The 222,815-nt window shown below is 73.6% G+C and carries 210 protein-coding genes, 2 tRNA genes, 1 pseudogene and 2 riboswitches (2 of these 215 running past the window's edge); of the genes and pseudogenes, 83 read left to right on the forward strand and 130 right to left on the reverse strand.

The window, feature by feature from the left end; genetic code table 11:
- Positions 1-617, forward strand: partial view of a 4-aminobutyrate--2-oxoglutarate transaminase gene (gene gabT, locus ACMT9T_RS13775; RefSeq protein WP_414746082.1) — the end only. The gene continues 799 nt to the left of window position 1, outside the view; 617 of the gene's 1,416 nt are visible here — the last part of the coding sequence; the start codon falls outside the window, past its left edge; it ends in the stop codon at positions 615-617.
- Positions 617-1,624: an asparaginase gene (locus ACMT9T_RS13780; RefSeq protein WP_414746083.1), complete on the forward strand. Its 1,008-nt coding sequence runs from the start codon at positions 617-619 to the stop codon at positions 1,622-1,624. The genes gabT and ACMT9T_RS13780 overlap by 1 nt, the downstream gene beginning before the upstream one ends.
- On the opposite strand, the gene ACMT9T_RS13785 is transcribed toward ACMT9T_RS13780, so the two are convergent.
- The 10 genes from ACMT9T_RS13785 to ACMT9T_RS13830 form a co-directional block, all read right to left on the reverse strand.
- Entirely contained in the window at positions 1,614-4,772 is a 3,159-nt protein-coding gene (locus ACMT9T_RS13785; protein WP_414746084.1) for an FtsK/SpoIIIE domain-containing protein, read from the reverse strand. The genes ACMT9T_RS13780 and ACMT9T_RS13785 overlap by 11 nt on opposite strands.
- Before the next feature lie 89 nt (positions 4,773-4,861).
- A complete protein-coding gene (locus ACMT9T_RS13790) occupies positions 4,862-7,288 on the reverse strand; it encodes a transglutaminaseTgpA domain-containing protein (RefSeq protein ID WP_414746085.1) in 2,427 nt (808 codons plus the stop codon).
- 104 nt (positions 7,289-7,392) lie between these two features.
- A complete protein-coding gene (locus tag ACMT9T_RS13795) occupies positions 7,393-8,919 on the reverse strand; it encodes a DUF58 domain-containing protein (RefSeq protein WP_414746086.1) in 1,527 nt (508 codons plus the stop codon).
- Positions 8,916-9,917 (reverse strand): AAA family ATPase, encoded by a 1,002-nt coding sequence (locus ACMT9T_RS13800; RefSeq protein WP_414746087.1) that lies wholly within the window; start codon positions 9,915-9,917, stop codon positions 8,916-8,918. The genes ACMT9T_RS13795 and ACMT9T_RS13800 overlap by 4 nt, the downstream gene beginning before the upstream one ends.
- 59 nt (positions 9,918-9,976) lie before the next feature.
- Complete coding sequence (locus ACMT9T_RS13805) at positions 9,977-15,955, reverse strand: Ig-like domain-containing protein (protein ID WP_414746088.1); 5,979 nt, start codon at positions 15,953-15,955, stop codon at positions 9,977-9,979.
- Positions 15,952-17,541, reverse strand: coding sequence for a serine/threonine-protein kinase (locus ACMT9T_RS13810; protein WP_414746089.1), 1,590 nt, complete (start codon positions 17,539-17,541; stop codon positions 15,952-15,954). Before ACMT9T_RS13810 ends, ACMT9T_RS13805 begins: the two co-directional genes overlap by 4 nt.
- A gap of 154 nt (positions 17,542-17,695) precedes the next feature.
- Positions 17,696-19,021: a citrate synthase gene (locus tag ACMT9T_RS13815; RefSeq protein ID WP_414746090.1), complete on the reverse strand. Its 1,326-nt coding sequence runs from the start codon at positions 19,019-19,021 to the stop codon at positions 17,696-17,698.
- 163 nt (positions 19,022-19,184) lie between these two features.
- Positions 19,185-20,297, reverse strand: a complete 1,113-nt coding sequence (gene dapC, locus ACMT9T_RS13820; protein WP_414746091.1) for a succinyldiaminopimelate transaminase — start codon at positions 20,295-20,297, stop codon at positions 19,185-19,187.
- A gap of 5 nt (positions 20,298-20,302) precedes the next feature.
- Positions 20,303-20,623, reverse strand: coding sequence for a ferredoxin (fdxA, locus tag ACMT9T_RS13825; RefSeq protein WP_414746092.1), 321 nt, complete (start codon positions 20,621-20,623; stop codon positions 20,303-20,305).
- 40 nt (positions 20,624-20,663) lie between these two features.
- Entirely contained in the window at positions 20,664-22,022 is a 1,359-nt protein-coding gene (locus ACMT9T_RS13830) for a PIG-L family deacetylase (protein WP_414746093.1), read from the reverse strand.
- Between the two features lie 178 nt (positions 22,023-22,200).
- Between ACMT9T_RS13830 and efeU the strand changes: the two genes are divergently transcribed.
- The 3 genes from efeU (at position 22,201) to efeB (ending at position 25,738) form a co-directional block, all read left to right on the forward strand.
- Positions 22,201-23,103: an iron uptake transporter permease EfeU gene (gene efeU / locus ACMT9T_RS13835; RefSeq protein ID WP_414746094.1), complete on the forward strand. Its 903-nt coding sequence runs from the start codon at positions 22,201-22,203 to the stop codon at positions 23,101-23,103.
- A 95-nt stretch (positions 23,104-23,198) separates the two neighbouring features.
- The gene (gene efeO / locus ACMT9T_RS13840; protein ID WP_414746095.1) at positions 23,199-24,407 is read left to right on the forward strand and encodes an iron uptake system protein EfeO; all 1,209 of its coding nucleotides are present in this window, start codon (positions 23,199-23,201) and stop codon (positions 24,405-24,407) included.
- On the forward strand, positions 24,407-25,738 hold the full coding sequence (gene efeB, locus ACMT9T_RS13845; RefSeq protein ID WP_414746096.1) for an iron uptake transporter deferrochelatase/peroxidase subunit: 1,332 nt from the start codon (positions 24,407-24,409) through the stop codon (positions 25,736-25,738). The genes efeO and efeB overlap by 1 nt, the downstream gene beginning before the upstream one ends.
- A gap of 15 nt (positions 25,739-25,753) precedes the next feature.
- On the opposite strand, the gene ACMT9T_RS13850 is transcribed toward efeB, so the two are convergent.
- The 4 genes from ACMT9T_RS13850 to ACMT9T_RS13865 all read right to left on the reverse strand — a co-directional run bounded on the left by ACMT9T_RS13850 (position 25,754) and on the right by ACMT9T_RS13865 (position 31,937).
- The gene (locus ACMT9T_RS13850; protein WP_414746097.1) at positions 25,754-26,266 is read right to left on the reverse strand and encodes a hypothetical protein; all 513 of its coding nucleotides are present in this window, start codon (positions 26,264-26,266) and stop codon (positions 25,754-25,756) included.
- 6 nt (positions 26,267-26,272) lie between these two features.
- Positions 26,273-28,180, reverse strand: coding sequence for a translational GTPase TypA (gene typA / locus ACMT9T_RS13855; protein ID WP_414746098.1), 1,908 nt, complete (start codon positions 28,178-28,180; stop codon positions 26,273-26,275).
- A gap of 114 nt (positions 28,181-28,294) precedes the next feature.
- The gene (locus ACMT9T_RS13860; RefSeq protein WP_414746099.1) at positions 28,295-30,148 is read right to left on the reverse strand and encodes an ABC transporter family substrate-binding protein; all 1,854 of its coding nucleotides are present in this window, start codon (positions 30,146-30,148) and stop codon (positions 28,295-28,297) included.
- 97 nt (positions 30,149-30,245) lie between these two features.
- Complete coding sequence (locus ACMT9T_RS13865) at positions 30,246-31,937, reverse strand: ABC transporter ATP-binding protein (RefSeq protein WP_414746100.1); 1,692 nt, start codon at positions 31,935-31,937, stop codon at positions 30,246-30,248.
- Positions 31,938-32,008: 71 nt separating this feature from the next.
- Here ACMT9T_RS13865 and ACMT9T_RS13870 point away from each other — a divergent pair, with 71 nt between their 5' ends.
- Positions 32,009-32,614: a PH domain-containing protein gene (locus ACMT9T_RS13870; RefSeq protein WP_414746101.1), complete on the forward strand. Its 606-nt coding sequence runs from the start codon at positions 32,009-32,011 to the stop codon at positions 32,612-32,614.
- Between the two features lie 53 nt (positions 32,615-32,667).
- Here ACMT9T_RS13870 and ACMT9T_RS13875 read toward each other — a convergent pair whose 3' ends face one another.
- From ACMT9T_RS13875 to ACMT9T_RS13885, 3 genes are all read right to left on the reverse strand, one after another.
- A complete protein-coding gene (locus ACMT9T_RS13875; RefSeq protein ID WP_414746102.1) occupies positions 32,668-33,846 on the reverse strand; it encodes an ABC transporter permease in 1,179 nt (392 codons plus the stop codon).
- Between the two features lie 18 nt (positions 33,847-33,864).
- On the reverse strand, positions 33,865-35,391 hold the full coding sequence (locus tag ACMT9T_RS13880) for an ABC transporter permease (RefSeq protein ID WP_414746103.1): 1,527 nt from the start codon (positions 35,389-35,391) through the stop codon (positions 33,865-33,867).
- A gap of 178 nt (positions 35,392-35,569) precedes the next feature.
- The gene (locus ACMT9T_RS13885) at positions 35,570-37,405 is read right to left on the reverse strand and encodes an ABC transporter family substrate-binding protein (protein ID WP_414746104.1); all 1,836 of its coding nucleotides are present in this window, start codon (positions 37,403-37,405) and stop codon (positions 35,570-35,572) included.
- 289 nt (positions 37,406-37,694) lie between these two features.
- Here ACMT9T_RS13885 and ACMT9T_RS13890 point away from each other — a divergent pair, with 289 nt between their 5' ends.
- The 3 genes from ACMT9T_RS13890 (at position 37,695) to ACMT9T_RS13900 (ending at position 40,645) form a co-directional block, all read left to right on the forward strand.
- Positions 37,695-38,510, forward strand: a complete 816-nt coding sequence (locus ACMT9T_RS13890; RefSeq protein WP_414746105.1) for a CPBP family intramembrane glutamic endopeptidase — start codon at positions 37,695-37,697, stop codon at positions 38,508-38,510.
- Between the two features lie 108 nt (positions 38,511-38,618).
- Positions 38,619-39,026 (forward strand): DUF485 domain-containing protein, encoded by a 408-nt coding sequence (locus ACMT9T_RS13895; protein ID WP_116056023.1) that lies wholly within the window; start codon positions 38,619-38,621, stop codon positions 39,024-39,026.
- A gap of 5 nt (positions 39,027-39,031) precedes the next feature.
- Entirely contained in the window at positions 39,032-40,645 is a 1,614-nt protein-coding gene (locus ACMT9T_RS13900; RefSeq protein WP_414746401.1) for a solute symporter family protein, read from the forward strand.
- 45 nt (positions 40,646-40,690) lie between these two features.
- Here the strand turns inward: ACMT9T_RS13900 and ACMT9T_RS13905 are convergent, their stop codons facing one another.
- From ACMT9T_RS13905 to ACMT9T_RS13950, 10 genes are all read right to left on the reverse strand, one after another.
- Positions 40,691-41,563 carry a MurR/RpiR family transcriptional regulator gene (locus ACMT9T_RS13905; protein ID WP_414746106.1) on the reverse strand — a complete coding sequence of 291 codons (873 nt, stop codon included), beginning with the start codon at positions 41,561-41,563 and terminating at the stop codon, positions 40,691-40,693.
- The gene (gene phnE / locus ACMT9T_RS13910; RefSeq protein WP_414746107.1) at positions 41,550-42,356 is read right to left on the reverse strand and encodes a phosphonate ABC transporter, permease protein PhnE; all 807 of its coding nucleotides are present in this window, start codon (positions 42,354-42,356) and stop codon (positions 41,550-41,552) included. The genes ACMT9T_RS13905 and phnE (ACMT9T_RS13910) overlap by 14 nt, the downstream gene beginning before the upstream one ends.
- Positions 42,353-43,147: a phosphonate ABC transporter, permease protein PhnE gene (phnE, locus tag ACMT9T_RS13915; RefSeq protein WP_414746108.1), complete on the reverse strand. Its 795-nt coding sequence runs from the start codon at positions 43,145-43,147 to the stop codon at positions 42,353-42,355. The genes phnE (ACMT9T_RS13910) and phnE (ACMT9T_RS13915) overlap by 4 nt, the downstream gene beginning before the upstream one ends.
- The gene (gene phnC, locus ACMT9T_RS13920) at positions 43,144-43,965 is read right to left on the reverse strand and encodes a phosphonate ABC transporter ATP-binding protein (RefSeq protein ID WP_414746109.1); all 822 of its coding nucleotides are present in this window, start codon (positions 43,963-43,965) and stop codon (positions 43,144-43,146) included. Before phnC ends, phnE (ACMT9T_RS13915) begins: the two co-directional genes overlap by 4 nt.
- A 3-nt stretch (positions 43,966-43,968) precedes the next feature.
- A complete protein-coding gene (phnD, locus tag ACMT9T_RS13925; RefSeq protein ID WP_414746110.1) occupies positions 43,969-44,946 on the reverse strand; it encodes a phosphate/phosphite/phosphonate ABC transporter substrate-binding protein in 978 nt (325 codons plus the stop codon).
- Positions 44,943-45,704 (reverse strand): HAD family hydrolase, encoded by a 762-nt coding sequence (locus ACMT9T_RS13930; protein WP_414746111.1) that lies wholly within the window; start codon positions 45,702-45,704, stop codon positions 44,943-44,945. The genes phnD and ACMT9T_RS13930 overlap by 4 nt, the downstream gene beginning before the upstream one ends.
- A gap of 230 nt (positions 45,705-45,934) precedes the next feature.
- Complete coding sequence (gene gcvP, locus ACMT9T_RS13935; protein ID WP_414746112.1) at positions 45,935-48,910, reverse strand: aminomethyl-transferring glycine dehydrogenase; 2,976 nt, start codon at positions 48,908-48,910, stop codon at positions 45,935-45,937.
- Entirely contained in the window at positions 48,907-49,278 is a 372-nt protein-coding gene (gcvH, locus tag ACMT9T_RS13940; protein ID WP_063072618.1) for a glycine cleavage system protein GcvH, read from the reverse strand. Before gcvH ends, gcvP begins: the two co-directional genes overlap by 4 nt.
- Positions 49,275-50,480, reverse strand: coding sequence for a glycine cleavage system aminomethyltransferase GcvT (gcvT, locus tag ACMT9T_RS13945; protein WP_414746113.1), 1,206 nt, complete (start codon positions 50,478-50,480; stop codon positions 49,275-49,277). The genes gcvH and gcvT overlap by 4 nt, the downstream gene beginning before the upstream one ends.
- Positions 50,481-50,523: 43 nt before the next feature.
- A riboswitch (glycine riboswitch) is annotated at positions 50,524-50,617 on the reverse strand.
- 1 nt (position 50,618) lies between these two features.
- Positions 50,619-50,705, reverse strand: a riboswitch (glycine riboswitch).
- 149 nt (positions 50,706-50,854) lie between these two features.
- Positions 50,855-51,310: an SseB family protein gene (locus ACMT9T_RS13950; RefSeq protein ID WP_414746114.1), complete on the reverse strand. Its 456-nt coding sequence runs from the start codon at positions 51,308-51,310 to the stop codon at positions 50,855-50,857.
- 115 nt (positions 51,311-51,425) lie between these two features.
- Here ACMT9T_RS13950 and ACMT9T_RS13955 point away from each other — a divergent pair, with 115 nt between their 5' ends.
- Positions 51,426-51,797, forward strand: coding sequence for a BlaI/MecI/CopY family transcriptional regulator (locus ACMT9T_RS13955; protein WP_414746115.1), 372 nt, complete (start codon positions 51,426-51,428; stop codon positions 51,795-51,797).
- Positions 51,798-51,827: 30 nt separating this feature from the next.
- Here ACMT9T_RS13955 and ACMT9T_RS13960 read toward each other — a convergent pair whose 3' ends face one another.
- Complete coding sequence (locus ACMT9T_RS13960; protein WP_414746116.1) at positions 51,828-52,598, reverse strand: copper resistance CopC family protein; 771 nt, start codon at positions 52,596-52,598, stop codon at positions 51,828-51,830.
- Between the two features lie 82 nt (positions 52,599-52,680).
- On the opposite strand from ACMT9T_RS13960, the gene ACMT9T_RS13965 reads away from it, so the two are divergent.
- Positions 52,681-53,076: a hypothetical protein gene (locus ACMT9T_RS13965; RefSeq protein ID WP_414746117.1), complete on the forward strand. Its 396-nt coding sequence runs from the start codon at positions 52,681-52,683 to the stop codon at positions 53,074-53,076.
- A gap of 94 nt (positions 53,077-53,170) precedes the next feature.
- On the forward strand, positions 53,171-53,566 hold the full coding sequence (locus ACMT9T_RS13970) for a ChaB family protein (protein ID WP_414746118.1): 396 nt from the start codon (positions 53,171-53,173) through the stop codon (positions 53,564-53,566).
- 19 nt (positions 53,567-53,585) lie between these two features.
- On the opposite strand, the gene ACMT9T_RS13975 is transcribed toward ACMT9T_RS13970, so the two are convergent.
- Genes ACMT9T_RS13975 through ACMT9T_RS13985 form a run of 3 tightly spaced genes read right to left on the reverse strand, consistent with a single transcriptional unit; the run spans position 53,586 to position 56,414 of the window.
- Positions 53,586-54,719 (reverse strand): acetyl-CoA C-acyltransferase, encoded by a 1,134-nt coding sequence (locus ACMT9T_RS13975; RefSeq protein ID WP_414746119.1) that lies wholly within the window; start codon positions 54,717-54,719, stop codon positions 53,586-53,588.
- On the reverse strand, positions 54,709-55,758 hold the full coding sequence (locus ACMT9T_RS13980; protein ID WP_414746120.1) for an AMP-binding protein: 1,050 nt from the start codon (positions 55,756-55,758) through the stop codon (positions 54,709-54,711). Before ACMT9T_RS13980 ends, ACMT9T_RS13975 begins: the two co-directional genes overlap by 11 nt.
- Positions 55,759-55,817: 59 nt before the next feature.
- Entirely contained in the window at positions 55,818-56,414 is a 597-nt protein-coding gene (locus ACMT9T_RS13985) for a GNAT family N-acetyltransferase (protein ID WP_414746121.1), read from the reverse strand.
- A 48-nt stretch (positions 56,415-56,462) separates the two neighbouring features.
- Here ACMT9T_RS13985 and ACMT9T_RS13990 point away from each other — a divergent pair, with 48 nt between their 5' ends.
- On the forward strand, positions 56,463-57,458 hold the full coding sequence (locus tag ACMT9T_RS13990) for a zinc-ribbon domain-containing protein (protein ID WP_414746122.1): 996 nt from the start codon (positions 56,463-56,465) through the stop codon (positions 57,456-57,458).
- Here ACMT9T_RS13990 and ACMT9T_RS13995 read toward each other — a convergent pair.
- Entirely contained in the window at positions 57,451-58,014 is a 564-nt protein-coding gene (locus tag ACMT9T_RS13995) for a GIY-YIG nuclease family protein (RefSeq protein ID WP_414746123.1), read from the reverse strand. The two genes, ACMT9T_RS13990 and ACMT9T_RS13995, sit on opposite strands and share 8 nt — an antisense overlap.
- 154 nt (positions 58,015-58,168) lie before the next feature.
- Between ACMT9T_RS13995 and ACMT9T_RS14000 the strand changes: the two genes are divergently transcribed.
- Entirely contained in the window at positions 58,169-58,675 is a 507-nt protein-coding gene (locus ACMT9T_RS14000) for a hypothetical protein (RefSeq protein WP_414746124.1), read from the forward strand.
- 22 nt (positions 58,676-58,697) lie between these two features.
- Here ACMT9T_RS14000 and ACMT9T_RS14005 read toward each other — a convergent pair whose 3' ends face one another.
- Entirely contained in the window at positions 58,698-59,102 is a 405-nt protein-coding gene (locus ACMT9T_RS14005) for a hypothetical protein (protein ID WP_414746125.1), read from the reverse strand.
- A 226-nt stretch (positions 59,103-59,328) separates the two neighbouring features.
- On the opposite strand from ACMT9T_RS14005, the gene ACMT9T_RS14010 reads away from it, so the two are divergent.
- The 9 genes and pseudogenes from ACMT9T_RS14010 to ACMT9T_RS14050 form a co-directional block, all read left to right on the forward strand.
- On the forward strand, positions 59,329-59,751 hold the full coding sequence (locus tag ACMT9T_RS14010) for a MarR family transcriptional regulator (RefSeq protein WP_414746126.1): 423 nt from the start codon (positions 59,329-59,331) through the stop codon (positions 59,749-59,751).
- Between the two features lie 85 nt (positions 59,752-59,836).
- Positions 59,837-61,303: an APC family permease gene (locus ACMT9T_RS14015; RefSeq protein WP_414746127.1), complete on the forward strand. Its 1,467-nt coding sequence runs from the start codon at positions 59,837-59,839 to the stop codon at positions 61,301-61,303.
- A gap of 2 nt (positions 61,304-61,305) precedes the next feature.
- Positions 61,306-61,758, forward strand: a complete 453-nt coding sequence (locus tag ACMT9T_RS14020) for a universal stress protein (protein WP_414746128.1) — start codon at positions 61,306-61,308, stop codon at positions 61,756-61,758.
- A 212-nt stretch (positions 61,759-61,970) separates the two neighbouring features.
- Entirely contained in the window at positions 61,971-63,383 is a 1,413-nt protein-coding gene (locus ACMT9T_RS14025) for an amino acid permease (protein ID WP_414746129.1), read from the forward strand.
- Positions 63,384-63,413: 30 nt separating this feature from the next.
- Positions 63,414-64,106, forward strand: coding sequence for a histidine phosphatase family protein (locus ACMT9T_RS14030; protein WP_414746130.1), 693 nt, complete (start codon positions 63,414-63,416; stop codon positions 64,104-64,106).
- Between the two features lie 23 nt (positions 64,107-64,129).
- On the forward strand, positions 64,130-64,687 hold the full coding sequence (locus ACMT9T_RS14035) for a DUF3090 domain-containing protein (protein ID WP_414746131.1): 558 nt from the start codon (positions 64,130-64,132) through the stop codon (positions 64,685-64,687).
- Positions 64,687-65,454 (forward strand): SCO1664 family protein, encoded by a 768-nt coding sequence (locus ACMT9T_RS14040; RefSeq protein WP_414746132.1) that lies wholly within the window; start codon positions 64,687-64,689, stop codon positions 65,452-65,454. Before ACMT9T_RS14035 ends, ACMT9T_RS14040 begins: the two co-directional genes overlap by 1 nt.
- Positions 65,455-65,750: 296 nt before the next feature.
- Positions 65,751-66,650 (forward strand): LEM-3-like GIY-YIG domain-containing protein, encoded by a 900-nt coding sequence (locus ACMT9T_RS14045; RefSeq protein ID WP_414746133.1) that lies wholly within the window; start codon positions 65,751-65,753, stop codon positions 66,648-66,650.
- Positions 66,651-66,791: 141 nt separating this feature from the next.
- Positions 66,792-67,394 (forward strand): annotated as a pseudogene (locus ACMT9T_RS14050) (SCO1664 family protein); the annotation flags it as partial.
- 472 nt (positions 67,395-67,866) lie between these two features.
- On the opposite strand, the gene ACMT9T_RS14055 reads toward ACMT9T_RS14050, so the two are convergent.
- From ACMT9T_RS14055 to ychF, 3 genes are all read right to left on the reverse strand, one after another.
- Positions 67,867-68,520, reverse strand: coding sequence for a DNA N-6-adenine-methyltransferase (locus ACMT9T_RS14055; RefSeq protein ID WP_414746134.1), 654 nt, complete (start codon positions 68,518-68,520; stop codon positions 67,867-67,869).
- Positions 68,517-69,716: a hypothetical protein gene (locus tag ACMT9T_RS14060; RefSeq protein ID WP_414746135.1), complete on the reverse strand. Its 1,200-nt coding sequence runs from the start codon at positions 69,714-69,716 to the stop codon at positions 68,517-68,519. Before ACMT9T_RS14060 ends, ACMT9T_RS14055 begins: the two co-directional genes overlap by 4 nt.
- Before the next feature lie 645 nt (positions 69,717-70,361).
- Positions 70,362-71,435 (reverse strand): redox-regulated ATPase YchF, encoded by a 1,074-nt coding sequence (ychF, locus tag ACMT9T_RS14065; protein WP_414746136.1) that lies wholly within the window; start codon positions 71,433-71,435, stop codon positions 70,362-70,364.
- Between the two features lie 99 nt (positions 71,436-71,534).
- Here ychF and ACMT9T_RS14070 point away from each other — a divergent pair, with 99 nt between their 5' ends.
- From ACMT9T_RS14070 to fbaA, 3 genes are all read left to right on the forward strand, one after another.
- Positions 71,535-72,164, forward strand: coding sequence for a 3'-5' exonuclease (locus tag ACMT9T_RS14070; protein ID WP_414746137.1), 630 nt, complete (start codon positions 71,535-71,537; stop codon positions 72,162-72,164).
- Between the two features lie 88 nt (positions 72,165-72,252).
- Positions 72,253-73,632, forward strand: coding sequence for a DNA recombination protein RmuC (locus ACMT9T_RS14075; RefSeq protein ID WP_414746138.1), 1,380 nt, complete (start codon positions 72,253-72,255; stop codon positions 73,630-73,632).
- Positions 73,633-73,738: 106 nt separating this feature from the next.
- Positions 73,739-74,764: a class II fructose-bisphosphate aldolase gene (gene fbaA, locus ACMT9T_RS14080; protein WP_414746139.1), complete on the forward strand. Its 1,026-nt coding sequence runs from the start codon at positions 73,739-73,741 to the stop codon at positions 74,762-74,764.
- Positions 74,765-74,854: 90 nt separating this feature from the next.
- Here fbaA and ACMT9T_RS14085 read toward each other — a convergent pair whose 3' ends face one another.
- Positions 74,855-75,673, reverse strand: a complete 819-nt coding sequence (locus ACMT9T_RS14085) for a DUF6264 family protein (RefSeq protein WP_414746140.1) — start codon at positions 75,671-75,673, stop codon at positions 74,855-74,857.
- Positions 75,670-76,704: a 4-hydroxy-3-methylbut-2-enyl diphosphate reductase gene (locus ACMT9T_RS14090; RefSeq protein WP_414746402.1), complete on the reverse strand. Its 1,035-nt coding sequence runs from the start codon at positions 76,702-76,704 to the stop codon at positions 75,670-75,672. Before ACMT9T_RS14090 ends, ACMT9T_RS14085 begins: the two co-directional genes overlap by 4 nt.
- A gap of 103 nt (positions 76,705-76,807) precedes the next feature.
- Here ACMT9T_RS14090 and xseA point away from each other — a divergent pair, with 103 nt between their 5' ends.
- The 5 genes from xseA (at position 76,808) to ACMT9T_RS14115 (ending at position 81,272) form a co-directional block, all read left to right on the forward strand.
- Complete coding sequence (xseA, locus tag ACMT9T_RS14095; RefSeq protein ID WP_414746141.1) at positions 76,808-78,124, forward strand: exodeoxyribonuclease VII large subunit; 1,317 nt, start codon at positions 76,808-76,810, stop codon at positions 78,122-78,124.
- Positions 78,125-78,134: 10 nt separating this feature from the next.
- The gene (locus ACMT9T_RS14100; RefSeq protein ID WP_414746142.1) at positions 78,135-78,392 is read left to right on the forward strand and encodes an exodeoxyribonuclease VII small subunit; all 258 of its coding nucleotides are present in this window, start codon (positions 78,135-78,137) and stop codon (positions 78,390-78,392) included.
- 2 nt (positions 78,393-78,394) lie between these two features.
- Complete coding sequence (locus tag ACMT9T_RS14105; RefSeq protein WP_414746143.1) at positions 78,395-79,105, forward strand: DUF4245 domain-containing protein; 711 nt, start codon at positions 78,395-78,397, stop codon at positions 79,103-79,105.
- Positions 79,102-79,764, forward strand: a complete 663-nt coding sequence (locus ACMT9T_RS14110; protein ID WP_414746144.1) for a carbonic anhydrase — start codon at positions 79,102-79,104, stop codon at positions 79,762-79,764. Before ACMT9T_RS14105 ends, ACMT9T_RS14110 begins: the two co-directional genes overlap by 4 nt.
- 80 nt (positions 79,765-79,844) lie before the next feature.
- Positions 79,845-81,272 carry a class II fumarate hydratase gene (locus tag ACMT9T_RS14115; protein WP_414746145.1) on the forward strand — a complete coding sequence of 476 codons (1,428 nt, stop codon included), beginning with the start codon at positions 79,845-79,847 and terminating at the stop codon, positions 81,270-81,272.
- Positions 81,273-81,349: 77 nt separating this feature from the next.
- Here ACMT9T_RS14115 and phoH2 read toward each other — a convergent pair whose 3' ends face one another.
- Positions 81,350-82,696: an RNA 5'-3' helicase PhoH2 gene (phoH2, locus tag ACMT9T_RS14120; protein WP_414746403.1), complete on the reverse strand. Its 1,347-nt coding sequence runs from the start codon at positions 82,694-82,696 to the stop codon at positions 81,350-81,352.
- Between the two features lie 221 nt (positions 82,697-82,917).
- Positions 82,918-83,703: an isoprenyl transferase gene (locus ACMT9T_RS14125; protein ID WP_043674588.1), complete on the reverse strand. Its 786-nt coding sequence runs from the start codon at positions 83,701-83,703 to the stop codon at positions 82,918-82,920.
- A gap of 80 nt (positions 83,704-83,783) precedes the next feature.
- On the opposite strand from ACMT9T_RS14125, the gene trhA reads away from it, so the two are divergent.
- Positions 83,784-84,527, forward strand: a complete 744-nt coding sequence (gene trhA, locus ACMT9T_RS14130; protein WP_414746146.1) for a PAQR family membrane homeostasis protein TrhA — start codon at positions 83,784-83,786, stop codon at positions 84,525-84,527.
- A gap of 24 nt (positions 84,528-84,551) precedes the next feature.
- On the opposite strand, the gene ACMT9T_RS14135 is transcribed toward trhA, so the two are convergent.
- From ACMT9T_RS14135 to mca, 5 genes are all read right to left on the reverse strand, one after another.
- On the reverse strand, positions 84,552-85,928 hold the full coding sequence (locus ACMT9T_RS14135) for an extracellular solute-binding protein (RefSeq protein WP_414746147.1): 1,377 nt from the start codon (positions 85,926-85,928) through the stop codon (positions 84,552-84,554).
- Positions 85,929-85,977: 49 nt separating this feature from the next.
- Positions 85,978-86,892, reverse strand: coding sequence for a carbohydrate ABC transporter permease (locus ACMT9T_RS14140; protein ID WP_414746148.1), 915 nt, complete (start codon positions 86,890-86,892; stop codon positions 85,978-85,980).
- On the reverse strand, positions 86,889-87,872 hold the full coding sequence (locus ACMT9T_RS14145) for a carbohydrate ABC transporter permease (RefSeq protein ID WP_414746149.1): 984 nt from the start codon (positions 87,870-87,872) through the stop codon (positions 86,889-86,891). Before ACMT9T_RS14145 ends, ACMT9T_RS14140 begins: the two co-directional genes overlap by 4 nt.
- A 539-nt stretch (positions 87,873-88,411) precedes the next feature.
- The gene (locus tag ACMT9T_RS14150) at positions 88,412-88,753 is read right to left on the reverse strand and encodes a hypothetical protein (protein ID WP_414746150.1); all 342 of its coding nucleotides are present in this window, start codon (positions 88,751-88,753) and stop codon (positions 88,412-88,414) included.
- Positions 88,750-89,634, reverse strand: a complete 885-nt coding sequence (gene mca / locus ACMT9T_RS14155) for a mycothiol conjugate amidase Mca (RefSeq protein WP_414746151.1) — start codon at positions 89,632-89,634, stop codon at positions 88,750-88,752. Before mca ends, ACMT9T_RS14150 begins: the two co-directional genes overlap by 4 nt.
- A 66-nt stretch (positions 89,635-89,700) precedes the next feature.
- Here mca and ACMT9T_RS14160 point away from each other — a divergent pair, with 66 nt between their 5' ends.
- Together ACMT9T_RS14160 and greA are read left to right on the forward strand one after the other, a co-directional pair.
- Positions 89,701-90,183 (forward strand): DUF4307 domain-containing protein, encoded by a 483-nt coding sequence (locus tag ACMT9T_RS14160; RefSeq protein WP_414746152.1) that lies wholly within the window; start codon positions 89,701-89,703, stop codon positions 90,181-90,183.
- Between the two features lie 60 nt (positions 90,184-90,243).
- Positions 90,244-90,732, forward strand: coding sequence for a transcription elongation factor GreA (gene greA / locus ACMT9T_RS14165; RefSeq protein ID WP_116055982.1), 489 nt, complete (start codon positions 90,244-90,246; stop codon positions 90,730-90,732).
- Between the two features lie 80 nt (positions 90,733-90,812).
- Here the strand turns inward: greA and ilvA are convergent, their stop codons facing one another.
- Both ilvA and ACMT9T_RS14175 read right to left on the reverse strand, forming a co-directional pair.
- Entirely contained in the window at positions 90,813-92,189 is a 1,377-nt protein-coding gene (gene ilvA / locus ACMT9T_RS14170; protein WP_414746153.1) for a threonine ammonia-lyase, read from the reverse strand.
- The gene (locus ACMT9T_RS14175) at positions 92,186-93,421 is read right to left on the reverse strand and encodes an AI-2E family transporter (protein WP_414746154.1); all 1,236 of its coding nucleotides are present in this window, start codon (positions 93,419-93,421) and stop codon (positions 92,186-92,188) included. The genes ilvA and ACMT9T_RS14175 overlap by 4 nt, the downstream gene beginning before the upstream one ends.
- A gap of 98 nt (positions 93,422-93,519) precedes the next feature.
- Between ACMT9T_RS14175 and ACMT9T_RS14180 the strand changes: the two genes are divergently transcribed.
- Positions 93,520-94,749 carry a winged helix-turn-helix domain-containing protein gene (locus ACMT9T_RS14180; protein WP_414746155.1) on the forward strand — a complete coding sequence of 410 codons (1,230 nt, stop codon included), beginning with the start codon at positions 93,520-93,522 and terminating at the stop codon, positions 94,747-94,749.
- A gap of 36 nt (positions 94,750-94,785) precedes the next feature.
- Here the strand turns inward: ACMT9T_RS14180 and ACMT9T_RS14185 are convergent, their stop codons facing one another.
- Together ACMT9T_RS14185 and ACMT9T_RS14190 are read right to left on the reverse strand one after the other, a co-directional pair.
- Positions 94,786-95,352 carry a LemA family protein gene (locus tag ACMT9T_RS14185; protein WP_116055978.1) on the reverse strand — a complete coding sequence of 189 codons (567 nt, stop codon included), beginning with the start codon at positions 95,350-95,352 and terminating at the stop codon, positions 94,786-94,788.
- Positions 95,353-95,445: 93 nt separating this feature from the next.
- Positions 95,446-96,864 (reverse strand): glycoside hydrolase family 1 protein, encoded by a 1,419-nt coding sequence (locus tag ACMT9T_RS14190; RefSeq protein WP_414746156.1) that lies wholly within the window; start codon positions 96,862-96,864, stop codon positions 95,446-95,448.
- A 148-nt stretch (positions 96,865-97,012) separates the two neighbouring features.
- Between ACMT9T_RS14190 and ACMT9T_RS14195 the strand changes: the two genes are divergently transcribed.
- Both ACMT9T_RS14195 and ACMT9T_RS14200 read left to right on the forward strand, forming a co-directional pair.
- Positions 97,013-99,322 carry a hypothetical protein gene (locus ACMT9T_RS14195; protein WP_414746157.1) on the forward strand — a complete coding sequence of 770 codons (2,310 nt, stop codon included), beginning with the start codon at positions 97,013-97,015 and terminating at the stop codon, positions 99,320-99,322.
- A gap of 132 nt (positions 99,323-99,454) precedes the next feature.
- A complete protein-coding gene (locus ACMT9T_RS14200) occupies positions 99,455-100,897 on the forward strand; it encodes an amino acid permease (RefSeq protein ID WP_414746158.1) in 1,443 nt (480 codons plus the stop codon).
- A gap of 84 nt (positions 100,898-100,981) precedes the next feature.
- Here the strand turns inward: ACMT9T_RS14200 and ACMT9T_RS14205 are convergent, their stop codons facing one another.
- The 15 genes from ACMT9T_RS14205 to ACMT9T_RS14275 all read right to left on the reverse strand — a co-directional run bounded on the left by ACMT9T_RS14205 (position 100,982) and on the right by ACMT9T_RS14275 (position 117,461).
- Complete coding sequence (locus ACMT9T_RS14205) at positions 100,982-101,923, reverse strand: ferritin-like domain-containing protein (RefSeq protein WP_414746159.1); 942 nt, start codon at positions 101,921-101,923, stop codon at positions 100,982-100,984.
- A gap of 176 nt (positions 101,924-102,099) precedes the next feature.
- Positions 102,100-104,709 carry an OpgC domain-containing protein gene (gene opgC / locus ACMT9T_RS14210; protein ID WP_414746160.1) on the reverse strand — a complete coding sequence of 870 codons (2,610 nt, stop codon included), beginning with the start codon at positions 104,707-104,709 and terminating at the stop codon, positions 102,100-102,102.
- 14 nt (positions 104,710-104,723) lie between these two features.
- Positions 104,724-105,173, reverse strand: a complete 450-nt coding sequence (locus tag ACMT9T_RS14215) for an ATP-binding protein (RefSeq protein WP_414746161.1) — start codon at positions 105,171-105,173, stop codon at positions 104,724-104,726.
- Complete coding sequence (locus ACMT9T_RS14220; protein WP_414746162.1) at positions 105,163-105,501, reverse strand: STAS domain-containing protein; 339 nt, start codon at positions 105,499-105,501, stop codon at positions 105,163-105,165. The genes ACMT9T_RS14215 and ACMT9T_RS14220 overlap by 11 nt, the downstream gene beginning before the upstream one ends.
- Positions 105,498-107,450 carry a glycosyltransferase family 2 protein gene (locus ACMT9T_RS14225; RefSeq protein WP_414746404.1) on the reverse strand — a complete coding sequence of 651 codons (1,953 nt, stop codon included), beginning with the start codon at positions 107,448-107,450 and terminating at the stop codon, positions 105,498-105,500. The genes ACMT9T_RS14220 and ACMT9T_RS14225 overlap by 4 nt, the downstream gene beginning before the upstream one ends.
- 53 nt (positions 107,451-107,503) lie before the next feature.
- The gene (locus ACMT9T_RS14230) at positions 107,504-108,700 is read right to left on the reverse strand and encodes a PP2C family protein-serine/threonine phosphatase (RefSeq protein ID WP_414746163.1); all 1,197 of its coding nucleotides are present in this window, start codon (positions 108,698-108,700) and stop codon (positions 107,504-107,506) included.
- A gap of 323 nt (positions 108,701-109,023) precedes the next feature.
- Positions 109,024-109,098 (reverse strand) — tRNA-Leu (locus ACMT9T_RS14235).
- A 125-nt stretch (positions 109,099-109,223) separates the two neighbouring features.
- Positions 109,224-110,714, reverse strand: coding sequence for an NAD(P)/FAD-dependent oxidoreductase (locus tag ACMT9T_RS14240; protein ID WP_414746164.1), 1,491 nt, complete (start codon positions 110,712-110,714; stop codon positions 109,224-109,226).
- 37 nt (positions 110,715-110,751) lie between these two features.
- Positions 110,752-112,035, reverse strand: coding sequence for a S8 family peptidase (locus ACMT9T_RS14245; protein WP_414746165.1), 1,284 nt, complete (start codon positions 112,033-112,035; stop codon positions 110,752-110,754).
- Positions 112,032-112,547, reverse strand: coding sequence for a DUF501 domain-containing protein (locus tag ACMT9T_RS14250; RefSeq protein ID WP_116055967.1), 516 nt, complete (start codon positions 112,545-112,547; stop codon positions 112,032-112,034). Before ACMT9T_RS14250 ends, ACMT9T_RS14245 begins: the two co-directional genes overlap by 4 nt.
- Positions 112,544-113,098 (reverse strand): FtsB family cell division protein, encoded by a 555-nt coding sequence (locus tag ACMT9T_RS14255; RefSeq protein WP_116055966.1) that lies wholly within the window; start codon positions 113,096-113,098, stop codon positions 112,544-112,546. Before ACMT9T_RS14255 ends, ACMT9T_RS14250 begins: the two co-directional genes overlap by 4 nt.
- Before the next feature lie 143 nt (positions 113,099-113,241).
- Positions 113,242-114,522 carry a phosphopyruvate hydratase gene (eno, locus tag ACMT9T_RS14260; RefSeq protein WP_116055965.1) on the reverse strand — a complete coding sequence of 427 codons (1,281 nt, stop codon included), beginning with the start codon at positions 114,520-114,522 and terminating at the stop codon, positions 113,242-113,244.
- Positions 114,523-114,639: 117 nt separating this feature from the next.
- A complete protein-coding gene (gene hisS, locus ACMT9T_RS14265) occupies positions 114,640-115,947 on the reverse strand; it encodes a histidine--tRNA ligase (protein WP_414746166.1) in 1,308 nt (435 codons plus the stop codon).
- A 12-nt stretch (positions 115,948-115,959) separates the two neighbouring features.
- A complete protein-coding gene (locus ACMT9T_RS14270) occupies positions 115,960-116,595 on the reverse strand; it encodes a TetR/AcrR family transcriptional regulator (protein ID WP_414746167.1) in 636 nt (211 codons plus the stop codon).
- Positions 116,596-116,747: 152 nt separating this feature from the next.
- On the reverse strand, positions 116,748-117,461 hold the full coding sequence (locus tag ACMT9T_RS14275) for a nucleoside triphosphate pyrophosphohydrolase (RefSeq protein WP_414746168.1): 714 nt from the start codon (positions 117,459-117,461) through the stop codon (positions 116,748-116,750).
- A 155-nt stretch (positions 117,462-117,616) separates the two neighbouring features.
- On the opposite strand from ACMT9T_RS14275, the gene ACMT9T_RS14280 reads away from it, so the two are divergent.
- The gene (locus tag ACMT9T_RS14280) at positions 117,617-118,846 is read left to right on the forward strand and encodes a Na+/H+ antiporter NhaA (RefSeq protein ID WP_414746169.1); all 1,230 of its coding nucleotides are present in this window, start codon (positions 117,617-117,619) and stop codon (positions 118,844-118,846) included.
- A gap of 22 nt (positions 118,847-118,868) precedes the next feature.
- On the opposite strand, the gene mfd is transcribed toward ACMT9T_RS14280, so the two are convergent.
- The 4 genes from mfd to ACMT9T_RS14300 all read right to left on the reverse strand — a co-directional run bounded on the left by mfd (position 118,869) and on the right by ACMT9T_RS14300 (position 126,259).
- On the reverse strand, positions 118,869-122,501 hold the full coding sequence (mfd, locus tag ACMT9T_RS14285) for a transcription-repair coupling factor (RefSeq protein WP_414746170.1): 3,633 nt from the start codon (positions 122,499-122,501) through the stop codon (positions 118,869-118,871).
- 87 nt (positions 122,502-122,588) lie between these two features.
- Positions 122,589-123,176, reverse strand: coding sequence for an aminoacyl-tRNA hydrolase (gene pth / locus ACMT9T_RS14290; protein WP_116055959.1), 588 nt, complete (start codon positions 123,174-123,176; stop codon positions 122,589-122,591).
- Positions 123,177-123,362: 186 nt separating this feature from the next.
- Positions 123,363-124,004, reverse strand: a complete 642-nt coding sequence (locus ACMT9T_RS14295) for a 50S ribosomal protein L25/general stress protein Ctc (protein ID WP_414746171.1) — start codon at positions 124,002-124,004, stop codon at positions 123,363-123,365.
- A 170-nt stretch (positions 124,005-124,174) separates the two neighbouring features.
- Positions 124,175-126,259 carry a gluconokinase, GntK/IdnK-type gene (locus tag ACMT9T_RS14300; protein ID WP_414746172.1) on the reverse strand — a complete coding sequence of 695 codons (2,085 nt, stop codon included), beginning with the start codon at positions 126,257-126,259 and terminating at the stop codon, positions 124,175-124,177.
- A gap of 83 nt (positions 126,260-126,342) precedes the next feature.
- On the opposite strand from ACMT9T_RS14300, the gene gndA reads away from it, so the two are divergent.
- Positions 126,343-127,797 carry an NADP-dependent phosphogluconate dehydrogenase gene (gene gndA / locus ACMT9T_RS14305; protein WP_414746173.1) on the forward strand — a complete coding sequence of 485 codons (1,455 nt, stop codon included), beginning with the start codon at positions 126,343-126,345 and terminating at the stop codon, positions 127,795-127,797.
- Positions 127,798-127,869: 72 nt separating this feature from the next.
- Here gndA and ACMT9T_RS14310 read toward each other — a convergent pair whose 3' ends face one another.
- A complete protein-coding gene (locus tag ACMT9T_RS14310) occupies positions 127,870-128,313 on the reverse strand; it encodes a hypothetical protein (RefSeq protein ID WP_414746174.1) in 444 nt (147 codons plus the stop codon).
- A gap of 156 nt (positions 128,314-128,469) precedes the next feature.
- Between ACMT9T_RS14310 and ACMT9T_RS14315 the strand changes: the two genes are divergently transcribed.
- Entirely contained in the window at positions 128,470-128,844 is a 375-nt protein-coding gene (locus tag ACMT9T_RS14315) for a hypothetical protein (protein WP_414746175.1), read from the forward strand.
- Positions 128,845-128,878: 34 nt separating this feature from the next.
- On the opposite strand, the gene ACMT9T_RS14320 is transcribed toward ACMT9T_RS14315, so the two are convergent.
- The 4 genes from ACMT9T_RS14320 to ACMT9T_RS14335 all read right to left on the reverse strand — a co-directional run bounded on the left by ACMT9T_RS14320 (position 128,879) and on the right by ACMT9T_RS14335 (position 132,006).
- Positions 128,879-129,856 carry a ribose-phosphate diphosphokinase gene (locus tag ACMT9T_RS14320; protein ID WP_414746176.1) on the reverse strand — a complete coding sequence of 326 codons (978 nt, stop codon included), beginning with the start codon at positions 129,854-129,856 and terminating at the stop codon, positions 128,879-128,881.
- Positions 129,857-129,870: 14 nt separating this feature from the next.
- Positions 129,871-131,415 (reverse strand): bifunctional UDP-N-acetylglucosamine diphosphorylase/glucosamine-1-phosphate N-acetyltransferase GlmU, encoded by a 1,545-nt coding sequence (glmU, locus tag ACMT9T_RS14325; RefSeq protein ID WP_414746177.1) that lies wholly within the window; start codon positions 131,413-131,415, stop codon positions 129,871-129,873.
- A 51-nt stretch (positions 131,416-131,466) separates the two neighbouring features.
- A tRNA-Gln gene (locus ACMT9T_RS14330) sits at positions 131,467-131,538 on the reverse strand.
- A gap of 75 nt (positions 131,539-131,613) precedes the next feature.
- Entirely contained in the window at positions 131,614-132,006 is a 393-nt protein-coding gene (locus ACMT9T_RS14335) for a hypothetical protein (protein ID WP_414746178.1), read from the reverse strand.
- Between the two features lie 52 nt (positions 132,007-132,058).
- Between ACMT9T_RS14335 and ACMT9T_RS14340 the strand changes: the two genes are divergently transcribed.
- Positions 132,059-132,562 carry a MarR family winged helix-turn-helix transcriptional regulator gene (locus ACMT9T_RS14340; protein ID WP_414746179.1) on the forward strand — a complete coding sequence of 168 codons (504 nt, stop codon included), beginning with the start codon at positions 132,059-132,061 and terminating at the stop codon, positions 132,560-132,562.
- Positions 132,563-132,578: 16 nt separating this feature from the next.
- On the opposite strand, the gene ACMT9T_RS14345 is transcribed toward ACMT9T_RS14340, so the two are convergent.
- Genes ACMT9T_RS14345 through ACMT9T_RS14355 form a run of 3 tightly spaced genes read right to left on the reverse strand, consistent with a single transcriptional unit; the run spans position 132,579 to position 134,777 of the window.
- Positions 132,579-132,929, reverse strand: coding sequence for a TraR/DksA family transcriptional regulator (locus ACMT9T_RS14345; RefSeq protein WP_414746180.1), 351 nt, complete (start codon positions 132,927-132,929; stop codon positions 132,579-132,581).
- A gap of 10 nt (positions 132,930-132,939) precedes the next feature.
- Complete coding sequence (locus ACMT9T_RS14350; RefSeq protein ID WP_414746181.1) at positions 132,940-133,947, reverse strand: LLM class flavin-dependent oxidoreductase; 1,008 nt, start codon at positions 133,945-133,947, stop codon at positions 132,940-132,942.
- A gap of 2 nt (positions 133,948-133,949) precedes the next feature.
- Positions 133,950-134,777, reverse strand: coding sequence for a LysE/ArgO family amino acid transporter (locus tag ACMT9T_RS14355; RefSeq protein WP_414746182.1), 828 nt, complete (start codon positions 134,775-134,777; stop codon positions 133,950-133,952).
- Between the two features lie 51 nt (positions 134,778-134,828).
- Between ACMT9T_RS14355 and ACMT9T_RS14360 the strand changes: the two genes are divergently transcribed.
- Positions 134,829-135,725, forward strand: a complete 897-nt coding sequence (locus ACMT9T_RS14360; protein WP_414746183.1) for a LysR family transcriptional regulator ArgP — start codon at positions 134,829-134,831, stop codon at positions 135,723-135,725.
- Positions 135,726-135,758: 33 nt separating this feature from the next.
- Here ACMT9T_RS14360 and ACMT9T_RS14365 read toward each other — a convergent pair whose 3' ends face one another.
- From ACMT9T_RS14365 to ACMT9T_RS14375, 3 genes are read right to left on the reverse strand one after another with little or no spacing between them, the layout of a single operon-like run.
- Entirely contained in the window at positions 135,759-136,418 is a 660-nt protein-coding gene (locus ACMT9T_RS14365; RefSeq protein WP_414746184.1) for a methionine ABC transporter permease, read from the reverse strand.
- Position 136,419: 1 nt separating this feature from the next.
- A complete protein-coding gene (locus tag ACMT9T_RS14370) occupies positions 136,420-137,457 on the reverse strand; it encodes a methionine ABC transporter ATP-binding protein (protein ID WP_414746185.1) in 1,038 nt (345 codons plus the stop codon).
- Positions 137,454-138,386 carry a MetQ/NlpA family ABC transporter substrate-binding protein gene (locus ACMT9T_RS14375; RefSeq protein ID WP_414746186.1) on the reverse strand — a complete coding sequence of 311 codons (933 nt, stop codon included), beginning with the start codon at positions 138,384-138,386 and terminating at the stop codon, positions 137,454-137,456. Before ACMT9T_RS14375 ends, ACMT9T_RS14370 begins: the two co-directional genes overlap by 4 nt.
- Before the next feature lie 323 nt (positions 138,387-138,709).
- On the opposite strand from ACMT9T_RS14375, the gene ACMT9T_RS14380 reads away from it, so the two are divergent.
- Positions 138,710-139,573, forward strand: coding sequence for a hypothetical protein (locus tag ACMT9T_RS14380; RefSeq protein ID WP_414746187.1), 864 nt, complete (start codon positions 138,710-138,712; stop codon positions 139,571-139,573).
- Between the two features lie 59 nt (positions 139,574-139,632).
- Complete coding sequence (locus ACMT9T_RS14385; protein WP_414746188.1) at positions 139,633-140,472, forward strand: hypothetical protein; 840 nt, start codon at positions 139,633-139,635, stop codon at positions 140,470-140,472.
- 12 nt (positions 140,473-140,484) lie between these two features.
- On the opposite strand, the gene ACMT9T_RS14390 is transcribed toward ACMT9T_RS14385, so the two are convergent.
- Positions 140,485-142,302 carry an ABC-F family ATP-binding cassette domain-containing protein gene (locus tag ACMT9T_RS14390; RefSeq protein WP_414746189.1) on the reverse strand — a complete coding sequence of 606 codons (1,818 nt, stop codon included), beginning with the start codon at positions 142,300-142,302 and terminating at the stop codon, positions 140,485-140,487.
- Between the two features lie 149 nt (positions 142,303-142,451).
- On the opposite strand from ACMT9T_RS14390, the gene ACMT9T_RS14395 reads away from it, so the two are divergent.
- Both ACMT9T_RS14395 and ACMT9T_RS14400 read left to right on the forward strand, forming a co-directional pair.
- Positions 142,452-143,726 carry an MFS transporter gene (locus ACMT9T_RS14395; protein WP_414746190.1) on the forward strand — a complete coding sequence of 425 codons (1,275 nt, stop codon included), beginning with the start codon at positions 142,452-142,454 and terminating at the stop codon, positions 143,724-143,726.
- A 137-nt stretch (positions 143,727-143,863) separates the two neighbouring features.
- Positions 143,864-144,046, forward strand: a complete 183-nt coding sequence (locus ACMT9T_RS14400; RefSeq protein WP_414746413.1) for a hypothetical protein — start codon at positions 143,864-143,866, stop codon at positions 144,044-144,046.
- A gap of 47 nt (positions 144,047-144,093) precedes the next feature.
- Here the strand turns inward: ACMT9T_RS14400 and ACMT9T_RS14405 are convergent, their stop codons facing one another.
- From ACMT9T_RS14405 to ACMT9T_RS14430, 6 genes are all read right to left on the reverse strand, one after another.
- Positions 144,094-144,261: a molybdenum cofactor biosynthesis protein MoaE gene (locus tag ACMT9T_RS14405; RefSeq protein ID WP_414746405.1), complete on the reverse strand. Its 168-nt coding sequence runs from the start codon at positions 144,259-144,261 to the stop codon at positions 144,094-144,096.
- Positions 144,262-144,648: 387 nt separating this feature from the next.
- A complete protein-coding gene (locus ACMT9T_RS14410; protein WP_414746191.1) occupies positions 144,649-144,984 on the reverse strand; it encodes a hypothetical protein in 336 nt (111 codons plus the stop codon).
- 481 nt (positions 144,985-145,465) lie between these two features.
- Positions 145,466-145,897 (reverse strand): molybdenum cofactor biosynthesis protein MoaE, encoded by a 432-nt coding sequence (locus tag ACMT9T_RS14415; RefSeq protein WP_053775041.1) that lies wholly within the window; start codon positions 145,895-145,897, stop codon positions 145,466-145,468.
- A complete protein-coding gene (locus tag ACMT9T_RS14420; protein ID WP_414746192.1) occupies positions 145,894-146,433 on the reverse strand; it encodes a MogA/MoaB family molybdenum cofactor biosynthesis protein in 540 nt (179 codons plus the stop codon). Before ACMT9T_RS14420 ends, ACMT9T_RS14415 begins: the two co-directional genes overlap by 4 nt.
- Positions 146,430-146,927 carry a cyclic pyranopterin monophosphate synthase MoaC gene (moaC, locus tag ACMT9T_RS14425; protein ID WP_414746193.1) on the reverse strand — a complete coding sequence of 166 codons (498 nt, stop codon included), beginning with the start codon at positions 146,925-146,927 and terminating at the stop codon, positions 146,430-146,432. Before moaC ends, ACMT9T_RS14420 begins: the two co-directional genes overlap by 4 nt.
- Entirely contained in the window at positions 146,920-148,212 is a 1,293-nt protein-coding gene (locus ACMT9T_RS14430) for a molybdopterin molybdotransferase MoeA (protein ID WP_414746194.1), read from the reverse strand. The genes moaC and ACMT9T_RS14430 overlap by 8 nt, the downstream gene beginning before the upstream one ends.
- Before the next feature lie 168 nt (positions 148,213-148,380).
- On the opposite strand from ACMT9T_RS14430, the gene ACMT9T_RS14435 reads away from it, so the two are divergent.
- The gene (locus tag ACMT9T_RS14435) at positions 148,381-148,605 is read left to right on the forward strand and encodes a hypothetical protein (RefSeq protein ID WP_414746195.1); all 225 of its coding nucleotides are present in this window, start codon (positions 148,381-148,383) and stop codon (positions 148,603-148,605) included.
- A 96-nt stretch (positions 148,606-148,701) separates the two neighbouring features.
- Positions 148,702-149,475, forward strand: coding sequence for an isocitrate lyase/PEP mutase family protein (locus ACMT9T_RS14440; protein ID WP_414746196.1), 774 nt, complete (start codon positions 148,702-148,704; stop codon positions 149,473-149,475).
- 18 nt (positions 149,476-149,493) lie between these two features.
- Here ACMT9T_RS14440 and ACMT9T_RS14445 read toward each other — a convergent pair whose 3' ends face one another.
- The 3 genes from ACMT9T_RS14445 to ACMT9T_RS14455 form a co-directional block, all read right to left on the reverse strand.
- The gene (locus tag ACMT9T_RS14445) at positions 149,494-150,603 is read right to left on the reverse strand and encodes an arsenic resistance protein (protein ID WP_414746197.1); all 1,110 of its coding nucleotides are present in this window, start codon (positions 150,601-150,603) and stop codon (positions 149,494-149,496) included.
- Positions 150,597-151,721, reverse strand: coding sequence for an NAD(P)/FAD-dependent oxidoreductase (locus ACMT9T_RS14450; protein WP_414746198.1), 1,125 nt, complete (start codon positions 151,719-151,721; stop codon positions 150,597-150,599). Before ACMT9T_RS14450 ends, ACMT9T_RS14445 begins: the two co-directional genes overlap by 7 nt.
- 96 nt (positions 151,722-151,817) lie before the next feature.
- Positions 151,818-152,444, reverse strand: coding sequence for a hypothetical protein (locus ACMT9T_RS14455; RefSeq protein ID WP_414746199.1), 627 nt, complete (start codon positions 152,442-152,444; stop codon positions 151,818-151,820).
- A gap of 107 nt (positions 152,445-152,551) precedes the next feature.
- On the opposite strand from ACMT9T_RS14455, the gene ACMT9T_RS14460 reads away from it, so the two are divergent.
- The 3 genes from ACMT9T_RS14460 (at position 152,552) to ACMT9T_RS14470 (ending at position 155,054) form a co-directional block, all read left to right on the forward strand.
- Complete coding sequence (locus ACMT9T_RS14460; RefSeq protein ID WP_414746200.1) at positions 152,552-153,445, forward strand: MTAP family purine nucleoside phosphorylase; 894 nt, start codon at positions 152,552-152,554, stop codon at positions 153,443-153,445.
- Entirely contained in the window at positions 153,442-154,506 is a 1,065-nt protein-coding gene (locus tag ACMT9T_RS14465) for an NAD-dependent epimerase/dehydratase family protein (RefSeq protein WP_414746201.1), read from the forward strand. The genes ACMT9T_RS14460 and ACMT9T_RS14465 overlap by 4 nt, the downstream gene beginning before the upstream one ends.
- A 98-nt stretch (positions 154,507-154,604) precedes the next feature.
- Complete coding sequence (locus ACMT9T_RS14470) at positions 154,605-155,054, forward strand: hypothetical protein (RefSeq protein WP_414746202.1); 450 nt, start codon at positions 154,605-154,607, stop codon at positions 155,052-155,054.
- A gap of 60 nt (positions 155,055-155,114) precedes the next feature.
- On the opposite strand, the gene ACMT9T_RS14475 is transcribed toward ACMT9T_RS14470, so the two are convergent.
- The 3 genes from ACMT9T_RS14475 to ACMT9T_RS14485 all read right to left on the reverse strand — a co-directional run bounded on the left by ACMT9T_RS14475 (position 155,115) and on the right by ACMT9T_RS14485 (position 157,568).
- The gene (locus ACMT9T_RS14475) at positions 155,115-155,903 is read right to left on the reverse strand and encodes an SDR family oxidoreductase (RefSeq protein WP_414746203.1); all 789 of its coding nucleotides are present in this window, start codon (positions 155,901-155,903) and stop codon (positions 155,115-155,117) included.
- Between the two features lie 77 nt (positions 155,904-155,980).
- Positions 155,981-156,997 carry a CPBP family glutamic-type intramembrane protease gene (locus ACMT9T_RS14480; protein WP_414746204.1) on the reverse strand — a complete coding sequence of 339 codons (1,017 nt, stop codon included), beginning with the start codon at positions 156,995-156,997 and terminating at the stop codon, positions 155,981-155,983.
- A gap of 100 nt (positions 156,998-157,097) precedes the next feature.
- Positions 157,098-157,568, reverse strand: coding sequence for a Dabb family protein (locus ACMT9T_RS14485; RefSeq protein WP_414746205.1), 471 nt, complete (start codon positions 157,566-157,568; stop codon positions 157,098-157,100).
- A 181-nt stretch (positions 157,569-157,749) separates the two neighbouring features.
- Between ACMT9T_RS14485 and ACMT9T_RS14490 the strand changes: the two genes are divergently transcribed.
- The 5 genes from ACMT9T_RS14490 to ACMT9T_RS14510 all read left to right on the forward strand — a co-directional run bounded on the left by ACMT9T_RS14490 (position 157,750) and on the right by ACMT9T_RS14510 (position 163,458).
- Positions 157,750-158,784 carry a hypothetical protein gene (locus tag ACMT9T_RS14490; protein WP_414746206.1) on the forward strand — a complete coding sequence of 345 codons (1,035 nt, stop codon included), beginning with the start codon at positions 157,750-157,752 and terminating at the stop codon, positions 158,782-158,784.
- A complete protein-coding gene (locus ACMT9T_RS14495; RefSeq protein WP_414746207.1) occupies positions 158,781-159,863 on the forward strand; it encodes a hypothetical protein in 1,083 nt (360 codons plus the stop codon). Before ACMT9T_RS14490 ends, ACMT9T_RS14495 begins: the two co-directional genes overlap by 4 nt.
- Positions 159,864-160,291: 428 nt before the next feature.
- On the forward strand, positions 160,292-161,185 hold the full coding sequence (locus tag ACMT9T_RS14500; protein ID WP_414746406.1) for a permease: 894 nt from the start codon (positions 160,292-160,294) through the stop codon (positions 161,183-161,185).
- The gene (locus ACMT9T_RS14505) at positions 161,172-162,059 is read left to right on the forward strand and encodes a TIGR03943 family putative permease subunit (RefSeq protein ID WP_414746208.1); all 888 of its coding nucleotides are present in this window, start codon (positions 161,172-161,174) and stop codon (positions 162,057-162,059) included. The genes ACMT9T_RS14500 and ACMT9T_RS14505 overlap by 14 nt, the downstream gene beginning before the upstream one ends.
- Before the next feature lie 7 nt (positions 162,060-162,066).
- Positions 162,067-163,458, forward strand: coding sequence for a hypothetical protein (locus ACMT9T_RS14510; protein WP_414746209.1), 1,392 nt, complete (start codon positions 162,067-162,069; stop codon positions 163,456-163,458).
- A gap of 94 nt (positions 163,459-163,552) precedes the next feature.
- Here ACMT9T_RS14510 and ACMT9T_RS14515 read toward each other — a convergent pair whose 3' ends face one another.
- Together ACMT9T_RS14515 and ACMT9T_RS14520 are read right to left on the reverse strand one after the other, a co-directional pair.
- Positions 163,553-164,770: an Rv1352/Rv1906c domain-containing protein gene (locus ACMT9T_RS14515; RefSeq protein WP_414746210.1), complete on the reverse strand. Its 1,218-nt coding sequence runs from the start codon at positions 164,768-164,770 to the stop codon at positions 163,553-163,555.
- A 220-nt stretch (positions 164,771-164,990) separates the two neighbouring features.
- Complete coding sequence (locus ACMT9T_RS14520) at positions 164,991-165,680, reverse strand: hypothetical protein (RefSeq protein ID WP_414746211.1); 690 nt, start codon at positions 165,678-165,680, stop codon at positions 164,991-164,993.
- A gap of 267 nt (positions 165,681-165,947) precedes the next feature.
- Here ACMT9T_RS14520 and ACMT9T_RS14525 point away from each other — a divergent pair, with 267 nt between their 5' ends.
- On the forward strand, positions 165,948-166,631 hold the full coding sequence (locus ACMT9T_RS14525) for a PadR family transcriptional regulator (RefSeq protein WP_414746212.1): 684 nt from the start codon (positions 165,948-165,950) through the stop codon (positions 166,629-166,631).
- A 77-nt stretch (positions 166,632-166,708) separates the two neighbouring features.
- Here the strand turns inward: ACMT9T_RS14525 and ACMT9T_RS14530 are convergent, their stop codons facing one another.
- From ACMT9T_RS14530 to ACMT9T_RS14545, 4 genes are all read right to left on the reverse strand, one after another.
- Positions 166,709-166,969 carry a hypothetical protein gene (locus tag ACMT9T_RS14530; protein WP_414746213.1) on the reverse strand — a complete coding sequence of 87 codons (261 nt, stop codon included), beginning with the start codon at positions 166,967-166,969 and terminating at the stop codon, positions 166,709-166,711.
- A 124-nt stretch (positions 166,970-167,093) separates the two neighbouring features.
- Positions 167,094-168,713: a molybdopterin-dependent oxidoreductase gene (locus ACMT9T_RS14535; protein WP_414746214.1), complete on the reverse strand. Its 1,620-nt coding sequence runs from the start codon at positions 168,711-168,713 to the stop codon at positions 167,094-167,096.
- Entirely contained in the window at positions 168,710-169,972 is a 1,263-nt protein-coding gene (locus ACMT9T_RS14540) for a sensor histidine kinase (RefSeq protein ID WP_414746215.1), read from the reverse strand. Before ACMT9T_RS14540 ends, ACMT9T_RS14535 begins: the two co-directional genes overlap by 4 nt.
- Positions 169,969-170,832 (reverse strand): response regulator transcription factor, encoded by an 864-nt coding sequence (locus ACMT9T_RS14545; RefSeq protein WP_414746216.1) that lies wholly within the window; start codon positions 170,830-170,832, stop codon positions 169,969-169,971. The genes ACMT9T_RS14540 and ACMT9T_RS14545 overlap by 4 nt, the downstream gene beginning before the upstream one ends.
- A gap of 118 nt (positions 170,833-170,950) precedes the next feature.
- Between ACMT9T_RS14545 and ACMT9T_RS14550 the strand changes: the two genes are divergently transcribed.
- From ACMT9T_RS14550 to ACMT9T_RS14560, 3 genes are read left to right on the forward strand one after another with little or no spacing between them, the layout of a single operon-like run.
- Positions 170,951-171,658, forward strand: coding sequence for a glycosyltransferase family 2 protein (locus ACMT9T_RS14550; protein ID WP_414746217.1), 708 nt, complete (start codon positions 170,951-170,953; stop codon positions 171,656-171,658).
- Positions 171,655-172,338: a TIGR04282 family arsenosugar biosynthesis glycosyltransferase gene (locus ACMT9T_RS14555; protein ID WP_414746218.1), complete on the forward strand. Its 684-nt coding sequence runs from the start codon at positions 171,655-171,657 to the stop codon at positions 172,336-172,338. The genes ACMT9T_RS14550 and ACMT9T_RS14555 overlap by 4 nt, the downstream gene beginning before the upstream one ends.
- Positions 172,335-173,030 (forward strand): class I SAM-dependent methyltransferase, encoded by a 696-nt coding sequence (locus tag ACMT9T_RS14560; RefSeq protein WP_414746219.1) that lies wholly within the window; start codon positions 172,335-172,337, stop codon positions 173,028-173,030. The genes ACMT9T_RS14555 and ACMT9T_RS14560 overlap by 4 nt, the downstream gene beginning before the upstream one ends.
- Here ACMT9T_RS14560 and ACMT9T_RS14565 read toward each other — a convergent pair.
- The gene (locus tag ACMT9T_RS14565; protein ID WP_414746220.1) at positions 172,979-173,479 is read right to left on the reverse strand and encodes a hypothetical protein; all 501 of its coding nucleotides are present in this window, start codon (positions 173,477-173,479) and stop codon (positions 172,979-172,981) included. The two genes, ACMT9T_RS14560 and ACMT9T_RS14565, sit on opposite strands and share 52 nt — an antisense overlap.
- Complete coding sequence (locus ACMT9T_RS14570; protein ID WP_414746221.1) at positions 173,479-174,711, reverse strand: molybdopterin-dependent oxidoreductase; 1,233 nt, start codon at positions 174,709-174,711, stop codon at positions 173,479-173,481. The genes ACMT9T_RS14565 and ACMT9T_RS14570 overlap by 1 nt, the downstream gene beginning before the upstream one ends.
- Positions 174,712-174,789: 78 nt before the next feature.
- Between ACMT9T_RS14570 and ACMT9T_RS14575 the strand changes: the two genes are divergently transcribed.
- The gene (locus tag ACMT9T_RS14575) at positions 174,790-176,238 is read left to right on the forward strand and encodes a glycosyltransferase 87 family protein (RefSeq protein ID WP_414746222.1); all 1,449 of its coding nucleotides are present in this window, start codon (positions 174,790-174,792) and stop codon (positions 176,236-176,238) included.
- On the opposite strand, the gene ACMT9T_RS14580 is transcribed toward ACMT9T_RS14575, so the two are convergent.
- Genes ACMT9T_RS14580 through ACMT9T_RS14595 form a run of 4 tightly spaced genes read right to left on the reverse strand, consistent with a single transcriptional unit; the run spans position 176,239 to position 179,426 of the window.
- Complete coding sequence (locus ACMT9T_RS14580; RefSeq protein WP_414746223.1) at positions 176,239-177,330, reverse strand: ABC transporter ATP-binding protein; 1,092 nt, start codon at positions 177,328-177,330, stop codon at positions 176,239-176,241.
- Positions 177,327-178,139, reverse strand: a complete 813-nt coding sequence (locus tag ACMT9T_RS14585) for an ABC transporter permease (RefSeq protein WP_414746224.1) — start codon at positions 178,137-178,139, stop codon at positions 177,327-177,329. The genes ACMT9T_RS14580 and ACMT9T_RS14585 overlap by 4 nt, the downstream gene beginning before the upstream one ends.
- Positions 178,129-178,917 carry a molybdate ABC transporter substrate-binding protein gene (modA, locus tag ACMT9T_RS14590; RefSeq protein WP_414746407.1) on the reverse strand — a complete coding sequence of 263 codons (789 nt, stop codon included), beginning with the start codon at positions 178,915-178,917 and terminating at the stop codon, positions 178,129-178,131. The genes ACMT9T_RS14585 and modA overlap by 11 nt, the downstream gene beginning before the upstream one ends.
- Complete coding sequence (locus ACMT9T_RS14595; protein WP_414746225.1) at positions 178,917-179,426, reverse strand: TOBE domain-containing protein; 510 nt, start codon at positions 179,424-179,426, stop codon at positions 178,917-178,919. The genes modA and ACMT9T_RS14595 overlap by 1 nt, the downstream gene beginning before the upstream one ends.
- Before the next feature lie 93 nt (positions 179,427-179,519).
- Here ACMT9T_RS14595 and moaA point away from each other — a divergent pair, with 93 nt between their 5' ends.
- The 4 genes from moaA to ACMT9T_RS14615 all read left to right on the forward strand — a co-directional run bounded on the left by moaA (position 179,520) and on the right by ACMT9T_RS14615 (position 183,691).
- The gene (gene moaA / locus ACMT9T_RS14600) at positions 179,520-180,605 is read left to right on the forward strand and encodes a GTP 3',8-cyclase MoaA (protein ID WP_414746226.1); all 1,086 of its coding nucleotides are present in this window, start codon (positions 179,520-179,522) and stop codon (positions 180,603-180,605) included.
- 1 nt (position 180,606) lies between these two features.
- Entirely contained in the window at positions 180,607-180,873 is a 267-nt protein-coding gene (locus ACMT9T_RS14605; protein WP_414746227.1) for a MoaD/ThiS family protein, read from the forward strand.
- Between the two features lie 37 nt (positions 180,874-180,910).
- On the forward strand, positions 180,911-181,234 hold the full coding sequence (locus ACMT9T_RS14610) for a hypothetical protein (protein WP_414746228.1): 324 nt from the start codon (positions 180,911-180,913) through the stop codon (positions 181,232-181,234).
- 246 nt (positions 181,235-181,480) lie between these two features.
- Positions 181,481-183,691 carry an ATP-binding protein gene (locus ACMT9T_RS14615; RefSeq protein WP_414746229.1) on the forward strand — a complete coding sequence of 737 codons (2,211 nt, stop codon included), beginning with the start codon at positions 181,481-181,483 and terminating at the stop codon, positions 183,689-183,691.
- A gap of 32 nt (positions 183,692-183,723) precedes the next feature.
- Here ACMT9T_RS14615 and ACMT9T_RS14620 read toward each other — a convergent pair whose 3' ends face one another.
- Genes ACMT9T_RS14620 through ACMT9T_RS14635 form a run of 4 tightly spaced genes read right to left on the reverse strand, consistent with a single transcriptional unit; the run spans position 183,724 to position 188,135 of the window.
- Positions 183,724-184,683: a DUF1648 domain-containing protein gene (locus ACMT9T_RS14620; RefSeq protein ID WP_414746230.1), complete on the reverse strand. Its 960-nt coding sequence runs from the start codon at positions 184,681-184,683 to the stop codon at positions 183,724-183,726.
- The gene (locus tag ACMT9T_RS14625; RefSeq protein ID WP_414746231.1) at positions 184,680-185,030 is read right to left on the reverse strand and encodes a GntR family transcriptional regulator; all 351 of its coding nucleotides are present in this window, start codon (positions 185,028-185,030) and stop codon (positions 184,680-184,682) included. The genes ACMT9T_RS14620 and ACMT9T_RS14625 overlap by 4 nt, the downstream gene beginning before the upstream one ends.
- A gap of 46 nt (positions 185,031-185,076) precedes the next feature.
- Positions 185,077-186,123, reverse strand: a complete 1,047-nt coding sequence (locus ACMT9T_RS14630; RefSeq protein WP_414746232.1) for a LacI family DNA-binding transcriptional regulator — start codon at positions 186,121-186,123, stop codon at positions 185,077-185,079.
- Positions 186,102-188,135 carry an aldo/keto reductase gene (locus ACMT9T_RS14635; RefSeq protein ID WP_414746233.1) on the reverse strand — a complete coding sequence of 678 codons (2,034 nt, stop codon included), beginning with the start codon at positions 188,133-188,135 and terminating at the stop codon, positions 186,102-186,104. The genes ACMT9T_RS14630 and ACMT9T_RS14635 overlap by 22 nt, the downstream gene beginning before the upstream one ends.
- A gap of 313 nt (positions 188,136-188,448) precedes the next feature.
- Between ACMT9T_RS14635 and ACMT9T_RS14640 the strand changes: the two genes are divergently transcribed.
- The 3 genes from ACMT9T_RS14640 (at position 188,449) to ACMT9T_RS14650 (ending at position 190,176) form a co-directional block, all read left to right on the forward strand.
- Positions 188,449-189,294 carry a chymotrypsin family serine protease gene (locus ACMT9T_RS14640; protein WP_414746234.1) on the forward strand — a complete coding sequence of 282 codons (846 nt, stop codon included), beginning with the start codon at positions 188,449-188,451 and terminating at the stop codon, positions 189,292-189,294.
- Between the two features lie 132 nt (positions 189,295-189,426).
- Entirely contained in the window at positions 189,427-189,618 is a 192-nt protein-coding gene (locus ACMT9T_RS14645) for a hypothetical protein (RefSeq protein WP_414746235.1), read from the forward strand.
- 105 nt (positions 189,619-189,723) lie between these two features.
- Positions 189,724-190,176, forward strand: a complete 453-nt coding sequence (locus ACMT9T_RS14650; protein WP_414746236.1) for a phosphotransferase — start codon at positions 189,724-189,726, stop codon at positions 190,174-190,176.
- A 6-nt stretch (positions 190,177-190,182) separates the two neighbouring features.
- Here ACMT9T_RS14650 and ACMT9T_RS14655 read toward each other — a convergent pair whose 3' ends face one another.
- Positions 190,183-191,121, reverse strand: a complete 939-nt coding sequence (locus ACMT9T_RS14655) for an SDR family oxidoreductase (RefSeq protein ID WP_414746237.1) — start codon at positions 191,119-191,121, stop codon at positions 190,183-190,185.
- A 161-nt stretch (positions 191,122-191,282) separates the two neighbouring features.
- Between ACMT9T_RS14655 and ACMT9T_RS14660 the strand changes: the two genes are divergently transcribed.
- Both ACMT9T_RS14660 and ACMT9T_RS14665 read left to right on the forward strand, forming a co-directional pair.
- Positions 191,283-192,128, forward strand: coding sequence for a helix-turn-helix transcriptional regulator (locus ACMT9T_RS14660; protein WP_414746238.1), 846 nt, complete (start codon positions 191,283-191,285; stop codon positions 192,126-192,128).
- A 92-nt stretch (positions 192,129-192,220) separates the two neighbouring features.
- Entirely contained in the window at positions 192,221-193,504 is a 1,284-nt protein-coding gene (locus tag ACMT9T_RS14665; RefSeq protein ID WP_414746239.1) for a hypothetical protein, read from the forward strand.
- An 8-nt stretch (positions 193,505-193,512) separates the two neighbouring features.
- On the opposite strand, the gene ACMT9T_RS14670 is transcribed toward ACMT9T_RS14665, so the two are convergent.
- Positions 193,513-194,328 (reverse strand): nucleotidyltransferase family protein, encoded by an 816-nt coding sequence (locus tag ACMT9T_RS14670; RefSeq protein ID WP_414746240.1) that lies wholly within the window; start codon positions 194,326-194,328, stop codon positions 193,513-193,515.
- Positions 194,325-195,455: a ThiF family adenylyltransferase gene (locus ACMT9T_RS14675; RefSeq protein WP_414746408.1), complete on the reverse strand. Its 1,131-nt coding sequence runs from the start codon at positions 195,453-195,455 to the stop codon at positions 194,325-194,327. The genes ACMT9T_RS14670 and ACMT9T_RS14675 overlap by 4 nt, the downstream gene beginning before the upstream one ends.
- Before the next feature lie 55 nt (positions 195,456-195,510).
- Here ACMT9T_RS14675 and ACMT9T_RS14680 point away from each other — a divergent pair, with 55 nt between their 5' ends.
- Positions 195,511-197,217, forward strand: coding sequence for a glycosyltransferase family 39 protein (locus ACMT9T_RS14680; protein WP_414746241.1), 1,707 nt, complete (start codon positions 195,511-195,513; stop codon positions 197,215-197,217).
- Between the two features lie 97 nt (positions 197,218-197,314).
- Here ACMT9T_RS14680 and ACMT9T_RS14685 read toward each other — a convergent pair whose 3' ends face one another.
- The gene (locus tag ACMT9T_RS14685) at positions 197,315-197,833 is read right to left on the reverse strand and encodes a hypothetical protein (RefSeq protein ID WP_414746242.1); all 519 of its coding nucleotides are present in this window, start codon (positions 197,831-197,833) and stop codon (positions 197,315-197,317) included.
- Positions 197,834-198,006: 173 nt separating this feature from the next.
- On the opposite strand from ACMT9T_RS14685, the gene ACMT9T_RS14690 reads away from it, so the two are divergent.
- On the forward strand, positions 198,007-198,426 hold the full coding sequence (locus ACMT9T_RS14690) for a hypothetical protein (protein WP_414746243.1): 420 nt from the start codon (positions 198,007-198,009) through the stop codon (positions 198,424-198,426).
- 55 nt (positions 198,427-198,481) lie between these two features.
- Here the strand turns inward: ACMT9T_RS14690 and ACMT9T_RS14695 are convergent, their stop codons facing one another.
- The 5 genes from ACMT9T_RS14695 to ACMT9T_RS14715 form a co-directional block, all read right to left on the reverse strand.
- The gene (locus tag ACMT9T_RS14695) at positions 198,482-199,420 is read right to left on the reverse strand and encodes a 4-(cytidine 5'-diphospho)-2-C-methyl-D-erythritol kinase (RefSeq protein WP_414746244.1); all 939 of its coding nucleotides are present in this window, start codon (positions 199,418-199,420) and stop codon (positions 198,482-198,484) included.
- A gap of 10 nt (positions 199,421-199,430) precedes the next feature.
- Entirely contained in the window at positions 199,431-200,342 is a 912-nt protein-coding gene (rsmA, locus tag ACMT9T_RS14700) for a 16S rRNA (adenine(1518)-N(6)/adenine(1519)-N(6))-dimethyltransferase RsmA (protein ID WP_414746245.1), read from the reverse strand.
- A complete protein-coding gene (locus tag ACMT9T_RS14705; RefSeq protein WP_414746246.1) occupies positions 200,339-201,289 on the reverse strand; it encodes a TatD family hydrolase in 951 nt (316 codons plus the stop codon). Before ACMT9T_RS14705 ends, rsmA begins: the two co-directional genes overlap by 4 nt.
- Before the next feature lie 69 nt (positions 201,290-201,358).
- Positions 201,359-202,936, reverse strand: coding sequence for a methionine--tRNA ligase (gene metG, locus ACMT9T_RS14710; protein ID WP_414746247.1), 1,578 nt, complete (start codon positions 202,934-202,936; stop codon positions 201,359-201,361).
- Between the two features lie 74 nt (positions 202,937-203,010).
- Positions 203,011-204,144 carry a bifunctional 2-methylcitrate synthase/citrate synthase gene (locus tag ACMT9T_RS14715; protein WP_414746248.1) on the reverse strand — a complete coding sequence of 378 codons (1,134 nt, stop codon included), beginning with the start codon at positions 204,142-204,144 and terminating at the stop codon, positions 203,011-203,013.
- A gap of 261 nt (positions 204,145-204,405) precedes the next feature.
- Between ACMT9T_RS14715 and ACMT9T_RS14720 the strand changes: the two genes are divergently transcribed.
- The 3 genes from ACMT9T_RS14720 to ACMT9T_RS14730 all read left to right on the forward strand — a co-directional run bounded on the left by ACMT9T_RS14720 (position 204,406) and on the right by ACMT9T_RS14730 (position 207,091).
- Complete coding sequence (locus ACMT9T_RS14720) at positions 204,406-205,869, forward strand: dihydrolipoyl dehydrogenase family protein (RefSeq protein WP_414746249.1); 1,464 nt, start codon at positions 204,406-204,408, stop codon at positions 205,867-205,869.
- A gap of 34 nt (positions 205,870-205,903) precedes the next feature.
- Positions 205,904-206,503 carry an NAD(P)H-dependent oxidoreductase gene (locus ACMT9T_RS14725; protein WP_414746250.1) on the forward strand — a complete coding sequence of 200 codons (600 nt, stop codon included), beginning with the start codon at positions 205,904-205,906 and terminating at the stop codon, positions 206,501-206,503.
- 63 nt (positions 206,504-206,566) lie between these two features.
- Positions 206,567-207,091 (forward strand): GNAT family N-acetyltransferase, encoded by a 525-nt coding sequence (locus ACMT9T_RS14730; RefSeq protein ID WP_414746251.1) that lies wholly within the window; start codon positions 206,567-206,569, stop codon positions 207,089-207,091.
- Between the two features lie 16 nt (positions 207,092-207,107).
- Here the strand turns inward: ACMT9T_RS14730 and ACMT9T_RS14735 are convergent, their stop codons facing one another.
- Positions 207,108-207,536 (reverse strand): DUF3021 domain-containing protein, encoded by a 429-nt coding sequence (locus ACMT9T_RS14735; protein WP_414746252.1) that lies wholly within the window; start codon positions 207,534-207,536, stop codon positions 207,108-207,110.
- Positions 207,533-208,042 carry a hypothetical protein gene (locus tag ACMT9T_RS14740; RefSeq protein WP_414746253.1) on the reverse strand — a complete coding sequence of 170 codons (510 nt, stop codon included), beginning with the start codon at positions 208,040-208,042 and terminating at the stop codon, positions 207,533-207,535. Before ACMT9T_RS14740 ends, ACMT9T_RS14735 begins: the two co-directional genes overlap by 4 nt.
- A 154-nt stretch (positions 208,043-208,196) precedes the next feature.
- On the opposite strand from ACMT9T_RS14740, the gene ACMT9T_RS14745 reads away from it, so the two are divergent.
- The 3 genes from ACMT9T_RS14745 to ACMT9T_RS14755 are packed head-to-tail and all read left to right on the forward strand — an operon-like array spanning position 208,197 to position 212,430.
- The gene (locus tag ACMT9T_RS14745) at positions 208,197-209,612 is read left to right on the forward strand and encodes a 3' terminal RNA ribose 2'-O-methyltransferase Hen1 (RefSeq protein ID WP_414746254.1); all 1,416 of its coding nucleotides are present in this window, start codon (positions 208,197-208,199) and stop codon (positions 209,610-209,612) included.
- Positions 209,609-212,212 (forward strand): polynucleotide kinase-phosphatase, encoded by a 2,604-nt coding sequence (locus tag ACMT9T_RS14750; RefSeq protein WP_414746255.1) that lies wholly within the window; start codon positions 209,609-209,611, stop codon positions 212,210-212,212. The genes ACMT9T_RS14745 and ACMT9T_RS14750 overlap by 4 nt, the downstream gene beginning before the upstream one ends.
- A 59-nt stretch (positions 212,213-212,271) precedes the next feature.
- Complete coding sequence (locus ACMT9T_RS14755) at positions 212,272-212,430, forward strand: hypothetical protein (protein WP_414746256.1); 159 nt, start codon at positions 212,272-212,274, stop codon at positions 212,428-212,430.
- Here ACMT9T_RS14755 and prpB read toward each other — a convergent pair whose 3' ends face one another.
- Together prpB and ACMT9T_RS14765 are read right to left on the reverse strand one after the other, a co-directional pair.
- Positions 212,431-213,345, reverse strand: coding sequence for a methylisocitrate lyase (gene prpB / locus ACMT9T_RS14760; protein ID WP_204585734.1), 915 nt, complete (start codon positions 213,343-213,345; stop codon positions 212,431-212,433).
- The gene (locus tag ACMT9T_RS14765) at positions 213,345-214,895 is read right to left on the reverse strand and encodes an MmgE/PrpD family protein (RefSeq protein WP_414746257.1); all 1,551 of its coding nucleotides are present in this window, start codon (positions 214,893-214,895) and stop codon (positions 213,345-213,347) included. Before ACMT9T_RS14765 ends, prpB begins: the two co-directional genes overlap by 1 nt.
- 101 nt (positions 214,896-214,996) lie before the next feature.
- On the opposite strand from ACMT9T_RS14765, the gene ACMT9T_RS14770 reads away from it, so the two are divergent.
- The gene (locus tag ACMT9T_RS14770) at positions 214,997-215,902 is read left to right on the forward strand and encodes a GNAT family N-acetyltransferase (RefSeq protein WP_414746258.1); all 906 of its coding nucleotides are present in this window, start codon (positions 214,997-214,999) and stop codon (positions 215,900-215,902) included.
- A 19-nt stretch (positions 215,903-215,921) separates the two neighbouring features.
- Here the strand turns inward: ACMT9T_RS14770 and ACMT9T_RS14775 are convergent, their stop codons facing one another.
- From ACMT9T_RS14775 to ACMT9T_RS14790, 4 genes are all read right to left on the reverse strand, one after another.
- Complete coding sequence (locus tag ACMT9T_RS14775) at positions 215,922-216,146, reverse strand: hypothetical protein (RefSeq protein WP_414746259.1); 225 nt, start codon at positions 216,144-216,146, stop codon at positions 215,922-215,924.
- Positions 216,147-216,245: 99 nt separating this feature from the next.
- A complete protein-coding gene (locus ACMT9T_RS14780; protein ID WP_414746260.1) occupies positions 216,246-216,635 on the reverse strand; it encodes a tautomerase family protein in 390 nt (129 codons plus the stop codon).
- Between the two features lie 99 nt (positions 216,636-216,734).
- Positions 216,735-216,962, reverse strand: coding sequence for a hypothetical protein (locus tag ACMT9T_RS14785; RefSeq protein ID WP_414746261.1), 228 nt, complete (start codon positions 216,960-216,962; stop codon positions 216,735-216,737).
- A 140-nt stretch (positions 216,963-217,102) separates the two neighbouring features.
- Positions 217,103-217,474, reverse strand: a complete 372-nt coding sequence (locus ACMT9T_RS14790; RefSeq protein ID WP_414746262.1) for a hypothetical protein — start codon at positions 217,472-217,474, stop codon at positions 217,103-217,105.
- A 285-nt stretch (positions 217,475-217,759) separates the two neighbouring features.
- Here ACMT9T_RS14790 and ACMT9T_RS14795 point away from each other — a divergent pair, with 285 nt between their 5' ends.
- Entirely contained in the window at positions 217,760-218,386 is a 627-nt protein-coding gene (locus tag ACMT9T_RS14795; RefSeq protein WP_414746263.1) for a hypothetical protein, read from the forward strand.
- Positions 218,383-218,898, forward strand: a complete 516-nt coding sequence (locus ACMT9T_RS14800; protein WP_414746264.1) for an RNA polymerase sigma factor — start codon at positions 218,383-218,385, stop codon at positions 218,896-218,898. Before ACMT9T_RS14795 ends, ACMT9T_RS14800 begins: the two co-directional genes overlap by 4 nt.
- A gap of 86 nt (positions 218,899-218,984) precedes the next feature.
- Here ACMT9T_RS14800 and ACMT9T_RS14805 read toward each other — a convergent pair whose 3' ends face one another.
- Entirely contained in the window at positions 218,985-219,488 is a 504-nt protein-coding gene (locus tag ACMT9T_RS14805; RefSeq protein ID WP_414746265.1) for a helix-turn-helix domain-containing protein, read from the reverse strand.
- Positions 219,489-219,635: 147 nt separating this feature from the next.
- Between ACMT9T_RS14805 and ACMT9T_RS14810 the strand changes: the two genes are divergently transcribed.
- Positions 219,636-220,133, forward strand: coding sequence for a hypothetical protein (locus ACMT9T_RS14810; RefSeq protein WP_414746266.1), 498 nt, complete (start codon positions 219,636-219,638; stop codon positions 220,131-220,133).
- 72 nt (positions 220,134-220,205) lie between these two features.
- Here the strand turns inward: ACMT9T_RS14810 and ACMT9T_RS14815 are convergent, their stop codons facing one another.
- From ACMT9T_RS14815 to ACMT9T_RS14830, 4 genes are all read right to left on the reverse strand, one after another.
- Positions 220,206-220,730: a hypothetical protein gene (locus ACMT9T_RS14815; RefSeq protein WP_414746267.1), complete on the reverse strand. Its 525-nt coding sequence runs from the start codon at positions 220,728-220,730 to the stop codon at positions 220,206-220,208.
- A gap of 227 nt (positions 220,731-220,957) precedes the next feature.
- On the reverse strand, positions 220,958-221,173 hold the full coding sequence (locus ACMT9T_RS14820; protein ID WP_414746268.1) for a hypothetical protein: 216 nt from the start codon (positions 221,171-221,173) through the stop codon (positions 220,958-220,960).
- Between the two features lie 111 nt (positions 221,174-221,284).
- Positions 221,285-221,482, reverse strand: a complete 198-nt coding sequence (locus tag ACMT9T_RS14825; protein WP_414746269.1) for a hypothetical protein — start codon at positions 221,480-221,482, stop codon at positions 221,285-221,287.
- 154 nt (positions 221,483-221,636) lie between these two features.
- On the reverse strand, positions 221,637-222,224 hold the full coding sequence (locus ACMT9T_RS14830; RefSeq protein ID WP_414746270.1) for a DUF1349 domain-containing protein: 588 nt from the start codon (positions 222,222-222,224) through the stop codon (positions 221,637-221,639).
- 226 nt (positions 222,225-222,450) lie between these two features.
- Between ACMT9T_RS14830 and ACMT9T_RS14835 the strand changes: the two genes are divergently transcribed.
- Positions 222,451-222,815: the 5' end (the start) of a tyrosine-protein phosphatase gene (locus ACMT9T_RS14835; RefSeq protein WP_414746271.1), read on the forward strand. 1,162 nt of this gene lie beyond the right edge of the window; the window shows 365 of its 1,527 coding nt (coding positions 1-365); it begins with the start codon at positions 222,451-222,453; its stop codon lies beyond the right edge, outside the window.

Here is a 222,815-nt window from a genome sequence, read left to right on the forward strand (position 1 = left end):
CCGCGCTCCAGGAGTGGTGCACGGCGAACGGCGTGGTCTTCATCGCCGACGAGATCCAGTCGGGCATCGCGCGCACGGGACGCTTCTTCGCGAGCGAGCACCTCGGGCTCGTGCCCGACCTCGTGCTCACGGCCAAGGGCATCGCGGGCGGCCTGCCGCTCGCGGGCGTGACCGGCCGCGCGGAGATCATGGACTCGGCGCTCCCCGGCGGGCTCGGCGGCACGTTCGGCGGCAACCCCGTCGCCGCCGCGGCGGCCGTCGCCGTGTTCGAGGCGATCGAGGCGCACGACCTGCTCGCCGAGGCCACCCGCATCGGCGACCACCTGCACCGCGCGCTCACCGCGCTCCAGGAGGAGCACGACATCATCGGCGACGTGCGCGGCATCGGCGCCATGACGGCGATCGAGCTCGTGCAGCCGGGGACCGGATCCACCACGAAGGAGCCGAACGCCGACGCGGTCGCGGCCATCGCGGCGTACTGCCACGCGCACGGCGTGATCATCCTCACGGCCGGCACGTACGGCAACGTGCTCCGCTTCCTCCCGAGCCTCGCGATCTCCGAGGAGCTGCTCGACGACGCCCTCGGCGTGATCGCCGACGCGCTCCGGGCTCTCTGATGGCGGCCGTCGAGACGATCCCCGTCCAGGGCGCCGTGGAGCTCGCGGTGCTCGACCGCAGCGGCTTCGTGGAGTCGCGCCACGTCGGCGCCGCCGTGGTGCTCTCGGGCGCGGGCGAGGTGGTGCGCGAGGTCGGCGACGTCGCCAGCCCCGTGTTCCCGCGCTCGAGCATGAAGCCGTTCCAGGCGCTCGCGGTGCTCGCGAGCGGCGCCGAGCTCACCGAGGAGGAGCACGTGCTCGCCACGGCGAGCCACGCGGCGACCCCGCGGCACGTGGAGGTGGTGCGCGGGATCCTCGCGAAGGCCGGGCTCGACGAGTCCGCCCTGCGCTGCCCCGCCGACTGGCCGCTCGACCGGGCCGCGCGCGACGAGCTCGTGCGCGCCGGGATCCCCGCCTCCCCCGTCTACATGAACTGCTCGGGCAAGCACGCGGCGATGCTCCTCGCCTGCACCACCAACGGGTGGTCGACCGACGACTACCTGCACCCGGACCACCCCCTGCAGGTGCGGATCCGCGACGTGGTCGAGCGCTTCACGGGCGAGCGCATCGCGACGACCGGCATCGACGGCTGCGGCGCCCCCGTGCACGCGATGTCGCTCACGGCGCTCGCGCGCGGGATCCACCGCATCGCGACCTCCGCGCCCGGCTCGCCGTTCGCGCTGTACCGCCACGCGGCCGCGCTGACGGCGGCCGTGCGTGCGCACGGCTGGGCCATCGACGGGCCGGGCCGCGCGAACACCGTGGTGATCGAGCAGCTCGGGCTCTTCGCCAAGGGCGGGGCCGAGGGGATCATGATCATGACCGCTCCCGACGGCACCACCGTGGCCTCGAAGACGCTCGACGGCAGCCTGCGTGCGTCCACCATCGTGGCGCTCGAGCTGCTCGCCGAGGCGGGCGCGATCACGCGGGACGACGTGGAGCGCGTGCGCCCCGACCTCGACCTCGTGGTGCTCGGCGGCGGCGTGCCCGTCGGCGAGATCCGGGTGTCGCCGACGCTCATCGGCTGACCCCGGCGCGCGGTGCCGTCGCGGGAGCCGGCGTCGCGTCCGGCTGCTGCTGCGACTGCGGCGCGGCTGCCGCCCGCGGCGGCCACGAGGCACGGCGCACGTCGCCGGCCGGGGTGACGAGCCACGCGCGTCCGGGGACGGGCGCGAGGGGCGGCGGCACCGCGCGGACGCGCAGCAGCGTGCGCACGTCGCGCGGCGCGCAGCCCTCGAGCACGACGCTGCCCTCGCGGCGGACCGCTGCCAGGAGCGGGCCGCGCGCCAGCCAGCCGTCGGGATCCGCGACCACGACCGTCAAGCCCCGCGCGGGGACCGGCTGCCAGCCCGGCGGCAGGTCCGCGGCCTCGACGGCGTCGACGCCGAGCCCGCGGAGGCGCGCGACCGCCGCGACGGGCGACGGCGTGACGAGGGCGTGGACGACCCCTGCCTCCAGGACGGCGCGCGGCGCGGGATCGGGTGCGCGGACGCGTGCCCCGTCCGGTGCGGGCGCGTCCGCGGGCGGCTGCGCCACCTGGATCCGCTCGCCGCGCCACTCCCCCGCGCCGGGGGTCGCGCGGCCGTCGAAGAGGCGCGCGTCGCCGCCCGCGAGCACGTGCTCCTGCCGGGTGGGCAGCGGGAGGATCACGGGCGGGCCGGCCGCGGCGCCCACGGCCTGCAGCGGCCCGCCCGCACGGCGCCCCGCGACCGCGAGGGCCACCCCGGCGAGCGGGCCCTCGCGGCCGACGACGGCGACGAGCTCGAGGAGGGCCGCCTGGTGCTCCGGCTCCAGGCGCGAGACGGCGACGTCGAGGTCGTCGACCAGGACGAGGAGCGGATCGCGCGGGCCGCCGGGCTCCCGGATGCGGGCGACGACGGCGCCCAACCCGTCCCAGCAGGCCTCCGCGTCCGCCGGGATCGTCCGCGCCTCGACGCCGACGGCGGCCGCGGACGCCGCGAGGGTGCGCAGGCACGTGCTCCGGCCGGATCCCGATCCGCCGACGACGACCAGGTGCCCGTCCGCCGCGGGTCGCCAGACGGCCGTCGTGCGCCGCTGCTCCGCGGGCAGGTCGACGAGGGCGAAGGGGACGGCGGGCGGGGCGCCCGGGGACGCGACGGGCGCGGATCCCGCGAGCTCGGCCAGCGGGACGGTCGCGGGGAGCGGATCCAGCCACGGGCGCCGGACGGGGACCGCCGTGGGCCGGGCGGCGGCGATGCGCGCGAGGTCGTCCGGGGTCGTGACCGCGACCTGGAACGGCCGGGCCGGAGCGCCGTGCGAGCCGACGAGGCAGCGGCCGACGGGCGCGTCCGCGAGGCGCGCGGCCTCGACGGTGCCGAGGAGCGCCCGGCTGTCGGCCTCGTTGTTGACGCGCAACGAGAGGCGCAGGTCGCAGTTGGCGAGCACGGCGTCGCGCACGACGCCCGCGGGCCGCTGCGTGCAGAGGACCAGGTGCATGCCCAGCGAGCGCCCGCGCGCCGCGATGTCGGCGACGACCTCGTGCAGGCCGTCCTGGTCGGCGAGGAGGGCGGCGAGCTCGTCGACGACGATGACGAGGCGCGGCAGGATCCCCGCGGCGGCCGGGTCGTCGACGTCGCGGGCACCGGCCGCGCGGAGGGTCCGCTCGCGGTGGCGGATCTCGGCGCGCAGGCTCTCGAGGGCGCGGCGCGCGCCCTGGCCGTCGAGGTCGGTGACCAGGCCGACCGCGTGCGGCAGGACGAGCAGCGGATCGAATGCCGCGCCGCCCTTGAAGTCGACGAGGAGCACGGTGACGTCCTCGGGCGGGTGGGCCGCGGCGAGGGCCGCCATCCACGTGACCAGCAGCTCGCTCTTGCCGCTGCCCGTCGTGCCGGCGACGACCGCGTGCGGGCCGTCCGCGACGAGGTCCACCGTGGCGGGACCGGCGTGCCCGACGCCCACGACGGCCGCCAGGGTGCGCGGGCGCTCGGACCGGCCGGCGGCGACGGGGAGGTCGGCGAACGGCACGCGCGCCGGGAGGGGCGCGCGCGCCGCCGCGAGCCCGCGGTGCCGCGCGAGGGCGGCCAGCTCGTCGGCGAGGCGCTCCGCCTCCGTGAGGGACACCAGCTCCGGACGCAGCAGGCCGGTGCGGGTGAGCCGCGGGGACGGGACGCCGTCGCGGACGGACGGGCCGGGCGGATCGTCCCCGGCGGCATCGGGCGGGAGCAGGGCGTCGGGGCCCGCCGGCGCGGACGGCGCGTGCGGCGCGGGGTCGGCTGCGAGGATCCGCGCGGTGCCCGGGCCGCGGACGTCGAGCACCGTGCGGCACGCGGCCGGGAGCGACTCGACCCGAGGCGCCGCGGCGAGCACCACCTCGCGCGCGCCGAGGCGCAGGCGGACGGCGGACGCGCCCGGCTCCCCCGGCGTGCCGGCGTCCGTGCGGATGCCCTCGGCGGCGTGCGGCAGGCGCTCCAGCCAGTCCCACTCGGGGCCGGCCGGGCGGGACACGATGCGGAGGTCGTCCGGCGGGAGGGCGTGGACGAGCTGGACCAGGGCGGCCCGGAGCACGGGCGCGACCAGGGCGGCCCCGCCGCGGAGCCCGAGGCCGCCGGTGGAGGCGACGAGCACGGGCGCGTCGGGGACCCAGCGGACGAGATCCGCCCAGCGCGCGGGCTCGCCCGGCGTCGACGCGGCGCTGGGGGTCGGGCGCCGGGCACGGGAGGCGCGCGCGAGGGCGCGGCGGCGGGAGGGCGGGCCCGCGTCGGCCACTCGCGCCCGCGGATCCCCCCGCCAGACCAGACCGCTGGGCACCTCGCCCGTGCCGAGCGCGAGCACGGGCGCCGCCTCGCCGCCGCCGGGATCCGCCCGCCAGAGCAGCGCCGGGTTGGCGCGCCCGTCGAGGATCTCGCGGGCCGACGGCGCGCGGGACCGGAGCGCCGCGCCCGCGGCGGCGATGCGCGCCCGCACCTCGTCGTGCAGGCGCGCGGTCGCCTCCCGCGCCTCCCGCGCGGCGCGGCGGGCCGACCGGCGGCCGGAGATGCGCTGGTCGGCGACGCCCGCGACGGCGACCACGGGGCCGAGGGCCGCGAACAGCAGCGCGTACGGCGAGCGCGTGACGGCCCAGACGGCGACGCTCACCACGAGCGGCGCCGCGACGCCGAGCACGGGGAACGGCGGCGGCGGGGTGGGCGGGGGCGACGGGGGCGGGGCGATGTCCACGGGGCGACGACACCACGCCGCGAGCACCGGACGGCCGACGCGGACCGGATCCGGGGACGGAGCGCGGGCGCGCGCCCTGGGGAGGGGCGTCAGCGGCGCGGTCGGCGCCGAGCGGCGCGCGCGCCCGGGATGCCGCGCGACCCTCGCAGCGACGCGAGCGACACGAGCGCGCGCAGCCGCTGCCGCCGGGTCCGCCCGGCGTCCATGCGCGCGGCCAGCTCGTCGACGCGGCGCCAGGCGGCGTCGGCGAGCGGATCGGGGACCTCGCCCGGCGCGAACGCCGACTCGTCGGCCACATCCGCGAGCCCGCGCGCGCCGCCGACCCCGGCGAGCCGCGCGACCTCGCGGCGGGTGGCGGCGACGGGCCGCACGAGGCCGCGGTCCATCGCGCCGTCGCGGAACTCGTCCCACGCCCCGCCGACCCGGGCCCGCGCGTCCGGGGCCCCGCGTCGACGGCGGCGCCGGCGGACCTTCGCGCCCACCACCGCGAGGAAGGGCGAGGCCGCGAGCCCCAGCGCGAGCAGCGACCAGCCCGCCACGCGCACGGCGGCGAGCACGGCCTGGAGCGCGGGATCCACCTCGGGCCGGTCGTCGCGGCTCGCGTCGGGCGGCGTGCGGTCCTCCGGCTCGGCCTGCTCCTCGACGGGCGGCGGCAGCACGGTCTGCGGGCGGGCGACCTCGGTGGGCTCGTCGGGCAGGGCGTCGGGGACGTCGCGGACGGGCGGGTTCGGATCCACCGCGACCCAGCCGGAGGACGCCGTGTCGACCTCGATCCAGGCGGTGACGTCGGATCCGCGGACCGCGACCGGTGCGCCGCCGGCCTCGCGCACGGCCGCCTCGCCGGGCGCGAAGCCCATGACGACGCGCACCGGGAAGCCGAGGTCGTCGGCGAGGAGGGCGGCCGCGACGGCGTACTGCTCGGCGTCGCCCAGCATGGGCCGGGTCGTGAGGAGGTCGGCGATGCGCTCGGCCGAGTGGCCGGAGCGGCTGAAGGGCGCGTCGCCCACTCCGTGGCTCACGTAGCCGTCGGCGCGGAGGGCGGAGATCGCGGCGACGAGCCGGGCGCCGGGCGCGGCGGACGTTCCGACGCCGGCGTCCGTGCCGCCCGCGGTCGCGCCGTCGGGCGCCGCCGTGGACGCCTGCACGCGGGCCGCCACCTCGTCGGGCACGCCCGTGGGCCGCGGCGCCACGGCGTCGCCCGGGCGCTCGTCGGCGAGGGACTCCAGCGGCGGCGTCGAGGCGACGACGGCCTCGAGCTCGTAGGCGTCGCCGGCGGCCAGCCCGCCGATCACGGCGCCGGTGGCCGTGGCGTCGTCGTAGTAGAAGGAGTCGGCGAGGCGCCCGTCGTCGCCCGCGAAGCCGATGCGCTCGAGGCGGCCCGCGCCCGGCAACCAGACGCCGCGGTACGCGTCGATGACGACGTCGAGGGTGACGTGGTCGCCCGGGACGCCCGTCTGGTCGAGCCGATACGGCACGCGCGCGAACGTCCCCGATGCCTGGCCCGTGCGTGACGCGTCGACGCTGCCGCGCGCGCCGCCCGTGCCGTAGACGACGCCGTCGTAGGTGTCGAGCGCGGCGAGCCGCACGCGGCCGCCCGCGGGCAGGCCGGCGACGGTGAGCAGCGTCGCGTCCGCCGTCGGCGCCTTCCAGTAGGTGCGGAAGGACGAGAGCGGGCTGACCTGGTCGCGCGGATCGAACGGCTGCTCCACCGCCGAGCGGAGGCCCGCGCGCGACGCCTCGGGCGGGGCGGCGCTCGTGGCGGCGACGCCCGCGACGAGCGCGACGGCGAGGACGACGGCCGCGGAGATCCCCGCGCGGGTGCCCGAGCGGCGCCGGTCGGCGGCGGACTCCACGGGGATCCCCGCCTGGCGGCCGAGGCGGCGGACGGCGCGGTGCCGACGGCGCCAGCGGCAGCGGGCGATCCAGAGGAGGGCCGTCGCGAGCCACGCGAGCGCGAGCGGCACCAGGAGTCCCGAGGCGTCCGCGGAGTCGGGGCCCTGGCTGCGGTCGGGGCCGAGGGCGGCCGCGACGACGAGGATCACGAGGGACGGGAGCACCGCGAGCTCGGGCCGCCTGCTGCGGAGCGCCGCCGTGACGCCGATCGTGGATCCGAGCAGCACGAGCGCGAACGCCGGGACGAGGAGCGCCTGGTAGTCGCCCACCGGCAGCGCGATGGTCAGCAGCCGCACGATGCCGAGCGACGCGCCCTCGACGAGCTCGCCCAGGCCGTCGAGCGTGGGCCGCCAGCCGTCGACCGCCCGCGACGGCACCGCGAGCGGCACGCCGAGCGCGAGGAACGCGACGACCACGGCGCCCGCGACGACCGCGCTGCCCCAGCGCAGGCGCGCGCCCGCGACGGCGACGAGCGCGCCGACGACGAGCGTGGTCCCCGCCATCCGGAGGAAGGACGCGTCGCGGTGCACGGGCCAGAACGCGGCCGCGGCGATCGCCGTGAGGAGCGCGATCGCGAGGACGGGGACGAGGGTGCGGCCGGGGTCGCGGGATCCGCGGGGCACGACGGAGCGACCGCCGGCGCGCGCGCCCGACGACGCGCGGCGACGACCTCCGGATCCGACGCCCGCGTCCGACCCGCGATCCGCGCGCCGACCGCCCGCCCCGCTCACGACGCGCCCCGCCGCAGCGCCTGGCGCAGGTCGTCGAGGTAGCCGATCGTGAGGACGCTGAGGTCGCCGAGGCGGCGGAGGCCGGGCTCGGCCTCGGGGTCGCACACGACCGCGACCACCTGCACGCCGGGCGGGAAGCCGACCGCGGCCGAGCGGATCGCGGCGGGCGCGGCGCCCGTGCCGCAGACGAGGAAGACGACGGAGACGCCCGCGACCTCGGCGGCCGCGGCGCGCGCGAGCTCCCCGAGGGGCGCGGCGCGGTCGTCCGCGCCGATCTCCGCGAGGTCGTCGAGGAGGCGGTCCGGCGTGACGGTCGCGAGGCGGCGCAGGCGCGCGGAGCGGGAGGCGGCGGGGCCGGGTCGGCGGACGGTGCGCGCGAGGCCGGGCAGCGTCGGGACGGTCGGCAGGCGGCGGGCGCGCGGCCGGCCCGCGCGGCCGGCGCTGGCGACGACCGACACGGTGCGCGCGTCGACGATGGCGCGCGCCCCCAGGGATCCGACGACGCTCACGGCCAGCTCGAACTCGGCGTCGGCGGTGGATCCGGGGAGCGCGCCCGCCGCGCGCCCGGCCGCGACCGTGGTGCCGCCCGCGGGGATCCCCGGCTCGCCGCCCGAGGCCGGCCCGGAGCCGTCGCCCGCGTCGCCCGCGCCCGCCGCCCCGTAGTCCCCCGCGTGCAGCGACAGCGCGACCATGATGTGGCTCCGCCGGGTCTCCTCGAAACGCCGCACCATGGGCACGCCGGTCTTCGCCGTGGAGCGCCAGTGGATGTGCCGCACGGCGTCGCCCGGCACGTACTCGCGGAGCGACTGGAACGACACGTCGCTGTCGGCGAGGTCGCGCGTGGCGCGGCCCTCGAGGTCGCGGACGAAGCCCGTGCTCGTGCTGGGCATCGCGAGCGTGCGCGGGTGCACGAGCAGCCGGGTCGCGGCGGCCTCGGCGGACTCGCGGCGCACCAGGCCGATCGGGTCGCCGCGCACGATGCGGGCAGGGCCCAGCGCGATCACGCCGCGGCGCGAGGTAGGCACGACGAACACGTCCTCGTGCGCGTGGCCGTGCGCGAGGGAGGGCACGTGGATCTCGGCCAGCCCGGATCCCACGGGCACCTCGACCGTGAGGCCCACGGCCCGGCGCCGCAGCGGGTTCCGCACGGCGACGGTCGCGGGCGCGCGCTCCCCCGCCACGACGCGGTCGCGCGGCAGGCGCAGCGACACCTCGACGCCCGAGGAGCCGACGAGGTGCAGCAGCGCGACGACCCAGAGGGCTGCCGAGGTCCAGGCGACCGCGACGAGCTCGCGCCAGCCGAGCGCGTAGCCGGCCGCGCCCGCGACGACCGCCGCGATCGCGACGACCCTGCCGAGCGGCGTGACGACCCCGAGGAGGCGGACGAGCGCGTTCCGCGGCGGGGCGGGCGCGAGCGGGGCGCCCGCGGCCCCGGGCGCCGCGGCGGCGGGGACGACGGCGGGTGCTGCGGCGACGGGACCCGCGACGGGACCGGGCGCGCCGCCCGTCCCGACCGCGCTCATCCGGCCGCGCCGTGGCCCGGGGACGGCGCCCCGGCGTGCCGGTCGCGCGGCGGCGCGGTCTCGATGAGGATCTGCGACAGCACGCTCGTGGGCGTCACGCCGTCGAACTCGGCCTCGGGATCCAGCAGCAGGCGGTGCGCGAGCACGGGCTCGGCGAGCGCCTTGACGTCGTCGGGCACCACGTAGTGCCGGCCGTCGGCGGCGGCCCAGGTGCGGGCGGCGCGCACGAGCGCGAGGGCGCCGCGCACGCTCGCGCCCAGGCGCACCTCGGGCGCGACGCGCGTCGCGTCGACGAGGCGCACCACGTAGTCGGCGATCGACGGGTCCACGTGCACGGTGCCCGCGCGCTCCTGCAGCGCCCGCACGGACGCGGCCGACGCGACGGGCGCGAGCGTCACGTCGTGGGCGCTCACGGACGCGCCCTGCAGGATCCGCAGCATCGACTCGTGGTCGGGGTACCCGATGGAGGTGCGCAGCAGGAACCGGTCGAGCTGCGCCTCGGGCAGCGCGTAGGTGCCGGCCTGCTCGACGGGGTTCTGCGTCGCGATGACCATGAACGGGTCGCCCACGTCGTGGGGCACGCCGTCGACCGTGACGCGGCCCTCCTCCATCACCTCGAGGAGCGCGGACTGCGTCTTCGGGCTCGCGCGGTTGATCTCGTCGGCCAGCACGATGCTCGCGAACACGGGCCCGCGGTGGAACTCGAACTCGCCCGTGCGCTGGTCGTAGACGCTGACGCCCGTGATGTCGCCGGGCAGCACGTCGGGCGTGAACTGGACGCGGCTGTGCGAGCCGTCGACGGTCTGCGCCATGGCGCGCGCGAGCGAGGTCTTGCCGGTGCCGGGCACGTCCTCGAGCAGCAGGTGCCCGCCCGTGACCATGGCCGTGAACGCGAGGCGCACCACGTGCGACTTGCCGAGGAGCACCTGCTCCACGTTGCGCACGAGCGCGGCGAACTCGTCCTGGAAGGCGCGGGCCTCGTCGGCGGTCATCGTCATGGGGGCGTGCCTCTCGGGTGCGGCCGTGGTCGCCGGCGGGAGGGCCGCGGGGTCGGCCGTCATCCGCGGTGGGCGTACGTGTACAGGTTGCCCGAGTTCGCGGTGACGCGCACCTCGAGGATCCGCTCGCCGCCCGCGGGGATCGCGCAGGATCCGGCCGCCCCCGAGGACGCGTCGGTCCACGCGCCCTGGCCGCCGCAGCGCCACTCGCTCCGCGCGTAGCCGCCGCCCGACGGTAGGGAGGTCCAGGAGGCGCTCGTCGCGCCGGACCCGTCGGTCGCGAACCGCACGTCGCCCGCGCGCGCGTCGACGGCGGTACCGGCGGAGACGGGATCCGACCAGCCGCTCGAGCGCTGGCGCCCGTCGCCCGAGTCCTCGAGGACGCGCACCTGGATCGTCGCGCCGACGCCCGTGCGCGGCAGCGTGAGCGCCTGGCCGACGCCGATCGGGACGCCGTCGCCCTGCCCGTCGACGCGGTACAGCAGCAGCGCGGACGCGGACGGGTCGCCCGGCCGGTAGCGGGCGTCGGCGAGGACCGCGCGGAAGACGCCGTCGGCCGAGCGGTCGGGGCTCGGCAGGTCGACGCGGACGACGGGCGTGGACGGCGCCGTGCGCGGCGTGAGCTGGCCGGCCTCGACGACCGTGCAGCCCTGGCTGTTGGCGGCGAGCACCGCGAAGGCGACGGGCTCGTCGATGGCGAGTCCCGTGAAGACGTGGCTGGTGGCCCCGCCCACGTCGACCGCGGCGCCGTGCTCGGCCGACCACGGCGACACGCCCTCGGTGGCGACGGAGCAGCCGGGCGCGGATCCGGGCGCGTACGCGGAGACGAGGTAGCGGATCCCGTCGACGCCCTGGCCCTGGAACGCCGGCCACGACACGGTGACGCTCGTCTCGTCGACCCCGTACGCGGTCGCGGTCGGCGCGCCGGTCGCGGTCGGGGCGCCGCGCGGCGTGCCGACGACGGACGCGGCGAGCCACGCGGCCGCGTCCTGCACCTGGGCGCTGTTGCGCGCGGCCACGCTCACGGCGACGGGCACCTCGGCGACGAGCGACGGATCCCGCACCTCGACGCCCGTGGCGTCCGCGGCGACCTGCCGGGTCACGCCGCCGACCGTCACGACGTACTGCGTCACAGGGCTCGACGACGACGGCACGGCGGACGGCTGCCACGACACGCGCAGGCCGTCCGTCAGCGGCTGGGTGGCGAGGCCCGCGGGCGCCGCGGGGAGCACGTCCGACCAGAGGCCGGAGATCGCGACCGGATCCGACTCGCCCACGCCGTTGACGGCCCGCACCTCCACCTGCACCGCGTCCGCGGGGCCGTTGCCGGGCGTCGGAACGGTGCACGTGGTGGACGGGCAGGTGACGGTCGCGGTGGCCGTGCCGCCGCGGAGCACGCGCACCTGGTAGCCCGTGATCGCGGATCCGTTGGCGACGCCCGGCTCGAACGCGACCGTGAGCGAGCGGTCGGCGAAGCCCGTGGAGCGCAGGGCCGTGACCGGGCCCGGGCGGTCCTGCACGTGGATCACGACGGTGCCGAACGCCGCCCGGCCCGCGTCGCCCGTGGCGTCACGCACCTCGTACTGCACGCGCACGTCGCCGGGCTCGGCGTCGGCGGACGCGCTCACGGCGAGCGTCGCGCGGTCGGCCGACGGCGTCACGGTCACGCCCGCGGGGAGGCTCGCGCCGTCCGCGCCGCGGATGGACGCGACCGTGAGCGGCGTGCCGGGGAACGGGTTGCCGGCCTGGTCGTTGGCGAGCACGTCGACGGTGGTCGAGGATCCGCGGGTCACCTCGCCCTCGTCGGTCGCGGGCTGCGCGAGCGGCCGGGTCGAGGGCACGACGCGCAGGTCGACGCGGCCCGCGCGCCCGGTCTGCGTCGCGTCGCGCACGCTCACGGGGAAGGACGCGGCCTGGCCCGCGGGCACGCCCTCGTCCGCGGAGATCCGCAGCGTGCCGCCGTCGACCGACGCGCGGAACCCGGCCGCCACCGCCCCCTCCACCGCGAACGCGAGCTGCCCGCGGTCGTCGGCGTAGGGGTACGTGGTGAGGCGGCCGAGGTCGATGTCCTTGGACTGCCCGGGCTCCAGGTCGATGACCGCGCCCGTGAAGACGGGCGGCTGGTTCTCGGTGGGCGTGACGGTGACGGGCAGCACGAGCGCGGCCGTGCGCCCGCCGTCGCCGGCCGCGTCGGTCACCGTGAACGAGACGGCCGCGGGCCCGAAGTAGCCCGGCTCGCTGCGGTACGCGATCGTGTCCTCCTCCACGAGCTCGACCGGCCCGTCGGCGTGCGTCGCGGAGAGCGCGTTGGGGTCGGCGATCCGCACGGCGCGCCCGCCGGCCGCGACCACGTGGTCCTCGAGGTCGAGCACGAGCCGCTCGCCGCTCGCGACGGTCGGCCGCGGCTGGCCGACGCGCAGCTGCGGGAGCGTGTCCTCGAAGCCGGGCACCCAGATGAACGCCGTCGCGGAGACGCCCGCGTCGTCGGGCTGCGCGACGGTGAACGGGACGATGCGGCGCTCGTCGCCGACCTCCACGCGGATCCGGCCGTCGGGGGTCACGCGCGCCACGTCCTCGTAGCCCGCGCCCACGCTCATCACGAGCGCCGACACGTCGCCCTCGGCGGAGAAGACGTTGCGCATGACGTCGACGTCGACGCTCGACCGGTCGAGCACGTCGGAGAGCTGGAGCACGGTGTCGCGCGCGACGGGCCGCGTGGGCGGCGCGGCCGGATCCACGATGACCGTGAGGAACGCCTCGTCGCTGCCGCCGCGCGCGTTCCGCACGCCGTAGACGAAGCCGTAGCGACCCGCCTGCTCGGGCGCCACGACGCGCACGGTGTCGCCGTCGAGCCCGGCGACGAGGCCCGCGGCCTGCGGCTGCACGGAGACGAGCGACAGCGCGCCGCCGTCCGGATCCGTGTCGTTGGCGAGCACCTGCACGCGCAGCACCCGGCCGGGCCGCACGGTGACGGTGTCGGCGGTCGCGACGGGGTTCCGGGCGCCGTCGACGCGCGGGCTGATCCCCACGCGCACGGTGCCGGTCGCGCGCGCGCCGAGCCCGTCGACCACGGCGTACGCGAACGCGTCCGTGCCGGTGGAGTAGTCGCCCGCCTGGTAGTCGATCCAGCCCGGCCCGACCTCGGTGACCTGGCCCTTCTCGGGCCCGGTGTCCTGCCCGAGGAGGCGCACGGAGTCGCCGTCGGGGTCGATGCCCGTGAGCGGCACGGGGATCCGCACGGTCTCCCCCGCGAGCACGCGCGCGGTGAGCGGGCGCGGCACGGGCGCGGCGTTCGTCGCGACGTCGGGCTCGCGCACGGAGATGGTGAGGGTGGCGGTCGCCCACTGCCCGTCGGGCGCGACCGCCCGGTAGACGGCCGTGTAGTCGCCCGTGCGGTCGGGCGCGAGGTAGCGGAGGCGGTCGTCGCTCGCGAAGAGGAGGCCGGCGCCCTCGGGCAGCGGATCCACCAGCACGGGGTCGAGGCGCAGCGCGTCGCCGTCGGGCTGCTCGTCGTTGGCGAGCACGGGCACGTCGACCGCGTCGCCCACGCGCACGGCCACGCGGTCGTCGGTCGCGACGGGCGGCTGGCGCACGGCGGGCTCGGGCACCTCGATCACGGTGATGACGCCCTCGGCCGAGGCGACGCCGTTGCTCACGCGGTACCCCACGTCCACGGGCCCGGCGAGCGGCCGGGTCAGGCTGATCCGCACGAGCCGCTGCTGCACGACCTCCGCGCGCACGCCCGCGGCGTCGCCCGGGGAGGCCGCGTCGGTGATCACGAGCACGCCGCCCGCGGGGTCGAAGTCGGTCGCGAGCACGTCCACGTCGGTGGCCTGGAGCGCCCGCACGAACACCGTGTGCGGGACGGTCACCGGCCGGCCGTCGGACTCGGGGGCGCCGCGCACCTCGACCCGCACGACGCCCGTCGCGGTCGCGCGCCCGTCGGTCACCGTGTACTCGAGCAGGTGCGTGCCCGCCTGGCCGCCCTGGAGGCGGAAGGTGCCGGCCTCGAGGTCGGGCGTGATCTGCACGCCGGCCCGCGCGGGCACGGCCGCCAGCCGGATCGCCCCGCTCCCGCCGCGCGCGTGCGTCAGCGGCTCCACCGTGACCTCGCGCCCGATGGCCGCCTGGACGACGAAGCCCTCGGCGACGAGCGGCACGTCGCCGGCCCGGCGCACGGTGACGACGAGCTCGCCGGATCCCTCCTCGCGCCCGTCGGACACCTGGAGCGCGACCGTGCGCGTGTCGCCGCCGGCGCCCGCGTCCGTGTAGACGACGCGGCCCTCGGGCTTCCAGCTGACGGCGTCGGGCGCGGGGACGCTCGCGCGCGTGAGGTACATCGGATCCCCGTCGGGGTCGTACCAGCCGCCCAGCACGTCGGTCTGCAGCCGGTCGCCCTCGGCCACGGTGCCCGTCGCGGGCCGGGACTGCACGGGCGCGCCGTTCTCGCCCGCGGTGCGCACGGCGACGCGGACGTCGGCGGTCGCGGTGCCGCCGCGGCCGTCGCTCACGACGTAGGAGAGGCGCACGGTCCCGGACGCGGAGGGCCGGAGCGCGAGCTGGAGGCCCTGGCCCTCGTCGACGACGTCGACCGCGCCCACCTCCGCGTCCACGGGCGTGACGGAGTCGATCACGAGCACGTCGCCGTTCGGGTCGTGGTCGTTGAGGAGCACGGGCAGCGCGGTGGTGCGGCCGGGGCGGGCGCCGAGGTCGTCGTCGACCGCGACGGGCGGCTGCTGCACGCGGTCGGTCTCGGGCGGGGTGTCGGCCGTGTTCTGCTCCACGACGGTGTCGGAGCGGTCGCGGTCGATGAGGTCCGACCAGTTGTCGATGCGGCCGTCGCCGCGCTGCACGGCCCACGCCGCGCCGCCGCGCACGTCGTTGAGCACCACGCGCGCGCCGTCGACCAGGAAGCGGAGGGCCGCCTGGGCGGGCATCGCGCCGAGGCCGCTCGCGGCCCCCGCTGCGGTGCGCCGCGCGTCCCCCGCGACCTCGTCGGCGAGCGTCGCGGGCGCGAGGCAGCGCTGCCACCCGGATCCGTCGGTCCAGCCGGCGTGCTCGCAGCCGGCGACGCGCACCGGGCGCGCGGGGTCGCCGCGGACGTCCGCGGTCACGACCACCGGGCCGCCGCCCGCGACGGGCACCTCGAGGAGCCCGCCCGAGTGGGCGACGAGCACGCTGCCGCCGTCGGACGACGCGCGCTGCAGGGCGACGCGCGCGTCCGCGGCCACGGATCCGGCCAGGTCGACCGCGCGGCCGTCCACGAGGAGGGCGCGCGCGTCGGCGTCGTAGAGGGCCCAGTGCCCGTCGACCCCGGTGAGCGCGAGGCGCTGCCCGGCCGGCCGGCCCGGATCCCCCGCCTGGACGGTCTCGCCGCCGACGGCCGCCGCGGGATCGGCCGCGGCGTCCGCCTGCTCCTCCACGGGCGCGCCCACGGGCCCCACGTCCACGGTCTCCTCGACCGTGTCGTCGGTGGCCGCCCGGATGCGCGAGAGCGTGCCCGCGTCGGCCGAGTAGACGAGGAGCGTGCCGTCGTCGTCCATCGACGCGACCGCGTCCGCGCCGAGCGCGAGGGTCGGCGGGCTCGCGGCGTCGAACGCGGCGAGGCCGGCCACCGGCACGAGCCAGAGCTGGCCGGTGGCGGGCACGAGGATCGCGGCGCGCGACCCCGCGAGCATGACCTCGGCGCCCGCCGGCAGCGGGGCCGTGTCGACCACCTCGCTCGTGGCGTCGTCCACCACGTCGAGGCGGGAGGCGCCGCGGTCGGCGAGCAGCACGGTGGATCCGGCCTGCAGCACGTCGATGTCCTCGCTGCGGGAGTCGACGACGCTGTCGAGCTCGAGCACGGACGTGTTGGCGCGGCCGATGGCCTGCTGCGCGGAGTTGACGACCCACACCGACCCGTCGTCGAGGTCGACGCGCTGCGCGTCGTAGCCGTCGGAGACGAGGGCGAAGCCCGTGAGGAGGGCGAGCACGACGGCGCCGCCCGTGACGGTGGTCGCGGCCTGGCGGTGCCGCCGGATCCACTCGCGGATCATCGCGGCAGCTCCGCGCACTTCTCGGTGGACGCCGCCCCGGCGATGCCGTCGCGCGTGACGGTGACGCGGATGCAGGCGCGGTCGCCCGTGCCCGCCGCGCTCGCCGCGGCGGTCGGGCCCGTCGTCACGCGGAAGGACGTGTCGCGCTGCGTGCTCGGCAGGCCGCCGTCGCGCACCACCTGGTACGCGTCGTCGGCGTCGAGGCCCGGGTCGCTCCAGGAGAACAGCACGCCGTCGGCGGCGGTCGACGCGCGGATCTCGCCGACCACGGGGATGTCGCGCGGGTCGGTGCCGCCGCGGGACCCGCCGAGCAGCACGCCCACGAGCACGCTCGCGACCACCGCGCCGGCCGCCGCCGCCGCGACCGCGACGCGGTGCCGGGCGAGGAAGGACCGCGGGGCGGCCGCGGGTCCCCGGCCGGGCGTCGAGGCGCCGACGGGCCCGGATCCGGACCGGCCGAGCGACGTGGACGCGGATCCCGCGCGCACGGGATCGGACGCGGTCGCCGCGGCTCCCGCTGCCGGAACCCGGCTGCCGCGCGCCGCCCGCTGACCCGGATCCGCGGCGCGCGCATGCGTCGCCGTCGCCGTCGCCTTCCGCCGCACCCGCCGGGGCCTGCGCGGCCCGGTCGTCCCGGGATCCACCTGCACGATGCCGCGCACGCGCGTCGGGTCGTCGTCCTCGCCGGCGCCCCCCGCGACCGCGGACGCCCACTCCTCGCTCGCGACCTCGAGCGGCGTCTGCGCCAGCCGCAGCTCCGCCTCCACCGCCTGCAGCTCGCGCACGAACGCCAGCGCGGACTCCGGCCGCGCCGACGGCTCCCGCGACATCGCGCGGCGCAGAACCAGCTCCAGCCGCTCGGGCACGTCGGCGCGCCCGGTCGGCAGCGGCCTCGCCCGCTGGATCCGCGCGACCAGGTCCGCGGGCGCGTTCTGCCCGCCCGGCACCTCGAACGGGCTGCGCCCCGCGAGCAGCGAGTACACGGTCGCCGCGAGCGACCACACCTCGCTCCGCACGGTGCCCGGGTTCTCCTCGGCGAGCACCTCGGGCGCCGACCACGGGATCGACAGGCCCACCGCGTCGGTCGCCGCGGCGTCCTCGAGCGTGGACGCGATGCCGAAGTCGCTGAGCACGGGGTGCCCGAACGCGGTCGTGAGGATGTTCGCGGGCTTGATGTCGCGGTGCAGCACGCCCGCGCGGTGGGCGGTCTCCACGGCGCTCGCGATGCGGATCCCCACGCGCAGCGCCTCGGCGACGCCCAGCGGCTCGCGGCGGTAGCGGTCGCTGAGGCTCGACGAGCACAGCTCCATCACGAGGTACGGCCGGCCGTCGGCGGCGACAGACGCCTGGTGCACGGTGAGCACGGACGGGTGCGCGCTCAGTTGCGCCATGAGGTCGGCCTCGGCGCGGAACATGGCGCGCAGGCGCTCCGTCACGATCTCCGCGAGCATGACCTTCACGGCGACCTGGCGGCGCGGCATGTCCTGCTCGTAGAGGAACACGTCGGCGAAGCCGCCGGATCCGAGCACCGTCACGTACGTGAACCCCGGCAGCACCGGCGGGGTCGACGGCAGGCGTCTGGCCATGGCCCCCTCTTCGGGTTCGGACCGACGCAGGGGCTGGTGCGGGCGGCGGGCGGGTTGTCGATCCAGTCGAGTCTAGGCTCCGGATCCGCGCGGGTACACGGATCCGGGGCCTCCGGACGCCCCCTCTTCGGGAGCCTCCGTCGTGCGGGCGGGGCTAACCGCGAGGCGGCAGGTCGCGCGCGCCCTGGCCGATGTAGAGCTGCTGCGGACGGCCGATCTTGGTGGCCTGGTCCTCGTTCATCTCGCGCCAGTGCGCGATCCACCCGGGCAGGCGCCCGATGGTGAACAGCGCCGTGAACATGCGCGTGGGGAAGCCCATGGCCTTGTAGATGACGCCCGTGTAGAAGTCCACGTTCGGGTAGAGCTTCCGCTCGATGAAGTAGTCGTCCGCGAGCGCGACGGCCTCGAGCTCCTTGGCGATGTCGAGCAGCGGGTCCTGGATCCCGAGGGCCTCCAGCACCTCGTCGGCGCTCTCCTTGACGAGGCGGGCGCGCGGGTCGAAGTTCTTGTAGACGCGGTGCCCGAAGCCCATGAGGCGGACGCCGTCCTCCTTGTTCTTCACGCGCTCCACGTAGCGGTCGACGCCCTCGCCGGAGTCGCGGATGCGGCCGAGCATGGAGAGCACGGCCTCGTTCGCGCCGCCGTGCAGCGGGCCGAAGAGCGCGCCGATGCCCGCGGAGACGGAGGAGAACATGTTCGCCTCGGTGGATCCGACGAGACGCACGGTCGACGTCGACGCGTTCTGCTCGTGGTCCTCGTGCAGGATCAGCAGGCGCTCGAGCGCGCGGCTGACCACCGGGTCGACCTCGTAGGGCTCGGCGTTGTTGCCGAAGTTGAGGCGCAGGAAGTTGTCGACGAAGCCGAGCGAGTTGTCCGGGTAGAGGAACGCCTGGCCGAGGCTCTTCTTGTGCGCGTACGCCGCGATGACCGGCAGCTTCGCCAGCAGGCGCAGCGTCGAGATCTCGACCTGCTCGGGGTCGTGGACGCTCAGCGAGTCCTCGTAGTACGTGGACAGCGCGGAGACGGCGCTCGAGAGCACCGACATGGGGTGCGCGTTGGTCGGCAGCGCGCGGAACAGGCCCTTGAAGTCCTCGTGCAGGAGCGTGTGGCGGCGGATGTCCTCCTCGAACCCGCCCAGCTCGTCCGCCGTCGGCAGCTCGCCGTGGATGAGGAGCCACGCCACCTCGAGGTAGCTGGAGTTCCGCGCGAGCTGCTCGATCGGGTAGCCGCGGTAGCGGAGGATGCCCTGCTCGCCGTCGATGTACGTGATCGCCGAGCGGGTCGACGCGGTGTTGACGAAGCCGTTGTCGAGCGTCGTGAGGCCCGTCTTCTTGGTGAGCGTCGAGATGTCGATGCTGGACGCGCCGTCGACCGCGGGGAGGATGGGGAACTCCACCCGGCCGCCGGGGTACGTCAGCGTGGCCGTGGGCCGCTCCTCCGCCTTGGGCTGGTCGTCCGCCTGCTGCCCGCCATCGGTCACGGCGCCTCCTCGAGTCTGGTGGTGGATGGCCCGGAGGGGATGCGCGCCGAGCGGCGCTCGTGGCGCCGTCGCGGCGTCGGGATCCGAGCCGACTACAGCCTAAAGGGCCGACCGGGACACTGTCGCCTCCGCCAGCATCGGGCGCGATCCGTTGGAGGTCGTGCTACGCGGTCGCGGCCTGGCGCAGCCGGGCGGCCGCCGCGCCGACGCGCTCGTCCGTCGCCGTGAGCGACAGGCGCACGTGCTCGGGCGACGCGTCGCCGTAGAACGATCCGGGGCCCGCGAGGATCCCGAGGTCGGCGAGCTCGGCGATGCCCTCCCAGGCGTCGCGCCCCCGCGTGGCCCAGAGGTAGAGGCCGGCCTCGCTGCGGTCGATGCGCCAGCCGGCGTCCTCGAGGGCGGGGCGGAGCACGTCGCGGCGGGCGCGGTACAGCTCGCGCTGGGCGCCCACGTGGGCGTCGTCGCCGAGCGCCACGGTCATGGCGTGCTGGAGCGGCGCGGGCGGCAGGAGCCCCGCGTGCTTGCGGACGCGGATCAGCCGGGCGATGAGCTCGCGGTCGCCCGCGACGAGCGCGGCGCGGTACCCGGCGAGGTTCGACTGCTTGCTCAGCGAGTAGAGCGCGAGGACGCCGGCGTGGTCGTCGCCCACGACGCGCGCGTCGAGGATCGAGGGCGTCGGGCCGTCGGCCCACTCCCCCTCCCAGCCGAGCTCGGCGTAGCACTCGTCGCTCGCGATGACGGCGCCGAGCTCGCGCGCGCGGGCGACCGCGGCGCGCAGCTCGTCGACGCCGAGCACGCGGCCGTCGGGGTTGCCCGGCGAGTTCAGCCACACGAGGCGCGTGTGCGCGGGCCACTCCGCCGGATCGTCGGCGGGCACGCTCTCGGCGCCCGCGAGCGCCGCGCCGATGGCGTAGGTGGGGTACGAGACGGTCGGATGCACGACCGCGTCGCCCTCGCCGAGGCCGAGCATGAACGGCAGCCAGGCCACCATCTCCTTCGACCCGATGGTCGGCAGCACCTGGTCGGCGCCGAGCGTCGCGTTGCGGCGACGCGCGTGCCAGTCGACCATCGCCTGCCGGAGCTCCGGGGTGCCGACCGTGGTCGGGTACGCGTGCGCGTCGGTCGCCCAGGCGAGCGCGTCGCGGATGAGCGTCGGCGTCGGATCCACGGGCGAGCCGATGCTGAGGTCGACGATGCCGTCCGGGTGGCGCGCGGCCCGCTCGGCGTACGGGGCCATGAGGTCCCAGGGGTAGTCGGGGAGCTCGCCGAGGGCCACGCGCGTCAGCCGTTCTGGGGCGGGAGCGCGGCGATGACGGGGTGGTCGGAATGCGTGACGCCGACCTTGGTGGCGCCGCCGGGCGAGCCCATCTCCGCGAAGAACTCGACGTTCGCCGTGTAGTAGTCGCTCCAGCGGTCGGGCAGGTCGTCCTCGTAGTAGATCGCCTCGACGGGGCACACCGGCTCGCAGGCGCCGCAGTCGACGCACTCGTCCGGGTGGATGTAGAGCGACCGCTCGCCCTCGTAGATGCAGTCCACCGGGCACTCGTCGATGCAGGCGCGGTCCTTCACGTCGACACAGGGCAGGGCGATGACGTAGGTCACTTCGGGCGGGTCCTTCCGGGAGCGGTGCGGCCCATCGAGTCTACGCGGCGCGCGAGGGCGTCCCGGCCGTCGCCCGGTCGCCGGATCCCGCGGCGGGCGCGGCATCCGGGCCCGCTCCGACGCCGGGGGCGCGCCGTGCGAACCGGGGCCAGACGACGACCGCCGCCACGAGGATCGCGGGCGCGACCGCCCACACCTGGCTGATCCCGTCGTCCGGGAAGAGCACGGATCCGCTCGGGCCGCGCGTGCCGAGCACCGCGACCGCGGCGACCACGCCCAGCCCGAGGCACAGCGCGTGGAGCCGGTCGACGAGCAGCAGGCGGAATGCGACCAGGAGGCAGGCGAGCGTCACGAGGGCGAGCACGAGCCCGACCGGCAGCGCGATCCCGCCGACGGGCACCGTCGCGCGGTGGGCGGCCGTGCCCACCGTGCCGACCAGGACCCCGAGGACGACGGAGGCGAGCGCGGTGCCGATGCGCTGGGCGCCGCGCGGGGGCCGCGGGACGCCGTCGTCGGGCGCGGTGCCGACGGGCCGGTGCAGCCGGAACATCTCGACGGGCGCGATGGGCGCGCCGATGCCGTGCGAGAGCGCGAACTGGTCGCCGTCGACCACGGTCTGCGTGCGGTGCGCGGCGATCGCGCGGATCTTCTGGTCGAGCACCTCGGACGCGTCCACGGCGAGGTCGACCTCGTCGTCCGCGAGCACGAGGGTGCCGGCCGGATCCGCGTCGGGCGCGGGGAACCGGCCGCGCGCCGCGACGAGCTCGTGCGCCTCGCGGGCCGACGACGCGGTCGTGGTGATGAGGTACGCGGGCACCCCGGCCTCCTCGGCCGCCCAGGTCGCGATGACGTGCGTGCGCACGTGGTCGGGGTGGCCGTAGCCGCCGTGGTCGTCGTAGGTGATGACGCTCGTGGCGTCGACGTCCGCGATGACGGCGAGCACGTCGCGCGCCTCGTCGGCCTCGTCGCCCGCGCACAGCGAGTCGGGATCCAGCGGGCGGAGGGCCACGGGCACGCCGTCCTCGCCCCACTCCATGCCGGAGTCGACGTAGCGGCGGGGCTCGAGGCCGCGCCAGCGCGCGTCCGCGTCGCCGAGGAAGCGGTGGTCGGTGACGCCGAGGGCCGCCATGGCGTCGGCCAGCTCGGTCTCGCGGTGGTCGGCGAGCGCGCGCAGGTCGCCCTCGAGGTGGCGCAGGTCCTCGGGGATGACGTCGCCGCGCTCCCCGCGCGTGCAGGTGAGGACCGTGACCGGCACGCCGTCGCGCACGAGGCGGGCGATGGTGCCGCCCGTGACGATGCTCTCGTCGTCGGGGTGCGCGTGCACGAAGAGCACGTGCTCGCGCTCGGGAGGGCGGGTGCGGGCGGCCCGATCGGGGCGTCGGGACGTGCCGGGGATCATCCGGCGATCCTAGCCGCGGCCCGCGCGGGCGATGCTGGGCGCCCGGGCCGGGGAGCGCGACTGGACGCGCATCCGCCCCCGCGCTACTGTGCACGAGGTAAGGCAAGCCTCACCTACATTTCCCCACACCAGCAATAGGACGCGCCCCGTCGCGTCCGCCGCCCGGAGAGGCGCACGCGTGTTCGCGAACTACCTGATCGGCCTGCGCGAGGGCCTCGAGGCCGCGCTGGTCGTCACGATCCTCATCGCCTACGTCGTGCGGATCGGCCGCCGCGACGTGCTCGGCCGACTCTGGCTCGGCGTCGGGCTCGCGGTCCTCCTCGCGCTGTCGGTCGGCGCGATCCTCACCTACGGCGCCTACGGCCTCACGTTCGAGGCGCAGGAGGCCATCGGCGGGTCCCTCTCGATCGTCGCGACGGGCCTCGTCACGTGGATGGTGTTCTGGATGCTGCGCACCGCCAAGGACATGCGCTCGGAGCTGCAGGGCGCCGTCGACCGGGCGATCCAGGGCGCCGCGTGGGGGCTCGTGGCGGTCGCCTTCCTCGCCGTCGGGCGCGAGGGGATCGAGACGGCGCTGTTCCTCTGGTCGGCCGTGCAGGCCACGGGCGCCACCACGATGCCGCTCGTCGGCGCGACCCTCGGCCTCGTCACGGCGGTCGCGCTCGGCTGGCTCGTCTACCGGGGCGTGCTCCGCATCGACCTGGCCCGCTTCTTCACCTGGACCGGCGCGCTGCTCATCGTCGTGGCCGGCGGCGTGCTCGCGTACGGCGTGCACGACCTGCAGGAGGCGGGCATCCTGCCGGGGCTCGACGCGCTCGCGTTCGACGTCTCGGGCGCCGTGCCCCCCGGATCCTGGTACGGCACCCTGCTCAAGGGCACCGTGAACTTCTCCCCCGCCACCACCTGGCTCGAGGCGATCACGTGGGTGCTGTACGTCGTACCGACGCTCGCGACCTACCTCGCGCTCGCGCGGCGCGGCCGACGCGCGCGGCCGGCCCCGGCGGCCGCTCCCGCTCCCGCGGGCGCCGCGGCCCGCCTCGCCGACGCCGACCTCGACGCCGACGCGCCCGCCGCCTGCTGACCGCCCGCCCTCCGCTCCCCGCTCCCCGCTCCCCCTCTCAGCTCCCCGCTCGATCCACCGCCCGGCACCGCCGGCCCGCTCCCCCACGAGGACCCATGAAGCGCTCCACCCTCCCCGCCGCCGCCCTGCTCGCCGGCGCCGCCCTCGCCCTCAGCGGCTGCGTCGCGAACGCGCCCGCGGGATCCACCGGCGACGGCGCCGCCGCGGCGTCCGGCGTCACGAAGCTCACGGTCGACAGCTCCGCCGACGCGTGCACCGTCTCGGCCGCGACGGCGCCGAGCGGCACGGTCTCGTTCCACGTGACGAACTCCACCGACCAGGTGACCGAGTTCTACCTGCTCGCGGACGACGGCCTCCGCATCGTCGGCGAGGTCGAGAACGTGAGCCCCGGCATCGAGCGCGACCTCGTGCTCACCGCCCAGCCCGGCAGCTACTACACCGTCTGCAAGCCGGGCATGGTGGGCGACGGCGTGGGCCGCGCGCCCTTCACCGTCACGGGCGACCAGGTCGCGCTCGCGGGCGACGCGGAGCAGCAGGGCAAGGACGCCGCCGCCGCGTACCTCGCCTACGTCAAGGACCAGATCGGGCGCCTCCTCCCCGCCACGCAGGAGTTCGCCGACGCCTACCTCGCGGGCGACGATGACCGGGCGCGCGCCCTCTACCCCACGGCCCGCGCCTACTACGAGCGCGTGGAGCCGGTCGCGGAGTCGTTCGGCGACCTCGACCCGGAGATCGACTTCCGCGAGGCCGACGTCGTACCGGGCACCGAGTGGACCGGCTGGCACCGCATCGAGAAGGACCTCTGGCAGCCGGCGCCCGCCGCGAACGGCGGGGACGTCTACGCGCCGCTCGGCGCCGCGGACCGCGCGCACTTCGCCCAGGAGCTCACCGCCGACACGCAGAAGCTCTACGACGCCGTGCACGCGGACGGCTTCTCCGTCGACATCTCCACGGTCTCCAACGGCGCCGTGGGCCTGATGGACGAGGTCGCGTCCGGCAAGATCACGGGCGAGGAGGAGATCTGGTCGCACACCGACCTCTGGGACTTCCAGGCGAACCTCGAGGGCGCGCGCGTCGCGTACGAGGGCGTCCGCGACATCGTCGCCCCGAAGGACGCGCAGCTCGTCGCCACGCTCGACGCGCGGTTCGCGTCCCTGGAGCAGGACCTCGCGGCGTACGGATCCCTGGAGAAGGGCTTCACGCGCTACGACCAGCTCACGACCGACCAGGTCAAGGGCCTCGCGGACGGGGTGAACGCGCTGGCCGAGCCGCTGTCGAAGCTCACCGGCACGCTCGTCGGCTGATGACGGACCACGACGACGGCGCGCGCGCCGAGGACGCGGAAGCCTCCGGGACCCCGGCGCCCGCCGGCATCTCCCGCCGCGGGATCCTCGGCCTCCTCGGCGCGGGCGCGCTCGGCGGCGGGCTCGTGGGATCCGCCGGCGGCGTGATGGCCGACCGCGCCTTCGCCGGTGCGCGCCAGGCGGCGGGCGGATCCACGTACGCCTTCCACGGGGCGCACCAGGCCGGGATCACGACGCCCGCCCAGGACCGCCTGCACTTCGCCGCCTTCGACGTCGCGGACATCGACCGCGCGGGCCTCGTCTCGCTCCTCCAGGACTGGAGCGCGGCGGCCGCGCGCATGACGGCGGGCGGATCCGCGGGCGCGCTCGGCGCCGTCGACGGCCCCTACGACTCCCCGCCGGACGACACGGGCGAGGCGCTCGACCTGCCGCCCGCGGGCCTCACCATCACGTTCGGCCTCGGCCCGTCGCTGTTCACGACGGCCGCGGGCGTCGACCGCTTCGGCATCGCCGACCGCCGGCCCGCCGCGCTCGTCGACCTGCCGCGCTTCCCGGGCGAGGCGCTCGTGCCGCAGGCCACGGGCGGCGACCTCTGCATCCAGGCGTGCAGCGACGACCCGCAGGTGGCCGTGCACGCCATCCGCAACCTGTCGCGCATCGCGTTCGGCCGCGCGTCCATCCGCTGGTCGCAGCTCGGCTTCGGCCGTACGTCGTCCACGAGCCGCGCGCAGGTCACGCCGCGGAACCTGTTCGGCTTCAAGGACGGCACCGCGAACGTCAAGTCCGAGGACACGCGCCAGGTCGACGACCACGTCTGGGCCGACGCCGGATCCTCACCCGCCGAGGCGTGGATGCGGGGCGGCTCCTACCTCGTCGCCCGCCGGATCCGCATGACCATCGAGACCTGGGACCGCTCGTCGCTCCGCGAGCAGGAGCGCGTGGTCGGCCGCACGAAGGGATCCGGCGCGCCCCTCAGCGGCGGCGAGGAGCACACGGCTCCCGACTTCGCCGCCACCGGCCGCGGCGGCGCCCCGCTCATCGACCAGGCGTCGCACGTGCGGCTCGCGCACCCGGACGCGAACGACGGCGCGGTGCTCCTCCGGCGCGGCTACAACTTCGTCGACGGCAACGACGACCTGGGGCGGCTGAACGCGGGCCTGTTCTTCCTCGCGTTCCAGCGGGATCCGCGCACGCAGTTCATCCCCATCCAGCGGAGCCTCGCGCACGACGCGATGAACGAGTACCTGCGCCACGTGGGCAGCGGGATCTGGGCGGTGCCGCCGGGCGCGAGCCGCGACGGCTACGTCGGCGAGACGCTCTTCGCGTCCTGACCGGCCGTCGGCGGATCAGGCGGCGGGCAGCACCACGTAGGTCGCGACCGGCGAGCCGAGGTCGGCGGAGACCGTGACGATGACCGTGCACGCGTCCGCGGTGAAGCGCCCGTACCCGCTCGTCGCGTCGCCCGCGACGTCGGAGTCGGCCGCGTACCCGGCCGCCTCGAGCCGCGCCCGCGCGTCGGCGAACCCGCCCGCGACGTCCGGCACCGCCACCTGCACGACCCAGCCGGCGCCCTCGGGCGCCGCTCCGCCGCCGAGCAGCTTCCCCTCGGCCAGCGGAACGGCGTCGGCCGGGAACGACTCGGGCAGGCGCCCGTCCGTGGACACCTGCACCTTGCCGAGCGTGTCGCCGACCACGTCCTCGACGCTGTGCCGCACCTGCTCCGCGCCCTCGTGGGCGGCGTCGCGCACGGCGTCGCCGACCGCGCTGCACCCCGTGAGGACGAGCCCCGGGACGAGGACGAGCCCGGCCGCCAGCCCCCTCCTGCGGAGGGACCTGACGGACGGGCTCGTCGTGGTCATGACGACCTAGGCGTTCTGCTTCTTCAGTCGCGACGTCTTGCGCTGTCGGGCGTTGGCGTCGAGCTCGACCTTGCGGATCCGCACGAACTCCGGCGTGACCTCCACGCACTCGTCCTCGCGGGCGAACTCGAGGCACTCCTCGAGCGTCAGGTTCCGCGACGGCGTCATGCGCTCGAAGGAGTCGGAGGTGGACTGACGCATGTTGGTCAGCTGCTTCTCCTTGGTGATGTTGACGTCCATGTCGTCCGCGCGCGAGTTCTCGCCGACGACCATGCCCTCGTAGACCTCCTGGGTCGGCTCCACGAAGAACGACATGCGCTCCTGCAGGGCCACCATGGCGAACGGCGTGGCGACGCCCGCGCGGTCGGCGACGATCGAGCCGTTGACGCGGGTGGTGATCTCGCCCGCCCACTGCTCGTAGCCGTGCGACACGGCGTTGGCGATGCCGGCGCCGCGCGTGATCGTGAGGAACTCGGTGCGGAAGCCGATGAGGCCGCGCGACGGGACGACGAACTCCATGCGGACCCAGCCGGTGCCGTGGTTGCTCATGCCCTCCATGCGGCCCTTGCGAGCGGCGAGGAGCTGCGTGATCGCGCCGAGGTACTCCTCGGGCGAGTCGATCGTGAGGTGCTCGTAGGGCTCGTGCACCTTGCCGTCGACCTGCTTGACGACCACCTGCGGCTTGCCGACGGTGAGCTCGAAGCCCTCGCGGCGCATCTGCTCGACGAGGATCGCCAGCGCGAGCTCGCCGCGGCCCTGGATCTCCCACGCGTCCGGGCGGCCGATGTCGACCAGCTTGATGGACACGTTTCCGATGAGCTCGCGGTCGAGGCGGTCCTTGACCATGCGCGCGGTGAGCTTGTGGCCCTTGACCTTGCCGATGAGCGGGCTGGTGTTGGTGCCGATCGTCATCGAGATGGCCGGGTCGTCCACCGTGATGGTGGGCAGCGGGCGGACGTCCTCGGGGTCGGCGAGCGTCTCGCCGATGGTGATGTCCTCGATGCCGGCGACGGCGACGATGTCGCCGGGGCCCGCGGACTCGGTCGGGAAGCGGTCGAGCGCCTTCGTGATGAGGAGCTCGGTGATCTTCACGTTCTTGACGGTGCCGTCGTGCTTGACCCAGGCGACCTGCTGGCCCTTCTTGATCGTGCCGTTGAAGACGCGGAGGAGGGCGAGGCGGCCGAGGAACGGCGACGCGTCGAGGTTGGTGACGTGGGCCTGGAGCGGGTGCTCGTCGTCGTAGGTCGGCGCGGGGACGTGGTCGAGGATCGCCTTGAACAGGGGCTCGAGGTCCTCGTTGTCGGGCAGCTCGCCGTTCTCCGGCTTGTTGTCGCTCGCGGCGCCGTTGCGGCCGGACGCGTAGACGACGGGCACGTCGAGGATCGCGTCGAGGTCGAGGTCCGGGTGCTCGTCCGACATGTCGGACGCGAGGCCGAGGAGCAGGTCCTGGCTCTCGGCCACGACCTCGTCGATGCGCGCGTCGGGGCGGTCGGTCTTGTTGACCAGGAGGATCACGGGGAGCTTCGCCTCGAGCGCCTTGCGGAGCACGAAGCGCGTCTGGGGCAGCGGGCCCTCGGACGCGTCGACGAGGAGCACGACGCCGTCGACCATCGAGAGGCCGCGCTCGACCTCGCCGCCGAAGTCCGCGTGGCCCGGGGTGTCGATCACGTTGATGACGATGGGCGAACCGTCCGCGTGCTTCCCGTTGTAGAGCACCGCGGTGTTCTTCGCGAGGATCGTGATGCCCTTCTCGCGCTCGAGGTCGTTCGAGTCCATCATCCGGTCCTCGCCCTCGAAGTGGGCGTCGAACGAGTTCGTCTGCTTGAGCATGGCGTCGACGAGGGTGGTCTTGCCGTGGTCCACGTGGGCCACGATGGCCACATTGCGGAGGTCGTTGCGCGCGACTAGCGCCATAGTGCTGTCCTTCAGTGGAGAGGGTGCCGGCCTTGTCATCAAGGGAGGAGGGCGAAGAGCCGCCGTCTGCTATTCCCAGCGACCCATAGCCTACCGTGCCGACGCAACCCGGTCTCAGGGAGCGGCGGGAGAGAGGGTCCAGCGCCAGGCGTCGTCGAGGATCCCGGCCTGGTGCGGCGACACCTGGACGCCGCCGACCCGGCCCTGCATGGCCGCGACCGCGGGCCGCTGGTAGAGCGGGAGGCCGGTCCGATCGCCGTACATGCGGCGGTCGAGGCGCAGCAGCAGCTCGCCGCGCGCGTCGTCGTCCTCGGTGCGGCCGAGGGACGCGAACAGCGACGCGACGTCGGGGTCGGCCGTGGCGAGCCCGTCGCGCGCGTCGGCGCGGTCCTCGTGCGCCTGGCGGATGGCGGCGACGGACGGGTAGGCGTCCGCGGAGCCGACGAGCGCGACGTCGTACGCGCCCGGCTGGTCGAGGACGCTCTCCCACTGCGGGGTGGAGCAGTCGGTCACGACGAAGCCGGCCTTCTGCGCGGAGTCCCGGATGGCCTCGAACGCGGCGACGCGTCGGGGGTCGGCGGGGTCGTAGAGCACGCACACCTCGGGCGCCGCCTGGCCGACGGACGCGAGGAGCTGGCGGGCCTCGTCGACGTCGACCTCGTCGAAGCGGCTGGACCCGTTGGCGCGCACCTGGTCGTCGTAGCCGTCGGCGCCCGGCGCGAGCACGAAGGAGTCGCGGGTGGTGGCGTCGGGATCCACGGGCGCGACGACCGCGCGGACGATCGCCTCCCGCGGGACGGTGGAGAGGAAGGCGGTGCGCACGGCGACGTCCGACATGGCGGGATCCCGCGCGCCGAGCGTCTGCAGGTCGAGCCGCTCCCACGTCGCGGAGGAGCCCGTGACGACCTTCGCGCCGTCGACGTCGGCCAGGGCGTCCACCACGTCCGCGTCGGCCTCGGGCGCGATCACGTCGACGTCGCCCGCCCGGAGCGCGGCGACCGCGGCGTCGGGATCCTCGATGGTGGACACGACGATGCGCTCGACCGAGGCCCGGTGCAGCCCGGTGTAGTACCGGTTCGCGCGCAGGGTGACGGAGGCGCCCGGGTCGATCGACTCGACCGCGTAGGGCCCCGAGCCGACCGCGCGGTCCGGGTGCGCGGCGATCTCCGCCACGCCGAAGCCGCGGTTCCACGCGTCGGAGATGGGCGAGAGCAGCTCGGGCTCGCGGTCCTGCACGGCGTCCACGAGCGTCTGCTTCGCGCGACCCGGGCTCGACATGTCGAGCCCGAGCTGCACCACGCTGTGCGCGGGGAGCCCCACCTCGAAGGCGAGCCGCCAGTCGGGCGTGTACTCGTCGAAGACCATGGTGATGGAGCGGCCGCCGTCGCCGATCTCGGGCGTGCGGGTCACGTGCGCGAGCGCCTCGTCCTTCGCGGCGTCGAAGAAGACGGTCTCCGCGGGGAGCGCGCCCGTGTAGCCGCCCGTCGCCTCGTCCACGTAGCCGGACGCGTCGAAGCCCGGGGTGTCGAGCGCGCCGGATCCGGCGGCCCACGCGAGCAGGAGGTCCGCGGCGTCGACGGGCTCGCCGTCGGACCAGCGCACGCCCTCCGCGACGGTGTACTGCACGGTGAAGGGGTCGCGCGAGACGACCTCCGCGGATCCGTACCCCGGGTCGGTCGCGACGGTCCCGTCGGCGGAGACCTCCGAGAAGCGCGAGTTCGTGGCGTGCACGATCTCGCGGTTGCCGTCGGTCGCGCCCGTGCGGGAGGCCGCGTTGTAGGAGGTGAACGAGGTGGGCAGCGCGGCCCGGATCTCCGAGTCGGCGACGATGCCGGTGGTCGGCGAGCAGGCGGCGAGGCCCGCGACGAGGGCCAGCGCGACGGCGGCGGATGCGCCGCGGACGGCCCGGCGGATCCCTCGCGGGCGCCGGGTTCGAGCGGCCTCGGGGCCTCGCGTGTCGCTGTCCATCGCCGTCGATCCTACGCGAGGGGCACGACGAGGCCCGCCGCCCGCGCGCCCCCGCGAGGGGGTGCGACGGACGGCGGGCCGGGTCGTGCGGTGCGGATCAGGCCGCGGGCGGCTGCTGGTCCCGCAGCGCCTCGCGGAGCTGGCGGCGCTCCTTCTGCTGGTCGGGATCCGGCAGCGGCACCGCGGCGATGAGCTTCTGCGTGTACGGGTGCTGCGGGTTGCGGAGGATCGACTCGGTCGGCCCCTGCTCCACGATCTTGCCGTGGTTCATCACGACGATGCGGTCGGCGAGGAGGTCGACCACCGCGAGGTCGTGGCTCACGAACAGGCACGCGAACTGGAGCTCCTTCTGGATCTCCTGCAGCAGCGCCAGCACGCGGGCCTGCACCGACACGTCGAGCGCCGAGGTGGGCTCGTCGGCGACGAGCACCTTGGGCCGCAGCGCGAGCGCCCGGGCGATGCCGACGCGCTGGCGCTGGCCGCCCGAGAGCTCGTTCGGGTAGCGGTTGCGGAAGCTGCGCGGCAGCTCCACCTGCTCGAGCAGCTCCTCGACGCGGTCGCTCTGCTGCTTCTTCGAGAACTGGCCCGAGAGCTCGAGCGGCTCGCCGATGCTCTGGCCGATGGGCCAGCGCGGGTTGAGCGAGGAGCCCGGGTCCTGGAAGACGATGCCGATCTCGCGGCGGACGGCTCGGAGGTCCTTCGCCGAGATGCCGGTCATGCGGCGTCCGGCGACCGTGAGCTCGCCGCCCGCGACGGGCAGCAGGCCCACCGCGGCGCGCGCGATGGTGGTCTTGCCGGATCCCGACTCGCCCACGACGCCCACGACCTCGCCGGGGTGGATGTCGAAGGACGCGCCCGTGACCGCCCGGAACGCCGGCACGCGGCCGAGCTTCGGGTAGTCGATGTCCACCTCCTTGAGCGAGATGGCCGGCTCCGTCGTGCGCGCGGCGACCTCGATCTGCGAGGCCTCCCCCGTGCCGAGGTGCGGCACCGACGCGAGCAGCTGCTTCGTGTACGGGTCCTTCGGCGACTGGAAGATCTCGCGCACCGAGCCGCGCTCGACGATGCGGCCGCTCTTCATCACGATGACGTTGGTCGCGAGGTCGGCGACCACGCCCATGTCGTGCGTGATGATGACGATCGCGCTGTTGAGGCGCTGGTGGAGCTTGCGCAGCAGGTCGAGGATCTCGGCCTGGATCGTCACGTCGAGCGCCGTCGTGGGCTCGTCGGCGATCAGCATGTCGGGGTCGCACGACAGCGACTGGGCGATCATGGCGCGCTGGCGCTGGCCGCCGGAGAGCTGGTGCGGGTAGGAGTCGAACGCCTTCTCGGGGTCGGGCATCTCGACGAGCTTGAGCAGCTCGAGCGCGCGCACCTTGGCGACCGACGGGATGATCGACTGGTGGACCCGCAGGGCCTCCACGATCTGGAAGCCCACCGTGTAGACCGGGTTGAGCGCGGTCATCGGCTCCTGGAAGATCACGGCGATGTCGTTGCCGCGCGCCTTCCGCAGCGTCGCCTGGTCGGCCCCGACCATCTCGACGCCCTTGAGCTTCGCGCTCCCCCGGACCCGGCCGTTCTTCGGCAGGAGGCCGAGGAGCGACATGGAGCTGACGGACTTGCCCGAGCCGGACTCGCCGACGATCGCCAGCACCTCGCCCGGGTTGACCTTGTAGTCGATGTCGATGGCAGCCGGCATCCACTCGTCGCCGACCCAGAAGTCGACGCCGAGGCCGGAGACCTCGAGGATGGGGACGATCGGGTCCGCCCCGTTCGCGTGAGCGCTCATGCTGCGGCCTCCTGGCTGCTGGGAGTGTGGGTGTCGAGGGGGGTGCGGGCGGGCCATGGGACGATGAGGCCATGGATCAGCCCGTCGTCATCCGCCCGTCGTTCGGACGCCTGCTGACCGTGATCGTCTCGGCGATCGCGGTCCTGGTGCTCGTGAGCACCGTGGTCGGAGGTCGGGCCGACCTCCTGCCGACGGCGGTGTGGGCCCCGGTGATGCTGGCCTACGCGTCGTGGCTCGTCTTCTGGCACCCGCGGGTGCGCATCGCGACCGAGGGCGTCGAGATCCGCAACGTCCTCCGCACGCACGAGATCTCGTGGCCCGCGATCCGCGAGGTCGACACCAAGTGGGCCCTGAACATCACGACCGCGCACGAGCGCGTCACGGCGTGGGCCGCTCCGGCGCCCGGCCGGCACTCGAACGCCTACATCACGACGAAGGAGGAGAAGATCCAGCCGTACCTCAGCGCCATGATGCAGGACGCGCGCCGTGGCGACCTGCCGCGCACCGACTCCGGCGACGCGGCCACGGTGATCCGCCTGCGCCTCGCCGACCTCCGCGAGGCGGGCCACCTGGGCGGCCCGGTCGAGGAGGAGGCCCGGCGCGTGCGCACGCACTGGGCCGAGATCGCCGTGCTCGCGGTGCTCGTCGTCGCTACGGTGCTGACCGGCCTCGTCTGAGACCGGGCCGGCGGCCCGACCGCGGGTGCGCGGACGGGCCGTCACGGCGACCGTCACCGGCCGTCCGCGCCGTCGGGCGCCTGGCCGTCGGCGGGGCCGTCGGCTTGGGCGTCCGGTCGCGCGGATCCGACGGGCGGCGGGACGCGCACGCCCTCGGCGCCGGAGCCGACCTTCGGGCCCTGCTCGCGGCGGTTCCGCCCGGTGAGCATGGCGAACATCTGCTTGTAGGGGCCCTGTCCGCCCGGCATGCGCCGCTGGCGCGGGTCGAACGCGTCGCGCAGGCCGTCGCCGATGAAGTTGATCGACAGCGCGATGATGATGATGAAGAGGCCCGGGAACCAGAACAGCCACGGCCGGGTGGCGAAGGCGCCCTGGTACTCGTTGATGATCTGGCCCAGCGAGACGTCGGGCTTCACGATGCCGAAGCCGAGGAACGACAGCGCGGCCTCGAGCAGGATCGCCGCGCTCATGAGCAGCGTCGTCGACACGATGACGACGCCGATGGCGTTCGGCAGGATGTGCCGGAACACGATGCGGCTGTTGGAGGCGCCGGCGACGCGGGCGGCGTCGACGAACTCCCGCTCGCGCAGGCTGAGGAACTCGCCGCGCACCAGGCGGGCGAGCGACGGCCAGCCGATGAGGCCGAGGACGATGCCGAGCACCACCGCGCCGAGGCCGCCGAAGGTGCGGCCGAGGACGGCCGCGATGACGATCACGGGGATCACGATGATCAGGTCGGTGAAGCGCATGAGCAGGGAGTCGATGCGGCCGCGGAAGAAGCCCGAGACGGCGCCGACGACGATGCCGATGAACGCCGCGATGATCCCGTAGAGCACCATCACGACGATCGACTGCTGCGTGCCGCGCATGACGCGGGCGAAGATGTCGCGTCCGATCTCGTCCTGGCCGAACGGGTGCGCGCCGAACTGGAAGGGCAGGTCCCACGTGGGGTTGCCGCCGTTGACGATGGGCGACGCGTCCTCGTAGCCCCACATCCACCAGCCGGGGATGCGGACGCCGAGGAACTGGATGCCGACCGACGAGTACACGAGGATCGCCATCAGCAGCAGCACCACGAGCGCGGTCATCGCGCCCTTGTGGCGGAGGAACCGGCGGCGGACGACGGTGCCCTGGCTGAGGCCCTCGACCTCGCGCTGCTCGATGGTCAGCTCGGAGTTCGCGCCGCCCTCGGGGAGGCTCGGGTCGTTGTGGGGGTCGTTGGGGTTACCCATCAGTGCGTTGGACATGTGTCAGCTCACCCGGATTCGAGGATCGAGGACCGAGTAGAGGATGTCGGCCAGCATGTTGAAGATGACGGTCAGGATGCTGGTGATCAGGATGAATCCCATCAGCGGGTTGAGGTCCGTCTTGGTCAGGGCGTCCTGGAACACGGAGCCCATGCCCTTCCAGGCGAAGATCGTCTCCGTGATCACGGCACCGCCGATGAGGCCGCCGACGTCGAAGGCGATGACGGTGGCAACGGGGATCATCGCGTTGCGGAACGCGTGGCGCATGATCACGGTGCGCTCGGTCAGGCCCTTGGCCCGCGCGGTGCGCACGTAGTCCTGGTTCATCACCTCGAGGAGGCTCGCCCGCGAGTAGCGCGAGTAGCTCGCGACGGAGATGAGGAGGATCGCGATCGTGGGGAGGAGGAGGTGCGTGTAGCTGTCGAGCATGCCCTGCCAGATGGAGCCCTGGAGACCCGGGGTGACGGCGCCGACGGTGGCGATGGGGCGACCGCGCGTGTTGGTCACGTAGTCGGGCCACACCTGCATGACGCGGTCGACGATGATCAGCAGCGCGACGAGCCCGCCGGTGATGCCGGCGCCGCGGGCGACGATCGGCTTGTCGTTCTGCCCGACGACGTACCCGAGGACGACCCCGACGACGACGAACGCGACGATGAGCACGATCGTGATCCACCACGGGGCGGAGACGGTCAGCACGTACTGCAGCGGGTACCAGAGCGCGGCGCCGAGGACGGCCATGCCGAGCGCCGAGTAGAACGCGCGGCGGTTGCGCAGCCCCGTAGACAGCGACGTGATGAGCACGGCGATCAGGGCCCCGAGGGCGCCGATGAGGACGATGCCGAGACCGGGGCGCGCGAACCAGTCCGTGACGAGCAGGTACACGAGCACGACCGCGGTGATGACCGTAGCGGAGCCGAACACGATGAGGCGCGGCTTCGGGTCGCCGCCGATGATGCTCATCCACACGAAGCCCGAGACGAGCGACAGGACGACGATCAGGACCGGCGGGATCGACGGGTTCACGAGGAAGTCGTTGAAGCCGATGGCGACGTACTGCTTGAGCAGCACGGCGACGAAGAAGATCGGCAGGGAGAAGAAGAGGAACGACGCGAAGGTGACCGTGTAGTCGTAGCCGCTGTACTGGCGGAGCGCGGTCGTCATGCCGATGGAGACGCCGATGAGCACGGCGATGATCGTCGCGATCGTCACGAGCTGGATGGTCTGGCCGGCGGCGTTGGCGATGAGGTCGTTGACCTCGCGTCCGTCGATGGCCTTGCCGAGGTCGATCTGGCCGATGAAGACCTTGAAAACGCCGCCGAGCCACAGGAAGTAGCGCAGCGGCGACGGGACGTCGAGGTCGAGGAGGTCGGTCCGGGCGGCGATGAGCGCGTCGCGGTTGGGCGACGGGCTCTCGCGCAGGTCCCCGAGGGGATCACCCGAGTTGGCCGCCAGGTTGTAGATGATGAAGCTGGCGCCCAGGAGGACGAAGAACGACGCGACGAGGCGTCTCAAGACGAAGGTAAGCACAGGGCGACGACGTCCCTTTCTGTGTTCGGCCAGGGCTCGTGACCCGACCCGACGAGAGCATACGCGGCCGGATCCGTGGATCACGAATCGGCAACGGACATGGAGAGGGTGCCGAGGCCAGGAGGCCTCGGCACCCTCGCACCCTCCCGTTCAGGGGACGGCGCTCACTGCTTCCGTGCTACTTGGCTGCGGCCTGCGCCGGGGCCCACTCCCAGTAGTTCCAGAAGTAGGTCGGCGACAGGAACGCCGGCTTGACGCCCGTCACGGTGTCGCTCCAGGCCGTGAGGCCCGGGAACTGGAAGATCGGGGTCGTCCAGCCCTGCTGCTGGATGAGGGTCTCGGCCTGGATGAGCAGATCGCGCTGCTTGTCCGTGTCGGTCTCCGTGTCCAGCTGCTTGAACAGCGAGTCGACCTCGGGGTTCGACCAGCCGTAGTAGTTGTTGATGCCGCCGGTCTGGTAGTTCGGGCCGGACTCGCCGACCGCGAGGCTCGTGGACTGCCATCCGAAGAGGGCGATGTCGTACGAGTCGGTCTTGCTGGAGAGGTCGGCGCCCCACGTCGCGCTGTTCACGTCGATGAGGTTGATCCCGACCTGGGCGGCCGACTGGCGCATGAGCTCGAACTCCTGCTGGCGGCGCGTGTTGCCCTGGCCGTAGATGACGCGGGCGTCGATCGTGCCCGTGACCCCGGCCTTGGCGAGGTCCGCCTTGGCGCCCTCGATGTCGACCTTCTGGTCGGCGTAGCCGTTCTCCTTGACCGAGGCCTCGTAGTTCGGCGTGCCGGGCACGAAGACGTTCGAGTTGCGGAGCTCGGCGTCGGTCTGCAGGGGCTTGATCAGCTTGTCGAGGATCTCCTCGCGCGGCAGCGTCTTGAAGAACGCCTGGCGGACGAGCTTCGCCTTCTCGGCGTCGCCGCCGTACTTCGCGGGGTCGAACGGGCCGCCGTTGGTGACCTGGAGGTCGACGTGCTCGTACGTACCCTCGGCCTGGCCCTTGTACTCGATGCCGCTGAGTCCCTGGACCTGCTGGAGGAGGTCGGCCGTGGGCTGGCCGGACGCGATCTGGACCTCGCCGTTGGAGAGGGCCTGGATCTGCGCCTGCGGGTCCGAGATGAAGCGGACCGTGATCTTCTCGTACTTCGGCTTCTTGTCGCCGGTGTACTCCTTGTTGGCCGTCAGGGTGATGTACTGGTCGGCCTTGAGGTCGGTGATCGTGTACGCGCCGTCGCTCAGGGTCTTCTGCGGCTCCGTCGGCATGTCCGAGTAGCGGTAGCCGTCGTTCCAGACCTTGGAGACCGGGGCGAGGACCTTGGCGTCCTTGTCCTGGATCGCCGTGATGAGCTTCTTCTTGGCGTCCTCGGGCGAGAGGTTCTCGTCGGGGAACGCGAGCTGCGTGGTGCCGTGGGCGGAGACGCCGACGCCGTTGCCGGTCGCGACCTCCCAGTCGACGTAGGGCTGGTCGTACGTGTAGGTGAGGCTGCGGCCGTCGTCGCCGATCTCGGGGGTCTTGGTGACCAGGCCGAGGCGGGTGTCCTTGACGGCGCCCGAGTTGAAGAAGACCTGGTCGTCCCCGGTGGAGACCGTGCCGTCCTCGTTCGTCGTGACGTCCTCGGTCGTGTTCACGTTCGTCGTGTTCGCGGCCCAGTTGAGGAGCATGTCCGCGGCGTCGACGGGGGTGCCGTCGCTCCACTTCACGCCCTCGTTGATCGTGAACTTCACCACGAGCGGGTCGTCGGAGACCTTCTCGTACGTGCCGAAGTCGGTGTCCTTCACGAGCGACGGGCCGTCGTCGTAGTAGTTGAACGCACGGTTCGTCAGGTACACGATGTTCGTGTTGGCGGTGGCGTTGCCGGTCGCCGACAGGTTGTTGTACTCGAGGAACGGGTCGTTCCAGGCCACGGTGATCTCAGTGCCGGCGATGACCTCGGACTCCTGGGCGGGCGCAGAGCAGCCGCTGAGGACGAGGGCACCGGAGACGATGACGGCACCAGCCGCTGCAAGGCGTCTGATTTTCAAGGTTCCTCCTGTGCATGGGAATGGCGCGGACCCACCGTGCGTGCGGTCGACCGCGCAGATATGAATGACCCTAGGTACGGCTGGGAGTCTTTGCAAAAACTGGGCACAAACGTTACATACCGGTAACGCGGACGCGCGGATCCGCGCGTGGGGGTCGGGATCCGTGCGCCCGGACGGGCGGGATCGCGCGTTCCCGCCGTCCTCCGCGACGGATCGCGTCGTCAGGAGCCGCACCGGCCACGTCCGGCCGCCGGGCGGCCCGGCAGGACCGCGCGCCTAGGATCGGCCCGTGCCCGACGCTCCCACCCTCCCCCGCGCTCCCCGACCGCCGCTCCGGCGAGCCGTCCGGACGCGGCTGCGGATCGAGATCGCGATCGTGCTCGGGCTCTCGCTGGGCGCGAGCGCCGTGTACTCGGTGCTGCGGATCGTCGACCTGTCGACGCGGCCGGAGGCGCTCGGGTCGCAGAGCGCGACCATCAACCGGAGCCTGAACGAGCGGCAGGTGTTCGACCTGCTCTACCAGCTCCTCGACGTCGCGACCGCGCTCGTGCCCGTGGCCCTCGTGCTCTTCCTGCTGTGGCAGCCGGGGCGGAGCGCCTTCCGGCGGATCGGGCTCGACCTGTCGCGACCGGGGCGCGACGTCGCCGCGGGCCTCGGGCTCGCGGCGCTGATCGGGGTGCCGGGCCTCGGCCTGTACCTCGCCGGCCGCGCCCTCGGGATCACGGTGGACGTGGTGCCCACGGCCCTCGACTCCTACTGGTGGACCGTCCCCGTGCTCGTGCTCGTCGCCCTCCGCGCCGCGCTGCAGGAGGAGGTCATCGTGGTCGGGTACCTCTTCACCCGGTTGCGCGAGCTCGGCTGGGGTCGTGGGCGGCTCGGCATGTGGAGCGTCGTCCTGGCGGCGGCCGTGCTGCGCGGGAGCTACCACCTCTACCAGGGCTACGGGCCCTTCCTCGGCAACGTCGCCATGGGGGTCGTGTTCGGCTGGTGCTACGTGCGCTTCGGCCGGACGGCGCCGCTCGTGGTGGCGCACCTGATCCTCGACGTCGTGAGCTTCGTGGGATACCCGGTCGCGCTCGCGCTGATGCCGGGGCTCTTCGGCTGACAGGTGTTCGCGCGCGGAGCGGGGGCGGGACCCTGGCGCATCCGGCCCGCCTGTGCCTAACCTGGGAACGCCGCACGACGAGGTGCGGCCGCATCCCGAGGAGATCACATGGGCGACGCCGCTCATCCGACCGGGGACCCCCGGCCGGCCGTCGACTACCTGGAGGTCGAGGACTCCGCCCGGTTCCGGGAGCTGAAGCGCGCGCACCGCGGCTTCGTCTTCCCGCTGGCCGTCGCGTTCCTCGTCTGGTACTTCGCGTTCGTGCTGCTGTCGGACTACGCGCACGAGTTCATGTCCACGCCCGTCATCGGGAACGTCAACCTCGGGATCCTGCTGGGGCTCGGGCAGTTCGTGACGACGTTCGCCATCACGACCTGGTACGTGAGCCGGGCGAACTCGCGCTTCGACCCGGTCGCCGCGGAGATCCGCGCCGACCTGGAGGAGCGGGAGCGGGTCGCGCTCGAGGGACCGGGTCGATCCACGCCGCCGACCCGCCGGAAGGGCGGACGACGGTGAGCGCCCTGCCCCCCGCCGTGACGGCGGCGACGCCCACCACCGACACGGGCGACCCCGTCCTCAACATCTCGATCTTCGGGGCGTTCGTGGTCATCACGCTCGTGATCGTGTTCCGCGCGAGCCGCAACAACTCGACGGCGGCCGACTACTACGCGGCCGGCCGCTCGTTCACCGGACCGCAGAACGGCACCGCCATCGCGGGCGACTACCTCTCGGCGGCGTCGTTCCTCGGGATCGTGGGTGCCATCGCGATCAACGGCTACGACGGCTTCCTCTACTCGATCGGGTTCCTGGTCGCGTGGCTCGTGGCGCTGCTGCTGGTGGCCGAGCTCATGCGCAACACGGGCAAGTTCACGATGGCCGACGTGCTGAGCTTCCGACTCAAGCAGCGGCCCGTGCGGCTCGCGGCGGCGACCACGACGCTCGCGGTCTGCTTCTTCTACCTGCTCGCGCAGATGGCGGGCGCGGGCGGGCTCGTCTCGCTGCTGCTCGGGATCGACGACCGGCTCGGGCAGTCGCTCGTGATCGCGGTCGTCGGCGCGCTCATGATCGTCTACGTGCTCGTCGGCGGGATGAAGGGCACGACCTGGGTGCAGATCATCAAGGCGTGCCTGCTCATCGCGGGCGCCGCCGTGATGACCGTGTGGGTGCTCGCGATCCACGGGTTCAACGTGTCGGAGCTGCTGGGCGCCGCGGCCGCCGCGACCGACAAGCCCGTGCTCGAGCCGGGCAACCAGTACGGCCTCACCGGGATCACGAAGCTCGACTTCCTGTCTCTCGCGCTCGCGCTGGTGCTCGGCACGGCGGGCCTCCCCCACGTGCTCATGCGCTTCTACACGGTGCCGACGGCGAAGGAGGCGCGGCGCAGCGTCGTCTGGGCGATCTGGCTCATCGGGATCTTCTACCTCTTCACGCTGGTGCTCGGGTACGGGGCGGGCGCGCTGCTCGGGAGCGAGCGGATCCTCGCGGCGCCTGGCGGCGTGAACTCCGCCGCTCCCCTGCTGGCGCTGGAGCTCGGCGGGCCGATCCTGCTCGGGATCATCGCGGCGGTCGCGTTCGCCACGATCCTGGCGGTGGTCGCCGGGCTCACCATCACGGCGGCGGCGTCCTTCGCGCACGACGTGTACGCGAGCGTCATCAAGAAGGGGAAGGTGTCGCCGAACGGCGAGGTGCGGGTCGCGCGGATCACGGTGGTCGTGATCGGCATCGTCTCGATCGTCGCGGGCATCGGCGCGAACGGGCAGAACGTGGCGTTCCTCGTGGCGCTCGCGTTCGCGGTGGCGGCGAGCGCGAACCTGCCGACGATCCTGTACTCCCTCTACTGGCGGCGGTTCTCCACGCGGGGCGCCGTGCTCAGCATGTACGGCGGGCTGGGGACGGCGCTCGTGCTGATCGCGTTCTCGCCCGTCGTCTCGGGAGCCGAGACGTCGATGATCCCGGGGGCCGACTTCTCGTGGTTCCCGCTGAGCAACCCCGGCATCGTGTCGATCCCCGTCGGGTTCCTGCTCGGCTGGATCGGGACGGTGACCTCCACGCGCAAGGAGGACCCGCTCGTCGCGGCCGAGATGGACGTCCGGTCGCTCACCGGGCACGGCGCGGAGAAGGCGACCGAGCACTAGGGGCCGGCCGCCCGGGCGCCGCCGACGCGGCGACCCGGGCGGCGGTCAGTCGCTGAGGGCGTCGCTGAGGATGGCGAGCACGCCCGCGCGGGTGTCGACGGCGGTGGACCCGAGGCGGTCGGCGACGATCTCGACGAGCGACTCCAGCACGATCACATGCGGGATCCGCGAGGTGTGCTCCACCTCGTGCCGGAACCCGGCCTTCGCGGGCGCCACGACGAGGGCGACGTCGGCGAGGGCGCCGATGGGCGAGGTCGCGAACGAGGTGACCACGACGATCCCCGCGCCCGACGCCCGGGCGGATCGCGCGGCCCGGAGGCTCAGCTCGTTGGCGCCGCTGCCGCTGATGACGAGCACGAGGTCGTCCGCGCCCAGGCGGCTGACGGCGATCTGCTGGCCGATGGGGTCGGCGACGTGCTCCGCCGGGCGGCCGACGGCCGTGAGGCGCAGGGAGAGGTCGAGGGCGAGCGGCGACGACAGGCCGCTCGCGACGATCACGAGCCGGCGGGCGCCGACGACGCGCGCCACGGCGGCCTCCACCTCCTCCTCCGAGAGCACGCTCGCGATGCGCGGGAGGGCGGCGGCGAGCGCGTCGAGGTCGGAGCGGATCCGGCCGAGGGCGCTGGTGCCGTGGGCGTCGTCCCCCGCGGCGGTCGACGCGCGGGCCGAGCTCCGGGCGAGCTCGCGGGTGAGGGCGACGCGCAGCTGCGGGTACCCGCGGTAGCCGAGGCTCTGGCAGGAGCGCACCACGGTGGACCGGGCGACGCCGGCCCGGTCGGCGAGCTCCTGGGCGGTGATCTCCACCACGCCCTCGGTGTCGTCGAGGATCAGCTGCACGACGCGGCGCTCGCTCGGCTGCAGGGCGTTGACCACGGTGGCGATGCGCGTGGTGGGCCCGACGTCGTCACTCCACTGCACGGACCCTCGCCCCCTCGGTGATCCGGCGGCGGATGGCTCCCGAGATCGCGTCGATCGACATGGTGACGGCGACCACCACGATGAGGAGGACGCCGACGGTCGGCCACTCCCGGTACTGAGTGTAGGAGGTGAGCATGTCGCCGATCCCGCCGACGCCGATGAGGCCGAGGACCGCCGACGCGCGCACGTTGATCTCGAACCGGTACAGCCAGAAGGAGAGGAACTCGCCGCTCGCCTGCGGCCACACGCCCCAGCGGATGACCGACCAGGCGCCGCCGCCGGCCGCGCGCACCGCCTCGAGCGGGCCGCGGTCCACGCCCTCCACGGACTCGTAGCCCCACTTGCCGAGCGTCCCGATGCTCGAGACGGCGAGCGCGAGCGCGCCGGTGAGCGGGGTGAGCCCGGTGACGGACAGGATGATGATCGCGGTGATGATCTCGGGGACCGCGCGGATGGCGGAGAACAGGATCCTGAGCGGCCAGCGCACCGCCGCCGGCGCGAAGCCGCGGGCCGCGACGAACGCCAGCGGGACCGAGACGATGACGCCGAGGACGGTGCCGACCCAGGCCATGAGCACGGAGATCCACGTCTGCGCCAGGGCCTCGGGCAGCTTCGCCCAGTCGGGACTCGCGAACATGAGCCACAGGTAGCGGACGACCTCCGCGGGGAGGTCGCCGAGGCGGTCCCAGGCGACGTCGGCCGACCAGCAGGCGACGACCACGACGGCGGTGACGCCCGCGACGGCGATCGCGCGCCCCGGGCGGCGGGGACGGACGGGCACGGCGAGGCTCATGCGATCCTCTTCCTGATCTCGTTCGAGACGAGGTCGATGGCGACGACGATCACGAGGATCTCGAGCACGATCAGCGCGAGCTGGTCGTAGCGGTAGAAGGTGCGCACGGCGTCGATGAGGAGGCCGATGCCGCCCGCGCCGACCAGGCCGAGCACGGTGGAGGCGCGGACGTTGAGCTCGAGCACGTAGAGCGCCTGGCCGACGAAGCCGGGGAGCACGTCCGGGAGGGCCACGGCGCGGTCGACCTGCATGCGTGTGCCGCCGGCAGCGCGACCGGCCTCGAGGGGCCCGGCGTCGTTGGACTCGATGGCCTCCGAGACGAGCTTCACGATGATGCCGACGTTGAAGAGGACGAGCGCGATGATGCCCGGCAGCGCGCCGACGCCCACCATGGCGACGAGCAGCGTGGCGTAGAGGAGCTCGGGCACGGCGCGCACCACGTTGAGCACGGCGCGGAGGACGCCCCGGCTCACGGGGTGCGGGTTCGTCAGTCGCGCGGCCCAGAGGCTCAGCGGCAACGCGACCGCCGAGCCCGCCACCGTGGCGATGACGGCCATGGCGAGGGTCTCGACCATCGGCGCGACCGTGCGGGGGAAGAACGCCCAGTCGGGCTGGAACAGCCGCACCAGCTTGTCGGCGCCGTTGCGCCAGTTGCGGGCGACGGCGTCGAACCCGAACGCGACGCCGAGCTGCGGGCTCATCGCGACGGCGGTGATCCCGAGCACCACGACGAGCGCGACCCACGGCCGCCAGCGTCCGGCCGGCCGCGGCGGGAGCTCGCGGACGCTCATCCGAGGGTGTCCTCCGGCCGGATCGACCGGCCGTAGATCGCCTCGAACACGTCGTCGCCCGCGGTCGCGGCGGGGCCGTCGTAGACGACCTCGCCCGCCCGGAGGCCGATCATCCGGTCGCCGTAGCCGCGCGCGAGGTCGAGCAGGTGCAGGTTCGTGAGCACGGTGATCCCGAGCTCGCGGTTGATGCGGCGGAGGTCGCCCATGACCCCGTGCGCGGTCGGCGGGTCGAGGCTCGCGACGGGCTCGTCGGCGAGGACGAGGCGGGGCCGCTGCGCCAGCGCCCGCGCGATGGCGACGCGCTGCTGCTGGCCGCCCGAGAGGGTGGACGCGCGGTCCCAGACCTTCGCGAGGATCCCGACGCTCTCGAGCGCCTGGAACGCGATCTCCCGGTCCGCCGCCGTGGGGAGCCCGAGGAAGGTGCGCCATCCGGGCGTGTGCGCGAGCCGTCCGACGAGGACGTTGTTCAGCACGCTCGTGCGCTTGGCCAGGTTGAAGCCCTGGAAGATCATGCCGATGTCGCCGCGGAGGGCCCGCAGGCGCCGGCCCGCGAGGCCGTCGACGCGCGTGCCGCCGACCTCGACCTCGCCCGAGGAGACGGGGACGAGGCCGTTGATGGTGCGGATGAGGCTCGACTTGCCGGATCCGGACAGCCCGACGATCGAGACCATCTCGCCGCCGGCGATGTCGAGCGAGACGTCCTTGAGGGCGACGACCCCGTTGGGGTAGCGGACGGTGACGCCGCGGAGGCGCACCGCCCACGGCGCGGAGGCCGGAGCGAGCGCGTCGGCCTCCGCGAGGGAGCGGGTGGCGGGCATCGGCTACCGCAGACCGAGCGACTGGGCGGCGCGGGCGACGACGTCGAGCGAGGACGGGTCGGCGGGCGCGAGCTTCGTGATCGAGTAGACGGCGGTGAGGGCCGCGGATCCTTCCGGCGTGGCCGAGTAGTCGGCGAGGGCCGTCGTGATCTTGTCCTGCAGCTCCGGCGAGAGCGAGCCGGAGACCGCGACGCCGTCGTTGGGGATCTCGTCCGTCATGGCGAAGACGACGACCTTCTGCCCCACGTCGGGCTTGTCCTTCTTCACGATGGTGCGGGCGTCCCAGAAGCTGAAGCCGACCTCGGCGTCGCCGTTGTAGACCGCGAGCACGGAGGCGTCGTTGGCCGTGACGGGGATCCGCTGGATGTCGGAGTCGATGTCGAGCCCGGCGTCCTTGAGCGCGAGCATCGGGTAGATGTAGCCGGCGGGCGAGCCCGGGCCGAGGACGGCGACCTTCGCGTCCTTCACCTTCGTGATGGAGTCGAGGCCCTGGGGACCCGACATCGCGTCGGCGCCGTTGCAGAAGAGCATGCCGTCGCGCTCGACGGGCGCGTCGTCGCAGTACTTGTCGGGGTCGTTCGTCATGAACTGGGCGGGGTAGGTGATGTTCCCGTTGCGCTCGGTCTGCAGGACGACCTTGGCCTTGTACATGTCGCTCGCCTGCCAGAGCTGGAGCGAGGGCAGGAAGCCGATCTGCGCCTGGTCGGCGCCCATCGCCTCGACCGCGGCCTGGTAGTCCTTCGCCACCACGCCGGTGACGGGGATCCCGAGCGCCTTCGTGAGCATGTCGGTGAGCGGGGCGGCGGTCTCGACGAGGCCGTCCTGGTCCTGCGACGGGACGAGCGCGAGCGTGAGGGAGGTGGGATCGGCGGCGGCGGCGGGCGTGCCGGACGCGTCGGACCCGGATCCGGCGGAGCAGCCGGTGAGCGCGAGGGCGGCCACGGCCCCGAGGGCCAGGACCTGGATGGCGGTCTTCTTCATGGGTGCATCTGCTTTCCGTGGGGAGCGGCGGGGAGGGAGGAGGGAGAGGAGGGATCCGCGTCGAGCCAGGCGTCGATGTCGGCGTAGAGGTCCGCCACGGTGGCGGCGCGGAAGGTGGGCCGGGCGTCGCCGGTGCCGCCGGGGCCAGCGGCGGCGCCGGCGCCGACGAGCGCGGTGCTGAAGCCGCGGGCGTGCGCCGGCTCGAGGTCGTTGACCCAGAGGTCGCCGACGCTGAGGAGGCGGGCGGCGGCGGGACCGGCGGCGGGACCCGGGTCGACGCGGTCGAGGACCGCGGGCATCCCGGCGGGCTTGCCCGCGCCCGTGATGACCTCGTCGAAGGCGCCGTCGAGGCCGAGCGCGGCGAGCGCCTCCGGGATCCGGACGTCGGGCGAGTTCGTGACCAGGACCCGGCGGACCCGTCCGGCGAGGCCCCGGAGGAAGGCGGCGAGGCCGTCGGGCGCGAGCACCGGCGCGTGCGGGCCGCCGAGCTCGGCGCGGCTGGCGAGGAAGGCCGCGGACAGGAGCCGCGCGGGCACGTCGTGGTCGGCGGCGAGGCCCTGCACGAGGGCGTAGCCGTCGACCGCCCCGGAGGCGCGACCCACGTGCGGCAGGCCCGCGGCGAGGGCGGCGGCGAACCGGGCGCGTGCGCCGCCGGCCAGGGTCTCGGAGACGTGATGGGCGTAGCGGAGCACCGGGCCGTCGCCGAGGGAGACGGTGCCGTCGAAGTCGAACACGATGGTCCGGCCGGGTGTGCTCACGGGGGAAGCTCGTCTCCGCGCCCGGTTCGGGGGATCCGCGCCGGGACCCTGTGGACGCAGCGTCCACGATATGCAGTGCGTATCGACGCGATGACCTTCCGCGGGTGAACGTCGCGTGAACGCGACCGGGCGCGGGGTCGTGCGCGGGGTCGGGAGGGCGAGACGCGCCGAGGGCGGCGGGACCGGTGGGTCCCGCCGCCCTCGGCGGTGCGTGCGTCAGCTGCGTCGGATCAGGCGAACGCCTCCGGCGGCGGGCAGGCGCAGAACAGGTTGCGGTCGCCGTACGCCTGGTCGATGCGGCGCACCGGCGGCCAGTACTTGTCGCGCACGAGGGTCGACACCGGGTAGACGGCGCGCTCGCGCGTGTAGGCGTGCGTCCACTCCCCCGCGATGACCGACTCCGCGGTGTGCGGCGCGTTCCGGAGCGGGTTGTCGTCGGCCGGCCACTCGCCCGCGGCGACCGAGTCGGCCTCCTGCTTGATGCCGATCATCGCGGCGATGAAGCGCTCGACCTCGGCGAGGTCCTCGCTCTCCGTCGGCTCGACCATGAGCGTGCCCGGGACCGGGAAGCTCATGGTGGGCGCGTGGAAGCCGTAGTCGACGAGGCGCTTGGCCACGTCGTCCACCGTCACGCCGGTCGCGGCCGTGAGCGGGCGCAGGTCGAGGATGCACTCGTGCGCGACGAGGCCGTCCTCCCCCGCGTAGAGCACGGGGTAGTGGTCGCGGAGGCGCGCGGCGATGTAGTTCGCCGAGAGGACCGCCGCACCGGTGGCCTGCTTCAGGCCCTCGGCGCCCATCATGCGGACGTAGGCCCAGCTGATCGGGAGGATGCTCGGGGATCCGTACGGCGCGGCCGACACCGGGGCGCCGCCGTGCTCGATCGTGGAGACGACGCCATCCTGCACGAGCGCGTGCACGTTGCGCTGCGCCTGCGGGTGGCCGGGCAGGAAGGGCGCGAGGTGCGCCTTCGCCGCGACCGGGCCGACGCCGGGTCCGCCGCCGCCGTGCGGGATGCAGAACGTCTTGTGCAGGTTGAGGTGCGAGACGTCGCCGCCGAAGTCGCCGAACCGGGCGAAGCCGAGCAGCGCGTTGAGGTTCGCGCCGTCGACGTAGACCTGACCGCCGGCCTCGTGCACGGCCTCGCAGATCGCGCCGACCTCGTGCTCGTAGACGCCGTGGGTGGAGGGGTACGTGATCATGAGGCCCGCGAGCTCGTCGCGGTGGGCGGCGATCTTGGCGCGGAGGTCGTCCACGTCGACGTTGCCGAGCTCGTCGCACGCGACGACCACGACGCGCATCCCGGCGAGCACGGCGCTGGCCGCGTTCGTGCCGTGCGCGCTCTGCGGGATGAGGCAGACGGTGCGCTGGGTGTCGCCGTTCGCGAGGTGGTAGCCGCGGATCGCGAGGAGGCCCGCGAGCTCGCCCTGGCTGCCCGCGTTCGGCTGGAGGCTCACGGTGTCGTAGCCCGTGACGTCGGCGAGCCAGGTCTCCAGCTGGAGGACCAGCTCGAGGTAGCCCTCGACGTCGTCGGCCGGCGCGTAGGGGTGGATGGCCTGGAACTCGGGCCAGGTCACCGCCTCCATCTCGGTGGCCGCGTTGAGCTTCATGGTGCAGGAGCCGAGCGGGATCATGCCGCGGTCGAGCGCGTAGTCCTTGTCGGAGAGGCGCTTGAGGTAGCGCATCATGCCGGTCTCGGAGCGGTGCGTGGAGAAGACGGCGTGCGTGAGGTACTCGCTCGTGCGGATCGACGCCTCGGGGATCGACGACAGGTCGCCGGTCGCGCCCTCGTCCTCCGCGAGCTCGGCGCCGAACGCGCGCGCGACGACGGCGAGATCCTCGGGGCGCGTGGCCTCGTCGACGCTGAAGCCGAGCGTGTCGGCGTCCACGCGGAGCAGGTTGACCCCGCCTCGGGCGGCGGCCGCGAGGATCTCGTCGGCGCGGCCGGGCACGGAGACGCGCACGGTGTCGAAGTAGGCGGCGTGGATCGGCTCGATGCCGACCGTCGCGAGCGAGCGGACCAGGCGGCGGGCGCCCCGGTTCGCCTGGCGCGCGATCACGCGGAGGCCCTTCGGCCCGTGGTAGACGGCGTACATCGAGGCCATGACGGCGAGGAGCACCTGCGCCGTGCAGATGTTGCTGGTGGCCTTCTCGCGGCGGATGTGCTGCTCGCGCGTCTGCAGCGAGAGCCGGTACGCGGGGTGGCCGGCCGCGTCCTGGCTGACGCCCACGAGGCGGCCGGGCATCTGGCGCTCGAGGCCGGCGCGCACCGCGAGGTAGCCCGCGTGCGGACCGCCGAAGCCCATGGGCACGCCGAAGCGCTGCGAGGTGCCGACCGCGATGTCCGCGCCGAGCTCGCCGGGCGACGTGATGACCGTGAGGGCGAGCAGGTCGGCCGCGACGACCGCGAGGCCGCCCGCCTCGTGCACGCGCGCGATGACGGCGCTGGGGTCGAAGATCCGGCCGGAGGCGCCGGGGTACTGGATGAAGGCGCCGAACGCGTCGGGCAGCTCGGCGGGATCCACCGTGGCGAGGTCGTGCGCGACCAGCTCGATGCCGAGCGCGGCGGCGCGGCTGTCCAGGAGCGCGCGCGTCTGCGGCAGGGCGTCGGCGTCGATGAGGAAGACGGGCGTCTTCGCCTTGGAGGCGCGGCGCGCGAGCAGCATGCCCTCGACGACGGCGGTCGCCTCGTCGAGCATGGACGCGTTGGCAGTCGCGAGGCCGGACAGCTCGGCGACCATCGTCTGGAAGTTGATGAGCGCCTCGAGGCGGCCCTGCGAGATCTCCGGCTGGTACGGCGTGTAGGCCGTGTACCAGCTCGGGTTCTCGAGCACGTTGCGGGTGATCACGGCGGGCGTGATCGTGTCGTGGTAGCCGAGGCCGATCATCGACGTGCGCACGCGGTTGCGGCTGGCGATGCGGCGGAGCTCGGCGAGGGCGTCGCGCTCGGTGGCCGCCTCGGGCAGCACGGAGTCGCCCTCGGTGCGGAAGCGGTCGACCTGGATCGACTCGGGCACGGCCTTCGCGAGGAGGGACGGGATGGAGTCGTGGCCGAGGACGCCGAGCATGGTGGCGCGCGCCTCGGAGTCGATGCCGATGTGGCGGGCGCCGAACGCGCCGGGCGCGAAGGTCGACGACTCCTCCGCGATGTCGGGCGCGGCGGCGGGAGCGGGAGCGGCCGGGCGCGTGCCGGCGTCGGCGGCGGTCACTCGCCCACCAGCGCGACGTACTCGTCGTGGCTGAGGAGCGTCGGGAGCGCCTCGAAGCGCACCTTGACGAGCCAGCCGGATCCGAACGGGTCGCTGTTCACGAGGTCGGGCGAGGCGACGACCTCCTCGTTGACCTCGGTGACCGTGCCGTCGATGGGCGCGAAGAGCTCGCCGACCGACTTGGTCGACTCGATCTCGCCGACGACCTCGCCACCGGCGAGCTCGTCGCCCACGGCGGGCAGCTCGACGAAGACGACGTCGCCGAGCTTGTCGGCGGCGTAGGCCGTGATGCCGACGGTCGCGACGTCGCCGTCGACCTGCACCCACTCGTGCTCGGCGGTGTACTGGAGGCTGGTCTGGTCGGTCATGCGAGGGCCTTTCGCGAGTAGAAGGGGAGGGTCACGACGGTGGCGGGCACGCGCGTGCCGCGGACGTCGACGGTGAGGCGCGTGCCGGGGGCGGCGAGCGCGGGATCCACGTACGCCATGGCGACGGGGTGGCCGAGCGTGGGCGACAGGGCGCCGCTCGTGACGATGCCGACGGGCGCGACGGCGCCCTCGGTCGCGTCCATGACGGCCTCGAGGGCGGCGGCGTCGGATCCCGCGGCCTCCTCCTCGTAGACGGGGTAGTCGGCGCGGGGCGCGCGACGGCCCTCGGTGACGAGGCCGACGAGCACGCGGGCGACGGGATCCGGGCCCTTCTCGACGGCGGCGCGGCCGCGGAAGTCGCCCTCCTTGGCGAGCGCGACGACGCGGCCGAGGCCGGCCTGCACGGGCAGCGTGCGGAGGCCGAGCTCGTGGCCGTAGAGCGGCATGCCCGCCTCGAGGCGGAGCGTGTCGCGGCTCGCGAGGCCCGCGGGCACGAGGCCGAGCGGGGATCCGGCCGTCACGAGCGCCTCCCACAGCGCGACGGCGCGGTCGGCGGCGATGTAGAGCTCGTAGCCGTCCTCGCCCGTGTAGCCGGTGCGGGCGATCAGCAGCTCGGCGCCGTCGAAGGTCGCCGGGGTGGCGCGATAGTAGCGGAGGTCGGCGAGGGGCGCGGCGGGCTCGAGGCCGGCGGTGGCCTCGAGGATCGCGCGCGACACCGGGCCCTGCACGGCGATGAGGGAGACCTCGTCGCTCGCGTCGCGCACGATGAGGCCGTCGACGCCCGCGGCCTCGGCCGTGAGGACCTCGACGACGGGGTGGCGGTTGCCCGCGTTCGCGACCACGAGGAAGGCCTCGGGGCCCGTGCGGTAGACGATGAGGTCGTCGACGATGCCGCCCGAGGGATCCAGCAGGAGCGTGTACTTCGCCTGGCCCTCGACGAGCGCGGAGAGGCGACCGGCGAGCGTGGCGTCGAGGAACGCGGCGGCGCCGGATCCGGTGACCTCGATCTCGGCCATGTGCGAGATGTCGAAGATCCCGGCCGCCTCGCGCACGGCGCGGTGCTCGGCGAGGTCGCTCGTGTAGCGGACGGGCATGAGCCAGCCGGCGAAGTCGGTGAAGGAGGCACCGGCGGCCTCGTGCACGGCGTGCAGCGGAGAGCGGCGGGGCGGCGCCTGGGCGGCGTCGGCGGGTGCGTCGGGCATGGAGTCCTCCGGTCGTGACCGGCGCGGACGCCGGATGCGGGACTCCCCCTCTGTCATGTGCCTGAGAGCTTCGCGCCGTCCGAGGACGGTGCTTTCACCGTGGGCGAGCCGCGCGGGGCGGCTGCTTTTCAGAGTGGCCAGTGCATCGCGGTACGTGGACCTGAGAGATTGGCGGGGAGGCTTGCTCCTTCGGTGCTCCCGGAGGAGCTCTCCCGCGATGCGTGCGCGGCCGTGTTACGGGGATCAGCATATCGAGCGAGACGTTTCCGGCGTGTGACGATCCGGCCGCCGACGCGGCCGACGCGGCGGCCGGACGCGACGACGCCGCCGCATCCGTGGATGCGGCGGCGTCGGGGCGGGCGGGCCCGCGGGGATCAGATCGCGTCGGGCGAGGGCGCGGCGGGCGCCTGCGGGGCGCCGTCCTCGTCCTGGTCGATGACGCGGCGCACGTCGTCGGCGAGCTGCGCGACGCCCTCGGGCATCATCTCGAAGCCGTCCGTGGTGCCGACGTTGATGACGAGGCCGGTGCCCGCGGGGATGGCCTGCACGAGCTCGGCGGCGGGGATCGTGGCGACGTGGTCGGCGACGCTCGTCACCTTCTCGTCGATGCGGTCCTCGTGCGTGAACGCGGCGAGCATGGGCACGCCCTCGCGGTCGAAGAGGACCGGCTGGAGCTGGTCGGTCTCGGGGGTCAGGGGCGTGGCGGTCGGGACGACGACCACGGTGTTGATGAACTCGGTGAGGACGGCGGTCATGTCGGACTCGCCGGCCTGGCCGCGCGCGATGGCCTGCTCGAGGGGGGTGGGCTCTCGGTCCTGTGAATCGGTCATGCACCCCATCGTGCCCGATCCGGCGGGACGGTGCCTGACCGCGGCGGCCGGTGCGGGCCTCGGCGGAGTTAGGATCGTCCTTTCATTCCCGCCGCCCGACCCGAGGGGAGCCGCCGTGCCGATCGGACGCCAGCGACCCCGCGGTGAGCTCGAGGCCGCCATCATGGACGTCCTCTGGGACGCCGACGAGCCCGTCACGGCCAAGGACGTCGTCGCCCGCATCCCGGATCCGCGACCCGCGCTCACGACCGTCCTCACGGTGCTCGACCGCCTCGGCCAGAAGGGCCTCGTGGTGCGCTCCGACGAGGCGCGCGCGCTCACGTTCGCGCCCGCGCGCACCCGCACCGACCACGCGGCGTCGCTCATGTCGGGCGCGCTCGCGGCCACGAAGGACCGCGAGGCCGCGCTGCTGCGCTTCGCCGGCACGCTCGACGGGGACGACCTCACGGCCCTCCGCCGCGCGCTCGGCGCCGACGACCCGGCCTAGGTCCCGCGCCGGGGCCCGGTCCGGCGGCGGCTAGCGCGGGTCGTCCGCGCCGTCCGTCGGCCCGCCGACGCTGCGGCCGTCCTCGCCCGGGAAGCGGCGCGACGAGCGGCGCACGACGCCGAGGACCACGAGCACGGCGGCCGCGAGGATCGCGAAGCCGATGAGCACGAAGACCCACACCGGGGTGGTCTCGGCGGCGTCGGCCAGCGGCACGGACTCGCCGGACTGCGCGTCCGCGGTGGGCGCCGGTGCGACGGACTCGGCGCCCTGCGTCGTCATGGTGCCCTCGGGCTCGGGCGTCGCGGTGGCCGCGCTGCCCGCCCACGCGTCGCCGCAGGCGGGGGCCGCGGCGATGGAGGGGGTGCCGGTCGTGTCGCCCGTCGGCGCGTAGGTGAAGGAGTAGGTGCCGTCGATGGGGTGGCTGTCGCTCGAGACCGCGCGCCACGTGACCTGGTACGTGCCCGCCGTGCCGAGCGCGATGCGGCTCGTGGCGGTGGATCCGTCGACCGTGACGCAGCCGTCCTGGTGGAAGGAGCCGTCCGAGGCGTTGACCACCTGGATGGCGAAGCCCGAGGCCTGCGCGTCGAGCGCGAGGAGGTCCTCGCTGAAGTCGAGCGCGACGGTGCCGGGCTCGGCCGTGACGGTCGCGTCGGCCGCGGGGGTGGATCCCACGAGCCGGTCGTGCGCGGAGGCGCCGCTCGCCGGGATCAGCGCACCGCCCAGCACGAGCGCGGCCGCCCCCGCGGCGAGCGCGGCGCGACGGAGGGCGGACGGGGTGCGGGGGTGGAGCGGAGACGCCATGGGTCCATCATCCCCCGCGCGGGCGGGCGCGGCGATGGCCGCCCGGCCTGCGTCGTGACCGCGCTCGCTAGGGTGACCAGCGATGGACGACACCCGCTCCCGCCGACGGCGGATCCTGATCGCGCTCGCGATCGTCGTCCCCGTGCTCGTGCTCGGGGCGCTCGGGCGGTACGCGATGCTGGCCGTGTTCGCCACGGAGGGCGACGTGCCGGCGGCCTCGTCGATCGCCCTCCCCGAGGGCAGCGAGGTGCTCGACGAGAGCACCGAGTGCGCCTCCGGGGGATGCTGGCTGCTCCTCACCGTGCGCCCGCCCGCGGAGATGACGCCGGACGACCTCGCGTCCGCGCTGGGGACCACCCCGCAGGCGCGCGTCCCCGGGACCCTCTGGGATCCGCGCACCGTCTCGCTGCGGGCGGAGGTGCACGGGTCGGACCTCGTCGTGCAGGCCGACTACTGGTCGCAGGAGTACGTGCCCTGACCGACGCGCCCGGCCCTCGCGGCGACGACGGCTGACGGGGCAGGGTGGAGGGACGGCGGGCGGAGCACGCCCGCCCCGAGCACGAGGAGGATCCATGGCCCCCGACGACGACATGCCGAGCACCATCCGCCGCTCCCCCGAGCGCGCGCAGGCCACCTGGTCGGCGGCGCACGCGGCGGCCGAGGAGCAGTACGGATCCGGCGAGCGCGCCGAGCGCACCGCCTACGCCGCGCTCAAGCACGGCTTCGAGAAGGTCGGCGACCGCTGGGAGCCCAAGGACGAGGCGGGGCCGTCCGACGACGGCGCCGAGCGTCGCGGCGCGGGCACGGCCGGCGGAGTGGACGCCAACGCCTCGAAGGCGCACCTGATGGAGGTGGCCCGCCGTCTCGACGTCAGCGGCCGCAGCCGCATGACGAAGGACGAGCTGGTGGAGGGGATCCGGAAGGCGAACGACCGGGAGACGCGGAAGGCGCGCGAGCGGGAGGGCTGAGGCGCGGAGCGGACTCCGCTCAGCGCACGACCTCGACCACGGCGGCGATCCCCATGCCGCCCCCGACGGACGCCGCCGCGACGCCGACCGCCCCGGCCGGCGCGCCGCCGCGCACAAGCCGGCTGAACAACCGCACCATGCTCACCGCCCCGCTCGCGCCCCACGGGTGACCGAGCGCGAGCGCGCCGCCGTCGGCGCAGACCCGCGGGTCGTCGTCGGCGATCCCGAGGCGGTCGAGGACCGCGAGCGACTGCGCGGCGAAGGCCTCCACGATCTCGAACGCGGCGACGTCGCCGATCCCGACGCCCGCGTCGGCGAGGGCGGCGAGCACGGCGGGAGCCGCACCGATGCCGGGCAGGGCGGGTTCGCATCCGACGACCGCGTGGCCGCGGACGACGAGGCCCGCGACCCCCGGCGCCCGGTCCCGCTGGACGAGGGCGACGGCCGCCGCACCGTCGCTCACCCGCGTCGCCGTCCCGGCGGTGACCGTGCCGCCGGGCAGGAGCGGCGGGAGGCGCGGGAGGAGGGCGAGGGCGGCGCCGATCGCGTCGTCGGCGGCGATGCCCGTGGAGCCGACCGGGACGAGCTCCGCCACCAGGCGCCCCGCCTCCCGGGCGGCGACGGCACGTCGGTGGCTGCGCCGCGCGTGCTCCTCCTGGCGGGTGCGGGATATCCCATCGCGGCGGGCCAGGTCGTCGGCCGCGGGCAGCATGTCAGGATCCGGCCAGCCGGCGGGCGCGAACGGCGCCCGCGCGTAGGGGACGCCGCCGAGGGTGCGAACGGGGGCCGTGGACGCGCTCTCGGCGCCCCCGGCGATCCGCGCTCCGGCGGCACCGGACCGGATCGCCGTGGCCGCGTCGATCACGGCGGCGAGACCGCTGCCGCACTGGCGGTCGACGGTCCCGCCCGGCACGGCGACGCCGAGGCCCGCGGCGAGCGCCGCGATCCGCGCCGGGTTGCCGCCGGGACCCATGCAGTTGCCGAGGAGCACGTCGGCGATCGGCGGGGCGGATCCGAGGGCTGCCGCCGCGTCGGCGACGACGGCGCGGATCACGACGGCGGCGAGGCCGTCCACGGGGACGCCGGCCAGCGCCCGGCCGCGGGTGGCGATCGGGGTGCGGCGTGCGGCGACGACGAGCGGCTCAGCCGACAAGTCGCGTCGCCTCCCCCGCCGTGGCGCGACGGATCACCTCATCGCGTGCCGCCTTGCCGGCCAGCGTGCGCGGCACGCGCCCGTGGAACCAGACGCGCGGCCGGCTCGCGGGCGCGAGCGCGGCGGCGGCGCCCGCCCGCAGCGCCTGGGCGTCGAGCCCGGCGCCGCGCGGCTCGACGTACGCGGCCACCAGCGCACCGACCCCGGGGGCAGGCAGGCCGAAGACGACCGCGTCCGCCACGCCGGGGAGCGTCCGCAGCGCCGCCTCGACCTCCTCCGGGACCACGGTCGCCGACGCGGTGAGGATCGCCCCGTCCGCGCGGCCGCGGAGCAGGAGCCGGCCGTCGACGATCTCGGCCAGGTCGCCGACCGTCGCCCAGTCCCCGTCGCGGCGGAGGGCGCCCCGCCGGCCCACGTAGCCGATCGCCACGGTGGCGGAGCGGACCCACAGCCGCCCGTCCCGCACGTCGAGGTCCACCCCCGGGAAGGGGCGCAGCCCGTCCCCCGCGTCGACGGCGACGAACGAGAGCTCCGCGGCGCCGTAGTAGGCGACCACGCGGATCTTCCGTGCCTCGGCCTCCGCCCGGAGCGCGGGATCGAGGGCCGAGCCGCCGACGAGGGCCGTGCGCACGGTCGTCGCCCCGCCCGCGGCGAGGAGCGCGGCGAGCCCCTGCGGGGTGCCGTGGAAGCACACCGCGCCGCGCGCGTCGCCGTCGCGCCCCAGGAGGACGGGCCGCGGACCGCCGTCCTCCGCGTGCGCGAGGGAGAACAGGGTGAGGGACGACGCGGGCGGTGCGGAGAGCGCGACGCCGTCCGTCGGCCCCGCGTCCAGCAGCTCCGCCACCGCGGCGGAGGACGATCGCCACGACGCCTCGGTGCGCACGACGATACGCGGGACCCCGGTGCTGCCCGACGTCAGCGTCGCCCAGGCCGCACCAGGCGGCGGCGTCGCCCCGTCGACGAGAGCGCGGACGGCGGACAGGTGCGCGGTCGGCATGCGGTCGTCGAGGACGAGGGGCACGTCGCCGGCGGCCCTCACGCATCGGATGCCCGCGACCACGCCGCCGTCGGGGCCACACAGGGGGACGATGCGCGGCATCAGGCCGTCTGCCGGATCCGGTCCCCGAGGGCGCCGCGCGGGGCGTCGAGGTCGACGCGGAAGAGGGCGCACTCCTTGTCGTAGTAGCCGCGCGTGCGGCCGAGGGGGCGCATCCCGATGCGGCGGCACACGGCCTGCGACGGCGCGTTCGCCGGGTTCGTCACCGCGAGCACCCGGGTCAGCCCGCCCTCCTCCGCGTGCGCGAGCACCCGCCGGGCCGCCTCCGTCGCGACGCCGCGACCCCACGCATCCGGGTGCAGGTGCCAGCCGATCTCCGTCTCGCCCTCCTCCCGTGCGTCGCGCGGGGCCGGGTCGTCGCTGGCGAGCGGCGCGGTCGACGCGGGCAGGTCCTTGAGCAGGAGCGTGCCGAGGAGAGCGCCGCCGTCGCGGTCCTCGATCGCCCAGATGCCGCGCACGGGGTGGTCGAGCGCGGCGTAGCGGGCGGCGCGCGCGGCGGCCTGGGCGGGATCCGTCTGCACCGCACCCGTGCCGATCCACCGCATCACCTCGGGCCGCGCGTGCAGGTCGAGGAGGAAGGGCGCGTCGGCGTCCGTGAAGCGGCGGAGGAGCAGGCGGTCGGTCGCGAGGTCGGGCATCGCCCCAGGCTAGTCAGCGACGTCGGTGGCTCCCCCTAGCGTGACGGCATGCCCGAGCCGGTGGATGCGTGGTGGGCGCGACGCCGCTGGTCGCGCGGCCTCGACGTGCCCTACCCGGTGGGCACCTACCGGGAGGCGTGGGCGTCGTTCCCCGTGCTCATCCGGCAGTACCACCCGGAGTTCAACCGCGGGATCACGCTCACGCAGGTGCCGCCCGCGGCCGACGTCCTCCTCACCTGGCAGTGCGACGCCGGGCACGTCTTCGTGGCGACGCCCGAGGAGCAGCGCAGGCGCCCGGGCCGCGAGCGCCGCCGGTCGTCGTGGTGCCCGGACTGCGCGGAGGCCGCGGCGCCGCGCATGCCGGTGCTGCCGATGGCCGAGCAGGTGCGCTGGCCGGGGGCGTCGCCGCTCGTGGCGGGGCCGGTGGCGGGGGCCGGGGCCCGGTCGTCCGCCGGATCCGCGTCGGCGCCGTCCGCCTCCCCGCGTCCGCGGCGGGGCGCGCGCGACGGCATGCCGACCATCCGCGGCACGGGAGGCGACCGCCGCTCCCCCGCCGTCTGCACGAAGACACCCGACCTGCCCGTCGGCGAGCCGTTCGCGAGCGCGTGCGCGCCGCCGCCCGCGTCCGCCGTCGAGGAGCGCCTGCGGCAGGACCTCGCCGCGCGCCTGGATCACACGCCCGGCCTCACCGCGGTCCGCCTCGCCCGCCCGTTCTTCGAGCACCTGGAGGCGTGGCCGGACATCGTGCTCCCGGAGCTGCGCGTCGCCATCGAGTACGACTCCACCGGCCGCCACGGCCTGGAGCACGTGGGCCGCCGCGAGGAGGCCGACCGCCGCAAGGACCGCGCGCTGCGGGCCGCCGGGTGGGAGGTGATCCGCATCCGCACGGGCAGGCTGCCGGCGCTCGGCCCCTACGACCTGTGCGTGTCCGGCCTCACGCGCGGCACCGTGGATGCGCTCCTCGACCGGCTCCGCGAGATCCGCGGCCCGTTCCTCGTGGACGCCTACCTGCGCGAGGCGCCGCCGGCCGAGGCCGTCAGCTGACCCGGAGCGCCAGCGCCTCGCTGCGCCAGCGCGCGAGCAGCTCCCACGGATCCGGCTGCCCCGCCGCGAGCGCGGCCACGTGCGCGCGCAGCTCGGCGTCGAGCGCGAACCACTCGGTGCGGTCGAAGCGCTGCCGCGCGAAGAGCGCGTGCCGTGCCCGCTCCACCGCCCGGCCGCCGCGCTCGAACGCGAGCAGCTCGTCGTGCCGGAGCGTGCCGAGGCGCTGCCGCGGGTTCGCGCTCGTGCCGATCTTCATCCGGTCGCCGAAGCGGATGTAGTAGACGACGTCGACCCGCGGCGGCGCGAGCTCCCCGTCCGGGTGATCCCCGTGCCGCCACTCGCACGCCGCGCACAGCCAGCCGGACGGGTACCGCACGCCCAGGCGCGATCCGCAGGCTGGGCACGGCGACGGCAGCACGTCCTCGACGCCGTGCTCCCGCTCCGCCCACGCGGCCGCGGCCACGAGGTGCGCCGCGCACAGCGGCACGGGGGCCCCGCGCTCGGCCGGCGCCGCGCAGCCCTCGGCACGGCAGGAGGCGGATCCGCTCGACGTCATGCTCCGACGCTAGGCGCGGGGGCCGACACCGGTGATGCATCGGCCACCGCAGCCCGAACTGGGGAGCGCCCGTCGCGCGCTCGGTCCCTACGCTCGACGAGACCCAGGAGGACCCTTGCCCCGATCCGCATCCGCGCTGCCCGTCTTCGCGCTCATGCTCACCCTGTCCCTCACCGGCTGCTCTTCCACGCCTGCTGAGCCGGACATCACGATGACCCCGACCACCACCTCGCCGTCCCCCACTCCCTCTCCGACCCCCGAGCCCGTCGACACATCAGCGGCCGCGATAGCCGCCGCGATCAAGGCGTCGATCACGTCCAGCGGTGACATCGTGCAGATCACCGAGGAAAACGACCCGAACAACGTGATCGGACGTCCCACCGGGTACGTCGACGCCGCCACCCTCTACGACTCTCGTGTCAGCTGCGACGAGCTCGGCGCCGAGTGCGGGGCCTCGATAGAGATCTGGGGCGACCAAGCCGCAGCGCAGGCGCGGATGGACTACATCCAGGGCATCCTCTCGTCCACCACCGTGCTGGGCACGGAGTACGACTACGTGAGAGGCAACGCGATCATCCGTGTCACCGGCGAGTTGAAGCCGTCGGAGGCATCGGAGTACGAAGCCGCCATCGACGGGTACCTCGGCGCCCCCGCCGGATGATGCTCTGCGCCGGAATCGGTGGTCAGCGCCCCGCCCGCACCACCACGGGCGCCTGGTCCTCGAGCCCGCGGCGGAGCTCGACCGACGTCCACGGCACGGGCGCGTCGGCGAAGATCGGCTCGAGGATCTCCCACATGATCCGGCGGTCCGGCCCCACGAAGTACACGTCGTAGGAGTCCTCGCCGAACTCGTTGCCGTCGATCCAGCCGGCCTCGAGCAGCTGCAGGGCGTCGTCGCCGGCCATCTCGGTCGCGGCGAGCGACCCGAACGCCTCGTACGCCGACGCGGACTCCCCCGCCTCGAAGCGCAGCACGACCCAGTCGTCGGGTTCCGCCTCGCGCGTCCACGGCTGGGCGACGGCGACGATGGCGAGCGTCAGCCCGGTGATGATCCCGCTGAGGAGGAGCGCCTTGACGCGCGGCCTCATGCCCGCGTCCGTCCGGCGTCGACTGCTGCTGCTGCGCTCATGCGATGTCCCCGTCCCGGCGTCCGCCGCGGGCGATCGCGACATCACGTCGAGTATGGCCGGATGCCCGCCGAGATGACGATCGCCTGACCCCCGTGGACCGGGAACGATCCTGCTGGGTAGCGTCCCCACCACGAAGCAGGCGGCCCGGCCGGGCCTCTCCCGACCGCTCCGTCGGAGGGGCACCATGGACGATCGCAGCACGCACGAGCACCTGATCAGCGCGATGGCGACGGTGTTCGACCGCATGGACGCCGCCACCGTGGACGCGTGGGGCGACCTGACCGGGTTGCAGATCCAGCTGCTGCGCGTCGTCGCGACCGACATGCGCGTCGACCGCCAGTCGCTCTCCACGTGGACCCGCACCTCACGGGCCGCCCTCGTGCCGAGCCTCGGCGGCCTGCTGCAGCGCGGGATCCTCGCGGAGGAGGCCGACCACGAGGGCCCCTGCCTCGTCGTCGCGCCCGCGGGCAGGCAGCTGCTCAGGGCGGTGCTCCGAGCACGCACCGAGTGGATGCGCCGAGCCGGCGCGAGCGCGGAGCCCCCGGTGGACGAGGCCGAGCTACGGGGCGCGATCGGCGTGCTGCGGCGCGTCGCCGACGGCGGCTGAGCCGCGGATCCACCGCCCGCCCGCCCGTCGGCCCGCACGCCGCCACCCCTTCCACCCCTCCGCGCGACGCCCCTAGTGTGGGGAAATGGCGAATCCCATCCAGGCCGATGCCCCTCCGCGCAGCGAGCTCAAGCGCTCGATCACGGTCAAGCAGCTGTACTTCTACGTGGTCGGCGACGTCCTCGGGTCCGGCATCTACGTGCTCGTGGGCCTCGTGGCCGCGGCGGTGGGCGGCGCGTTCTGGATGGCATTCCTCGTGGGCGTCTCCATCGCGACCATCACGGGCCTCGCCTACGCGGAGCTCGTGACGAAGTACCCGCAGGCCGCCGGCGCCTCGCTGTACATCAACAAGGCGTTCCGGAGCCCCGTGCTCACGTTCTTCATCACCATCTGCATGCTCAGCGCCAACATGGCCGCGGTCGGATCCCTCGCCGCCGGCTTCGTCCGCTACCTCAGCGACCTGATCGGCCTGCCCGAGTCGGCGATCTGGGCGACCACGGGCATCGCCGTCGCGTTCGTCGCCGTCATCACGCTCATCAACCTCATCGGCATCAGCGAGTCCGTCGTCGCGAACGTGGTCATGACGTTCGTCGAGATCAGCGGCTTGATCATCGTCGTCGCCATCGGCGTGATCGCGCTGGTCGAGGGCGTCGGCGACCCGTCCGTGCTGCTCCAGTTCCAGGTCGAGGGCGGCCCCGGATCCGCGGTGCTGGCCGTGCTCGCCGGCGTCTCGCTCGCGTTCTTCGCCATGACCGGGTTCGAGAACGCGGCCAACGTGGCCGAGGAGACCATCGACCCGTCGCGCGCGTTCCCCCGCGCGCTCATCGGCGGCATGATGACCGCCGGCGTCGTCTACGTGCTCGTCTCCATGGCCGCGGCCCTCGCGGTGCCGATCGGCGACCTCGCCGGCAACACGCTCCTCGAGGTCGTGCGCGCCGACCTCTTCTTCATCCCGGCCGCGATCATGCTCGTGGTCTTCGCCGTGATCGCGATGGTCGCCATCAGCAACACGGCGCTCGTGACCGTGGTGGCCCAGTCGCGGATCCTGTTCGGCATGGCCCGCGAGAACGTCGTCCCGGCGATCTTCGCCAAGGTGCACCCGGCCCGCCGCAGCCCCTACGTGGCGCTGATCTTCGGCGGTGCCGTGGTGTCCGCGCTGCTCATCATCGGCGCGGCGATCCGCTCCAGCCAGGCGGGGATCCCGGAGGCCGACCGGCTCGACATCGTCGACCGCCTCGCCACCATCACGGTGGTGTTCCTCCTCTTCATCTACGCGCTCGTGATCGTCGCCTGCCTGAAGCTCCGCGGCCACGACGAGACGGCGGACACCTACCGCGCGAACACGCCGCTGCTGATCGTCGGGATCATCGGCAACGTCGCCGTGCTGATCTACACGCTCGTCGACGACCCGGACGCCCTGTGGTGGGTCGGGGGGCTGCTCGCGCTGGGGCTCGTGCTGTACCTCGCGCAGCGGACGTTCGGGAAGAAGAAGCCGGATCTCGCGGACGCGGCCGGCGTCGCCGCGGCAGGTCCCACGGACAGGGAGGTCTGACCATGCACGTGATCGTCACCACGGACGGATCCCAGGCGTCGCTCGAGGGCGCCCGCCAGTTCAAGCTCATCGCGGACAGCCGCGAGATCCGCGACGTCACCGTCCTCGCGGTGGTCAGCCCCTATGCCGCGGCGCCGTTCGCGAACGAGCTCGGCCCGCAGCACCCGCACGCGCAGACGGAGCTGAGCTACCGCAAGGACGCGGCCGTCGCGGTCGACGTGGTCGCCGCCGTGTTCGACAGCTGGGGCCCGCGGATCCACCGAGACGTCCGCAGCGGCTCCCCCGCCACCGAGATCGTGCGCGCCGCCGAGGACCTCCACGCCGACCTGATCGCCATGGCCGCCGGCAGCCGCGGCCTCACGGCGACGATCCTGCTGGGCAGCACCGCCTCGCGCGTGCAGCACTCGGCGCCGTGCCCGGTGCTGATCTGTCGGCCGGTGCGGGGGCGGGCGTAGCGCCGCGAGGCCTAGGCGGGCGGCGTCGCCGCGCTCGAGCGTCGCGGCGACCGCCCGGCCGCCGCTGAGCCGCCGCAATGTAAAGCCCATGTGAACACTTCGCGGTCGGGACCGTCCCCTGCGTATCGTGCTCAGGACCTCCCGGCCCGACCCGCCGCGGCGCGACCGGGAGGATCCCCCACCCGCGAACGCCGACCCGCTCGGAGGCTTCCATGGCATCCGCACCCCAGCTGCACAAGGGCCTCACGCAGAGGCAGCTCACCATGATCGCGATCGGCGGCGTCATCGGCGCCGGGCTGTTCGTGGGATCCGGCGTGGTGATCAACGGCGCGGGCCCGGGCGCGTTCCTCACCTACGCGATCTCCGGCGTGCTCATCATCCTGGTGATGCGGATGCTCGGCGAGATGGCCACGGCGAATCCCAGCACCGGCTCGTTCGCCGACTACGCGCGGCACGCCCTCGGCGGCTGGGCCGGCTTCTCGATGGGCTGGCTCTACTGGTACTTCTGGGTCATCGTCGTGGGATTCGAGGCGGTCGCGGGAGCGAAGGCGCTCACCTACTGGTTCGACGCGCCGCTCTGGCTGCTGTCCCTCGCGCTCATGGCGCTGATGACCGCCACCAATCTCTTCTCCGTCGGTGCCTTCGGGGCGTTCGAGTACTGGTTCGCGGGGATCAAGGTGGCCGCCATCATCCTGTTCCTCGGCCTCGGCACCCTCTACGTGTTGGGCATCTGGCCGGGCCGCACGATGGACTTCTCGAACCTCACGGCGCACGGCGGGTTCTTCCCGAACGGCGTCGGCGCGATCTTCTCCTCGGTCGTCGTGGTGATCTTCTCCATGGTGGGCGCCGAGATCGCCACCATTGCGGCCGCGGAGTCGAAGGACCCGGCGACGGCGATCCGCAAGTCGACCAACTCCGTGATCCTCCGCATCTCCCTCTTCTTCGTCGGCTCCCTGTTCCTGCTCGCGGTGATCCTCCCCTGGGACTCCACGGAGCTCGGCGCCTCGCCGTTCGTGAGCGCCTTCGACCGCATGGGGATCCCGTTCGCCGGCGACGTGATGAACGCGGTCGTGCTCACCGCGGTGCTCTCCTGCCTCAATTCGGGGCTGTACACGGCTTCGCGGATGCTCTTCGTGCTCGCCGGCCGCCGGGAGGCGCCGGCGCGGCTCGTGCAGGTGACGAACCGCGGCGTCCCGCGCGCGGCGATCCTCCTGTCGTCGGTCGTCGGCTTCCTCTGCGTGATCGCCGCGGCCGTCTCCCCCGACACCGTCTTCCTGTTCCTGCTCAACTCCTCGGGCGCGATCATCCTGTTCGTCTACCTGCTCATCGCGATCTCGCAGATCGTCCTGCGTCGCCGCAACGGCTCGACGGGGCTCGTCGTGCGGATGTGGCTGTTCCCGGGCCTCTCGATCCTCACGGTCGCCGGCATCGTCGCGGTGCTGGTGCAGATGGCGCTGGATCCCGAGATCCGCCCCCAGCTCGTGCTGAGCCTCGGTGCGTGGGCGGTGGTGCTCGTGCTGTACGTGGTGACGAAGGCGCGGGGCGGGTCGGTGGATCCGGTGGCGACGGTCGACGAGGACGAGGCGGCGGCCGTGCCCGTGGTCCCCGTGCCCGACGGCCGGTGAGCGTCGTGCCCGCCTGATTAGGCTGGCCACATGGCGACAGTGATCCTCGTGCGGCACGGACGCACCACAGCGAACGCGACCGGGATCCTGGCGGGGCGCACCCCCGGCGTCGACCTCGACGACACCGGACGCGACCAGGCCGACCGCGCGGGCGACCGGCTCGCCGCGGTGCCGCTGGCGGCCGTCGTCTCCAGCCCGCTGCAGCGCTGCTGGGAGACGGCGCAGCGGATCCTCGAGCGGCAGCAGGGCACGCCGCCGCAGCCCGTCGACCCCGACCTCACCGAGTGCGACTACGGCGACTGGCAGGGCCGCCCCCTCAGCGAGCTCGCCACCGAGGACCTCTGGAAGACCGTGCAGGCGCACCCGTCCGCGGTCGTCTTCCCCGGTGGCGAGTCCATGGCCGGGATGCAGGCGCGCGCGGTCGCCGCCATCCGCCGCCACGACGCCGCCATCGAGGCCGAGCACGGACCCGGCGCGGTGTGGGTCGCGGTCAGCCACGGCGACGTCATCAAGTCGATCCTCGCCGATGCATACGGCATGCACCTCGACCTGTTCCAGCGCATCGACGTGGGCCCCGCCTCCCTCTCCATCGTGCGCTACGGCGCCGGCCGCCCCACCGTCCACGCGACCAACACCGACGCGGGCGACCTCTCCTGGCTGGCGACGAGCGCCGTGGTCGGCGATGCGCCCGTCGGCGGCGGCGCCGGGCACACGACACCGTGACGACGTGCGCCTAGGCTGGTGACATGCCCACACGAGCCCTCGAATTCGACTGGCCCGACCGGGCCGTGGTCGGCACCATCGGCCTCCCGGGCGCCCGCACCTTCTACTTCCAGGTGCGCTCCGGTCCGCAGCTGGTGACCATCGCCCTCGAGAAGCAGCAGTCCTCGCTGCTCGCCGAGAAGATCGACGAGATCCTCGACCAGCTCGTCACCGTCGAGGGCAACCCGTTCAGCGTCCCGACCAGCACGCCCCCGGAGCTCGTCGACAACGACCCGCTCGAGGACGTCGACGAGCGCTGGCGCACCGGCGCCATGGGCCTCGGTTGGGATCCGACGACGGCCCAGGTCGTCATCGAGGCGTACCCCCTCGCGGAGGACGACGACAGCGACGACTTCGACCTGCCGAGCGCCGACGACGAGGCAGCAGACAGCGAGATGCTCGTGGTGCGCATGCCCGTCGGCGCGGCCCGCGCGTTCGCCAAGCGCACCCACGAGATCGTCGGCGCCGGCCGCCCGATCTGCGCGCTGTGCGGCTACCCCATCGACCCCGACGGGCACGTCCACACCTTCCCCGACAACTGATGTCGGAGACGGACCCGCTGGACGGCGAGCTGATCGTCACCGGCCGCATCCGCACCGCGTCGAACGCGACCTTCCTCGGGACGATCGGCGACGTGGCCGTCGTCTACAAGCCCATCCGCGGCGAGAATCCGCTGTGGGACTTCCCCGACGCAGTGCTCGCGCATCGCGAGGTGGCCGCCTACCTGGTGTCCGAGGCGCTCGGCTGGGGCGTCGTGCCGCGCACGTGGCTCCGCGACGGCCCCGCGGGCGAGGGCATGGTGCAGCTCTGGCAGGACGAGGATCCTGACCAGGACGCCGTGGACCTGGTCCCCGCGGCCGAGATCCCGGAGACCGGGTACAAGACGGTGCTCGGCGGCGAGGACGAGGAGGGCAACACGGTCGCCCTCATCCACGAGGACACCCCGGCGCTGCGCCGCATGGCCGTCTTCGACGTGATCGTCAACAACGCCGACCGCAAGGGCTTCCACGTGCTCGCCATGCCCGACGGCCACCGCTTCGGCGTCGACCACGGCCTCACGTTCCACGAGGAGCACAAGCTGCGCACGGTGCTGTGGGGGTGGGTCGGGGAGGCGCTGACCGCCGAGGAGCTTTCCGGGGTCGATCGGGTGCTCGCGGGGCTGGATGGGGAGCTGGGGCAGGAGCTGGCGGCGCTGCTCACCGCGGAAGAGGTCGCGGCCCTGGCGGAACGGTGCGCCCGCCTGCGCGCGGAGGCGCGGTTCCCGGCGCCTGCAGGTCAGTCGTCCGCCGTTCCCTGGCCGCTGTTTTAGCCAGCGGGCCAGAGCATGCCCCCAGCAGCGGGGTGGCGTGCCGCTGTCAGGTGCTGCAACGAAAATTCCGCACTTTCGACCATTGAAGATCAAAACGAGGTCGCTCAAGGCGCCCCATTGTCGACAAGCTCACTCGGCGCCCGGTTCGTCGCACTACCGCGACTGTGCCGTCCACCAGAAGTGGAAGCACGCACTACTTGGTAGGCGACAATTGCCCGCCAGGCCCAGCTGCCCGACACCACCAGCTCGTGAACTCGTCCTCTATAGTCGAATGCAAAGGAATGGAGAACGAGGACATGACCGCACGCAGTGTAGTGGATAAAAAGGTGCAACAGCAGGTTGCAGACGAACTCGGGCTGTACGTATATATGCTCGTAGACCCCAAAACGGGGGTGCCGTTCTACGTCGGTAAGGGTCGAGGTGATCGCTATGCCGACCACGGAGAGCAGGCGATGCTCGACGCGAGCCCGGACGCAACAAGCGACAAGCTCAAGAAGATCCAAGAAATCCGCACAACCGGCGACGAACCGGAAATTTGGATCATCCGCCACGGCATTCGCTCCGAGACTGAATATACGGCGGTCGAAGCTGCTTGCATCGATCTGTTCCGCTCGATGCCCGTTCTAGCAAGAACCCTCGGGGCCTCGCGGCTCCCCGAGGGGCATTCTGGACAACTCACCAACGTTCGACGCGAGGCGTCCAGTGGTCACGGCATCATCCTATTAGAGACTCTCTACGACGAGAAGGCTGCACCTTTGCTTGAAACCAAACAAGCCTTGCTCATCGTCACCCTCGGCAAGTGGGTAGATAGCCCCGAAAAGGCGCTCGATGGCTCCGACCTGCCCGGCTACGGATACAAAAATGAGTGGCTGCCACGAACCGAGCGCGTAAAGCACTACCGAGAGATCGGTCACTCGGCGTCGAAGTGGTTCAAGTTCACTGAAAGCAGGATCGAGGAGCGCGGAATTGAGTACGCAGTCGTAGCACATCGGGGTGTGACTCGCGCCCTCCTTAAAATCATCCCGGGGTCATGGCAGAGTATCGGATCAAGCCACCACCGTCGAAGCGGCTTTGGATTCGAGATCGAAACAGAGGGAACCCTTTTCGACGAAACAGTCGGAGAGTACGGTCACCGCTTGCCAGAGAAGAAGCGGGGTGAGCAGTCAACATTTCGCTACTGGCCCTACGATGACTAAGAAGGGCACGAGACGTCCTTGTCGAGTTGCATGAAGCGAAACAAATAATCACGCGCCTAAGCTGATCGTTTGGCGGCCAAGGACTCTCCCGTTCGCCTGGTTCGAAGCTCAAGCTGTGCGACTCAATTTTCGAACGTTTAGGCTGTTCCGAACTGTCCAGTCAACGGCGAAAACCGGCTCCGGGACATCCCCGACGCTGTGCTTGCCCATAGTGAGGTGGCCGCCTACCTCGTCTCTGGGGCTCTCGACTGGGGCGTCGTGCCGCGTACGTAGCTCCGCGACGGGGCCGCAGACGAGGTGCCGGACACGGACTACCGGACGGTGCTCGGCGGCGAGGACGAGGAGGGCAACACGGTCGCCCTCATCCACGAGGACTCCCCGGCGCTGCGCCGCATGGCCGTCTTCGACGTGATCGTCAACAACGCCGACCGCAAGGGCTTCCACGTGCTCGCCATGTCGGACGACCACCGCTACGGCGTCGACCACGGCCTCACCTTCCATGAGCACCACAAGCTCCGCACGGTGCTGTGGGGGTGGGTCGGGGATCCGCTGACCGCCGAGGAGCTCGAGGGCGTGGATCGGGTGCTCGCGGGGCTCGATGGGGAGCTGGGGCGGGAGTTGGCGGGGCTGCTGACGGTGGAGGAGGTCGCGGCGTTGATCTCTCGTTGCACCCGTTTGCGTGCGGATGCGCGGTTCCCGGCGCCTGCTGGTCAGCAGTCCGCAGTCCCCTGGCCGCTATTTTAGGTCACCCGTTCTAGAACACCGAAGAGCGCCTTACGCCACGCATCGCACGAGGTTTGGTCTCGGCAAACAACGCAGCGGCATTGCAGATTCCGACTCAAGGCAGCTCTGGCGCCTGGGCTGGCGTAAAAGCGCGACTTGGATTGAAACTGACGCATAACGCGATTTGCACACTGCATATTGCGGGATGATAAAATCCTTCGATACTAGCCGACGCGCTAACCGCAGCGCGTTGCACGCTGATAGTCGACACCTTCATCGACAACGACGTGAGCGCCAGCACACTCCCCGGCGAGGGCGAAGCGTGAGCCGGATGCTGGCCATTTAGGACCAGCTGGATATAATCACCGGTGTAGACATTGACCGCATGGTGCGCTCTCCCGGAGACCTCAATACGCGTTTACCACGGGCCGACCACGGCTACGCTTGACGGCGATATCGACCTGACGAGTGCCGCAGGGGGAGCATTAACCGTTCATGCTGGCGACCCCTGGTCAACCAAGATATCCTCGGCCTGTACTTCATCCTCGAGCAACGACTGCGCCAGAGCCCTTCGAGGACGACCCTTTTGCATTAGCGTCGGCTCCCGCGGGAGAACGGCCTTCTCTAGTGGAATGACCGCCCCATGGACTCGGAACGCTTCGGCAAACTGGTCAAAGTCGTGACCGTAATAGACCACAGCGCACGACATTGGCGCACCCTTGGGGTCCTCGCGTCCGTTAATGTAGAACCGAAGCCGTGGCGCATATAGAAAGCAAATACCGGCGGCTACGGGATAGACAAACTGCTTCCAGTGCCCAGTGTTGGTCGCAACCGGCACCAAAGCGAGTACTTCCGAGCCAGCAGCAGCCGCTTCGCCAATCTTCGCAAACCAGTGCGCGATTCGCGTGCCACGCTCTTTATCAGAGCCATAGGGCGGATTCACAAAGATGGTTTCCGCTTCCCAAGGTTCGTTTAAGCCATCCCTCTCCGGAAGTCGGTACTCGATTTGAGCGTCCACGAGTGAGTGTTCATTCGAGCACGGATCCAGCCCGATCTGGCCCTTAAATACCTTGCGAACCGAGGCCAGAATGTCGGGCGGCGTCGTCCAGTCCTTCGTGAGCGAGAGCGCCTGGCGTCCAGCGGTCATACAGTAAACCCTCCCCGGATTTCAGCCAGCTTCAAGAGATCGCTCTTCAAATCAACTATGGGCGCGATCGGCGAAATGACATTAAACCATCGATCCCAGGGCGATTGATCTTCAAAAAACTTCGTCAGTTCACTGTCGGCATCCGCATCGATTGTAACCTTTGTGAATGTCGTGGTACCTGAACTGCGGCCGTGGGTCGCACCGAACGCTGCTCTAGTGGCTGCAAAGTCGGGACTAGTGCCCTGCAGGACCGATTCAATGAACTCAGCAAGCGCATTGTCCGTCAGGAAGAGAAGCCAATCGTAGGACTGCGCAAGAACACGCATCTCTTTGTTTTGAGTCTCGGCCGTAAACCAATTCCCGTGATTACTCACGACCCCGACCGTGAGCACGACATTGGCGAGGGCCTGCGCGTCCCTAGAGTCGATTGCATCGCGAAGGAACTGATAATAGTCGGGGTGGGTCTGAAGCGTCCCGTCCGCCGCCTCCACAAGTGCTGCGACCGACCCGTCCTTGCGGGGGATCCGCTGAAGACCCGACACCGAACGAGCGACGTACGCTCCCTGTTTTGCTTTCTCAATCGTCTGGGGACCTTTCCGCTGGCCTTCCTCGATTCCGACGCGCTTACATTCGAACATCGCAAACGGGTCTTCAATGAGACGTGACACGTTGTACCGGTCACCATCGCCGGTCATGTAAGCAGTCACGAAACCTCCCGGCAAGTCAGCCACAGTGAGCGCATGGCGAAGCACACCGTTTCGGAGCAGATTCATACCACTCCGGAGGTGCGCCCCAGTCAAGACGCTCGCATGTCCGGCATCGGTCAGTCCGATAGAGATCTGGCGTGGTGTTAGCGTTCGACCACTAGCGGGCGGCGCAAGCTCAGCGACCCTTACCCCAGGGTGAAGAGTAAACTCGACATTATGCGTGATGAGTGAGTTCCCGTATTCGGGTAGCCCGCGCTCTATAGCAACGTTGGGCTCGAGACCCCATTGCCGAATCATGTAGAAGGTGATGAGCTCTACGAGCGTCCCGAGCGCTCGCCCAGCCGCCTTCTTCGGAGCCTGTGTCTCCGAGAAGACTGTCTGAGCGAGCGCGTTTTGCAGCGCGTCTACGGACTGGTACGAGCGGGCAGGGAGAGGGGTATCGGCGCTAGTCACGTCGCGTAGCCTACCGAGCTTGACGATCACGGTCATCGGTGCGTGGGTCCTCCGCGGAAGACACGAGCCAACGCGTACGGCGCCGGGTCGGTTCCTGGGAACACCCGAGATGCCGCGGGGCGGCTCTGGACCTTTCGACGGCGCCGATGTCCACAGGGCGTTGCTCGGGTTGGTGCTGCTACCGGGGTTGAGCTGCACCGGGGTTCCAACAACGGCCCACGAAGCACGCTCGAGCAAGCGCTGGAATCGATCGTGTTCGAAGAGCTCGATTGTTGTCACATGCTGCACCCAGGCACTTGAAGTGAGAGTGCGGGTACCCATCGGGCCTTCTCTAGCGCTGCCGATGTACCAGTCGTCATGCCTGACGTCAGCGCCTACCCGAGCATCTTCTTCGACGTACTACTCGTAGTATCGCGGCCGGACCGTGCTCTTGCCCTCGTGAGGCTTCTTCTTCGTACTGCGGCAGGCCACCAGAAGCCGGCTCTTCACAAGAACTCGCATAACCACGCGTGCGCGACGCGCACTCGCTCCAAGCAACCGGGCCCATCGACAGGTGTTGATCCCCCCAGCACCCGCTGCCTGTCCAGGGTGCCGAGTTGAGAGCCTAGGTGATGCTGGGCTGTCGAGCGACCGCTGAGAGACTCAGCTACTACGCCCAATGGCCGGACGGGGGCCGGCACGTCAGTTGTTGAACCGGAACTCCACCACGTCCCCATCCTGCATGACGTACTCCTTGCCCTCGATGCGGGCCTTGCCCTTGGAGCGCGCCTCGGCGATGGAGCCGGTCTCGACCAGGTCGTCGTAGGAGATGACCTCGGCCTTGATGAAGCCCTTCTCGAAGTCGGTGTGGATCACACCGGCGGCCTGCGGGGCCTTCCAGCCACGGCCGATGGTCCAGGCCCGCGTCTCCTTGGGGCCCGCCGTCAGGTAGGTCTGGAGGCCGAGGGTCTCGAAGCCGATGCGGGCGAGCTGGTCGAGACCCGACTCCTCCTGGCCGGTGCTCGCGAGCATCTCGGCGGCGTCCTCGGGGTCGAGCTCGATGAGCTCCGACTCGATCTTCGCGTCGAGGAACACGGCCTGCGCGGGCGCCACGAGGGCGGCCAACTCCGCGAGCTTCGACTTGTCGCCGAGCACCTGCTCGTCGACGTTGAACACGTAGATGAAGGGCTTGGCCGTGAGCAGACCGAGCTCGCGCACCGGCTCCAGGTCGATGGAAGAGGCCGACAGCGGCTTGCCCGAGTCGAGCCACTCGCGCGCGGTCTTCGCGGTCTCGAGCACGACGGGCTCGATGCGCTTCGTCTTCAGCTCCTTCTCGTAGCGCGGCTCGGCGCGCTCGAGGGTCTGCAGGTCGGCGAGGATCAGCTCGGTGTTGATGGTCTCCATGTCGCTCGCGGCGTCGACGCGGCCGTCGACGTGCACGACGTCCTCGTCCTCGAAGCCGCGGACGACCTGCGCGATGGCGTCGGCCTCGCGGATGTTCGCGAGGAACTGGTTGCCGAGGCCCTCGCCCTCGCTCGCGCCGCGGACGATGCCCGCGATGTCGACGAAGGAGACGGGGGCCGGGAGGATCCGCTCTGAGCCGAAGAGGCCGGCGAGCACCTCGAGGCGCGGGTCCGGCAGGTTCACCACGCCCACGTTCGGCTCGATCGTCGCGAACGGGTAGTTCGCGGCGAGCACCTGGTTCTTGGTCAGGGCGTTGAAGAGCGTCGACTTGCCGACGTTGGGGAGACCGACGATCGCGATAGTGAGTGCCACGGGAGTCCATCGTACGGGGCGGGTCGGCTCCTCCCCCGCCCGCGGTCGGGCTGGGCTCTCCGGAGATCGGCGTCGGTCGTGCGTGGAACACTCGAACCCATGCCGTTGGACTTCACCGCGATCGACTTCGAGACCGCCAACAACTCGTCGGCGAGCGCCTGCTCGGTGGGTCTCGTCAAGGTGCGCGACGGCGTCGTGGTCGAGACCGCGTCGTGGCTCATCCGGCCGCCCGCGGGGCACGACTCGTTCTCCGTCTGGAACACGCGGATCCACGGCATCGTCGAGGAGGACGTGGCGGGCGCCGACGGGTGGGCCGACCAGCTCCCCCGCCTCATGGCCTTCGCGGGCGACGACCACCTCGTGGCCCACAACGCGCGCTTCGACATGGGCGTGATCCAGGGCGCCTGCAAGGCGACCGCGCTCATCCCGCCGCCGTACTCCTACCTCTGCAGCCTCCAGGTCGCGCGCCGCACCTACGAGCTCGACTCGTACCGGCTGCCGGTCGCCGCGCGGGCCGCCGGCTTCGAGGACTTCTCGCACCACGAGGCGCTGGCGGACGCGCGGGCGTGCGCGGCGATCGTCGTGCACGCGGCCGGCCGGCACGGCGCCGCGTCCCTGACGGGCCTCGCCGAGGCGGTGGGCGTGGGCCTCGGCCGCATCGGCGCGCCGCGCACGCAGACCGTCACGCGCGCGTCGGCCGCCGCGACGCCGCCCATCGACTGGGCCTGATCCTCCCCAGCGCCGGCCCACCGGATCCGTCCCTCGGGCGTCCGCCCGGCGTCCCGGCCGTGTCGGGGGCCGCTGCCACACTGCACGCATGGATCCCGTCATCGCCCTCCTCGTCGGCCTCGTCATCGGCCTGGCCGTGGGCGCGGTGGTCGGGCTCGCCGTGTCGCGCGCCCGCTCGGGGGTGGACGCGCCGGGCTCCGCGGGCGAGGCCGCCCGTCTCGCCGCCGCGGAGGCCACGGTCACCGCGCTGCGCGAGCAGCTGGATCGCACGGAGCGGCTCGCCGAGGAGCAGGTCGCGCAGACCACGGCCCAGTTCGCCGAGCGCGCCCAGACGCAGGACGCGCTGCACCGCGAACGGCTGGATGCGCAGGAGTCCCACCTCCGCGAGCAGATCGGCCAGCAGGAGGACCGCATCGCGGAGCTGCAGACTCGACTGCGGGAGATCCAGCGCGCCGAGGTCGCCCGCACCGAGGAGGACGGCCGCGTGCTCACCGCGCTCAGCCCGGTCGCCGAGAGCCTCAAGCAGGTGCAGGCGAAGGTGCACGAGCTGGAGGAGCAGCGCCGGCAGCAGCACGGCGAGCTGAGCGAGCAGCTGCGGAGCGCCACCGAGGCGGAGGAGCGGCTGCGCGCCACGGCCGAGACGCTCGCGTCCGCGCTCCGCTCCAACAGCACGCGCGGCGTGTGGGGTGAGACGCAGCTGCGGAGCGTCGTGGAGGCGGCCGGCCTCATCCACCGGGTCGACTTCGACGTGCAGACCTCGGTCTCCACCGCGCAGGGCGTCGGCCGGCCCGACATGGTCGTGCACCTGCCCGGCGGCAAGAACATCGCGGTGGATGCGAAGGCGCCCTTCACCGCCTACCTCGAGGCGAGCGCCATCCCCGCGTCCGCCACCGGATCCGAGGGCGCCCGCCGCGACGCGCTCATGAAGCAGCACGTGCAGGCCGTGCGCGACCACATCACGGCGCTCGGCAGCCGCGCGTACTGGGAGGGGCTCGACGCGAGCCCGGAGATGGTCATCGCGTTCATCCCGAGCGAGTCGCTGGTGTCGTCGGCGCTGGAGGCGGATCCGAGCATCATGGAGTTCGCGTTCAGCCGCCGGGTGGCGCTCTCCTCCCCCGTCACGCTGTGGTCGGTGCTCAAGACCGTCGCGTTCAGCTGGCAGCAGGAGGTGCTCACGGAGGACGCGAAGCAGCTCTTCGACCTCAGCCGCGAGCTGCACGCGCGCCTCGCCACGAGCGGGGAGCACATCGCCAAGCTCGGCCGCTCGCTCACGGGCGCGGTGGGCGACTACAACCGCGTCGTCGGATCCCTCGAGCGCCAGGTGCTCCCCACCGCGCGCCGCCTCAGCCGGCTCGACGAGTCGAAGGTCATCGGCACGCTGGATCCGCTCGAGGTCACCACCCGGGAGCTGTCCGCGGACGAGTTCACGCGCCCCGCCGCCCCGGTCGCGGACACCCCCGCTGGGTAGAGTGGCGACCACGCGGGGCCCGGCCGCGGGACTCATCTCCCACCGGCCGACGATCACCCGCGACAGCCGCACGGCGCCGCCGTGGATCCGCCGAAGGAGATGCACCATGCCCGTAGCAACCCCCGAGCAGTACGCCGAGATGCTGGATCGCGCCAAGGCCGGCGGATTCGCCTACCCGGCCGTCAACGTGTCGTCGTCGCAGACGATCAACGCGGTCCTCCAGGGGCTCACCGATGCCGGCTCCGACGGCATCATCCAGGTCACCACGGGCGGCGCCGACTACTTCTCCGGCCACACCGTGAAGAACCGCGCCGCGGGTGCCCTCGCGTTCGCGCGCTTCGCCACCGAGGTCGCCAAGAACTACCCCATCACCGTCGCGCTGCACACCGACCACTGCCCGAAGGACGCCCTCGACGGCTTCGTCATCCCCATGATCGAGGCCAGCGAGGAGGAGGTCCGCGCGGGCCGCAACCCCATCTTCCAGTCGCACATGTGGGACGGCTCGGCCATCCCGCTCAACGAGAACTTGCGACTCGCGACGGACCTGCTCCCCCGCATGAAGGCGATCAACGCGATCCTCGAGGTCGAGATCGGCGTCGTCGGCGGCGAGGAGGACGGCGTCAGCCACGACACCGGCTCGCACCTCTACACGACCCTCGAGGACGCCATCTCCACGGTCGAGGCCCTCGGCCTCGGCGACAAGGGCCGCTACATGGCCGCGCTCACCTTCGGCAACGTGCACGGCGTGTACAAGCCCGGCGGCGTGCAGCTGCGCCCGTCGCTGCTCAAGGAGATCCAGGACGGCATCCAGTCGAAGTACGGCACCGGCGAGAAGCCGTTCGACCTCGTCTTCCACGGCGGATCCGGCTCCTCCGACGACGAGATCGCCGAGGCCGTGCGCAACGGCGTCGTGAAGATGAACATCGACACCGACACGCAGTACGCGTTCAGCCGCTCCATCGCCGACTCGGTGCTCCGCAAGTACGACGGCTTCCTCAAGGTCGACGGCGAGGTCGGCGACAAGAAGACGTACGACCCCCGCGCCTGGGGCAAGACGGCGGAGTCGGCCATGGCCGCCCGCGTCGTCGAGGCCACGCGCCAGCTCGGCTCGCACGGCCACTCGCAGAGCTAGCCGCGGCGCGCAGCGCGCGTCACGCGAACGACGGCGGGGCCGGTCCACCAGGACCGGCCCCGCCGTCGTGCGTGCAGGAGGAGGCGGGTGTCAGGGACCGCCGCGCGACATGATCTGCTGGAAGGCCGGATCCGCCACGATCAGCGTCAGCACCAGCACGCTCGTGATCACGGTCGCGACCACGGCGCCGGCGATGGGCACCCAGAAGGCCACGCGCTTGCGCTTCACGAGCTCGAGCGCGATCCACGCCGCGAGCACGAAGACGACGACGTTCACCACGTTGACCGCGATCCCGATCATCGAGGTCTGCGGCGTCACGGTGTAGGTGCCGCCGCCGAAGAGCGCGTACGACTGGTTGATGGCGCGCGACGGATCCGCGTTGGCGCCGAGGCTGCCGACCACGTTGACGAGGCCCGCTGCGAGCAGGCCGACGGTGATGGCGGCGTCGAAGCGGCGAGGTGCACGACGTGCGTCCTGGCCCGCGAGGTAGGCGGGCCGGTCCGCGTGCGGAGCGGCGCCGGTCGGCGAGGGCGACGGCCGTGCGGGATCCACGGGCGGCTTCGCGGCGGGCGCCCGACGGGCCTCGCGGCGCGCGGCCTCGGCGACCTTCTCGGCCTCGCGGCGCTCGGCGAGCATGCGCTCGCGCGCGGCCTTCCGCTCGTCCGCCATCTGCTCGGCGAGCGTCTGCGGGGCGGCGGGCTTCCCGCCCTTCTTGGCGCCGCGGCCCGCGGGGGCGGCCGGGGCGTCGCGCTCGGCCTGGGCGCGCCGGTACTCGGCCGCCTCGGCGACGATGCGGGCGTCCGCCTCGGACAGCTCCGACGACCCGCCGGAGTCGGACGACGACGACGCGTACTCGCCGTAGCGCGGGGCGGGGCGACCGGGACGGCGCGGGCCGTCGTCGTCGCTCACGCGCGGGTGCGCCCGCCGATGGCGCGTGCGTCCGTGTTGCCGGACTGGTCCTTGCGCAGCTCCTTGGGGAGCGAGAAGACGAGGTCCTCCTCGGCCGTGACGACCGCGGTCACATCGCCGTAGCCGGCGTCGGCCAGGTCGTCGAGCAGCTCCTGCACGAGGACCTCGGGGACGGACGCGCCGCTCGTGACGCCGACGGTCTGGACGCCGTCGAGCCACTCCTGCTTGACCTCGGACGCGTAGTCGACGCGGTAGGACGCCTTCGCGCCGTACTCGAGCGCGACCTCGACGAGGCGCACGGAGTTGGAGCTGTTCGCGGATCCGATGACGATCACGAGGTCGGCGTCGACCGCGACCTTCTTGATGGCGACCTGGCGGTTCTGCGTGGCGTAGCAGATGTCGTCGCTCGGCGGGTCCTGCAGGTTGGGGAAGCGGGCGCGGAGGCGGCGGACCGTCTCCATCGTCTCGTCGACGGAGAGCGTGGTCTGCGACAGCCAGACGAGGTTGTCGGGGTCCTTGACCTCGATCACGTCGGCGTGCTCCGGGGAGTTCACGACGATGGTCTGCTCGGGCGCCTCGCCCGCGGTGCCCTCGACCTCCTCGTGGCCCTCGTGGCCGATGAGGAGGATCTGCATGTCGGCCTTGGCGAAGCGCACGGCCTCGCGGTGGACCTTGGTGACGAGGGGGCAGGTCGCGTCGATGGCCTGGAGCCCGCGGTCGGCCGCGCCCTGCACGACGGCCGGCGAGACGCCGTGGGCACTGAAGACGACGTGGGCGCCCTCGGGGACCTCGTCGACCTCCTCCACGAAGATCGCGCCCATGCGCTCGAGCGTCGAGACGACGTGCACGTTGTGGACGATCTGCTTCCGCACGTAGACGGGGGCGCCGTAGCGCTCGAGGGCCTTCTCGACCGCGACGACGGCGCGATCGACGCCGGCGCAGTAGCCCCGTGGTGCGGCGAGCAGGACCTTCTTGGGTCCTGCCACCGGGTTATCCTTGAGCCTGTTGCGGACGCCGGGCATCCGCGGCATCGACAGGCTGACGACGGGTGCTCCCACGAGTCGCTGGTCAGTGGTCGCTGTAGTCACATCTGCAAGTGTATGCGCCCGATCTGGGCGTCGAACGGGGAGACGGATGAGCGAGACGCGCACGGTCGCCATGCCCGCGGCGGATGCCCCGACGGTCGACGCGCCGTGGCCCGTCTCGGTGCTCTCCGGCAAGATCAAGGGCTGGATCGACCGGCTCGGCACCGCGTGGGTCGAGGGCGAGATCACCCAGTGGGGCGGATCCGGCGGCAACGTCTACGGGAAGCTCAAGGACCTCGACGTCGACGCCACCATCAGCTTCACCGTCTGGTCGTCGGTGCGCGCGAAGATCCCGGCCGACCTCGGCCAGGGCGCCCGCGTCGTCGCGCTCGTGAAGCCCAACTACTGGGTCAAGGGCGGCACGCTCACGATGCAGGTGCTGGAGATGCGCCACGTCGGCCTCGGCGACCTGCTCGAGCGGCTCGAGCGCCTGCGCCAGACCCTGCGCGCCGAGGGCCTCTTCGACGCCGACCGCAAGCGCCGCCTGCCGTTCCTGCCCGGCTGCATCGGCCTCATCACGGGCAAGGACTCGGACGCCGAGAAGGACGTGCTCCGGAATGCCCAGCTGCGCTGGCCGAGCGTGCGCTTCCGCGTCGTGCACACCGCCGTGCAGGGCGACCGTGCCGCGGGCGAGGTCACGCGGGCCATCGGGGTGCTCGACGAGGATCCCGAGGTCGACGTCATCGTCATCGCGCGCGGCGGCGGCGACTTCCAGAACCTGCTCGTCTTCAGCGACGAGAAGCTCGTGCGCACGGCAGCCGCGTGCCGTACGCCGCTCGTCAGCGCGATCGGGCACGAGGCCGACCGTCCGCTGCTCGACGACGTGGCCGACCTCCGCGCGTCCACCCCCACCGACGCCGCGAAGCGCGTGGTGCCCGACGTCTCCGAGGAGCTGTCGCGCGTGCAGCAGGCGCGGGCGCGCATCGGCATGCGACTCACGTCGCAGGTGCGCGGCGAGATCGACCGCATCGAGCAGCTCCGGTCGCGGCCCGTGCTCGCGAGCACCGCGTGGATCGTCGACTCGCGCGCCGAGGAGCTCGGCCGCTACATCGCGCGATCCGCGGAGCTCGCCGGCCGCGTCGTCGAGCGCGGCATGCAGCAGACGAGCGAGCTGTCCCGGCAGCTGCGCACGCTCTCGCCGCAGCACGTGCTCGACCGGGGCTACGCCATCGTGCAGACGGCCGACGGATCCGCCCTCCGCGCCCCCGCGGACGCCCCCGACGGCACCGGCCTCGTCCTGCGCCTCGCCGCCGGCGCGCTCGGCGCCACCTCCACCGGCCCCACCGACGACATCCCGTCGTCGGCCGCGCGCCTGCCCGCCTCCCCCGCCCCCGACGCCCGGCTCGCGTCCGGCCCCGAGAGCTAGGATCTCGCCCATGCCCACCAGCCCCGCCGACACCGGCGCCGACACCGGCTCGCGCCTGCCCGACGTCTCCGAGCTCAGCTACGAGGAGGCGCGCGACGCCCTGGTGCGCGTCGTCAACGACCTCGAGCAGGGCGCGTCCACGCTCGAGGAGTCGATCGCCCTGTGGGAGCGCGGCGAGGCCCTCGCGGCCCGCTGCGAGGAATGGCTGCTGGGCGCCAAGGCGCGCCTGGACGCCGCGCGCACGACCGCCGCGTCCGACGCCGGCTGACCGTGGCGAAGCCCCGCACCCCGAACGTCGTCGCCGAGCTCGGCCGCCCCGAGACGCCCGAGGAGACCGCCGCCCGCAAGGCCGCCGACTCCCGCCGCCACCGCGCCAAGCAGACGTTCCGCAACCTGCTGTACTCGCTCCTCGTCACGGTCGCGACCGTCGCGGTCATCGTCGCGCTCGTCCCCCGCTCGAACACCACGATCCTGCCGGACGTCGACTACGGCGCCGCGGCCGCCGAGGCCCAGGGCGGCTTCCCGCAGACGCTCGTGGTGCCCGACCTGCCGACCGCGTGGAAGAGCAACGACGCCGAGATCCGCCCGGCCGGCCGCGACGGCGTGGCCGTCTGGTACATCGGCCTCATCACGCCGAGCAACCGCTACATCGGGATCTCGCAGGGCATCGACGCCAATCCCACCTGGCTCGACGAGACGCTGCAGTCCGCGCCCGAGGTGAGCTCCGAGGAGATCGGCGGCCTCGAGTGGACGCTGTACGACAACTCGCGAGCCGGGGATCCGGGCAACGTCGTCCTCGCGGCGAGCGCCGTCGACGGCGACAGCACCTACGCGATCTACGGCACCGCCGACGCCAACGAGCTGCGCACCGCCATCGAGGCGGTCGCCGCCGCGCGCGCCACCCCGGCGGGCGCGACGCCGTCGCCCGCCGACGGCACCACCACCAGCACCATCGCACCGGAAGAGGGGAACGAGGGATGACGGACCAGGTCGAGACCGTGCAGGAGCACGTCGTGCAGGCGCCCGCCGACGTGTGGGCGGAGATGGTGGAGGGCAACGCGCGCTTCGTCGCCGGCACGCCCCAGCACCCGCGCCAGGACGTGGAGCGCCGCGCCGCGCTCGCGCACGTGCAGCGCCCCGTGGCGGCGCTCTTCGGCTGCAGCGACTCGCGCCTCGCCGCCGAGATCATCTTCGACAAGGGCCTCGGCGACCTGTTCGTGGTGCGCAACGCGGGCCAGATCATCTCCGACTCCGTGCTCGGCAGCCTCGAGTACGCGGTCGCCGTGCTGGGCGTGCCGCTCATCGTGGTGCTCGGGCACGACGAGTGCGGCGCCGTCCGCGCCGCCATCGAGAGCGCGGCACCCGACGCCGAGGCGCTGCCGCCGCACATCGCGAACCTCATCGCCCCCATCGCGCCGGCCGTGCACCGCGTCGCGGGCGAGAACGTCGTGCCCGCCGAGGTGGACGCGGGCGAGGTCGGCCGCCAGCACCTGCGCGGCACCGTGACCCGCATGCTGGAGGCGTCCGAGATGATCTCCGACAAGGTGGCGGCCGGTAGCCTGGCCATCGTCGGCGCCAACTACAAGCTCCTCGAGGGCACCGCGGTGCCCGACGTCATCGTGGGCGACATCCCTCGCTAGAGGAGCCGTCCGCGCTGACCCGCACACTCCGGGCCCCTGAGGTCCGGTGCATCACCCGTCCCGAAGGAGAGAGAAACAGCGTGGTCGACACTTCCCCCGGAACCGAGACGAACGGCGCGGACGCGTTCCGCATCGAGCACGACACGATGGGCGAGGTGCGGGTCCCGAGGACCGCGCTGTACGCCGCCCAGACGCAGCGCGCCGTCGAGAACTTCCCCATCTCCGGTCGTGGGCTCGAGCCCGCGCAGATCCAGGCGCTCGCCCGCATCAAGCGCGCGGCCGCCATCGTGAACGGCGAGATGGGCATCGTCGACGCCGACGTGTCGGCCGCCATCGTGTCGGCCGCCGACGAGGTCGCGGGCGGATCCCACCACGAGCACTTCCCCATCGACGTGTACCAGACGGGCTCCGGCACGAGCTCGAACATGAACATGAACGAGGTCCTCGCGGCCCTCGCCACGGCGTCGCTCGGCAAGCCCGTGCACCCGAACGACCATGTCAATGCGTCGCAGTCCTCCAACGACGTCTTCCCCACCTCGGTGCACGTCGCCGTCACGGGCGCGCTCCTCGCCGAGCTGATCCCCGCGCTCGAGCACCTCGCCGAGGCCCTCGAGACGAAGGCCGACGCGTGGAAGGGTCTCGTCAAGGCCGGCCGCACGCACCTCATGGACGCGACCCCGGTCACGTTCGGCCAGGAGTTCGCCGGCTACGCGCGCCAGGTCCGCCTCGGCATCGAGCGCGTGCGCACCGCGCTCCCCCGCGTCGCGGAGGTCCCGCTCGGCGGCACCGCCACGGGCACCGGCATCAACACACCGCTCGGCTTCCCGCAGAAGGTCATCCAGGTGCTCGCCGAGGACACCGGCCTCCCCGTCACCGAGGCGCTCGACCACTTCGAGGCGCAGGGCGCGCGCGACGGCCTCGTCGACGCGTCCGGCGCGCTCCGCACCCTCGCGGTCAGCCTCACCAAGATCTGCAACGACATCCGCTGGATGGGCTCGGGCCCCAACACGGGCCTCGGCGAGCTGCACATCCCCGACCTCCAGCCCGGCTCCTCGATCATGCCCGGCAAGGTCAACCCGGTCATCCCCGAGGCCGTGCTCATGGTGTGCGCGCGCGTCATCGGCAACGACGCGACCATCGCGTGGGCGGGCGCCTCCGGCCTGTTCGAGCTCAACGTCGCGATCCCCGTCATGGGATCCTCGCTGCTCGAGTCGATCCGCATCCTCGCCTCCTCCACGCGCCTCCTCGCCGACAAGACCGTCGACGGCCTGCGCGTCAACGAGGAGCACGCCCGCGCGCTCGCGGAGTCGTCGCCGTCGATCGTCACGCCGCTCAACCGCATCATCGGCTACGAGGCGGCGGCGAAGATCGCCAAGCACTCGGTCGCGCAGAAGATGACGGTGCGCGAGGCCGTCGTCGACCTCGGCTACGTCGAGCGCGGCGAGATCACCGAGGAGCAGCTCGACGCGGGCCTCGACGTGCTGCGGATGACGGCGCCCGGGCTGTAGCCGCCGCTCCCCCGGACGCCGACGGGCGCCGATCCCCTCGGGGACCGGCGCCCGTCGTCATGCGCGGGGCGGCTGGATCACACGGGGTCGCCGTCGAGCAGCCCCGTGACGAGCGCCGCGATCGCGCTCCGCTCCGAGCGGGTGAGCGTGATGTGCCCGAAGAGCTCGTGGCCCTTGAGCGTCTCGATGACGCTCGCGACGCCGTCGTGCCGGCCGACGCGGAGGTTGTCGCGCTGCGCCACGTCGTGCGTGAGCACCACGCGCGAGTTCTGGCCGATGCGGCTGAGCACCGTGAGCAGCACGTTCCGCTCGAGCGACTGCGCCTCGTCCACGATCACGAAGGCGTCGTGCAGCGAGCGCCCGCGGATGTGGGTGAGCGGCAGCACCTCGAGGATCCCCCGCTCCACCACCTCGTCCATGACGTTCTGCGAGACGACGGAGCCGAGCGTGTCGAACACGGCCTGCGCCCACGGGTTCATCTTCTCGGCGGCGTCGCCCGGCAGGTAGCCGAGCTCCTGCCCGCCCACCGCGTAGAGCGGCCGGAACACCATGATCTTGCGGTGCTGCTGCTTCTCCAGCACCGCCTCGAGCGCGGCGCAGAGCGCGAGTGCCGACTTGCCCGTGCCCGCGCTGCCGCCGAGGGAGACGATCCCCACCTCGCGGTCGAGGAGCAGGTCGATCGCGAGCCGCTGCTCGGCCGAGCGGCCCTTGAGCCCGAACACCTCGCGGTCGCCGCGCACCAGGTTCACCGTGCCGCGGCGGACGACCCGGCCGAGGGCGGATCCGCGGTCGGAGTGCAGCACGACGCCCGTGTTCACGGGCAGGTCCTGCACGACGCGCGTCTGCAGCGTCTCGCCGTCGTAGAGGTCGGCCATCTGCTCGCTGGACAGCGTGACGTCGGCCATGCCGGTCCAGCCGCTGTCGACCGCGAGCTCGGCGCGGTACTCCTCCGCCTGCAGGCCGATGGAGGCGGCCTTCACCCGCAGCGGCATGTCCTTGGAGACGACCGTGACCGCGAGGCCCTCGGCGGAGAGGTTGAGGGCGACCGCGAGGATCCGGGAGTCGTTGTCGCCGAGCTGCAGCCCGTTCGGCAGGGCCGCCATGCTCGAGTGGTTGAGCTCGACCCGCAGCGTGCCGCCCGCGTCGCCCACCTCGATGGGGAAGTCCAGCCGCTCGTGCTCCTCGCGGAGCTGGTCGAGCAGGCGGAGGGCCTGGCGCGCGAAGTACCCGATCTCCGGGTCGTTCCGCTTCGCCTCGAGCTCCGTGATGACGATGACGGGGATCACCACCGCGTGCTCGGCGAAGCGGAAGAGCGCACGCGGGTCGGACAGGAGGACGGAGGTGTCGAGCACGTACGTGCGCTCGGCCTGCTGCGTCCCCTCCCCCCGGTCGTCGCGTCGTGCGGTGCTGCTGCGGCTGTCCATCGGGGCCACGGGCCACTCCATCCCCGAGCGTTCGCGCTCGGATCCTGACGGCGATCGGGCCACGGTGACGAGAGATCCTGCGGCCCTCTCGATCAGGCGCCATGCCTGATGAGTGCGAACCTACGTCGCGCTCCCACCCCGTGACCAGTGCCACGCGCGACCCGATGTGTCAGGGACATTAACTCTTGCCCGGCGCAGCGTCCGGCGACGCGGGAGCGACGTCAGGAGCCGAAGCGGCGCTGGCGCGAGGAGTAGTCGCGGAGGGCGCGGAGGAAGTCGACCTCGCGGAGGTCCGGTCCCAGCGCCTCCATGAAGTAGAGCTCGCTGTGCGCCGACTGCCACAGCATGAAGTCGCTGATGCGCTGCTCGCCCGAGGTGCGGATCACGAGGTCCGGATCCGGCTGCCCGCTCGTGTAGAGGTGCTCGCCGATGAGGTCGGGCGTGAGCAGGCCCGCGAGGTCCTCGAGCGTGCCGCCCGCGAGGTGGTGCGCGAGCACGATGCTGCGCATGGCGTCCGCGATCTCGGTGCGCCCGCCGTAGCCGACCGCGAGGTTGATGTGCAGGCCGGTGTTGCCCTTCGAGCGCTCCTCGGAGGCGTCGAGGCGCGCGACGAGCTCGGGCGGCAGGCCCTCGTCCGATCCGACGTGCTTGACGCGCCAGTCGCGGTGCCGGGAGAGGTCCTCCGCGAGCTCGCCGATGATGTCGATGAGCGCGGTGAGCTCGGCGCTGCCGCGGCCCGTGAGGTTGTCGGTGGAGAGCAGGTAGAGCGTCGTGACCTTGATGTCGAGGTCGTCGCACCACTCCAGGAACTCGAGGAACTTCGCCGCTCCCGCGCGGTGACCGTGGGCCGCGGACTCGAGGCCCAGCTGGCGGGCCCAGCGGCGGTTCCCGTCGAGGATCATCGCGATGTGGTGCGGGAGCGCCTGCCGGTCGAGGCCGCGGCGGATGCGCTTCTGGTACGCCCGGTAGAGGAGACCGCGCCACGGTCGGATCGGCTTCTCTCGCACGGATGCCACGCTATCCCACCTGCCCGTGAGCCCGGATCGCCCGCCCGGCTGACGTCGCCGGGCTGTCCTACACTCGCAGGATGACGCCCGCCGCCTCCTCCCCCGGACCGCTCGGCGAGACCCCGGAGGAGGACGCGTCGGTCGCCCACCTGCCGCTCGTCGAGGACGCGCAGGACGTCGGCCCGGAGCCGAAGCCCACCTGGCGCGGCTGGCTGCACGCGGGCATGACGCCGGTGGCGCTCGTGCTCGGGATCGTGCTGATCGCGGCGGCCGACGGCGCCGCCGCCCGCATCGCGTGCGCCGTGTTCGTCGCGTCGTCGCTGCTGCTGTTCGGCGTCTCGGCCGTCTACCACCGGTTCGACTGGTCGCCGCGGGCGAAGATCCTCCTCAAGCGGATGGACCACGCCAACATCTTCCTGCTCATCGCGGGCTCGTACACGCCCATCACCGTTCTGGCGCTGCCGCACGAGAAGTCGGTGCTGCTGCTCTGGCTGGTGTGGTCGGGCGCCGCGGTCGGCGTGCTCTTCCGCGTCTTCTGGATCCACGCCCCGCGCTGGCTCTACGTGCTGCTCTACCTCGTGCTCGGCTACGCGTCGCTCGTGTTCATCGTCGACTTCTTCCGCGCCGACGCGGCCATGATGACGCTCATCCTCGCTGGCGGCCTCGCCTACACGGTCGGCGCGGTCGCGTACGCGCTGAAGCGGCCGAACCCCTGGCCCGGCCGCTTCGGCTTCCACGAGATCTTCCACGCGTTCACCCTCGTGGCGTTCCTCTGCCACTGGACGGGGATCCTGCTGGTGGCGACGCACCCGCCCGTCGTCTGACCGGGCGGGTGCGTCGCGTGCCCGCTACAGGTACGGCTGCACGTTCTCCGTGTACGCCGAGGTGAGCTGCGTCGCCGCCGCCGGGAAGACGTCGGCCGGGTCGGCGCCCTGCGTGAGGATCTGCGCCCAGGGCTGCTGCAGGTAGGTGTCGCCGTTGGGGATCAGCGTGCGCGCCCAGTCCTGCGAGCGCACGTGCTCGAGGCTGTCGTACACGGTGCGGAAGGCGGGGTTCGACGCCCAGAAGCCCGTGAGGTCGGTCGACTCGCCGGCCGAGGTGCGGGAGGGCGCGTAGCCGGTCTTCTTCGCCAGGGCGACCTGCTGGTCGACCTCGGTGAGGTGCTTGATGAACATGGCGGCCGCGAGCTGCTGCTCCTTCGTCTTGCTGCCGATGACCGCGAGGCCCGTGCCGCCCGTGGGGACGAACTGCCCCTGGGGGCCGCCGGGCAGCACGCCCGTGCCGATGGGGAACTTGGCGCTCGCGGTGACGATGCCGACCGCTCCCGCCGAGGCGATGGTGCACGGCGCGAGGCCGCCCGCGAAGTCGACCGCGGTGTCGCCGCTGGCCGCCGCCACGTTCGCGATCTTCGAGTCGAAGACGAGCCCCCGGGCGTAGCGCGCCGCGTCGAGCGTCTCCGCCTGGTCGAGCTTCAGGTCCCAGCCGTCGGAGTACTGGCCGCCGCGGCCCCACAGCACGTTGCTCATCGCCCACGTGCCGATGGATCCCTGCGGCAGGCGGATCGCGGGCGTGCCGCCGGTCGCCTTCATGATCGCGGGCGCCCACTCCTCGAGCTCCGCCCAGGTCGCGGGGGCGCGGTCCGGGAGGCCGGCGCGCTGCCAGATAGACCGGTCGTAGTAGAAGATCGGCGTCGACCGCGCGTAGGGCACGGCGTAGCGCGCGCCGTCGTACAGGTAGTCGTCGAGGAAGACCCCGTTGAAGTCGTCGAGCTCGAACCCGAGGTGCGACATGAGGCCGTCCATCGCGATCGACTGCTTGTTGACCATGTAGCGGAACCACCAGGTGTCGCTGGCGTTCACCATGTCGGGCATGCTGTCGGTGCCCGCGGCGGCCTGGAGCTTCTGCGCGATCTCGTCGTAGCTCGCGCCGCCCGTCACCACGTTCACCGTGATGCCCGTCTTCGCGAGGAAGTCCGCCGCGAACTGCGCCTCGAGGTCGGAGGTCTGGCCGGGGTGCGTCGTCCACCACGTGATGTCGGTGGCGGGCTGGATCCCGTCCCAGTCGGTGTCGGGCGCGGCCGTCGCCTGGGCGCCGCCGACCGAGGGGCCGGAGCAGGCGGCGAGGAGCGCGGTGCCGCCGAGGACGGCGCCGAGCTTCAGCATGTCGCGGCGGCGGAGGGAGCTGTTCGCCGCGGCGCCGAAGGCCGAGCGGGGGTCGATGGGCATGGTTCTCCTGGGATCGGGGGATGCGGGTCGGGCGGGAGGAGGGAGCGCGTCAGCCGGTCACGGCGCCGGCGGTGAGCCCGCCGACGATGCGCCGCTGGAACACGAGGAAGACGGCGAGCACGGGGAGCGTGACGATGACGGTGCCCGCCATGAGCACGCCCCAGTTGGTGATGCCCGTGGTGTCCTGGAGGAGGGTGAGGCCGACCGGCAGGGTCATCATCCGCGGGTCGGTCGTCACGAGGAGCGGCCAGAGGTAGTCGTTCCACTCGCCGACGACGGAGACGAGCGCGACGGCGGCGATGGTGGGGCCCGACATGGGGATCACGAACGACCAGAGCCGGCGCAGGTGCCCGGCGCCGTCCATCGCCGCGGCCTCGAGCACGGAGCCCGGCAGCGTGAGGAAGTGCTGGCGGAAGAGGAACGTGCCGTACGCGCTCGCGACGCCGGGGAGGATGAGGCCCGGGTAGGTGTTGATCCAGCCGAGGCCGGCGACGACCTGGTAGTTCGGGATCATCACGATCTGCTGCGGCACGAGGAGCGCGAGGATCACGACGCCGAACCAGACGTTCCTGAAGGGCACGCGGATGAAGACGAGCGCGTACGCCGTCATCAGGCCGAGCAGCACCTTCAGCCCCGAGCCGGCGATCGTCTTGATGACGCTGTTGGTGGCCAGCGTCTGGAACGAGACCGTGTCGGACGCCGTGGCGTAGTTCGTGGGCGCGAAGGACGACGGCAGGAGCTTGAGCGGCACCGAGTAGATCTCGCTGAAGTCCTTGAAGCTCGTGAGCACCATCCAGACGAGCGGCAGCAGCATGACGACCACGGCGAGGGCGAGCGCGAGGTAGGTGCCGGCGAGCGGCGGCCGCGCGGATCCGGATGCGGACGGGCGACGGAGGACGCGACGCGAGCGCGCGGGCGCCGCCGGGACCCCCGCGGGCTCGGGACGGGCGAGGGTCGTGGTCACGAGTAGTGCACCTTCCGCTGGACGACGACGAGCTGGACGAGCGTGACGACGAGCAGGACGAGGAAGAGGATCGTGGCGACGGCCGACGAGTAGCCGGCCCGGCCGGCCACGAAGCCCTCGTGGTAGATCTGGTACATCATCGTGGTCGTGCCCTGCAGCGGGCCGCCCTTGGTCATCGCGCTGATGAGGTCGAAGGTCTGCAGCGAGCTGAGCAGCGTGGTCACGCTGAGGAAGAACGTGGTCGGGCTCAGCATCGGCAGCACGATGCGGATGAAGGTGCGCAGCCGGCCGGCGCCGTCGAGGGCCGCCGCGTCCATCAGGTCCTTCGGCACCGCCTGGAGGCCGGCGAGGTAGATGAGCGCGCAGTAGCCGAGGTCGCGCCAGACCTGCACGGTGGTGACCATCGCGAGTGCGGCGCCCGGGTCGCTGTACCAGTCAGGTGACGGGAGGCCGACGAGCTGGAGGCCAGCCGAGATGAGGCCGAAGTTCGGGTCGAAGACGTAGAGCCAGAGGAAGCCGACGGCCACGCCGGAGAGCACGTACGGCGCGACGATGATGGTGCGCACGGGGCCGCGCAGCCGGATCCTGCGGTTCAGCAGCACGGCGACGCCGAGCCCCAGCACCATCGACCCGACGACCGTCACTCCCGTGAACACCAGCGTGACGCCGACGACCGTGGGGGTCTGCGGATCCTGGAACCAGGCGACGTAGTTGGCGAGGCCGACCTCGCGGGCGATCGACGAGCCGATGTTCCACTGCAGCGTCGAGTAGTAGAAGGACTCGAGGAGCGGCTTGTACGTGAACACCGCGAGCAGCAGCACGTTGGGGCCGACGAAGGCGAGGAACAGGAGCCCGTCGCGGAGGCGGCCCGGGCGACGGCGGCGCGGGGCGGAGCCGGGACGCGCGGCGGTCGGGCGGATCGGCGTCGAGACCGCGTGCGGGATCGGCGCGACCCGGGTGGGCGCGGGGGCGTGCGTCACGTCGGTCCTCCTCCTGGCGCACGAGGAGGGAACGTTCCCTCCGTGCCTGGCCAAGCTAAGGAGGACGGGTTAACGGCAGAGGGCGCGCGGATGACCTACGGGCGGACGAGCGACGGCCGGCACCCCTCGGATGGGGGACACCGGCCGTCGTCCGCTGGATCGGCCGCGGACGGTCAGCCCCCGTGGTGGCTGTGGCGCCATTCCCCGATCGAGGGCACTCCCACGTAGTAGGGATCCGGCTCGGCCGGGCTGTGGTTGTGACCCATGGCGACGACGCTGACCGAACCCGGGGAAGCGGTCGCGGACCCGGACGCGTGCGCGATGCCCAGGCCGACCGTGGCGGAGAGCGCGATCGCGGCGACGGCCGTGACGGATGCGATCCGGACGGGACGAAGCGGGGATCGGCCCGAGGGCGTGGTGGATGACGTGTTCATGGAGCTCCGTTCTCGTGTGGACCACGAGGCTACGGAGCCAGGCGCAGGTGGGCCGAGGTGCGTCCACAGAGCGTGGACGGAGCCGCCACCCGGGAAGCGCGCCGCTCAGGCGCGCGGCGGACCCGCGGGGTCGTCCGGATCCCCGTCGCCGTCCGCGACCGCGGGGTCGGTCGTCCGGCGCTCGGGCTCGGGCGCGGTGCCGCGCGCGAGGTCGGCCTCGAGCTTCTCCGCCTCGAGCCGTCCGCGGATCTCCTCGCGGTAGCGCGTGCGGCGGATCCGGCGGGTCATGTCGACCATGAGCAGCAGCACCACGACGGCCACGAAGAAGATGGCGATGAAGCCGATCGGGCCGGGCGAGACGGTGTCCGGGTCGAACTCCGCGGTGGGCGTGGGGCTCGGCGTGGTGACGGCGGCCGCGAGCCGCAGGACGACGTCGGCGCCGCTCACGCGCGCACCGCCTGCTCCTCGTCGTCGACGACGCCGGCGAAGAGGTCGTGCTCCTCCTCCGGCGCGTCGATGCGCGACTCCACGAGCTGGAAGTCCTCGAACGGCCAGGCGCGCTGCTGCAGGTCGCGCGGCCAGCGGAAGAAGGAGCTGTCGGGCGCGACCTGGCTCGCGTGCGAGAGGAGCGCGCGGTCGCGGGCCTCGAAGTGGTGGGCCACGTCGACGTGCGTCGTGGCGAGGTCGGGGCGGTCGCCCATCCAGCCGAGCATCTCGTCGACGGCCTCGAGCATCTCGGGGGCGGCGTCGGTGGCGACCAGGTGCTCGCGCACGGCGCGGAGCTTGGCGCCGTTGAAGATCCGGTCGAAGTAGAGCTTGGAGATCTCCCACGGCTCGCCCGCGTCGGGGTACGAGCCCGCGACGCCGGATTCGCGCCACGCCTCCATCGCGATCACGTGCGCCTGGATGTGGTCGGGGTGCGGGTAGCCGCCGTTCTCGTCGTAGGCCACGAGGACGTGCGGACGGAAGTCGCGCACCAGGCGGATGAGCGGCTCGGCCGACACCTCCACCGGGATGCTCGCGAAGGCGGCGGGCGGCAGCGAGCCGTCCTCGCGCGCCATGCCGGAGTCGACGTAGCCGAGCCAGCGGTGCTGCACGCCCATGACGGCCTGCGCGCGCGCCATCTCGATGCGGCGGAGCCCGGGCAGGTCGCGCTCGGCCATCGCGCGCTCGGCGAGCCCTTCGTTGAGGATGTCCCCCGCCTCGCCGCCGGTGCAGCTGACGATCATGACCTCGGCGCCCTGGTGCGTGTAATGGGTGTAGGTCGCCGCACCCTTGCTCGACTCGTCGTCGGGGTGGGCATGCACGGCCATGAGGCGCAGGGTCACGGGGCTCCAAGGGTGGGGAATGTAGTCTGGATCCCCAGAGTACAAGGTGCGTGGGAGGAGATCGCCGTGACGAACGGGTCCCGCTCCCCCGCCCCCGCCGGCCCCCTCGGGGACGACGACGAGACCGTCGAGCACCGCGTCCCGGCACCGCGATCCAGCGACGCGCTCGACGAGCGGTACGGCCGCACGCGGCCCGCGCGGATCCGCCAGCGCTGGCTCTACGGCGTCGCGGGCGGGCTCGTCGCGCTCGTGTTCGGCGCGTGGGTGCTGTGGGCGGGGCTCGACCAGGCGTCGGGATCCATCGACGCCACCGACCGCGCCTTCGACATCGTCGACGACCGCACCATCGACGTCACCTTCTCCGTCGTCATGCCCGCCGGCACGCAGGCCTTCTGCGCGGTGCAGGCGCAGGACGAGCAGCGCTCCATCGTCGGCTGGAAGGTCGTCGAGCTCCCCGCCCAGGACGGGTTCGAGCGCATGGAGACGGTGCGCCTCCGCACCACCGGCCCCGCGGTGACCGGGTTGATCCACAGCTGCTGGCCCGCCTAAGGTGGGGGATTCGCCCCGACGGATCCGTCGGGGCGTCCGTGCGAGTGCAAGGAGTCCATCGTGGCGCAGGAGCAGGCAGTCACCTGGCTGACCCAGGAGGCGTTCGACCGCCTCAGCAGGGAGCTCGACACCCTCAGCGTGCAGGGCCGCGAGGAGATCGCGAAGAAGATCGAGATCGCCCGCGAGGAGGGCGACCTCAAGGAGAACGGCGGCTACCACGCCGCCAAGGAGGAGCAGGGCAAGATCGAGGCGCGCATCCGCCAGCTCACGCAGCTGCTGCGGACGGCCGAGGTCGGCGACGCCCCCGAGAGCCACGGCGTCGTGGAGCCCGGCACGGTCGTGACCGCGATCATCGCCGGCGACGAGACGAAGTTCCTGCTCGGCAACCGCGAGATCGCGGGCGACAGCGACCTCGACGTGTACAGCGAGCAGTCGCCGCTCGGCGCCGCCATCATCGGCTGGGAGGTCGGGCAGAAGGGCGCGTACACCGCGCCGAACGGCCGCGAGATCCCCGTGGAGATCCAGGCCGTGGAGAACTACACGCCGTAGCGCGCGCCTGCACGACGAGAGGGGACGCGGACCGCATGGTCCGCGTCCCCTCTCTCGTCGCCCCGCGGCCCGCCGGAGCGTCAGTCGCGCTGGAGCCTCGGGTCGTAGCCCGCGTCGCGGAGGCGCTGGACGACCTCGCCCGTGTGCTCGGCCCCGCGCGTCTCGACGCTCACCTCGAGCTCGACCTCGCTGATCTGCAGTCCCCGTCCGTGCCGCGTGTGCAGCACCTCGACGACGTTCGCGTTCGCCTCGGAGATGATCTGCGAGGTGCGCGCGAGCTGGCCCGGGCGGTCGGGCAGCATGATCCGCAGCTTCACGTAGCGGTCGCTCGCGGCGAGCCCGCGGCTGATGACACGCTCCATCATCAGCGGGTCGATGTTGCCGCCCGAGAGGATCACGACGGTGCGGCCGGCGTCCTGCACCAGGCCCGCGAGGATCGCCGCGACGCCCACGGCGCCCGCGGGCTCCACCACGAGCTTCGCGCGCTCGAGGAGGAGGAGCAGGGCGCGGGCGGTGTCGTCGTCCTCGACCGTGACGACCTCGTCGACGCTCTCGCGGATGATGTCGAAGTTGAGCAGGCCCGGCTTCGCGACGGCGATGCCGTCGGCGATGGTGGGCGTGATCTCGATCTCGGTGGCGCGGCCCGCGGCGAGGGACGGCGGGTAGGCGGCGGCGTTGCGCGCCTGCACGCCGATGACGCGGATCGTGCGGCCCTCCTCGGCGGCGCGCAGCTTGAGCGCCGTCGCGACGCCCGAGATGAGGCCGCCGCCGCCGATGGGCACGACGACCGTCTCGACGTCGGGCGTCTGGTCGAGGATCTCGAGGCCGAGCGTCGCCTGGCCCGTGATGACGTCCTCGTGGTCGAAGGGCGGGATGAGCACCGCGCCCGTCTGCGCCGCGAACTCGGCCGCGGCCAGCAGCGGCTCGGCGACCGTGTGCCCGCGGAGGACGACTTCGGCGCCGTACTGGCGCGTGGCCTGGAGCTTGGGCAGCGCGACGCCGACGGGCATGAAGATCGTGGCGCGGATCCCGAGCTCACGCGCCGCGAACGCGACGCCCTGCGCGTGGTTGCCGGCCGACGCGGCCACGACGCCGCGCGCCTTCTCCTCGTCGGTGAGGCGCGAGATGCGGTTGTACGCGCCGCGGATCTTGTACGAGCCGGTGCGCTGCAGGTTCTCGCACTTGAGGTGGACGGGGCTGCCGAGGATCTCGGCGAGGAACCGGGAGGACTCCATCGGCGTCACGTCGGCGACGCGGCTGACGACCTCGCGCGCGGCCTCGATGCGCGCGAGCGTGGGCGCGGATCCGCGGGGCAGCTCCCCCGCGAGCGCCGCGGCGTCCTCGCCCAGCTGCGACGGGTCGAGCTCGTCGCCGACGGCACGGAGGTGCGGGAGGTCGGGGTGCGGGGCGGCGGCGGCCGTCTCGGCGGGGGTCCGGGCGGGAGCGGCGTCGGTCATCGGGTGGGCTTCCTCGGGTTCGGGCGGCGGGTGGCGTGCGCGGCGTCGGCGGGGACCGCGGGAGGCGGCGGCTCGGGCTGCCCCCGCCACGCCCCGCTCGCGACGTGCTTGACCATGGAGTTGAGGGTCGCGACGAGCGGCACGGCGAAGAACGTGCCCGCGATGCCGCCCACCATGCCGCCGGCGGCGACCGAGAGCACGACGGCGAGCGGGTGCACCTTGACGACCGAGCCCATGATGAGCGGCTGGAGGACGTGCCCCTCCACCTGCTGCACGATGAGGACGATCGCGACCATGATGAGCGCCTGCGTCAGCCCGTTGTAGACGAGCGCGACGAAGACCGCGAGCGTGCCCGTGACGACCGCGCCGACGATCGGGATGAACGAGCCGAGGAACACGAGCACGCCGATGGGGATGGCGAGCGGGACGCCGATGATCGCGGCGCCGCCGGCGATGCCCACCGCGTCGATCAGGGCGACGAGCACCTGCACCTTCACGAAGTTCTGCAGCGTGGTCCAGCCGGCCTTGCCCGCGCCGTCCACCGCCGGACGCGCGAGCCGCGGGAAGAGGCGCACCACCCAGCGCCACATGCCGGCGCCGTCGATGAGGATGAACAGGGTCGAGAACAGCACGAGCAGCACGCCCGTGAGCACGTGGCCGAGCGACGACGTGACGGACAGCGCGCCGCTGAGGAGCACGCCGGCGTCGCGCTGCACGGCGTCGACCGCCTGGGCGTACGCGTCGTTCAGCTGCTGCTCGGACAGCTGCAGGGGCCCGTCGGTGAGGAAGCCGCGGACGTCGGCGTAGCGGGTGACGGTCTGCGCGCGGATGGAGTCGTACTGGCCGATGATCTGCGTGGTGACGAGGTAGACGAGCGCCGCGACCGCGACGATGACGCCGATCTCGGAGATCGCGACGGAGAGCCACTTGGGCACGTGGTGGCGCTGCATCCAGTTCGAGATGGGCACGAGCAGGGCCGCGAGCACGATGGCGAGGAACAGCGGGATGACGACGTACTCCAGCTGGATCACGAGCCACGCGACGACCCCGAGCACGCCCAGGACGAGGAGCAGGCGCCAGGCCCACGCCCCCGCGATGACCATGCCGGGCGGCACGGCCTCGGCGACGGTGCGCGCGACGGGCCGGACGGTGTCGATGTCGGGTTCGACGCGGGGCTCGGCCGCGCGGGCGGCAGCCGCGGCTCGCGCGCGGGATCGCTGGCCGAAGATCATGCTGGGAGTCTAGGACGGGCCTCCCGTGCGGCCGCGCGCCCGGCCGCCCGCATGCGCCCGCCCGCGGCCGCGTCGGGGGACGCCGGTAGCGTCGGGGCATGCCCGACTCCGTCTCCCCCGCCCTCGCCCGCCGCGTGGCCCTCGCGGCGCAGGGGTTCGGCCGGTCGCACCCGGAGGCCGCCGGCACGCGGAGCCTCGCCGCGGGGATCCGGCGGCTCGGCCTGCTGCAGATCGACTCCGTCAACGTCTTCGAGCGCAGCCACCACCTGCCGATGCTCGCGCGCGTTGGCCCCTACGACCGTGCCGCGCTCGACCGGATGCTGTTCGGCGGCGGCGGCGCGTACACGGAGTACTGGGCGCACCAGGCCGCCGTGCTCCCCGTCGACGACCTGCCGCTCTTCGGCTGGCGGATGGAGGCGGAGCGCGCCCGCCGCACGGCGCCCGGATCCTGGGCGCACGACCACGCGCCGCTCCTGGCGGAGGTCCGCGCCGAGCTCGCCCGCACGGGACCGGTGCCCGCGAGCGCGATCGAGCACGAGGCCAACGTCCGCACGGGACCGTGGTGGGGCTGGTCGGACGTGAAGCGCGCCCTCGAGGCGATGTTCGCGTGGGGCGAGATCGCGAGCGCCGGGCGGCGCGGGTTCGAGCGCGTGTACGGGCTGGCGGAGGACGTGCTGCCCGCGACCGTGCGCGACCGCCAGGTGCTCGAGGAGGACGCGGTGCGGGAGCTCGTCCGCCGCGCCGCCGTCGCGCACGGCATCGGCACCGCGGCCGACCTCGGCGACTACCACCGGCTGTCCCGGGCCGCGACCGACCGGGCGCTCCGCGACCTGGCCGACGCGGGCGAGGTGCTGCCCGTGACCGTGCCCGGCTGGGAGGGGCGCGGGAAGCCGCTGCCCGTGTGGCTGCACCGGGACGCCCGGCTGCCCCGGCGGATCCGCGGCGAGGCCCTGCTCTCCCCGTTCGACCCCGTCGTCTGGTTCCGCGAGCGGGCGCTCCGCCTCTTCGACCTGCACTACCGGATCGAGATCTACACGCCCGCCGCGCAGCGCGTGCACGGCTACTACGTGCTGCCGGTGCTCGTGGACGACGAGATCGTCGCGCGGGTCGACCTCAAGAGCGACCGGCAGGCGGGCGTGCTGCGCGTGCAGGCGTCGTGGATCGAGGGGCGCCACGATCCCGCCACCGTCGCCGCGCGGATCGCCCCGCTGCTGGAGCGCGCGGCCGCGTGGCAGGGGCTCGGGAGCGTCGGGGTCGTCGACCGCGGCACGCTCGCGCTGGCGCTGCGGGCGCACCTGCCGGGCATCGCGGCGGCACCCGTCGGCTGACGCGGCGTCGGGCCGCGGAGGCGCGGGAGGAGCCCGCTAGAACTGCACCCGCGGCGGCTCGGCGATGGACGCGAGGCTCGAGACCTCGTAGAAGTCCCGCTCGCCGAAGCCGAGCCCGCGCACGAAGAGCGTGTTCGGGAACTGGGTGATCTTGGTGTTGAGCTCGCGCACGCCGCCGTTGTAGAAGCGGCGCGAGGCCTGGATCCGGTCCTCGGTGTCGACGAGCTCGCCCTGCAGCTGCAGGAAGGTCTGGCTCGTCTGCAGCTGCGGGTACGCCTCGGCGACCGCGAACAGCGACTTCATCGCGCCCTGCAGGTGCTCCTCGGCGCTGCTCGCCTCGGCCGGGCTCGCGGCGCTGATGGTCTCCGTGCGCGCCGACGCGACCGACTCGAACACCCGGTTCTCGTGCGCGGCGTAGCCCTTGACCGACTCGATGATGGTCGGCAGCAGGTCCGCGCGCCTCTTCAGCTGCACGGTGATGTCGCTCCACGCCTCGTCCACGCGGACGTTGAGGGTGACGAGGGCGTTGTAGGTCGCCCAGAGGTAGATGCCGACGAGCACTGCCAGGAGCACGACGACTCCGAGCGCGATCCACAATTCCATGCTGAGGATCCTACGCGCGGGCCTGGGCAGGACCCGGGGACGGCGGGCCCGCGCACCCGTTCTGGGGGCGGCGCGGGCCGCCCGCGTCCGGGGTCAGCCGCGCTCGCGCAGGGTGTCGCGCAGGAAGCGGTACGAGGAGCGGGGCGTGCGGTCGCCGGTGCGCGGATCCACGTGGACGAGCCCCCGCGGCGCCGAGCGTCCCGCCTCCCACTCGAAGCCGTCGAGCAGGCTGCCCGCGAGGACGGCCTCGAGCCGCACGCCCTCCGCGGGGCCGCCGGGGGCGACGGCGGCGAGCGCCTGCACGAGGTGGTCGGAGATCGCGTGCGCGCGAAGCGGATCCCGGCGGGACCCGTCGCGCTCGTCGACCTGCTCGGGGTGCGCGGCGTCGAGGCCGGAGAGCACGACGGGCGGCAGGGCGTCGCCGTAGCGCGCGAGGAGGTCGGCCAGCACGACGGGCACGAGGTCGGGCGCGACGGGGTGGCCGTCGAGGGAGGCGGGGTGCTCGGTCCAGGGCACCTCGGCGAACGGGACGGCGGTGGATCCGGCGACGAGGCGCGGGACGGCGGTCACGCGGATCGGGTCGGCGAGCGCGACGCCGTAGTGGTCGAGCGGCTGCGCGATGGCGCGGAGGTCGGCCGGATCCACGCGGCCGAGCCGCTCGAAGGCCTCCGCGTGCGGGCCGTCGAGGTCCGGGTAGCGGCCGAGGAGCACGGCGTCGGCGAAGAGGTCCTGGTGGAGGGCGCGCGCCACGACGGCGGCCGCGCGGTCGTCGTCGTCCGCGGAGGCGGCCTCGACCACGCGGTGGGCGTTCACGATCCCGACGCGGGCGGAGGCGCGCGACCCGCGGATCGCCTCGACGGCGAGGCCGTGCGCGAGCAGTTGGTGGTGCACGGTGGGGAGCGCGTCGAGCCCGAGGCGGGATCCGGGGGCGTGCGTCCCGGCGACGTGGCCGCCCATCGTGGTGAGGGCGGGCGTCCGCAGCGTCACCCAGTCGGGCACGCGGTCGGCGAGCGCCTCCGCGGCGAGGTAGGCGAGGTCGCCGAAGCGGAGTGCCGTGTCGCGGTGCAGCCAGCCGCCGCGGTCCTGCAGCTCCACGGGCAGGTCGTGGTCGTGCAGGGCGGCGCGCGGGCGGATCCCCGCGGCGAGCAGCGCGTCGACCAGCTCGTCGTAGAACGCGATGCCCTCCCGGCGGAGCCCGCCGCGGGCCTCCGGCTGGATCCGCGACCACGAGAGGGAGAAGGAGAGGACGTCGGCGCCGAGCTCGGCCGCGAGCCCCACGTCCTCGCGGTACCTCTCCATGTGCCGGGCGCCCCGCTCCGGGTCGCTGCCGTCGACCACGGCGCCGGGGCGGCGCGCGAACGCGTCCCACACGGACTCCGTGCGCCCGCCCTCGTGGGCGCGGCCCTCGACCTTGGTCGCGCTCGTGCTCACCCCGATGCGCGGGCCGCCGGCGAGGAGACCCGCCAGCTCGGTCGGCGTCGGGCGGTCGGGGGCGGCGTCGCGTGGGGTCACCTGAGCCAGTATCGGGCACGGGGACATCGCGGGCCGGCGCACCGACCGCGCCCACCCGGCGCACCGGTCGCGGGCACGCGTCGTCCAGGTTCGCCTACCACTTCCGTCACGGTCGGTGCGGGCGGTTGACACGCCCGCACGCAGCGGCATGAATGGACGCACGGTGCAGGATCTGGCGAGGAACGAGGATCGTCCGTCCACGGGGGGTGGTGCGGGCGGCGTCCGGCGATCCCGCGAGCGCCTCGTCCGGGCCGTCGCCCTCCTCGCGCTCCTCGCCGCGCTGAGCGCCGGCGGCGCGGCCGCGGCGTCCGGCGCCCCGCAGACGCCCACGCCGATGCCGAGCCCCGTCCCCTCCGGTGCCCCGGCAGCGGGCCCGACCGTCCAGACGCCGCCCTTCTCGACCGACGGCGCGATCACCGTGACCGGCACGCGCTCCCCGGGCGCCGACGTCCAGGTCACCATCGCGAGCGTGCCGGCCGCCGTGACGCTCCCCTCCTCCACCACCTGGCGCGCCACCGCCACGGGCGTGCCCGACGGGCAGAGCCCCATCCGCGTGGTCTCCGCCGGCCAGGAGGCGACCGCGACCGCGTCGGTCCTCCGCGCGCCCGGGGTCAACAGCTTCTCCGTCGTCACGACCGGGCTCGTGAGCGGCACCGGCTTCCCGGGGGCCACGGTCGACGCGCGCTCCGGATCCGCCGCCTGCCGCGCGACGGTCGGCGCCTCCAGCACGTGGGCCTGCCTCCTCGCCCCGCCGCCGCCCTCGGGCACCGGCGTGCCCGTCACCGCGACGCAGAGCACGCCCTGGAGCTCGGGCACGCCCGCGGTCGGGCGCGGCAGCGGCAGCTTCGACACGACGGCGCCGGGCGCCGCGGTCATCACGGCCCCCGCGGCGGGCGCGACCGTCGACACGACGGGCATCACGATCTCCGGGACCTCCGACGAGGACGGCACCACGGTCCGCGCCTACCTCTCCGGCTACGGCGACTCCGCCTGCCAGGCGCAGGTGTCCGGAGGGCGCTGGTCGTGCACCACCGGCACGCTGCCGCCCGGGGCGCTCGGGATCACGGCGACCGTCACGGATCCGCTCGGCAACATCAGCACGCTCGCCGCGGAGGTGCGCGTCACCGTCGCCGCCCCCACCTCCTCGCCCACGCCGGGAGCGACGAGCCCCATCCCGACGCCCACGCCCGGGGCCACGAGCTCGCCCGAGAGCACGCAGTCCGCTCCCGCGCCCGCCCCCGGATCCGGATCGGGCGGCGGCGGCACGTCCGGCTCCGCGCCCGGCCAGGACGCGGCGCCCGGCTCCGGATCCGCGCCCGCCCCGGCCGCGCCCGGCACCTGGAACGCGCCGACGCGCTTCGGCACGTCGCTCCAGCCGCTGCCCGCCGCGTTCACCGACGGCCGCGGTCTCCTCCCCCTGCTCCTCGCGCTCGGCGCGGTCCTCCTCGTGACGCTGCCGGCGCTCCTCCTCCGCGGCGCGCTCATCTCGCGCTTCGGCGGCCGCCACCGCGCCGCCGAGGACGTGACGCCGCTGCGGATCATCCCCCGCGGCGACGCCGGCGCCCTCACCACCCGGGCCGCGGCGGCCGCCTTCACCGACACCACCGCGACGACGGGCCAGATGCGCATCGTGCCCGGTCGTCTCGACTCGGCGCCCATCCCGGTGCCCGCGCGACGCGAGCCGGAGCCGACGCTCCTCGGCGCGCGTCCGGCGCCCGAGCCCGGCCGCGCCGGACGCTGGGGTGCCGCCGCGGCCGCGCTCGCCCTCGCCGCCGCGCTCGCCGCGCTCTCGCTGCCCGTGGGATCCGACCCCAACGCCGTGCGCCTCTTCCTCGCCGCCCTCGTCGGGCTCGCGGTCGTGAACGGCGTCGGCGTCGTCGCGGTGGCCTCGGTCGCCGGACGCGTGGGCGCCGGCCCCGCCCGTGTGCGCGCGGTGCCCGCCCTCCTCGTGCTCTCCGCCACGGCCGTGCTCGTGTCGCGCGGCCTCGGCCTCGCGCCGCCCGTGGTCATCGGCCAGGTGCTCGGCCTCGTCGCCGACGACCGCGACGACCGCTCGCGCGCCCGCCTCGCGCTCGTGCAGTCGGGATCGCTCGCGACGCTGGGGCTCATGGCCTGGATCCTGTACGGCTTCGTCCCCACGACCGGCGGCATGTGGCCGCAGCTCGCGAACGAGCTGCTGAGCGTCATCACGCTGGCCTCGCTCAGCTCCGCAGCCCTCGCGCTCGCGCCCGTGTCGCTCGTCCTCGGCCGTTCGCTCCTGCTGCGCTCGCTGCCGCTCTGGGCCGTCGTGAGCGTCGCCGTCCTCACGCTGGCCTTCGCGGCCGTCGCCACCACGGCGAGCGGCGTGCCGGCGGGCGTCTGGATCACGTCGCTCGTCGTCGCCGCCGCCTTCGCCGCGGTGAGCATCGCGGTGTGGCTCTGGATCCGCGTGGTCGAGCCCTCCCTGCAGCGCTCGTAGCAGCCCTCCCCCGCCCCTGTCCCGCTGCCGCGCCGCATCTGGTGCGGACGCCCGGGCGGGGCCACACTGGGGGCGTCGCCGGCTCCGGCGGCCTCGACCAGGCCCGCGCGGCCCCGACGGCAGGAGTCCTGCATGAGCACATCGAGCACGAGCCTCTGGTCGGCGCTCACCCGGCGGAAGCCCGTCGAGACGATCGAGGCGGAACCCGGCGCGGCGCCGGAGGAGGGCGGCCTCACCCGCTCGCTCGGGCTGTGGCAGCTGACCGCGATCGGCGTGGGCGGCATCATCGGCACCGGCATCTTCACGCTGGCCGGCACGGTCGCCAACCAGACGGCGGGCCCCGCGGTCCTCATCTCGTTCCTCATCGCGGGCATCGCGAGCGCGGCGGCGGCCCTCTCCTACGCGGAGTTCGCGGGCATGATCCCCAAGGCCGGATCCGCCTACACGTACGGCTACGCGGCCCTCGGCGAGATCGTCGGCTGGTTCATCGGCTGGGACCTGCTGCTCGAGTACACCGCCATCGTGGGGGTGGTCGCCATCGGGGTCTCGGGCTACGCGGGCTTCCTCCTCGACCAGTTCGGGATCGACCTGCCCGCCTGGATGCTCGGCGCCGCCGGCACGGGCGACGGGCACGTGGTCGACCTCTTCGCCGTGATCCTCTGCCTCGGCACCGCCTTCGTCCTCACCCGCGGCATGAAGAGCGTCGGCCGCTTCGAGCTCTACCTCGTGGGCCTCAAGGTGGCGCTCGTGCTGGTGATCGTCGTCATCGGCTTCACGCAGATCACCGGTACCAACTACCAGCCGTACTTCCCGTTCGGCGCGGCCGGCGTCTTCACGGGCGCCGCGACGGTCTTCTTCGCGGTGTTCGGCTACGACGCGATGAGCACCGCGGCCGAGGAGTCGAAGGACGCGACCAAGCACATGCCGAAGGCGATCCTGCTGTCGCTCGGCATCGCGATGGTGCTCTACGTGCTCGCGACGATCGTGCTCACGGGCATGCAGCGGTACTCGGAGATCGATCCGAAGAGCGGCTTCGCGACCGCGTTCGAGTCCGTCGGGCTCCCGGCCGTGGCGAACGTGGTGGCGGTCGGCGCGATCGTCAGCGTCGTCACCGTGATGCTCACCTTCATGCTCGGCGCCAGCCGCGTGTGGTTCTCGATGAGCCGCGACGGCCTGCTGCCGAAGTGGTTCGCGGTGACCGACCGGAAGCGGAACGTGCCGACGCGCGTGACGTGGATCATCGGCATCGGCTCGGCCCTGTTCGCGGGCTTCCTGCCCATCACGGTGGTGGCGGAGCTGACCAACATCGGGATCCTGCTGGCCTTCGTGGTGGTGTGCGCGGCCGTGATCGTGCTCCGCTACAAGCGGCCGGAGATCCCCCGGGCGTTCAAGCTGCCGCTCATGCCGGTCGTGCCGATCATCGGCATCGCCTTCTCGCTCTGGCTCGTCTCGTCGCTGCCGTGGGAGACGTGGGTGCGGTTCGCGGTGTGGCTCGCGATCGGCCTCGTCATCTACCTCACGTACTCGCGCCGCAACTCGGTGCTCGCGGCCGACAGCCCGCGCAACCGGCGCTGACGGGCGCCGGCGCACCCGCCCGGACAACAGCAGGGGCGCCGCCCACCTCGCGAGGTGGGCGGCGCCCCTGCTGCGTGCGGCGGGCTAGTTCGCGCCGCTGGTGTTGATGCCGCCGTTGACGCCGTTGGGGTAGAACCCGCCCTTCGTCACGGCCTTGTTGTTCAGGTACACGATGTTGAGGACCTGGCCGGTCGTGCGGCTGAACGCGATGCCGTTCGCATCCGTCGGCACGAGGTTCGCGCCGCCCGACACGGTGATGCCCTGGTCGAGGTCCGTGGACCCGTCGAGGGAGTCGCGCGCGTTCGAGATCGCGTTGGTCGGGGCCGCGAGGCCCTTCGCGTACAGCGACGTGCGGATGATGCCCGCGTGGTACGCCTCGACCGCGAGGATGCCGGCAGCGGCCTCGAGGTACGTCTTGTTCGTGATGAGCGGGGCGGCGCCCTTGTAGGCGGTCACTCCGACGTCCTCGAACACGAAGGACGCGAGCAGGAAGTTCTCGTCGCTCGCGAACGCGTCGAACCTCTCTCCCGGCTTGATGAGGCCGGCGGCCGTGGCCGCGGCGGAGAACGCCGCGTCCAGGTCGATGGCCGGACGCGCGACCCTCGCCGAGCCCAGAGCTGCGCGCAGGAACTTGACGTGGGCCTTCTCGTCCTGCGCGATCTCGCGGGCGTACTCGCGGATCGCCCGGTCCTTGAACTGCACCTGGCGGCCGCCCGTGACGCCGCCCGGCGTGCCGACGCCGGAGATGTCGTTCGGGACGAGGCCCGCGCCCGTGGAGGCGCGGAGGTAGAACTCGGCCTCGAGGTACTCGAGGTTGAGCGCGAAGTTGAGGACGGCGGCGTCGGTGACGGCTCCGGCGTCGGCTGCGGCCTGGGCGTCGGCCGCCTGGGCTCCGGTCGCGGGGATGAGGGCGGCGGCGCCGACCCCGAGGCCGGCGACGCCGGCCGCGCTGAAGAAGCGGCGACGGTCGAGGGGCGACTGCGCGCTCCTGTCGATGGCCTGGGTGATGAACTTCTTGTCGAACATGGTCGGAGCTCCCTTGATCGTCGCCCGCGGATCCCAGATGCCGCGCGCATGGTGGTTCGAACGCTAAACGGGTGATAGGCATCCAGGGAAGGGCCGCGAGGCGTTGTTCCCCCGGATGTCGGGATTCGTTCGGAACGGGGCTCGATGCGGTTTGGGCCGGATCCCGGCGACGCGGATCAGGTCGGGATGACCTTGAACAGCACCTTGCGCGTGACCATGAACCAGATCGCCGCCAGCACGAGCGTGTGGACCACTGCCCCCTGCCAGGGATTCGCCCTGTCGAGGAACGGCAGGCTGCCGACGATGAGCACGAAGAACACGTGGACGATGAACACGTAGAGGCTCGCGGATCCGAGCGGCGTGTAGAACCAGCCGAACGCGCGGTCGACGGGCTTCCACACCCGCGTGAGGAACGTGTACGCGACCACGAGCATCAGCCCCAGGTCGATGAGACGGCCGGGCTGCAGGAACGTGCGCTGGTACATCGACTCGTACAGCGACGAGTACAGGCCGTCGGGCACGCCCGGCAGCTGCACGCCGTACGTGTGGCCGGCCCAGAGCACGGCGAGCGCGCCGACGTAGGCCACGACCGCGATCGACACGAGCACGCGGCCGACCCGCCCGGTGAGCGCGCGCGTGATCTGCCTGCGGTAGTAGCCGATCACCATGCCGTTGAGGAACGCGACCTGCCACGTGAGCAGCGGGAAGACGTCCTCGAACATCGACGGCAGCACGCGGATGTCGTACATCGCGTTGAGCACGTAGGCGGCCCAGCTGGCGATGAGCACGACCCACCACATGCGTCGGCGGAGCAGCCACACGATCGCGGGGACGAGGAGGGTCAGCACCACGAACAGGCCCATGATGTTGAACACCCACGGACCCATGCGGAGCAGCAGCAGGTCGCGGATCGCGTACCAGGGCGGCGGGTAGTCGAGCAGGCGGTCGCCGTTCGGGTAGAGGTCGTAGACCTGGCCCGTGGTGACCTTGCCGTCGGCGCCCGTGCCGCGGTCGGTGAACGTGGTGATCACGTCGGTGGCGAGGAACGGCACGAACGTGAGCGCGAAGACGATGACGACCACCGCGATCGCCACGACGTACTGCTTGAAGGCGCGCCGGAGGATCGAGACGAGCGCCTTCATCTCGCCGAACCTCTTCACCGCGAGCGGGTAGACCATGCCGAGCACCAGGCCGGAGAGCAGCACGAACATCTCGGCGCCCGTGATGGCGCCGATCGCGTTGATGGTCACGAACGAGTACGGGCTCGCGAGCTCGATGTGCGTGATGACCACGGCGACGATGGTCCAGCCGCGGAAGAGGTCGAGGCGGCGGTCGCGGGGGCTGTTCTCGTCGGGGTAGCGCCAGCCGGGCTTGAGCCGCCCGATGGGGCCGGAGATCGCGAACAGCAGGAGGAGGACGACCGCGCACAGCACGATCCAGCCCATCTGCTCGTCCTCGGGGGATCCGGGGTCGCGGTACTGCGCGGTCGCGACGTTCGCGCGTTCCTGGTCGAAGACCTGCGTGACGGCGCCGAGCGTCGCGGTCGCGGGATCCAGGTGCGCGCGGAGCGCCGAGGCGATGGCCGGGTCGCCCGTGGCGCGCCAGTCGATGACGGCGCCCTCCGCCTCGGCCTCGGGCCGCTGGAGCTCGCGCCAGACGACCATGCCGATGCCCGGGTGCGCCGCGCGGACGTCGGCCGAGAGCACCTGCTCCCACCACGCGGTCTTGATGTCGGACTCGCTCGCGCCGTCGTCGCGGGCGGGGTCGTAGAGCGCGCCCGTCTCGATGACGGCGGGCTTGCCCGTGCCGTCGATCCACTCGGCCGCGAAGTCGCGCCCGGCGCCGTCCTCGTCGGCGTAGCCGTAGCGGCCCGCGAGCTCGCGCAGGAACTTGCCCTCCTCGGGCACGACGTTCTCGCCGAACTCCTGCTGCGGGATCACCTCGCTGCCCAGGTACTCCTCCGCGGGCTGGCCCGCGGTGAAGTCCTGCTCGGCGCCGAAGTGGGATGCGGACAGGCCCACCCAGTCGACGGCGTCGTCGCCCGGGTAGTAGGGGCGGTAGGCGTCGTCGTCGACGTCGACGCGGCCGTTGCCGTCGGTGTCGAGGTCCGCGATGGAGCGGGTGCCGGACGCCTGCGTGAGGCCGTCGGCGGATCCGAACGGGTAGCCGGCGGCGTACGCGGGCGACCAGACCGTGACGGCGTCCGCGTCGGAGGCGTGCACGGCGTCCGCGATCTGGCGGAACGCGGCGACGTACGCGGTCGGCTGCTGGCCCCAGGGGGTCCACGAGCCGTTCATCTCGGGCGCGAACCGCACGAGCGCGCGCGAGTCGTAGCGCTCGCGCAGCGCCTCGAGCCGGCCGGTGAGCGCGGCGGCGTCGTCGGCCGTGAGCTCCTCGAGCGGCTTGCTGGGCTCGAGCGTGAGGAACAGGAGCGACCCCTGCTGCGCGGCCTGCTGGGCGAACTGGTCGAGGTAGGTGACGTCGTCGGAGGAGAGCGGGTAGCGCACCGACTGGCCGAGCACGGCGGGCGTCGCGCCGAGGCGGTCGGCGTAGCTCTGCGCGTCGTCGGCGGTCCAGTCGAGGATCCCGCCGAACCAGGGCGCGGCGGGCGCCCGGGTGAGGTCGACCTCGTCGGCGGGCGCCGCGGGCGCGGTGGCCGCCGGCGCCTGCCCGGTCGGCACCGCGAGCGCGGCGGTCGCCGGCACGACGGCGATCGCGAGCGCGACGAAGGCCGCGACCCAGCCGCGCCTCCCTGACCGCGTGCGCTCGCCCCCGCGTGCACGCATCCCCCGGCCCCGCATCAGCCGCGGAGCCGGACCAGCCGCCAGCGGTTGCTGCCGTCGGTGCGCTCGTAGGTGAGGTCGTCGAGGATCGCCTGCGCGAGCGCCAGCCCGCGGCCGCTCTCGCTGAGGTCGTCCGGCATGGACACCTCGGTGAGGTCGACGACGGCGGGCTGCCCGTCGTCCTCGAACAGGGCCACGATGCGGTCGTGCTGGCAGACCACGGTCATGGTGAAGGTCACGGGGTACCCCGCGCGCTGCCCCACCGCGACGCCGTGCTCGACCACGTTGCCGGCGATCTCCACCACGGCCGTCTCGAAGAGCAGCCGCTCGGTGTCGCTGACGTCGTAGGCCTGGTCCCACACCGCCGCGATCACGGCGTGCACGGCCGAGAGGCTCTCCTCGACCGCGGGGAGGGTGACGTTCGCGCGCACCGGTGGCGCGTGGTGCGTCATGCCCTCATCGGTCACGGAACACGCCCTCGGGCGACTCGTGCACCGTGAGGACGCGGTTGAGGTTCGTCAGCTCCAGCACGGCCTTGACCTGGGCGTTCGGACGCGCGAGCCGCAGGTCACCGCCGGCCTGTCGGGCCCGCTTGAGGCCGGAGACGAGGGCGCCGAGGCCCGAGGAGTCCATGAAGTCGGTGCTGCCGAGGTCCACGATGACGAACGGCCGGCCGCCGTCGATGACCTCGGTGACGATCGTGGTGAGCTGGCGGGCGGAGACCATGTTGAGGCGGCCCGTCGGCATGACGACGCTGACGTCGGTCCCCTGCTCGGTCACTGCGATGTCGATCATGCGTCCTCCTTGGCCGGCGTGAAGCCCCGGTAGCGGGCCGCACGGATGATGATGCTGAAGATCGCCAGGTCGAAGACGACCCAGGCGAGGTTGGTGAACGTGCCGAGCGGCGTCGCCTGCCCGACCGCGAGGCGGATGAGGCCGATCACGGAGGCGAAGACGAGGGCGCCCATGACGTAGAGCTGCGGCTTCACGAGGTCCCAGCGCGGCTTGCCGCTCTCGGCGCGGACCTTGGGGGTGACCGCGAAGTCGAGCGGCTTGTGGAAGAACACGTTGGCCACGGCGGTGGTGACCGACGAGATCCACACCGGGAACAGCGCGAGCGAGTACTGCTGCCCCCGCCAGGTGCGCTTGCCGCGGCCGACGACCGCGAACAGGAGCTGGTTGACGAGGAGGAACGGGATCAGCCGGCTGAAGAAGTCGGTCGAGAGCGCCTGCACCGGGAGCACCCCGAAGACGAGGTAGATGATGGGCGCCGCCACGTAGACCAGCGCCGTGAAGCCGGAGAAGTAGCTCCACATCGTGGCGAAGTACATGAGCCGCTGCGGGATGGAGAGCGCCTTCTGCAGCAGCGGGTTCTCGCGGAAGAACACCTGGATCGTGCCCTGCGCCCAGCGGAGGCGCTGCGTGAGCATGGTCGGCAGGTCCTCGGGGGCGAGCCCGTAGGCGAGCGTCTCGTCGTGGTACGCGCTCTTCCAGCCGAGGCCGTGCAGGCGCATGCAGGTGGCCATGTCCTCGGTGACGGAGATGGTGGCCAGCGGCATGATCGACTGCGCGTCGTCGTCGCGGTGCACGTCGATGTCGCGGATGAGCGCGCGCACCGCGTCGAGCGCGCCGAGCGGCGACCAGTCGCGCTGGGACAGGCTCGCCAGCGCGGAGTCGTCGACGAGCGAGACGGCGTCGCGATCCACCGAGTGGCGGCCCGCCAGCGCGGCGATCTCCGCGAGGTCGGCCTTGAGCGCGGCCACGTCGTCCTGCACCATGCGCGCCGCGATCGAGTCGACGCGCTTCTGGAAGCGGTACGTCACGTCGGCCAGGGGCTGGCCGCGGCGCAGCTCGGCGCGCGCGCGGCGGACGTCGTACGCCACGTCGTCGAGCGCCTTGCGCAGGTCGTCCTGGTCGGGCTCCAGCTCCGCGCGCGCCTTCACGAGCACGTCGCCCGCGGTGCGGAGCGCGCGGAAGACGCTGATCTCGATGTCCGTCACGTAGCGCGAGACGCCGAGCAGCATGAGGGCCTCGCGCCGCAGGATCGCGTTGGAGCCGCAGAAGAACGCCGCGTTCCAGCCGTCCTTGCCCTGCTGGATGGGGCCGTAGAACAGGGGCGCCTGGCTGCCGAGCGGATCCGAGTCCGGCACGTTCACGAACACCTGCGGCGTCTGCACGAGCGCCATCCGGTCGTCCTCGAAGTAGCCGAGCGTCTTGTCGAGGATGTCGGGCTCGGGCACCTGGTCGGCGTCGAGGATGAGCATGAACTCGCCCTCGGTGGTGAGCAGCGCGTTGTTGAGGTTGCCGGCCTTGGCGTGGCGGGCGCGGCCCGTCCAGTCGGCCGAGCGGGTGATCCAGCCGATGCCCTCGGCCTCCGCGATGTCGCGGAGCTCGGTGCGGTTGCCGTCGTCGAGCACCCACGTCTTGTGCGGGTAGGTGATCCGCTGGGCCGCGCGCGCCGTCTCCATCACGAGGTCGAGGGGCTCGTTGTACGTCGCGATGAAGACGTCGACCGTGAGGCCCTCCTGCGGCACGGGCGGCTTCGGCCGGTCGCGGGCGCGCCACATGGTGAGGCCGAAGAGCAGCGAGTCGATGAGGCTGTACGTCTCCGCGAGCACGAGCGGGATCGCGATCCAGAGCGCCTCCGGGTTCACCGAGAACAGCAGGCGCCAGACGATGTAGTTGAGGCCGAGGATGGCCGTGACCACGGCGAGCAGCCGGATGAACGCGAAGCGCAGCGTCATGCGCCCCGTGCGCCGGTCCCGGACCCGGGGACGGACGCGGGCGTCGACGTGGCTCATGCCCGGCTCACCGCGAGGACGGTCACGTCGTCGAGCGGCGTGCCGGCGGAGGCGAGGAGGGCGACCCGCTCGACGAGCCTCTGCACGCCGCCCGCCTCGGTCACGAGCCGGCCGATGGCCGCGAACGCGGGATCGCTCCCGCCGAACATGTCGAACAGGCCGTCGCTGAAGGTCACGAAGGTGTCGCCGCGCGCGAGCACCGTGTGCCGCTCCTCCCAGCGGTGCTCGGGGTCGATCCCCACGGGCAGGTCACCCGTGTCGAGGTGGGTGACGCGGCCGTCGGCGTGGACGATGATCGTCAGCCCGTGGCCCGCGTCCGCGTAGCGCAGGAGCCCGGAGGCCTGGTCGAGGTGCCCGTGCTGCAGGGTGACGAAGGATCCCGTGCGGTCGAGGTCGGCGTCGAGCGAGCGGGCCGCGTCGGTGACCATGAGCCCGGTGTCCTCGAGGACGCCGGCGCCGTAGCGGTCCGCCGTGCTCGCGATGCCGCGGAGGACCGCGCGGACGGTGGCCGTGAGGATCGCGGCTCCCGTGCCCTTGCCCATCACGTCGGCGATGGAGAAGCGGAGGCCGGACGCGGTGCGCTCGTAGTCGTAGAAGTCGCCGCCCACCACCTGGGCGGGCACGCACACGGCGGCGATCGAGTACCCGGGGAGCTCCACCTCGGCGGCCGGCAGCAGCGCCGACTGCACCGAGTGCGCGCGCTCCATCTCGGCGCTCGCGACGAGCTCGCGCTGGGCCCACTCGGCCAGCTCGGCGAACAGCAGGAGCTGGCCGGCGTCGAGCCCGCGCGGCTCGACGTCGTAGAGGCAGAAGGTGCCGATGACGAGGCCCTCGGTGTCCCGCAGCGGGTGCCCGGCGTAGAAGCGGATGCGCGGCTCGCCCGCGACGGACGGCAGGTGCCGGAAGACCGGGTGCATCTGCGCGTCCTCGACGACGAGCACGCGCTCCTCGCGCACCGTGGTGTCGCAGAAGATGGTGCTGATGGGCGTCTCGGAGAGTTCGGCGCCGGCGCACGACGCGAACCACATGCGGTCGTGGTCGGCCAGGCCGATGGTGGACAGCGGGACGCCGAACGCCGTGCGCGCGAGGCGCGTGACGCGGTCGAAGCGCTCCTCGGGCGGCCCGTCCAGCAGGCCGAGCGCCTCCACGGCGAGCTGCGACGCGCTCGATCGCGCGTCCTCGATCAGACCCATCCCCGCCCCCTCGCCGCCCTGGGCCCCCGCCCACGGCACCCGAATCGTCGGGTTCCCTCAGCTTACGTGCCCGGATCCATAGGGGGCGTACTAAGTAGCGCTGCGGGGATGACCTCGGTGGTCGTCCCAGTGCTCGGATGATGCCCGCGGACCCGGTCGGCCCCCTCGCCGCGGTGCTCGTGCCGACGTTCGAGAGCCGCTGGTCCCTCTCCCCCGCGACGATCGCCGGCTACCTCGCGGTCATCGCCCTGTGCTGCCTCGTCGCGTACGTGTTCGTGCGGTGCACGGAGCGGCGGACGCGCGCTGGGCCGCGATCCGATCGGTGCCCCCGCAGGGACTCGAACCCTGACCTGTAGCGATTTTAAGTCGCCCGTCTCTGCCAATTGGACTACGGGGGCGTGGCGCCGTCGGCGCTCCCGACAGCCTACGGTCGGCCGACGGATCCGGCCGCGCCCGGGCATGACGACGGCCCGCCGGCTGGTGCCTGCGGGCCGTCGACGGGTGGTGCGGTGGATCACATGGATCAGGCCGTGCGGTCCTCGTCCTTCGTCTCCGCGCTGGGCGAGGAGCTGTAGCTGCCCGCGAGCGCCGGGGACTTCTCGCCCTCGGTGGGCGCGTCGGCCTTGGCCTCGGCGTCCGCCTTCTTGGACGGCGCGTCCTTCTTCTCGGCGGGCGCGGCCGGAGCGGCGTCCGCGGCGGGACGCGGGCGCGACGCGAACGTCTCGAACGCGGTGCGCGGGGTCTCGCGCGCCTCGAGGGAGACGATGTCGCGGCCCCAGACGAGGTTGTTCAGCCAGCCCGTGACGACGCGCGCCTTGCGCTCGAAGGACGGGATCGCGAGGCCGTGGTAGCCGCGGTGCATGACCCAGGCGGGGAAGCCGGTGATGCCGATCTTCCCAGACTGGAACGCGCCCTGGTAGAGACCGAGGCCCGCGACGGCGCCGAGGTTCTTGTGGAAGTAGTCGGTGATCCCCTCGCCGCGGAGGCTCGCGGTGAGGTTCTTCGCCATGAGCTTGCCCTGGCGGACCGCGTGCTGTGCGTTGGGGACGCAGAAGCCGCCGACGCCGCCGCCCGTGAGGTCGGGGGTGGCCGCCACGTCGCCGGCGCCCCAGGCGTCCGCCACGATGCCGTCGTCGCCCTCGACGCGACCGTCGGCGCGCACGCGCAGGCGCCCGCGCTCCTCGATCGGGAGGTCGGTGTTCTTGAGCATGGGGCTGGCCATGACGCCCGCGGTCCAGACGATGACGTCGGACTCGAACGACTCGCCGGTCGACAGCTCGACGACGCCGCCGACGGCGGACTTGAGCTGCGTGTCGAGGTGCACGAGCGCGCCGCGCTCGGCGAGGTTCTTCAGCACCCAGTGGCTGGTCTCGAGCGACACCTCGGGCATGATGCGGCCCATCGCCTCGATGAGGTGGAAGTGCGTGTCCTCGAAGTCGATCTCGGGGTACTTCTTCACGAGGTCGGTCGCGATGCTGCGCATCTCGGCGAAGACCTCGATGCCGGCGAAGCCGCCGCCGACCACCACGAAGGTGAGGAGGCGGTCGCGCTCGGGGCCGGCCGGCAGCGTGGCCGCGCGGTCGAAGTTGGCGAAGATGCGGTCGCGGATGGCGACGGCCTCCTCGATCGTCTTCAGGCCGATGGCCTCGTCCGCGACGCCCGGGATCGGGAACGTGCGCGAGACGCTGCCCGCGGTGACGACGATGATGTCGTACTGGAACTCGTACGGCTCGCCCACGGGCGGCGTGATGGTCGCGGTCTTCGACGCGTGGTCGATGCCGGTCACCTTGGCGGTGACGACGTTCGTGGTGCGCAGGTGGCGTCGCTGGGACACCACGGCGTGGCGCGGCTCGATGGATCCGGAGACCACCTCGGGCAGGAACGGCTGGTACGTCATGTACGGCAGCGGGTCGACCATGGTGACCTCGGCCTCGCCGGATCGGAGGTGCGACTCGAGCTTCCATGCCGTGTAGAAACCGGCGTAGCCGCCGCCGACGATCAGGATTTTGGGCACGATGGATGACTCCCTGCAGGTTGTGGTCGAAATCAGGCTACCCCTTCCGGAGCAGCCGTCTGAAATGCCGGAACGCGACGACGCCCATCGCGGCCGCGAGCGCCGCGAAGACGGACAGGACGAGGGCCGGGATCCCCACCTGGCGGAGGGCGCCGACGGTGGGCAGCGCGTCCGCCGCGGGGTCGGCCGTGGGGGCGTCCGCGGGCACGGCGGGGGCCGGATCCGGGGTGGCGGACGCGGTCGGATCCGGCGTCGCCACGGGCGCGCGGCGGTACAGGCGCACCCACTCCGCCAGGTCGCCGAGCGGCTTCCCGCTCGCGGGCGCCACGTCGGCCGTGACAGCGGCGGCCGCGTCGACGAGCCCGCGGCCGTAGATCTCCGGCTGGCCCTTCTGCCGCGCGGTGGCGAGCACGCGCTCGACCACGTCGTCGGCCTTCAGCTCCGGATGCGCGGCCCGCACGAGCGCGACCACGCCGGAGACGAGGGGCGCCGCGCCGCTCGTGCCGCTCCACTGCACGTAGCCGCCGCCGGGCGCGACGCCCACGAGCTGCTCGCTGGGCGCGGCGACCGCGATCGTGATCCCCTGCGACGACGCGTCGAAGCTGGCGGCCCCGGAGCGGTCGACGCCCGCGACCGCGAGCACGCCGGGGATGGTGGCGGGCGCGCCCACCTCCGTGGTGCCGCTCCCCCGGTTGCCCGCGGCGGCGACGACCACGACGTCGTGCTCGTAGGCGTAGAGGAACGCGCGATCCCAGCTCTCGGGCCAGTCGAGCGAGTTGCGGGTGAGGGACATGTTGATGACGCTCGCGCCGTTGTCGACGGCCCAGCGGACGGCGTCGGCGATCTGCGCGTCCTCGTCGCGCGCGCCGGGCGTCGGGCCGCCGAGCGCGACCGAGACGGCGAGGAGGCTCGCACCGGGCGCGACGCCGACGACCCCGGATCCGGTGCCCGTGCCGCGGCCCGCGAGCAGCGACGCGACCATGGTGCCGTGCTCGTTCGAGGTGCCGACGGGGCGCGTGCCGTCCGCGGCCCCCACGCCCGAGACGTCGGTGCCGCCCACGACGGCGCCGCGCAGGTCGGCGACGGAGGCGTCGACGCCCGTGTCGATCACGGCCACCTTCACGCCCTCGCCGCGGGTGGTCTGCCACGCGCGCTCGACGCCGTAGTCGGCGAGCCAGTACTCGCGCTCGCGCACGGGATCCGCGTGGGCGGGCGTCGCGGCGGGCAGGACCGCGGCGAGGGCGAGGATCCCGACCGCCAGCGCGCGCGCCGGGCGTCGACGCCGGCCGCTCGCGACGCGGGCGTTGCGCGGGCGGGTCATGCCGTGGCGGGGTCGGCGCACTCGCACACATCGGGCGACCAGGAGGCCCGCGCGAGCGCGATGTCGCCGACGGGGTTGACGCCGGGGCCCGCCGCGAGCGCGTGGCCCGCCAGCGCGTGCAGGCACTTCACGCGGACGGGCATGCCGCCCGCGGAGACGCCGGCGAGCTCGGGCACCACGAGGATCGACTCGCGATCGGCGAGGTACGACGCGTGGGCGGCGGCGTACGCGTCGCGCATCGCCTCGTCCTCGGCGAGGTCGTCCTGCAGCTCGGCCATGACGTGCTCGGCCTCGAGGTGCGAGATGGCGGCGGTGGCCGCGGGGTGGGACAGGTAGTAGAGCGTGGGGAACGGCGTGCCGTCGCTAAGGCGCGGCGCCGTGCTCACGACCGTGGGGTTGCCGCACACGCAGCGGGCGGAGATGCCGACCACGTCGCGCGCGGGGCGTCCGAGCTGCTCGGACACGATGCGCACGTCGCGCTCGGAGGGCGGGTCGAAGGGGGGTCGGGTCACTGGTCGCCTCCCTGGACGGATCCCTGGAGCTGGTCGGGCGGCGTCTCGCTGAGACCGCTGGTGAGCGCGGAGCCGAGCAGGGCCTGGACCCAGTCCTTCTTCGTCTCCTGCAGGTCGTCGCTGATGGGCGCGCCGTCGGGCGTGGTCGTGGCCTGGCCCGTGGTCGTCGGCAGCCCGCGGACGAGGTAGCTCGTCTCGCCGGGCATCACGTAGAAGAGGCGGTCGCGCACCTGCGCCTTGAGGAACGCGGGGTCGTCGTAGCGGGCGCGCTGGTCCTGGAGCTCGGCGATGGTGCCCTTCTGGGCGTCCACCGCGCTCTGCAGGCTGCTCAGCTGCTGGCGCTGCTCGAGGTAGATGCGCAGGCCCGGCGCGAGGACCACGACCGTGAGGACGAGGAGCACGAGGACCATCACCGAGAACCCGGAGAAGCGCATGCTGCGGAGCCAGTTGCCGGCGGGGGCGTCCTCGGGCAGGGCCACGGGGACGCGCTCGGTGCGGGGACGCGTGCCGCGTCGGCCGCGGAGGGCGTCGAGGCCGGGGAAGCGGGCCATCGGTCCTCCTTCGTGTGTCGTGTCGTGCGGTGGTGCGGACGGAGGCGGCGGGACGCCGGGCCCGATGGCCCGTCGCCCCGCCGCGCGATCCGGTGGTGCGTCGGCGGCCCGCCCTCGCCGCGTGGCCGGGCGGACCGGCCGGATCAGGCCTGGAAGCGCGGGAAGGCGCTGCGGCCGGCGTAGACCGCGGCGGCGCCGAGGTCCTGCTCGATGCGGAGGAGCTGGTTGTACTTCGCGACGCGCTCGCTGCGGGCGGGGGCGCCGGTCTTGATCTGGCCCGCGTCCACCGCGACCGCGAGGTCGGCGATGGTCGTGTCCTCGGTCTCGCCCGAGCGGTGCGACAGGACCGTGGTGTAGCCGCTGCGCTGCGCGAGGCTGACCGCGTCGAGCGTCTCGGTGAGCGTGCCGATCTGGTTGACCTTCACGAGGATCGAGTTGGCGACGCCGCGCGTGATGCCGTCGGCGAGGCGCTTCGGGTTCGTGACGAAGAGGTCGTCGCCGACGATCTGCACCTTGGAGCCGAGCTCGGCGGTGAAGTGGTCGTAGCCGGCCCAGTCGTCCTCGTCCAGCGGGTCCTCGATGGTGATGAGGGGGTAGGACGCGACGAGGTCGGCGAAGTACGCGGTCATGTGCGCGGCGTCGACCTTCTGGCCCTCGAACGTGTACGCGCCGTCGGAGTAGAACTCGCTGGACGCGACGTCGAGGCCGAGCGCGATCTGCTTGCCGGCGGTGAAGCCGGCGGCGTCGATGGCCTCCATGAGCAGGTCGAGCGCGGCGCGGTTGCTGTCGAGGTTCGGGGCGAAGCCGCCCTCGTCGCCGAGGCCGGTGGACAGGCCCTTCTTCTTCAGGAGGCTCTTGAGCGCGTGGTACGTCTCGACGCCCCAGCGCAGGCCCTCGGAGAAGGTCGACGCGCCGACGGGGAGGAGCATGAACTCCTGGATGTCGACGTTGGTGTCCGCGTGCGAGCCGCCGTTGATGACGTTCAGCATCGGGACGGGCAGCGTGTGGGCGTTCGGGCCGCCGAGGTAGCGGTACAGGGGCAGCTCAGCCGAGTCGGCCGCGGCCTTCGCGACGGCGAGGGAGACGCCGAGGAGCGCGTTGGCGCCGAGGCGGGACTTGTTCTCGGTGCCATCGAGCTCGATCATCGTGGCGTCGATGATGCGCTGGTCCGCGGCGTCGAGGTCCTGGATGGCCGGGCCGATCTCGTCGACGACGGCGGCGACGGCCTTCTGGACGCCCTTGCCCAGGTAGCGGCCCGCGTCGCCGTCGCGCAGCTCGTACGCCTCGAACGCGCCGGTCGAGGCGCCGGACGGGACGGCGGCGCGCGTGAACGTGCCGTCCTCGAGGAGCACCTCGACCTCGACGGTCGGGTTGCCCCGGGAGTCGAGGATCTCGCGTGCGTTGACTGCTTCGATGGCTGCCACGGAATGGTCTCCTTGCGTTGCGGTGGGGGGGGTGGGAAGTCGCGTCCATCCTAGCCGCGGGCCCCTCGCGGGCCGCGGGCGGCGACGCCCCCGCGCAGGTGTCGCGCAGGTGACGGATCAGCCGCGCGGGCCGCCGTCGAGCGGGCGCTCCTGCAGCGACGCGGCGTCGACCGTCTCCGCGTCCACCGCCGCGAAGGTGCGGAAGCCCTGCTGCTTGAGCGACTCGAGCAGCGGCGCGACGTTCTTGGGACGCGGCTCCAGCCGCACCCGGCGGCCGGACGCGACGAGCTCGGCCTTGAGGCGCGCGAGCACCGCGACGGGGGTCCGCCGGTCGTGCACGAGGGCGATGGCGTCGTTCGTCTCCGCCTCGGGCAGGACGGCCAGGTCGACGATCCGCTCGAAGCCGATGGAGAAGCCCGCGGCCGGCACGTCCTGGCCGAGGAAGCGGCCGATCATGCCGTCGTAGCGGCCGCCGCCGCCCACCGAGCTGCCGGACGCGGGGTGCGCGATCTCGAAGATCGTGCCCGTGTAGTAGCCCATGCCGCGCACGAGGGTCGGGTCGAAGCGGAGCGTGACGCCCTCGGGCAGGCCGACGAGCGCGTCCGCGAGGGTCTCGAGGTCGGCCACCGCGTCGGGGTCGACGCCCGCGGGGAGGATCGCGGTGATCGCCTCGGCCGTGAGCGGCACGCCGCCGTCGGCGAGCGCGGGCTCGATGCGCTCGAGGATCCCGCCGAGCACGGCCGCCGCGTCGGCCCCGCCCTCGGCGAGCTCGGCCACGACGCCCGCGGCGCCGATCTTGTCGAGCTTGTCGATGCTGATGAGCGCCTGCGCCTGCCGGTCAGCGGAGAAGCCGCAGAAGTCGAGGATCCCCGCGAGCAGGCGCCGGTCGTTGACGCGGATGGTGCAGCCCGTGAGGCCGAGGGCCGCGAGCGTGGCCGCGGTGGCGGAGATCAGCTCGACCTCGGCCAGCTGCCCGGGCTCGCCGATGATGTCGATGTCGCACTGCATGAACTGGCGGTAGCGGCCCTTCTGCGGGCGCTCGGCGCGCCAGACGGGGGCGGCCTGGATCGACCGGAAGACGCCGGGCAACTCGGCGCGGTGCGACGCGTAGAAGCGCGCGAGCGGCACCGTGAGGTCGAAGCGGAGGCCGAGGTCGGAGAGCGCGAGCACGTCGCCCGCGTCGGCGGCCGCGTGCAGGTCGTCGCCGGAGAGGCCGCGCTTCAGCACGGAGTAGGCGAGCTTCTCGTTGTCGCCGCCGAGGCCCGCGTGCAGCCGGCCGGACTCCTCGACCACGGGCGTCTCGATCTCGTCGAAGCCGTGCGCCCGGTAGGTGCGGCGGATGACGGCGAGCGCCTGCTCGCGTCGGGCCTTCTCGGCGGGCAGGAAGTCGCGCATGCCGCGGGGCGGCGTGATCTGCTGGGGCATCCCCCGATTCTGTCAGGCGGCGGGGCGCCGATCCGGCGAGCCCGGCGCGCGCGGGCGGTCGGGCAGGTCGAGCCACGGCCGGATGCGCGGGACGAACGCGTCCACGAGCGCCTCGAAGCCGCGCAGGGCCCGGACGCGGTCGCCCGAGATCACGAAGTCGAACTGGAGGCCGTAGGAGGCGGCCTGCAGGAGGTCGGCCGTGTCGACCGCCACGTCCTCGGGCACGCCGTGGGCGATCATCCACGTCAAGCCGAAACTCCGCCACGCGGCCACGCTCGCGATGGCGTGCGGGCGCACCACCCCGTCGCGCGTGCGGAGGAGCGCGGCCTCGAACTCGAGCCGCTGGAAGTCGCGGTTGACGTCGGTGAGCCGCCAGCTCCACGCCTGCGTCGCCCAGGCGCGGAGCTCGGTCGCGGGGATGGTGCGGGGATCCCCCGCCACCATCTCCGCCTGGCGCACGTCGATGGCGTCCATCGCCGCCTCGAGCAGCCGCTCCTTGGATCCGAAGTGGTAGACGAGCACGAACGTGCTCTCGCCCAGCGCCTCGGCGAGCCCGCGGAACGTGACCGACTGGAGCGGGTGCGTGCGGAGGTGGTCGAGGATGTGGGCCAGCAGATCCTGGCGGCGGTGCGGATCGGGGGCGGCCACGCCCCACCATAACAAGCGTGATGGACACCCGGCGACGGCCCGTACGGTGTGGATGCCCGGTCTGTCCGCCGTCTCCTTCGGGTGGAGGCGCCGGACATGGCGGCCCGGGATCGGGTAAATCCCGGGTCACGCCCCCGCGGGCCGGACGACGCCTACGCGCTCCGGCCCGCGTCGGGGGATCCGTCGGCCGCGTCGTCGCGTACCGGCTCCGCCGCGCGGATCTCCGCGCTGAGCGACCGCAGCGTCGTGCGCAGCGCGCGCTCGGCGTCGAGTCCGCGGGACCTCGCCGAGACGACGATCGCGAGCAGCAGCCGGCCGAGGTCGTCCTCGTCGTCCACCGGGACGGCCGCGGGCGCGTCCGCGTCGAGGAGGCCGATGCGCTCCGCCCGGCCGAGCAGCTTGTCGGCGAGGGCGAGGGACGGCAGCGCCTCGGGGATCCCGTCGAGGACGCTCGTGCGGGTCGACTTCTCGCGGTCCTTGGCCGCGCCCCAGACGCGCAGCACCTCCTCGACGGTGTCGGCGCGCTCGTCGCCGAACACGTGCGGGTGGCGGCGCACCATCTTCTCGGTCGCGGTGCGCGCGACGTCGGCGAGGTCGAAGCCCTCCCCCTCCGTGCGGGCGATGTCGGCGTGGAAGACGACCTGCAGCAGCACGTCGGCGAGCTCCTCGCGCATGCCGGGCACGTCGTCCGTCTCGATCGCCTCGACGAGCTCGTGGCTCTCCTCGAGGAGGTACGGGACGAGGGAGCGGTGCGTCATGCCGCGGTTCCAGACGCAGCCGTCGGGCGCGCGGAGGACGGCCATGGCGGCGGCCAGCTCGGCGACGGCCTCGGCGGCGGATGCGGACGGGGTCGCGGGGTCGGTCATCCCGCCATCCTCGCACCGGGCCCTCGGCGGCATCCGGCCCTCGGCGGCACAGGGCCCGGGCAGCGCTGGGCCCGGTAGGCTGACGGTCGGTGTGCCGGGAAGTCTGGTCGGCGGCGGGTGACCGTCTCCTCCTCCCCCGACCCCGGAAGGCGCACATGACCGCCCTCATCCGCTCCGAGCGCATCGCCGCCGGACTCCTCCTCCTCGCCGCCGTCGCCGGCCTCGTCGTCGCGAACACGCCGGCCGGTGCCGGCCTCATCGCGTGGGCCGACGGCCACCTCGCCGTGCCCGCGATCGGCGTCGACCTGTCGCTCCGCCACTGGGTGAGCGACGGGCTGCTCGTGGTCTTCTTCTTCATCGTCGCCGTCGAGCTCAAGCACGAGTTCCTCGCGGGCGGGCTGAACAGCGTCTCCGCGGCGCTCGTGCCCGCGATCGCCGCCGTCGGCGGGGTGGTCGTGCCCGCGGGCGTGTACCTCGCGATCACCGCCGGCAGCGGGTTCGAGCGCGGCTGGCCGGTCCCGACCGCGACCGACATCGCCTTCGCGCTCGGCGTGCTCGCCGTGTTCGGCCGGGGACTCCCCGCCGCCGTGCGCGTGTTCCTCCTGGCCCTCGCGGTGCTCGACGACCTCATCGCCATCGGCATCATCGCGGTCTTCTTCACGACCGACCTCGCGATCGCGCCGCTCGTCGTCGCCGTGGCCGGCGTCGTGCTCTTCGCCGTGGTCGGCCGGCTGGGCGTCGGGCGCACGGGCGCGGTCCGCATCGCCGTCGTGGCGCTGCTGGTGATCATCGCGCTCGTCACCTGGTGGGCGACGCTCTCCTCGGGGATCCACGCGACCATCGCCGGCGTCGCGCTCGGCTTCGCGCTCCCCCGCCTCTCGGGCCTCCGGGCCGCGCACGCGCTCGAGCCCCTCTCGAACGGGATCGTGCTGCCGCTGTTCGCCTTCTCGGCCGCGCTCGTCGCGATCCCCGCGATCGGCCTGGCGGAGCTCGCGCCCGCCTTCTGGGGCATCGCGCTCGCGCTGCCGCTCGGGAAGCTCGTGGGGATCACCGCGGGCGGACTGCTCGGCGCGTGGATCGCCCGGCGTCGCGGATCCGCCGGCGGCCTCGGCGTGCCCGACCTCGTGACCGTGTCGCTCCTCGGCGGCATCGGCTTCACGGTGTCGCTGCTGATGAGCGAGCTCGCGTTCGCGGGCCTCGACGAGGTGCGGGACGAGGGCACCCTCGCGGTGCTGCTCGGCTCGGGCGTCGCGATCGTCGCGGCGGCCGTGACGCTCTCGATCCGGAGCCGACGGGCCCGTCGCGACGGGGCACCGGCGGACGGCGACGACGCCGCGCGCGACGACTTCCCGGCGCACGCGGACGGCGGACCGGCCCGCGCCTAGGCGCCGACCGGCCGATCCCGGATCACGCCTTCGGCGCGGACTCCTTCGCGGCCGGCGCCGGCTCCACCGTGAACACCGCGTCGAGGAGCTGGCGGACCCAGTCGACCAGCTCGGCGTCGGGCAGCGGCTCGCCGTCGCGCTTGGGCAGCGGCACCGTCACGGCGTTGGTCTGCGCGAACAGGCGGCTGCCCGGGTACATGCGCTGGAGGCGCACCTGCTTGCTGTCGGCGAGGTCGGCCGGGGCGATGCGGAGGTTCGGCCCCATCGCGACGACCTCGCTGAGGCCGGCCCGCTGCGCCACGCGACGCAGGCGCGAGACCCGCACCAGGTTGTCGACCTCCACGGGCGGCTCGCCGTAGCGGTCGGACAGCTCCTCGATGACGCGGTCGATCTGGTCGTCGGTGGCCGTGGGCGAGGCCGCCGTCGAGAGCTTCTGGTACGCCTCGAGGCGCAGCCGCTCGCTGTCGACGTACTCCTCGGGGATGTGCGCGTCCACCGGCAGCTCGAGCCGCAGCTCGGTCTGGCCCTCCGCGACGTCGCCGCGGAAGGTGGAGACGGCCTCGCCGATCATGCGCAGGTAGAGGTCGAAGCCGACGCCCTGGATGTGGCCGGACTGCTCGCCGCCCAGCAGGTTGCCCGCGCCGCGGATCTCGAGGTCCTTCAGCGCGACCTGCATGCCGGATCCCAGCTCGTTGTTCGCCGCGATGGTGGACAGCCGGTCGTGCGCCGTCTCGGACAGCGGCTTGTCGGCGTCGTAGAGGAAGTACGCGTACGCGCGCTCCCGCCCGCGGCCGACGCGCCCGCGAAGCTGGTGCAGCTGGCTGAGGCCGTACTTGTCCGCCCGGTCGATGATGAGCGTGTTCGCGTTCGCGATGTCGAGGCCGGTCTCGATGATGGTGGTCGAGACGAGCACGTCGAACTTCCGCTCCCAGAAGTCGACGATGACCTGCTCGAGCATCGCCTCGCTCATCTTGCCGTGGGCCACGGCGACGCGCGCCTCGGGCACGAGCTCCGCCAGCTCCGACGCCACCCGGTTGATGCTCGACACTCGGTTGTGCACGAAGAACACCTGACCCTCGCGCAGCAGCTCGCGCCGGATGGCGGCCGCGATCTGCTTCTCGCTGTTCGGGCCGACGAACGTGAGGATCGGGTGGCGGTCCTCGGGCGGCGTGGCGAGCGTCGACATCTCGCGGATGCCCGTGACCGCCATCTCCAGCGTGCGCGGGATCGGCGTGGCCGACATCGCGAGGATGTCCACGTTGGCCTTCAGCTTCTTCAGCGCGTCCTTGTGCTCGACGCCGAACCGCTGCTCCTCGTCGATGATGATGAGCCCCACGTCCTTGAACGCGATGTTGCCCGTGAGCAGGCGGTGCGTGCCGATGACGACGTCGACCGAGCCGTCCTCGAGGCCCTTGACGGTCTCGCGCGACTCCTTCTCCGTCTGGAAGCGGCTGAGCTGGCGGAGATGCACCGGGAATCCGGCGAAGCGCTCGGAGAAGGTCTCGAAGTGCTGCTTCACGAGCAGCGTCGTGGGCACGAGCATCACGACCTGCTTGCCGTCCTGCACGGCCTTGAACGCGGCGCGCACGGCGATCTCCGTCTTGCCGAAGCCGACGTCGCCGGAGACGAGGCGGTCCATGGGGATGGGGCTCTCCATGTCGCGCTTGACCTCGTCGATGACGGTGAGCTGGTCGGGCGTCTCCATGAAGGGGAACGCCTCCTCGAGCTCGCGCTGCCACGGGGTGTCCGGCGGGAAGGAGTGCCCGCGCGACGCCATGCGCGCCGAGTAGAGCTTCACGAGCTCGACCGCGATGTCGCGGACGGCCCGGCGGGCCTTGCCCTTGGCGGCGGCCCAGTCGCTGCCGCCCATCTTGCTGAGGGCGGGCTCCTCGCCGCCGACGTAGCGGCTGAGGAGGTCGAGCTGGTCGGTGGGCACGAAGAGCTTGTCGCCCGGGTAGCCGCGCTTGGAGGGCGCGTACTCGATGACGAGGTACTCACGCCGGGTCTTCACGGCGTTGCGCCCGCCGGACGAGACCTCGCGCTGCGTGAGCTCGACGAACTTGCCGATGCCGTGCGTGGTGTGCACGACGTGGTCGCCGGGCTTGAGCTGCAGCGGATCCACCACGTTCTTGCGGCGCGTGGCGAGCTTCTTGACCTGGCGGCTGTCGTAGCCGGCGGCGCGCCCGTAGAACTCGCTCTCGGTGAGGATCGCGAGCTTGACCTCGGGCATCTCGAAGCCCGCGTCGATCGCGGAGCGGAGGAGGTAGGCGACGCCGGCCTCGGGCGCCGCCGGGAACTCCTCGACCACGCGCGCGGGTACGCCCGCCTCGCGCAGCACGGTGTCGGCGCGCTCGACCAGGCCGGATCCCTGGGCGACGACGCCCACGCTCCAGCCGGCCGCGAGGCGCTCGCGCACGTGCTCGATGGCGCCGTCGGCGTTGCCCGCGAAGCTCGGCACGGGATCCGCGTCGATGCGCACGGTCATGACCTCGTCGATCCCGAGGTCCTCCGGCAGCACGTCGGTGGCCTGGAACCCGGACAGCGTCCACCAGCGGCGCGGGCCGCGGGCGTCGCGCAGGCGGCCGAGCGAGAGGAAGTCGCCGGACGCGAGGTCGATGGGCGCCTGGGCGCCCGCGGTGGCGGCGTTCCAGGCGGCGTCGAGGAACTCGCGGTTCGTGTCGGCGAGGCTCTGCGCGCGCGTGGACACGCGCTCGGGCGAGACGACCGCGATGGCCGCGTCGACCGGCAGGTAGTGCGTGACGGGGACGAGCCGGTCGACGAGCGCGGGCGCCAGCGACTCCATGCCCTCCACCGGGATGCCCTCGGCGATCTTGGCGAGCATCTGCTGCAGGTTCGGGAACTCGTGCTGCATCTCGCGGGCGCGCTGGCGCACGGGCGCGCTCAGCAGCAGCTCTCGGCTCGGTGGCAGCTCGACCGAGTCGACCGTCTCCTCGAGCGACCGCTGGTCGGCGACCGCGAAGGGCCGCATCTGGTCGACCTCGTCGCCGAAGAACTCGACGCGCACGGGGTGGTCGGACACGGGCGGGAAGACGTCGAGGATGCCGCCGCGCACCGCGAACTCGCCGCGGCGCGTGACCATGTCGACGCGCGAGTAGGCGAGGTCGACGAGCCGCACGGCGAGCTCGGAGAGGTCGTGGCCGCGGCTGCCCGTGGCGAGCTGCACGGGCGGGAGCTCGGTGAGGTTGTCGGCGACGGGCTGGAGGGCCGCGCGCACGGAGGCGACGATGACGAGCGGGCGCACCTGGTCGGCCGGCACCTCGCGGGCGCCCTGGCCGAGCGCGGCGTGCCACGCCTCCATGCGGCGCAGCGCGTGGATCCGCTTGCCCACGATCTCGGCGCTCGGGCTGAGCCGCTCGTGCGGCAGCGTCTCCCACGCGGGGAACTCGAGGATCTCGGCGTCCGGCAGCACCGCGTCGAGGCTGCGGCGCATGCCCTCGGACTCGCGGCCGGTGGCCGTGACGACGAGCAGGCACCCCGGGATGCCGCGCTGGATGCGCTGGCGGAGGAGCCCCGCGAGCAGCGGCCCCTGGAGCCCCTCCGTGAGGGAGAAGTCGGCGTCGCGGGAGGCCGATGCGAGGGCGTCGTCGAACGTGGAGGCGCGCGAGAGCGCCGGGATCAAGCCCTGGAGGATCACCAGATGATCGTACGCGCCGCCACCGACGTCACCCCCGTCGTCCGCCGTGGGCGGACGCGCGGGCACCCGGCGTCGCGAGCCCCGGCATCAGGACGCGGCGGTGTGGAAGCGCAGCTGCGCCGCGATGAGGCCGTCGGAGGCGATCATCTCGATCGCGTCGGCCGCGTCCTCGAGCACGTTCGGCAGCGCCTGGCGCTCGGTGGAGGAGAAGGGCTTGAGCACGAAGTCGGCGGCGTCCTGTCGCCCGGGCGGACGGCCGATGCCGATGCGCACGCGCATGAAGTCGCCCGTGCCGGCCGAGGAGATGATGTCGCGGATCCCGTTGTGGCCGCCGTGCCCGCCGCCCTGCTTGAGCTTCATCGCGTCGAACGGGATGTCGAGCTCGTCGTGCGCGACCACGAGCTGCGACGCGTCCAGCGAGAAGTACTTGAGGAGGTTCGCGACGGGACCGCCGGACAGGTTCATGAACGAGCTCGGCTTCGCGAGGATGAGCTTCGGTCCGCCGGGGACCGCGCGCCCCTCCGCGACCTGCGCGTTGGCGCGGTGCGAGCGGAACGTGGCGCGCATCCGGTCGGCGAGGACGTCGAGGGCCATCTGGCCGACGTTGTGCCGCGTGCCCGCGTACTGGGGCCCCGGGTTGCCGAGGCCGACCACGAGCAGGGTCCGGTCGTCCACGTGCGCTCTCCTCGGGTCGTCGTGCGCGTCCGGCGGGCGCGCGCTCCTGGTCGTCGTGCGCATCCGGGGGCGGATGCGCGGAGCCCGCCGGCCGCTGCCGGTGTCCCGGACGGCGGCCGACGGGCTCCGTGGTGCTGTCGTGCTGGTGCTGCCTCGGCAGCGTGCGGCCCGGGGGCCGCGCGGGTGCTACTTGTCGGCGTCGACGACCTCGTCGCCGGTGCCGCCCTCGCCGGTGACCTCGACGCCCTGATCGCCCTCGGCCGCCGCGTCCTCCGCGTCGGTCGTGAGGTCGAGCTGGGGCACGGAGACCGCGAGCACGAGCGTCTCGGGGTCGGTGACCAGCTTGGCGCCGGCGGGCAGGTCGACCTGGCCGGCCAGGACCTGCGTGCCCTCCTCGAAGCCCTCGATGGAGACGACGAAGCTCTCCGGGATGTGCGTGGCCTCGACGTCGACCGTGATGGACGTGTACTCGAGGCTGTGGATCGTGCCGGGGTAGGACTCGCCCTCGACGTGGATCGGGACCTCGACCTCGACGCGCTCGCCCTGGCGGACGACGATGAGGTCGACGTGCTCGATGATCTGGCGCACGGGGTCCTTCTGGACGTCCTTCACGAGCGCGAGCTGCGGCGTGCCCTCGATGTCGAGCGTGATGATCTGGTTCGCCTTGCGGATGATGAGCATGAGCTCGTGGCCCGGCAGCGTGACGTGCTGCGGGTCGGTGCCGTGGCCGTAGATGACCGCGGGGATCTTGCCGATCGCGCGGATCTTGCGGGCCGCGCCCTTGCCGAACTGCGTGCGCAGCTCCGCGGTGAGGTTGTTGTCAACCATGGTGTCGCTCCTAGTGCGGCCCGTGAGGGCTCGCGTCGTGTGTGTGTCGTCTGCTCGAACGCTTGCGCGTGAGGATTGAGGTGCGAGCCCCGTCCACCGCGTCGATAACGGACCGCCGCCGCGCTCGCGCACGGCTCCTGCGATCCCTCGCCGAAGTTCAACCCCCGATGCTACCGGACGGACGGGTCCCCGGTCGACGCGTCGGCGGGAGCGGGCGCCGGGGATCCCGGCTCGGGCGGCGTGGACTGCCCCACCCGGAGGCGCAGGCCGTCGTGGACGCCGTCGACCACGTCCTCGAACGCGACCGGCGTGCCGAGCGTGGCCGAGACGTAGACGCTGACCACGGTCGCGAGGGAGAGGAACGCGTCGTCGACCGTGACGCCCGCCGGACGGCCGGTGCGGAGCGCGTCCGCGATGTCGTCGTACTGGCGGTAGTGGCCCTCGAGGTACGTGTTGTCGAGGCGCGGCGAGCGCGGCAGCTCGGCGGCGTGCATCTCGAGCTCGGCGTCGTTGCGCACGTCGGCCTGCGCGGGCACGCCCGACTCGGGCGCCGCGTGGAAGTAGGTGAGGGATCCGGCCTCGATGACGGCGGATCCGCGCGTGCCCTGCACCTGCACCCGCGTGTCGAGGCCCGGGTAGCCCGCGGTGGTCGCCTGCATGGTGGCGAGCGCGCCGGAGGCGAAGCGGATCACGGCGACCGCCACGTCCTCGACCTCGATGCCGTCGTGCGCGAGCAGCGCGGTCTGCGCGTACACCTCGACGGGACGGCCGAGGTAGGAGACGAGCAGGTCGAGGGTGTGCACGCCCTGGTTCATGAGGGCGCCGCCGCCGTCGAGGTCCCACGTGCCGCGCCAGTGGCCCGAGTCGTAGAAGCCCTGGCTGCGCCACCACGGCGCGCTCGCCACGGCGGAGGTGAGGCGGCCGAGGCGGCCCGAGCGAACGGCCCGGTCGACGACGACGCTCGACGGGTTGAAGCGGTGCTGGCTGATGACGGTCGAGAGGATCCCCCGCTCGGCGGCCTCGCGCGCGAGCTCGGCGATGCGGCGGCCGCGCGCCAGGTCGACGTCGAGCGGCTTCTCGATGACGACGTGGAGCCCGGCGGCGAGCGCCTCCTCGGCGAGGCCGATGTGCAGGCCGCTCGGGGTGCAGATGACGACGAGCTCGGCGGCGTCCGCGCGGATCATGTCGCCGAGGTGCGCGAAGACGCGCGGGCGGTCGGCGCGCAGCTCGTCGACGACCACGTCGGCGAGCTCCTCGGCCGTGGCGTCCGAGACGTCGACCAGCGCGGCGACGCGGAACTCGGGGTGCTCGGCGAGGACGCGCGCGTGGTGCGTGCCGATGACGCCGCAACCGACGATCGCGACGCGGATGGGCTCGTGGACGGAGGCGGCGGGGGCGCCGTCGCCGGTGGCCGCGGCGGGGGCCGGGTCGGCGGCGCGGACCTCGGCGGACGGCTCGGCGGCGGACGGCGCGCGGTCGGCCGGCACGGCGGCCGCGTGGCGCGGGGCGTCGGCGGAGTCGTGGGCGTCGACGTCCACGTCGGCGTCGGCGCGCGGCACGTCGGCGTCCGACCGCGCGGCCTGGACGAGCGCGGGCACGGACGCCTCGGGCACCGCCTCGGCGGGCTCCGTCGACGTGGCGGGCGCGTCGTCCACCCGGCCGGGCGACGCCGTGCGCGCGCCCGGCAGCAGCTCGCGCACCGCGGCGTCGGCGAGCGCCACGGGGTCGTCGGTGATGTCGAGGGTGATCCCCTGCTCGTCGTCTCCGAGCGGCTCGAGCGTGCGCAGCTGGGAGGCGAGGAGGCTCGACGGCATGAAGTGGCCCTCGCGTCCGCCGAGGCGCTCGGCGAGCAGCTCGTGGTCGCCCGCGAGGTGCACGAAGACGGCATCGGGCGCGGCGGCGCGGAGGATGTCGCGGTACGAGCGCTTGAGCGCGCTGCACGCGACGACGGGTCCGCCCTCGGGCCGGCCGGCGAGCGCGCGGCCCACCTCCTCGAGCCAGGGACGGCGGTCGTCGTCGTCGAGCGCATGGCCCTCGGCCATCTTGCGGCGGTTGGCCTCGGTGTGCAGGTCGTCGCCGTCGAGGAAGGGGACGCCGGCGTCCTGGGCGAGGAGCTCGCCCACCGTCGACTTCCCGGATCCGGAGACCCCCATCACGATCACGGGCGGGAACGGGCGGACGGCGTCGATGCGGATCACTCCCTGCGGTTCGGTGAGGAACTCGTGCGGCGCGACCGTCTCGGTGCGCCCGTCCATCCTACGAGACGCTCCCTCGGATCCCGCTGACGCTCGGGAGGCCGCGAGTAGCCTGAGGACGACTGTCGACAAGGAGGCATCAGATGTCAGATGACCAGCAGGCCACGGCGAACATCGGGGTGGTGGGGCTCGCGGTGATGGGCTCGAACCTCGCCCGCAACCTCGCCAGCCGCGAGGGCAACACGGTCGCGGTGTACAACCGCACGACCCAGAAGACCACCGACCTCATCGAGGAGCACCCCGAGGCCGGCTTCGTCGCCGCCACCACGATCGAGGAGTTCGCGGCGTCGCTGCAGCGTCCCCGCACGGCGATCATCATGGTCAAGGCCGGGCGCGGCACGGACGCGGTCATCGAGCAGCTGACCGAGGCGTTCGAGGAGGGCGACATCATCGTCGACGGCGGCAACGCGCTGTTCACCGACACGATCCGCCGCGAGAAGGAGGTGCGCGCCAAGGGCCTGCACTTCGTCGGCGCCGGCATCTCCGGCGGCGAGGAGGGCGCGCTCAAGGGCCCGAGCATCATGCCCGGCGGCACCGCGGAGGCGTACGAGACCCTCGGCCCGATCCTCGAGTCGATCGCCGCCGTCGCGGAGGGCAAGCCCTGCGTGACCCACATCGGCACCGACGGCGCCGGCCACTTCGTGAAGATGATCCACAACGGCATCGAGTACGCGGACATGCAGCTCATCGCCGAGTCGTTCGACCTCCTCCGCCGCGTGGGCGGCCACGAGCCCGCCGCCATCGCGGACGTGTTCGAGGAGTGGAACGGCGGCGACCTCGAGTCGTACCTCATCGAGATCACCGCCGAGGTGCTCCGCCAGACGGACGCCGCGACCGGGAAGCCGCTCGTCGACGTCATCGTCGACCAGGCCGGATCCAAGGGCACGGGCGTCTGGACGGTGCAGAACGCCGTCGGCCTCGGCGTGCCGGTGGGCGGGATCGCGGAGGCCGTGTTCGCGCGGGCCGTGTCATCGAAGCCCGAGCAGCGGAAGGCCGTGCAGGCCACGATCACGAGCCGCCCCGAGATCCAGTCGGGCGGCGACACCTTCGAGGACGACGTGCGCGCCGCGCTCTACGCGAGCAAGGTCGTCGCGTACGCGCAGGGCTTCGACGCGATCATCGCGGGCGCCAAGGAGTACGGCTGGGACATCGACAAGGGCAAGGTCGCGGAGATCTGGCGCGGCGGCTGCATCATCCGCGCCCAGTTCCTCAACCGCATCGTCGAGGCGTACGAGAAGGACTCCGGCCTCGCGACGCTCCTCGAGGACCCGTACTTCGCCAAGGCCGTCGCCGACGGCGAGCAGGCCTGGCGCCGGGTCGTCTCGGTCGCCGCGCTGTCGGGGATCCCGGTGCCCGGCTTCGCGTCGGCGCTGAGCTACTACGACTCGCTCGCCTCCGAGCGCCTGCCCGCCGCCCTCGTGCAGGGTCAGCGCGACTTCTTCGGCGCGCACACGTACCACCGCACCGACAAGGAGGGCACCTTCCACACGCTGTGGTCCGGCGACCGCTCCGAGGTCGAAGCGGAGGACACGCACTAGGCGTCTTCCGCCCCGTCGCATGACGCGAGCCCGCCGGTCGAGGACCGGCGGGCTCGCGTCGTCAGGCGGCGCTCACCTGTGCCAGAAGGAGACGCCGGCCGCACCGCCCGGGTACTTGGCGTCGTACTTCGACGTGTACTTGTAGATCAGGTTGACGTCCATGTCGCGACAGAGGTCCGACCCCTTCTCCGCCCCGACCCGGGTGCTGAAGGTCTCGCACGTCACCATGACGAAGGAGACGCGGCCGCTCGACGTGGGGTAGGCCTGGTCGTAGTAGTTCCGCATGAAGTCGATCTTCTGGGAGCACGTCTCGTTGTTCGCGTCGTCCTTGTAGATCTTCGCCACGAGACCGGTGCCGTAGAGACCGCCCGTCGCGGAGTTGAACACCCCGCATACGCGGTAGTTCGGCTGTGCGTGCGCGGCGGGCGCCGGGCCCATCACCGCACCCGTCACCCCCAGCCCGATCGTGAGCAACGCGGCCGGCACCACCGCTGCCGCGCGCATGGTCTTCCTCATCCCATCCATCCTTCCGTCGTCGTCGAGGGAGGCCGCGACCGATCGCCGCGGTCGCGGGAAGCGTAGGCATGTCGCGGACGCCGCCGCGCGGATGCCGCACACGCGTGCACCCGTCGCGAGCCCACCCCGTCGTGGGCCTCTGTCACACTGGACCGGATGGACGACGACGAGCACCCGGAGCTCGCGGGCTACGAGCCGCACCGGCCCAAGAGCCTGCGCAGCAGGCGCACGCTGCTCGTGATGCGCGTGGTCGTCGTGGTCGGGATCGTCAGCCTGCTGCTCCCCGGCGTGGTCACCATGGTGCGCGTCGGCGCGAGCACGGCCGACATGGCCTGCGCCGACTTCGTGGCGTTCGAGCGACCCGACTCCCCCTCGTACGAGGTGCGGTTCCAGCTGTTCGGGCCCGGCGTCGTGGGGTACGAGTGCTACACGAGGTACGCCTTCGGCGGCGACGAGCACATCACGTCGCTCGGGCTGATCCCCTCGGGGCGCGTCGCGCGCGAGGTCGTCGAGCGGAACTCCGGGGACTGATCCGGGAGCCGCCCGCGCGGGTGGCGCTGGAGGCCTAGGCCGCGCCGTCGAACATGCTCGTGACGGATCCGTCGTCGAACACCTCGTGGATCGCGCGGGCCAGCAGCGGCGCGATGGGCAGCACCGTGAGCTTGTCCCAGCGCTTGTCCTCGGGGATCGGGAGCGAGTCCGTGACGACGACCGAGTCGATGTGCGGGCTGTTCAGGATCTGCGTGGCCGGGTCCGAGAAGACCGCGTGCGTGGCGGCGACGACGACGCCCGTGGCGCCGTTCTTCTTCAGCGCCTCGGCGGCGGAGACGATGGTGCGGCCGGTGTCGATGAGGTCGTCGACGAGCAGGCAGACGCGCCCCTCGACGTCGCCCACGATCTCGTGGACGGTGACCTGGTTGTGCACCTTCGGGTCGCGGCGCTTGTGGATGATGGCGAGCGGGGCGCCGAGCTTGTCGCTCCAGATGTCGGCGACGCGCACGCGGCCCATGTCGGGCGAGACGACCGTGAGGGTCTTGGAGTCGAGCACGGCGCGCATGTGCTCGAGCAGCACGGGCATCGCGAAGAGGTGGTCGACGGGGCCGTCGAAGAAGCCCTGGATCTGGGCGGCGTGCAGGTCGACCGACATGATGCGGTCGGCGCCGGCGGCCTTGAACAGGTCGGCGACGAGGCGGGCGGAGATCGGCTCGCGGCCGCGGCCCTTCTTGTCCTGGCGGGCGTAGGGGTAGAACGGGGCGACCACGGTGATCCGCTTGGCCGAGGCCCGCTTCATGGCGTCGACCATGATGAGCTGCTCCATGAGCCACTCGTTGATGGGCGCCGAGTGCGACTGGATGACGAACGCGTCGCTGCCGCGGACGCTCTCGTCGTAGCGGATGTAGAGCTCGCCGTTGGCGAAGGTCCGGGCGTCGGTGTGCACGAGGCTCGTCTCGAGCTCCTGGGCGATCTGCTCGGCGAGCTCGGGGTGGGCGCGACCCGTGACGATCACGAGGCGCTTCTCTCCGGCGGTCTTGATTGCGGACACGGGACTCCGTCTCGTCAGTGCTGCTCGGTGTGATCGGTCCCGGACGGAACGTCCTGGTGCCCCTCGGCCGCCTCGACCGCGGCCCGGGCCTCGGGGGTGCCCGGTCGCTTGGCCTCGGTCCAGCCGACCATGTTGCGTTGCGGCGCCACCGAGATGCCGAGTGCGCCGGGCGGGACGTCCTTGCGGATGACGGCACCGGCACCCGTGTAGGAGCCGGTACCGATCCTAACGGGTGCGACGAAGACGTTCCGCGAGCCGACGTGGACGTGGTCGCCCACCTCCGTGCGGTGCTTGGAGACGCCGTCGTAGTTCGCGAAGATCGCGCCCGCGCCGATGTTGGAGTGCTCGCCGATGGTGGCGTCGCCCACGTAGCTGAGGTGCGGGACCTTGCTGCCCGCGCCGATCTCCGCGTTCTTCGTCTCGACGTAGGCGCCGATCTTGCCGCCCTCGCCGAGGCGCGTGCCGGGTCGGAGGTAGGAGAACGGGCCGACCGTGGCGCGGGCGCCGATGACGGCGAGCTCCGCGTCGGTGCGGCGGACCACCGCGTCCTCGCCGACCTCGGTGTCGCGGAGGGTGGTGTCGGGGCCGACGACGGCGCCGCTGGCGACGGTCGAGGCGCCGAGGACCTGCGTGCCCGGGAGGATCGTGACGTCGGCCGCGAGCGTGGCCTTCACGTCGATCCACGTGGTGCCCGGGTCCTGGATCGTCACGCCCGCGAGCTGCCAGCGGCGGATGAGGCGCGCGTTGAGCTCGGTGGCGGCGGCCGTGAGCTGCACGCGGTCGTTGATGCCGGCGACGAGCCAGCTGTCGCGCACGGGCAGGGCCTCGATGGATCCGCCCGCGCGGCGGATCACGTCGGCCGCGTCGGTGAGGTACTTCTCGCGCTGCGCGTTCTCGGTGCCGATGGCGCCGAGGGTCTGGTGGAGCGCCTCCGCGTCGAAGACGTAGACGCCCGCGTTGACCTCGTCGATGCGGAGCTGGTCGCCCGTCGCGTCCTTCTGCTCGACGATGGCCTGGAACGCGCCGTCCTGGCCGCGGATGATGCGGCCGTTGCCGGTCGGGTCCGTCAGGCGGGCGGTGAGGAGCGTGAGGTCGTTGCGCGCCTGGCGGTGCGCGGAGACGAGCGAGCGGAGGGTGGCGGCGTCGAGCAGGGGCACGTCGCCCGAGAGCACCACGACCTGGCCGGTGAAGCCCTCCGGGAGCGCCGTGATGCCGACCTCGACCGCGCGTCCTGTTCCGGGGATCTCGTCCTGGTCGACCACGAGGGCCTGCGGCGACAGCGCGTTGACGACCTCGACGACCTGGTCGCGCTCGTGGCGCACGACCGTGACTATGTGGCGGGCGCCGAGCTCCTCCGCGGTCGCGAGCACGTGGCCCACGAGCGGCAGGCCCGCGAGCGGGTGCAGGACCTTGGGGAGGCGCGAGCGCATGCGGGTGCCCTGGCCGGCCGCGAGGATCACGACGGCGATGGAGGGGCTGCGCGGCTCGCCGTCGACGTCGAGCTCGCCCGTCACGATGGGGATCTCGCGGGTCCTCGGCGTGCTGTCGTGCTCGGTCATGGCGATCTCCTGATCTGCGTTGCGTCTCTCCGGCACGGCCGGCGGGCGTCGCTCCGCCCCCAGGATTCGAACCTGGACCTCACAGCTCCAAAGGCTGAAGTGCTGCCGTTACACCAAGGCGGACCGCGGACGGCCGGGCCGTGCGCAGGTCGAGTCTGCCAGAGGTGCCCGGGGCCGGAGACCCGGCGCGGCGGGCGGTCAGGCGCCGGGGGCGCGGCGTCGGCGGAGGGCGCCGCGGATCCGGAGCAGGAGGAACAGCGCACCGGAGACCGCGATCCCGACGGCCCCGCCGATGAGCACGCGCGCGTCGAACGCGCCGTGCTGGAAGGGCCACACCTGGCTGAGGAGGGCGGCGATGCCGAGCAGGCCCGGGGTCAGCACCATCGCGACCACGGCCTCCTGCCGGGGGAGCATCTGCTCGGTCCCGCGGCGCCGATCACGGATGGCGGTGCCGATGACGCCCGTCCACAGCGGCGCCGCCAGGACGAGGTTCGCGACCGGGGCGAGGAGGAGCGCGACGAGGAAGGACAGGGCCAGGGCGCCCACGTACCACCACGGCATGACGGAGCGGATGGAGGGGAGGTCGGCCATGCGCATCACGCTACCGGCGGGGCGGGCGGCCCCGGACCGGCATGATGGGGGCATGCCCAGCCGCGACGAGGTCGACCGCATCGTCGACGCGTGGCGGCGCGAGCGGCCCGACCTCGACTTCTCGCCGCTCGAGGTGCTCTCGCGGGTCGGCCGGCTGTCGCGGCTGCTCGAGCGGGCCCGGCGCTCGGCCTTCCAGGAGTCGGAGCTCGAGTCGTGGGAGTTCGACGTGCTGTCGGCGCTGCGGCGGGCGGGCGATCCCTACCAGCTGAGCCCGAAGGCCCTTCTGCAGCAGACGCTCGTCTCCTCCGGCACCATGACGAACCGCATCGACCGGCTCGTGACGCGGGGCCTCGTGGAGCGGCGGACGGACCCGCACGACGGCCGCGGGATCCTCGTGGTCATGTCCGACGCCGGGCGGACGCGCGTCGACACCGCCATCACCCGGCTCGTGGCCGAGGAGGCGGAGCTGCTCGAGACGCTGCCCGCCGCCGACCGCGACGTGCTGGCGGGCCTCCTGCGGCAGCTGATCCTCGACCTCGACGACGACGCGGCCTGACCCCCGCGCGTCGCGCTCAGGCGTGCGCGACGCAGCGGCGTGCGGCCGGGCGGATCTCGAGACGGCCCGCCGGGATCGCCTCGCCGCACACCTCGCAGCGGCCGTAGGCGCCCGCGTCGAGGCGCGCCACCGCGGCGTCGACGTCGGCGAGGCGCACGCGCGCCTCGCGGATCATCGCGTCGGACTGCGAGCGCTCGAACGCGAGGGTCGCGCCCTCGGGATCGTGCTCGTCGTCGGAGTTGGCGTCCTGGCGCGCCTCGACGATGGCCGCGACGTCGCGGTCGAGCCCGCGGATGAGCGCGAGCGTGTCGGACCGCAGCGCGGCGAGGGCCGTGCGCGGGTCGACGGGCGCGGCGTCGTCGGCCACCGATCCCCCGCTACGCGGCGACGAGCGCGTGCGCGTCGGCCAGCAGCTCGACCGAGCGGAGGCGCTCCGGCGTGCGCTGCGACGCGTGCCCGACGATGACCTCGTCGACACCCGCCTCCTGCGCGAACCGGTTCGCGTAGTCGGAGACCTCGGCGCCCGTGCCCAGCCCCGTGTAGGTCATCATGCTGGCGACGTGCGCACCGACCGGGGCCTCGAGGAGGCGGTCGAGCTCGTCGTCGGTGAAGGTCTGCGTGGCCGGGATCTGGCCGCTCTGGCGGAGAAGCATCATCAGGCGCGCACGGCGGACCTCGGCGAACTGGCGCTCGGCGTCGGCCCGGTCGTCGGCCGCGATGGCGTTGATGCCGGCGATCGCGTACGGCTCCTGGAGCTGCTCCGAGGGGCGGAAGTCGCGGCGGTAGATCCCGACGGCGTCGAGCAGCATGTCCGGCGCGAAGTGCGAGGCGAAGGCGAACGGCAGGCCGAGGGCCGCGGCGAGCTGGGCGCCGAAGGTCGAGGATCCGAGGATGTAGAGGGGCACGCGCGTGCCGGCGCCCGGCGTGGCCGAGACGCCCGGGACCTGGCTCTCGCCCGCGAGGAACGCCTGCAGCTCGACGACGTCCTCGGGGAAGCGGTCGGAGGATCCGGGGTCGCGGCGGAGCGCGCGGAAGGTCGCCTGGTCGCTGCCGGGGGCGCGGCCGAGGCCGAGGTCGATGCGGCCCGGGTGCAGCGTCTCGAGCGTGCCGAACTGCTCCGCGATGGTGAGCGGCGAGTGGTTCGGCAGCATGACGCCGCCGGAGCCGAGCCGGATGGTGGAGGTCTGGCTCGCGACGTGGGCGATGAGGACGCTCGTCGCGCTCGACGCGATGGAGGCCATGTTGTGGTGCTCCGCGTACCAGACGCGGCGGTACCCGCTCCGCTCGGCCTGCTGGGCGAGGGCGACGGAGGCCTGGAAGCTGTCGCGGGCGGTCTCCCCGGGGGCGATGGGGGCGAGGTCGAGGATGGAGAGCGGGACGGTCATGCTCACCTCAACAGCGCGGACCCCTCCGGTGTTCCGAGCGCGGTGGGAGCGGGCACGGCGGGCGCGTCGTCCGTCGCCTCCGCGTTGCGGTCCGCCTCCGAACGCCGCCGGCGCGCGGTCGACCACGCCGCAACGGCGCCCGCGAGGGCCGCGCACACGACGGTGGCGGCGAGGATCCGCGCGCCCTCCGCGAGCCCGGTCGACACCAGCGGCAGCAGGATCTGCACGGCGAGCACGAGCATCACGCCGGCGATCACGGTGTCCAGCACGCGCCAGGCCGCCGGGCGGGCGAGGACGGGCGCGAAAACGCGCGCCGCGGTGGCGAGCAGTGTGAACCACACGCAGCTGGCGGCCATCGCGCCGACGCCGAAGGCCCACCGGCCGTCGCCGTGGCCCGCGGCGACGGATCCGACGAGGAGCACGGTGTCGAGGTACACGTGCGGGTTCAGCCAGGTGAGCGCGAGGCACGCCGCGACGACGGCCGCGAGCGAGCGCGGCGCGGACGCGGCGACCTGGAGGCCGTGCGGCGCGACGGCCCGGAGGAGCGACAGCGCGGCGTAGCCGGCGAGGAAGCAGGCGCCGAGGATCCGGATGACGACGATCGCGACCGGGGCCGCCTCGATCAGCGCGCCGACGCCCGCGACGCCGAGCCCGATGAGGATCACGTCGGAGACCGCGCAGATGAGCACGACGGCCAGCACGTGCTCGCGCCGGGTGCCCTGCCGCAGGATGAAGGCGTTCTGCGCGCCGATCGCGGCGATGAGCGAGAAGCCGAGGCCGAATCCGGAGAGCGCGTGGGCGAGCGGGTGCATCTCGACGACGCTAGCCATCGGGTGCGCATCAGACCAGCTCATGTTCCTGCAGCACCATTAGCATCGCTGATGATGGACATCCGCACCGAGCACCTGCGCACCCTCGCCGCCGTCATCGACACGGGCACGCTCGACGCGGCCGCCCGCGCCCTGCGGCTCACGCCCTCCGCGGTGAGCCAGCGGATCACGGCCCTCGAGCGGAGCGCCGGCCGCGTGCTCCTCCGCCGCACGCGACCCGCGACCACGACGGAGGCGGGCGACGCCGTGCTGCGGCACGCGCGCCAGGTGCTCCTGCTCGAGCGCGACCTCGACGGGCTGCTCGGCGTGGGCGACGGCGACGCGCCGCGGGCCGGCACCGCGGCGGTGCCGGTCGTCGTGAACGGCGACTCGCTCGCCTCATGGCTGCTGCCCGCGTTCGCGGCGCTCGCCGGCGAGACCGGGCAGGCCGTGGAGGTGCTGCGCGAGGACGAGCACCACTCCCTCGACCTGCTGCGCGACGGATCCGCGATGGCCGCCGTCACGAGCGTGAAGGACCCCGTGCAGGGCTGCACCTCCGAGCGGCTCGGCCGGATGCGGTACCGCGCGCTCGCGACGCCCGCCTACGTCGCCGCGCACCTGCCCGACGGCCCGACGCCGAGCGCGCTGGCCGCGGCGCCGCTCGTGATGTTCGACCGCAAGGACGCGATGCAGGACCGCTGGCTCCGCCTCCGCCGCGCTCCCGCGGGACAGCCGCGGCACTACGTCCCGTCGTCAGCGGAGTTCGTCACGGCGCTCACGCTCGGCATGGGCTGGGGCATGCTGCCCGACCTGCAGAGCGAGGACCTCGTCGCGTCGGGGGCGCTCGTGCCGCTCGACGCCGGATCCCACGTGGACGTGGCGCTGCACTGGCAGCGCTGGAGCGTCGATTCCCCCGTGCTCGCCGACCTCACCCGGCACGTGCGCGCCGCGGCCGCCTCGCTGAGGTAGCGAGGCGGCCGCGGCGGGTGGCGAGCGGGAGCGTCAGCGTCGGAGCGCCGCCCGGGCCAGCCGGTTGCCGGCGAACTGCACCACCTGAACGAGCACGATGATGATCAGCACCGCCGCCCACGTGACGACCGGCTCGAACTGCCGGTAGCCGTAGACGATCGCGAAGTTGCCGAGGCCGCCGCCGCCGACCGCGCCCGCGACCGCCGTCATGTCGACGATGCCGACGAAGACGAACGTGTAGCCGAGGATCAGCGGGCCGAGCGCCTCCGGGATGAGCAGCGTGAAGATGATCCGCACCGGGCTCGCGCCCACGGACCTCGCCGCCTCGATCACGCCCGGCTGCACCGTGAGCAGGTTCTGCTCCACGATGCGGCTGATCGCGAAGGACGCCCCGAGCGACAGCGTGAAGATGACGGCCGGCTGCCCGATGCCGCTGCCCGTCACGAGGCGCGCGAGGGGCTGGGCCGCGAACAGGAAGATCACGAACGGGATGGGCCGGAAGGTGTTGACCACCACGTTGAGGACCGCGAACACGACCCGGTTCGGGAGCAGGCTGCCGGCGCGCGTGAGGTAGAGGCCGAGGCCCATGACGAGGCCGCCGAGCCCGCCGAAGAGCAGCGTGAGCAGCACCATCGTGAGCGTCTCGACCGTGGAGCGGCCGAGGAGCGGCAGGAGCGGGGTGAGCACGTCCATGTCAGACCACCTCCGTCACGGTGACGCCGGCCCGGTCGGCCGCGAGCACCTCGTCGACGCGCGCGGGGTCGCCCCCGAGCGCGAGGGTCAGGTTGCCGAACGTGCGGCCCTGGATGTCGGTGATGCCGCCGTGCACGACCTCGAAGGCGATGCCCGCGGCGGCGAGCGCCCGGAACACCTCGGTCTGCGTGGCGCCGCCGTCCGCGAAGGACAGCGTGACGAGCCGGCCGGGGTGGCGCGCGCGCAGGCGCTCGACCTCGTCCCGCTCGGGCACGCCCGCGACGACCGTGGAGACGAAGCGGCGCGCGGCGTCGCTCGCGGGCCGGGAGAACACGTCGAAGACCTCGCCCTGCTCGATGACGCGGCCGGAGTCCATCACGGCCACGCGGTGGGCGATGGACTTGATGACCTCCATCTCGTGCGTGATGACGACGATCGTCACGCCGAGCTCCTCGTTGACCCGGCGGAGGAGCGCGAGCACCTCGCTCGTGGTCTCGGGATCCAGCGCGCTCGTGGCCTCGTCGGCGAGCAGGATCGCGGGGCTCGTCGCGAGCGCGCGGGCGATGCCGACGCGCTGCTTCTGGCCGCCGGACAGCTCGTCGGGCCGGGCGTGCGCCTTGTCGGCGAGGCCGACGAAGTGCAGCAGGTCGCTGATCCGCCGCTGCTGCTGGTCCTTCGGCATGCCGGCGACCGAGAGCGGGTACGCGACGTTGCCCCACACGGTCTTCGAGGTGAAGAGGTTGAACTGCTGGAAGACCATGCCGATGCCGAGGCGCAGCTTCCGCAGCTCGCGCTCGGGCAGGCCCTGGATCTCGCGGCCGTCGACCGAGACGGTGCCGGAGGTCGGCCGCTCGAGCGCGTTCACGAGCCGCACGAGCGTGCTCTTGCCCGCGCCGGAGTAGCCGATGATCCCGAAGACCTCGCCGCGGCGGATGTCGAGGTCGACGTCGGCGAGGGCGTCGAGGGCCGGCTCGCCCTTGGCGCGCGGCGGGTACTGCTTGCCGACGCCCCGCAGGGAGACGTGCGGGGCGTCCGTCATCGAGCCGCCTTCTGGTCGGCGACGGCCTTCTCGGTGGTGGTGAGCAGGCTCTGCAGCTCGTCCTGGGGCGTCTTCAGCGGGATCGCGGTGCCGCCCGAGTTCTCGACCAGCGCGTCGACGACGGCGGGGGTGTCCTCGAAGATCCGCGCGAGCTTGCGGTACGTCTCGTTCTCCGCGTCCTCGGCGCGCGAGGCGAAGACGTTGACGTAGGCGAGCGACTTCGGGTCGCTCGGGTCGTCCTGCGCGATGGCGTCGTCGGCGGTGAGGCCGGCGTCGGTGACGTAGTCGTTGTTGATGATGACGGCGTCGGCGTCCGGCAGCGACGTGGCGGTGAGGGCCGCGTCGACCGTGGTGACGGTGACCTTCGAGGCGGCCTGGTCGACGTCGTCGAGCGTGGAGACGCTGGATCCGCCGCCCTTCAGCGTCACGAGGCCCGCGCTCTGCAGCACGAGGAGGCTGCGGGCGAGGTTCGACTCGTCGTTGGGGACGACGACGGTGCCGCCCTGCGGGATCTCGTCGACCGAGCCGTGCTTCTGCGAGTACAGCGCGAGCGGGTAGATCGCGGTGGCGCCGACGGGCGTGAGGTCGTCGCCCGCGCCCTCGTTGTACTGCGCGAGGTAGACGAGGTGCTGGAACTGGTTGAGGTCGACCTCGCCCTCCGACAGCGCCGGGTTCAGCTGCGGGTACTCGGTGAAGTCGACGAGCTCGACGTCGATGCCCTCGTCCTTCGCCGCCGCCACGAACGCGGGCCACTGCGGGTCGCTCGCGCCGACGACGCCGATGCGGACGGCCTTGCCGCCGCCGGAGAAGGCGCCGGTCGAGAAGAGGACGGCCGCGACGATCGCGAGGACGACGACGACCGCGCCGACGATGAGGCCGAGGCGGTTCCTCCGCTTCGGGGCGTCGATCAGGGGTGCCTGGGTGGTCATGGTGATCCTCTCGGTGGTGCGGGGCCGGTGCTGTCCGGTGGTGGTGCGGTGCTGCGGGTCCGGGTGGCTGCGGGTGACGAGTGGCGGCGCGCGGGCGCGCCCGGACGGTCCGGTGCCGACGGGCGTGCGCGGCCCCGCGGAGGCGTGCGCGCGGGACGGAGGCGCGGACGGCTCGTGGTGCGGGACGCCGACGGCGGACGGTGGCCGCGTCCCTGCAGCACCTCGACGGTAGGCCGCGCGGCGGGGGCGTGTCGAACCGAGCCGTAACACGGGGACACCGCGGACGGTCCGCGGATGTGGCAGGGTCGGCCTCGGAGGTTCCCATGCCCGAGGCCGACGACGTCTCCGCGCTCCCCCTCGAGGAGCTGCGGCGCCGCGTGTACGCGCAGGGCGCCGACGCGGGCGACGAGCGGTGGATCCGCGCGGCCGCCGAGCTGGCCCGCCGCGAGCGCGCGTCCCGACCCGCGGATCCCGACGGCGGCACGGACTCCGACGGCGCCGGCCTCCCCGCGACGGCCGACCCGATCGCGGAGGCCCCCTCCCCCGATGCGGCGCCCTCCGGCGCGGCCTCCTCCGCCCCGCCCCGCGGATCCCGCCGCGTCCTCGTCGGGGCCGCCGTCGGCGCGCTCGTCGTCGGCCTGCTCGCGGGCGGGGCCGTCGGCGCGTCCCTCGGCCAGGGATCCCCCGCGACGGGCGCCGCCGACGGCACGCCGAGCCCCGGTGCCGATGCGCCTCCGGTCGCCGCGGGAACCGCCCCGGACCGCGCCGCCAGCCCCGCCGGCCCTGCCCTCCTCGGGCCCGACTCCACCTCCGACCAGCGCAGCCGCCCGGTCGGCGCGATCTTCGACGGCCCGCAGGAGGACGGCGACGAGCCGCCCAAGGCCGTCCGCGCCGACGTCGACGCGACCAGCATCCGCGCCGTCCAGACGAGCGTCGGCCTCTACGCCGGCCTGTCCGCGTCGGGCGACCTGTGCCTGCTGGTCTTCCCGAGCGGCGGCGCCGGCGTCGTCACGTGCGCGTCGCCGGAGCGCGTCGCGTCCGACGGCCTCCGCATCGCCTGGACCACGGAGTTCCCGTCGCGCAACCGCGACGGATCCACGGGCATGATCACGGGCGACGTGCGGGCGACCTGGTCGGGCGACGACCTCATCACGCTGACGACGCCGGACCGCATCCTCGCGTACTGAGCCGTCCCGACGGACCGCGCGGGCGGTGTGGGAGGGTCGGGCGGGGAAGGGGAGACCACATGCACGCACGCGCATCGAGGCCCGACGACGAGATGGCGGCGCTGCCGCTCGACGAGCTCCGCCAGCTCGTCTACGCGGAGGGGGCCGACGCGGGCGACGGGCGGTGGATCCGCGCGGCCGCCGAGCTGACCCGGCGCGAGCGCGCGTCCTCCCCCGCTCCGGCGGACCCGGCGGACGCGGACGTCGACGACGACGCGGCCGGGGTGCCCGACGCGGATCCGCGTGCCCGCCCCTCCCGCCGCCCGCTCGCGTGGGCCGGCGCTGCCCTGGTCGTCGGGCTGCTCGCGGGCGCGGGCGTCACCAGCGCGATCGACGGATCCGGGGCGCCGTCCGCCGACGCGACCGCGACCCCGTCCGGCACCGCGACCGCCGACGCCTCCCCGCCGCCGGATCCCGCGAGCGTGCGCTCGCTCCTCGGCACGGACATCAGCCGCACCTCGATGCCCGTCGCGGTCGACGGGATCCTCGCCGCCCCGAAGGAGGAGGCCGACGCCCCGCCCCGCTCGCCCGGCGGCGACATCGACCTCACGTCCATCCGCGGCGTGCAGACGAGCGTGGGCCTCTACGTGGCGCGCACGATCTCCGGCGACGCGTGCCTGCTCGTGTACCCGTGGTCGGGATCCGTGCCGGACGACGAGACCAGCCCCGGTTCCGGCGTCGCCTCGTGCGCCCCGCCAGCGCAACTCGCCGTCTCCGGCCTCGAGATGACCTGGATCGCGAGCATCCCGGTGCGCGCGTTCGACGGCAGCATGCGCACGGCCGGCGGCGGGCTCAGCGTCGTCTGGGCGCCCGACGGCACGCTCACCATGAGCTCGCCCGACGTCCCGGTCGCCTACTGACCGCCCGGAGGATCAGCCCTCGAGCAGCTCGCTGAGCTCCATCCAGCGGCTCTCGAGCGCCTCGACGTCGGCCTCGATGGCGCGCACGCCCTCGTTGAGCTTCCCGAGCCCGTCGTAGTCGTTCGGGTCGTGCTCGGCCATGGCGTCGAGCGCCTGGCGCCGGCGCACGTCGGCCTTCTCGAGCTTCCGCGTGATGCTCGCGAGCTCCTTCTGGGCGTTCCGCAGCTCGGCGCCCTGGAGCTGCGTGCCGCCGGATCCGCCGAGGGTCGCCGTGGCCTGGCCACCGACCTCGTCGGGCCGGGCGATCGTCGACTTCTCGGCGTTGCCGGGCTGCTGGCGGAGCTTCAGGTACTGGTCGACGCCGCCGGGGAGGTGGCGGAGGTTCCCGTTCATCACCGCGTACTGCTGGTCGGTGACGCGCTCGAGCAGGTACCGGTCGTGGCTGACGACGAGGAGCGTGCCGGGGAAGGAGTCGAGGAGGTCCTCCATCGCCGCGAGCATGTCGGTGTCGAGGTCGTTGGTGGGCTCGTCGAGGATCAGGACGTTCGGCTCGTCGAGCACGATGAGGAGGAGCTGGAGGCGCCGCTTCTGGCCGCCCGACAGGTCCTTGACGGGAGTGGACAGCTGCGCGCTCGTGAAGCCGAGGCGCTCGAGCAGCTGGCCGGGCGTCATCTCCTTGCCGCCCGCGACGTACGTGGTGCGCTGGCGGCCGATGACGGTCGAGACGCGGTCCTCGAGCACGTCCTTCAGCTCGTCGAGCTGCTGCGTGAGCACGGCGACCTTGATGGTCTTGCCGCGCTTGACCTTGCCGGTCGTGGGCTGGAGCGTGCCGGCCACGAGCGACAGGAGCGTGGACTTGCCCGCGCCGTTGACGCCGAGGATGCCGGTGCGCTCGCCGGGCGCGATGCGCCACTCGACGTCCTTGAGGATCTGCTTGTCGCCGTAGCTGACGGACACGTCGAGCAGGTCGACGACGTCCTTGCCGAGCCGCTGCATCGCCATGGACGCGAGCGAGACGGTGTCGCGCGCGGGCGGCTCGTCGGCGATGAGGGCGTTGGCCGCCTCGATTCGGAACTTCGGCTTGGCCGTGCGCGCGGGCGCCCCGCGGCGCAGCCACGCGAGCTCCTTCTTCATGAGGTTCTGACGCTTCGCCTCGGAGACGGCCGCGCTCCGGTCGCGCTCGACGCGCTGCAGGATGTACGCCGCGTACCCGCCCTCGAACGGCTCGATGAGCCGGTCGTGCACCTCCCACGTGTGGTTCGCGACCTCGTCGAGGAACCACCGGTCGTGGGTCACGACGATGAGGCCGCCGGAGTTCGGCGCCCAGCGGCGGCGGAGGTGGCCGGCGAGCCAGGCGATGCCCTCGACGTCGAGGTGGTTGGTGGGCTCGTCGAGGAACAGGATGTCGTGGTCGCCGATGAGGAGCTTGGCGAGCGCGACACGACGGCGCTGGCCGCCCGAGAGCTGGGCGACGTCGGCGTCCCACGGCACGTCGGAGGCGAGGCCGTCGATCACGTCGCGGACGAGCGGGTTGCCCGCCCACTCGTGCTCGTCGATCCCGCCGACGATGGCCTCGCCGACGGTCTGGCCGTCGGGCAGGGTGTCGCTCTGGTCGAGCACGCCGATGGTGACGCCGCGGCGGCGCGTGACGCGGCCGCCGTCCGGCTCCAGGCGACCGGCGAGGAGGGAGAGGAGGGTCGACTTGCCGTCGCCGTTGCGTCCGACGATGCCGATGCGGTCGCCCTCGTTCACCCCGATGGTCACGTCGTCGAAGATCACGCGCGTCGGGAACTCGAGGTGGAGCGCTTCGGCTCCCAGCAGATGGGCCACCGCACGAGCCTAGGTGACCCCCGCCCGGGGAATTCCCGCGAGGGGTCCGCCGTTGGCCCCCATCGTGACCCGCGAGGGCCGCGCGCTCGACGGGGAGCAGCCCGCCCGGCGGCTCGTCCCCGGGATCCGCCGACCCGCGAGGAGCGCCCATGACGACCAGCCGCACCGAGACCGCACCCCTCGCCGCCGCGGATGCCCCCGCCCGCCGCGAGACCACCGCCGGCCTCCTCGTCTACGCGTTCACGCTGCTCGTGCTCGTCGCCTCGGGCGCCGCGCCCTCGCCGCTGTACCCCGTGTACCAGGAGGAGTGGGCGCTACCGCCCGTCGTCCTCACGGTCGTGTTCGCCGTCTACGTCGCCGGGCTCCTCGCGACGCTGCTGACGGCGGGCCGCCTCTCCGACCACATCGGCCGCCGTCCCGTGATCCTCGGCGCGCTCGCCGTCTCCGTCGCCGCGATGCTCGTCTTCGCCTTCGCGCACGACGGGCTCGCGCTCGTGGTCGCCCGCATCCTGCAGGGCCTCGCGATCGGCCTGGCCACCGGCGCGCTCGGCGCCGGCATGATCGACCACCAGCCCACCCGTCGCACCGGCCTCGCCGCGTTCCTCAACGGCGTCGTGCCGCCCATGGCGCTCACGGTCGGCGCGCTCGGCAGCGGGTTCCTCGTGGCCTACGGGCCCGCGCCCGAGGAGACGGTGTTCGTCGTGCTCGCGGCGCTCATGGTGGCCGCGGGGATCGCCGTCGCGTTCGTGCCCGAGCGGCAGCCGCGGCGAGCGGGGGCGCTCCGGTCGCTCGTCCCGTCGGTCGCCGTGCCGCGCGCCGCCCGCCCCGTCTTCACCGCGGTCGTCGGCGGCATGATCGCCAGCTGGGCGCTCGGCGGCATGTTCCTGGCCTTCATCGGATCCGTGCTCGGCGACACGTTCGGCCTGCACAGCGCCGCGCTCACGGGCGCGGCCATCGCCCTGTTCACCGGCACGGGCGCGATCACCGGCATCGTGATCCGAACGCGCGACGCCCGCCGCAGCCTCATCGTCGGCGTGGTCGCCCTCGTGCTCGGGCCCATCGGTCTCGTCGCCGCGATCTGGACCGCGTCGCTCCCCCTCTTCGCGGTCGCCGCGGTGATCGGCGGCGTCGGCTTCGGCGCGGGCTTCCAGGCGGGGCTCCGGCTCGTGCTCGCGGAGGCGCCCGTCGACCAGCGCGCCAGCCTCCTGTCCTCCGTGTACGTCGCGAGCTACCTCGCCTTCGGCGTGCCGAGCATCGTCGCCGGCGTGTTCGTCGAGGCGGACGGCCTGCCGATCGTGCTCACGGTCTACGGCGCGTTCGTCGCGGCGAGCGCCCTGGTCGCGCTCGTGCTGCAGCTCACGGGGCGCCGCACGCGCCGGGCCGAGCGGATCGCCGACGCCATGGATGCGGCCGCCGTCCGCTGACAGCCGTCCCGCGGCCCAGGAGGACAGCCGCCGCCGCACGCGCGCCCCGGTAGCATCGTCGTCGCCGTGCGGCCGGGAGCCCCCGCCCGCCGGCCCTCATCGGACCGGCGTCCCGCCCGTGTCCCGCCCCGAACGGAATGCCCTCCCCCATGGCGTTCATCGTCGTCCTGCTCGTCCTCTGGCTGATCCTCACGGTGGTCGGCTTCGCCATCAAGGGCCTCGTCTGGCTCGGGATCATCGGCATCATCCTGATCCTCGGCACGATCGTCCTCGGCAGCCTCCGCCGCCGGTACAACGCCGCGAAGACGCCGAAGGCGTAGCCGCCGGCGTCTGCGGCGGCGTCAGGCGACAGCCGGGTCGGTCGGGATCAGCCGAGCGAGGCCACCCACTCGCTCGTGCCGTCGTCGAAGGCCTGCTGCTTCCAGATGGGGACGCGCTGCTTGACCTCGTCCACCAGCAGGCCGCATGCTGCGAAGGCATCGGCGCGGTGCGCGGACGAGACCGCGCAGGTGAGCGCGACGCCGCCGATGCCGATGTCACTCGAGGGGAATCAGCGAGGACTGCTCCATGCAGGCAAAGCTGACGCCACTCGAACCGGCAGCCCGTTCTCTGTGGGGGCACGCATGGCCTGGAACCCGATCCGATAGCCCCTTGAGAAACGCGCTTTCAATCGTGTCGTTTCTCGCGTTCGTGGCGCACAACAGCTCCTATTGCACGTCCACCGACAACGATCAGCACTACGAAGCAGATCGATCCCGCGACGCGGAGGATCCCGGATTGCTCGAAAGTGAGGAATTGGATGAGGAGGCCGACTCCCAAACCGAGGACGGCGATGGCCACTATCTTGAGCTTCAACGTGAAACATCTCCTCCGAGTGGGCGCCGCGACTCACGCGGCGCCCACTCAAGGCACGACCCAGGGGCTAGACGCACCGAATCCATGCATCGTTCATACCAGTCCACGCTGCTTCATGTCCGAAGAAGGGCAGAAGCAGTTGGCGATCGTCGGAGCACTTTCCGTTGTGACTCAGGTACTGCTGTGCCGCCCCGATGGCGACGCTGGTGATGAAGCAGCTTCCGGGAAACGCACCGCACAAGGCGAAGCCGACCAGGACACCACTCCCGTTGATGATGGCATCTTGATCAAATGAATTGAGAAGGATGTAGGGATGCCCATGACCGTCATCCGTGCCGCCTGAGATTTTGGACTCGAATTCACCTTCGGGAGGATTCGGTGCCGAATTCTTGGTGGAAGCCACCTCGACCCCATTGCCCACGTGCTAGGTCGTGACGGAATGCCCATCTTCGAGCGAACTGTCACGCGGGACGGCCAACGCATTCGATTCGGCCTGCACGGCACTGGCCGCTCGCGCTGAGATCGCTGACGCCGCGGAGTTCGGTGCGGACTCAGCGGCATTCGCTGCGACGGACGACGTGGACATCAAGCCCATGGCAATGACTGTCGCCACGGCAATGCAGAGTGGAGCCTTCGATCTGCTGTTCATTTGTCTTTCCTTCTATAGAGGAGAGAGACAGTCCGCGCACCGATGTCGCTCGACCTACGCCCGAGGTGCCGAGTGAGCAAGGCAGGGCTCGGCATTCAGAGATGCCTCGCGTGAAGTGGGCTTCGGTCAGAATTCCAGGATCGACTGAGCCCTCGAGGCCGAACTTAGAACTCGTGCTCGAAGCCCGTCGACGCAGTCCACAGGGCGGAGAATCTGAAGCGCTCGACCCGCCGAGCTACCCGAGCGACGCCACCCACTCGCTCGTGCCGTCGTCGAAGGCCTGCTGCTTCCAGATGGGGACGCGCTGCTTGACCTCGTCCACCAGGAGCCCGCACGCAGCGAACGCGTCGGCGCGGTGCGCCGAGGACACGGCGCACGTGAGCGCGACGTCGCCGATGCCCAGCCGGCCGATCCGGTGCTCGACGGCGATCCGCACGTCCGGGTAGCGCGCCGACACGTCGAGCGCGACCTGCCGGATCGCCTGGCGCGCGGCCGGGTGCGCCGAGTAGTCGAGCCAGAGGACGCCCTTGCCGTCGTCGTGGTCGCGCACGACGCCCTCGAAGGTCACGACGGCGCCCGCGTCGTCGGCGCGCACGGCGTCGGCGCAGTCCTCGACGCGGATCGCGCCGCCGGCGATGCGCGCGAAGAGGACGCGGTCGGCGGTCACGAGGCGGCCCCCGCGTCGGCGTCGGTGTCGGCCGCGGCGTCCGTCGCCGGGTGCACGGAGCCGCGGATCTGCGCGAGCACGTGGTCGAGGATCCCGTCGAGGAGCCCCAGCCCGTCGCGCACCCCGCCGGGCGATCCGGGCAGGTTCATCACGAAGGTGCCGCCCGCGACGCCCGCGTGCCCGCGCGTCAGCACGGCCGTGGGCGTGTGCGCGACGCCGATGCGCCGGGCCTCCTCCATGATCCCGGGGAGCTCGAGGTCGAGCAGCGGTCGGGTCGCCTCGGGCGTGCGGTCGGTGGGCGTGACGCCCGTGCCGCCGGTGGTGAGGATCACGCGCGCATCGCCCGCGACCGCCTCGGCGAGCGCGGCGGCGACCCCGGGGCCGTCCGCGCGCACGTGCGGGCCGTCCACCTCGAAGCCGCGCTCGGCGAGCCACGCGGCGATCACGGGACCGGTGCGGTCCTCGTACTCCCCCGCGGCAGCGCGCGTGGAGGCGACGATCACGACCGCCCGGCCGCGAGGATCCGCCGGGCTCATGCCCGCTCCCAGTCGCCCGACTTGCCGCCCTGCTTCTCGCGCACGAGCACGTCGGTGATGACGGCGCGCGCGTCGACGGCCTTGAGCATGTCGTACAGCGTGAGCGCCGCGACCGAGGCGGCCGTGAGCGCCTCCATCTCCACGCCCGTGACGCCCGTGGTGCTGACGGACGCGACCACGGTGAGCCGGTCGTCGGCGCCGGTGATGTCGATCTCGATGCGGCCGATCGGCAGCGGGTGGCACAGCGGGATGAGGCTCGAGGTCTGCTTCGCCGCCATGATCCCCGCGATGCGCGCCGTGCCGACGGCCTCGCCCTTGGGCAGGTCGCCCGCGATCACGGCCGCCACCACCTCGGGACGCGTCACGAGCACGGCCTGCGCGACCGCGCGGCGCTTCGTGACGGCCTTGTCGGTGACGTCGACCATGTGGGCGGATCCGTCCTGCCGCAGGTGGGTGAGGGACGGCGCGGCGGCGCTCGCGGCGGGATCAGTCATCGATGCTCCAGACGGTGACGGGGTCGCCGGCCTCGAGCCGGTCGAGACCTGCGGGGATGTGGACGAGGTGGGTGGCGGTCGCGTACGCGTGCAGGAGGTGGGATCCGGGTCCCCCGACCGCGACGACCCGGCCGTCGGCGTCGACCCGGCCGCGCCGCACCTGGTGCTTGGCGGCGGGCGAGTCGAGCGGCTCGGCGAGCGGCAGCTCGCGGGTCGGGCGGTCGGGACGCGGATGCCCGGCGATCCCCCGCAGCACGGGCCGGAGGAACAGCTCGAACGAGACGAGCGCGCTGACGGGGTTCCCCGGGAACGCGACGACGGGGATCCGCGCGCCGCCGAGGTCCGCCGTGCCGAGGCCCTGCGGCCCGCCCGGCTGCACGGCGACGGAGACGAACTCGACGCCGCCGGTGAGCACGTCGCGCACGACCTCGTAGGCGCCGGCGCTCACACCGCCCGTCGTGACGACGAGGTCGACGCCCGCCGCCGCGTCGCGGAGGGCGTCCCGCACCCGGGCGGCGTCGTCGGACGCGACCCGCAGCGTGCGGACCTCGGCCCCGGCGGTGGTCAGCGCGGCGGCGAGCGCGACGGAGTTGGCGTCGTGGATCTGCCCGGGCGCGAGCTCCTCACCGGGCCCGCGCAGCTCGAGGCCCGTGGAGAGGAGGAGGACGACGGGTCGGCGGCGGACGGCGACGCGCGCGACGCCGGCCGAGGCGAGGACGCCCCAGTGCGCCGGGAGGAGGCGCGTGCCCGCGGCGACGAGCACGCCGCCCGCCCCCAGGTCGCTGCCCTGCGCGCGGACGAAGGCGCCCGGATCCACCGGCGCGGCGAACGAGACGGTCGCGTCGACGGCGTCCTCGTCGACGAAGCGGTCGGGCGTCGCGGCCTCGATGGGCACGATCGCGTCGGCGCCGGGCGGGACGGGCGCGCCCGTCATGCAGGGCGCGGCCGTGCCGGGCGCGAGGGGTGCGGGGGCGGTGCCCGCGGGGATCCGCGCGGCGATGCGGAGGACGGCGGGGCGCGCGCCGGTCGCGTCGGCGAGGTCGGCCGCGCGCACGGCGTAGCCGTCCATCTGCGAGTTGCGGAACGGCGGCAGGTCGATCGGGCTCACGACATCGCGGGCGAGGACGCGGTCGGCGTGGCGGTGCGGATCCGCGGCGAGCGCCTCCGCGGACACGGCCAGCTCCTCCGCGGGCAGCTCGGCGAGCGGGGCGAGCAGCGCGGACACGGCCGCGCGGTGCTCGTCGACCGTGCGTCGTCGGCGGTCCGCGGGGCGGTCGGGGGTCATCACCCCATCATCCCCGACGCGGGCGACCGGTCCCCGCTCGGGAGCGCGATCGTGCCGGCGGCGTCGCCCGCCCTCCGTCCGCGTCCGCCGCGCGCGCCGCGTCCGCCGCCTTCGCGCATCGGCCAGGGGGCCTTGCCGCCCGTGCGCCGCGCGCGGGACCCTGTGCCCATGGATCCGCACGAGCGCCGTTCCGCGCTCCGACGCCGCGTCGCCGGTGCGGTCGGCGGCCTGCTGCTCGCCGCCGCGCTCGCGCTGGGCAGCGCCGGGATCGTCGTGTACACGGGCGGATCCGACCTCGGCCTGCTCCTGCTCGTGGCGGCGCTCGCGCTCCTCACGGCGGGCGCGGGGCTGGTCGTGTCCGCCGTGCGATCCGCCGCGGACCGCACGCGCTGACGGGGCCCGCTCCTCCCCAGCGCACGTCGGCGGAGGCGTGTCCGGGACCCGAACCCGCCCCTGCCGCGGGCGACCGGCCGGACATAGGGTCGGAGCATGACCATCGCCGCCCGCGGGCAGACCCTCGTCGACCTCCACACCGCACCCGAGCTCCTGAGGGTGGTGAACGTGTGGGACGCCATCAGCGCCGCCACCATCGCCGCCCTCCCCGAGACGAAGGCGCTCGCCACCGCGAGCCACTCCATCGCCGCCACCTTCGGCTACGAGGACGGCGAGCGGATCCCGCTCGACCTCCACCTCGACATGATCGGCCGCATCGTCGCCGCCGTCGAGCAGCCCGTCTCCGCCGACCTCGAGTCCGGCTACGGGGACGCGGGCGAGACCGTGCGCCGCGCCATCGGCGTGGGCGTCGTCGGCGCGAACCTGGAGGACGGCATGCGCCCGCTCGCCGACTCCGTGCGCGCGGTCGAGGCCGCCGTCGCAGCCGCCCAGGCCGAGGGCGTGCCGTTCGCGCTCAACGCGCGCACCGACGCCTACGTGCTGGGCGGCGACCGCGACCGGTCCGACGTCCTCGCCGACGCCGTCGAGCGCAGCCGTGCCTACCTGGCCGCCGGCGCCACCTCGATCTTCGTGCCCGGCCCGCTCACCGAGGACGAGGTGCGCACGCTCGTGGACGCGCTGGGCCCGCAGCGACTCACCGTCATCGGCGTCCCCGGATCCCTCTCCCCCGCCCGCTTCGAGGAGCTCGGCGTCGCCCGCATCTCCTACGGCCCGTGGACCCAGCGCGTGGCGCTGACGGCCCTGCAGGACACGGCGAAGGACCTCTACGCGGGCGGCGCGCTGCCCGAGGGGACGCGCCCGCTCAACTAGCCAGCGGGATCCACCCGCTCACGGCGCCGGCGCCGGGCTCTCCGCGCACGCGGCGGGGTGCCCGGCGTCACGCGTCGCCCCTGCTGGCCCGCGCGACGACGCCCGCGGACGTCGGGTGAGGAGCCAGGTGATCCCCGCGAGGTGCGGGAACTCGATGAGCATGCCGATGACGATCGCGGCCGCGATGAGCGGCTGGTCCGGGAGCACGACCGTGGTGAGGCCGAGCATGAGCGGCGCGTTGCGGGCGGCGGTCGTCATGGCGAGCAGCGCGCGCTCCGGGTGCTCCAGCCGCAGCGCGTTCGACAGCCGGTCGATGAGGACGTAGCCGATCGCGAAGAACAGCACCACCGCGCCCAGGAGCGCGAGGAACGCGTCGGCGTGATCCCGGATGGTCACGATGTTCGCGGCGAAGATCTGCACGATGAGCGCCGCGATGATCAGCGGCACGAGCCGCCCCGGAAGCCCGCGCACCCGCTCTCGCACCGTCGTCGGGAGAGCGCGCGAGAGGACGACGCGCACCAGGACGGCGATCAGCGCCGGCGTCACGCACCAGCGCAGGAGCGTCTCGCCGATGGCCACCGGATCCTGCACCGCGTCCGTGTGCACGAGCGCGCTGAGGAGGAACGGGTAGAGCAGCAGCTGCGTGACCATGTTGACGGGCAGCAGCACGGCCCCGAGCGACGTGTTCCCTCCCGCGAGGCGGGTGAAGCCGAGGAACCAGTCCGTGCAGGGGGCCGTGAAGTAGATCACGACGCCCGCGAACAGCAGGGGCGCTCCCGACAGGAACAGCGAGGCGATCGCGAACCCCAGCAGCGGCATGAGCACGAAGTTCGCGAGCCACGCCACGGCGAGGAAGCGCGGCGCCTCCCGCAGTCGGCGCAGGCGGAGGCCGGAGAGGTCGACGTCCACGAAGAGCACCGTCACGAGCAGCAGCACGGTCGGATCCACGCCGCCCGCCAGCACGGCGCCCGTGTCCGGGCTCGCCACCCCGACGATCGATCCCACGGCGATGGCGCCGAGGAACAGCAGCAGCGCCCTCGCCGGCATCGGCACCCCGCCCGGCGCCGGATCCGGATCTGCGGCGGGCCGCGCCATCGCGCGCCCGTCGTCGGCGCGGCCGGTCAGCACGCGCACTCCACGCCGCAGCAGCTGAGGTCGTCCGTGAGCATGCCCGCGATCCGCCACTGCTCGAGGCCCGCGCAGTCGGCGCCGATCCGCTCGCCGATGACGCGCGCGATGTGTGCGTAGCGCTGCCGGAACTTGTAGACGAAGCAGAAGCGGACGGCTCCGTGGCGCACCGCCGGGCCGGAGAGGAACAGGCCGGGGGTGGTGGTGGACTCATCGTCCTCGGTGAGGAGCGGCCAGCCGTCGTCGCGCTGGTCGAAGAGGTCGGCGACCGGGCCGAGCCCCGGCCCGAATCCGGTCGCGAGGACGGGCCGCGAGTCGGAGGCGACCGCCGCGGCGCCCGCGACCTGGATCCGGTAGCCGTCGCCGTCGGGGCGCACGCCCACCACGCCGCCGTCGCCCATGAGGGTGAGGCGCCCGGTCGCGACCGCCGTCGCCAGCCGCTGCACGGAGCGCGGCGCGAGCCGGTACGAGGGGTCGGAACCGGATCCGGGCGCCCACGGGTGCGCGGGATCCACCACGACCACCTCCGCGCCCTGCTCCACGTGGTGGCAGGCGATGTCGATGCCCGACTCGTAGCCGCCGATGACGACGAGCCGGCCCGTGCGCGGCTCCCAGGCGGCGGGCGAGGAGGAGTGGTCGGTCAGCGATCCGCCGGCGAACCGGGCGGCGGACGGGTCGTGGAACTCGCCGCCGGCCCAGACGACGGTGCGCGTGCCGAGGGATCCGCGGCTCGTCGTCACCTCGAAGCCGCCCTCCACGGGCGACACCGCGGTCACCTCCGTGTCCACCATCAGGGGCACGGGGAAGTGCCGGGCGACGCCCGCGAGGTAGCGCACGTACTCCGGGCCGGTCGGGTAGTCGACGCCGAGCGAGAACGCCGGGGAGGTCAGCGGGTGGATCGCGTTGAGGTCCGTGGCCCCGAAGCCGTTGCCCGTGAAGGACGGCGACAGGAACCGCTGCCGGGCGGGCCAGCGACGGAACGTCTCGCCGACGCCGCCCCGCTCGACGACGCCGGAACGGAGCCCGTCGACGGCGTCGAGGGCGATCGCAGTGCCGAGGCCGGCGGGACCGGCGCCGATCACGAGGGCGTCGAGGGTCGGTTCGGGGGGTGGGGGCATGGCACGCGGCTTTCCGGGTCGGGGAGGTCCCGGCGAGCTTAGTCGAGAATCATTCTCAATAAGCCCGCACGTGCGTCGCCGTGGAGACGCGCTCGCTCAGCCGGCGGATCCCGCCCCTCGGGTCGACCGGAGCAGCAGGGCGGCGCACAGCACGAGCGCGCCGCTCTGCAGCGAGGCCGTCACGAGGGACGGCATCGCGCAGGCCGCGCCCACCAGCGCCGCACCCGCGACGCCGAGGGCGCGGATCCGCGTCGCCCGGCCGCGCGCGCGGGCCGCCACGACCTGCGCGACCGCGGCCGTGCCGAACAGCAGGACCGGGAGCACGGCGAGATCCGGGCGCCGTCCCACCACCTCCGCGAGGCCGCCCGGCACGAGGTACCGGGACGCGGCGACCACGAGCACGGCCGTCACCGCGAGCGGCACGGGCGCGAGCGCGGACGCGTGCCGGGCCAGCGCATCCGCGTCGACGCGCCGGGCACCGCGCACGATCCGCGCGGTCGTCGCCGCGGCGAAGAACACGACGACGGCCGTCACCCCGAGCCCCGGCAGGAGCAGCGAGAGGCCGTCCACCTCGAATCCGGTCACCGCGGCCCGGATCCGCGCGGCGAGGAGCACGGTCCCGCCCGCCGTGACGACGCCCGCGAGGCCCAGCACCACGAGCACCAGCGCGAGGCCCGCGACCGGCACGGCTGGGCGGCCGGGCGGTGCGTCGGCGGTGCTCATCGCCCCAGTCCAGCACGCGGGCGGCGCCCGGGCATCCGCCGCGGGTCGCGTCCGGCGCGCATCCACCGGGGCCCTGCTTGACTGGGCCGACGACCCCGAGGAGCCCTGTGACCCACGACAGCACCCCCGCACCCGCACCCCGCGCCGAGATCGGCGTCATCGGCGGATCCGGCCTCTATTCCCTGCTCGACCCCGCGACGAGCGAGTCGCACCGCGTCGAGACGCCGTTCGGCCCGACCTCGAGCGAGGTGACGGTCGGCGAGCTCGCGGGGCGCCGCGTCGCGTTCCTCACCCGGCACGGCGCCGACCACTCGGTCGCCCCGCACCTCATCGACTACCGCGCCAACGTCTGGGCGCTCGCGTCGCTCGGCGTCTCCGTCATCGTGTCGTCGTCCGCGGTCGGGGGCGTCTCGCCGGACTACCCGCCGGGATCGCTCGTGCTCACCGACCAGCTGCTCGACCGCACCTGGGGTCGGCCGGACACCTTCTTCGACGCCGGCGTCGTGCAGCACCTCTCCGCCGCGGATCCGTTCGACCCCGAGCTGCACGCCCGCGCGGCCGCCGCGCTCGTGGAGCTCGAAGGCGGGGAGAACGCGGATCCCGCGGGTCCCCTGCGCACCTCCGGCACGGTCGTCGTGATCCAGGGCCCGCGCTTCTCCACGCGCGCCGAGTCGCTCTGGTTCCGCCAGGCGGGCGCGCACATCGTGAACATGACGCAGTACCCCGAGGTGGTGCTCGCGTCGGAGCTGAACATCGGCACGGTCAACCTGTCGTTCGTCACCGACGCCGACGCCGGCCTCGCGCCGCTGCCGGGCGAGCAGGGCGACGCCGTCACGGCCGAGCTGGTCTTCACGCGCCTGAAGGAGGCGCAGCCGCGCATCGTGCGGGCGATCGAGGCGGTGATCCGGGCGATCCCCGAGGACTACCGCGGACGCCCGCTCATCGACCCGGACGCGGTCGCGTCCGTGCTCGCGCGCCCGACGACCGGCGCGCGCTCGTGAGCGACGGGATCCTCCTCGTCACGGGAGGCGCGGGGTTCATCGGCGGGACCATCGTCCAGGCGGCGCTCGAGGAGGGCCGCCGCGTGCGCGTCCTCGACTCGCTGCGGGCCGACGTGCACGGCGGCGACCCGGAGCTCGACCCGCGCGTGGAGCTCGTGCGCGGCGGCGTCACGGATCCGGATGCCGTCGGCCGCGCGCTCGCCGGCGTCGACGTCGTCTGCCACCAGGCCGCGAAGGTCGGCCTCGGCGTCGACTTCCTCGACGCCCCCGACTACGTCGCCACGAACGACGGCGGCACGGCGGTGCTCCTCGCGGCGATGACCCGGGCCGGCATCGACCGGCTCGTGCTCGCGAGCTCGATGGTCGTCTACGGCGAGGGCGCGTACGAGGGCGCGGACGGGCCGGTGCGCCCGCCCGCGCGCCGGATCGCCGACCTCGACGCCGGGATGTTCGACCCGGTGGATCCCGCGACGGGCGAGCCGCTCGTCCCCACCCTCATCGGCGAGGACGTGCCGCTGGATCCGCGCAACGTCTACGCCACCACCAAGCTCGCGCAGGAGAACCTCGCGAGCTCGTGGACCCGCGCCACCGGCGGCCGCGCGGCCGCGCTCCGCTACCACAACGTCTACGGACCGGGCATGCCGCAGAACACGCCCTACGCCGGCGTCGCCTCGCTGTTCCGCTCGGCGCTCGCGCGCGGCGAGGCGCCGCGCGTCTTCGAGGACGGCCGCCAGCGCCGCGACTTCGTGCACGTGCGCGACGTCGCCGGCGCCAACCTCGCCGCGCTCGCCTGGACCGCGGAGCGCGAGGCCGGGTCCTTCCGCGCCTTCAACGTCGGCAGCGGCACCGTGCACACCATCGGCGAGATGGCGGAGGCGCTCGCGCGCGCGGCCGGCGGATCCGCGCCCGTCACCACGGGCGAGTACCGGCTGGGCGACGTGCGGCACATCACGGCGTCGTCCGACCGGCTCCGCGCGGAGCTCGGCTGGGAGCCGCACATGACGTTCGAGGAGGGCATGCGCGAGTTCGCGACGGCGCCGCTGCGCAGCGCGGTCGTCTGACGCGGGATCGGCACGACCGGTACCCGGGTGCTGGTCGCCCGCCGATCCCGGCACCTGCGGCGGATGAGCGCGCCCGCCTCCGCCGGGAGACTGGGAGCATGACCTCCGCTCCCTCCCTCCGCCGCGCCGCGCGCGCCGGGACCGTCCTCGCGCTCGGCGCCGCGACCCTCGCCCTCGCGGGCTGCACGAGCGTGATGGACGACATCGCCGACATCTACTCCATCACCTACGAGGTGACGACGACGGGACCCGCCGACGGCGGCCTGACCGACGTGTCGTACGCGGAGGCCGCGCATCGCGGCCGCCCGTCGATCGTGAAGGAGGTCGGCCAGGCGCCGTTCGCCCCCGGCGACGACTCCGCGAGCTCCGTCTGGTCGGTCGAGTCGGCGGTCACCGCGGAGGACTGGGCGTTCGTGCAGGCGACGCCGGTGGACGGCGAGGCGCTGACGTGCCGGATCCTCGTGGACGGCGTGAAGGAGATCGCCTCGTCGACCGCGGCGCCCGGCCAGCCCGTGACGTGCCAGGTCCCGACGGCGCCGTTCGGTTGACCGCGGGCCGGTCCACGGGCGGGCCGAGGCGGTCGACTCCGTCGCAGTCGTCGTCGCGCGTCAGTACCGCGCGGACTGCCCGCCGTCGATCGGCAGCACGGCCGCGTTCACGTACGCCGCGTCCGAGGAGAGCAGGAACGCGACGACCGACGCGATCTCGTCCGCCTCGCCGTAGCGCTTGGTCGGGTTGCCCTGGATGAACTCCTCGGCCGCGCCGCGCGGGTCGTCCGCGCTGATCTGCTTCATGGACTCCTCCACCATGGGCGTCCAGATGGCGCCCGGCGCGATCGCGTTGATGCGGATGCCGAACTCCCCGTACTCCACGGCCGAGTTGCGGGTGAGGCCCACGACGCCGTGCTTCGCGGCCGCGTAGCCGGACTGGTTGCCGACGCCGCGGATCCCGCCGACGCTCGCCGTGTTCACGACCATGCCGGAGCCCTGCGCGCGCATGACGGCGAGCACCTTCTCGAGGCCGAGGAAGACGCCGCGCAGGTTGATGGCGACGACCTTGTCGAACTCGGCGGCCGTGAAGTCCTCGGTGAGGTTCTGGCGGCCCTCGATGCCGGCGTTGTTGAAGAAGCCGTCGATGCGGCCGAAGCGCTCGACGGTCTGGCGCACGTACGCGTCGACGTCGGACTCCTGGGACACGTCGGCGATGACGGTGAGGATCTCGGCATCCGGCACGGCCGCGGTCACGGCCTCGACGGTGGCCGCGAGGCCCCGCTCGGAGATGTCGACGAGCGCGAGGCGCGCGCCCTCGGACGCGAGGCGGACGGCGGCGGCACGGCCGAGGCCGGAGCCCCCGCCGGTGATGAGGACGACCTGGTCGGTGAAGCGGGTGGTGGTCATGGGGTCTCCTGACGGGTGGGGCGGCGGCCCGCGTCTCGTGGGCGGAGCCACTGGTCCATGCGATCGCATGGACATACCTACCGTAGGTCGGTTTCCTGGACGCGGCCTCCGCGCGCCGCCCGCAGCTCGGGCGCCCGCCGCTCCATCCCCCACCGCACCGCGACGAAGACGATGCCGGCCAGGACGATGTGCACGAGCACCAGCGCGATCGCGTCGGGCTCGACGAACGCGACGTCCCAGCCCGACGGAGCCCAGCCCATGGGGTCCAGCAGCACGCGGGTCACCGTCAGCTGCGTCCAGTGGAACGCCATCGCGATGAGGAGCGCACCCTCCATCGGGATCCGCCGTGCGGCGATGAGCGCGAGGCCGAACAGCCCGAGCTGGAGCACGTAGGCGATCGGGTCGATGCCGCCGGTCGACGGCGCGAACGCCCCGGGGTCGGATCCGACGATCGCGAGCAGGATCCAGCGGCCGGACTCGATCACGACGCCGATGGCCGGGAAGAGGGCGGTCGTGAGGAGCGTGGCGACGACGAGACCGGCGCCGTCGCGCAGGTTCGTCCACATGTAGCCGCGGAGGGCGAGCTCCTCGGGGATCGCCTCGTAGAGCGCGAGGACGACGCCGTTGAGGAGGAGGAACGCGGCGCACGCGGCGAGGTCGATGCCGTCGACGCGGATCCAGCCCAGGAGACCTGCGGGGACCCAGACGACGGCACCCGTCACCACGCCCACCCCGACGCCCAGCGCGATCGGTCGTCCGATCCGCCGCGACAGTCCGAGGCTCGCGAGGCTCCTGCGGTCGAGGCGCCGCCGGAGGAGGACGACGGCGGGCACGACGAGCGCGGACATCAGCACGGTCTGCAGCGCTACCTGGAGGATCAGGCCGGCCCCGGCCGCCTGCGTCACCGCCTGCGCGATGCCGGTGGACGCCCCCAGCGCGACGCCGAGCACGACCCACGCGAGGAGCGCGACCGCGACGGCGCGGAGCCACGACTGCGGGCGGCGCGTCTGCGCCTCGAGGCGGGGATCCGCGGATCCGATGCGCGCGGCGGACGGCTCGGAGGACGCGGCGGCGGGGCGGGCGGATGCGGGCACGGGACTCGTCTCGTCGGCGATGGGCGGTCGATCCAGGCTGGCGGGCGGGTCGGTGCCGCGCGACCCCGACGGCGGCGCGGCCCGCATCTGGGGCGCGGGATCAGGCGGCGGACGCCCCCGCCGGCGACGCCGCCTCCGCCTCCGCCTCCGCCTCCGTGAAGTCGAACACCAGCACCCCGTGCGGATCCGGCGCGAGCAGCGGCCCGACGAAGTCCTTGAAGGCGGCGTGCTGCGCGTCGATGCGCGACGGATCCGCGATGAGCGGCTCGCCGAGGTACAGGTTGCGGTCGCCCTCCGAGGAGAAGGTCAGCACGAAGCCGAGCTCGAAGCCGCGGCCGACGCCCTCGGGGCTCGACTGCCGTCCGGCGTGCAGCGAGCGGATGTAGGGGCCGGAGCCGTCGGGGTGCGGCGAGTCGGCGAGCGCGCGGAAGCGCCGTTCGACCTCCGCGTGCGATCCGGCGGGAGCGTCGTCCCGGAGGCGGAACAGCACCACGTGGTGCACGAGGCCGGGGACGTGGTCGCGGGCGGTCAGCTTGGCGTCGGTGAGGGCGGGGCGGTCGTCGATGGTCATGTCCGGATCCTGGCCCGATCCGGCGGCGACGGCACGGTCGGGATCCTCCGACGCACCCGCCGAGGGGCGCCCGCGAGGTGACCCTGACGGGGACCTCGCCCGCGCGGATCCGCCGTCGTAGCCTGGGCGCTACCGCACCTCGCCGCACCGCGCCGCGATGCGCCCGCGACGAGGAGGCCGCATGACCGACGCGACGCCGGCGACGCACCGCCTCGAGGAGCTGCGGCGCGACGCCTACGGGCGCGCCGGATCCACCGCGCCGCTCGTGGAGGTGCCGGCCGCCCTCCGCGCACGCACCGGGTACGACGAGCACGAGCTGCCGGCGCCGCTCGTCGCCCTGCTGGCGGAGGAGGCGCGGCTCGCGGACGAGGGCACGGCGCTGCTCGCGGCGGACGCACCCGTGACCCCGGCCGACGACGCGCATGCGGATCCCGACCCCGCGCACGCGGACGACCGCCCGGCCGAGCCCGCCCGACGACGCGCGCTCCGCCCCGGCCCCTTTGCCGCGATCGCGGCCGCCTGCCTCGTGGTCGCGGGGCTCGGCGCCGTGTCCGCCGCGGGCCTCCTCGACGGGGGACGGCCCGGCGCCCCGGCCTCGGGCACCGCCGACGCATCCCCCTCCGCGAGCGCGCCCTCGGTCCCGCGCGGCCAGGCGATGGGCACCCCGGACGGCCGCCGCGGCGCGCCCGTGCCCGACTTCACGGCGGATCCGCCGGTGCGGATCCCCCTGACGGACGCCGAGCTGGCCGAGGAGCTCCGGATCGGCGCCGACCAGGCGTGGGCCCTCGTGCTCCAGGCGGAGCCGGACGCCGTGCGGCCGGACGTGCGGATGGAGCGCCTGGTCGAGCAGGAGGACCACGCTGAGCAGCAGGTGGCGTGCCTCCGCGCGGGGGGCGTGGACGCCACGCGCTTCGCGGACGACGCGTACAGCCTCACAGACGCGGATCCGCTCGTCGTCTACGCGTGCGCCGTCCGCTTCCCCGTGCGCGACGCCGGCCCGCGCACCGACGCGGAGCTCGCGTACCTCCGCGACTACTACGCCTCCTTCCTCCTCCCCTGCTACGCGGCGGAGGGCGCGCCCGTGGCCGACGAGCTGCCCGGGGTCGACGAGTTCATCGCGCTGGCGCGCGCCCAGCGTCCGTGGAGCCCGTTCCCCGAGCGCATGGACGCGCGCATCGCCGCCGCCTGCCCCGAGCTGCCGGAGGCGTTCCGGTGACCGGATCCGCGTCCCCCGCCGACGCCCTCCGCCGCCGCCTGCGCGACGACCCCGACGCCGCGCGCGCCCTCGACGCGCTCCGCCGCGCCGCCTACGGACGGGCGGCGTCCGACGCGCCGCTCGCGGAGGTGCCCGAGCACGTGCGGGCGGCGTCGGGGATCTCGGCGGACGCGCTCCCGCGGCCGCTGGTCGCGCTGCTGGTCGAGGAGGACCGCCTCGTCGGCGAGGGCCGGACGCTGCTCGCGGAGGACGCCGCCGCCGCGCCCGCACCGCGCCCCGAGGAGCCAGCCCCCGACCCGGACGCCGAGGACGCGGATCCGGTCGAGCGCGACGCCGGGAGCCTCGACGACCACCCGCGCCGCCGCCTCCTCCGCCCCGCTCCGATCGCCGCGGCCCTCGCCGGCCTCCTGCTGGTCGCCGGGCTCGGCATCGCGTCCGCGTCCGGCCTCCTCACCGACGACGACAGCTGGCGTTCCCAGGAGCCCACCTCCACCCCGGGCCCGCCCTCCACGCCAGATCCCCGCATCGGCATGCCGGTCCCCGCGTTCACGGCGGAGCCGCCCGCACGCCTGCACGAGGAGCTGACGGAGGCGGAGAGCGCGAGGCGGCTGCAGGATCAGGCGGACTCGTCATGGGAGTCCGTGCGGTCGCTGGAGCCGGATCTCCCGAGGCCGGAGGCGACCCTGGAGCGCGTCGTCGAGGGCGCCGAGTGGGTGCGACAGCAAGCCGCCTGCCTCCAGGACCAGGGGGTGGACGTGCGCGTCATCGGCGTCGACGACGACGTGCGCCTGAGCGTCCACTCGGCCCCGTCGGGGATCGCCTACGCCTGTCAGGTGCGCTTCCCCGCGCGTCCGCAGGGACCGCCGACCGCGGAGGCCCTCGCCTACCTCCACGCGTACTACGTCGACTTCCTGCTCCCCTGTCTCGCGTCCGAGGGCGCGGCGTACGACGGTGACGTCCCCGACCTCGCCCGCTTCATCGCCCGCGAACGCGCCGGCGACCCCTGGTACCCGGAAGCGTCGTCGAGCGACGGCGGCATCGCGTTCCGCTGTCCGCAGGCGCCGGAAGCCCTCCGCTGACCGCCCGCCCCGCCGCCGCACCTGCTGAGGACGCTTCTCACCGCGGTTAGGGTGGATCCCGTGCGCGCCCGCCCCGGACCCCGGCCCCGCGCCACCGGTCCGCGATGACGGACCGGCACACCCCCTGGGCGCCGGACGACGACGACGCATCGCCCTTCGACCGGCCCGCGCGCCCCCGCCGGGAGCGCGCCCGCGACCGCCGGATCCGCGCGACCGCCGCACCCGCCGAGGCGACGCCGACGCGCGCGTACGCGCCCGTCGCGACGGCGCCCCTCCCCCGCGACGCCGGCCAGCACGACCACGACCACGACCACCCCGCCACCCCGCGCACCTCCCCCACCGGGATCCACACGGGCCTCGCGACGGGCCTCGCCCTCGTCCTCCTGCTCCTCGCCCTCCGCGCCGCCTCCCCCGCGCTCGGCGACAGCGTGCTCCCGGACCGCCTGCAGGACCTCGTCACGCTCAGCGTCAGCGTCATCGTGGAGTCGCTGCCGTTCGTGATCCTCGGCATCGTCCTGTCGATCGTCGTGCAGGTGTGGGTGCCGCCCGGCGTCATCGAGCGCCGCCTCCCGCGGAACCCGTTCGCGCGTCGCGCCTGCATCTCGTTCCTCGGCATGGCGCTGCCCGTCTGCGAGTGCGGCAACGTGCCGCTCGCCCGCGGCCTCGTGGTGCGCGGCTTCTCGGTGCCGGAGTCGATCACGTTCCTGCTGGCGGCGCCGATCCTCAACCCGATCACCATCATCACGACGCACGCGGCCTTCGGCTGGGACGGCTGGATCCTCGTGGCCCGCCTGGTCGGCGGCTTCCTCATCGCGAACGTGGTCGGCTGGCTGTTCAGCCTCCACCCCGAGCCCGACCGCCTCCTCACCGACGAGTTCCGCGCCGAGTGCGCCCTCCCCGAGCCGCACGCGCACGGCGGCGCGCGCGTCCGGAAGTCGATCTCGCTGTTCGGCCGCGAGGCGACGACGATCATGCCGGCGCTCGTCATCGGATCCCTGCTCGCGGGCCTCATCCAGGTCGCGGTGCCGCGCGAGGTGCTCGTCACGCTCGGCGGCAGCCCGATCCTCTCCGTCCTCGCGCTGATGCTCCTCGCCTTCGTCGTCTCGGTCTGCTCCAACGTCGACGCGTTCTTCGTGCTCTCGTTCGGATCCGTGTTCCTGCCCGGCGGCATCGTCGCCTTCCTGGTGTTCGGGCCGGTCATCGACGTGAAGATGCTCGCGCTCATGCGCACCACCTACTCGACCCGCACGCTCGTGATGATCACCTCGGTCGTCGCGCTGATCAGCCTCGCGCTGGGATGGGGTGTCAATGCGATCGCCTGACGACCGGACCCGCCACGACGGGGAGCCCGCCGACCCGACCGCCGACCGGCCGGTCTCCGCCCTCCGCCGCGCCCGCCGCCGACGCGCCGCGGGCGGCCGCGCCTCCTCCACCGTGGGCCTCGTGCTGCTCGCCGCCTGCATCGTCTCGACGCTGTGGCTCACGATCACCGGCCAGCTCGGCCTCTACATCCACCCGCGCTACTTCGTCTTCACCGGGATCATGGCGGTCATCGGCCTCGTCGCCACCGTCGCCGGCTTCGCGCTCCGCCCCGCCGACGCCGCGGAGGAGCACGACCACGACCACGGATCCGCCGCCGAGCCCTCCATGGGCGCCCGCGCGTCCCTCCGCGCCCGCGCGTCCCGCGTCGCCGTGGCCGCGGTCGTGACGATCACGGTGGTGGCCGTCCTCGTCCTCCCGCCGCGCACGCTGACGACCAGCACGGTCACGCAGCGCGCCCTCAACTCGAGCACCGTCGCCTCCGACGCCGCGCCCGACCAGGAGCTCCTCGGCACGAGCGACTTCTCCACCCTCGGCGTCAAGGACTGGTCGCAGCTGCTCGCCCAGACCGCGGACCCGACCTTCTTCACCTCGAAGTCGGTGGACATCACGGGCTTCGTGAGCGCCGACCCCGACGACCCGGAGGACGTCTTCTACGTGACCCGCTTCGTCGTCACCTGCTGCGCCGTCGACGCCCAGCCCGTCGGCGTTCCCGTGTACCAGCCCGGCTGGTCGAGCACGCTGCAGAAGGACGAGTGGGTGCGGGTCACCGGGCCGTTCGCGTCGAACCCGAGCGCGGGGAGCCGCCAGCCGCTCGCCGTCATGCCGCAGGGCGTCCAGAAGGTGGACCAGCCCGCCGACCCCTACGTCTACTGAGCCGCCCGTGACCGACGCCGCATCCTCCCCCCGCGCCTTCCGCCGGGCGTTCACCGCCGTGATCACGGTGCTCGCGCTCGTCTGCGGCGTCCTGCTCGTGGTCGCCGGCAGCCAGGGGCCGCGGCTGGTGCGCACCGACGTGGATCCGCTCGCCGTCGTGCAGCAGTCCCGCCAGCGGCTCGTGCTCGCGGCGAACCGGCCGCTCCAGCCCGTCGACGTGTCGCGCATCCGGATGGAGCCCGGCGCCGACTTCACCGTGGACACGCAGGCCGACCGGATCATCCTCGACTTCGCGCGCCCTCTCGCGTACGACGCCGACTACACGGTCTCGATCGACGGCGTGCAGGGCGTCGGCGGCGGCCCCGCGTCCGACCTCCGCACCGGGTTCCGCACGGGCGATCCCGGCATGTACGTGCTCGTCCGCGGCGGCGAGCAGCAGGCCGACCGGATCGTGCGGCAGAGCGTCGCGGGCACCGGCGACGGCGCGAGCGACGTGGTATTCCAGGCCACGAAGATCCAGGAGTACGCGGTCGTCGGCGACTCGCTCGTCGTGGCGACCCTCCAGGACGACGGCTCGAACGCCCTCGTCATCGCGGCCCTCGACGGATCCGGCCAGGTCGACCTGCCGCTCCCCGGTCGCGGGACGCTCCAGGACCTGCACGCCGCGGACACGGGCACCACGGTCGGCTTCCGCTTCACGAGCGCGGACGGCGGGCAGTACGACGACACGCTCATGGTCGACGACGTCGGCGCCGGGGCCGCCCCGACGCCCGTGGTGGGCCTCGACGGGCGGGAGCTGAGCGCGCAGGCGTGGGGCTTCGTGCCGGGTCGCCCGCAGCTGGTGGCGCACGGGCAGGACGGCGACCTCTACCTGGTCACGGTCGACGGATCCGCGCCCATCGTCCCGCTCGGCCGCCACGGCACGCTCGGCCCCTTCTCCTCGGACGGCACGCGGCTCGCGGTCACGGACCCGGGCTCGACGACCGAGATCGACCTCCGCACGGCCCAGCAGACGACGCTGCCCACCGAGACCGGCGGCGCCGACCTCCAGTACGACGGCGCCATCTCGTTCGTGCCCGGCGACGACGCCGCGGTGCTCCGCGTGCGCACGGCGCTGGATCCTGCGACCGGCCGCGCCAGCCAGCGCCTCGTCGTCGTGCGCGACGGGCGGGCGAGCGACGTGTACGTGCCCGCGGATCCGGCGACCCGCATCACGGGACTCTCCGTCACCCCGAACGGCCGCTTCGCGCTGCTGGAGACGGTGCCGGATCCCGCGCGCGGCGCGAGCGACGACTACCCGCGGAACCCCCGCGACACGACGGTGACCACGCTCCTCGTCGAGCTCGCCACCGGTACGGTGACCCGCAGCGTCGCCGGCTTCGAGGTCACGATCGGCTGACGGGCCACGATGGAGACGGATCCAGATCCCCGATGCAGGCGTTCGACCTCTCAGCTCCTGCACGTCAACCTTCAGACGAGGAGACCGCCTGGAATCACTGCTTCCTCCAATTGCCGCACCGGGTGGAGCTGAACGAGTAGTCACCCGATCGGATGACCACCTCTGCCCGGAGACCGCCGCCGATGAAGTTGTTGTCGATGATCTCGCCGGCCGCGTCCGTCCGCTCCCAGTAGCAGCCGTCGAGTTCTCCCTCCGTGACGTAGGTGCCCGGCTGGATCTCCTCACCGACGCGCTTCACTCCCGCCCCGAACACGCGCCCCTCCGCGATGGCAGCCTCCTCGGCGAGAGAGCTGTCGATGCGTGCTCGGACATCCCCCGCATCGGGGTGGTCTGGACAGACGGCAAGAGCACCGGTGAGCTCCTTGGCCTGGCTCGTGCTGTAGCGATCCATGCTTGCGTAGCTGCCGAAACCCAGCTCTGCGCAGATGCTCTGCAAGGTGCCATTGCCCTCGAGACTGCTGATCGCTCCTGATGCCAGCGCAGCTCTCTGCGTCTCCGTGTAGAACGTGCCGCTCTTGCTACCGGGCTCGCAACGACTGAGGGGCAACGTCGATGCCCATACGGCACGGAAGTCGCGGAATTCATGGCTCTCGTAGGCCGCGTCAGTACAGGACATGGACCAGGTGTACGGCTTTCCCACGTTCGTCATGCCGTTCTTCACGCGTGACACCGCCGAATTAATGGCATCGGTGTCCGTGACCGAGACGCTCTCCAATTCCTCGGTCGCGTCGTTCAGATCAGCAATCGTGTCGCCGGGTGCGTAGCTGAGGTCCGTGAGCAGGAATTCGTGGACCTCATCGAGTGTCTCGTCGCGAGACACGAGCGCATCGGACCGGGCGTCGTTGGCCAAGCGGGCATTGCGGACCTGCGCCTCGCGGGCCGCGACTTGTTCCCTCTGCTGCGTCTCGATGCCGTCGACGGTGATGGGCACGACGATCGCCGTGAGGAGAAGCAGGAAGGCGAGGCCACCGACGATCCACCTCCCTCGAACCGAGCGGAAGAAGGCGAGACCAGGACCGACGGGGTCCCTGTCAGCGCCAGCCGCAGGAGCCGACGATTCATGCTGTTCGGCGTCTCGCAACCTCTCCGGCGGCGTCGATCCGACGGCCGACGCCTGCGCGTCCGGCTCAAGATTCGGACGCGACTGATGTTGCGTGCTCCGTCGCTCTCCCGTCCATGCCGAACCATCCCAGAAGACCTCGATGTCGGGGTCGGTCTGATGGGGGAACCATCCAGGTGGAGTCGCTGTCACCTCGTCAGCCTGGACGTGTCGCGCTCCGACGGACAGACCCCGTCCGGGGGCACATTCGCGGGCTGGTGATAGACGGTGGCGAGAGCGGTCGAGATCTGAGGACGCGCTTCAGACTCGCCCCCGGACGCGCCGACGGCCCCGGCTCCCCGGAGGGAGACGAGGCCGTCGATGCGTTCTGCTGTGAGCGCAGGTGGTGCGTCCCGGCTGTGCCGGGTGGGTGCTACTTGGTGTTGACGGTGATCTTGGCGATGCCGACGACGAGCTGGTCGGTGACCGTGTCGGTGCCGAAGGTGCTGTTCAGCAGGGCGGCGGCGTCGGGGCTGACCTTGACGGTGGTGCCCTCGAGGACGGCGTTGTCGCCCTCCATGGCGAGGGGCTTCAGGGTCGTGCCGTCGAGGTTGAAGATGTAGACGTCCTTCATGACCTCGCCGTCGCCGACCTGGACCGACCCGGTGAGGCGGCTGGTGCCGGGGTCGATGACGAAGTCGGTGAGCTTCACGACCGTGGAGCCGGCGGTGAGGCTGATGCCGGAGCCGGCGTGGTCGATCTCGCCCTGGACGTAGGGGCGGTAGTCCTGCTCGGGGTCGAAGTACTTCACGTTGCCGCCGGTGATGGGGAACGCGAGGGTGCCGGTGGCGCCGTCGAGAGTCGCGCCGCCGATGACGCCGGGGGTCAGGCCCAGGGTCGTGAGGGCGCCGGTGAAGCCGGAGTCGAGGGTGACCTTCGTGTCGACGCCGGTCAGGGTCGGGACAGACGCGAGCGGCGTCGGGTTCGCCTCGGTCGTCGCGGACGCCGACGGGGCGGCGGACGAGGAGGACGGGCTCTCGGCGGGGGTGGAGCACGCGGCGAGGCCGGCGACGAGGAAGCCGGCGGTGGCGAGGCCGAAGACGGACTTGGTGAGGTTGCGCATGGGAGTTCCTTCGCTGTGTGGACTGGGGATGTGCCCGGTACCCCCGGGCGACACAGGGACTTCGGCGCGACGGCGGAACGGGTTGGGATCCGTGTCGCTTTCCCAGGGGAACGCCAGGTTCGGCGCGTGGAGGCCCGTGCCCATGCGGATCCGCCGATGCCGGCTCGACGGGCGGGTGTTGACTTCCGACAGTCGCCGATATATCGTCGCTACATCGCGACAGCACGCCGCGATCCCCGACATCATCCCGACCGGAAGGAGCGCACCATGCGCACCCACGACCACGACGACCACCTGTCGTCCCCCCACCACGGCTCCCCCGCCGACCGCCACGAGCCCCGCATGCAGCACCACGGCGGCTTCCACCCGCGCATGATGCCGGGACGCCCGCTCGCCCGCGGCTTCCGCCCCGGCGAGGGCGGCCCCGGCTTCCCCGGGTTCCCGGGCTTCCCCGGCATGGGCGGCTTCGGCGGCCCCGGCTTCGGCCCGGGTCGCGGACGCGGCGGACGGGGCCGCGCCCGCCGCGGCGACGTCCGCCTCGCGATCCTGTCCCTCCTCGCCGACGCGCCCTCGAACGGCTACGGCCTCATCACCGGCATCGCCGCGAAGACCGAGGGCGCCTGGCGGCCCAGCCCCGGATCCGTGTACCCCACGCTCCAGCAGCTCGTCGACGAGGACCTCATCGTCGCCGACGAGACGGGCGCCAAGAGCGTCTACTCGCTCACCGACCAGGGCCGCGCCCACGTCGAGGAGCACAAGGACGAGATCGACGCCGCCTGGGCGGCCACCACCGACAAGTCCGAGGGTGAGGACGCGTTCCAGACGAGCCTCATGAAGCTCATGGGCGTGGTGAAGCCCCTCATGCACGACGCGACCGACGCCCAGCGCCAGGCCGCCGCGGCGAAGCTCGACGAGACGCGGCGCGCGCTGTACGCGATCCTCGCCGACTGATCCGCGCCGGCCTCCGGGCCCCTGCACGACGACGGCCCCCGCATCAGCGGGGGCCGTCGTCGTGCGTGCGGGGAGGATCAGCGGGTCGCCGCTCCCGTGTCGAGGTCGTCGCCGGCCTCGAGGTCGGGGCCGTCGGACTCGGTGATGTCGATGCCGAGGCCGCCGTCGGAGTCGTCGTCGTCCGTCGCGACCGCGTCGTCGTCGAGCGGCACGACGCGCTCGGCGTCGATGGCCTCCTCCACGTCGCGGTCGGCGGATCCGACGAGCTCCTCCTCGTCGACGCCGGTGTCGTCCAGGTCGCGGTCGGCGGGATCGCGGGGGTTCTCGATGTCGCTCACGGTGCTCTCCTCTGCTGGTCGGTGCGGCGCGGTGGCGCCGTAGCTCGACGGTACGCGCCTCGCCTCCGCGCGTGCTGTCCCGGACGCGCCGGGAACGACGCGAGCGCCGGGAGGAGGGCCCCGGTCAGGCGACGCTGACGGTGATCCCGTGCCAGCCGGTCGCGCCGTCGGGGGCGGGCGGCGCCTCGTCGGAGGTCTGCGTCGCGCCCGTCGTGTCGGTGGCGCGCACCTCGACGCGGTGGGATCCGCTCGTCGCGTCCCACGCGTACGACCACTGCCGCCAGGTGTCCGTGCCCACGCCGTCGCCCAGCGTCGCCTTGACCCAGTCGCCCTCGTCGACGCGCACCTCCACCTTCTGGATGCCCGTGTGCTGCGCCCAGGCCATGCCCGCGACGGCGACGCGACCCGCGTCCACCTTCATGCCGGACCTCGGGGTGTCGATGCGCGAGCCCGTCTTGATGGGGCCGCGCTCCGTCCAGCCGCGCGTGGACCAGTAGGCGACGTCCTCGGCGAAGGTCGTGACCTTGAGCTCGGTGACCCACTTGGTCGCCGAGACGTAGCCGTAGAGGCCGGGCACCACCATCCGCACGGGGAAGCCGTGCTGCTGCGGCAGGGGCTCGCCGTTCATGCCGACGGCGAGGATCGACGCGCGGTCGGGATCCGTGAGCGCCTCGAGCGGCGTGCTCGCGGTCCAGCCGTCCTGGCTCGTGGAGAGCACCATGTCGGCGCCCGCGGTGGGGCGGGCGCGCTCGAGCAGCAGCCGGATCGGGTAGCCGAGCCACAGCGCGTTGCCGATCAGGTTCCCGCCGACCTCGTTGGAGACGCAGGTGAGCGTGGTCACGTGCTCCTCGAGCGGCAGGGCGAGCAGCTCGGCGAACGAGATCTCGACCTCCTCCTCGACCATGCCGGTGATCCGCAGGCGCCAGGACGCGGCGTCGACCGACGGCACCTGCAGCGCGGTGTCGATGCGGTAGAAGGCGTCCGACGGCGTGACGAACGGCGCGAGGCCGGGGATCCCGAGCTCGGCGGATGCGGGGATCGCGGCGGCGGGCGAGGCGGCGCGCGGGAGGACGAGGGTGCGGCGGAAGTCGTCCACGCGGGCGGCGGCGGCGTTGAGGCCGCGGGCCACGGATCCGGCGACTACGGAGGCGACGCCCGCGACCACGGTCATCACGAGGAAGGTGCGGCGCTCGACGCGCCCGCCGGAGCCCGGGGTGAGCGGGGCACGCGCGGCCGGGCGGGCGATGCCGCGCACGGGCTCGGCGGTCTGCGCGGCGAGCGAGGCGGAGCGGTCGGCGGCGTCGCGCCAGTCGCGGAGGCGGTCGGCGCCGCGGTGGAGGATGAAGACGCCCGCGAGCATCCCGACGACGGTGGGGATGGCCGCGGCGCCCGTGGCCCCGGCGCGCGTGGTGGCCGCGAGCACGGCGATCCCGGCGAAGAGGGCCAGCACGACCACGCCGAGCGGCGGGCGGCGCACCTGCAGGATCCCGGCGAGGGCGGACGCGGCGAGCACCACGATCCCGAGCACCACGATGAGCGCGACCTTGTCGCCCGTGCCGAACAGGGCGATCACGGCGTCCTTGACGCCCGCGGGCACGAGGTCGATGACGAGCGCGCCGACCGCGAGCACCGGGCTCGCCGCGGGCGCGACGAAGGCGGCCGCGATCTCGGCGACGGCCAGCACGGCCAGCGCCGCGACGACGCCCAGGAACGCGGACCACCAGCGGAGGGCCGCGCGCGTCACGTGGCGACCGGCTTGCTGTACGGGAGGATGACGTCGAAGCGGCAGCCGCCCTCGATGTTCTGCACGGTCACGTCGCCGTCGTGCGCGCGGACGATGCCGCGGACGATCGCGAGGCCGAGGCCCGCGCCGCCGCCGCCCGACGCGTAGCCGCCGTCGTGCGTCCCCTCGGCCTGCACGGCGGGATCCGGCGGCGCGGCCTCCGTGGCGGGCTCCGGGAAGTCGGGCCCGAGCACGGCGCGGCCGGTCGCGCTCCCGCCGTAGGCGCGCGGCGTGCGGGATCCGGTGGACCGCCAGCCCGCGTCGAACACGCGCGGGAGGTCGGCCTCGGGGATGCCGCCCGCGGTGTCCTCGACGGACAGGACGGCGAGGTTGCCCGAGTCGCGGTGCGCGGAGATCACGATGCGGCCGCCCGGGAGCGACTGCTGGATCGCGTTCATCACGAGGTTGCCGACGACGCGGGACAGCTCGCGCGGGTCGCCCTGCACCACGAGGTCGTCGTGCGCGGTCACTCCGCGCAGGTCGACCTGGCGGGCCTGCGCGACCGGGCCCAGCTCGGCGACGGTGTCGCTCACGACGTCGTAGAGGGAGACGCGCTCGACGGCGAGCTCGAGGCTGCCGGAGTTGATCCGCGACAGCTCGAACAGGTCGTCGACCATGCCGTTGAGGCGGTTGGCCTGCACGCGGATCTGGCGGAAGTAGCGGTGCTCGTCGTCGACCATGCCGTCCTCGAGCGACTCGGCCATGGCGCGGATCCCGGCGAGCGGCGTCCGCAGGTCGTGCGACATCCACGCGATGAGCTCGCGGCGGCTGCGCTCCTGCGCCTCCATGCGGTCGCGGGCGTCGGCGAGGCGGCGGTTGGCGGCGCTGAGCTCGCGGGCCAGCTGGGCGAACTCGGTGCTGGTGGGGCGGCCGGGCTCGACGGCGGCCTCCTCGCCCATGGAGGCGGCGTAGCGGCCGAGCTCGCGGCTGCCGCGCACGAGGGTCATGCCGAGCATCGCGGCCATGACGAGGGAGACGAGCGCGGAGACGGCGGCGACGGAGAGGAAGGCGGTGAGGCCCGCGTCGTCGACGAGCATGCTCGCGGTGACGGCGACCATGCCGCCCACGACCGACATCACGGCGGCGAGCGCGACCACGCAGATCTGGAGGACGAGCGAGCGGCGGCGCAGCAGGCGCAGCAGGACGCTGGCGCCGAGGCCGACGACCGCGGCGCAGACGAGCGCCGTCAGCACGACGACGAGGAACTCGTGGCCGCTCACGCGTCGTCGCCGGAGGCGGGGGCCGCGGGCACGGCGGCCTGCGCGGGCTCCGCCAGTGCGGCCGCCGCGGGCACGGCGGGCGTCGCCGCGTCCGGGTCGAAGCGGTAGCCCACGCCCCAGACGGTGCCGAGGAGCACGGGGTGCGCGGGATCCGCCTCGATCTTCTCCCGCAGGCGCCGCACGTGCACGGTCACGGTGGAGAGGTCGCCGATCTCCCATCCCCACACGGAGCGGAGCAGGTCGTCGCGACCGAAGACGCGGCGCGGGTTCCGCAGCAGGAAGGCGAGCAGGTCGAACTCGCGAGAGGTTAGCGACAGCATCACCCCGGCCTGGTGGATCTCGCGCGCGCCGAGGTCGAGCACGAACGGGCCCGCGACGAACGCGGGCTCCGGCTGGGGCTCGGGCACGGTGCGGCGGAGGACGGCGCGGACGCGCAGCACGAGCTCGCGCGGGGAGAAGGGCTTCGCGAGGTAGTCGTCGGCGCCGGCGTCGAGGCCGTTGACGCGGTCCTCGCCCTGGCCGAGGGCGGTGAGCATGACGACGGGGACGGGCGAGTCGGGGTGGTGGGCGCGGATCCGGCGGCACACCTCCAGGCCGTCGAGCCCGGGCAGCATGCGGTCGAGCACCACGAGGTCGGGCATGCGCTCGGTGGCGACGCGCACGGCCTCGAGGCCGTCGGCGACCGTCTCCACCTGGAAGCCGGAGGCCTTGAGGTAGCGGCACACGACCTCGTTGACGGTGGGGTCGTCCTCGACCACGAGGATGCGGCGGCCGCGCAGCGGATCCGGGCGCGACGGGTCGGGACGCGCGGGCTCGGGGCGTCCGGCGTCGGCGCGCGCGGGATCGGATGCGGGACTCACCCGGCCAGACTATGCGTCGGTCCCTGGGGCGGGCCCCGGGGTGTCCGGCTTGCGAGGGAGCCGTCACCCCTCGGGTCGCACGGAGCACGCGCTCGGCCCGGACTCCTAGGCTCGACGGATGATGCGAGCGCTCGTGGACGTGGTCCTGCCCTGCCTGGACGAGGAGGCGGCCCTGCCCTGGGTGCTCGGCCGGCTGCCCGAGGGGTACCGCGCGATCGTCGTCGACAACGGATCGACCGACCGCTCCGCCGAGGTCGCGCGCGAGCACGGCGCCCTCGTGGTCACGGAGTCGCGGCGCGGCTTCGGTGCGGCGGCGCACGCCGGGCTCGAGGCCGCGACCGCGCCGCTCGTCGCGTTCTGCGACGCCGACGCGTCGATGGATCCGGCGATGCTGCCCCGCGTCGTCGACCCCGTCCGCGACGGCGAGCGCGACCTCGTGCTCGGCCGCCGCGTCCCGTCGGCGCGGGGCGCGTGGCCGCTGCACGCGCGGATCGCGAACCTCGAGCTGGCCCGGCGGCTGCGGCGGATCACGGGCGTCCCGCTGCACGACCTCGGCCCCATGCGGTGCGGTCGGCGCGAGGAGCTGCTCGCCCTCGGGATCCTCGACCGGCGCAGCGGCTATCCGCTGGAGATGCTGCTGCGCGCGTCGGCCGCGAAGTGGCGCATCCTGGAGGTGGACATGCCGTACGCGCCGCGCGTGGGGCGGTCCAAGGTGACCGGCACCGTGCGCGGGACCGTCACGGCCGTGCGCGACATGTCGCGCGTGCTGGCCGAGGCGCGACAGGCGGCAGCGGGCGCCGGCCGCACCCCGGGAGGATCCGCGTGACCGCCGTCGTCGTCATCGCCAAGGAGTGCATCCCGGGCCGCGTCAAGACGCGCCTGCACCCGCCCTTCACGCTCGAGGAGGCCGCGGAGCTCGCGTCCGCCGCCCTCGCCGACACGCTCGCCGCCGTGGACGACGCCGCCCCCGAGCGCCGCGTGCTCCTCTTCGACGGCACGACCCCGCCCGCCGAGGCCGCCGGCTACGACGTGATCCCGCAGGTGTCGGGCGACCTCGACGAGCGGCTCGCCGCCATGTTCGACGCCCTCGACGGCCCCGTCCTCCTCGTCGGCATGGACACGCCGCAGCTCACCGCCGACCTCCTCCGCCCGGTGCTCGACTCCTGGGCCGACGGGGCACGCGGCCCGGACGCCTGGTTCGGCCCCGCGAACGACGGCGGCTTCTGGGCGCTGGGCCTGCGGGATCCCGACGGCGCCCTCGTGCGCGGCGTGCCCATGTCGCGCGACGACACCGGCGCCGTGCAGCTGTCCCGCCTGATCGACGCCGGGCTCGACGTCGCGATGCTGCCCGAGCTCACCGACGTGGACACGGTCGACGACGCGCGCGAGGCCGCCGCCGCCGCGCCCGCCCATCGCTTCGCCGCCGCGCTCCGAACCCTGGACACCGCCGCGGGACCGCGCGACGGATCCGCATCGACCGAACCACCGCAGAGGGACCCCGCATGAGCCTGGCCGTCGACCGCCCCGAGGACCACGTGTCCACACGCGACCGCACCTTCGGATCGGGCGGCGGCGAGCCGTACGCGCGGGCGCTCCGCGACTCCGGGGAGGTCCTCTTCCTGTCGCTCGCGGCGGACGACGACGCGGAGGTCATCGACATCAGCCGCTGGAGCGCGGACGCCGACGCGGTCGACGCGAGCCTCCTCGCCGACGCGGCCGGGCCCGTCCTCGACATCGGCTGCGGCCCGGGCCGCATGGTCCGCGCGGCCATGGACGCGGGCCTCGGCGCCCTCGGCATCGACGTCTCCCCCACCGTGGTCGAGATGGCCGCCGGCCAGGGCCTGCCCGTCCTCCACCGCTCCGTCTTCGAGCGCCTGCCCCGCGAGGGCGGCTGGGGCACGCTGCTCCTCCTCGACGGCAACATCGGCATCGGCGGCGACGCGGCCGCGCTCCTCGCGCGCTGCGGCGAGCTGCTCGACGACCAGGGCGCGCTCGTGGTGGAGACGCACCCGGATCCCGCCCGCGACCGCACGTTCGAGTGCACCGTCGAGGACGGCCAGGGCCGCGCGAGCGACCCGTTCCCGTGGGCGCAGGTCGGCCGTGACGCCGTCGCGCGCATGGCCGCCGACGCCGGCCTCGCGCTCGCTCAGTGCTGGGAGACCGAGGGCCGGTCCTTCTGCCGGCTCGTCCGCGCGTAGATCCACGCGATGACGGCCGTCGCCACCGCGGTGGCGACCCACATGAGGGCGAGCCGCGGCGCGTAGTCGGCGATGAGGATCGTCGGGTTCTCGTTCCCGATGGCGCGCGCCCGGATCTCCGGCACGACCACGACGGCGATCACGCCCATGACGATGACGCCCGCCTGCACGATCACGAGCGCGCCCGGCGGCAGCCGCCGCCCGGCCTTGCGCAGCAGGAGGCCCGCGACGAAGACGACGGGCGACAGGATCGCGTCGTGCACGAGGATCGCGAGGAGCAGGAAGACGGCGACGCCGACCACCTGGTCCATGCGCTGGGTCTCGAACAGCGTGCGCGCGCCGAACGCGAGGCCGACGACGCCCACCGCGACGAGCGCGATCCGGGCGGCGACCATGCCACGCGTCACGCGCGTTCCGTCGCCGGGCGCGGGGATGCGGGTGCCGGTCATCACATGACCTCCAGGGTCGAGAGCCACTTGGTCTGCAGCACGCCGGGACGTCCGGGCGCGATCATGCGCGCCGGGTAGCCGTGCTGGATGTCGAGGGGCGCGCCGTCGAGCTCGAGCGCCACGAGGGTGAGCGGGTCGCGCACGTACTCGGGCCCCATCTCGGTCGCCCGGAACCCGCCGCTCTGCTCGAGGCTCGTGACGCGCAGGCGTGCGCCCGCGTCGGCGCCGACGGCGTCCATGAGGTCCATGAGGCGGACGCCGCGCCACGTCGCCGACTGGCTCCAGCCCTCGACGCAGGAGATGGGGAGCGTCGCGGTGACGAGGTCCATGCCGCGGAGGTCGTCCATCGTGAAGGCGCGGGACGCGGATCCGGCGGAGACGGTGAGGGTCCACGCGGGATCGACGGCGGACTCGGTCACGCCGGCGGCCTCGGCCGTGCGGTTGACGGGCAGCGACTGCGGGCCGGTGCCCATCACGCGCGGGCCGAAGGCGTTGAACGGCGCGAGGAAGCGGAAGGACTGGCCGGCCGTGAGCCCCACGACCGCGGCGACGGAGGCGCCGACCGCGACGAGGAAGCCGCGGCGGGCGACCGGGGCGGGCGCGACAGGGGTGTCGTCGATCCACGCGAGCACGCGGCCGGTGACGCCGCGGGGCGCGTCGGGCGTGGCGGGCGCGGCAGGCGCGGCGTCCGCCACGACGATCGGCGACTCGTCCGCCTGCCCGCGCCGCCAGTGCCCGGCGATGGCGGGCAGCTTGACGCCGATGTGGATCGCGAGCGACCCGATCACGACGAAGGCCAGCGCGAAGTGCGTCTGCCGGAAGTAGAAGGGGAACGGCACCCACTGGAACGTGTTGACGAGCCCCATCGCGACCTCGAGCAGCGACGCCCCGACGAACACGGCGATGGACGCGCGCTCCAGGAACGAGACGACCCCGGTGACGGGCGGGTACGTGAGCAGCTCGGGGAAGACGATCCAGAGCTTGGCGAGGAGCAGCGGCACGCACGCGATGCCCGCGGTGATGTGGATGCCCTGCGTCAGCCGGTACAGCGACACGGGCGCGGTCGGGAAGCGCATCCACGGCAGCGGATCCTGGAGGAAGTGGCTGTAGAGCCCGGTGGCGAAGCACACCAGGAAGGCGAGGCCGAGGAGCCGTCCGACGACGACCGCCAGCCGGGTCGTGCGCGCGGGCGAGGCCAGGCGCCGCCGGGCCTCGTGCATCAGCGTCCGCATGGGTGTCGTCCTTCGTCCGGGGTGCGACGGGTCGTGGCCGGTCGGCGGACGCCCGGCCGCGCGACGACACAATGGGGTGTGCGCACCGCCTTCACCGCCTTCGTCCTGCTCGTCATGGCCGCGCTCACCGGGTGGTCGGTGTTCGCGTTCGATCTGTTCGGCGAGGCCGACGACGAGGCGTTCTTCCGTCGCGAGGGTGCCGCGCCGTTCTTCTGGATCGTCGTCGTGCTCTGGGTGCTCTTCGGAGCGGCCGTGCTCCTGGTGCGGAAGGTCAGGCGAGAGGATGCCCCGCTGATCGTGGTGGCCGGCTCCCTCATCCTCGCGCTCGCGGCCATGGCCGGACCGCCGAACACGAGCACCGACTCCGCACGCTACGCCTGGGACGGCATCGTGCAGGTGCACGGCACGTCGCCGTACCTCTTCACCCCCGCGGATCCGGACCTCCGCGACATCCGTCCCGCGTGGTTGTACCCCGCGCCGGTGTTCCTCGACGACGGCACGTGGCGCTGCGAGGGCCGGCGCCTGCTCGGCCTCTACGAGAACGGCGGCGGCCCGCCCATGTGCACCGCGCTGAACCGCCCGCAGGTCCCGACCATCTACCCGCCGGCGGCCGAGATGTTCTTCGCGGGCGTGCGCGCGGTCGTGCCCGACGACGTCGGCTACGTCGCGTTCCAGGCCGCGGGCGTCCTCATCCACCTGGCCGTGACGCTGCTGCTCGTGCGCGCCCTGCGGCGGCGTGGCAAGCCGGTGTGGTGGGCGGCGCTGTGGGGCTGGTGCCCGCTCGTCGCGAGCGAGGTCGTCACCAACTCCCACGTGGACGCGCTCGGCGCCCTCCTCGCGCTGTGCGCGACGATCCTCGTGGCCGGTGGCAGGCGCTGGCGCGGCGGCATCGCGATGGGCGCGGCCATCGCCACGAAGCTCATCCCGGTGATCGCGGCGCCGGCGCTGCTGCGTCGTCAGCCGTGGAAGGTCATCGTGGCGGCCGTCGTCACCTTCGCGCTGCTGTACGTGCCCTACGTGATCACCACGGGCATAGGCGTGCTGGGCTACCTGCCCGGCTACCTGCAGGAGGAGGGGTACGAGTCGGGCGGCACGTTCCCGCTGGTCGAGCTGGTCGTGCCCGACGGGTTCGGGCTGCCGGTGGTGGCGCTCATCCTCGCGGTGACCGCGGGCCTCGTCTGGTGGAAGACGGACCCGGCGGATCCGTGGGTCGGCCAGGTCGTCATGATCGGCGTCACGCTCCTCGCCGTGAGCCCCCGCTACTCCTGGTACGCGCTGCTGCTCATCCCGTTCATCGCGATGACGGGCCGCGGCGAGTGGTTCGCGGTGGTGGGCGCGCTCGCGCTGCGGCTGTTCGCGCCGGACATCTGGGCCTGGCAGATCGCGCTCGTGACGGCCGTGGTGATCGTCGTGGCCGGCTCGCTCGTGCGCCTCGGGCCGGACGGTCGGCGGCGGCTCGTGCCCGCGGCGGTGCGGCGGCGGCTGGGCCGGGAGCGCGTCCCCGCGGACGGTCCCGGGGCGCGCTGATCAGCTCCGCGGGATCCGCACCCGCAGCCGCTCGCCGGCGGCCGGTCGCAGCGCGGCGAACGCGGCGGCGTCGAGCTCGGCGGTGACCTCGGCGCCCTCGTCCGGGATCAGGTCGCCCGGCGCGGACGCGTCGCCCGCGGCGGCACCGACCAGGCGGAGCGTCACGCGCACGCGGCCGGCCGACGCCTCCACGCGGCGTACGGCGCCGGTCAGGCGGACGTGACGCGCGTCGGCCTGCGCCTCCTCTCTCGCGTCGGCGGCGCCGGATCCCCGCGCCAGCGTCACGTCGGGTGGCGCGGCCACGAGCACGACCGCGCCACCCGCGGCATCCCGCCCCTCGACGCGGTTCATCCCCACGAGCCGGGCGACGTACGCGGTCGCGGGCCGGGCCGCGACCTCCGCGGGCGCGCCCTCCTGCACCCGGCGTCCTCCCTCGAGCACGTGGATCCGGTCGGCGAGCGCCAGCGCGTCCACGGGGTCGTGCGTCACGAGCACGGCCGCGCCGCCGAAGCGCCGGAGCTCCTCGGCGAGGAGGTCGCGCACGTCGAGCCGCGTGCCCGCGTCGAGCGCGGCCATGGGCTCGTCGAGGAGGAGCAGCGGCGGCTCGAGCACGAGCGCGCGGGCGAGCGCGACGCGCTGGGACTGGCCGCCGGACAGCCGGGCGGGCCGCCGGTCGGCGAGGTGCGCGATCCCGAGCCGGTCGAGGAGGGCGCGCGCCCGGCCCTCGGCGTCGGCGCGAGCGACGCCGTGCGCGCGCGGCCCGAAGGCCACGTTCCCGAGCGCCGACAGGTGCGGGAAGAGGAGGTGGTCCTGGAAGACGACGCCGATGCCGCGGCCCTCCGCGGGGATCCGCACGGCCGGCTCGCCGCCGCCCGCGCGTTCCAGCACGCGGCCGTCGAGCGCGACCCGGCCCGCGGTGAGCGGCACGAGCCCGGAGAGCGCGCGGAGCAGCGTCGACTTCCCCGCGCCGTTCGGGCCGACGACCGCCGTCACGGATCCGGCCGGCACCCCGAGGTCGACGTCGAGCCGGAACGCCGGGCGCTCCACGACGACCCGCGCCGCGAGCCCGCGGGCGGCCGCGTCGGCGCTCACGCGTGCACCCCGGACGTCCACCGATCGCGCAGCGAGACGAGCACGACGACCGACACCGCGAGCAGCACGAGGCTCAGCACGACGGCGGCGTCGGGATCCGTCTGCAGCGCCAGGTAGGCCGACAGCGGGATCGTCTGGGTCACCCCCGGGAAGCTGCCCGCGAACGTGAGCGTCGCACCGAACTCGCCGAGCGCGCGGGCGAAGCAGAGCACCGCACCAGCGCCGATCCCCGGCGCGACGAGCGGCAGGGTCACCCGGCTGAGCACGGTCCAGCGGCTCGCGCCGAGGGTCGCGGCGGCGTCCTCGAAGCGGCGGTCGGCGCCGCGCAGCGCCCCCTCCACCGCGAGCACGAGGAACGGCATGGCCACGAACGTCTCGGCGATCACCACGGCGGGTGTCGTGAACGGGATCGTGATCCCGGTGAGCGCCTCGAGCGGGCCGCCCACGAGCCCGCGCCGGCCGAGCAGGAGGAGGAGCGCCACGCCGCCGATCACGGGCGGCAGCACGAGCGGCACCGTCACGAGCGCGCGGAGGATCCGCTGCACCACGGGCGGCCGGCCGGCCGAGCGCGCGAGCACGAACGCGAGCGGCACCCCGAGCACGAGGCTCAGGGCGGTGGCGGCGAGGGCGCTGCCGAGCGAGAGGCCGAGGGCGCGCGCCACGGCCGGATCCGCCAGCCGCTCCCCCAGCGTCGCCCACGGCGCGCGCACCACGAGCGCGGCGAGCGGCAGCACGAGGAACGCGAGGGCGACGCCCGCCGGGATCCAGAGGAGCGGCGGAACGCGGTCGGCCCGCTCGTCACGGCGCACGGAACCCCGCGGCCTCGAAGCGGGCGCGGGCCGCGTCGCCCGTCACGTAGTCGGCGAAGGCGGCGGCCGCCGCGGGAGAGGCGGAGGCGGCGAGCGGCGCGACGACGACGTCCGTCGTCACGTCCACGTCGTCCGGCAGCGGCACGCCCTCGACGCGGTCGCCCGCCGCCTGCACGTCGGTCGCGTAGACGACGGCCGCGTCGACCTCGCCGAGCTCGACGCGCGTGAGGGCGGCGCGGACGTCCTGCTCGAGCGAGTCCGGCCGCGGCGTGACGCCCGCCTTCCCGAACGCCTGCACCGCGGCGGCGCCGCACGGCACCTCGGGCGCGCAGAGGGCGAGCGTGCGCGACGGGTCGGCGAAGTCGGCGAGCCCCGTCACGTGGCCGGGGTTCCCCGGCGGCACGGCGATCTCGAGCGCGTTGCGGGCGAAGACCCGCGGATCCGCGGCCGTCTCCCCCGCGTCGACGACCGTCTGCATCGTGGCGGTGGACGCGGAGGCGAACACGTCCGCGGGCGCGCCCTGCACGATCTGCTGCGCGAGCGTCGAGCTGCCGCCGTAGGAGACGGTGACGGCGATGCCCGGGTGCGCGGCCTCGAAGTCGGCGGCGACCTCGTCCATGCTGCCCGTGAGCGATGCCGCGGCCTGCACCACGAGGGTGCCGGCGAGGGAGTCGGGGGCGGGATCGGGGACGCCGGCGGGCGCGGATCCGCCCGCGGAGCAGCCGGCCAGGAGGCCGACGGCGAGCGATGCGATGACGACCGCGGACGCCCGGCGGATCACGCCCGCCCGCCCGTCAGCGACTCCGGCGCGAGCAGCTCGACGCCCACGTCGGTGGCCTTCACGGTCGCGACCGCGGGCGCCCCGACCTCGAGGCCGAGCTCGTCGGCGGCCTCGCGGCTGATGAGCGACACCATCCGGAACGGCCCCGCCTGGATCTCCACCTGCGCCATGACCCCGTCGCGCACGACGCGCGTCACGATGCCGGGCATGCGGTTGCGCGCCGAGGTCGGCGAGCGGCGGGCCCCGGATGCGGCGAGCGCCCCGTCCGCCGCGAGCTCGGTGGCGAGGTGCGCGAGCTGCACGCCGTCCACCTGGATCAGCCGCCCCTCGCCGCGCACGAGGTCGAGCCGGCCGGCGTCGGCCCACCGGCGGAGCGTGTCGTCGCTCACGCCGATGAGCGCGGCGGCCTCGCTCACGCGGTAGCGGAAGGGGGATCCCGCGGGCGAGGCGGCGGCCACCTCGGCATCCGCGGCGCGCGACGGCTTCCGGTCCCTGTTCTGCGTCATGCTGCGATCCTAGGCACCGCACCCGCGGCGCGCGACGAAGCTCCGGATCCGCCCGGCGTCGGACCCCCTCCGGCGCGCGCGTAGCCTGGACGCATGAGCACCTCGCTGGGGATGCCGGCCATGCCGCGTCCCGCCGCCGCGCCGGGACCCGCCCGGCCCGACGACCCGGCGCTCCTCGACCCGTACGGCCGCCGCGCGACCGACCTCCGCATCTCGCTCACCGACCGCTGCAACCTGCGCTGCACGTACTGCATGCCGGCCGAGGGCCTGCCCTTCACGCCCGACCGGCAGGCGCTGCAGCTCGCCGAGATCGAGCGGCTCGTGCGCATCGGCACGCGCGACCTCGGCGTGCGGCAGGTGCGCTTCACGGGCGGCGAGCCGCTGCTGCGCCGCGACCTCATCGAGATCATCGCCGCGTGCGCCGCGCTCCCCGACCGGCCCGAGATCTCGCTCACCACCAACGCGATCGGCCTCTCGTCCCGTGCGCAGGCCCTCAAGGACGCGGGGCTCGACCGGATCAACGTCTCCCTCGACTCCGTGCACGCCGAGACGTTCCGCCTCATCACGCGCCGCCCGTTCCTCGACCGCGTGCTCGACGGGATCGACGCCGCCGCGGCCGCGGGGCTCGCGCCCATCAAGATCAACGCGGTGCTCGTGCGCGGCGTCAACGACGACCAGGCGGCGGACCTCCTCGAGTGGGCGGTGGCGGGCGGCCACCAGCTGCGCTTCATCGAGCAGATGCCGCTCGACGCCGACCACGCGTGGGATCGCGACGAGATGATCACGGCTGCCGAGATCCGCGCGCGCCTCTCGGAGCGCTTCACCCTCGTGCCCGACGAGGCGCCGCGCGACGGCGCCCCCGCGGAGCTGTGGCGCGTGCACTCCCGCGAGGGCGGGGCGGGCACCGCGATGCTCGGTCGCGTCGGCGTCATCGCGAGCGTGACCGAGCCGTTCTGCGCCGACTGCCGCCGCACGCGCCTCACCGCGACCGGCGGCGTGCGCAGCTGCCTCTTCTCGCACACGGAGACCGACCTGCTCGCGCCCCTGCGCCAGGGCGCGTCCGACGCCGAGATCGCCGACCTCTGGCGCGGCGCCATGTGGGCGAAGCCGAAGGGCCACGGTATGGACGACGCCGACTTCATCCAGCCCGCCCGCTCGATGAGCGCGATCGGGGGCTGACGTGATCGTGCCCGTGGAGCTCTTCGCCGCCGCAGCGGCCGTGCTCGGACGCACCACCGACGAGCTCGACCTGCCCGACGACGCCGCGCTCGGCGACCTCATGGACGCGCTCGGCGCTCGGGCCGCCGCGTCGGAGGATCCCGCCAACGCCGCCGCCGTCCTCGCCCGCTGCACCTACCTCGTCAAAGGCGTCGCCACCACCGACCGCGACGCGCCCCTCACCGCGGGCAGCGCGGTGGACGTGCTGCCGCCGTTCTCGGGCGGCTGACCGTAGGCGGCGGCGCACGTCCGCGGGAGGGTGGGGCATGAGCGACGGCACCGATCCCACCCGCGTCCGCGACCAGCCCGCGATCCGCAGCGGCCGACGGCGCGCCTGGCTCGTGCCCGCGGGGCTGCTCGCGGGCATCACGATCGCGCTGCTCGTCGCGGCGCTGGGCCTGGAGATGCGGATCGCCGCGGTCGGCATCGTCGCGACCGGCGTGCTCTACGCCACGATGCTCGTCGTCGCCGTCGCGGTGCGCCCGGTCCGCACGCGGAACGTCGCCCTCGCGGGGCTCATGATCCTCATCGCCGTCGTCGCCCTCGGCTCGCTCCTCCTGCTGCTCGGGGCCGCCCGCGCCGGCGCCTGACCGCGGATCGGCCGGTCCCGGGCACCTCGGCGGACGTCCGACGCCGTCCGCGAGCAGCCGATCCGCCCCCGGGGTGCCCTCATCCGCCGCCGCCCCGGCTAGCGTGGGGCCATGCGGAACCGCGGGGGGCGGTCGTCCGAGGCACCACGCGAAGGACGACGGGCGCATGCGCGGAGTCGCGCAGGCGGGGCGTCGGCCCTGCCGTCGCATGCCGAGTCCCCCCTCCGCGCGGGCCTGGAGCGCGGGATGGTGCGGACGCTCTCGCTCGCCGCGCCGCTGCTCGCGCTGCTGTCGCTGCCCTCCTTCGCGGTGAGCGCCCAGACGGATCCGTCGCCCGCGGCCGCCGTCTCGCTGTGCGTCGCTGCGCTCATGGTCGCGGCCGTGCCCATGGCCATCGTGCCCCGCGGCCTGCCCGCCTACGTGTGCCTGCGCATCTCGATCGCCCTCTACGTCGCGCTCATCGCGCTCGAGCCGGCGCGGCTCGGAGGAGCGTCGGTCGACGGCTCGCCGCCGTGGCTCGTCACGCTGTCCTGCATCGCGTTCACCTGCATCGCGATCGTGGTCGAGCGGCCGCTGCTGGCGTGCGCGATCTGCTGGGCGTGCATCGCGGCGATCGGCGTGATCTACGCGGGCCTCCTGCCCGCGGTCCCCCTCCTCGTGCAGGCCGCCGGACTCGCGGGGATCGCGGCCGCCCTGGTGGCGGGCGCCCGCGTGCTGCGCTCGCGGGCCAGCGCCGCGGACGACGCCGAGCGCCGCGCCCGTGACGCCTTCGCGACCTCGCGGCGCGCGGTCGCGGTCGCCGCCGAGCGCGTGCGCACGGACGCGCTCCTCCACGACACGGTGCTCGCGGTGCTGCTGTCGGCCGCCGGGCACGACGCGGCCGACCGGATCCTCGTCATGGCGCGGTCGGCGCTGGACATCCTCACCGGCACCACGGGCGCGCCCGACGCCCGCGGGCGGTCCGTGCGCTTCGCGGACGCGCTCGCGTCGGCCGAGGGCGAGCTGGCCCCGCTCGCCGGGCGCGCGCGGCTCGACCTCGACCGGGCCGCCGACGTCCGGGTGCCGACCGCGGTCGGCGAGGCCCTCGTCTCCGCGATGCTGCAGGCGCTGACGAACAGCGTCCGGCACGCGGGATCGGCGACCGTCCGCACCGTGACCGCCGACCCGACGCGGGACGGCGGCGTGCGGATCCGCGTCCGCGACGACGGCCGCGGGTTCGACCCCCGCGACGTGGAGCCCGACCAGCTCGGGGTGCGCGTCTCCATCCTCGAGCGCCTGCGGCAGGTCGGCGGCGAGGCGCAGATCCGCTCCTCGCCGGGCGACGGCACCACGGTGGTCCTCGTCTGGCGGCCCGGCACCGGATCCGCCTCCCCGGACCCCCACGAGGCACAGCCCGCGGAGAGCCTCGTCTCGCGGCGGATGCTCTACGCGACCATGACGTTCCTCGTCGTCGGCGCGATCGTCGTCGCGACGCTGCAGGCCGCCCTCGTCCACCGCGCGCTCGGCCCCGTCGTCGGCGCCCTGATCGGCGTCCTGGTCCTCCCGCTGATCGTGCGGGGCGCGCGCACCGGCAGCATGCGCAGATCCACCGCCTGGGTCACGGGCGTCGCGGGCCTCGCGGTCTGCGCGGCCGGGCCCCTCGGCCTCGACGCGGACGACTTCGACTCGGTGTCCATCTCGTGGCTCACCTGCGGCGTCCTCGCGGGGTGCGTCCTGGTGTGGATGGCCGGCCACCGCCTGCCTCCCCTGGTGACGACCGCCTTCCTCGTCGTGACCGTCGCCGCGTGGGGCGGGCCGGACGACGTGGTGCGGCTGGGGCTCGCCGCGGAGATCGTGCTGGTCGCCGCGGGCCTCATGATGCACAGCGCCCTGCACCGCATCACCGCCGCCACGCAGCGGGCCGCGACCGACGAGCGCGCGACCCTGCTCTGGCAGGCCGAGCTGGACGCCTACCAGCGGGAGCGGCAGGACCGGCTGCGCATGGCCGAGACCGAGGTCGCGCCCGTGCTCCGCCGGATCGTCGCCCGGCGCGGCGAGCTCGACGCCGAGGGCCGGGCTGAGTGCCGCGTGCTCGAGCAGACGGTGCGCGACGAGATCCGCGGACGGCGGCTGCTCGACGACGGCATGCGGGCGGTCATCCGCGCGCACCGCCGCCGGGGCGCGCTCGTCCAGGTCCTCGACGACGGCGGCGTGGACGACCTCGACCAGGCGGCGCTCGACGTCGTGCTGCACGAGGTGGCGGAGCGGCTGCGTCCGGTGCGGTCGAGCCGCATCGTGATCCGCACCGGGGATCCGCAGACGGACACCGCGGTCACGATCGTCGCCTCCTCCCCCGACGAGACGGCGGTGGCGCTGGGGCTCGACGCGGACGACGAGGTCGACCTCTGGATCACGATCCCCCGGCCGACCGCGGACGCCCGCCTGCCGACGGCCGTGCCGGGCGCCCGGGCGCGCTGACGCGTTGAGGCGCTGAGGCCGGTCCGCGCGGATCAGCCCGCGCGACGCCCGTCGACGAGGGCCGTGAGCACGGCCGCACCGCGATCCGCGTCCGCCACCGTGACGAGCCGCGCCCGGCCGCCGTGCAGCTGGACCACGAGGCCGGGCCCGGACCGGGTGACGTACGCGACGCCGCGACCCGAGATCCGGAGGCCCCAGCCGCCCCACTGCCCGGGCGACACGTCCTCCCATCCGGCCGACTCGATGCGGGTCAGCGGCACGCGCATGATCGGGATCCGCGTCCACGACGACGTGACGCGGAGCCCGCGCCGGTCGACCGTGACCTCCACGCGCGCGAGCGCGAGCATCGCGAGCCCGGCGACGAGGAGCGGGATGCCGGACAGCGCGGCCGTGCCGGCGCCGTCGGCCGAGGTGCTGGCCGCGGCGACGCCCGCGAGCACAACGACGACCGCGCCGATGCCGGCGAACCACGCGCTACCGGTGCGGGCGCGCCAGGCGACGCGGGCCGTGGCGGCGACGGCGAGCGGCGGCACGTCGTGCGCGGGGACGGGCCCGGCGCGACGCACGAGCGCTGCCACGGGGATCGCCGCCGCCGCGGCCCCCACGCCGACGAGCACGACGCCCCACCAGCCGGGGAAGGTCCCGTCGCCCGTGGTGGCGGACGCGGCCAGCGCGATCCACGCCGTGGCGAAGCTGCCCGCGAGGAGGTTCGCGATGAGCAGCACGGTGGCCGCGGTGCGCAGGTCCCGCGCGCGCAGGGCGACGACAGAGGACACGACGGCGAGGAGCGCGAGGCCCCCGGCGATCCCGAGCAGGGGCCACGGCGAGTCCCAGCCGTCCGGCTGCCCGTCGAAGCCGAAGTGGACGGCGATGCGGCCGGGCAGCGTCGGCGCGAGCACGAGCGCCGCCGCGCCGAGGACGAGGGCGATGACCGCGGCGGGTGCGACGACCGCCACGCGCGTCGCGGTCGGCAGGGGTGAGGCGGTGGTCATCGTGCTCCCTTGATCATGGTGAACAGGTCGTCGAGCGGGACGCCCAGCGTCTCCGCCTGGTCGCGCAGCTCCTCCACGAGCGTCCGCAGCCGGTCGAACGAGGCGTTGCCCGAGCGGATCACCGTCGCGCCCCGACCGCGGCGCAGCTCGATGAGCCCGTCGTCCTGGAGGCTCGCGTACGCCCGCAGGACCGTGTGCATGTTCACGTCGACGGCCGCCGCGAGGTCGCGCGCCGCCGGCAGCCGCTCGCCGCTCGCGAGCTCGCCGCGCGCGATGGCGTAGCGGATCTGCGTGGCCACCTGCTCCGCGAGCGAGGCCTTCGCCGCCGGATCCACCGTGATGAGCATGTTCGCATTCTATGCGAACAATGCAGGTCGGGACCAGGGCGAGGCGTCAGGCCGACTCGCGCACCACCAGCTGGTGCCGCACCGTCCGGACCACCTCGGGGCCGGAGCGCGGCAGGTCGCCCGCGATCATCGCGACCGCGAGGTCGAGCGCGTGGCGGGCGAGCTCGTCGAGGTCCACCGCGAGCGTCGTGAGGGTGGGCGCGAGCAGGCGGCCGATCGACAGGCCGTCGATGCCGACCACGCGCACGTCGCCCGGCACGTCGACGCCCGCGCGGCGGCAGGCGGAGAGCACGCCGAGGGCGCACACGTCGTTGAAGGCCACGATCGCGTCGGCCGCGCGCGGGCGCGCGACGATGCGCTCGGTCGCCTCCGCTGCCGCCTCGGCGGTGGGCGCCGACGCGCGGACGACGGCCGGCTCCATCGACCGGGCCGCGAAGGCGGCCACGAGCAGGGCGGCGCGCGCGCTGGGGCCTGCGGCGACCGCGGCGTCGAGCACGACCGGGTGGCGCACGCCGGCCGCCTCGAGGTGGTCGGCCAGCGCGTCGATCGCGTCGGACGGATCCAGCAGCACGGCGGCGCGGAGCGGGTCGCCGTGCGGATCCAGCTCCACGACGGGCACGGAGCCGAGCCGGGCGATCCACTCGGCGGCGCGCGAGCCGAGGGTCCCGATCACGGCGTCCGTCTGCGCGCCGAGCGCCTCGACCATGCGGTCGGAGTCGGCGGCGAGGCCGACGTCGGCGAGCGAGACATTCCATCCGCGGGCCGCCGCGATGCGCACGACCGCGGACGCGAGCTCGGGCGACCACGGGTTCCGCAGGTCGTCGACCACGAGGCCGAGCTGGTGGTCGCCGCCCGTCACGAGCCCGCGACCGAAGCGCGACGGCCGGTACGCGAGCTGATCCGCGGCGTCGAGGACGCGCCGCTTCGTCTCCTCGCTGATGCCCGGCATGCCGTTCATCGCGCGCGTGACGGTCTGCCGGGACACCCCGGCGGCGGCCGCGACGTCGTGGATCGTGGCGCGGCCGGCCGGCTCCCGACCGGCCGCGCCCCGACCCGCGTCCTCGGGACCGCTCAGCCGCGCAGGTCCAGCCACGCCACCTGCTCCGGGGTGAGCTCGACCGACAGGCCGCGCATCGAGGAGCGGACCTCCGAGATGGTGCGCGGCCCGAACAGCGGGAAGGTCGGGAACGGCTGCGCGAGCACGTAGGCGAGCGCGATCGCCGTGGCCTGCACGCCGTGCTCGGCCGCGAGCTCCTCGGCCCGGCGGAGGCGCTCGAAGTTGTCGTCGCCGTAGTAGCAGCGCACGAGCTCCGGGTCGCTGAGGTCGTCGGGGCGGGCGCGTCCCGTGAAGAAGCCGCGCGCCTGCGACGACCACGGCAGCAGCGGGATCTGCCGCTCCTCCAGCCAGGCCTTGGACGCGGGATCCGTGACGTGCACGCATCCCGCCCACGGCACGTCGTACGCCTCGGCCAGGCCGAAGTGGTCGCTCAGCGCCTGGAACCCGGCGCGGCCGTTGGCCTGCGCGTACGCCTGCGCCTCGTCGAAGCGCTCGGGCGTCCAGTTGGAGACGCCGTAGGAGCGGATCCGCCCGGCGCGCTGGTGCTCGTCCATCACGTCGACGAACTCCCCCACCGGCACCTCGGGGTTGTCGCGGTGCATGAGGTAGATGTCGGCGTAGTCGGTGCCCTGGCGCTCGAGGCTCTCCAGCAGCTGGTTGGTGAGCGACTCGGGGTCGCAGTGCGGGGTGTGGGCGCCCTTCGTGATGACGACGAGGTCCTCGCGGATGCCGCGGTTCTGGATCCACTTCCCGAGCCGGCCCTCGTGCACGCCGCCGCCGTAGATGTAGCCCGTGTCGAACGCGTTGCCGCCCTGCTCGACGAAGTGGTCGAAGATCGCGGACGCGTGCGCGAGGTCCGGCTGGTTGTCGACGCCCATGACGAGGCGCGACATGCGCTTGCCGACTCCGGGGATCTCGCCGTAGAGCATGGGGCTGTCGTCGCGGACGCGCAGCGGGCGGCCGGAGACGGTGGGGATGTCGGCGTCCTCGGCCTCGAACGGGTAGCGGAGCTCGAGCGCGGCGCGCCAGCGGTCGAGGGTGCGTGCGGTCGCGAGCGTCTCGTCGAGCGTCATCTGCGCGGCCTCGCTGAGGCCGGACGCGAGCGCGTCGGTCGTCGCGTCGGCCTCGATCGCGTACGGCTTCGCGTCGGGGAAGGTCAGCGTGCGCGGCTCCTCGCCGACGACGGAGACCACGATCGCCGGCTCGCCGCCGAGGGTCCACGGGTCGGCGAGGTGGATGCGGCCCTTCGAGCCCAGGATCGTGAGGCCCTGCGGCTCCTCGAGGGCGACGCCCGCGCGGAGGGTCGCGGTGATCCCCGGCTGCCCGGCGCCGCCGCGGTACGTGGCGCGCGCGACGGACCACTCGTCGACGCCCGTGGGGCCGACCGTGCCGTCGACCTCGAGGGTGAGCGGCTCGGCGACGGCGATCCCCGTCGCGGCCTGCACGACGGCGGCCGCGGCCGTGACGGTGTAGCCGCCGACGTCGAGGATCCCGCCGCCCGCGGTCGCGGTGTCGTAGAGGCGGCCGGTGCGGGATCCGGTGCGGAAGGAGAAGGACGCGTCGACGTGGGCGACGTCGCCGATCACGCCGTCGCGCAGGAGCTCGAGGAGCGCCGCGGTCTGCGGGTGGAAGCGGTACATGTACGCCTCGACGAGCGGGAGGCCGGCCGCGCGGGCCGCGTCGACGAGCGCCATCGCGGTGCCGTGGTTGACGGCGAGCGGCTTCTCGCAGAGCACGGCCTTGCCCGCGTCGAGCGCGCGGATCACGAGGTCGGCGTGGCCCGTGTGGACGGTGGAGATGTAGACGGCGTCGACGTCGGGATCCGCGAGGACCGCGTCGTAGTCGGCGCCCGTGACGTCGGCGAAGCCGTGGGCGGCGGCCTCGGTGGCGAAGGCCTCGGCGCGCTCGGCGCTCGAGCTGCCGGCCGCGACGAGGCGGGCGCCGCGCTCGGTCGCGGGCAGCTGGGAGAGGAAGCGGCGGGCGATGCTGCCCGGGCCGAGGACCGCCCAGCCGGGTGCGGTCGGGGTGGTCGGGGTGGGGTCGGTCATGGTGGAGCCCTTCGCGGCGTCGTCGGCGTGAACGTTCACGACGACGCTACGGGGCCGTGTCCGACGCGGTCAAGGGGGCCGACGCAGATGGCGCGTGAACGTTCACGGCATAGCAGCCATCACCTCCTCCCCGGGCCGGGCATCCCGAGCGCGCCCCGCCGCGAGCGGCATGTGCGCTCGCCGCTCCCCGCGGACGCCTCCGCCGCTAGCGTCCGCGGCGGAGGAGCGGCCATGTCGGGACATGCCGGGACGGGCGCCGTCCTCCGCCCCCATCCACCGCGCGGACACCTGCGCACCTACCCCTGGAGACCCCATGCACCTCGTCCGTCACCGCAGCCCGCGGGAACCGAGCGGCCCGGGCCGCGCCATCCGCTCCCGCCTGCTGGCCCTCGTCGCCGCCTTCGCCGCCGTCGTGGCCCTCACCGCCGTCGGCGCCGCCCCGGCGAACGCCGACCAGGGCGACCGGTTCGACCTGCCGGTCATCGCGGGCTCGAAGATCAACTCGTCCGCGGGCTCGTGCACCGTCGGCGCCGTCCTCGTCCCCCGCAGCTGGTACCTGACCCTCACGCCGTACCAGAAGGCGACGCGGTACATCGTCACGGCTGCGCACTGCGGCGGGATGTACTCCACGGTCCACGTCGGCGCTGCGGCCATCGGCACGGTGGACTGGATCTCGCCCCACCACTCCGACATCGAGCTGATCCGCGTCTCGCCCCAGCCCGACGAGCGCACGCTCTACTGCCGGTCGCACCACTCGTCGGCGGCGTTCTGCAGCCCCATCCAGACGTACACGCCGCGCGCGAACGGCCAGGTCTTCATGCCGAACCGCGGCCGCGTCGGACGCCAACCGATCCAGGGCACCGCCGCCCCCGAGGGCAGGTTCTGCACGAGCGGGTTCGCGACCGGGGTCAAGTGCACGTTCCATGCGGTGAGCCTCCCCCACGGCGTCGATACGCCGTGGAGCCACCTGTCGGCGGCCGAGACGGACGAGCACGACGCGTTCGCCGGAGGCGACTCCGGCGGTCCGGTCGTGTCCTACGGGCACCAGCTGCTCGGGATCATCGCGGGCAAGACGACGAACAACGCCTACCTGCTCTACACGTCGATCGACCAGGTGCTCTCCGAGCTGCCCGCCTACGTGCTGGCGCCTGTGCGCTGATCCCGGCCACCCTGCCGGCCGGCGCTCGACGGACCTCGTCCGCCGGGCGCCGGCCCGATCGCGGGCGGCCCGCGCGATAGCACGGCGCCCCCCCCACCCCTAGGCCGCTCCGAGCATGCGTACGGTGGGCGCATGCCCGCCGCACGCACCGTCCGCGTCGAGGGCGACATCGTGATCCGCCCGGCGAAGCCGTGGACGCCCACGGTGCACGCGCTCCTCCGGCACCTGCGCGCCGAGGGCCTGCCGGTGCCGGCGCCGCTCGGCGTCGCCGACGGCGTGGAGCGGGTGACGCTCGTGCCCGGGGACGCGGGCGAAGCGGCGTAGGCGCACCAAGCGACCACCTCGGCCGTCGCGTCCGCGGGCCGCCTGCTGCGCCGGATCCACGACGCCACGCGTGCCTGGGATCCACCGGCTGACGCCGTCTGGTCCGTGCCCGCGGAGGGCGGCGAGGTCATCTGCCACGGCGACCCGCAGCCGCCGAACATGGCGTGGCGCGACGGCGTCGCGGTCGGCCTCTTCGACTGGGACGCCGCGCGTCCCGCGGCGCCGCTCAGCGACGTCGCCTACGCGCTCGAGTGGTCGACGCCCTTCAGCACGGATCCGGCCGGCCTGCGCATGCGCGGGCTGACGGCCGAGGTCGACCGGCGCTCCCGGATCGACGCACTCCTCGACGGCTACGGCTGGGAGGGCCCGATCGACGTGGTCGACGCGGTGCTCGCGCGGCAGCAGCGCGCCATCGACGAGGTCGTCCACCTCGGGCGGCAGGGCCACGAGCCGCACGCCGCCTGGGTCGCCGCGGGCTGGCCGGCGCGGTGGCGGGCGAAGCTGCGGGAGACGGAGTCGCTGCGGGCGTCGGTGGAGGGACAGGCCCCCGGGCGCTGATCGCCCTCACGCCGGGAAGCGCACCCCCGTCAGCTCCTCGGAGACCGCCCAGATGCGCCGCGCGTCGGCGGGGTCGGCGACGCGCGAGAACGGCGCCGTCTCCGCGGGCGCTCCGCCGAGGTGCCCGGGGCCGCTCGGCGCGTACATGCGGCCGCCGCCGTCGTCCGTCGTGGCCGCGAGGAGGGCGGGCAGGGCGGCGCTCTCGGCGGTGCCCACCAGGATCCCGAGGCGGGACAGCCGCCGGATCACGCGCACGTCGAGGCCGTCGCGCGAGCGGCCCGTCGCGGTGCGCGCGGCGAGCAGGCTCGTCGGGGCGATGCCCGGGTGCGCGAGGTCGCTCGTGATCCCCCAGCCGCCCGCCGCGCTCCGCCGCTGGAGCTCGAGCGCGAAGAGGCCCTGCGCGATCTTCGAGGAGCTGTAGGCCCGCCCCGCGCGGTAGCGCCGCTCCCACTGGAGGTCGTCCCATCCCACGGCGTACGACGCGGCGGCGATGCTCACCTGCGAGACGACGCGCGCGGATCCCGCCCGCAGCAGCGGGAGGAGCCGGCCCACGAGCGCGAAGTGGCCAAGGTGGTTCGTGCCGAGCTGCAGCTCGAAGCCGTCCTCGGTGGTGCGGCGCTCGGGCGGCGTCATCACGCCGGCGTTGGCGACGAGCAGGTGCAGGGGCGCGCCCTCGTCCGTCAGCCGGGCGGCGAGCGTCGCCACGGAGTCGAGCGAGGCGAGGTCGAGGTCGTGCAGGGCGATCCGCGCGGCCGGGTGCCGCTCGCGGATCCGGGCGACGGCGGCCTCGCCCTTCCGCCGGTCGCGCACCGGGAGGAGCACCTCGGCGCCCGCGCCCGCCAGCCGGGTCGCGAGCGCCAGGCCGATGCCGTCGCTGCCTCCCGTGACGAGGGCGCGGCGGCCGGTGAGGTCGGGGACGGGGATGTCGATCGGGCGACGGGGCATGGCGGATCCTCCTGGTGGCGGCGATGCGGACGTCCCGCACCGGCTGCCCCGAGCCTGGGCGTAGCGCCGTCCCGCAACCAGGGCGCGACGAGACGTGGATCGGCGGGTCCTGGCTGCGGCGGCGACACCCCGGGAGGATGGACGGGACAGACGGAGGACGCATGCGCCAGATGGATCACGCGGGGCTCGCCGAGTTCCTCCGCCGCCGCAGGGAGGCGCTCCAACCCGAGGACGTCGGACTCCCCCGCACCCCGCGCCGCCGCACGAGCGGGCTGCGGCGCGAGGAGGTCGCGGCGCTCTCGAGCATGTCGGCCGACTACTACGCGCGCATCGAGCGCGGCAGCAGCCCGCAGCCGTCGGAGCAGATGCTCGCGGCGATCGCGCACGGCCTGCACCTCACGGTCGACGAGCGCGAGCACCTGTTCCGGCTCGCGGGGCACCAGCCGCCGGCGCGCGGTGGATCCGGCGGCCACGTCGGACCGGGCCTCCAGCGGATCCTCGACCGGCTCGTCGACACGCCCGCCGAGGTGGTGAGCGAGCTCGGCGAGACGCTGATGCAGACGCCGATGGGCGTCGCGCTGACGGGCGACATCGCGCACCTCACGGGGCCGGAGCGGAGCATCGGGTACCGCTGGTTCGCGGATCCGGCGAGCCGCCGCCTGTTCCCGGAGGAGGACCACGCGGCGCTCGGACGCCTCTGGGTCTCGGGGCTGCGGGAGGTCGCGACCCGCCGTGGATCCGGATCCCGCGCCGCCCGCTACGTGGAGCTGCTGCTGCCGCGGAGCGCCGAGTTCCGCGAGCTGTGGGCGCTGCACGAGGTGGGCCTCCGGCCGAGCGCCGTGAAGCGCTTCGAGCACCCGGAGCTCGGCCGGCTGGAGCTCGCGTGCCAGACCCTCACCGATCCGGAGCAGGGGCACCACCTGCTCGTCTACACGGCCGCGCCCGGCTCGGAGAGCCACGAGAAGCTGCGGCTGCTGGGGGTGATCGGGGCGCAGTCGATGGGGTGAGGCGCCCCGATCGGGGGCGACACGCGCGGCGCCCGCGGTGGGAGGCTCAGGCCGTACCCGACCGGGCTGCCTGCCCACCCGAAGGAGATCCCGTGGATGACGACGTCCAGCTCATCAGCGACGGCGACGGCCTGGCCGTCATCGGCGAGCCGACCGCGGTGGAGCGCTTCCTCGCGGCGAACGAGCTGCCGAAGGGGCGGGACCTCGGGCTCGAGCGACTGAAGCCCGTCGCGGGCATGGCGGCGGCCGCGATGCAGGCGGGGTCCGTCGCCGCCGAGAACCACGGGCGGTGGGTGAAGCTGTCCGAGAAGTCGACGGAGCTGCTCAAGACGCATGCCGCGATGAAGGGCTCCCTCCCGACGCTCGAGCGCGGCGTGATCATGGACGGTACCAAGATCAAGGGCATCGTCGAGTTCGCGCGTGGCCCCGGGGCGTACCTCACCAATCCGGCGATCCTCTCCGGCGCCGCCGGGATCATGGCCCAGTACGCCATGCAGCAGACGATGGACGAGATCACCGACTACCTCGCGGTCATCGACGCCAAGGTCGACGACATCCTCCGCGGGCAGAAGGACGCCGTGCTCGCCGACATGATCGGCGTGGAGATGGTGATCGACGAGGGCACCCTGATCCGCGCGCAGGTCGGCCGCGTCTCCGACATCACCTGGTCGAAGGTGCAGGGCACGACGCAGATCCTCGCGCGCACGCAGGGCTACGCGCTCCGCCAGCTCGACGCGCTCGCCGAGAAGATGGAGCGGACCACCAAGGTCGACGACCTCGTGAAGGTCACGAAGGACGCGGAGTCGACCGTGCGCGAGTGGCTCGCCGTGCTCGCCCGCTGCTTCCAGCTCCAGGACGCCGTCGCCGTCCTCGAGCTCGACCGCGTGCTCGACGCCTCGCCGGAGGAGCTCGACGAGCACCGCCTCGCGCTGCGCACCGTCCGGCGAAACCGGCTCGCCGTGATCGGCCGCACGACCGACCGCCTGCTCGAGCGCATGGACGCCGCGGCCGGCACCGCGAACGCGAAGGTGCTGCTCAACCCGTTCGACTCGCGGGCGATCGTGGGATCCAGCAACCGCGCCGCCACAGGAGTCGTGCGGTTCAACGGCCTGCTCGGCGTCGCCGACGAGCGCGAGTCGCTGGAGGCGCGCCGCTGGCTGACGGCCGTGGGCGACACCTGGGACTCGGCGCGCGACCAGGGCGCCGAGGGCGTGGACGCCGCGCGTCGCATCGGGGCGGCTGCCTTCGGACGCGGTCGCGCGGCGGCGGACGGGCTGTCCCTCAAGCTCGCGGAGGGCGCCCTGCGTCGCCGGCGCGGCAAGGGCGAGGGCGAGGGCGCCTCGGAGCTCGACGCGCCGGACGACCCGCGGGCCTGAGCCTCGGATCAGCCCCCGCCCGCGACCCCCGCCCGCCGCACCGCATCCCGCAGCACGGCCTCGACCGCATCGACGGACCGGAGCAGCTCGACCGGCTCGGTGCCCACGCGGCCGACGATCGCGTCGACCCCGCGGAGCCCCGCGCGCGTCAGCAGCTGCTTCTCGTTCGTGATCCACTCGCCGCGGTGCGCGAGGATCGCGTGCGCCGCCTGGCACGCGGCCTCGGAGAGGAGCCCCGCGCACTGCGCGGCCCGGCCGTGGCGGGCGTGGCCCTCGCGGGCGTAGTGGAGCGTCAGCTCCACGCGCTGCCACCAGACGACGGGCGCGGACGCGCGCAGCGCCTGCGGGTACTCGAACGTCGGCACCTCGCCGCGGAGGGCGCGGTTCACCCCGACCTCGGCCAGCAGGATCGTGCTCGGCAGCCCGGCCTGGTGGTACAGCAGCGTCTCGAGGGTGAACCGCCCGGCCACCGCCTCCTCGTGCACCGCCTCGATCGCGTCGAGGTCGCGGTAGTGCACGTCGACCGCGCGGCCGTCGACGTGCAGCGCGCCGCCGCCGTCGAAGATCCGGCCCCAGCCGCCGCGGGCGCTGAGCACGCCCGGCCAGCCGAGGGCGCGCAGGTCGTCGGGGTCGAAGGACCCGCGGTAGTAGACGGCCAGGTCCCAGTCGCTGTCGGGCCGGGAGACGCCCTGCGCGCGGGATCCGCCGAGCGCCACGCCTCGGACGCCCGGCACCGCGGCGAGTGCGTCGGCCACGTGCTCGAGGAACGCGTCGTCGTCGAGCCCGAGGACGGGACCGGCGTCGGCCTCGGCGCCGGAGCTCACGCCCGCCCCGCCACGCTCCGCCACGACTGGATCCCGCCGCGCAGGCTCACCGCGTCGCGCCCGGCCTCGCGCAGCGCCGCCGCGGCCGCCCGGGAGCGCACGCCCGAGGCGCAGTAGACGATGACGCGGTCGGTGATCGCGCCGGGCACCGCGCCCGGGTCCACCGTGACGATGCGCACCGGCACGGCGACGTGGCCGGGGATGGAGTCGACGAGGCGCTCGTCGGGCTCGCGCACGTCGAGGAGCACGACCTGCTCGTCGGAGGCGAGGATCCGCTCGACCTCCTCCGCGTCGAGCTCGGTGCCGTCGGTGGCCGCGCCCACGCCGCAGAAGAGGTCGTAGTCGGCGAGCGCGGTGACCCGCTGGCGGCCCTTGGCGCGCTTCACGCCGATGGTGCGGCTGGTGCCGGCGAGCGCGTCGAGCACCACGACCCGGCCGAGGAGCGGCGTCCCCGCGCCCGTGACGAGCTTGATGACCTCGGTCGCCATGAGCGAGCCGACCGTGCCGCACACGGCGCCGAACACGCCCGCCTCCTCGCAGGAGAGCACGGCGCCGTCGGCCGGCGGCTCGGGGAAGACGTCACGGTAGTCGATGCCGCGGCCATCGGGCGCGGCGTCCCAGAAGACGGTGACCTGCGCGTCCCACCGGTACACGGATCCCCACACGCACGGCACGCCCACGAGGGCCGCCGCGTCGCTGATGAGGTACCGGGTGGCGAAGTTGTCGGTGGCGTCGACGACCACGTCGTAGCCGCCGAGGATCCGCAGGGCGTTGTCGTTCGTGAGCCGCTCGGCGTGCTCGACGACCTCGATGCCGGGGTCGGTCCGGTGCACCGAATCCGCCGCTGACGAGGTCTTCGGCCGGCCGACGTCGGGCGTGCCGTGGATGGTCTGGCGCTGGAGGTTGGAGAGGTCCACAGCATCGTCGTCTACGATTCCGAGGGTCCCGATCCCCGCCGCGGCCAGATACTGCAGCACCGGGGAGCCCAGCCCGCCCGCTCCGATCACGAGCACGCGCGCCTGGTCGATGCGGGACTGACCCCCCATCCCGATGCCGGGAAGGGCGAGGTGCCGGGAGTGCCGTTCGCGCCGCTCGTGCGCATCCCGCCCGGAGCCATGACCACCCAGGCCCCGCCCCTCGGGGTGCGTGCCGTCCAGATCGACGAGCGGCAGAGACGACCCCATGACAGACCTCCGTACGGACGGCGGACGCGGACCCGCGTCGACCGGACCCAGCGTACGACGGCCCGCCGACGGTCCCCGCGGCGGTCGCCCCGCCGGCCCCCTCGGCCGCTTCCACCACCGCCGCTGGGGCGACGCGTGGATCATCGGCCTCCTCGGCTTCCTGCTCGCGCTCCCCCTCGCCGGCGCGCCCTCGGTCTGGTACGACGAGGCCGCCACCGTCATCTCGGCCACGCGCGGCTGGGACGACCTCCTCCGCGAGCTCAGCACGGTCGACGCCGTCCACGGCCTCTACTACGCGGGCATGAAGGTGTGGTTCGACCTGGTCGGCTACTCGCCCACCTCGCTCCGCTTCCCGAGCGCCGTGTTCATCGGGCTCGCGGCGGCGGGCGTGGTGCTGCTCACGCGCACCGTCTCGACGCGCGCCACCGGGATCGCGGCCGGCATCGTCTTCGTCGTGATCCCCCGCTCGGCCTGGATGGGCACGGAGGGCCGCTCGTTCGCGCTCGGCACGCTCATCGCGGTCGCGCTCACGGTGGTGCTCGTGCTCGCGGCCCGTCGCGCCGGCGCCCGCTGGCAGGTGCAGGCGAGGTGGTGGGCGCTGTACGGGCTGCTGGCGTGGCTCGGCGCATCCACCTTCGTGTACCTGGCGCTGCTCGTGGGCGCGCACGGCGTCGTGATCCTCTGGGCCGTCGTCTCCGCCCGCGTCGGCCGCCGCAGCCGCCGGCCCATGGTGGTGTCGCTGCTCGGCTGGGCGCTCGCGTCGATCACGGCCGGGATCCTGTCCCTGCCGCTCGTGCGCGTGGTGACGGAGCAGTCGGGCCAGGTCGGCTGGATCAAGCCCATCGGCCCGAACACGATCACCCAGGTGGTCTCGACGCAGCTCTTCTACCAGAACGACGTCTTCGCGGTCATCGCCTGGATCCTCGCGCTCGCGGGCCTCGTGCTGCTCGTGCGCCGCGGGATCCGCCTGGTGCGCGCCCGCCGCGCCTCCCGCGTCGAGCCCGAGGGCGCCCTCGCCGAGTACGAGTCGGCGTACCTGCACGCCGGATGGTCGCCGACGATCCTGCAGCTCGCGGTCGTCTGGTGCGCCGTGCCCACGCTGCTGCTCATCGGCGCGTCCACGCTCATGTCGCCGCTCTACTCGCCGCGGTACATGGCGTACACGGCGCCCGCGTTCGCGATGCTCATGGCCGTCGGGATCCTGGCGCTGAAGTGGAAGCCGCTCGTCGCCGGCGTCACGGCCGTGCTCGTCGCGCTCTCCCTCATGCAGCTCGTGCACGACCGCACCACCACCGTGAAGGCCGACTCCGACTGGGCCGCGATCGCCCGCATCGTCTCCGAGGAGCGCGCGCAGGAGGCGCCCGGCACCGCGGAGGCCGTGATCTTCGGGCCGGTCCGCCGTCACCCCAAGGCCACCTCGCGCATCGTCGCGTACTCCTACCCGGAAGCGTTCCGCGGCATGGACGACATCCTGCTGCGCACCCCGCCCGGCGACACCGACGGGCTCTGGGAGGAGACGTACCCGCTGGCCGACCGGGTCGACGAGGTCGACGGCGCCGACGTGGTCTGGCTCGTCACGAGCGACAAGCGGGACCTCCGCCCCGAGGTCGCCGAGGCGCTCACCCCGCGCGGCTTCGCGAAGACGGACGCCTGGCACGTCATGAACGCGAACGTCGAGCGCTACGAGCGGGTCGACGCGGGCTGATCCCATCCCGTCTCGTCGGCGCCGCGCTGCCCGGACGCACGAGGGGCCCGACGCCTGTGCGTCGGGCCCCTCGCTCGGAGCGTCGTGGAGCGGTGGATCAGCGGACGGCGATGGTCCCCGCGAATCGGGCGGTGACCGCCGTCCCGTCGGGCGTCTCGACCACGTGGTACTCGAGACCGCGGTGCCCGGCGGCGTCCTCCGTGATGGCGGCGTTCGGGAACTCGGTGGTGAGCGCCCAGTCGCCCGAGCCGTCGACGTGCACCTTCTCCGAGACCACGGTGAGCCCGGCGACGCCGCGGTTCCGGTACGCCGGGTCGCGGGTGACGGGGTAGGTGACGGTGACGATCTCGCCGGGGACGCCCGTGCCGTGGAACTCCACGCACTTGGTGGTGCCGGCGCAGATGGCCCGCTGGGTGCCGTGGACGGTCAGGAGGCCGGTGCCCGTGATGCGCTGCGGATCGGGCAGCGCGACGCGGGCGGTCGGGTCGGCGGCGGGAGCGGCCGCGACGGCGTGCGCGGGAGCGGCCTGCGCGGCAGCCGGGGCGATGAGCGCGAGGGGCAGCCCGGCGCTGACGGTGATGGCGACCGCGGCGGCGGCGCGCGTGATGGTGTGCATGTTCTCTCCTCGGAGGATGACGGGCGGGGTCGGAGCCACGCGCGGGAGCGCACGTGCGGCAGAGGCTAGGGGCGCCGATCAGCGTCGGGCGCGCGTTCTCCACGAGTCGTCTCGACCCGACCCGCGGGGACCGGATCGAGCGGGCGCCTCTTCGAGCCCCGTACCGTCGTGGCGTGAGCACCTTCTTCGTCGCCGGCAGCTGGCGCAACAGGCAGGCCGTCGCCGAGGTCCTCGACGCGCTGGACGGCATCGGCGAGCGGTCGTACGGCTTCGTCCGCGCCGCGTACGACGCCGACGCCGCCGCGTTCGCGGTTCCGGGCGGCGCGGACGCCGCCGACCTCGACGACCCGGGGATCCGGCGGTTGTTCGAGCAGGACCTCGCCGCGCTCCGAGCAGCCGACCGGTTCGTGCTCGTCCTCCCGGCGGGCGCCGCCGCGCACATGGAGGCGGGCATCGCCTACGGACTCGGGAAGCCCTGCGTCGCGGTCGGCACGCCCGACCGCATGGAGACCCTCTACCTCGCCTTCGAGGCGATGTGCGCGGGGCCGAAGGACCTGATCCGCCACCTGCGCACCTCAGGCGCCGTGGACTGACCGGTCACCACCCGGCAGACGGTTCGTGCCGCGGCAGCTGCCCTCGTACCGCGGGTCAGCCGGTGATGATGCGGGCGCCGTGCACGGGCCCGGTGGCGCGGATCACCGTGAGGCGGGCGGCGCTCAGCGCGATTTGCAGCTCGAGCGCGCTGTCGAGGTCGGCCGCGAGGAACGCGACCGTGGGGCCGGATCCCGAGACGATGCCCGCGAGCGCGCCGTTCTCCTCGCCCAGCTGCAGCACCTCGCCGAGCCCCGGCGCGAGGTGGAGCGCGGGCGCCTGGAGATCGTTGTGGAGGACCTCGGCGAGCATGTGCGGATCCCCCGCGCGGAGCGCCTGCAGCACGCCCGAGTCGACCTGCGGGACCTGCTGCGCCGGGAAGATGTCCTGCGCGTGGCGCTCGCGGTGCTTGTCGAGCTCGCCGTAGACGTCGGGCGTGGAGACGCCGAACTCGGCGATGGCGAGCACCCACTGGAAGGTGCCCTTGGCGAGCGCGGGGCTGAGCCGGTCGCCGCGGCCCGTGCCGATGGCGGTGCCGCCGGCGAGCGCGAACGGCACGTCGGCGCCGAGCTCCGCACCGAGGGCGAGCAGCTGGTCGCGCGTGCGCTCGGTGCCCCAGAGCGCGTCGCAGGCGAGGAGGGTGGCCGCGGCGTCCGCGGATCCGCCGCCCATGCCGCCCGCGATGGGCACGTTCTTCTCGATGCGCAGGTGCACGCCGCCGCGGTAGCCGGTGCTCCGCGCGAGGAGGCGGGCGGCGCGGACGGCGAGGTTGTCGGCGCCGGTGGTGAGGTGCGACGTGTCGATGGATCCGCCGAACTCGACCGAGAACCCGTCGGCCTTCGTGGCCCACACGTCCTCGTACAGGCTCACCGCCTGGTACGCCGTGGCGACGTCGTGGTAGCCGTCCTCCTGGAGGGCGCCCACCGTGAGCGAGACGTTGATCTTGCCCGGGGCCCGCGCGTGCACCACGTCGGAGGTGGTGGCCGCGGAGGTCATGTGCTCCAACCTAGCGGAGGCTGGGAGCCGCTCCGTCCGCGTCGCGATCCGCCCAGGCACGGGCTACGCGGAGGTAGTCGTCGACGCCCAGCTGCTCGCCCCGCGAAGTGGGGGCGACCCCTCCAGCCTCCAGGAGCGCGGACGCCGCCTCGCTCCCGCCGAGCAGCTCGGCGAGCGCCTGGCGGAGCATCTTGCGGCGCTGCTGGAAGGCCGCGTCGACGATCTTGAACGTGCGCTTGCGCAGCGCCTCGGACGCGTACGGATCCGCGTGCCGCTCGAACGCGACGAGCACCGAGTCGACGTTCGGCACGGGCCAGAAGACCTGGCGGCTGACCTGGCCGGCCGTGCGCCATGCTCCGTACCAGGCGGCCTTGACGCTCGGGGATCCGTAGACCTTGGAGCCCGGCGCGGCGGCGATGCGGTGGCCGACCTCGGCCTGCACCATGACCACGCCCGTGCGGATCGCCGGGAAGTGCTCGAGCAGGTGCAGCAGCACGGGCACGGAGACGTTGTAGGGCAGGTTCGCGACGAGCGCGGTGGGATCCCCCGGCAGCTCGGCGACGCGGAGCGCGTCCTCGTGCACCACGGTGAGGTCGGCGTCCGGCTGGTAGAGGCCCACCGTGAGGGGCAGCTGCTCGGCGAGGCGGCCGTCGATCTCCACGGCCACGACGCTCGCGCCCGTCTCGAGGAGGCCGAGGGTGAGGGATCCGAGCCCCGGCCCGACCTCCACCACGTGCGTGCCCGCCTCCACGCGCGCGACCCGGACGATGCGGCGCACGGTGTTGGCGTCGATGACGAAGTTCTGGCCGAGCTTCTTGGTGGGCGCGACGCCGAGCAGCTCGGCGAGGTCGCGGATCTCGGCGGGGCCGAGGAGGGTCGGCGCCGGTGCGGGCGCGCCGGCGCCTGCCGTCTCGTCGCTCACGCGCGGCCCGCCGGGTCGATCTCGGCGGGGTCCTTGGACGGCGACGTCACGGGCTCGTCGTCCCAGCGCCCGTAGACGAGCTCGGTGTTCGAGGAGATCTGCGCCGCGAGCATCGAGACGTCGGTGCCGAGGTGCGCGGCCATCGCGCGGAGCGTGTGCGGGATGAGGTACGGCGCGTTCGGCCGGCCGCGGAACGGCACGGGCGTGAGGAACGGCGCGTCCGTCTCCACGAGCAGCAGCGAGCGCGGCGCGAAGGTCAGCGCCTCGCGGAGGTCGACCGCGTTCTTGAAGGTGACCGTGCCGGAGAACGACATGTACCAGCCGTTCTCGGCGCAGATCCGGGCGAGGTCCTCGTCGCCGGAGAAGCAGTGGAAGACGGTGCGCTCGGGGGCGCCGACGCGCAGCAGGGTCGACACGACCTCGTCGTGCGCGTCGCGGTCGTGGATCTGGAGGGCGATGCCGCGCTCCTTGGCGATGCGGATGTGCTCCTCGAACGAGCGCTGCTGGGCAGCGCGGCCGTCCTCCCCCGTGCGGAAGAAGTCGAGGCCGGTCTCGCCGACGGCGCGCACGCGCGGGCGTCCGGCGAGCTCGTGGATCTCGGCGAGCGCGTCGTCGAGCGTGCCCGCCTCCTCGTAGGCCGGTGCCTCGTTCGGGTGGATGGCGACGGCCGCGAGCATGCGCGGCTCGTGCGCGGCGGTCTCCGCCGACCAGCGTGAGGTCTCGAGGTCGCCGCCGACCTGGATCACGCCGCGGACGCCGACCGAGCTCGCCCGGTCGAGGTGCTCGGTGAAGTCGATGGGCGACTCGCCGTCCGCGATCTCGAGGTGCGTGTGGTTGTCGTAGACGGGGACCGTGAGCGCCTCGGGCAGCGGCGGGTACGTGAGGTCGCGCGTCTGGCCGTGGGCCGAGGAGGTGTCGCGCTGGCGCACGTAGCTGGATTCGGACATTCCGCTCACTCTACCGACGGGCGGGTGCCGCGCCGGGTGGGCGGGGCACCCGGATGCCCGGCGGCGGCGTCAGGCGGCGGGCGTCGCCGGCTCCTGCTCGATGCGCGGGAACAGCGGCGCCTCGAGCGGGGTGACGGTGCCGGATCCGGTCCACTCGTCGGCGAGGTCGATGCGCTGCTGGCCGACCGTGCCGGAGCCGCCGAGCGCGGTCCAGAGCTTGGCGGTGGCGCCGGGCAGCACGGGCGCGAGCAGCACGGCGAGCGTGCCGAGGCCGCGGACCGCGGTGTGCAGCACGGTCTCGAGGCGCGCGCGGTCCTCGTCCTTCTTGGCGAGGGCCCACGGCTCCTGGCTCGTGATGTAGCCGTTGAGCTCGTCGACCAGGGTCCACACGGCGGCGAGCGCCTCGTGGATCGCGAGCCGCTCGATGGCGTCGTCGGCGGTGGACGCGGCGGCGCGCGCGACGGACAGGACGCGCTCGTCGGCCTCCGTCAGCTCGTGCGCCTCGGGGATCCGGCCGTCGAAGTAGCGGCCGACCATCGCGATCACGCGGGAGGAGAGGTTGCCGAAGCCGTTGGCGAGCTCCGCCTGGTAGCGGGCGCTGAGGTCCTCCCAGCTGAACGAGCCGTCCTGCCCGAAGGCGAAGGCGCGCATGAAGTAGTAGCGGAACGCGTCGATGCCGAAGGTGTCGGTGATGGTCTGCGGCACGATGCCCGTGAGCTTCGACTTCGACATCTTCTCGCCGCCGACGAGCAGCCAGCCGTGGCCGAAGACACGGCGGGGCGGCTCCTCGCCGAGCGCCATGAGCATGGCGGGCCAGATGACCGCGTGGAAGCGGAGGATGTCCTTGCCCACGAGGTGCGTGGCGGGCCAGCGGCGCTGGAACTGCTCGTCGTCCACGCCGTAGCCGATGGCCGTGACGTAGTTCATCAGCGCCTCGAACCACACGTAGACGACGTGGCTCTCGTCCCACGGGATGGGGATGCCCCAGTCGAAGCTGGAGCGCGAGATCGACAGGTCCTCCAGGCCCCGGCGGACGAACGACAGGATCTCGTTGCGCGCGCTCTCGGGCTGGATGAAGTCGGGGCGCTCCTCGTAGAACGCGAGGAGGCGCTCGCCGAAGTCGCTCATGCGGAAGAAGTAGTTCTTCTCCTCCAGCAGCTCGACGGGCTTGGAGTGGATGGCGCAGACCAGCTGGCCCTCGAACGGACCGGTGCCCTCGAGGAGGTCGGAGGGCTGCTTGTACTCCTCGCAGCCGACGCAGTAGTAGCCCTTGTACTCGCCCGTGTAGATGAACCCGGCGTCGTGGAGGCGCTGCAGGAAGACCTTGACGGACTCCTCGTGGCGGGCGTCGGTGGTGCGGATGAAGTCGTCGTTGGAGATGTCGACGGCCTTCAGCAGCGGCTGCCAGCTCTCGGTGACGAGGCGGTCGGCCCACGCCTGCGGGGTGGTCTCGTGCGCGGTGGCGGTGCGCAGGATCTTCTGCCCGTGCTCGTCGGTGCCCGTGAGGAACCAGGTGTCGTCGCCGCGCTGGCGGTGCCAGCGGGCGAGGACGTCGGCGGCGACCTCGGTGTACGCGTGCCCGATGTGCGGGACGTCGTTCACGTAGAAGATCGGCGTGGTGATGTAGAAGGGCTCGCCGCGGGACATGGGCTCCATCCTAACGATCGGCGGGAGCGCTCCCGGCCGTGTGACCGGGGCCTGCGCGGGGCCGCGCGCGGGGGTCAGGACAGGTGGCGCTCGGCCGGTCCGTCGTACTCCGACAGCGGCCGGATCAGCGAGTTCGCCGCCCGCTGCTCCACGATGTGCGCCGTCCAGCCGACCACGCGCGCGGCGACGAACAGCGGCGTGAAGGCGCGGGTCTCGAAGCCGAGGAGCGCGTAGGCAGGACCGGACGGGTAGTCGAGGTTCGGCAGGATCCCCGTGCGCTCGGCCATGCCGCGCTCGAGCGCGTCGTACAGCTCCATCGTGCGCCGCGCGGACTCCCCCGCCTCGCCGCCGCCGGCCACGCGCACGGCGACGAGATCGTCGAGCGCCTGCTTCATGGTGGGCACGCGCGAGTCGCCCGCGCGGTACACGCGGTGGCCGAATCCCATGACCTTGCGCTTGGCGGTGAGCGCCTCGTCGAGCCACGCCTCCACGCGCGACGCGTCGCCGATCTCGTCGAGCGTCTCGAGCACGGCCTCGTTGGCGCCGCCGTGCAGCGGGCCCTTGAGCGCGCCGATCGCACCCGTGACGGCGGAGTGCAGGTCGGCGAGGGTGGAGGTGATGACCCGGGCGGTGAACGTGGAGGCGTTGAAGGAGTGCTCGGCGTAGAGGATCAGCGACACCTCCATGGCCTTCGCGTCGGCCTCGGTGGGGCGCTCGCCGTGCACCATGAACAGCAGGTTCTCGGCGAGGCCGAGGTCGTCGCGCGGCTCGACGGGCGCGAGGCCCTGGCGGCGGCGCTGGTCGTACGCGATGAGCACGGGGATCTGCGCGAGCAGCCGCACGGAGCGCTCGAGGTCCGCGTCGGCCGAGTGGTCCTCCGGCGCGGGATCCGCGGCGCCGATCGCGCTGACCGCGGTGCGCAGCACGTCCATGGGGTGCGCGTCGACGGGCAGGGCGTCGATGATCCGCAGCACGGCCTCGGACGGCTGCCGCTCGGCGCGCTCCTGGTTCTCGAAGTGCGCGAGCTCCTCGTCCGTCGGCAGCTCGCCGTGCCAGAGGAGGTAGGCGACCTGCTCGAAGGAGCAGTGCGCCGCGAGCTCCTGCACCGGGTACCCGCGGTAGAGGAGGGAGTTGGTGGCCGGCTCGACCTTGCTGATGGCGGTCGTGTCGACGACGACCCCGGCGAGGCCCTTGCGGATGTCGGTCATGGTGCTCCTTCGCGTCATGCCGCACCCGCGTGGTGGGGCGGATCGGGTCGCCTCCGGGTGCGTTCGTCACTGTATCGGGGCGGGCGGCGCGGGGGCGAGGGTCGGCGGCGACCGCGGATCCGGCGCGCGGAGGCGGGCTGGGGAGGGAGCGCCGGTGACGGGCGGCTCCGCACCCGGGTCGCGGCGGCATCGGCTCGGTAGCCTCTCGATCAGGCGCACCCGAGGCGCCGCCCGCGCAGCCGCGCCGACCCGGAGGACGCCATGCCCGAGAGCACCGACCACGCCGATCCCGCCACCGACGCCGAGCCCGGCGCCGCGACCGAGCCCGACCGCTACGACGTCGCCGTCATCGGCGCCGGACCCGCGGGCACCGCCGCCGCCCTCCGCGCCGCCGAGCTCGGCGCATCCGTCGTCGTGCTGGAGGCCGGCCGCGTCGGCGGCACGTGCGTCAACACCGGGTGCGTGCCCACGCGCGTGCTCGCGAAGACCGCGCGGCTCGTGCGCGAGGTGCGCTCCGCGGGCGAGAACGGGATCGGCGTGGGCGAGCCGACGCCGCACTGGCCCTCGATCGTCGCGCGCGTGCACGAGCAGGTCGACCGCGTGCGCTCCCTCAAGGACGAGGCCGCGCGGTTCCGGGCGGCGGGCGTCGAGCTGGTGCACGAGGGCCGCGCGCGCTTCGTCGACGACCGCACGCTCGAGCTCGACAGCGGCCGGCGGATCACCGCGGGCTCGATCATCGTGTGCGTCGGCGGCCACTCGCGCCGCCTGCCCGTGCCCGGCGCCGAGCTCGCGACCGTGCCCGAGGACGTGCTCGCGCTGCCGGGGATACCCCGCCGCCTCGCCGTCATCGGCGCCGGCAACACGGGCGCGCAGCTCGTCACCGTGTTCCGCTCGTTCGGCTCCGAGGTCACGCTGCTCGACGTCGCGCCGCGCGTGCTCACCGCCTCCGACGAGGCGATCTCCCAGGCCGTGTCCGACGCGTTCGTCGCGCAGGGCGTGCGCGTGCACACGGGCATCGACACCGTGACGGGCCTGACGAAGACCGGCGACGGATCCATCACCCTGCTCTGGCGCGACGGCGACCGCCCGCAGTCCTCCAGCTTCGACGCCGTGATCATTGCCACCGGCTGGCCCGCCGACGTCGAGGACCTGGGGCTCGAGCACGCGGGCGTCGAGGTGACGAGGTCCGCGATCCCGGTCGACCGGTACCTCCGCACGCGCGTGCCGCACATCCTCGCGGTGGGCGACGCCAACGGGAAGGACATGCTCGTGCAGGCGGCGCAGTCCGAGGGCGAGGCAGCCGCGGAGAACGCCGTGCTGGGCGTCAACCGGCGGATCCCGCTGCAGCTCCTCCCCGCCGGCGGCTTCACCGACCCCGACTACGCGGGCGTCGGCCTCACGCAGGCGGAGGCGCGCGAGCGCGACGGCGCGTGCGTGGTCGCGCGCGTGCCGTTCGCGGAGGTGGACCGCGCCGTGATCGACGACCGCGAGGCCGGCTTCCTCCTGCTCATCGCCGACCGGCGCCGCGAGCTGATCCTCGGCGCGCACGCCGTGGGCGAGAACGCGGTCGAGGTGATCCAGTCGGTCACCACGGCGATGGCCGCGGGCGTCGACGTCGCCACCCTCGCGCACGTGCGGTTCGCCTACCCCACCTACAGCGCGATCATCGGGATCGCGGCCCGGCGCCTGCTGCAGGAGGACGAGCGGGCGGGCGAGCTCGACTGACGCCGCGTCCGGGCGGGCGTGGTCGGATGGGGGCATGACCGCGCTCATCGTCACGGCCCACCCCGATCCCGACTCCCTCACCCACCACGTCGCCCGCCGGCTCGAGGCCGCGCTCGGGGGATCCGGCGCGTCCGGCGCCACGACCGCGCACCTCGCCCAGGAGGGCTTCGACCCCGTGTTCGGGATGGCCGACCGGCGCGCGTACGCCGGCGACTCCCCCGCTCCCGCCGACGTGCTCGCCGAGCAGGCGCGGCTCGACGCCGTGGATCACGTCGTGCTCGTCTTCCCCGTCTGGTGGTGGTCGATGCCGGCGCTCTTGAAGGGCTGGATCGACCGCACGTTCATCGCGGGCTGGGCCTTCGGCATCGACGACGACGGGCGCATCGAGAAGCGGTCGCAGCGCCTCACCGTGCACCTCGTGCCCGTCTCCGGGACGAGCCGCGCGGCGTTCGCCCGGCACGGCTACCTCGCGTCGTTCGAGAGGCAGGTCGGTCACGGGATCCTCGACTACTGCGGTGCCCGCCGTGGCGCGACCGCGTTCGTGCACGACTCGGAGTCGGGCGACCGGGACGCCGTGGGCGCCGAGGTCGAGCGGGCGGTTGCGGAGGTCGTCGCGGCGGTCACGGCCGACTGACGCGCGCGGCGCGGATCCGCCCGGGGCTCGTGCGGCCCGACCGGCACCGCCTACGGTCGTCGCATGAGCGATCCCGTCGACCCGACCGCCGACCGACCGCAGGACGCGACCCCCGGGGGCGCGGAGCACCCCGCCGTCACGATCCGCCCGGCCCGCGCCGAGGACATGGAGCGGGTCGCGCGCCTCCGCTGGCGCTGGTCCGTCGACGAGACCGGGACGGCGCCCGCGACCGACGAGGCCGGCTACGTCGCCGCGACCGCCGCCTTCGCCGCGGCCCACGCCCGCACGCACCGCTGCGTCGTCGCCGAGGCGGACGGCGAGGTCGTGGGGATGGGCTGGCTCGCCATCACGGATCGCCCGCCGACCCCGGATGACCTGGGCCGGGTCTCCGGCGACGTCCAGTCCGTCTACGTGCGGCCGACGCTGCGCGGATCGGGGACGGGCGCGCGGCTCGTGCGGGCGCTGCTGGACGAGGCCCGGGCGCACGGCTGCCGGTACGTCCGCGTGCACTCCAGCGCCCGGGCGCTGAGCCTCTACGCGCGCGCGGGGTTCGCGGTCGACGAGACGTACCGCGTCGTCCGGCTCTGAGGCGTCAGCTCCGGGATCACGTCGAGGTGCGCGCGGTCCTGCGCCGCTCGACCGCCGTCATCACGAGGTACAGCGTCGTCCAGAGCACGAGGCCCGCCGCGAGGAAGATCCCGACGACCGCGAGCACGCCGCCTGCGGTGTCCACCGGGAACCAGCCGCTGAGGAGGAGCGCGGGCAGGACGGTCACGAGCATGAGCGCGAAGTGCGCGACCGACTGGCGCGGGAGTCCCCAGCCCGGCACCTGGTAGAGCAGCGAGCCGGCGGCGGTCGCCGCGACGATGACGCCGACCGCGAGGGTGGAGCGGCCGTCCGCGGTCTGCCCGGAGGCGAGCAGGGAGGCGCCGATCGCGGACATGACGACCGACGGGATCCCGGCGAGGACCGCGGCGCGGAGGAGCAGGCGCGGACGGCGCGCGACGGCGGCCTCGCGGGTGTCGGGGGTCATCCGGCGGCCGGTTCCCGGGGCGGCCCGGCGAGCCAGGCGTACTCGGTGCTGCACGCGTCCGGGATCCCCTCCATGCCGGAGAGGTCGTACGGGGACGTCGGCTCGGAGGAGACGCCGCCGCCCAGGCTGACCTCGTCGCCCACCCGGTGGGATTCGTCGCCGAGGGTGAGGGTCGTCCCGTCCCACCGGGTCGTGCGCTCGGGGAGGATCGGGAGCCAGTAGGCGGAGCCGCCGTCGGGCGCGTAGCCCGGCGTCTCGAGGTAGAGGCAGCCGCCGCGCTCGACGAGCGTGCCGGTGAGGAGCGCCTCCATGGCGCCCCCGTCGTCGCGGTAGGTGGCGATCTCGGCTGACCCGGGGACGGGTGACGCCGGGACGGCGGCGGCGGCAGCGTCGTCGGCGGGCGCCGCCGCCGGGCTGGTGGAGCATCCCGCGAGGAGCGCTCCGAGGGCAGCTGCGACACCGATCGTGCTCGCGCTGGTCCGTGCTCGTGCGGGTGCTCGTCGCATGCGATCTCCTCGTCCCGCCCAGCAGAGCACACGCGGCCCGGCGACGGAACCCCCGATGAGGGGGCCGTGTCACGCGCCCCCGCTGGCGTCCCTCGCTCGCTACGGTGTCCCCAGGCCTCCGCAGCGGGTCGCATCCCCCACGAGAGAGACCACCGTGCTCATCACCCTCACCTCGACGGCGCCCTCGGCGTCCGACCTCAGCCACCTCCTCCGCAAGCACCCCGGCAAGGCGCAGGCGTTCGACCTCGCCGTCGGCACCGCGCACGTCCTCTACCCCGAGGCCACCGACGAGAGGTGCACGGTCGCGCTGCTGCTCGAGGTGGATCCGATCGCGCTCGTCCGCGACAAGCGGTTCCGGAGCGCGGGCGCCTCGAGCATCACGCACTACGTGAACGACCGGCCGTACGCGTCGTCGTCGATGCTCGCGGTCGCGCTCGGCCATGTGTTCCGCACCGCGATGGGCGGTCGGAGCGACACGTTCCCCGAGCTCGCCGCGGGCACCCTGCCGCTCACGGTCACCGTGGCGGCCCTCCCCGCGCGCGGCGGCGCCGACCTCGTGCGCGACCTGTTCGCGCCGCTCGGCTGGCGGGTCGCGGCGACGCCCGTGCCGCTGGATCCCGCGTTCCCCGACTGGGGCGACTCCCTCTACGTCGACCTCGTGCTCACGGGCGACGTCCGCCTCGCCGACGCGCTCCGCCACCTCTACGTGCTGCTGCCGGTGCTCGACGACGGCAAGCACTACTGGGTCTCCGACGACGAGGTGGGCAAGCTCCTCCGCGCCGGCGAGGGCTGGCTCGCGGAGCACCCGGCGCGCGACCTCATCACGCGCCGGTACCTCGCGCACCAGCGCGACCTCGTGGGCGAGGCGGACGAGCGGCTCGACACGGGCGTCGACGGATCCTCGGGCGCAGCCGCGCATGCCGCGGATCCCGCGGTCCCCGCCGCCCCCGCCCCGCGCTCCCCGTCGCTCGCCCGCCTGCGCGCCGAGACGGTGCACGCGGTGCTCACGGAGGTCGGCGTCCGCACGGTGGCCGACGTCGGCTGCGGATCCGGGGCGCTGCTCGCGCACCTGGTGCCGGACCCGGCGTTCACGCGCCTCATCGGCACCGACGTCTCCGCCTCCGACCTGGAGGCCGCCGCCCGCCGCCTCGACCTGCGCGACGCGAGCGACCGGGCGCGCGAGCGGATCCAGCTCATCCAGTCCTCCGCGACCTACGAGGACCCGCGCATCGCCGGCCTCGACGCGATCGTGCTGATGGAGGTCATCGAGCACGTGGACCCCGACCGGCACGCGGCCCTCGAGGCGAGCGTGTTCGGATCCGCGTCGCCCGCCGCCGTGATCGTCACGACCCCGAACGCCGAGCACAACGCGCTCTACCCGGGCCTCGCCGCGGGCGCGCTCCGCCATCCCGACCACCGCTTCGAGTGGACCCGCGCCGAGTTCGCCTCCTGGGCCGCGCGCGTCGCCGAGCGGCACGGCTACCGCGTGGAGGTCCGGCCCGTCGGCGACGCGGATCCCGTCCACGGCTCCCCCACCCAGCTCGCCCTCTTCCGGAAGGCCACGCGATGACCGACGCCCCCGCCGCTCCCGCGCAGACGCCCGCGCTGCCGATCCCCCGCATGTCGCTCGTGCTGCTGGTCGGCGCGAGCGGATCCGGCAAGTCGACCTTCGCGCGCACCCACTTCGGCCCCTACGAGGTGCTGTCGAGCGACTTCTTCCGCGGCCTCGTCTCGAACGACGAGAACGACCAGTCGGCCACGCCCGCCGCGTTCGAGGCGCTCCGGCACGTCGCGAGCCAGCGTCTCCGCAAGGGTCTCCTGACCGTGATCGACGCGACGAACGTGCAGGCCGAGTCGCGGCGATCCCTCGTGCAGCTCGCCCGCGACCACGACGTGCTGCCGGTCGCGATCGTGCTCGACGTGCCGGTGGGCGTGTGCGTGGAGCGGAACGCGGCGCGCACGGATCGCACGTTCGGCGCGTCCGTCGTGAAGCGGCAGCACGACCAGCTGCAGCGGTCGCTCAAGGGCCTCGGGCGCGAGGGCTTCCGCAAGGTGCACGTGCTGCGCGGCGTGGACGAGATCGCGGCCGCGCGCTTCACGGTCGAGCCGCTCCTCAACGACCTGCGCCACGAGCGCGGGCCCTTCGACGCCATCGGCGACGTGCACGGCTGCCGCGCGGAGCTCGAGACGCTGCTCGGGGAGCTGGGCTACGAGATCCAGCGGGACGAGAGGGGCCGCCCCGTCGACGCCGCGCACCCCGAGGGCCGCCGCGTCGTGTTCCTCGGCGACCTCGTGGATCGCGGCCCCGACACCCCGGGCGTGCTCCGCCTGGCGATGGGCATGGTGCGCGCGGGCCACGCGTTCGCGGTGCCCGGCAACCACGAGGACAAGCTCGTGAAGGCGCTGCAGGGGAAGAAGGTGCGGGTCGCGTACGGCCTCGCGGAGTCGCTGGCGCAGCTCGCCGAGGAGGACGAGGCGTTCCGCGTGGACGTCGAGCGGTTCTGCCGCGAGCTGGTCTCCCACCTCGTGCTCGACGGCGGCGACCTCGTCGTCGCGCACGCCGGCCTCATCGAGGCGTACCAGGGCCGCGCGTCCGGCCGCGTGCGCGCCTTCGCGCTCTGGGGCGATGCCACCATCGGTGAGACGGACGAGCACGGCCTGCCCGTGCGCCGCGACTGGGCGCTCGACTACCGCGGATCCGCGACCGTGCTCTACGGGCACGTCGCCGGCGTCGGCACCGAGTGGGTCAACGGCACGATGTGCCTCGACACCGGATGCGTGTTCGGCGGCGAGCTCAGCGCCCTCCGCTGGCCCGAGCGCGAGGTCGTCGCCGTGCCCGCCGAGCGCGTCTGGTCGGAGCCGACCGTGCCGCTCGGGCGCCGGTACGCGTCGGCCGACCGCGGCGCCGTCGCGGCCTCCGGTGCCGAGGCGCCGCGCGCCCCCGGCCTCCTCCGCATCGACGACGTGCTCGGCAAGCAGGTCGTGGAGACGCGCGCCTTCGGCCGCGTCGGGATCCGCGAGGACGTCGCCGCCGGCGCACTGGAGACGATGAGCCGCTTCGCCATCGACCCGCGGCACCTCGTCTACCTGCCGCCCACCATGAGCCCGCCCACGTCGTCCTCCCGTGACGACGTGCTCGAGCACCCGGCCGAGGCCTTCGAGGCGTACCGGCGCGACGGGCTCGAGCGGGTGATCTGCGAGGAGAAGCACATGGGATCCCGCGCGGTCGTGCTCCTCACCCGCGACCCCGCGCGCTTCGGCGCGCCCGCGGGCTGGCGCGGCACCGTGCACACGCGCACCGGCCGCCCCTACTTCGACGACGCCGAGACGGACGCGCTGCTCGCCCGGCTCGATGCCGCGGTGGAGTCGGCCGGGCTCTGGTCGGAGCTCAGCACGTCGTGGATCCTGCTCGACGCCGAGCTGCTGCCCTGGTCGGCGAAGGCCGGGCCGCTGATCCGCGACCAGTACGCGTCCGTCGGCGCCGCCGCGACCGCGGCGCTGCCCGCCGCCGTCCGCACGCTCGAGCAGGCGGCCGCGTCCGGCATCGACGTGGCTGACCTCCTCGAGCGCACGCGTGCGCGGGCCGCCGACGCGGAGGCGTACGTCGCCGCCTACCGCCGGCACGCGGCGCCGTACGCCGGCCTCGACGACGTGCGCCTCGCGCCCTTCCAGCTCCTCGCCACCGAGGGCGCGACCCACCTCGCGCGCGAGCACGCGTGGCACCTGGCGCTGGCTCAGCGGCTGGCGGACGCGGATCCGGGCCTCGTGATCCCCACGCGCTCCGTCGAGGTCGACCTCGCGTCGCCGCGGTCGGAGGAGGCCGCCACGCGCTGGTGGCAGGAGCTCACGGACGCGGGCGGCGAGGGCATGGTCGTGAAGCCCGTCGCGGGCCTCGTCCGCGGGCGGACGACGCTCGCGCAGCCGGGCATCAAGGTGCGCGGCCGCGAGTACCTGCGCATCGTCTACGGCCCCGACTACACGGAGCCCGCGAACCTGCGCCGCCTCCGCGACCGCGACGTCGGCCACAAGCGGTCGATGGCCCTCCGCGAGTACGCGCTCGGCGTCGAGGCGGTCGAGCGCTTCGTCGCGGGCGAGCCGACGTGGCGCGTGCACCAGGCGGTCTTCGGCGTCCTGGCGATGGAGTCCGAGCCGGTGGATCCGCGGCTGTGACGCCCGGAGCGTGTGGATGCTCCGGCGCCGGGCGGGACGCCCGCCGCTAGCCTCGCCGGGTGCCCGCCCCTGCCGCCGCCCGATCCGGCGCGGGGCGGGCTTTCACGCGCGCGGGCCACGTGCTCTCGTCGATCGCGATGGGGCTCCTGCTGGCCGTCCTCGCCCTCGGCCTCGCGCTCGACGGGTCGCTCCGCCGCCTCGACGAGCACGACCGGTGATCACGCCCCGCCGCGGTTCCCCTCCAGCGTGAACGTGAACACGTCCTCGTCGAACGCGCTGTAGCCCGCGTAGTCGAGCAGCTCGTAGAGGCGCGCACGGGTCTGCATCTCGGGCACCTTCGAGGCGAGCGTGCCCTCCTCCAGGATCGCGTCGAGGCCGCGCTCGGCGGCGCCCATCGCGAGGCGCAGGAGCGAGACCGGGTAGATGACGATGTTGACGCCCACGTCGCGGAGCTGCGACGTCGTGAACAGCTCGCTCTTCCCGAACTCGGTCATGTTGGCGAGGATCGGCACGTCCACCGCGGCGCGCATCGCCTCGAACTCGGCGAGGTCGGCCATCGCCTCGGGGAAGATCGCGTCGGCACCGGCGTCGACGAGGGCGCGCGCCCGGTCGACGGCCGCGGCCATGCCGTCGACGCCGCGCACGTCGGTGCGGGCCATGACCAGCAGGTCGGGGTCACGTCGGGCGTCGACGGCCGCGCGGATCCGCTTCAGCGCCGTCGACTCGTCCACGACCTGCTTGCCGTCGAGGTGGCCGCAGCGCTTGGGGTTCACCTGGTCCTCGATGTGGAGCCCGGCGACGCCCGCGTCCTCGAGCATCTGCACGGTCCGCGCGACGTTCATCGGCTCGCCGAAGCCCGTGTCGGCGTCCACGAGGCACGGCAGGTCGGTGACGCGCGCGATCTGCTGCGAGCGCCCGGCCACCTCGGTGAGCGTGGTGAGGCCGATGTCCGGCAGGCCGAGATCCGCCGAGAGCACGGCGCCCGAGATGTAGACGCCGTCCATGCCCTTGTCCTGGATGAGGCGGGCCGACAGCGGGTTGAACGCGCCGGGCATCCGGAGCAGCTCTCCAGACGCGAGCCGCTCGCGGAACGCGCGGCGCTTGGCGGCGGAGGTGAGGTTCGAGTGCAGCACTAGAGGAGTCCCTTCGGGGAGCCGGCGCCGTCGAGGAGGCCGGGTCGTGCGGTGACGGTGAGGCCTGCGAGCTCGTCGGCGGTGAGCTCGGGCAGGCGCTCGACGAGGGCGAGGAAGCGGTCGACCTCGGCCTCCTCGAGCACGCCGTCGGCGAGCGTGCGGAGCTTGGCGACGTAGTCGGCGCGCGCGAACGGCCGGGCGCCGAGCGGGTGCGCGTCGGCGACGGCGATCTCGTCGACGATGGTCGAGCCGTCGGTCAGGCGGATCTCCACCCGGCCGCCGAACGCCTTTTCCGCCGGATCCATGGAGTGGTACCGGCGGGTCCACTCGGGGTCCTCGGTCGTGGTGACGCGGCGCCAGAGGTCCACCGTGTCGGGGCGGCCGGCGCGCTCGGGCGCGTACGAGTCGACGTGGTGCCAGGCGCCGTCCTGCAGCGCGACCGTGAAGATGTACGGGATCGAGTGGTCGAGGGTCTCGCGGCTGGCGCGCGGGTCGTACTTCTGCGGGTCGTTCGCACCGGATCCGATGACCACGTGCGTGTGGTGCGACGAATGGATGAGGACGCGGTCGATCGCGTCCGCGTCGGCGAGCACGGGGTGCGTGTGGTGCAGGCGACGCGCGAGGTCGATCCACGCCTGCGCCTGGTACTCGGCCGAGTGCTCCTTCGTGTACGTGTCGAGGATCGCCCGCTTGGCCTCACCCGGCGCGGGCAGCGGCACGTCGTAGCCGGCGTCGGGGCCGTCGAGCAGCCACGCGATCACGCCGTCCTCGCCCTCGTAGATGGGGGTGGGGCTCGTCTGGCCGCGCATCGCCCGGTCGATCGCCTCGACGGCCATCTTCCCGGCGAACGCGGGCGCGTGCGCCTTCCACGTGCTGATCGCGCCCTTGCGCGACTGGCGCGTGGCGGTGGTGGTGTGCAGCGCCTGCCCGATCGCCTGGAAGACGGTCTCCTCGTCGAGCCCGAGGAGCGTGCCGATGCCGGCGGCGGCCGACGGGCCGAGGTGCGCCACGTGATCGATCTTGTGCGCGTGCAGGCTGATGGCCTTCACGAGGTCGACCTGGATCTCGTAGCCGGTCGCGATGCCGCGGATCACGTCGGCGCCCGTGAGCGCGCGCCCGTCGAGGCGGCCGGCCGCGGCGGCGTGCTGCGCGGCGGCGAGGATCGGCGGGATGTTGTCGCCCGGGTGCGAGTACTCCGCGGCCAGGAACGTGTCGTGGTAGTCGAGCTCGCGCACGGCCACGCCGTTCGCCCAGGCCGCCCACTCGGCGCTGACGCGGGTGGCGGGATCCGCGCCCACGACGGTCGCGCCGGCGCCGCCCGTGGACGGCCCGTGCGCCAGGGCCTGCGCGCGCGCTGCGACGACGGGCGCGCGGGTGAGCGAGGCGGTCGCGACGGCCGCGTTGTCGATGATGCGGTTGACGATCATCTCGGTGACGTCGGCGTCGACCTCGACCGGGTCGGCGGCGACGGCGGCGATGCGCCCCGCCAGCTGCTCCCCGGGAGGCAGGGCCTCGTCGCTGCGGTGGACGCGGACGCGGTGGATCTGCATGCTCTTCCTCACGGTCGGGCGCCTGTCGCGGAGGGCTCGTGGCCCCGTCCGCGCGGCACCGGTCCAGCGTATCCACCGCCGGGCCCGCCCTACGCTGGAGCGTGCTCACCGTCGCCCCGGAGTCCCCTCGTGCCGAGGACGTGCTCCCGCTGCTGCGGCAGGCGGACGACTTCGCGCTCTCCCTCTACCCGGCGGAGAGCTACCACGCGCTCGACGTCGGCGACCTGGAGCGGCCGGACGTCACGTTCCTCGTCGCGCGCGAGGGCGGCCGCGCGCTCGGCACAGCGGCCGTCGTCGACGGGGGCGACGGATCCGCGGAGCTGAAGCGCGTGTTCGTCACCGCCGCGGCGCGCGGCCTCGGCGCGGGACGCGCGCTCCTGCTCGCCGCCGAGGAGCGAGCGCGCGGGCTCGGCGCCACCGTCATGCGACTCGAGACCGGCCTGCCGCAGACCGCGGCGATCGCCCTGTACGAGCGCGGCGGCTACCGGCACGTGCCGCGCTTCGGGAAGTACGCGGCGGATCCGACGAGCGTCTGCATGGAGCGCGATCTGCGGGTGGATCCCGGGCCGCTCCCCCGCTGGATCCTCCGCGCCGCCCTCCCCGACGACGCGACGTGGATGGCCGAGCTGCGCGCCGTCGTCCTCCGGCCCGACCTCGAGCGGCTCGGCCGGTGGGATCCGATCCGCGTCCGCCGCCGCTTCCTCGACGGCTGGGCGCCCTCGCGGACGCAGGTGATCCGCGTCGATGGCCGCGACGCCGGCCTCATCGCCTGCCGGGAGGAGCCCGACGCGCGCTGGATCGAGCACTTCTACCTGGATCCGGCGCTGCAGGGCGTGGGGATCGGCGGCGAGGTGCTCCGCGACCTCATGGCCCGGCACGACGACGGCCGCCCGTTCCAACTGGACGTGCTGCAGGGCAGCGCGGCGCGGCGCCTCTACGAGCGGGTCGGGTTCCAGGTCGAGCGCGAGGACGCGGTGGACGCGTGGATGGTGGCGCTGCGCCGCTGACCGGACCGCTCTCCCCGGGCTACAGCCCCCGCCTGGCCATCCACCGGATCAGGAAGAGCCCGACGACGCCGAGGACCAGGAGAGCGGGACCGGTGACGAGGAAGATCGAGCCCAGCTCTCCCGTCACGGCTCGGAAGGTCGCGATCGCGCCGCCGATCACCGCGCCCCAGGCCGAGATGCTCCGCGCGGCCCCGAAGGCCGGCTTCGGCGTCCCCTCGGCCGGCCGATCCGCGTCGTCGCTCATCCGGCCAGGCTAGTCGCCGGCCTGATCAGGGCCGGTGCCCACCGCGCCTCGACCGCGGCGTACGAGCGCTGGACGCGCGCCACGTCCGTCAGGAGATCGCTAGACGTCGACCGCGTAGCCGAGCGCGAGGTCCTCGGCGTCGACCCCGCGGATGCCCCAGTTCACCCGGGGCGTCTCCGTGATCGTGATTTCCACGCTGTGCGGCGGGATCCCGACCTCGGACGCGATCCGCGAGAAGAGCTCCCGGATCAGCGCCCGCTTGGCCGCCTCGCTCCGCCCCTCGAACATCGAGATCTCGATGATCGTGTAGTCATCCCCTCGATCCGCGGGGTGGATGAAGTCGGCTGGCTCCAGCCCGACGAAGCGGTGGAAGCGCTTCTCCGCCGGGTACTCGAGGGCGACCATCACCGCGCCGTGGATCGCATCCGACAGCGCCCCGCGATGCGCGTCGAGGGAAGCCCGCCGTCCGTACACGATCACCTGCGCCATCCGGCAACGGTATCGGGACGACACCCGGCTGACGCGATGGCCGTCTCGACAGCCGACCGCCGCCCGGAGCGCTGCCCGATGCCCGATGCCGGACACCGATCAGGAGCGCGACGCCGAGCCCTTCTCGCCCGAGCGCTTCCTGCGCAGCGAGCGGATGAGGAGGAACCCGCCGATGACGATGAAGGCTCCGCCCGCGACGAACCCCAGGATCCGTTGCTCCGGGTGCAGGCAGCCGTAGACGATGGCCACGATCCCGGTCACGAGGAAGAAGAAGTGCTGGGTGCGCATGGAGGATCCGGACGCATCGGCGTCCTCGGGCGTGCTCATGGCACCAGGCTCGCATGCCGGCTGTCCGCCGATCGAGGACGGGTACGGCCCACACCGTGGACGCGCCCGTGCTCGTGCATGCAGGGGCTCGACGACGCGTCTCGGAAGGGGATCGTCTGCCGGACGGCATCGACGTCAGGTCATCCGAAGAGGATGAACGCATCGAACGAGCCGAGAGCTGACCCCGCGACGAACGCCCCGAGGGCAGGGAGCACTCCGAGGCCGCCGAGGACGGCCGCGATCCACGACGGCGTGAGCGCCCATCCACGGCCGCGACGCGCCAGGATGGCGCTCAGGCCGAGCAGCAGCGTGGTGACGGCGACCGGCAACGCCAGGACGAGCATGATCGCGATCTGCAGGTCGACGATGGCGACGTCTCGAGGAGGATCAGCCAATGGATCAGGATCCTGCATCGCGGTCACCGATGCGCGGTACGCGTCGTGCACCGGAGCCGCGTGCACGAACACGGCGATCGTGATGACCGCCCAGAACGCGACAGCGGTGAGTCCCACGACCCCAGGCACCCATGCCGCGCCAGGCCCCCGGTATCTCCCCCACCTCATACCGCCAGCTTCGCGCACTGCGCCGGGCGGTCACCGACACCGCAGCCGCACTGGTCCAGCCGTCTCGTAAGCCGATCCCTACCCCGACACGGCACGGCAGTCGGCGCACAGGCGCACGTCGGCACAGACCGACGATCCGGGTGGAGCAGGATCGTGACATCGCTCTCCCGTCGTGGACGGATCGGCGCGTGCCGGACATGTAGGTCGTGAAGCCACGAGACAGAGGGGGCCAGCATGTCGGAGTCCGAAGACCCGCTCGAGCGGGTGCTGCGCGAGGCCGCACCCGCCACCCGGGCGGACAGCGTCAGCGAGGACGCTCTCCGCGCGATGATCGCCGGGATACCCGATGAGGACGCGCGCCGAAGGCGACGTGGTCATGGAGCGCGTGGAGCCGCCATCGGGACCCTGGTGGTGCTGTCGCTCGTCGGGGTCGGGAGCGCGGCGGCACGGATCCTCCCCGTGGAGTGGCAGCCCTGGGCGGTCGAGGAGGCGCATGGCTCCATGGAGTACGAGCTGCCGAGCGGGCAGTGGTGCGAGTACCGGTGGGGGAACTTCGCCGGCGACCCGGACGCCGTGACCGCGGCCGAGCGGATCGCTACCGGCGGCACGCTCCCCCGCCTGGACATGGACGAGGAGATCGAGCGAGCCCGTGCGACGACGACGTACACCCATGTGAACCCCGGGGGCCCGAACGAGCCGGGGGGCTTCGGCACCGAGCACTGGGATGCGGACATGGAGTACCAATCCGTCCTCGGCACCGCCATGAACGAGCTCCTCCTAGCAGCGCTCGAACGGGAGGGCTTCGCACACGAGGCCCTCACCAGCATCGACGGGGAGACGCACTGCGGGGAGAGCCGATGAGCCGGCGCGTCCCATCCATCGAGACCACCCGCATCACCGCCGCTCTCGAGGACGCGTGCCGCGACCTGCTCGCGTTCCTCGCACGGCGAGCCGGGGACGACGACGCAGCGGATCTCCTCGCCGACGTCGCCCTCACCGCCTGGCGACGCCGGTCCTCGATGCCGGAACAGTCAGAGGGTGCGCGGATGTGGCTCTTCGGCATCGCACGCAACACCCTCGCGAACGCGCAACGCAGCGAACGGCGCCGATGGAGCCTCGCAGACCGGGTCCGCACCGAGATGACGACCTCGACCACCACCGCCGGACCAGACGCCGACCGAGCACTCGAGATCCGCGCCGCCCTCGACACCCTGGAGCCGGACGATGCCGAGCTCATCCGGCTGATCCACTGGGACGGCTTCTCGGTCCGGGAGTCGGCCGAGCTGCTCGGGCTCAACGAGTCGACAGCCCGCAGCCGACACGCGCGCGCGAAGGACGCCCTCCGACGAGCACTCGAACCCGAACGGCCGTGACGACCAGACCGGCACAGCACGCGACCGTGTCCGACAGGGGATCCCCTGTCAGGACACGTGGCGCCGCGTGGTCCGTCGTCCTCGGCTCAGGTCCGACCGTCGGGTGCCCGCTCCTTGCGGTCGCGCGACAGCGGGTAGCGGCGGTCCAGGCGTGGGCTGAGGATGACGAGGAACAGGAACACCGAGAGCAGCCATCCCGCGATCCAGTACGCGGGGATGAGGTAGATCGCGAGGTTGGAGAACGTGTCCGAGTGGATGCCGACGATGACGGCGATCGTGAACAGCGCGCCGATGCCGTAGTAGAGAGCTTCGAGTCCGTCGGTGATCGTGTCGCGGCGTTCCTGCTGTCGCGCGGCTCGGGTGTCGAGGGCGGTGACGGCGCGTCCGAAGTCGCTCTCGTCGACGGTGGTGAAGAGGTCGCGCACGGGGACCTCGAGCGCTTTGGCGACGCGGGTGAGGGTGTCGAGGCTGGCGTCGTTGCCGGCTTCGAGCCGTTGCACCGTCCTGACGGTGATGCCGCTGGTCTCGGCGAGTCGTTCCTGGGTCCACCCTCGCTGCGTGCGGAGGTCGACGATGCGTGTCTCGTTCATGGTCTCCACGGTAGGGAAGGGCGTCCTGGCGGGCCACGACATCGACCCGACATCGACCCGACATCCACGCGACAGGGCGCGCAGGGCGATCGCGGCCACCCCATGAGCGAGGCGCGCGAAGCTGGCGGCACATGCACGAGCAGGTGGGTGACGTTCGACGCGCTCGTGGTGCGAGGAGCAGTGCGCCGTGCTTCACTGGCCCGCATGCGGCGGTCGCGAACACCAGCTCTGATGTCGGTCGTCGTCGCGGCCACCATCGTGTCCAGCCTCAGCGGTTGCGCTGGCGGAGGGTCGGGTTCGGGCGGATCCTGCGCTGTCAAGACGCTCGATCTCCACGACTCGACCCTGCGACCCGGAGGGTCCGTGCGGGTCAGTGCGGACTTCATCTGGGAGACGTGCGAGGACACGGGAGGCACCAGCCGAGCCGCGTCGGATGTCACCGTCCTCATCACTCCCTCCGCGAGCGGCGAGGAGATGCTGCTCGGCCGCCCGACGCCGAGAGGAGAGCGGGCCACGGTCGACGAGTCCTTCGACCTCCCCTCGGACCTGCCCATCGGCCCCGCCGTCGTCGCTCTGCGCTCGCACGGTGGAGATGCGATCGACATCGAGCTCCCCGTGACGGTCACGACCGCGCCAGCTCCCTGAGGTCGGCGGGCGCATCCGCGTCGCCCCGAGGATCGTCCCGGTGGGGATCCCTTCCCGGACGGTCTCGATGGTCTAGTCGCCGGAGGCGGGTCGCAGCGTCGACCAGACCTCGACGACGCCCTCGCCGTACGCCGCATCCGCTTCGGCCTGCTGGCGACCATCGTCGTCGTAGATGACGGTGACCGACGCGCGTCCCCGGTATTCGCCGACGCTGAGCGGACCGTCGAGCGAACCCATCCTGCTCGAGTAGTCCTCCACGGCGCGGGCGACGGCCTCCGCGTCCGCGGGGTCACCCGGGGTGGGCTCGGGGAGCGGCGTCGCGGAGGACGCGGCGTGGGGATCGTAGGACTCCGGCGGGCGCGTGAGGGTGAAGGAGGTGCCGTCGAAGGTGCCGAAGACCTCGTAGTCGCCCCATGTGGCGCCCGACCGGCTCTCCTCCCCCTCGACCTCGGCCCAGTCCCACCCGATGATGTCGGGTCCGCCGCAGGAGGGCGGAAGGGATTCGCCGACGCCGCCCACGCAGAGCTCGGGGCCGTCGCCGTGGTCGATGACCATCGACCGCGTCGTCAGCTCGCCCACCGGACGACCTGAGGACATCGGGGCATCCGGTGCCGGGCCCGTGGCGACGCCTCCGGCTGCGCAGCCGCTGAGCGATGCAGCGGCGATGATCGCGATCAGAGCCGCCCGTGAAGTCCTCATGCGATCAGCCTGGCCACTCCGATCCGCCGCCGCGAGGCCCCAGTTCGAGCCCGGTGATGCGTTCCCGTTGGGGCCGGTCGCCGGACACGCGGCCGGCATCCACGGCGCTCTCGTCTCCCTCGGTACTAGAAGGGAGGCCCGTTCCGGCGACGCAGGTCCCAGCCGAGGCCGACCAGCAGCGCCCCGACCGCGAAGAGCAGAGCGGCGAGCTGCCAAGGCTCCGTCGACGAGGACGGCGGGAACCGGGAGAACAGCATGAAGGGCGAACCGAGGAGCAGGAGCGCGCCGCCGATGAGGAAGAACCCGAAGGGCAGTTCAGCATCGGGCTGCTCACGTCTCATGCCCCGAGGGTAGTGCGACCTTGACGCACGACTCGGCCGAGGAAGCTGACTCCCGTATGTGAAGCGTCCGGCAGGTGATCCCCTCGCGTACATCGCCGACGATGAGCGAAGTCAGATCCTGGACCGGGCGCGGCGCCGTGAGGCGGCGATGAGCAGCACGGTGGTCAGAGCGGCACACGCGATGATGATCGCCAGGCCCATGAGCGTCCCGTCCTCAGCAGCCCCCGACTCCACGGTGCGGACGGTGTTCTCCGTCGGAAGCGAATCCACCAAGAGAGCCGAGCGCACGGTGCTCTGGATGACGATCACGGCTCCGGAGACGACAGCAGCGGCCAGGATCCCCACCGAACCGATGACGAATGCGGCCGAACCCCGCACGCTCGCGGGCTCGATCGGGCCTCATGGTCACAGCGTGCGGGCTTGAGGGACGACGCGCATCCACCCGCTGACGCGGACGGACCGGCTAGTCGCCAGGGTGCAGACCAGCGTCCGCCGGCCCGATCCTCCACGCCGTGAAGTGGACGGTGAAGCCGGCGCGCGTCGGCGCGCAGCACATGGGGCCCGCGGTCACGGCGGCGTCGGGATCCAGCGGCGACACCCGCACGAGGCGCCACGGCTCGTCGTCGACCCGGGCGCGGACCGTCAGCGCGTCGCCGGAGCGGCTCGCACGGATCGTGACGACCCGGCCGCGCCAGTCGGGGACGGGCGCCAGCGACCAGTCGGACATGCCGCGGGTGACGACCGCACCGAGGCCGTCCTGGCCGTCGCTGCGCTCGACGCCGGCCTTGGTCCACGTGCTGTCGTCGACCTTCACGAAGACGCCGGCCTGGTCGAACTGGGCGGAGAGGTCGAGGCGGAACGACACCTCCACGGCCGTGTCCTGGTCGAGCGGCGCGAGGAGGGCGTGCTCCGTGTCGTGCACGAAGCCGTAGGAGGTGGTGCGCCAGGCGTCGCTGCCCTCGACGGCCGTGACGCGCATGCCGTCGTCGGCGACCTCGACGTGCGCGGGAGCGGTGGTCCAGGTGCCGGAGGTCCAGGCGATGTCGGTCATGGGGCGAGCGTACGCATGCGGCGGTCGCCGCGGCTCGGCGACCGGCCGCGCTCGGACGGCCCGCGAGGAGGGCGATCGGCCCGCATCCCGTCTGTTCACGGAAGCAGAACATCCCGTTCACGCACGGGGCCGCGCCGCGCCCCATGATCCTGATGCCGAACTCCCGCGCGCCTGCGCGCGCCGGCCTGCGCGACCCCGCGCGCATCCCCATCACAGAAGGACGAACGTGACGATCCCCCCTGCCCGCCGTGCCGCCCCCGCGCGCATCGGCGCCCTCACCGCGGCGGCCGTCGCGGTGGTGCTCTCCGTCGGCATCGGCGCGCCCGCGCACGCCGCCGCCGACCCCGCGCTCCAGCCGGCCCCCACGGCGAGCGACCACCTCATCACCGACGTGCCCGGCCTCGTCAACGGCCGCGAGCTGGGCGCCTTCACCGGCCTCGACGGGCGCACGGTCGACGCGAGCCGCCTGATCCGCACCGAGTCGCTCGACAAGATCACCGCGGCCGGCGCCGCGACGCTCGCGACCGCGCACCACGTCGACCTCGTGATCGACCTGCGCACGCCCGGCCAGATCCAGAAGAAGCCCGACGT

This window comes from Clavibacter vidaverae, from assembly GCF_047529985.1.
Lineage (GTDB): Bacteria > Actinomycetota > Actinomycetes > Actinomycetales > Microbacteriaceae > Clavibacter > Clavibacter nebraskensis_A.

What these genes read in the sequence shown, in the direction of transcription:
- ACMT9T_RS14685 (WP_414746242.1), bottom strand. Translation starts at nt 197,833, where the DNA reads ATGCACACCATCACGCGCGCCGCCGCCGCGGTCGCCATCACCGTCAGC.
- ACMT9T_RS14000 (WP_414746124.1), top strand. Translation starts at nt 58,169, where the DNA reads ATGCTCACCCTGTCCCTCACCGGCTGCTCTTCCACGCCTGCTGAGCCG.
- ACMT9T_RS14785 (WP_414746261.1), bottom strand. Translation starts at nt 216,962, where the DNA reads ATGAGCACGCCCGAGGACGCCGATGCGTCCGGATCCTCCATGCGCACC.
- ACMT9T_RS14820 (WP_414746268.1), bottom strand. Translation starts at nt 221,173, where the DNA reads ATGAGACGTGAGCAGCCCGATGCTGAACTGCCCTTCGGGTTCTTCCTC.
- ACMT9T_RS14610 (WP_414746228.1), top strand. Translation starts at nt 180,911, where the DNA reads ATGAGCGACGGCACCGATCCCACCCGCGTCCGCGACCAGCCCGCGATC.
- ACMT9T_RS14225 (WP_414746404.1), bottom strand. Translation starts at nt 107,450, where the DNA reads ATGACGCTGCGCTTCGCGTTCATCCGGCTGCTCGCCGTGGTCACGGCC.
- ACMT9T_RS14370 (WP_414746185.1), bottom strand. Translation starts at nt 137,457, where the DNA reads ATGACGGACGCCCCGCACGTCTCCCTGCGGGGCGTCGGCAAGCAGTAC.
- ACMT9T_RS13850 (WP_414746097.1), bottom strand. Translation starts at nt 26,266, where the DNA reads ATGACCACGACGAGCCCGTCCGTCAGGTCCCTCCGCAGGAGGGGGCTG.
- ACMT9T_RS14565 (WP_414746220.1), bottom strand. Translation starts at nt 173,479, where the DNA reads ATGACCGGCACCCGCATCCCCGCGCCCGGCGACGGAACGCGCGTGACG.
- gcvH (WP_063072618.1), bottom strand. Translation starts at nt 49,278, where the DNA reads ATGACCGACCAGACCAGCCTCCAGTACACCGCCGAGCACGAGTGGGTG.
- ACMT9T_RS14090 (WP_414746402.1), bottom strand. Translation starts at nt 76,704, where the DNA reads ATGCCGCGGATGCCCGGCGTCCGCAACAGGCTCAAGGATAACCCGGTG.
- ilvA (WP_414746153.1), bottom strand. Translation starts at nt 92,189, where the DNA reads ATGACCGACGCCGCTCCCGCCCGGACCCCCGCCGAGACGGCCGCCGCC.
- ACMT9T_RS14815 (WP_414746267.1), bottom strand. Translation starts at nt 220,730, where the DNA reads ATGTCCTCAGGTCGTCCGGTGGGCGAGCTGACGACGCGGTCGATGGTC.
- ACMT9T_RS14255 (WP_116055966.1), bottom strand. Translation starts at nt 113,098, where the DNA reads ATGGCCCGCTTCCCCGGCCTCGACGCCCTCCGCGGCCGACGCGGCACG.
- ACMT9T_RS14060 (WP_414746135.1), bottom strand. Translation starts at nt 69,716, where the DNA reads ATGACCGTGATCGTCAAGCTCGGTAGGCTACGCGACGTGACTAGCGCC.
- ACMT9T_RS14725 (WP_414746250.1), top strand. Translation starts at nt 205,904, where the DNA reads ATGACCGCGCTCATCGTCACGGCCCACCCCGATCCCGACTCCCTCACC.
- moaC (WP_414746193.1), bottom strand. Translation starts at nt 146,927, where the DNA reads ATGACTGATCCCGCCGCGAGCGCCGCCGCGCCGTCCCTCACCCACCTG.
- ACMT9T_RS13965 (WP_414746117.1), top strand. Translation starts at nt 52,681, where the DNA reads ATGGACGACACCCGCTCCCGCCGACGGCGGATCCTGATCGCGCTCGCG.
- ACMT9T_RS14560 (WP_414746219.1), top strand. Translation starts at nt 172,335, where the DNA reads ATGAGCCTGGCCGTCGACCGCCCCGAGGACCACGTGTCCACACGCGAC.
- ACMT9T_RS13780 (WP_414746083.1), top strand. Translation starts at nt 617, where the DNA reads ATGGCGGCCGTCGAGACGATCCCCGTCCAGGGCGCCGTGGAGCTCGCG.
- ACMT9T_RS14280 (WP_414746169.1), top strand. Translation starts at nt 117,617, where the DNA reads ATGACCGCCCTCATCCGCTCCGAGCGCATCGCCGCCGGACTCCTCCTC.
- ACMT9T_RS13995 (WP_414746123.1), bottom strand. Translation starts at nt 58,014, where the DNA reads ATGACGTCGAGCGGATCCGCCTCCTGCCGTGCCGAGGGCTGCGCGGCG.
- opgC (WP_414746160.1), bottom strand. Translation starts at nt 104,709, where the DNA reads ATGCGTGCACGCGGGGGCGAGCGCACGCGGTCAGGGAGGCGCGGCTGG.
- ACMT9T_RS14550 (WP_414746217.1), top strand. Translation starts at nt 170,951, where the DNA reads ATGATGCGAGCGCTCGTGGACGTGGTCCTGCCCTGCCTGGACGAGGAG.
- ACMT9T_RS13865 (WP_414746100.1), bottom strand. Translation starts at nt 31,937, where the DNA reads ATGAGCGCTCACGCGAACGGGGCGGACCCGATCGTCCCCATCCTCGAG.
- ACMT9T_RS14660 (WP_414746238.1), top strand. Translation starts at nt 191,283, where the DNA reads ATGCGCCAGATGGATCACGCGGGGCTCGCCGAGTTCCTCCGCCGCCGC.
- glmU (WP_414746177.1), bottom strand. Translation starts at nt 131,415, where the DNA reads ATGACCGAGCACGACAGCACGCCGAGGACCCGCGAGATCCCCATCGTG.
- ACMT9T_RS14645 (WP_414746235.1), top strand. Translation starts at nt 189,427, where the DNA reads ATGCCCGCCGCACGCACCGTCCGCGTCGAGGGCGACATCGTGATCCGC.
- ACMT9T_RS14375 (WP_414746186.1), bottom strand. Translation starts at nt 138,386, where the DNA reads ATGACCACCCAGGCACCCCTGATCGACGCCCCGAAGCGGAGGAACCGC.
- ACMT9T_RS14525 (WP_414746212.1), top strand. Translation starts at nt 165,948, where the DNA reads ATGCGCACCCACGACCACGACGACCACCTGTCGTCCCCCCACCACGGC.
- ACMT9T_RS14800 (WP_414746264.1), top strand. Translation starts at nt 218,383, where the DNA reads ATGAGCCGGCGCGTCCCATCCATCGAGACCACCCGCATCACCGCCGCT.
- ACMT9T_RS14205 (WP_414746159.1), bottom strand. Translation starts at nt 101,923, where the DNA reads ATGTTCGACAAGAAGTTCATCACCCAGGCCATCGACAGGAGCGCGCAG.
- ACMT9T_RS14720 (WP_414746249.1), top strand. Translation starts at nt 204,406, where the DNA reads ATGCCCGAGAGCACCGACCACGCCGATCCCGCCACCGACGCCGAGCCC.
- ACMT9T_RS14335 (WP_414746178.1), bottom strand. Translation starts at nt 132,006, where the DNA reads ATGGCCGACCTCCCCTCCATCCGCTCCGTCATGCCGTGGTGGTACGTG.
- ACMT9T_RS14805 (WP_414746265.1), bottom strand. Translation starts at nt 219,488, where the DNA reads ATGAACGAGACACGCATCGTCGACCTCCGCACGCAGCGAGGGTGGACC.
- ACMT9T_RS14695 (WP_414746244.1), bottom strand. Translation starts at nt 199,420, where the DNA reads ATGACCTCCGCGGCCACCACCTCCGACGTGGTGCACGCGCGGGCCCCG.
- ACMT9T_RS13860 (WP_414746099.1), bottom strand. Translation starts at nt 30,148, where the DNA reads ATGGACAGCGACACGCGAGGCCCCGAGGCCGCTCGAACCCGGCGCCCG.
- ACMT9T_RS13810 (WP_414746089.1), bottom strand. Translation starts at nt 17,541, where the DNA reads ATGGCCAGACGCCTGCCGTCGACCCCGCCGGTGCTGCCGGGGTTCACG.
- ACMT9T_RS14780 (WP_414746260.1), bottom strand. Translation starts at nt 216,635, where the DNA reads ATGGCGCAGGTGATCGTGTACGGACGGCGGGCTTCCCTCGACGCGCAT.
- ACMT9T_RS14615 (WP_414746229.1), top strand. Translation starts at nt 181,481, where the DNA reads ATGGTGCGGACGCTCTCGCTCGCCGCGCCGCTGCTCGCGCTGCTGTCG.
- ACMT9T_RS14015 (WP_414746127.1), top strand. Translation starts at nt 59,837, where the DNA reads ATGGCGAATCCCATCCAGGCCGATGCCCCTCCGCGCAGCGAGCTCAAG.
- ACMT9T_RS14570 (WP_414746221.1), bottom strand. Translation starts at nt 174,711, where the DNA reads ATGCGGACGCTGATGCACGAGGCCCGGCGGCGCCTGGCCTCGCCCGCG.
- ACMT9T_RS14470 (WP_414746202.1), top strand. Translation starts at nt 154,605, where the DNA reads ATGACCTCCGCTCCCTCCCTCCGCCGCGCCGCGCGCGCCGGGACCGTC.
- ACMT9T_RS14020 (WP_414746128.1), top strand. Translation starts at nt 61,306, where the DNA reads ATGCACGTGATCGTCACCACGGACGGATCCCAGGCGTCGCTCGAGGGC.
- ACMT9T_RS14420 (WP_414746192.1), bottom strand. Translation starts at nt 146,433, where the DNA reads ATGAGCCCGGCGGATCCTCGCGGCCGGGCGGTCGTGATCGTCGCCTCC.
- ACMT9T_RS14110 (WP_414746144.1), top strand. Translation starts at nt 79,102, where the DNA reads ATGACGGACCAGGTCGAGACCGTGCAGGAGCACGTCGTGCAGGCGCCC.
- ACMT9T_RS14450 (WP_414746198.1), bottom strand. Translation starts at nt 151,721, where the DNA reads ATGCCCCCACCCCCCGAACCGACCCTCGACGCCCTCGTGATCGGCGCC.
- ACMT9T_RS13990 (WP_414746122.1), top strand. Translation starts at nt 56,463, where the DNA reads ATGCCCGAGCCGGTGGATGCGTGGTGGGCGCGACGCCGCTGGTCGCGC.
- ACMT9T_RS14195 (WP_414746157.1), top strand. Translation starts at nt 97,013, where the DNA reads ATGAATGGACGCACGGTGCAGGATCTGGCGAGGAACGAGGATCGTCCG.
- ACMT9T_RS14220 (WP_414746162.1), bottom strand. Translation starts at nt 105,501, where the DNA reads ATGATCGACATCGCAGTGACCGAGCAGGGGACCGACGTCAGCGTCGTC.
- ACMT9T_RS14490 (WP_414746206.1), top strand. Translation starts at nt 157,750, where the DNA reads ATGACCGACGCGACGCCGGCGACGCACCGCCTCGAGGAGCTGCGGCGC.
- ACMT9T_RS14485 (WP_414746205.1), bottom strand. Translation starts at nt 157,568, where the DNA reads ATGACCATCGACGACCGCCCCGCCCTCACCGACGCCAAGCTGACCGCC.
- phnE (WP_414746108.1), bottom strand. Translation starts at nt 43,147, where the DNA reads ATGAGCGTCCGCGAGCTCCCGCCGCGGCCGGCCGGACGCTGGCGGCCG.
- moaA (WP_414746226.1), top strand. Translation starts at nt 179,520, where the DNA reads ATGAGCACCTCGCTGGGGATGCCGGCCATGCCGCGTCCCGCCGCCGCG.
- ACMT9T_RS14830 (WP_414746270.1), bottom strand. Translation starts at nt 222,224, where the DNA reads ATGACCGACATCGCCTGGACCTCCGGCACCTGGACCACCGCTCCCGCG.
- phnE (WP_414746107.1), bottom strand. Translation starts at nt 42,356, where the DNA reads ATGAGCCTCGCCGTGCCCGTCCGTCCCCGCCGCCCGGGGCGCGCGATC.
- ACMT9T_RS13875 (WP_414746102.1), bottom strand. Translation starts at nt 33,846, where the DNA reads ATGGGTAACCCCAACGACCCCCACAACGACCCGAGCCTCCCCGAGGGC.
- ACMT9T_RS14135 (WP_414746147.1), bottom strand. Translation starts at nt 85,928, where the DNA reads ATGCCCATCGACCCCCGCTCGGCCTTCGGCGCCGCGGCGAACAGCTCC.
- ACMT9T_RS13895 (WP_116056023.1), top strand. Translation starts at nt 38,619, where the DNA reads ATGGGCGACGCCGCTCATCCGACCGGGGACCCCCGGCCGGCCGTCGAC.
- ACMT9T_RS13830 (WP_414746093.1), bottom strand. Translation starts at nt 22,022, where the DNA reads ATGATCCCCGGCACGTCCCGACGCCCCGATCGGGCCGCCCGCACCCGC.
- ACMT9T_RS14030 (WP_414746130.1), top strand. Translation starts at nt 63,414, where the DNA reads ATGGCGACAGTGATCCTCGTGCGGCACGGACGCACCACAGCGAACGCG.
- ACMT9T_RS14520 (WP_414746211.1), bottom strand. Translation starts at nt 165,680, where the DNA reads ATGCGCAACCTCACCAAGTCCGTCTTCGGCCTCGCCACCGCCGGCTTC.
- ACMT9T_RS14310 (WP_414746174.1), bottom strand. Translation starts at nt 128,313, where the DNA reads ATGAGGAAGACCATGCGCGCGGCAGCGGTGGTGCCGGCCGCGTTGCTC.
- ACMT9T_RS13800 (WP_414746087.1), bottom strand. Translation starts at nt 9,917, where the DNA reads ATGACGATGACCGCCGACGAGGCCCGCGCCTTCCAGGACGAGTTCGCC.
- ACMT9T_RS14775 (WP_414746259.1), bottom strand. Translation starts at nt 216,146, where the DNA reads ATGAGCGACGACGCGGATCGGCCGGCCGAGGGGACGCCGAAGCCGGCC.
- ACMT9T_RS14640 (WP_414746234.1), top strand. Translation starts at nt 188,449, where the DNA reads ATGCACCTCGTCCGTCACCGCAGCCCGCGGGAACCGAGCGGCCCGGGC.
- ACMT9T_RS14385 (WP_414746188.1), top strand. Translation starts at nt 139,633, where the DNA reads ATGCACGCACGCGCATCGAGGCCCGACGACGAGATGGCGGCGCTGCCG.
- fbaA (WP_414746139.1), top strand. Translation starts at nt 73,739, where the DNA reads ATGCCCGTAGCAACCCCCGAGCAGTACGCCGAGATGCTGGATCGCGCC.
- efeO (WP_414746095.1), top strand. Translation starts at nt 23,199, where the DNA reads ATGAAGCGCTCCACCCTCCCCGCCGCCGCCCTGCTCGCCGGCGCCGCC.
- ACMT9T_RS14185 (WP_116055978.1), bottom strand. Translation starts at nt 95,352, where the DNA reads ATGGAATTGTGGATCGCGCTCGGAGTCGTCGTGCTCCTGGCAGTGCTC.
- ACMT9T_RS14455 (WP_414746199.1), bottom strand. Translation starts at nt 152,444, where the DNA reads ATGAGCACCGCCGACGCACCGCCCGGCCGCCCAGCCGTGCCGGTCGCG.
- xseA (WP_414746141.1), top strand. Translation starts at nt 76,808, where the DNA reads ATGAGCGAGACGCGCACGGTCGCCATGCCCGCGGCGGATGCCCCGACG.
- ACMT9T_RS14475 (WP_414746203.1), bottom strand. Translation starts at nt 155,903, where the DNA reads ATGACCACCACCCGCTTCACCGACCAGGTCGTCCTCATCACCGGCGGG.
- ACMT9T_RS14010 (WP_414746126.1), top strand. Translation starts at nt 59,329, where the DNA reads ATGGACGATCGCAGCACGCACGAGCACCTGATCAGCGCGATGGCGACG.
- ACMT9T_RS14035 (WP_414746131.1), top strand. Translation starts at nt 64,130, where the DNA reads ATGCCCACACGAGCCCTCGAATTCGACTGGCCCGACCGGGCCGTGGTC.
- ACMT9T_RS14380 (WP_414746187.1), top strand. Translation starts at nt 138,710, where the DNA reads ATGCCCGAGGCCGACGACGTCTCCGCGCTCCCCCTCGAGGAGCTGCGG.
- ACMT9T_RS14355 (WP_414746182.1), bottom strand. Translation starts at nt 134,777, where the DNA reads ATGGCTAGCGTCGTCGAGATGCACCCGCTCGCCCACGCGCTCTCCGGA.
- ACMT9T_RS14040 (WP_414746132.1), top strand. Translation starts at nt 64,687, where the DNA reads ATGTCGGAGACGGACCCGCTGGACGGCGAGCTGATCGTCACCGGCCGC.
- efeB (WP_414746096.1), top strand. Translation starts at nt 24,407, where the DNA reads ATGACGGACCACGACGACGGCGCGCGCGCCGAGGACGCGGAAGCCTCC.
- ACMT9T_RS14750 (WP_414746255.1), top strand. Translation starts at nt 209,609, where the DNA reads ATGACCGACGCCCCCGCCGCTCCCGCGCAGACGCCCGCGCTGCCGATC.
- ACMT9T_RS14075 (WP_414746138.1), top strand. Translation starts at nt 72,253, where the DNA reads ATGGATCCCGTCATCGCCCTCCTCGTCGGCCTCGTCATCGGCCTGGCC.
- ACMT9T_RS14705 (WP_414746246.1), bottom strand. Translation starts at nt 201,289, where the DNA reads ATGTCCGAATCCAGCTACGTGCGCCAGCGCGACACCTCCTCGGCCCAC.
- phoH2 (WP_414746403.1), bottom strand. Translation starts at nt 82,696, where the DNA reads ATGGACAGCCGCAGCAGCACCGCACGACGCGACGACCGGGGGGAGGGG.
- ACMT9T_RS14100 (WP_414746142.1), top strand. Translation starts at nt 78,135, where the DNA reads ATGCCCACCAGCCCCGCCGACACCGGCGCCGACACCGGCTCGCGCCTG.
- ACMT9T_RS14295 (WP_414746171.1), bottom strand. Translation starts at nt 124,004, where the DNA reads ATGGTTGACAACAACCTCACCGCGGAGCTGCGCACGCAGTTCGGCAAG.
- ACMT9T_RS13960 (WP_414746116.1), bottom strand. Translation starts at nt 52,598, where the DNA reads ATGGCGTCTCCGCTCCACCCCCGCACCCCGTCCGCCCTCCGTCGCGCC.
- ACMT9T_RS14435 (WP_414746195.1), top strand. Translation starts at nt 148,381, where the DNA reads ATGGATCCGCACGAGCGCCGTTCCGCGCTCCGACGCCGCGTCGCCGGT.
- hisS (WP_414746166.1), bottom strand. Translation starts at nt 115,947, where the DNA reads ATGCCCCAGCAGATCACGCCGCCCCGCGGCATGCGCGACTTCCTGCCC.
- ACMT9T_RS14655 (WP_414746237.1), bottom strand. Translation starts at nt 191,121, where the DNA reads ATGCCCCGTCGCCCGATCGACATCCCCGTCCCCGACCTCACCGGCCGC.
- ACMT9T_RS14055 (WP_414746134.1), bottom strand. Translation starts at nt 68,520, where the DNA reads ATGACCGCTGGACGCCAGGCGCTCTCGCTCACGAAGGACTGGACGACG.
- ACMT9T_RS14365 (WP_414746184.1), bottom strand. Translation starts at nt 136,418, where the DNA reads ATGGACGTGCTCACCCCGCTCCTGCCGCTCCTCGGCCGCTCCACGGTC.
- ACMT9T_RS14505 (WP_414746208.1), top strand. Translation starts at nt 161,172, where the DNA reads ATGCGATCGCCTGACGACCGGACCCGCCACGACGGGGAGCCCGCCGAC.
- ACMT9T_RS14180 (WP_414746155.1), top strand. Translation starts at nt 93,520, where the DNA reads ATGCCCGACTCCGTCTCCCCCGCCCTCGCCCGCCGCGTGGCCCTCGCG.
- ACMT9T_RS14245 (WP_414746165.1), bottom strand. Translation starts at nt 112,035, where the DNA reads ATGACCCGCCCGCGCAACGCCCGCGTCGCGAGCGGCCGGCGTCGACGC.
- ACMT9T_RS14315 (WP_414746175.1), top strand. Translation starts at nt 128,470, where the DNA reads ATGGACGACGACGAGCACCCGGAGCTCGCGGGCTACGAGCCGCACCGG.
- ACMT9T_RS14740 (WP_414746253.1), bottom strand. Translation starts at nt 208,042, where the DNA reads ATGCGACGAGCACCCGCACGAGCACGGACCAGCGCGAGCACGATCGGT.
- ACMT9T_RS14620 (WP_414746230.1), bottom strand. Translation starts at nt 184,683, where the DNA reads ATGACCACCGCCTCACCCCTGCCGACCGCGACGCGCGTGGCGGTCGTC.
- ACMT9T_RS14440 (WP_414746196.1), top strand. Translation starts at nt 148,702, where the DNA reads ATGACCATCGCCGCCCGCGGGCAGACCCTCGTCGACCTCCACACCGCA.
- ACMT9T_RS14765 (WP_414746257.1), bottom strand. Translation starts at nt 214,895, where the DNA reads ATGCAGATCCACCGCGTCCGCGTCCACCGCAGCGACGAGGCCCTGCCT.
- ACMT9T_RS14045 (WP_414746133.1), top strand. Translation starts at nt 65,751, where the DNA reads ATGACCGCACGCAGTGTAGTGGATAAAAAGGTGCAACAGCAGGTTGCA.
- ACMT9T_RS14715 (WP_414746248.1), bottom strand. Translation starts at nt 204,144, where the DNA reads ATGACCGACATCCGCAAGGGCCTCGCCGGGGTCGTCGTCGACACGACC.
- ACMT9T_RS14230 (WP_414746163.1), bottom strand. Translation starts at nt 108,700, where the DNA reads ATGGGTCTGATCGAGGACGCGCGATCGAGCGCGTCGCAGCTCGCCGTG.
- metG (WP_414746247.1), bottom strand. Translation starts at nt 202,936, where the DNA reads ATGTCCCGCGGCGAGCCCTTCTACATCACCACGCCGATCTTCTACGTG.
- ACMT9T_RS14005 (WP_414746125.1), bottom strand. Translation starts at nt 59,102, where the DNA reads ATGAGGCCGCGCGTCAAGGCGCTCCTCCTCAGCGGGATCATCACCGGG.
- ACMT9T_RS14595 (WP_414746225.1), bottom strand. Translation starts at nt 179,426, where the DNA reads ATGACGCAGAACAGGGACCGGAAGCCGTCGCGCGCCGCGGATGCCGAG.
- ACMT9T_RS14735 (WP_414746252.1), bottom strand. Translation starts at nt 207,536, where the DNA reads ATGACCCCCGACACCCGCGAGGCCGCCGTCGCGCGCCGTCCGCGCCTG.
- ACMT9T_RS13985 (WP_414746121.1), bottom strand. Translation starts at nt 56,414, where the DNA reads ATGCCCGACCTCGCGACCGACCGCCTGCTCCTCCGCCGCTTCACGGAC.
- ACMT9T_RS14360 (WP_414746183.1), top strand. Translation starts at nt 134,829, where the DNA reads ATGATGGACATCCGCACCGAGCACCTGCGCACCCTCGCCGCCGTCATC.
- ACMT9T_RS14635 (WP_414746233.1), bottom strand. Translation starts at nt 188,135, where the DNA reads ATGACCGACCCCACCCCGACCACCCCGACCGCACCCGGCTGGGCGGTC.
- ACMT9T_RS14430 (WP_414746194.1), bottom strand. Translation starts at nt 148,212, where the DNA reads ATGACCCCCGACCGCCCCGCGGACCGCCGACGACGCACGGTCGACGAG.
- ACMT9T_RS14680 (WP_414746241.1), top strand. Translation starts at nt 195,511, where the DNA reads ATGACAGACCTCCGTACGGACGGCGGACGCGGACCCGCGTCGACCGGA.
- ACMT9T_RS14400 (WP_414746413.1), top strand. Translation starts at nt 143,864, where the DNA reads ATGCCCTCCCCCATGGCGTTCATCGTCGTCCTGCTCGTCCTCTGGCTG.
- ACMT9T_RS13795 (WP_414746086.1), bottom strand. Translation starts at nt 8,919, where the DNA reads ATGAGCGCGGTCGGGACGGGCGGCGCGCCCGGTCCCGTCGCGGGTCCC.
- typA (WP_414746098.1), bottom strand. Translation starts at nt 28,180, where the DNA reads ATGGCGCTAGTCGCGCGCAACGACCTCCGCAATGTGGCCATCGTGGCC.
- ACMT9T_RS13805 (WP_414746088.1), bottom strand. Translation starts at nt 15,955, where the DNA reads ATGATCCGCGAGTGGATCCGGCGGCACCGCCAGGCCGCGACCACCGTC.
- ACMT9T_RS14300 (WP_414746172.1), bottom strand. Translation starts at nt 126,259, where the DNA reads ATGGACGGGCGCACCGAGACGGTCGCGCCGCACGAGTTCCTCACCGAA.
- trhA (WP_414746146.1), top strand. Translation starts at nt 83,784, where the DNA reads ATGACGCCCGCCGCCTCCTCCCCCGGACCGCTCGGCGAGACCCCGGAG.
- ACMT9T_RS13970 (WP_414746118.1), top strand. Translation starts at nt 53,171, where the DNA reads ATGGCCCCCGACGACGACATGCCGAGCACCATCCGCCGCTCCCCCGAG.
- gcvT (WP_414746113.1), bottom strand. Translation starts at nt 50,480, where the DNA reads ATGCCCGACGCACCCGCCGACGCCGCCCAGGCGCCGCCCCGCCGCTCT.
- ACMT9T_RS14340 (WP_414746179.1), top strand. Translation starts at nt 132,059, where the DNA reads ATGCCCAGCCGCGACGAGGTCGACCGCATCGTCGACGCGTGGCGGCGC.
- ACMT9T_RS14200 (WP_414746158.1), top strand. Translation starts at nt 99,455, where the DNA reads ATGAGCACATCGAGCACGAGCCTCTGGTCGGCGCTCACCCGGCGGAAG.
- ACMT9T_RS14070 (WP_414746137.1), top strand. Translation starts at nt 71,535, where the DNA reads ATGCCGTTGGACTTCACCGCGATCGACTTCGAGACCGCCAACAACTCG.
- ACMT9T_RS14395 (WP_414746190.1), top strand. Translation starts at nt 142,452, where the DNA reads ATGACGACCAGCCGCACCGAGACCGCACCCCTCGCCGCCGCGGATGCC.
- gndA (WP_414746173.1), top strand. Translation starts at nt 126,343, where the DNA reads ATGTCAGATGACCAGCAGGCCACGGCGAACATCGGGGTGGTGGGGCTC.
- ACMT9T_RS14275 (WP_414746168.1), bottom strand. Translation starts at nt 117,461, where the DNA reads ATGACCGACCCCGCGACCCCGTCCGCATCCGCCGCCGAGGCCGTCGCC.
- ACMT9T_RS14795 (WP_414746263.1), top strand. Translation starts at nt 217,760, where the DNA reads ATGTCGGAGTCCGAAGACCCGCTCGAGCGGGTGCTGCGCGAGGCCGCA.
- phnC (WP_414746109.1), bottom strand. Translation starts at nt 43,965, where the DNA reads ATGCCCGCCACCCGCTCCCTCGCGGAGGCCGACGCGCTCGCTCCGGCC.
- ACMT9T_RS14350 (WP_414746181.1), bottom strand. Translation starts at nt 133,947, where the DNA reads ATGACCGTCCCGCTCTCCATCCTCGACCTCGCCCCCATCGCCCCCGGG.
- ACMT9T_RS13950 (WP_414746114.1), bottom strand. Translation starts at nt 51,310, where the DNA reads ATGACCGATTCACAGGACCGAGAGCCCACCCCCCTCGAGCAGGCCATC.
- ACMT9T_RS14730 (WP_414746251.1), top strand. Translation starts at nt 206,567, where the DNA reads ATGAGCGATCCCGTCGACCCGACCGCCGACCGACCGCAGGACGCGACC.
- ACMT9T_RS14025 (WP_414746129.1), top strand. Translation starts at nt 61,971, where the DNA reads ATGGCATCCGCACCCCAGCTGCACAAGGGCCTCACGCAGAGGCAGCTC.
- phnD (WP_414746110.1), bottom strand. Translation starts at nt 44,946, where the DNA reads ATGAAGAAGACCGCCATCCAGGTCCTGGCCCTCGGGGCCGTGGCCGCC.
- ACMT9T_RS14625 (WP_414746231.1), bottom strand. Translation starts at nt 185,030, where the DNA reads ATGCTCATCACGGTGGATCCGGCGGCGAAGGCCTCGCTCGCGGAGCAG.
- ACMT9T_RS13870 (WP_414746101.1), top strand. Translation starts at nt 32,009, where the DNA reads ATGGATCAGCCCGTCGTCATCCGCCCGTCGTTCGGACGCCTGCTGACC.
- ACMT9T_RS14175 (WP_414746154.1), bottom strand. Translation starts at nt 93,421, where the DNA reads ATGATCTTCGGCCAGCGATCCCGCGCGCGAGCCGCGGCTGCCGCCCGC.